Below are 192,198 nucleotides of genomic sequence, written 5' to 3'. Positions count from 1 at the left end.
ATGATCTATTATAACCATTATCGAGGTCAGTGGAATTTAAAAAAGCTGCCGCCTGTAAAATACAGACTGCAGCTTCAAGAAGTTGCCTAACCTTTTTCAAAATGTCCTTTACAAAGGGTACAGTTTAATTCAGAAGTGACCTTTTCTTCTATTAACAAATGGCTTTTAAAATTGTAAAAACCGCTTCTCGAGGGACGATGATGGGGATAGTGAGTTGATCTTTAATCATGTTTTTCATTGTTGTGGAATAGCCCATACAATCAAGAATAAGCAAATCAGCTCCTTGCTCTTCTAATTGTTGTGCTTTTGACAATAAATGTTGGTTATCAAAGTGATATGGGGAGCTTGCTGAAAAAGTTACATCGAACTGTGCTTTTTGCCATTTCTCTGCAACCGATTGTTGTTGTTCGGGTTCGGGACCTATTAAACCAATGGCTAATTCTGTATGTAAGCCCTTCACTAAATTAGTCATCATACGATCAGGTAATAAAAGATTTTTATAGGATAATTTATTCGCAAAATCTCCTGTACACATAAGTAGTATCCAAGTGAATTCATGTAGATCATCAATGCAGCTTTGAATATAAGGCATGAGCTTTTGTTTACTGAGCTTTACTTGTCGACCATTGGTAAGAAGTGTTACTAAAACATCTGAGTCCTCACAAGAAGGCGAAAGTGTAGCAATTTCCTCTGAGGAAAGTGAATCCAGTACACCGAATTCATGAACATGTAAACCTGCTTCTCTTAATTGCTGTATATCCTCTGCCATATCTTTACGTGGTGCCTGACCAATTGTTACAACGGCAATTTTCGAATGTTGCATTGCGCTCACTCCGATTCGTAATATTTTTGTCCATTTACATAAGTTTGTAAAACCTTTGCTTCTGTTTCAAAAATAGGGTGCGACCAAACAACAAAATCAGCATCTTTGCCTTCCTCAAGGCTACCAATGCGGTGATCTAGCTGTACAAGCTTAGCTGCATTGATCGTAATGCTTTTGAGGGCTGTGTCTTCATCTAAACCATAACGAATCGCTTCTGTGGCACAATACTTTAAGTATTGAATTGGTACAAATGGATGATCTGTCATGATAGCAAACGGAATATTATGTTCTTTAAAAATGCCAGCAATTGCTGGTGTAGAATGACGCGTTTCGTATTTAGATGGCGTTAACATATAAGGACCAAGCGTTGCATGGAATCCACTTTCTTTAACGGCATCCACAATGAGATAGCCTTCTGTGCAGTGTTCTAAATGAAGCTTCACATTAAATTCTTTGGCAATTCTAATTGCTGTCATAATGTCATCTGCTCTATGGCAGTGAAGGCGAAGTGGCATGTCCCCTCGAAGAACCTCAATAAACGGGCGTAACTCAGCATTTTGTTTAATTTGCTCAGTTTGTTGTTGTTCATTGAGTTGACTTGCACGTTGGAAACCATCTCGTAAAAGCTGTGCAATGGCCATGCGAGTCATCGGCTTGCGCTTATACTGATTGCCAAAGACGTTTTTCGGATTTTCCCCTAGGGCCCCCTTTAAACCGCTCCGCTCTACTAAAACACGAGAGGAAAGGGTAGGCCCTGCTGTTTTAAGAATGCTCCAAATGCCACCAATGACATTGGCACTACCTGGCCCAGTTTGTACAGTGGTTACGCCACCTTCTAACGCATGTTGAAAAGAAAAGTGTCGGATATCTACACTGTCTAAAGCGTGCATAAGAGGTGTAAAGGGTTCGCTATATTCATTGGCATCATTAATGTCTTCAGTGACTTCAGCCCATGTTCCAACATGGGCATGAATATCAATTAACCCTGGTGTAACATAAGCTCCCTGTAGATCAACTAGCTCTGCTTGTGAGGGGAATTCTTTGGCTGGTCCAATATAGACAATACGCCCATCTTCGATCCATAACTGTTCACAAGTATCGTTCTGCTCATTGACTGTAAGAAACTTCGCATGATGATAAATAATCATTGTGTAAACCCTTCTTCCCGTGCATAAACTTTTGTTCCTTTAATATAGGTTGCGATAACCTGGGCGTCTAAATTTAATGGATGCTTATCCCAAATAACAAAATCAGCAAGAAGACCATCACGAATAGCACCTGTTTTATGGGCGATCCCTAGAAAACTTGCAGCCCCTGTTGTGAGAGCGTATAGCACGTCCTGGCGTGCCATACCTTCTCTTACAGCTAAGCAACCTTCTAATGTTAGATGAGAGGTGCTACTAACAGGATGATCCGTACAAAAAACGAATGGAATATTGTTCTTAAACAGTTGATGATACAGTTTGGGTGATAGTGCCATCATCTCATTGTGTTCAATATATCGAAATGTGGGACCAGCTATAACCGTATTAAAGGATGTTTCATGAAGGAATGTAACTTCAGTGCCATGGATAATATGAAAATCAAAAATTGACCCAAATTCTTGTTGAAGGCGGCTAACGAATTCAAGATCAACGGCTTTGTGAGCTCGAATAACGATTTTCGTAATGTACGGCTCTTGTTGCTGAATTTGTTGTAATGTTTCTCTTAAAATTTTAGCAATGCCCATACGTGTGAGTGGTTTTTTCTTTTCAGCGAAAAATGTACTTTTTGCCTGATGTCCAATAGAGAAGGAATAAGCCACATCTTTTGAAATAACCATTTCATCAACCGTTGTATGTGTATGATGTATAATAGCCGTTTTTGCACCTATCAAGCTTTTAGGTGAGGGAACAATATGAGATGCCGTCACCCCATGAGAAACAGCTTTTTGAAAAGCAGTATCAAATGGGTATATGCCATCAACTACAGAATATTGCAGATGTGAGTCAAATTCATAGCTATCATCTCCTTCCCAACGAATCCCTATTTCAGCTAGACCGATTTGTGAGCAGCTATCGATAAAACCTGGTGTAATATAGTAGCCATCTAAATCCAACTCTGTTTCAGGTGAATTAGTAGCGGGTTCAAAGTATTGCCCTTGTACTTGAAAAGATTGCTTATTAAAGCTACGAGTCTCAGAATTAAAAACAAGTCCATTTATATAGCGTGTCATCGGATCAAATCTCTCCTTATGAAGAGAAAAGCGGAGACTGGTATCCCCACTTTTCAAGTTTAATTATTTTGTAATGGATACGTTTGTGCCATTTGGATGGACAATTTGTACGGAGTTATCAGCAGAAACCTCAAAGCCCTGTACTTTTTTGTTTACACCTGCAACCGTTTGTGTTGCCTCTAATTCAATACGTGGAACATCAGCTAAAATCAACTTTAATGCTTCTTGGTATAATTTTGCACGTTCTTCTTGCACCACTGTTTCTGATACGGCACGTTCTAATAATTTATCCACTTCTGGATTGCTGTAGCCTTTACCATTTCCTAACGCACCAATTTGATTTGTGTGGAATAATTGATAAAGGAAGAAATAAGGATCTGGGTACCAAGTCCAGCCACCAATATTCATTGGCGCATTACCCTTTGCCACAGTATCACTGTAAGTACCCCATTCAAGCACTTTTATTTCCACATCAATATTTAAGTTCTTCTTTAACTGACTTTGGAAAATCGTTGCGTAAGGAACACGTGCTTCTGATACAAAAATCTCTGTCTTGAACCCATCAGCATAACCAGCCTCTGCTAGCAATTTTTTTGCTTCTTCTGGATTATACTTTGGTACCATATCAACTAACGATTGATCATATCCCCATGAACCTGGTGGTAATGGTAAATAAGAAACATCGCCGCCACCCCATTGGTTAACGCCAGAAATAATTTCCTCTACATTTGTTGCCATATAAATTGCTTCACGAACGCGCTTGTCAGCAGTTGGACCTACTTTGTTATTAAGATCAAGATAAACAATAGATAGACCTGGATTTGTTAAAAGCTCAAGGTTACTATCTTGATTGATGATTTCTCGGTTTTGACCTTTAACATCCATGGCAATATCAATATCACCAGAACGTAATGCGTTTGTCATCATATTTTGATCGGAGATAAATTTCATTGTTAAGTTATCGATATTCGGCTTATCGCCCCAGTAATTACCGTGACGAACTAATTTTACCTCTTGGTCTTTTTTCCATTCAGTTAGTTGGAATGGACCTGTACCAACAAAGTGTTCAGAAAAATTATCGCCCCATCCTTCAACCTCTTCTTTTGGAATAATAATATTCCCTGCATCCGTTAGCATAGCAAGTAGGGCAGCATTCGGTGTAGCTAAGTGAATCTCTACCTCATAATCCGATAACACTTTCACTTCTGTGACACCACTTAAACGATTCATAGCAGATTCTTTAGCAGAGCGTTCTAAAGAGTATTTCACATCTTCAGCTGTCATTTCACGGCCATCCTGATACTGACCTTTTTGGAATTTAACACCTTCGCGTAATTTGAATGTGTAGACTAACATATCCTCTGATACATTCCATTCTGTTGCTAACGATGGGATGATATCAGATAGATCTTTGTTATAAACAACTAACGTATCACCCATTTGACGCATTACCTGTGATTCATAAACCCCTGTATATTTGATCGGATCAAACGTTTTTGCATTGGCTGACAGACCGACATTTAATGTGCCTCCAGAAGTAGCTTCTCCTTCTTTTTCCTCCGTTGAAGTACTTTTCTCATTGTTTCCACCACAAGCTGCTAAAACACCAATTAGTAAAGTTAAAAAGAGTAGTAGTAAAGACTTTCTTACGTTTAATTTCTTCATATGCACTAGCCTCCTTAGTTTTTGTTTCACAATATGAACCGTTGATTCAAAAATGGTAGGTTCGAGATTAAAATTAGCACATTTGTAAACAGAAAGTAAATATAAAATTACAAAGATTCAGAAAAAAATATATTTACAAACAATTATTATGTGGTGTACTATGTGATTATTCACAATATGAACCACTGATTCTAATAATGAAAAGGAGGTCTTGCTAAGATGGGCTCATTTATTTTAAAAAGATTAGTTAACCTCATCCCGACACTGCTAGTAGTAGGAATTATCGTCTTTATTATTACGCGAATGATTCCTGGTGACCCGGCTTCAGTCATGCTTGGACCACAAGCGAGTGTAGAAGATGTAGAGAATTTAAGAGAAGAGCTAGGATTAAATAAATCCATGCCTTCGCAATTTATTTCATATGTAGGAGATCTAGCACAGTTAAATTTAGGATATTCCTATTCTTATAGTGAGTCTGTCATCGGACTTATTCTCGAAAGGTTCCCTAATACAGTGATATTGGCATTGGCAGCGCTGTTAATAGCAGTCGTGATTGGCATCCCAGCAGGAATATTTGCAGCGAGAAAGCAAAATACCATCATTGATTATGTTGTTATGCTTGTGTCATTAGTTGGTGTATCCATGCCAATTTTCTGGTTGGGCATCATGCTTGTTTTATTCTTTAGTGTTAACCTTGGTTGGTTCCCAGCGACTGGGATGGGGAATATCAGCGATGGCCTATGGACCTATTTGAAGCATTTAATTTTGCCAGCATTTGCTTTAGCAACGATTCCAATGGCGACATTTGCACGGATTACCCGTTCAAGTATGTTAGAGGTTATTTCGCAAGATTATATTAAAACAGCTCGTTCTAAAGGTATTAAAGAATATTTAGTAATTGGTAAACATGCATTTAAGAATGCACTAACACCGATTTTAACCGTGTTAGGAATGCAAATTTCTAATTTACTGGGCGGAGCGGTTTTAACAGAAACAATTTTTAGTTGGCCTGGGATGGGTCGATTAATTGTAGATGCCATTGATAAACGTGACTTTGTAGTCGTCCAAGGTACTGTTATTTTCATTGCGTTTATCTTTGTGCTTGTTAACTTAGTAGTCGATGTACTTTATAAAGTGGTGAATCCTAAGGTCAATTTAGAATCGGATGGGGGGAAAAAATAACAATGACTCAAGCAATCGTCCAAGAAACGAAAAAAAGAAATACCTTATTGCGCAAGTTGCTAAAAAATAAATTAGCGACAATTGGGTTAATCATTGTCACTTTAATGGGTATTGTTGCTATTTTTGCCCCATTGATTGCTACCCATCCACCGAATGAAATGATTGTCGGTAAATCGTTTTTACCGATGAATACAGAAGGACATTTGTTAGGGACAGATAACTATGGTCGTGATTTGTTTAGTCGCTTAGTTTACGGTACAAGAATCTCAATGATTGTTGGGATTGCGGCAGTGCTATTTGGTGCTGTGTTTGGCACACTGCTAGGCTTAGTGGCAGGGTATTTTGGTGGACGCATTGATTCCATTATCATGCGCACAATGGATGGTCTTTTCGCATTCCCGTTTATATTATTAGCTATTACATTAATGACGGTATTAGGGCAAGGACTTGTCAATGTCATTGTTGCGATTGGTATTGCTAATATTCCAGGTTTCGCACGTCTTGTTCGAGGACAGGTGTTAAGTGTAAAAGAGGAAGAATTCGTTGAAGTAACGCATTCTTTAGGTGCTACACATACGAGGATCATTTTTAGCCATATATTACCGAACTGTTTGGCACCTTTAATTGTCTATGGAACGATGAGCACAGCTGGCGCTATCATTTCAGAAGCTGCCCTTAGCTTTTTAGGATTAGGCGTTCAACCACCGACAGCTTCATGGGGCAGTATATTAAAAGATGGCAAAGACTTTTTAGTATTAAATCCCCAAATGGCGACATTTTCAGGCATTTGTATTTTATTAACAGTTCTTGGAATTAACCTATTAGGGGATGGATTGCGCGATGCATTAGATCCGAAAATGAAAGTTTAATGGAAGGGGGTGGAGTCATGACTGAACGTTTACTAGATGTAGAAAACTTAACAGTAGAATTTAAAAGTGGCGGCTCTACAATGAAAGCTGTTAATGGAGTAAATTTACAATTAAATAAGAAGGAAACACTAGGTATTGTGGGAGAGTCAGGATCAGGAAAAAGTGTTACAGCCACTGCTCTCATGCGTTTAATTCCATCTCCGCCAGGAAAAATAACGAATGGAAAAATTCTATTTAATGGCCGCGATTTAATAGGAATTTCTGAAAAGGAAATGCGCAATGTACGAGGCAATGACATCTCAATGATTTTCCAAGATCCTATTACAAGTTTGAATCCTGTATTAACAGTAGGCAATCAAATTATTGAAGTGATTCAAGCACATGAAACAATATCGAAGAAAGATGCTGCTATCAAAGCCGTTGATATGTTAAAAATGGTTGGGATTCCTGAGCCAGAGAAACGATTAAAAATGTATCCTCACGAATTTTCAGGTGGAATGCGTCAGCGTGTCATGATTGCTATTGCCCTAGCTTGTAACCCGAAACTACTCATTGCTGATGAGCCTACAACTGCACTAGATGTAACTGTACAAGCTCAAATTCTTGATTTAATGAAAAAATTACAACAAGAACACGATACAGCCATTATTATGATTACGCACGATTTAGGTGTGGTTTGGGAGCTATGTGACAAAGTAAATGTTATGTATGCAGGTCGTACAGTAGAGTCTACTACAACAAGACAGCTCTATGAAAAACCTTTACATCCCTATACGTGGGGATTATTAGAGTCTCAAATTACAATGGGGACACAAGAGCAACAAAGGCTGCCAGCTATTCCAGGTAGTCCGCCAGATTTAACAATGCCACATAGTGGCTGTCACTTCTCAGCACGATGTCCTTTAGCAACAGATATTTGTCGTAGTACGGTGCCTGACTTAGTGGAAGTACAGGACAACCATTTTGTAGCCTGTCATTTACAAGCAAAAGATCAAATTGTCCCAAGGAAGGAGGGAATTTTTAATGCAACAGTACAATGAACTTGTCTTAAAGGTAAGTAATTTAAAAAAGCATTTTCCCATTAAAAGTTCAATTCCTTTTAAAAAACCAACACAATTTGTGAAGGCGGTAGATGGTGTAAGTTTTGAGTTATATAAAGGCGAGACACTGGGGATTGTGGGAGAGTCGGGGTGTGGTAAATCGACAGTCGCCCGTTTAATCAACCAGCTAATTTCACCAACAGAGGGAATAGTTGAATTTAAGGGAACGGATTTAGCAAGCTTAAATTCAAAAGATATCCGCTCTGCTCGAAAATCCATCCAAATGGTTTTCCAAAATCCTTATGCATCACTCGATCCTCGTAAAACGATTGAATATCTTATTGCTGAGCCATTAGTGATTCATGGGATTGGTGATGAGGCATCCCGTAAAAAGCGAGTAGTTGAATTACTTGAAACGGTCGGATTAAGTGCCTACCATGCAAAGCGCCATCCACATGAATTTTCTGGTGGACAGAGACAACGCATTAATATTGCTCGGGCTCTTGCACTGAATCCAGATATTGTGGTGTGTGATGAACCTGTTTCTGCATTAGATGTCTCTGTACAGGCTCAGGTTATCAATCTATTAAAAGATTTACAGAAAGAATTCGGTTTAACCTATATTTTTATTTCACATGATTTGAATGTGGTGAACTACATGTGTGATCGTATTGCTGTCATGTATTTAGGGAAAATAGTGGAAATTGGTTCATACAAGGAAATTTATGAGAAACCTCAGCATCCTTATACACAAGCCTTGTTATCGGCCATACCTAAGGAAAATCCTTTTGATAAAAAGGACCGTATTATTTTATCTGGCGATGTTCCAAGCCCTGTTAATCCTCCGAGTGGCTGTGCATTCCATAAGCGTTGTCGTTTTGCTACAGAAAAATGTGCAGAGGTCCAACCGACACTTGATACAGTATCAGCTACACATCAAGTATCGTGTCATTTATTTAAGTCGATACAGCAAGAAGTATCATCCATTTAACGAAAGATAAAATTTATTGAAGCAGAAAAAGGAGCGGACTGATTATGTCATTGAAGCATGTTATTGAATTATACGAGGTAATGGATAGTATTTATGTAAACGGAGACACGATTAAAGAGTATTTACACAATATTGATTCCACAGCAGATGTCAAGGTAAAAACTATTCAAGGCGAAAGCGGCTCAACTGATTTTGTTCGCGTCCTCGTGAAAGGAAAGAACGGTAAATCCTCTGGCGGGAATGCACCTACATTAGGAATTATAGGACGATTAGGTGGTATTGGAGCACGCCCTGAAATGACAGGCTTTGTATCAGATGGAGACGGTGCACTAGCATGTCTGGCAGGAGCAGCCAAAGCTATTGATATGGCCTTAAAGGGTGATCAACTAGAGGGTGACGTTATTTTCTCCACACATATTTGTCCAACAGCTCCAACCTTACCACATGAGCCAGTGCCATTTATGAACTCTCCAGTGGATATTAGTGTCATGAACGAAAATGAAGTAGAAGATACAATGGATGCTATTCTATCCATTGATACAACAAAAGGCAATCTAGTATGTAACCATAAAGGATTTGCTATAACTCCAACTGTCAAAGAAGGTTACATATTAAAAATTAGTGATGATTTATTGCACATTTATACACAATCTGCTGGCATTTCTCCAGTTGTGCTGCCGATCACGATGCAAGACATTACACCATATGGGAATGGTTTATTCCATATCAATAGTATTTTACAACCAGCAGTTGCAACATCTAGCCCTGTTGTAGGTGTAGCGATTACAACTGAATCTGTTGTGGCAGGCTGTGCAACAGGTGCAACCCATGTCACAGATGTAGAAAATGTTGTGCGATTTGTGTTAGAGGTAGCAAAAACTTATGGTGCTAATAAATGCTCTTTCTTTGATGAAACACAATTTACACATATGAAAGGCTTATATGGTAGCATGAGTCATTTACAAACGAAAGGAAAAGAGGTACACACACATGAATGATTTACAAGCACTTAAAGCTCAATTAGTAGATGCAGTTGAAAATCATCAAGATGAATTGATAGCGTTTTGTTCAAAGCTCATTCAAATTCCAAGTGTCAATCCTCCGGGGGATACGACTGAAATAACAGCTTTTATCGAAAATTATTTAAATGAAGTAGGCATTACTTATCAAAAATATGAAGCTGCAGATAAAATGTTTAATTTAGTAGCTTCTATTGGAAATGGGGAAGGAAAAGAACTCGTTTATTGTGGCCATACCGATGTTGTTCCTGTCGGTGATCTATCAAAATGGGATTTTGATCCGTTTTCAGGAGAAGTGAAGGATGGCTGGATGCTTGGCCGTGGGGCGAGTGATATGAAAGCCGGTTTAGCAGGTATTATTTTTGCAACAAAGCTATTAAAGAAACTGAACATTGAACTACCAGGGAAATTAACTTTGGCGATCGTACCAGATGAAGAAACTGGCGGTGAATTCGGTGTTCCTTGGCTGTTAGAGCGAGGCTATGTGCAGGGAGATGGTTGTTTAATCGCTGAGCCCTCTTCACCTTTAAACCCAACCATTGGACAAAAGGGCTCTTACTGGTTTGAATTAGAGGTGCGTGGGGAACCTGGTCATGGAAGTCTATCACCATTGTCTGGACGAAATGCCATTGTCGATGCAATTCGAGCTATAGAAGAGATTCGTACACTATGGGATGTAGAAATCACAATTCCTGAAGAGGTACAGCCACTTATTGAGGTATCAAAAAAATACATGCGTGAAGTGGAGAAAGATCGCTTGAAATATCAAGAAGTTTTAGAGAAAATTACTGTAAATATTGGTACAATTGAGGGAGGTACGAAGTCAAACGTAATCCCAGATTACTGTAAGGTCCAGGTCGATTGTCGTTTACCATTTGGTATTACACAAGAAGAAGTAACTGAAATCTTGACAACTAAACTAGATGGCTTGGCTATGGATTATTCAATCCAACGTTTTGGCTTCAAAAGCGTAGCCAATTATACGCCTGCTGAAAATCCTGTTTGCCAATCGATAGTGGAAAATATATCGTATGTTACAGGGCAAGAGGCATATGGTGTCATGCAATGGGCAAGCAGTGACGCTCGTCATTTCAGACAATATGATATTCCTGTATTGCAATACGGCCCAGCTTATTTACCAAGTATTCATGGTTATAATGAAAAAGTGCGTGTTGAGGATATCGTACGCTGTGCAAAAGTTTATATAACTGCTGCTGTTGATTTCCTATATCAAAAGTAAGAGATTAGCTACTCTCTTACTTTTGATAAAGTGATATCAGGTGCTGACGGCTGCTAAATCTGTCAATTATTTCCCCCTTAAGAGAGAGATTTGCAGCCGTTTGTACAGATAAATAGTTCAGAAGGATGAGAGATATGCTAAAGACATTAAATTTATCAATTGCGGTTTTAAAAATGTTTACAAAGGAAAAGCCCACATGGGGTGGTCGAGAGTTAGCACTGGCGATGAACATGAATCATACAAATTTATATCGCATTCTTGAAACCTTCGAAAATAATGGGTTTATTACAAAAGATCCTATAACAAAAAAATATTCTCTGGGAATTGCACTATGGGAAATAGGTATGAATATGTATGATTCATTAAACATAGATCAGCTATGTATGCCAGTTCTTGAAAAATTAAAGGATGTCACTGGTGAAACAGCCATTTTTACCGTACTGAATGGACTGGAAGCGTTAACATTATTGAAAGCAGAGCCTGTAAATAAGGTGAAGTTTACAGTTTCAAGAGGAAGTAGATCGCCACTGTATGTAGGAGCATCTTATCGTTCGATGCTTGCTTTTTTAAATGAAGAACAAATTGCAAAGGTTATAGATGAACCATTAACAGCTTATACAAATAATACAATGACAGATGCCACAGAAATAAGGGCAGAGCTAGAAAAAATTAGAACATGTGGCTATGCACTTAGTAACAGTGAGTATTCGGTCGATGTATTGGCGCTAGCTATGCCTATATTTAATAGTGAGGAACAGGTCGTAGCGTCTATTACCGTTTCTGGACCAATTTATCGTTTTACAGAGCAACGTGTTCCTGAGTTTTTGGGACCTTTAACGGAAGCTAGAAATGAAATAGAAGGAATTATTCGTAGATATCATTTGAATTTTAATTAAGGAGTCCTATTATGCATCATTTACATGACATTGCACTAAATGTTTTAAAAGGCAATTTAAATGTTCAATCTTCAGAGTCACTATTAATTTTGACGGATAGCCACAAACAAGACATCGCGAAAAATTTTTATGAAGCTGGACTGTCAATTACTGCAAATACAATGTTCATGGTGATGCCCCTGTTAGAGAAATCAGGGCAGGAGCCAATCCATGCAGTTTCTGAGCTTATGGCAAATGCCGATGTTACACTGTGTATTACCTCCCACTCCCTAACACATACATTGGCTCGTAAACATGCCTGTGAAAAGGGTGGACGTGTAGCAACAATGCCAGGGGTAACATTGGAGATGCTGGAGCAAGGTGCCCTTCATGCAGATGCACAGGAGATCGAAGCTACAGTAGAAAAATATGTCCTTTTACTTGATACGGCAAAAGATATTCGTATTATCAAGGATGGCCATGAGCTGACGTTCAGTGTAGAAGGTCGTTTCGGCATTCGTTCCACAGGGGTGATTCGTCAACCTGGTGAGTATGGGAATATTCCTTCAGGAGAATCCTATATTGCACCAATAGAAACATCAGCGAATGGAGAGATTTTAGTAGATGGTTCTATTGCTAATATTGGTGTCTTAAAAGAGCCATTATTATTAAAAATAAAGAATGGTCGCTTAGAAGAAGCAATCGGTCCTGATGGTCCACGACTACTGGCATTACTTGGTGAAGGCAATGGTAGAGTTATTGCTGAGTTTGGCATTGGAGCCAATAAAAGTGCTATCCTATGTGGCAATGTATTAGAGGATGAGAAAGTGTATGGGACCATCCATATCGCTTTTGGCAGTAATGCGCCATTTGGTGGAGCCAATGCGTCAGATGTTCATATTGATTGTGTTGTGAAAAGTCCTATCGTCTATTTTGACGGTCAGCAAGTAATTTAAAGAAAAGCGTGTCTTCCTATGAAGCACGCTTTTTTCATGCTTTATAAGACTGTAGCTTAGGGTTGCTTGTCATTGTAGGTTTACAATATAGTTAATAGAGATAGGAATAGGAATTGGAATGATGATTAAATTCTGTCCATAAAATAGAAGTAATGATGAAGAAAGTAACTTTTGTTTTGCAACAAGAAAGAACGTGAGGGTGAAGAGATGTTAACATTTACAGATTTACATGGCCTACAAGTAGATTTGAGTTTTACAAGAGGCGAATTTAAAGTAAAACCTAAACACGTCCTTGTCCTTTTAAAGTATGAAAATAAATGGTTATGTACTGTCCATAAACGACGTGGTGTAGAAGTGCCAGGGGGGAAATTAGAAGAAGGCGAAACATTAGAGGAGGCGGCGATTCGAGAAGTTTTTGAAGAGACGGGTGTTCATGTGAAAAATCTTCAATGGTTTGCAGAGTATGCAGTGTATGATGAAATCGTTTTTTGTAAAACTGTTTTCACTGCACAATTTTTAGCGCAAGAGGATATAGAATTTGATTTAGAAACGTCAGGCATGCTTTGGTTAACCGATGAAGAATTTGTTCAGCATCCTAACTTGAGTTTTCACATGAAGGATGAGGGGATGAAGAAAATGCTGGAGGAGCTGAAACATCGTGACATACAATGGTGATATTATCGAAAAACGCCCCTATCCTTCACCAAATCCAGCTATACGTTTAACGGAAATAACCTATCTTTCACAGGGCTTACGTATAAAAGGACTATTAGCAGAGCCAAAGGCAGAAGGTACATATGATGGCTTTTTATATTTAAGAGGCGGCATGCAAAGCATTGGGATGGTCAGACCCTCTCGTATTGCACAATTTGCGGCGCAGGGCTTTATCGTATTTGCCCCATATTATCGTGGGAATCGTGGGGGAGAGGGTCGTGACGAGTTTGCAGGGGCAGACCGTTACGATGCGGTCTATGCCGTAGATGTACTCAAACAATTCTGCAATGACAATATCCATGTTTTTGGTTTTTCACGAGGTGGTATTATGGCTCTGTGGACAGCCATTTTAAGAAGGGATATTACTTCTGTTGTAACATGGGCAGGTGTTTCTGATGCAACGGCCACCTATTGGGAACGTACAGATATGCGCAGGATGATGAAGCGCGTTATTGGAGGAACACCTAATCGTGTACCAGAAGCGTATGATGCAAGAACACCTCTTTTTGAGATAGAGCGAATAACAGCTCCCGTTCTTATCATTCATGGCTATCGTGATGAAAATGTGGATATTGAACATGCCAGACAATTGGCATTTTTTTTAGAAGAAGCAAATAAATCATTCGAAACTTGGTATGATCTTCACTATGCACATCAATATCCACCAGCAAAAAATCGTGAAACTGTCCGTGCTCTTTGCAAGTGGATGAAACAACAATAAAGCGTAGAGAAAACAAAAAGACAAAGGGAACGAATAATTTGTTCCCTTTGTCTTTTATATAGACGTTACTTTAATGGGCCACCAAGTGTAGTGATGGCTTCAGAAACGTTTGAGAATTTCTTGAAGTTTTCGTTGAATAAGCCTGCAAGCTCAGCAGCTTTTGCATCGTATGCAGCTTTATCTGCCCAAGCTTCACGAGGATTTAACACTTCTGAAGGTACTCCTTCAACTGCTGTTGGAATGTGTAAACCAAACACAGCATCTTGTGTTGTTTCAACATCTGCTAATTTACCATCGATTGCTGCACGGACCATTGTACGTGTGTATGAAAGTTTCATACGGCTACCTGTGCCATATTCGCCACCAGTCCAACCAGTGTTTACTAAGTATACCTGTGCACCGTGCTCGTCAATTTTTTGACCTAACATTTCTGCGTATACTGTTGCGGGAAGCGGAAGGAAAGGAGAACCGAAGCAAGTAGAGAATACTGGTTCTGGCTCAGTCACACCACGTTCAGTTCCAGCAAGTTTAGAAGTGAACCCGCTTAGGAAGTGATACATTGCTTGTTCTTTTGTTAATTTACTGATTGGAGGTAACACGCCAAATGCATCAGCTGTTAGGAAGATGATTGTTTTTGGATGACCTGCAACAGAAGGATCAACGATATTTTCGATATATTGGATTGGATAAGCTACACGTGTATTTTCTGTTAGTGAACCATCGTCATAGTCACAAATACGAGTTTCTGGATCAACAGCTACGTTTTCTAATACAGAGCCGAAGCGGATTGCATTGTAGATTTCTGGTTCTTTTTCAGCAGAAAGGTTGATTGTTTTTGCATAGCAACCACCCTCAATGTTGAACACACCATTATCAGACCAACCGTGTTCATCGTCACCGATTAGCTTACGATCAGGATCAGCTGATAACGTCGTTTTACCAGTACCAGATAGACCGAAGAATAACGCCACATCGCCAGCTTCACCAACGTTTGCTGAGCAGTGCATTGAAAGAATACCTTGTTGTGGTAATAAGTAGTTCATGATACCAAAGATAGATTTTTTCATTTCACCAGCATATTCTGTACCACCAATTAAAATAATTTTCTTTTCAAGTGATACGATGATGAATGTTTCAGAAGCAGTACCATCAACCGCAGGATCTGCTTTAAAGTTAGGAGCTGAGATGACAGTGAAGTCAGCAACATGAGAAGCTAATTCATCTGCTGTTGGACGGATAAATAATTGATGAGCAAAAAGATTGTGCCATGCGTATTCATTAATAACTTGAATGCTTAATTGTGAATCTTTGTCAGCACCTGCAAAGCCTTTGAATACGAATAACTCGTCACGTTCTTTTAAATATTTTATTACTTTTACATATAGGTTATCGAACACTTCAGAAGAAATTGGTTGGTTTACTTTACCCCAGTCAATTTGATCTTTTGTGCTTTCTTCTTCTACCGTATATTTATCTTTAGGTGAACGACCAGTGTATTTGCCAGTTTCTGCACGAACTGCGCCATCTACTGTTAACATTGCTTCACCACGAGATGTAGCTTTTTCTGCTAATTGTGGTACTGAAAGTTGAACATTAATGTTACCGCCGTTTAATAATTCCTTCAGTTCGTTTGCAATTTCTACTGAATTCATCGATTAAATACCATCCTTTTTTATAGTATTCCCTTGATTTAGAGGGATTTTTTCTTAATTTCAAAAATAGTATAACACAATTGCTTAAATAATCTATACTAATTAAGAAATTATTTTAGAGTTTTTACCACTTTTCAATAAACTGACAAAAAATAATGTTTTTCGAGGAGAATACCATCAATCCTACTGTAATTAGGCATGAAGATTGAGCCACACATATGTTACCACAAGTAGCTAGGTATGTTGTAGGGATTAATTTGCTTCTATTTACATCATCATCCAAGTATGAAAAGTTTTTGTGTAATAAGTTCTTTCCTTTCTATACAGTAATACATAAGAAAATATTTGACAACGTTCGACCTTTTCAGTAACATGAGATTGAACGGATACTCTTATCCCGAGCTGGTGGAGGGTCAGGCCCTGTGAAACCCGGCAACCTGCATGAACTATTTCACGACATGCGTTGGTGCCAACCTGATGCAAGGGAACATCCCTTGAACGATAAGAGTGAAAGGTTACGCAGTCATTATTCCTTTCCTCATGTAAAGTAACGTGAGAAAAGGATTTTTTTATTGTTAAAAATCAATGTAAAGGTAAGTATATGTAGTTCTTTCCTTATTATAATGACGGATCTTTCGAAATCCTCGTGTTAAAAGCAGCAGTAACGGCTTGAGAGTTCAATCCTTAGGAGCGGACTTGACATGGGTAATGAGTACCGTATTCATACACAACTACTTATTGTAAGAGTATTTAGGAGGAAAACCAAATGACAAACCGTCGACTGTTTACATCAGAGAGTGTAACAGAAGGACATCCAGATAAGATTTGTGACCAAATCTCGGATGCCATTTTAGATGCTATTTTAGCAGAAGATCCAAATGCACGTGTAGCGTGTGAAACAACTGTAACAACAGGATTAGTATTAGTAGCAGGAGAAATTACAACTTCTACTTATGTAGATATTAAAGGTATTGTTCGTGACACTGTAGCTGAAATTGGCTATACACGAGGTAAATATGGCTTTGATGCTGAGAACTTAGCGGTGCTTGTGGCAATTGGTGAACAATCACCTGATATTGCTCAAGGTGTTGATCAGGCATTAGAGGCACGTGAAGGCTCTATGACAGATGCAGATATTGAAGCAATTGGTGCTGGTGACCAAGGCTTAATGTTTGGCTATGCATGTAATGAAACACCAGAGCTAATGCCATTACCAATTAGCTTGGCACACAAATTAGCACGCCGTTTAACAGAAGTACGTAAATCAGGTGAACTTGCCTATTTACGTCCTGATGGTAAAACGCAAGTAACGATAGAATATGATGACAATAATGTACCGGTTCGCGTGGATACAATTGTTATTTCAACACAGCATGATGAAGAAGCAACACTTGAACAAATTCAAGCAGATTTAAAAGAATTTGTTATTGCACCAGTTGTACCAAGTGAATTATTAGATGCTAATACGAAATACTTTATCAATCCAACTGGCCGTTTTGTAATTGGTGGACCAAAAGGTGATGCTGGATTAACAGGACGTAAAATCATTGTTGATACATACGGTGGTTATGCACGTCACGGTGGTGGTGCCTTCTCAGGTAAGGATGCAACCAAGGTAGACCGTTCAGCGGCATATGCAGCACGTTATGTAGCGAAAAATATCGTAGCAGCTGGCTTAGCAGAGCGTGCTGAAGTGCAACTCGCTTATGCGATTGGCGTTGCGCAGCCTGTTTCCATTGCTGTCGATACATTTGGCACAGGTAGAGTGAAAGAAAGCGAGATCGTTGAATGGGTACGCGAGCTATTCGATTTACGCCCAGCAGGTATCATTAAAATGCTTGATCTTCGTCGTCCCATTTATAAACAAACTGCTGCATATGGACATTTTGGTCGTACAGATTTAAATGTACCATGGGAGCAAATTGATAAAGCAGACGCGTTACGAGAAAAAGCATGTTTATAAACTATTGAACTAAAGTAATGAAGTCATTAGAAAATTATTCTAATGTATTAATAAGCAAAGGAGCAATATTGCTCCTTTTGTTTTTTTATAAAAAATACCTCGCTAGGATTCGTGAACATATTCGGTACACGAAAACGCGAGGGATTTTTTCGTTGGTATTAATTTTTTTGTGTAGATTATTTATTTTTGAAGTGATTTATAATATTGACCTTTTTCTGCGTATTCTCGTACGATGCGTTCCATATCCTCTTTATCCTCAGCATTTAATTCTCGGACAACTTTTGCTGGACGACCTAAAGCTAGACTATTTGGAGGAATGACTTTACCAGGAGGTACTAGGCTTCCTGCTCCAATAAATGCACCTTCTCCAATCTCAGCTCCGTCTAAAATAATGGATCCCATACCAATTAAGGCATTTTTGCGAATTGTACAACTATGTAAAGTGACTTGGTGTCCAACTGTTACCTCATCTTCAATAATGAGCGGATATTTTGGGCTTTGGTGTAAACAGCAAAGATCTTGAATACTGACACGTTTACCGATAATCGTTGGGGAAACATCACCACGAATAACCGTATTAAACCAAATGGTTGTTTCGGCGCCAATTGTTACGTCGCCCGTAACAGTTGCATAATCAGCAATGAAAACAGATGGATCGATCTTTGGCGTTTTATCTTTAAATGGATAAATCATGAAAATCGCCTCTTTTCTTTCTATAATGTAGTATTATCGTATCAAATACGCAACATTATGGAAATATAAAATTAAAATGTGCTATTTATTTCGATATAATCAAAGTGTAATTATTTTTTAGGAGGACTATGTAAATGTGGAAATGGGAAGCTGATGGACAAGCAAAAGCTGTGATTGCTATTCTTCATGGTGCTTATGAAAATCACCGTTGGTATGCATGGCTGATAGAGAAATTAAGATTAGAAGGCTTCCACATAGTCATGGGGGATTTACCGAATCATGGGGGTAATGCAAGGTTTGCTCGAGTCCATGATGAAGACTTCAAATTGTACAATAAGTATACAAGAAACCTGATTGAAAATGCTTTTTCATATAATTTACCAACCTTTGTAATAGGACATGGACTAGGTGCAACATTAATCCTCCATACAATGCAAAAGAGACAATATGAATGTGCGGGCATTATTTTAACATCACCTTGGTTGCAACTAAAGCTATTACCAGGTAAATTAACAAATGCTTTAACAAGTCTAAGTGCGTTAACAGCGAATGTTAAATTGACACATGACATTACATTAGAGAAATTAACGCGTAGTGTTGAAGGCAGAGAAGAAATGAAAGATGAGGTACCGCTCATGTCTGTTGTTTCTGTGAAATGGTATCGAGAGCTTCAGCAGATGATGAAAAATTTAGTGATGCTGCCTAAAGGTGAAATGCCAAATATGCCTATGCTCATTATGACAGCTGAGAAGGATAAAATTACGGACACTCGCCAAACTCGAAATTGGCTTCATCAACAGGAATTCACGGAATTTCAGTTTAAAGAATGGGCAAATTGTTATCATAATTTATTCCATGAGGGAGAGCGCGAAGAAATTTTTATGTATATACGAGATTTTATTAATAATGCTCTTCGAAGAATTGGTTATATAATTAAATAGGTTTATACCCTTCCATTTACTAGGTTACTTACTTAAATATTGTTACTCAAAAATAATATTGTAATTTTCTGAAAAGTGTAATACTATAATGATCTAAAGTAAGGTATTTTAAATTGGAGGGGTAAAATGGATGTAATTGTGGAGAAGTTGAATGGTATTTTATGGGGACCATGGTTTATTTATGGTATCTTATTGATTGGGTTATTTTTCTCAATTATCACAAGGTTCCTACAGGTAAGGCACATTAAAGATATGTTTGTTTTAATGTTTAAAGGGGAGAAATCGGAAAAGGGAATATCTTCTTTCCAAGCAATGTCTATCGCATTATCAGGACGTGTAGGTACAGGTAATATTGCTGGTACTGCGACAGCAATTGGAATGGGAGGACCTGGTGCTGTCTTTTGGATGTGGGCAATCGCTTTCATTGGTGCGGCTACCGCGTATGTAGAGTCAACATTAGCTCAAATCTATAAAGAAGAGAAAGATACAGAATATCGTGGTGGACCGGCCTTTTACATAGAAAAAGGAATGGGTCAAAAATGGTTTGCAGTTATTTTTGCTGTAGCTGCTTTAATTGCAATGTTAATTTTGATGCCTGGTGTGCAGTCAAATGCCATCGCAGGTGCTGTTGAAAACGCTTTCGGTTTGGATACATGGATCACAGGACTTATAATTGTTGTGTTACTAGGTGCTATTATCATTGGTGGTATTAAATCGATTGCAAACGCTGCTCAAATAATTGTACCATTTATGGCATTAGCTTATATCATTATGGCCATTATCATTATCTTTATGAATATTTCACAAGTACCAACAGTTATCGGATTAATTTTTTCTAGTGCCTTTGGGGCTCAAGAAATTTTTAGCGGCGTTATTGGTTCAGCGATTGCTTGGGGTGTTAAACGTGGAATTTACTCCAATGAAGCTGGTCAAGGAACTGGAGCTCACCCTGCGGCAGCTGCGGAAGTATCGCATCCTGCTAAGCAAGGAATTGTTCAAGCAGCGTCTGTGTATATTGATACATTATTAATTTGTTCTGCTACGGCCTTTATGATTTTATTTACAGGTATGTATAATGTGCAAGATGAAAAGGCAGCTGAAGGCGCAGATCCATTTATTCATGTTGGAGAATTCAATAGTGGTGGATTAGCAGGCGATGAGCAAATGACTTTTGCGAAAAGTATTGAAGCAGGAGCTGCGTATACACAATATGCAGTTGACTCATCATTACCTGGCTTTGGAGCTCCGTTTGTAGCCATAGCGTTATTCTTCTTTGCCTTTACAACAATTATGGCTTACTACTATATTGCAGAAACAAATGTTGCTTACTTATTTAGAGGTAGCACAGAAAAGGTGTTCATCTGGATTGCCAAAATTGCCATTTTAGTTGCGGCCTTCTATGGTACAATCCGTACGTCTGGTCTAGCATGGGCAATGGGTGATGTAGGCCTTGGTCTGATGGTTTGGATTAATGTTATAGCTATTTTAATTATTATGAAACCAGCTATTGTTGCATTAAAAGATTACGAGAAACAGAAAAAAGAAGGAAAAGACCCAGTCTTTGATCCTCGTAAATTAGGAATTAAAGGTGCAGATTTCTGGGTTGACTATAATGAAAAACGTAATAACAAGTAGATAAACCAAGGCGATCAGCTAGTTTGATAGAAACTAGCTGATCGCCTTTTAGCTTGTCCTCAACAATAGTATTAAATAGGATATTCTTTCATTTTTTCTAACGCAATGACGAATGGTGGATCATTTTGTTGATTAAGAAATGCGTATTTTAAGACATGGATATATTTTTGTGGAAGTTGACTTACATAATCAATGACCTTATCACGTTCTTCTTTTCCACCTGGATGACCATGATAAATAACAAGAACAATCAAACCGCCCACTTTCAAGAGCTTTAATATATCTTCAAGAGCTTGGATTGTTGTATTAGGCCTTGTAATAATATCATGGTTGCTTCCAGGTAAATAGCCGAGATTGAAGATTGCCGCAGCTACTGGCTTGTGTACAAACTGTGTGACTTCTTCATGCCCTTTATTTAAAACGAGTGCTCGATGTTCTAAACCATGATCTAAAAGTCGAAGGAGTGTCGTGTCAACCGCCTCTTTTTGGACATCAAAGGCATAAACTTGTCCTTCATCCCCAACAAGCTGTGCCAGAAACAATGTGTCATGACCGTTTCCAGCAGTTGCATCAACAACTGTATCTCCCTCTTCTATATTATCTTTTAATAACTGCTGGGCATATTGTAAAACGCGTTGTAGTTTCATTTCGTAACCTCTGTCTTATACAACTTCCCTTGCCAACTACCACGACGTTCAAGCTCAGCGTCAATGCCATTCAGTACTTCCCATTTATTGACACTCCACATTGGTCCAATCATTAAATCAATCGGTCCATCACCTGTAATACGATGAATGACCATCTCTGGTGGTAAAATTTCCAATTGGTCTGCTACTAGTTTTGTATAGACATCTTGATCTAAAAATTCTAGCATACCTTTTTCATATTGCTTCACCATAGGCGTTCCTTTTAATAGATGAAGTAAGTGGATTTTAATGCCTTGGACATCTAATTGAGCAACTGCTCGTGCCGTTTCCATCATCATGTCATAGTCTTCGAGAGGCAACCCATTAATGATATGTGAGCAAACACGAATGCCATGCTTACGCAATTTTTCAACGCCTTCCACATACGTTGCATAATCATGGGCGCGATTAATAAGATTAGCCGTTTTCTCATGCACCGTTTGTAGACCGAGCTCAATCCATAAATACGTCCGTTCATTTAACTCTGCTAAATATTCGACAACATCATCGGGTAAACAATCAGGGCGAGTAGCAATAGAAAGACCTACTACACCTTCTTGCGCTAAAGCTGCTTCAAATTTTTCTTTTAAAACTGGCAAAGGGGCATGTGTATTTGTGTAGGCTTGGAAATAAGCCATGTATTTGCCATCCTTCCATTTCTGATGCATTTTGTCTCGGATTTCAGCAAATTGAACATCAATTGGATCTACCTTATTGCCAGCAAAATCACCAGAACCTGCAGCACTGCAAAATGTACAGCCACCGAAAGCGACTGTGCCGTCGCGGTTAGGGCAATCAAATCCTGCATCTAAGGCCACTTTAAATACTTTATGACCAAATTGGTCACGTAAATAGCGATTCCATGTATAGTATCTTTTCCCCTCTGAAGGAAAAGGAAAATTCGTCTCTGTCATTTATTTCACTCCTCTAACGCTCTATTCTATCATGTGCATTTCGTTCCGTCATGGGGTAAGGGTATTATCAAGATTTGGATAAAGAAAAATGGAAAGGAACATAACTAAATATGATGGAAAATAGGATAGAAGTCTTGTAAAAAAGGTAAAATTATTTTCCTTGTACTTTTAAGTATTTCAGCATACACTAGCTATTTAGAGAAGCGAAATAATGGAGGTCATTCTATGCCAAAACGTGTTTGGTTTTTAATTATCGGAATGCTTGTGAACACAACAGGCAACTCTTTTTTATGGCCTTTGAATGCCATTTATATGCATGATTATTTAGGCAAATCTTTAGCTATGGCTGGTTTTGTCTTAATGTTGAATTCTGCTGCTGGAGTAATAGGCAATCTATTAGGTGGTTACTTATTTGATAGAATTGGTGGCTATAAAGCTATTATGCTTGGTATTCTGTTAACGATTGCTTCATTAATTGGCTTAACAATTTGGCATGGTTGGCCACATTATGTGTGGTTTTTAACGATACTAGGCTTTAGTGGGGGCATTGTTTTTCCGGGTATGTTTGCCTTAGCTGGAGCTGCCTGGCCCGAAGGTGGACGTAAGGCTTTTAATACTATCTATTTAGCACAAAATGTCGGTGTTGCCGTAGGTCCTGCCCTTGCAGGTATAGTGGCAGATTATCAATTTGACTATGTGTTTAAAGTAAATTTAGGTATGTATATTTTATTCTTTTTCATTGCCTTATTTACATTTAAGCGTTTGGAGGCGGGCAGTATTGCACCTAAAAATGTCTTGAGTGAAAGTAAACGAATCGTAAACAAGGCCCCTTTCTATGCTTTGTTAATAATTAGTGCATCCTCTGTTTTATGCTGGCTAGCATATTCTCAATGGAGTGCAACCATTTCATCTTATACACAAGATTTAGGATTGGGATTAAAGCAATACAGCCTACTTTGGACAATCAACGGTCTTCTAATTGTCATTGGGCAACCACTCATTGCACCGCTCGTAAAGCGGTGGGAACACAATTTAAAGCGTCAGTTAGTATTTGGTGTAACGCTGATCGCACTTTCCTTTGGTATTATTGCCTTTGCAAATGATTTTAAAATGTTTGGAGCAGCGATGCTTGTCTTAACATTTGGCGAAATGTTTTATACGCCAGCATTACCAACGATTGCTAATCAACTGGCACCAAAAGGTCGTCAAGGATTCTATCAAGGGATTATCAATAGTGCTGCTACTGGAGGACGGATGATTGGTCCACTATTTGGTGGTATTATGGTAGATCAATTTGGCATGATTCCTCTCGTTTTAACATTGGTGGTCATCGTACTATTGGCGATTATTCCATGTTTAACATACGATTATCCTTTAAAGAAGAACAAAATAGTAGCAGATTAATACACTGAAAAGAGCAAAAACGAGTGTTAAGCACTTGTTTTTGTTCTTTTTTTTTTATAGTAGATATTGAAAAAATGTTGTGACAGGATTACAATCATACATATTCAAATATTTGAATATGTAGTTATATGGAGGGGTTTTTTATGGAAGAGGGTTTACAACAGTTTAAAGCAGATTTTTTCAAAGCATTAGCACATCCGTTACGCATTAGAATACTTGAACTCCTTGTAGATGGACAGAAAAGTGTCAATGAGATTCAAGATTGCTTAGAGAAAGAGGGTTCTGCTGTTTCTCAGCAATTAAGTGTATTGCGTGCTAAAAATATTGTTTATGGCGTCAAGGAAGGCAAAAAAGTTTATTATTCTTTAAGTGACCCAATGATTGGTGCATTACTTGGGGTGGCAAAGGATATTTTTAATAACCATTTGGTTCATACCATTTCGAGATTAGAGGAAATGACAAGTAATGAAGGTGACGAAGAGAATAAGTAAATCAATGATGATGACAAATTGGGCTTTGCTTATTATTTCGAAGGGAAGATTTATCTATGAAGTCACTGTTTACAGGACGCTTTGAAGGATATTCAGTTCAACATGTAAAGAAGGATTTATTGTCAGGGATTATTGTGGGAATCGTTGCTATTCCGCTTGCCATGTCCTTTGCCATAGCATCGGGTGTGAAACCAGAGTATGGGATTTATACGGCTTGCATTGCAGGTATTCTTATTTCTCTCTTTGGCGGTTCTAAATATCAAATAGGTGGGCCTACGGGGGCGTTTGTGCCAATTCTATTGGGGATTGTACTTACCTATGGTTATGAAGATTTATTACTTGCGGGTTTAATGGCAGGGGTATTGCTTTGTGTCATGGGCTTTTTTAAGTTAGGGACTTTAATTAAGTTTATTCCACGTCCTGTAACAGTTGGTTTTACAGCAGGGATAGCTGTGATTATTTTTACAGGTCAAATCGCTAACTTTCTAGGCCTAACAAATGTTAAAAGACATGAATATTTTATCGCCAACATACAGGAAATCATTAAGCAGCTTGGTACGACAAATACGTATAGTATTCTTACTGCCGCCGTATGCTTGGCGACAATAATGATAACACCAAAGTTTTTTCCAAAGGTTCCTGGAGCATTAGCGGGTATCATTGTCTCTACACTGATGGCAACTTTCTTCTTTTCAGGACAAGTTGCTACTATTGCAACCGCTTATGGTCAAATTCCTAATACATTACCTCATTTCGCCTTACCGAACATCACGCTCGAACGATTACAACAACTTATTGGTCCCGCGTTTGTCATTGCAATGCTAGGTGGTATTGAGTCTCTATTATCGGCAGTTGTGGCGGATGGAATGACAAATAGTAAGCATAACAGTAATCGTGAGTTAATTGGTCAGGGGATTGCTAATATTGTGACGCCTTTATTCGGTGGTATTCCAGCAACAGGCGCCATTGCACGCACAGCGACCAATATCAAAACAGGCGCAGTATCTCCCATGTCGGGTATCATTCATGGTGTGTTTGTTTTAATCACATTATTGTTATTAGCTCCATATGCATCTCATATTCCGTTAGCAAGCATGGCTCCGGTACTGATGGTCGTAGCCTGGAATATGAGTGAACGACATCATTTTTCACATATCGCAAAATTAAAATCAGGCGACACACTAGTATTATTGATTACCTTTTTATTAACGGTATTCACTAGTCTTACATTAGCAGTTGAGGTAGGGCTTGTGCTGGCTGTGCTATTATTTGCGAAACGCATGAGTGAAAAGCTTGTTGTTACAAAAGTACTTCCAGATCATTCAAATAAAAGTGAAAAGGTACAGCCACATGTAGTGCATCAGCAGCATGATTGCCCGCAAATTAGTATGTACACAATTGAAGGGCCGTTGTTTTTTGGTGCTGCACAAATGTTTGAACAAACGATTGAAAGTACTTTGCATCAGCAACCAAGAGTTTTGATATTACGGATGGGGAAAGTGCCCTTTATGGATTCTACTGGAGAAGCATATTTTAGCAATATCATTGAAAATTATACAGCACAGGGCGGTACTATTTTGGTAACGGGTGTGCAAGGAGATGTAAAGGATGCTCTTCAGCACAATGGACTTTACGATAAAATAGGCGCGCAGCATTTTTTTCAGCATACTGGAGAAGCGATTACAAAAGCTTTCCATTATTTAAACGTCAATCAATGTATTGGTTGTCAGCACTTTGCTTTTCATGAATGTCAGGATTTATCAAAGTCTAAGGAAGAAAAGGATTTAATTGTTCAGTAATGGGTAAGCTGTAAACAAAGGCTTGTGCTTTTCAATACTTTCCATTAGAATAAATGCAATATCATGTAAAGACTGTGATGAGGAATAGTAGATTTGTGGTTCTTTTTAGAGAGCTAGCGGTTGGTGGGAGCTAGTAAGAATGCAAGTTGAACTCGCCTTCTGAGTCTGCCCGCGTGAAACAACGTGTGTCGTTTCTTCCGCGTTAAGGAAGCTTGAGCCGAGTGTAATCACTAATTTGGGTGGTACCGCGGGAGTACAAATTCTCTCGTCCCTTCTATAAGAAAGGGGCGAGTTTTTTTATTTTTTAAATATTTTGTCAATTATGATGGAGAGCAGCACGATCAATCGAAGGAGGAAAAAAAAATGAGTTTTAATCATGAACAAATTGAAAAAAAGTGGCAGCAATATTGGGCTGATAACAAAACATTTAAAACTGAAAATGAAACAGCGAAGCCTAAATTTTATGCATTAGATATGTTCCCTTATCCATCTGGCGCAGGACTTCATGTAGGCCATCCAGAGGGGTATACGGCAACTGATATTCTATCACGCTTTAAACGTATGCAAGGCTATAATGTACTTCATCCAATGGGCTGGGATGCTTTTGGTTTACCGGCTGAGCAATATGCACTTGATACAGGGAATGATCCAGCTGAATTTACAGCTAAAAATATTGCGACATTTAAACGACAAATTCAAGAGCTAGGCTTCAGCTATGATTGGGATCGCGAAATTAACACAACTGATCCAGAGTATTATAAATGGACACAATGGATTTTTATCCAGCTTTATAAGAAAGGTTTAGCTTATGTGGATGAAGTAGCTGTTAACTGGTGTCCAGCACTTGGTACGGTATTAGCTAACGAAGAAGTAATTGATGGGAAATCAGAGCGTGGTGGTCATCCAGTAGAACGCCGACCAATGAAGCAGTGGATGCTTAAAATTACAGCCTATGCTGACCGTTTAATCGATGACTTAGAAGAAGTTGATTGGCCTGAATCTATTAAAGATATGCAACGCAATTGGATTGGCCGTTCAGAAGGGGCAGAAGTGACATTTGCCATTGACGGTTCAGATCAAAACTTCACAGTTTTCACAACACGTCCTGATACATTGTTTGGTGCTACATACTGTGTGCTTGCACCAGAGCATAAATTAGTGGAACAAATTACAACAGCTGACCAACGCCAAGCTGTTGAGGCTTATTTAGAGAAAGTTAAAATGAAATCTGACCTAGAGCGTACAGATTTAGCGAAAGAAAAAACAGGCGTATTTACAGGTGCTTATGCAGTGAATCCGATTAACGGTAAAAAAGTGCCAATTTGGATTGCTGACTATGTGTTAGTGTCTTATGGTACAGGTGCTATTATGGCGGTGCCAGCACATGATGAGCGTGACTATGAATTTGCAACTGAATTTGGCTTAGACATCGTTCCTGTCCTTGAAGGTGGAGACATTAGCAAAGAAGCATTTACAGGTGATGGTCAACATATTAACTCTGAATTCCTGAATGGCTTAAATAAAGCAGATGGCATTGCGAAAGCCATTGAATGGTTAGCGGAAAAAGGTGTAGGGGAGAAGAAAATTTCTTATCGTCTACGTGACTGGTTATTCTCCCGTCAGCGTTATTGGGGTGAACCAATTCCAATGATTCATTGGGAAGATGGCACGATAACGCCAGTTCCAGAATCAGAATTACCATTAATGCTACCAAAAACAGATAATATCCGTCCATCAGGTACTGGTGAATCACCATTAGCAAATATTGATGAATGGGTAAATGTTGTCGACCCAGAGACAGGTAAAAAAGGGCGTCGTGAAACAAATACAATGCCGCAGTGGGCAGGTTCGAGCTGGTACTTCCTACGCTATATCGACCCTACAAATACAGAGGCGATTGCAGACCCAGAGTTACTAAAACGTTGGTTACCAGTGGATATTTATATTGGTGGTGCGGAGCATGCTGTATTGCATTTACTATACGCTCGCTTCTGGCATAAAGTTCTCTATGATTTAGGCGTTGTTCATACAAAAGAGCCATTCCAAAAATTATTTAACCAGGGAATGATTCTAGGTGAAGGTAACGAGAAAATGTCTAAATCTAAGGGTAATGTTGTCAACCCAGATGAAATCATTACGTCACATGGTGCCGATACATTACGTTTATATGAAATGTTCATGGGCCCACTTGAGGCTTCTGTTGCATGGTCGACAAATGGTTTAGATGGAGCACGCCGCTTCTTAGACCGTATCTGGCGTCTATTTGTCAATGAAGAAGATGGCGCAATTTCAGCAAAAATCCAAGTGTCTAACGATCAATCACTTGAAAAATCATACCACCAAACAGTGAAAAAAGTGACAGAGGATTATGAAGGCATTCGCTTTAACACAGCTATTTCACAAATGATGGTCTTTATTAATGATTGCTATAAAGCTGATGTGATTCCAACGACTTATGCTGAAGGCTTTGTGAAAATGCTAGCTCCAATCGCTCCGCATATTGCAGAAGAACTATGGCAGTTATTAGGACACGATTCAACACTTTCATATGAGCAATGGCCAACATATGATGAAGCAAAGCTTGTGGATGATGAAGTAGAAATTGCAGTACAAGTTGCTGGTAAAGTACGTGCTAAGATCGTCGTAGCAAAAGATGCTTCAAAAGAGGATATTGAAAAAGTAGCACTTGCCGATGAAAAGGTTCAAGAATACATGGTAGGAAAGAGCTTAGTGAAAATCATCGTTATTCCAGGCAAACTTGTCAATATTGTCGTAAAATAAAGAGATATAAAGTAAAAATGTACATTACTAAATTCAATTTTAGTAATGTACATTTTTTAATTTGGAGTAACCCTAAGCAATAAAAAAGGACTGCACCCCTCTAACTGAGTGCAGTTCAATAAATAGTTCCTGATACAATTTAAATAATCAATCCCACAATAATAGCTGTTAGGATACTTACGAGTGTAGCGCCGTACAACAACTTTAAACCAAATCTAGCAACGACATTCCCTTGCCTTTCATTCAAACCTTTTACAGCTCCTGAAATAATCCCGATTGATGAAAAGTTGGCAAAAGATACGAGGAATACAGAAATAATACCTAATGTACGTTCACTCATGGACTCGGCAACATCGCCAAGGTTAATCATAGCAACAAATTCGTTTGTTACTAATTTGGTTGCCATAATACCGCCAGCAGCCACAGCATCTGCCCATGGGATACCCATTAGGAAAGCGATTGGCGCAAAGATATAGCCTAATATTTCTTGGAAAGATATACCGATAATCATATCGAATAATGAATTGATTAAATCCATTAATGCTACGAAACCAATAAGCATCGCCCCAACAATGATGGCTACTTTAAAGCCATCCATAATATATTCGCCAATCATTTGAAAGAACGCTTGCTTCTGTTCATCTTCAATTGTTAAGATATCTTCTTTTTCATCCACAGTGTATGGATTAATGATGGAAACAATAATAAATCCACCAAACAGGTTTAATACAATGGCTGTAACAACATACTTTGGCTCAATCATCGTCATATAAGCTCCCACTACTGACATCGAAACAGTCGACATAGCAGATGCGCATAATGTATACATTCGTTGAGGTGCAATCTTATCTAATTGCTTTTTAACAGTTATGAACACTTCTGATTGGCCTACCATAGCAGAAGCAACAGCATTATAGGATTCCAACTTCCCCATACCACTTACTTTACTTAAAAATAAGCCTACCCATTTCATTAGAAAGGGAAGAATTTTAAAATGCTGCAAAATCCCAATCAGAACAGATATAAAGACGATCGGTAATAAAACTGCTAAAAAGAAGGGTGATTCTCCTTCATTTGCTAAGCCACCAAAAACAAATGATATCCCCGCATTTGCATAGGACAATAAGTGATCAAATACTTTGGTGATTCCTTTAATTAGCACATAGCCAACTGTTGTATTAAGGAGTAAAGCTGCCAATAAAAATTGGATGATCAACATAATCGCTATATATTTATATTTTATTTCTTTTTTGTTTTTACTCATTAATAAAGCTAAGGCAAAAACAAGTAACAATCCACAAAGGGAAATTAAGTATCTCATAAGTTCCTCCATAAGTATCTGTGATTTTTTGTCCTGATGTTCCAATTTCAGAAGAACAGCTAAAAGATCTTAATTAGTCAGACGTCAGACAAACAATCTCACTATAACAGTTTTTTTGCTAGTTATTCAATAGATAATAGAAAAAAAGTATGTAACATGGCATACAAATAAATTCAGTCTAAAAAATGTAGGATATTTCATAAAAAATACCCTCTTATTGTGTGAGGATTTTTTCGTTTTATGACTCTCATGTTAACGAAACTTTTTCGATTTTTTTGAAACCAACTAAGTTCGGATTACGACTATAGGGTGAATGTTTATAGGAGGTGTTTGGATGAGTGAGCATTTAGTGGCCATTATGAAAGAACACGGAGAATATTGCTTACGTGTGGCTTATCTTTATGTAAAGGATTGGGCGATGGCAGAAGAAATAGTCCAGGATGTCTTTTTTTCTTATTATCGGCAGCGGGATCGCTTTGAACATAGAGCATCTCTAAAGACCTATTTAGTTAAAATAACTGTACATAAAAGTCATGATTATTTACGAAGCTGGAAAAATAAACGCCATCAACTTTTTGAAAAATTGCATATTGGTGCAAGTAAACGAACACCAGAAACGCTGCTATTAGCACAGCATGAACGGTCAAACTTAACAAATGCTTTATTTGAGTTGCCTATTACTTATAGAGAAGTCGTCATTCTTTATTATTATCAGGAATTAAAGGTTAGAGAAATTGCAGATATTCTTACATGTGCAGAAAATACAGTTAAAACCAGATTGCATCGAGCAAGGAAAATGTTACAGGAAAAATTAGTGAATAGTGAGTGGGAGGTGTTAATGGATGACTACTTTTAAAGAGAAATTGGATCAAGAACTTGGTGAAGCACCACGATTTACACAATCCTTACAGGAGGATATTTTACGGCAAGTGCGGAAAACAAAAAAAACAAGACGCTGGACATATCCCTTGATCATCATAGGCACGATTGTCATGTTTCTATTGATAATAGAAATCGGTCCATTAGGGCAGATAGAGCAAAAGCAACATGCTTCAATTGTTCAGTTAGCACAGCAGCAATCAATAAAAAAATATACAATGATTTATAATTCAGATGAGGAGATCTTTAAGGCTGGAAGACCTGGGTGGGTCATTGGACAACGAGTAATGGAGCAAAGTTCAGAAAAAGAGTTATTACATCAACTATTACAGCAAGCTACAATGAAACAAATGAATGAGCGTACCTTTTTTAGATTACAACGTGATGTCTGGGTAGAGTTTGAAAAAGGGCAGGTTATGAAGCTGAAAATGTTCATAAACGAGGAGGATATCGGAATTGTTGATTATGACAACAATTCATTTTATAAAGTAGATAATAAAGAGCTGGCAAAGGCTTATTTAGATCTTGCTCTCAAAGAAGATGCTAAATTGGGAATGTCAGGTTTAATCGTTATGCTAGTTTTTCTCATAGCTATCCAAATGCTTGTCGATAAACTAATGAGGAAAAAATTTAACATACCAAAGGAATATGTCAATAGTCGGCATAGACGTGCTGTTTGGGCTATTAAAATTTTGAATACCATGATGCTCATGGTGATCATAATAAAAGGATGGATTTTATTTACTGTTATCATTGGAGGATATTTAGCTGTCAGCCTTTTCAGCTCTATTTTTATTGACTATTACTATGGTCGAGAGGAAAAAAGACATTATGTTTCCATTAGTTCGGCCATTGTTGGCTTGCTATCACTAATTCTATTCTTATTTTATATCAGTTAAATAAAGTATAAACCTGAACCCGAATAATCTCGAGTTCAGGTATTTTTTTCTATCGTTTCAGTCTGAAGCATTAATTGATAAATACTTGAGATCATAAAGCTTGCAGCTAATCCGTAAAGCGTATTAAAGCTTAAACCAACACCAATTCCAATGATGATGGAAAGCAGGATGACAAGCCAACTATGCTTATGAACATGACGATTCGTAAATAAAAGGATTAACACAAACGGTAGCATGGTAATGTGCAGGAAGGCAAAAGAATAAATAACACCTAAAATCGTTAAATCGATAGATAAGAAACAGGTGAATAAGATAATCATTAGGCCAATCAAATAGAAATAATAGGGTCTTTTGATCACAAAAAAACGTTTCGTTGCCCGCATGTCCACAAGCAAGGTTGTGACAATGGCTAATAGGACAATGACGAGAAAAGCAAATGTAAGAAAGCCTGGTTGCACTTCATATAAAAACGTAAAAATCAGTACTTGGAATTGGCCAAATGATCCGCTGTATAGGGCAATCATTAAAATCGCAGTAAATGATAGCGTTAATAACGCTAAAATTACACCTGAGGAAAACAGACTGCGACGTACTTTTTTAGGTTTTATAAAGGCAATTAAATACCATGTTGATTTATCAAAAAATACTTGTCCTAAAACGGCTAGTTGAATAATGACATAGAACAGCAGAATTTCGCTATTTTTAAAATAAAATAAATAAGGGTGATATAAGCGAATACCCTCATATACGGTGCTTGCCCCATTTAATACAAAGTAATAAATAGGGATAAAAATAAGTAATGAAAAAAGAGCAATAATAAATAAAATTTCCAACCATAGTATACTTTTCACTGACATGATGCGGTCAAGAAGTAAGATGCCGATTAAAAAGAAAAAAAGTGTAATAGGTACTGGAATATTTAACATAATTTCAGACAATACACTAATGCTTATTAATTGAATAAGCCAAAGTTCAATACCTGTTAGCAGGTAAAATAGACGTATAACCTTTAAATTCATACCAGACAATTTACGCTGTATGGTAAAGAGCAAAAAACTTTGTGTATGCTGATTTTTTGTGTAATCGCTCTTATTCAACAATGAGCCAAGTATGATAAACGAAATAGCTGTTGCTAATGTATAACAAATGCCCGCCATAAAACCAAAAGAAATAAGGGCTGAAGGAGAGGACAATAATAAATTACCATTAATCCATCTCGCTAAAAGAATAATGACTCCTGCTGCTGTGCTTAAACTTGCAAATGGAACAAGCAATGAAAACTTCCTTAACATACTATCTAAAGACCTTTACTCATTTTAGAGGATTTATATTGACGTGGTGATTGATTATATTTTTTCTTAAACGCAACACTAAAATAGTGCTGACTATTAAAACCACAGCTCTCAGCAATCGCAGACATACTTGTGTCTAGATTTTCATTGATTTTCTTTACAGCCATTTCTAGGCGATAATTATTAATATATTCATTAATGCCAATAGACTGCTCCTCCAAAAATTTCCTACTTAAATAGCTAGGATTCAAATGAATTTTTTCAGCAATAATATTGAGACTCAGTTTTTCATAATAGTTTTCATGAATATAGGAAAGTGCGCTTTGGATCGCATCATGGTTAGAACTCCACACCTTATATTTCTCCACAATCGCATCTAATTCACTTGCAATGACTGGTTTTGTAAGATAATCCTTTACTCCGATCCGCAATGCTTGTTGGGCATATTCAAACGTTTGATAAGCTGTTACCATGATGATGTCTACCTCATAAAGCGCTTTTAATTCCTTGCTCAACGTGATTCCATCTTTCCCAGGCATTTGAATATCCAAAAAGGCGATAGTCATACGGTGCTTTTTAGCTAATTGCAGAGCTTGTGAGGCATCTTGGGCAGTATGGAAGGTCCAATTTGGAAAATGTGGCTTTAATAAATAAATCATTTGCTCAAGCTCTAATGGCTCATCATCTGCGATTAAAATATTCATGGTGAGATTCTCCTTTCTCCTTCCAGTTGATAGAATGCCTAAGCAGGAACATGGATTGTAACGGTGTAATACTGTTCATTGTTTTGAATCGAGAATAAAATATTTTCTAGCCCATAGATAAGCTCAAGTCGTTTTCTAATATTTTCGAGACCATAACCTTGCTGCAGTTCGTCTACTACCTGTTCAGTAGTCATTTCTATTTTTTCTAATGGCTGTGTATTTTTAATTTCAATTAATAAGCTATTATCCATTTTTTTGATTATAATGGATAGCTCTGCAGGTCCTATATGTTTTTCAAAGCTATGTTTATATGCATTTTCAATAATGGTCTGCAGAATAAAAGGTGGTATTTGGACGGATAGTGCTTTATCATCAACATATTTATTTACAGTCAAACGATGGCCAAATCGCAATTGTTGAATATTTAAATAACTATCGACAAATTGTATCTCGTTCTTTAACGCAATTAACACCTCATGATTATTGTATTTAAATTTAAAAAATGTTGCCAAAGCCTCCATGCCCGCAACTAAATCTTCCTTCCGATTGATGCGAGCTAGGCTTAATAATGAATTTAATGCATTGAAAAAGAAATGTGGCTGTATTTGCTGATTCAACTGAAGAATATTTGCTCTTTGTAAATCCTGCTCAAGCTCTAAATTTCTTTTTTCCTCCTCAAGGCTATCGATTTGCTTTTCGAAAATAAATATAAAAGTAAGCAGAAAAGCTCCAATAATTGGAGCAATTACACATAGGAGAATATATATGTTGAAGGTTTCTGGTTGTAACATAATGACCTCTCCGTTTAATTTATAAGTGTAAGATACATTAAACTAAATTTTCTGCGAAATGGCAAGCTACCTTATGTGTTGCAGTGATGGCTCGTAGTGCTGGTACTTCTGCTTTACATTTATCTGTTGCGAATGGGCAACGTGTGTGAAAGCTACAGCCAGTAGGGGGGCTAAGAGGTGATGGTAAGTCACCTTTTAAAATAATACGCTCCTTTCGATGCTGCTTATCAATGACAGGTATAGAAGAAAACAGTGCTTTTGTATAAGGATGATGTGGCTGAGTAAAAAGAGAATGCTTATCAGCAATTTCTACGACCTTTCCAAGATACATCACCATAATACGGTCTGAAATATGTCGAACAACACTTAAATCGTGTGAGATAAATAAAAAGGTTAAATCTAAATCTCTTTGTAGTTGTTTTAGTAAATTTAGTATTTGAGCTTGAATAGAAACGTCTAGGGCAGAAACAGACTCATCACAAATAATAATTTTAGGATTAACAGCAAGGGCTCTGGCAATACCAATACGCTGACGCTGACCACCAGAAAATTCATGTGGATAACGCTCTAAGTATTCAGGACGTAACCCTACAAGGGACATTAATTCAATCATGCGTGCTTCTTGTTGCTCAGGTGGTACAATTTTTTGAATAGACATGGCCTCTGTTAACATTTTACGAATCGTTCTTCGTGGGTTAAGGGAAGCATAGGGATCTTGGAAAATAATTTGAATGTCCTTGCGTGCCGCACGAAGCTCTTTTTTGTTCATATTCACTAAATTTTTACCGAATAACAATACCTCTCCAGCAGTAGGCTCATCTAATCTTAAAATAGAACGACCAGTTGTTGATTTTCCGCAGCCAGATTCTCCAACAATACTGAGGGTCTCACCAGGCATGATGTCGAAAGATACCCCATCCACAGCTTTTACAACCTGCTGTGGACCGAAGAGCTTTTCTTTTTTTAAGAAAAAATGCTGCTTTAAATCATTTACTTGTAATAGTGGTTGTGTGTGTTGCGCTGTTGTCATACTGTCAGCTCCTTCATAAGTGTGTCTCCTTGCCATTCATTACTGTACATCCAGCATCTTACCTTTTTACCTTGCTCAACAGTCAAAAGCTCAGGCTGTTGTTCACGACATAAATCCGTAGCAAAAGGGCAACGTTCTGCATAACGGCAGCCAATTGGATAATTATAGGGACTTGGGACAGTTCCGTGAATAGTAGATAATTCTTCTTGGTCTTCATATAGCTTCGGTAATGATTGAATTAATCCATTTGTATAAGGGTGTAGCGGTTTTTCAAAAAGACTTTCTGTTGTGCCTTCTTCTACAACCTGCCCCGCATACATAACAGCAATCTTATCGCAGATTTCTGCTACAACACCAAGGTCATGGGTAATGAAGATAATGCTCATGCCTAGTTGTTTTTGCAGGTTTTGAATAATATCAATAATTTGAGCTTGAATGGTTACATCTAGAGCAGTCGTCGGTTCGTCAGCAATTAACACATCTGGTGTACACGCTAGTGCCATGGCAATCATAATGCGCTGTCGCATCCCACCACTTAACTGATAAGGCTCCTGCTTCGCTCTTTTTTCGGGTGCAGGAATTCCAACTAGGCGAATCATATCGACAGCCTTTTGCCATGCTTCTTTACGTGATAAGCCTTGGTGCAATCGAATGGATTCAGCTATTTGCTCTCCAACGGATAACACAGGATTTAAGCTTGTCATAGGCTCTTGGAAAATCATCGAGATTTTATTGCCTCGAATTTTACGTAGCTCTTCATCTGAGAGCTTCAAAATGTCTGTATTATTTAATAAAATTTCGCCATTAATGATTTTACCAGGAGGCGATGGTACTAAACGAAGTAATGACAGGGAAGTCATGGATTTCCCACAACCAGATTCACCAACAATGCCCAGTGTTTCCCCTTTTTGAAGCGTAAAGGATACCCCATCTACAGCTTTGGCAACCCCTTCACTCGAATAAAAATAGGTTTGTAAATTTTTTACTTCCAACACGGTTTCTTGTTTCATCCGTTTTTCCCCTCCTTAGTTTAAATCCATCCGTTTATTAAAGAATCGGTACAATATGTCTACAAAAAGATTAATGAAAACAAATATTAATGAGGCAACAAGAACGCCACCTTGTACGACTGGTATATCACGTGTTCGAATGGCATCTACAATCATTCGTCCTAATCCGTTTACAGCGAAAACAGATTCAACTAAAACTGTTCCGCCAAGTAAACTACCAAACTGTAAGCCTACTACTGTAATAACTGGAATCAAGGCATTGCGTAATGCGTGCTTTAAAATGATGATGTATCCTTTTAAGCCTTTTGCTTTCGCTGTTCGTATATAGTCTTGGTTTACAACCTCTAACATACTAGAGCGAGTCATACGAGCGACGATGGCAGCTCCACCAGCACCAAGTGTGACAGCTGGTAGAATAATATGTTTGGCACTATCCCAGCCTGCTACAGGAAGCCAGTGTAACTGTACAGAGAATACATACATTAATAAAATTCCTAACCAGAAGCTTGGAAGGGAAATCCCTAATAAAGCGACAACCATTAATCCTACATCCATCAATGAATAAGGACGGATAGCGGAGATAATACCCGCAATAAGCCCTAGAACAATTGTGATTAAAATACTATAAAAGGCTAGCTCTATTGTAATTGGTAATCGGGAGATAATTTCCTCGAATACTGGTTGATTATTTTTTAAAGAGTTACCCATATCTCCTTGTAGAAGATTTTTAATATAGTCTGTATATTGAACTGCTAATGGTTTATTGAGTCCTAAATTTTCACGTAATTCTGCCACTGTTTCTTGAGAAGCTCCTTCTCCTGCTAAAATAATCGCTGGGTCTCCAGGAATCATCTGCATAATTAGAAAAACAACAAGCGTTACACCAAGTGTCACAGGAATAATTTGAGCTAGTCGTTTTAAGATAAATAATGTCATGTGTCTTCTCTCCTTTAATTTTTCATTCTTGGATCGAGTGCATCGCGTAAACCGTCACCAAATAAGTTAAAGCCTAATACAAGTATAGAAATCATAATACCTGGGAATAGCGCCATATAAGGAGCGGTAAATAGGAAATCTCGTCCGTTAGAAAGCATGGCACCCCATTCAGGAGATGGTGGCTGAGCACCTAAACCTAAGAATGATAGACCTGCAGCAGATAGAATAGCGGTTGCTAAGCGCATAGATGCTTGTACAATAATAGGTGATAAAATATTTGGAAAAATATGCTTAATTAAAATCGTCATATCATTCGCTCCAAGTGTTTTGACAGCATCGATATATTCTAATTTTTTAACTTCCATTGTTGAACCACGTACTATACGAGCAAACATGGGAATAGAGAAAAACCCAACAGCAATTGTGACATTGATAAGGCTTGGTCCCAATGCACTGACAATCGCTAAAGCTAGCAAAATACCAGGGAAGGCAAGCATGATATCTAAAATTCGACTAATAATAGAATCAACCCATCTGCCATAATAGCCAGCAATAAGACCTAAGAAAGTGCCGATTGTACCACCGAATAAAACAGCTGAAATACCAACACCGATTGATAAACGGGATCCATATAAAATTCGACTTAAAATATCTCGCCCTTTGTCATCCGTTCCCATTAGATGGTCAACGCTTGGCCCTTGTAATTTTTGATCTAATTGTACGTCGTAGGGATCGTAGGGGGCTAAAATGGGCCCGATAAGAAACATCAATATATATAGAAGAATGATGATGCCTCCTGCGACAGCTGCTTTATTTTTTTTGATTTTGTTTAGGAAAGAAACAAGATTCTTTTTTCTAGATGCCTTGCGTGCATTCACTAAAACAGAACGATCAATAGTAGTTGCTACTTTATTCATATCGAATACTCCTTTTCTATTTGAGTTGATTTCAATTTAGTGAAAAGCGTAAAGAATGTAAATATTTTATGGCTTATTAGTCAGAAAATTTAAAAAACACGTAAAAATATTAAAAAACAAGTGAATTTTATTTCTTTATAATTCGAAATGTAAGGAACAAATCACACAAGGAGGAAATGTTGATGAAGAAAATGAAGTTGTTTTTATTCATGGCACTAATGACTGTACTTATTCTGCAAGCCTGCTCTACTGCTAGCAATAATAGTACAGAAGGTTCCAAAGAGGGATCAAAAAGCGTAGGAGGAGAATTAGTTGTTCTAAGAGCAGCAGATGCGACAAGTCTTGATCCTCACTTTATTACAGATATTCCATCAGCAAATATTATTCATGGCAAGGTATATGAAACACTTGTCGCTTTTGATAGAGATCGTAAAATTGTTCCATTACTTGCAAAAGAGTGGGAGCAAAAAGATGAAGTCACTTGGACATTTACATTGAATGAAGGCATTAAATTCCATGATGGAGCAGGTTTTAATGCAGAGGCTGTAAAAGCGACATTTGACCGAATTCTAGATCCTGCAACTGGATCACCACAGCGTGATAAATTATCTATGATTAGTGAAGTAGTGGTAGATGATGAATATGTTGTAACGTTGAAATTAAAAGAACCATATGCTCCGCTTCTATCTATTTTAGCTAGTCAAGAGGGGAGTATGATGAGCCCAAAAGCGATTGCTGAAGCAGCGGACGAATTAGCAACTCATCCAGTAGGAACAGGCCCATTTGTATTTGAAACTTGGAAATCAGGTCAAGAAATTACTTTAACTTCGAATAAAGACTGTTGGGGAACTGTACCGAAAGTAGATAAAGTAACATTTAAAGTTGTACCAGAGGATTCTACTCGTCTAGCAATGATTGAAAGTGGAGAAGCACATATTGCTGAACAAGTACCTGTAACAGAGATTGATCGTATTGATAATTCTTCAACGATGAATTTATTCCGTGCAGAAGGACTAGCAGTAGAATTTATCGGATTCAACGTGAAAGATGCGTTATTATCAGATGTAAAAGTACGTCAAGCTATTAGCTATGCTGTTGACCGTGAAGCAATTATTAGCGGTATTTATGATAATGTAGGAACACTTGCAAATTCTGCAATGAGTCCAAAAATTATTGGATATTCTAGTGAAACGAAACCGTATGACTATGATGTAGTGAAGGCAAAAGAATTGTTAAAAGAAGCTGGTGTTCAAGAGGGAACAAAAGTTAAATTACTGACAAGTGATCGTAAAGAGCGTATCAACATGGCGGAGGTTATTCAATCTCAATTAAAAGGAATCGGATTAGATGTAGATATTCAAGTAATGGAGTATGGTGCATTTATTTCTGAAATTACGAAAGAGCAGCACCAAATCTTTATTAGTGGCTGGGGTAATGCAACGGGTGATGCTGATTATAACCAATACAATCTATTCCACACTGCTTCTATGGGACCTCCAGGAAACCATTTCTACTATTCAAATCCAGAAGTAGATAAGCTAATTGAGCAAGGACGTTCTGAAGCAAACCAAGAGGCACGTAATGAAATCTACAAAGAAGCAATGCAAATCGAGTTAGACGAGGCTGTCTATATTCCAGTGCGTAACTATGAGCATTTAGCAGTTTACAGCAATGCTGTAAAAGGTTTCTGGTTAGATGCATCTAACTACACGATGATCAGTGGCGTTGAAATTGTAGAGTAGTCAAAATTTGGTGATAGACGAAAAAATACCAATTGGGAGGAAACTATGAGTAAACTATTGCTGAAAAATGTGAGATTAGAAGAAGCATATGAGCGCGAAAATGAACACATTGTTGCTACTCGTACAGGTATTTATGATGTTCTAATCGAGGATGGGTATGTTCAACAAGTAGATAAGGATATAGTGGCTGATGGAGATGTAGAAGTAATAGATGCACAACAGCAACTATTAGTCCCTTCATTCCGTGAAATGCATATTCATATTGATAAAACGTATTTCGGCGGAGAATGGCAGGCACCAAGACCCATTACTAAAGGGATTTTAACACGCATTGAAGAAGAAAGAACACTACTACCTAAACAATTACCGACAGCTGCTTATCGAGCTGAGGAAATGGTGAAGTGGCTCATTTCCCAAGGACACACACATATTCGATCACATTGTAATGTTGACCCACAAATTGGGACAAAGCATATTGAAATTACAAAACAAGTTTTAGCAAACTATCAAGATCAAATCACCTATGATATTGTAGCCTTCCCACAGCATGGCTTATTACGCTCCAATGTAGAGGGACTGCTCCGTGAGGCAATGGTAATGGGAGCAACGCTTGTTGGTGGCGTTGACCCATCCATTGTAGATCGCAATATCGAAAAGTCATTGCAAACAACGATAGGTATTGCCCAAGACTATAATGCAGGGATAGATATTCATATTCACACGGCGAACACACTAGGCGAATTTGAATTTTATAAGCTGATTGAGTTAACGAAACAAGCGAAAAAAGAAGGACAAGTCACAATTAGCCATGCGATGGCACTTGCTGATTTAGAACAGTCACGCTTAGAAAATTTAGTTCAAGCGATGGCTGAGGTACAAATGGATGTTACGACAACTGTCCCAATCGATTTGAATCGTTCGACGATACCAATTCCTTATCTTTATAACAATGGTGTCAAGGTATCTGTAGGACATGATAGCTTAACAGATCATTGGTCACCATATGGTACTGGTAATACGATTATGAAATTAAATGTCATGGCGGAGAGATTCCGCTTTATTGATGAATATTCATTAAGTCGAGCTTGGAAATACGCTTCTGGTGGTATCACACCATTGAATGATGCTGGAGAACGGGTTTGGCCTCAAGTTGGTGATAAAGCTAATATGCTGTTAGTGGATGGTGTGAGCACTGCCCATGTGATAGCAAGAAGATGTCCAATTACTACCGTCATTTCACGAGGTAAAATGATACACCAACAGGATGTAGGAGAGTTGAAAGGAGAATTCAGATGAAGCACTGGCTGACAAATGTTCTACTTGAAACAGGAGAATATCTAAAGGAAAATGATACAGTTGGAACGAAAGTGGAGCTTTTTCACCTTGAAATTACAGATGGCTTCATTTCGCAAATTGTACCCGCAACAGACGCAATCGAGTCTCCAAGCGAAGTCACAGATATGAAAGGGAAGCTGCTATTACCTGCCTTTAAGGAAATGCATAATCATTTAGATAAAACTTACTTATCTTTACCTTGGAAGGCTTGTGTGCCCGTAAAGAATTTAAAGGAACGACTTGATCGTGAAGCACAAGAGCTATCCGTTCTTGCTACAACAGGTAAACAACGTGCGACTGCAATGATTGAAAAAATCCTTAAGAATGGTGCGAATCATATTCGTACACATGTCAATATTGATCCATACATTGGATTAAAAAATTTAGAAGGTGTACTAGCGGCATTGGACGATTATAAAGATGTCGTGACATCCGAAGTCATTGCCTTTCCACAGCATGGTCTATTAAGAGATGATGTCCCTAAATTATTGCGTGAAGCTTTACGCAATGGAGCGACGATGATTGGCGGCCTAGATCCAGCTGGCATCGATAACTCGATTGAGCCTTCTCTTTATGAAGTGATGGATATTGCACAGGAATTTAATGTTGATGTCGATATTCATTTACATGATGGTGGCCATGTTGGGTATTACACAATCGATAAATGGATAGATATCGTGGAGGATGCCAAATATCAGGGGAGAACGGCGATAAGTCATGCCTTTTCACTTGGTGATGTATCAGTCATGGAGCAGCATAAAATTGCAGATCGTTTAGCACAACAACAAGTAAAAATAATGTCAACGGTGCCATTTGATTTGCGACGATTAATTCCACCAATTGAATTACTAGCAGAGCGCGGCGTGGATGTCCACTTTGGTTGTGACGGCTTTTATGATTCTTGGAGTCCTAATGGCTCAGGAGATATTTTAGAAAAAGCGACTACTTTTGCAGACATTTCTCGTAAACTTGACGAACGTTCGATTCGACAAACATTAAAATATATTACAAATGGTATCACACCATTGGATGCAAATGGTCAAAAGGCTTGGCCTAATGTGAAAGATGAAGCAAGTTTTGTATTCTTTGACGCAGTTTCAAGCGCTGAAGTTATTGCACGTAAACCATCCAACCGAGTGGTTATGTCAAAAGGTAAGTTTATCAACAAAGTATAAATCTAAATCCCCCTTATTTAGATAACATAGCAAACTAGAAATCTTCTAGTTTGCTATACTTATGTTTTAATAGAAAAGATGAATAAAGGAAAGTAGATTTGCCATTACTTATGTAGAAATCTCTTTATTTGCGGGTGTGATAAAATATGAAACAACTAACAATCTATATGATTTTATTTAGCTGTGTATTTTTTTGGGCTAGTAACTTCATTATTGGCTCTATTTTAATTGACCATTGGGATCCTTTAACAGTCTCCATTTTTAGATTGATTGTCATTGTTCTGTTTTTAGGAAGTATTAGTTGGAAAATAATTTTCCGAACAACATTTACAAGAAATGATTTATTGTTATTGATCCTTGCAGGAATACTAGGCGTTTCCATTAATCACTATAGCTTTTATGCTAGTCTCCAGCACACTTCTCCTATCACTGCCGCTTTAATATTAGCCTGTGCACCGATTGTTACATCTCTACTGAATAAAATGATCTATCATGAATCACGGAACGGCATATTTTGGCTAGGTGCGATACTTTCATTTGTTGGTGTTGGCCTCATCATTACCAAAGGGGCACTTATCACCATTTCAATCGGTGTGGGTGAAGTGTTGAGCTTAATTACAATGCTAAGCTTTGCTTTGTTCCTCATTATTGTCAATCATCTTAGTCAGAAAATGTCAGCCCAGTCGATTACGTTCTATACAAATTTAATAGGTTTACTGGTGCTCGTGCCGTTTTCATTTACTATTTTGCCACAGACGAATTGGCAAGTTGCAATGCCCTACTGGTTTTTGCTCATTTTATCAGCGATTATTATCCACGGGGTAAGCAATTTAATATGGAATCAAAAAATGAAGGAGGTCGGCTCAACAAATGCGTCACTGTTGTTAAACTTTGAGCCAGCTATAGCCATGCTATTGAGTGCGGTATTTTTAAAACAATTCCCTACAAGTGTTCAATTATATGGCTTTTTATTAATTTTAGTAGGAATTTTGCTGTGCATATATTATAAAGAAATGAAAGCAATTGTCCTTGTAAAAAAACAATGAATTAGCAAAAAAAGAGATGCTCATTTTTTGAATACATCTCTTTTTTGCTGTTTCTGTAGCGAATTTAAAATAAATAGGTATGTTATTGGCAGAAAAGCAGTAATGATTACGATACCATGCCATTGAAATAATGACCAAACAGGGCTTAATATTGTGCTTCCAGAGGCCACCCCAAGGTAATAAGCGACCAGATATAGACTAGAGGCACTTCCTTTTTGAGAAAGAGCTAGCCGACTTACCAATGAAGAAGTTAATGCATGAGCAGTAAAAAAACCTAAACATGCTAGACAAAGTCCAATTACAATAATGAAAAGTGACTTGCTTAATGTAAAAAGTATTCCCACAGTTAATAAACAAACACCAAATGTTCGAATGGTATTTAATCCAACTTTTCCTGCAAGTGCATTAGCAATAGGCGAACCAATAATACCTAAACCATAGGCTAAAAAAATAAAAGAAATGCTTTGTAAAGATAATAGAAAAGGAGGCGCTGTTAAGTAATAGGGAATAAATGACCAAACCCCAGTAAAGGATAATTGTAAAATAACTCCTAATCCAAAAAGTATTAATAATTGAGGATTTTTCAAATGGAAACAAAAGCCTTGTAAATCTTGTTGAATCGTACGCTGTTGTACCGAAAAATTTTTGGATTTAGGTAGCATCCACCAGACAATTACCATAACGATGCCCCCCATAATGGCTAATGAAACAAATGCCATTTTCCATGAAAAATATTCAGTGATATACCCCATCATGAGTCTACCAATTGTTCCGCCTAGTGCATTACAAGAAATATACAATGCAGTGGCAAAGCCCATTGATTGTTGATCAATTTCTTCGCTAAGATAGGCAAGTGCTGCTGCAGGTACACCTGCAATAGCAAAGCCCTGAATAAAGCGTAATAAAATAATAGTAGAAAAAGAATCAGTTAGTGGCATGAAGAAAAATGGTATGATGGTAAAGACTATGGATAAATGAATGAATAATACTCTTCCATATCGATCTGATAAAAAACCTAGCACGATTAATCCAACAATTACTGATAGAGTAGTCATAGATACGGATAGACTTGCAACGGATACAGAAATATGAAATTGCTCTGTAAAGAAGGGGAGCAGGGGCTGAACAGAATACATTGCAGCAAAGACAAAAACCGAAGCCCCGCCCAAACTAATGACAATTGTCCAAAAAGAGCGATCTCTTATTGAATAACCCTTTGTATTTATACACATCTTAATGCCTTATTTCATTTGCTCTGGTAACCAGAGAGAAAGTTGTGGGATTAAGACAACAAGTGCTAAGAAGATAATCATTAAAATGATAAACGGTATAACGCCTTTTACCACTTCCCCAAGTTTTTCTTTTGCTATCCCACTTACCACAAAGAGATTCAATCCAACTGGTGGTGTGATCATACCTAATTCCATATTAATCGTCATAATAATGGCAAAGTGTAATAGATTGATATCGAAGTGTGCAAGAATTGGCAATAATATTGGTAAAGTGATTAAAATAATAGAGACAGCTTCTAAGAACATACCCATAATAAAGAACAAAATATTGACAATGATCATAAAAATCCACTTATTTAAATCGCTTTCAGCAATCCATGCGCCCACTTGTTGTGGTACTTGTGCATTTGTTAAATAAAGCCCAAATAACGAAGCGGCACCTATTATTAAGAAAATCATAGCGGTAATATTAATAGATTCTACTAATACTTCGCGGAAATCCTTTAGCTTCATTTCACGATAGATAAACAAGGATACAATAAGGCCATAGAAAACTGCAATCACCGCTGATTCAGTTGGTGTCACAACTCCTGAATAGATTGTTCCTAAAATTAAAAAAGGTAAAAATGCTCCCCAAATGGCTTTTAAAGATTTACGCCCACGTTCTTCCCAAGAAGCTGGTTGATCTCCATTAAATCCATTGCGTTTCGCATAAAAGATGGCAGCAATAATTAAAATTCCTGTTAAAGCTAATCCAGGAAGAACCCCAGCCATAAATAATTCACCAATTGATTGCTCCGAGGTGATACCATAAATAATTAATGGAACACTCGGTGGAATTAAAATTCCTAATGTACCACCTGCTGCAACAAGTCCCATCGAATAACGTTTTTTATAGCCTGCTGAAATCATTGCAGGGATCATAATAGAGCCAATTGCTGCTGCTGTGGCAGGTGAAGAGCCTGAAATAGCGGCAAAAATAGCACAGGCAACAATTGTAACAACTGCAAGACCACCTGGCAGGTGACCAATCCATGCACGTAAAGCTTCAATTAAATATTTTGATATCCCACCGCGCGCCATTAATACGCCAGCTAGCACGAATCCTGGGATGGCCATCATAGGGAAGGAATCTAATGCAGTAAAAATGCGCTGTGGAATCATATTCATATTAAAATCTATTTGGAAGAACACTAGAATTGTTGATAGTGCTAAGCTAATAGCAACAGGTACTCGTAGAAATAATAGCAAAAAGAAACTAAGTAAGAGGATTAGCATATTCTTCATCCTTTCCTCGTAGAATATTAACTAATCGTTCTACGAATCTTAGTAAAAATAAAATACCTGAAAGAGGTAGGACTAAATATACAATCCACATTGGAATCCCGATATCAAGTGAAACCATACCAGATGTATAGCGATTTTCCACTAAAACAAAACCATAGTACGTGTAAATTAAGCAAAAGGCGATGCTCAAGCCTGTTGCTACTAAATCTAATAGACGTTTTTTCGATGGCTTTAACTTGTCATATAGAATATCCACCTGTATATGCTGATTGTGGCGAAGAGCTAAGCCAAACCCCAAAAATGTACCCCAAATTATAGAATAGCGTGCTAATTCCTCTACCCATGCTTGTGGTTCATTGAATATGTAGCGCATAATAACCCCATAAAAAATGAGTACAACACCTGCTACGAAAAAAATTCCTGCAAGAATTTCTTCTAAGTAGCCCCATATTTTATAAACGGCCTTCATGTTTTTGCCTCCTTTATTTAAAGTTAAAAACGGATGCTTTTATTCCCACTGTAAATGTTGCAGTTTGAAGTGAGCTTCTTAGCACCCGTTTTTAAGTAAGCGATATACTAATAAAATTATTGATATTGATGATAAATCATCTACTACAGTGCAACTTCCTAACAAAGAATACCCTAGAAGTTGTTACGATTTTCTATTCCTTACATCAACTAATTGTTGGAATAGTAAGTTTTTTAAGAACTCTGTTTATTTTAAATCACGAATACCATTAATGAGTTCTTCTGTGATAACATCAGTAAACTCTTCATAAACTGGTTCCAGTTGTTTTTTGATGGCTTCTTTTTCAGCATCTGATAGCTCAATGACTTCGATGCCAGAGTTTTTAATGTTTTCGAATGATTTTTCGTTTTCTTCCGCAGCTAAATCCCAAGCTAACGTTGTTGCCTCATTTAATGATTCTTCAACTGCTGTCAATAGCTCTGAAGGTATTTTTTTCCAAAATGTTTTGTTTACAAAGATGGCATAGTCTAGACGACCATGTTCAGATACGGAGAAGTACTTTTGAACTTCTTGATATTTTTGAGTATCAAAGTTATTAAATGTGTTTTCTTGTCCATCTACTGTTCCTTGTTGTAAGGCAGCATACGTTTCACCAAATGCAATTGTCGCAGAACCTGCATTTAAAGCTTTAAACTGCGATTCTAAAACTTTACCTGCTTGTGCTCTGAATTTTAGTCCTTTAAAATCGTCCACTGTCACAAGTGGGTGTTTGTTATTGGAAAAGTGTTTAAAGCCATTTTCCCAGAACACGAGACCTTTAATGTCGTTAGCTGCTAGTTGTTCAGATTCTAAAATTAATTTTGCAACATCTGAATTAAAGAACTTACGAGCATGCTCTTGATTTTCAAAAAGATATGGCATATCAACGTATTGCCAGCGAGGGTCGATTTTTACCATTTTCGTTACAGAAGGAGCAATCATATGCACATTTCCTGATACTAAGGCATCTAATTCATCGTTATCTCCATAAAGTTGCGAGGATGGATAAACCTCAACTTTCACTTTACCCTCTGTTTTTTCCTCTACTAATTTTGCAAATGCCTCGGCTGCTTTACCTTTAACACTATCAATTGAAGTTACATGCGAGAATTTAATAACAAGAGGTTTTTCTTTGGTGTAGCCACCATCTCCCTCAGCTGCTGGTGCAGAAGCTTGTTCTTTTTTGTCGCCACCACAAGCTGCAAGTACTAGTAAAAGCAAAGCCATGAATGACATGAAAAGCCATTTTTTCATTCTATATCCCCCTAAAATATATATTTATAGTTAAAAGGGCAACCTTTTAAACCCTAGTTAATGAAATTGATTTTTAGGAAGTGCCTCAATATATTTAAAACCATAATTTTCTGTATAATAGTCGTATACTGGTTTAAAGGCGTTTTCCCAATCCTCTATTTCTTCCTCCGTTAAATAATGAATTTGTATGCATTGACATGCTTCCATTTCCTGAAGTCTTTCTGCACTTAAATTCTCTGCTTGTTGCCACTCCCATTTTTGTACTTCCTCAAGAGTATCAATCAAAAGCTCCTGTACATTTTTAGGGAGGGAATTCCAAAATTCATTGTTCATTAATAACAAATAGCCTAGATAGCCATGATTACTAATAGTTAAGTAATCTTGAAGTGAATGTAGATTTTTGCTTGTAATATTAGTGAGCGTATTTTCTTGCCCATCAACATTGCCTTTTTGTAGTTGATGGAAGACCGTATTAAAATCGATTCGTCTAGGATAGGCACCGGCAATGGAAAATTGCTCGGCTAAAATATCACTTGGCATTATTCTCATGCGTAAGCCTTGTAAATCAGTTAAGTTTTGGATGGGACGAATACTATTACTTAACTGTTTAAAACCACTATCCCATATGCCCATCGAGATTAGATTGTGTTTATTTAATCTCTTCATTAATGATTGCCCAACTTCGCTTTCAACATATGTATGAACTTCTTTTGCATTTTTAAATGCATAAGGTAAATCCATGACAGACCATTCGGGTACAAACGTAGTAATTTTTGAAATGGCAGGGGCAATCATCTGAATATCTCCTCTTAAGAGAGCATTCATCTCCTCACCATCCTTGTACAGTACACCATTTGGAAAAACTTGAATCTCTACATGACCATTACTTCGTTCCTTAATAAGCTCCGCAAATTTAATTGCTGCCATTCCTTTTGGTGTGTTTTCACCAACAACATGTGAAAAACGAATGACAATTTGTTCTTCATGACTTAATTGCTCATTGTCAGTTGGATAGGTTTGCTGTTGACAGCCTATAAGGATGGTTAAAAACCATAAGTTTAAGAATAGTACTTTTATAGGGTTACGCCACATGTCAATTCACTCCTAACTGTATAAGATGTGAACGCTTTCTATTGTATTTTATACGAATAAATATTCAATATTATGGTTTTAATGAACATTTTGGTATTTATGGTATATAACAATTAGTTATATTGATAAATTGTTATAATACAAGATGATTGCTAGAGAAAAAAGAATCTGCTTACTTTTCTTTTATTAATGTGCATAGTAAAGCATCATAAAGCTATGCATAATAAGAAAAATAGCAGATTCTATATGAGTTTTTATTTTAATAACTATTTGTGCTCAACTATTTTATAGAATAATATTTCGTTGGTCGTCCAACTGTTCCATATTGTAGTTCAATGCTAACGGTTCCTTTAGTTGCTAAAAAATCTAGGTATTTTCGAACTGTGACCCTTGCCATTCCAACATTTTGGGCCAGCTGCTCGGAGGTTATAGCTACTCGATATGTTGTTAAATAATCTAATATTTGTTTCATCGTTAAATTGTTTAAGCCTTTAGGTAATTCATTTGACCCTTGTTGTATACCTAGCCAATTATCAATATCCTCTTGATTTAAGGCCGTGCAATTAGAAAACAACTTGGAGCTATTTTTATATTGCTGTAAAGCTTTTTCAAAACGTTCGAAACGAAAGGGCTTAATGAGATAATCGCTTGCACCAAATCGTAAAGCCTCTTGAACAGTCGGAGCATCCCGCGCAGCAGTTATCAGAATAATATCTGAGGGAATCCTTTCTGAACGGAGTTTTAAAAATAAATCCATACCAGTCATATCTGGTAAAAACATGTCTAGTAAAATTAAATCTGGTTTTTTCACTTTAATTTTTTCGTAAGCATCACGACCAGTGATCGATTCGCCTACAAGCTGAAAACCAACCATTTTATTTAAAAAACCTTTATTTATCTCAAGCACCATTGGATCGTCTTCTACAATAAAAACTGAAAGTATGCTCATTGTTCCTCTATCATCCCTACCTCAATAGTAATATTTGTACCGATATTGACCGTTGATTCAACTTGTATATTTCCGTTATTAGATTCTACAATTTGTTTAACAAGTGCAAGGCCAATACCATGTCCTTCCTTTTGTTTGGTAGTAAAACCATATTCGAAAATTCGATGCGGTAAACCTATTATCCCCAAGCCACTATCCTGTACTTCTATATATAGATAGTGCTTATCGCCAATTAACGTTAATCGTACATCTTTATACGTACACTCAAAGCATGCTTCCATCGCGTTATCAAGCAAATTCCCAATTATAGTTACCAAATCACCACTAGAAAAACCGCTCATAATATCGGCTAGCTTTGAATCATCATCAATGGTCAGTTCCACGCCGAGTTCTTTTGCTCGCGAGTACTTCCCAAGTAGTAAACCTTGAATTGAGTAATCAAGTATTTTATCATGTAAAATTTGTATAATTTCCTCTTCATCCGTAATTTCATCAATAATAAGACTCAGAGCTTCCTCATTACGATCTAGTTGAATTAATCCTGCAATACTATGTAAACGGTTCATATATTCGTGCTGTTGAGCTCGTAAGGAATCCACAAGCATTTTAATCCCTGTTAATTCTTCAGCTAACATATTTGCCTCTTTACGATCCGTTAACATTATAAGGTATCCAGCATTTTGATCTAAAATTCGAATAGGGAAGGTGCGTACTAAATACATCTGGTCATGTATAAGTAAAGGTCTATATATTTCATGCTGCTGTAAAATGTCTTCCGCAAGCCATGTCCCATTAAATAATTCTTTGCGGGAAATTCTTTGTTCAAAGAAATGAGTATACTGCCTTGCGAGACGGTTAATAAATGATACATTACCGCTTTCGTCAGTTGCTAATATACCGATATCCATTGCCTGTATAATGCCAGATCGTTCTTCGACTAAGCGAGCGATTTCGTATGGTTCTAAGTTAAATGTTTGACGCTTTAAGTGATTAGCCACCCAGACTGAACCACCTAATCCAATAGCTAGTCCCCAAAAAAGAGAAATCAATATATCAAATTGATATTCATCTAATAGGTTGTACCATTTTGGTGTGAGTAACCCAACTGTAATAACACCAACTTGTTGTGTACCTTCTTCATTCATTATAGGAACGAATGCACGGATGGAATAGCCAAGCACTCCCTGAGCTTTTGATATGTATTCATGCTGTGAAAAAGCTTCTATTTCGTCTCCACCCTCAAAAACTGTGCCAAGTTTGCTCTCGGAAGGGTGAGAATAGCGGATTTTCTTCATATCAATAATCACGATATAATCAACATCAGTTGTTAAACGAATTCTCTCCGCAATGGGTTGAATAACTTCAAATCCATTCGGCTTCCCAACATTATTTTGTACATCTGTCAGTTGTGAAACGGTTCTCGCGATAGCAATGGCTCGTGCTCCAAATTCTTTCTCAAATGCACCCGAAAGGTTATGGAGCATGATAGCACCACTTGTTGCTATAGAAAAAAGGACAATAATAAATGAAAAAATAAACATTTTTAGACGTAAAGATATATTTTTCATAGACATATAAAAGAGCGATAGCTATTAGCTTTCTTTTATACATTCATCACCTCAATTCTACAAAATAAGCATGTTTACCTTAAAACATACTAAAAATTCTTAGTTTATACTAAATTACCATAAATAACAAAGCTGTTGTAATACAAGATTTGTTGAAGAGTATTTTTTTTATTGTGTAGTATAACAAAACGATTGATAAATATGATTTATATTGTTGTAATGGCATACATATGCCAGAAAATTGGACTCTAATATATATATTTGAATAATAAAAAATTTTTCACTTTCAATAAATAATTTGAAATATACATTGATTGTATTGTAATTTTTTGAAATTATAATAAAAATATAGAAATAAAAGACGGAAACCAGCTTTTTGTTCATACATATAAAAGTAAAAATCTTGTAGAAAATAGTTTCAAATTTCTCTTCTGTTCTTAAAAATTCTAGCGTAATAAACTAAATAAATAGTTCTTTCTTTAGATAGATAATAGAAATTAATTTTCTAATTAAGATTTTATTCATAAACAGCATGTGAAAATATACACAAAAATAATTATTTAAGAATAATTAATATATAACGATAAAATAGAGTAGAAAAATAATAAAATCTAGTATATGTAGATTTTTTAGTTTGTAAAACTTCATTTTTCTTAGAGGCTGTAAGGTTTGTTTGATTTTAATTTTTAAGAAAAGAATGAAAAACTTTTTGGAGAAATAATATTTTTTAGAAAAACATCTTGCATTTGAATAATTCTAAGTGGTAAATTGTTTTACATGGACGTTCATAGAATTTTCACAGGTAGCAAAAGAGGGGAGAAATGAGAATTTATGAATAAAAATAGATGGTTAATTGCATTATCTGCAATCGCTATTCACCTTTCAATCGGTGGAGCCTATGCATACAGTGTATACAAGCTACCGATTGTCACAGAAATGGGATGGAGTGAAACAAAGGTAACGATTGCCTTTACCATTATGATGGGATTAGCTGGTTTCTCAGCTGCATTATTTGGTAGTTTAGTAGAAAAAATGGGACCACGTAAATCGGCGATGGTAGCAGCTGTCTTATTTGGAGCAGGACAAGCTGGTGCTGGTGTAGCCATTTCAATGGATTCTGTTGTTATGTATTGGTTAACATATGGTGTTCTTAGTGGATTAGGAATGGGGATTGGCTATATTGCACCTGTATCAACACTTGTAAAATGGTTCCCAGACCGTCGTGGTCTAGCAACAGGTATGGCCGTACTTGGTTTTGGATCGGGTGCACTGATTACAGCACCAGTCGCAGCCAACTTAATGGAGGCAGTTGGCATTTCTACAACATACTTTATTCTAGGGGCAAGTTACTTCACGTTAATGATTTTAGGGGCTTCATATATAGCACCACCTAAGCCAGGTTATATGCCTGCTAATATGAAAGCAGCTGCCAATAATGGTAAGGACGTAGTGAAGAAAGATTTAGCTGTTATGTCAGCACGAGAAGCTGTTAAAACAAAGCACTTCTGGATGCTTTGGTCAATGCATTTAGTTAATGTAACAGCAGGGATTATGATGATTTCTGTTGCTTCACCAATGGCACAGGAAATTGTTGGTCTATCAGTTGCAGGTGCTGCCGCAATGGTAGGAATTATGGGGTTATTTAATGGTGGTGGCCGTTTAATCTGGGCCGCTGTGTCTGATTATATCGGTCGTTCTAACGTTTTCGTTATTTTCTTTACAGCACAGCTAATCACATTTATCGTTTTACCACATACAACTAACGTAATTATTTTCCAAGCACTTATCTTCTTAGTTGTTAGTTGCTATGGTGGTGGGTTCTCAAATCTACCTGCATTTGCAAGTGATTTATTTGGCACAAAGCAACTTGGTGTGATTCATGGTTATTTATTAACAACGTGGTCATTGGGTGGAGTATTTGGACCGTTGTTAGTAAGTGCAATCAAAAATGCGTATGGAAGCTATATTCCTGTATTCTATGTATTCGCAGGTTTAATCGCAGCTTCGTTGATTATTTCCTTAACGTTACGTGCAGATGTACGTAAGCAAACAGCTTTAAAAGCAGCGCAAAATGTTGGAGATGTATCTGCTACACAATAATATGAACTTTCAAATTACTATATAGGTGTCATTTCGTGGATGGCACTTATATAGTTATTTTTTTGAATTAATTGTTATATAACAAGTACAATTTCTTTGTTTAATGTATAACAGCACATGTCTGATGTCAATAACATTACTGGAAATAAAGTGATTTCGTAATTAAAAGAGAAATTTTGTAACGAAATTCATGATGAGGAACAAACTATTAAAAATTGAATCTTTTCTCAAAGATCAACGTATATAAAGTAATTAGGGAGGGATCAATCATGGGGAAATTTTCTTTAGATGAATTTGTTCATAAAACACAGCAGGACGATAATGAGAATGATTATTTTGAATTGGAAACTGAACGCGTATTAGAGGTTAATCTAAACGGTGAAGTGTGGTCAAAAATGGGCGCTATGATTTCCTATACAGGTGATATTAAATTTGAACGTGAGCGCGTCTTGGAGCATGGTCTTGGCAAAATGTTTAAAAAGGCTTTAACGGGTGAAGGTACGCAATTGATGAAAGCTAGCGGAAAGGGCAGACTCTACTTAGCGGATCAAGGAAAGAAAGTAACTGTTTTTGATTTGAAAAACGACAGTATTTGTGTCAATGGCAATGATTTACTTGCCTTTGAGCCTAGCATCGAATGGGATATACGTTTGATGCGTAAAATGGCTGGCATCATGTCAGGTGGTTTATTTAATGTAACCCTTCAAGGAACAGGGAAGGTTGCGATTACAACTCATTTTGAACCACTGACATTATTAGTGAAACCAGGTGAAACAGTATATACTGATCCGCATGCTACTGTCGCATGGTCAGGCAACTTAACACCTGAATTTAAAACAGATATTAGCTTCCGTACATTTATCGGCCGAGGCAGTGGAGAATCCATCCAGATGGCGTTTTCTGGTGAGGGCTTTGTTATTATCCAACCATTTGAAGAAGTTTATATGTCTAGTGAAAGCTAAAAAAGCGCGTCCGTTTTCTACGGACACGCTTTTTCTTCTATTATAATGCCGCATGCATTCCTGCAATACGTCCCGTTACAAGGGCTGAAGTGATGTTATAGCCGCCTGTATAGCCATGAATATCAAGAATTTCTCCACAAAAGAACAGTCCTTCTTTTTTCTTTGAGGCCATTGTTTTTGGCTCGATTTCTTTTACAGAGACACCGCCACCTGTTACAAACGCCTTATCGAGTGACTGTGTGCCACTCACTGTTAAGGTGAAGTTTACTAGTAAACGTGCTAGCTGACGAATTTTCTCTTGGGATAATTCAGCGCCCGTCAATTGAACATCAATATGTGCTCGCTCACATAAGAACAAGAGCCATCGTTCAGGTGCTATGCCTTTCCAAACATTTTTCACAGCCTTTTTCGGATCTTCTTTTATTAATTTATTTAAATATTGTAGACATGTTTCTTCATTATAATGTACCAGTGTTTGAATACGCATTGTCACGGGCTCATAGCCTGTTTTCATTAATTCTTTCACAACGAATTGACTACAACGCAAAATAGCAGGACCACTTAAACCAAAATGGGTAAAGAGCATATCCATTTGATGGGTGACGAGTGTCTTGCCTTTTTTATTTAGCACGGAGACAGCAACATCACGCAATGCTAGTCCTTGTAGCTCACGTGCTTGAATAAAATCTTCTTTTGAAATAACAGGGACTTCTGTTGGGAATAAGGTAGTGATTGTATGACCCGCACGTTCAGCCCAAGGATAGCCATCACCTGTTGAGCCTGTTTGTGGAACCGCCTTGCCCCCAACGGCTACAACGACTGCTTGACTACGGACTTCTGTGCCATCAGCAAGACGTACACCCAAAATTTTATCTTCATCCATTAGAAGCTTACTGACAGCTGTGTGTAAACGAACTTCAATATGAAGACGTTGTAGCTGTCTAATCAGCGCATCAACGACATCTTGTGCACGATTGGATACAGGGAACATTCTACCGTGGTCCTCTTCCTTTAGGGCGACACCAAGTCCTTCAAAAAATGCAATTATATCTTCATTATTATAAACGGTAAATGGACTATAGAGAAAACGGCCATTACCGGGTATATGTTTCACAATTTCTTCAACAGGCAAACGATTTGTAACATTACAGCGTCCTCCGCCAGAAATGGCCAATTTCTTGCCTAGTTTTGTGCCTTTTTCTAACAATAACACCTTCTTTTTGCGCTCTCCAGCAGCAATCGCCGCCATTAATCCAGATGGGCCACCACCAATCACGATTACATCATACATAGTTAGAAACTCACTTTCTGTTCAAATTAGGAATCTTTCCTATTATACATGAAGTCTATATAGAGAGGGGCTTTCTTTGACATTGAAAATAATAGAAAAGTGTTTTATAATTCTTTATCTCTTCTTTTGGGATGAAGAGCTTATACAGTAGAATGAAACACAATATTCTTTTTATACAATTGGATGAATGAAAGTTTTCCTTTATTAGCATTGTCAGCATGAAATGAATGTCTTTTCGTGCTATTATGGTAAAGGTTATGCACTAAATTATGAGGTGAAAAATAGAATGTGCGGATTTATAGGTTATATTAATGGAACAAATGTGATTGATCATCATCAGACGATAGAAAATATGATGAATACAATTATTCACCGTGGACCAGATAGCGGTGGTATTCATAGTGACGATAAAGTGACGTTGGGTTTCCGTCGATTAAGTATTATTGACTTATCAGACGTAGCAAATCAACCATTATATAGTGCAGATGGCAATATTGTGCTTGTATTTAATGGAGAAATATTTAACTTCCAAGAGCTGCGTGCAGATCTTATTGAAAAAGGTCATACGTTTAAAACGCAGTCAGATAGTGAAGTCATTATTTATGGCTATGTAGAATATGGCGTAGATTTTGTGAAGAAACTGCGTGGGATGTTTGCCTTCTGTATTTGGGATAAAAAGAATGATTTACAATTCATTGCGCGCGATGGCTTTGGAATCAAACCATTATATTACTCTGAGCATACAACTGACGGTACGTTTATCTTTGGTTCTGAGATTAAATCGTTTTTACCACACCCATCATTTATTAAAGAGTTAAATAAACAGGCACTTCGCCCTTATTTAACATTCCAGTATTCATCTATGGATGAAACATTCTTTAAAGGTGTCTTTAAATTACCACCAGCACACTATATGCTAATTCAAAATGGACAAATGCAAATCGTGCAATATTGGGATAAAAAATTCCATGCAAAAGAAGCACCAATCGAAAAATATATTGAAGAAATTCGTTCAACTGTTAAAGAATCTGTAGAGGCTCATCAAATCAGTGATGTAAAAGTTGGTTCATTCTTATCGGGTGGTATTGACTCTAGTTATATTACGTCCTTATTACGCCCAGATAAATCCTTCTCAGTCGGGTTTGCGGACTATGAAGATATGTTCAATGAGACAAATCTTGCAAAAGATTTATCGGATACGTTGAATATTCAAAATGAACGTAGATACATTACAGCAGATGAGTGCTTTGAAGCGCTACCTAAAATTCAATGGCATATGGATGAACCACAATCCAATCCATCTTCAGTGCCACTTTACTTCCTTTCGGAGCTTGCTTCAAAGGATGTAACGGTTGTCCTATCAGGTGAAGGTGCTGATGAAATTTTTGGTGGGTATGCTTGGTATCAAAACTCAGGAAGAATGCAAAAATACGAAAAATTACCATTAGGTCTTCGTAAAACATTACGTGGGATGGCAGAAGCTCTACCGAAAAATCAATACACGAATTTCCTTATTAAAGGTGCTCAAACAGTAGAAGAGCGCTTTATTGGAGAAGCGGTAGTGTGGGATGAAGTAGATGCTATTAATGTTTTAAAGCCAGCTTATAAAAATGCCCCATCTGTAAAATCGATTACAAAACGTATTTATGATGAAGTGCCTGGCGATGATGATGTGACAAAAATGCAGTATCTAGATCTAAATCTTTGGATGCCTGGTGATATTTTATTGAAGGCAGATAAAATGAGTATGGCACACTCGATTGAATTACGTGTACCATTTTTAGATAAGGAAGTAATGGAGTTAGCGAAAAATATTCCTTCAAGATACCGTGTGAATGATATCGATACAAAATATGTTTTACGTCAAGCTGCACATCAGGAATTGCCAGAAGAATGGGCAAAGCGTCCGAAACTTGGATTCCCAGTGCCAATTCGTCACTGGTTACGTGAAGAAAAGTATTACAGTATGGTAAAAGAAATGTTTACAACTGACTTTGCAAATGAATTTTTTGATACAAAACAATTAGTTGGCTATCTAGATGAGCACTACGAAGGGAAAGCAAATCGTGGTCGTTATATTTGGACAGTTTATGTATTCCTAGTATGGTATAAAAAGTTCTTTGTGGACATGGTATAAGAAATACCTTAATCGGTGGGGATGTTCAATTCCTCACCGATTATTTTAAGGCCTTTTTTCTTCAAGTTTCTTTATGAATGAACTTTTTGGTGTTTTTATGCGTCTCATTTCCTATAAATGTGGTAAGATTACAATTGGTTTACTTAAATCATTTACAAGGTGACAGCGTTTGCATGTCGTGTATGAGTAAGGAAAATGTTTTATAAGAGCCATTAAAGTGTTACGATAATAATATTGATTTTACAATGAATGGATGGGTATGATGTCCAATTTAATGAAAGGTACTGCGATATTAACAATGGGGATGTTTTTATCGAAGGTACTCGGATTAATTTATATTTTTCCGTTTTATGCAATTGTTGGCGAGAAGAACATTGCGCTTTACCAATATGCATATATTCCCTATTCAATTATGCTGGCAATCGCCATTTCAGGTGCACCAATAGCCGTCTCTAAATTTGTATCCAAATATAATGCCATGGGGGATTATCAATCGGGTCGCAAGCTGATGAAATCTGGCATTCTTATTATGATGATGACTGGCTTTGCAGCATTTATTGCCCTCTTTCTACTTGCTACGCCAATAGCAGGGCTAGTTATTAAGAGTGAGGAACAAGTCTTTACAGTCGAACAAATTGCTTCAGTAATACGATGGGTTAGTTTTGCCTTAATCGTAGTACCATTTATGAGTCTATGGCGTGGCTTCTTCCAAGGCTACGACAAAATGGAGCCTACTGCCGTTTCACAATTGGTGGAACAAATTGTGCGAATTGTTGTGTTACTTGGTGGATCGTTCCTAGTGGTTATTGTGTTTAAAGGAAAACCAGAGACAGCCATCTCCTTTGCTGTGTTTGCTGCATTTATCGGGGCAATCGGAGGATTAGGTGTTCTTTATTATTACTGGAAAAAGTATCAGCCTGAATTTAACTTATTACGTAGCCAAAGTGTGACTTCCACACAGTTACCAATGTCCAATATTTATAAAGAAGTGATTACCTATTCCATCCCAATGGTGTTTGTAGGGGTGGCCAATCCGTTATTCCAATTAGTCGACATGCTTACGTTTAATGGAGCAATGACGTCCATTGGTTTAGCAGAAGTAACAGATACTTATTTATCGATGATTAACTTTATGACACATAAAGTTGTTATCATCCCTGTTATGCTAGCGACTGGATTTTCGATGGCGCTTGTACCAACAATTACAAAGTATTTTACACAGGGGGAGTATTTAGCGCTCCGCCATGCAATGGATAAGACCTATCAAATTTTAATCTTTATTACATTGCCAGCTGTGGTTGGTATTTCTCTATTAGCCAATGAAATTTATTTTATGCTTTATTCAGAAAGCGAAATGGGAGCAACGATTTTAGCGCATTATGCACCTGTTGCTATTTTATTTGCGTTATTTCAAGTCACAGCAGCACTACTTCAAGGAATTGATTTTCAAAAGTGGATTGTTTTCAGCTTATTATCTGGAATTTTCGTAAAGCTAGCATTAAATATTCCTTTAATTCGCTGGTTAGAGGCAGATGGTGCAATAGTAGCTACAGCTATTGGCTATAGTGTTTCGATTATCATTAATATGCTTGTGTTACGAAAAACGTTGAATTATCGATCAGAAATGGTTGTGCGTCGTGTCATGCTAATTGCTTTATTGACAATGGCGATGGCCATTAGCGTGCTGATGGTGCATAAATTATTGGAATTACTAATGGGACCAGTTGATAGTAAATTCTCAGCATTACTATTCTCAATTATTTGTGCGGGTGTTGGTGCGGCTGTTTATGGCTTTTTATCATTACGCCTAGGTTTAGCCCAAAAGCTATTAGGTGAACGATTAACCCGTATTATGAGTAAACTGGGATTGAAATAGGAGTGGAACGATGCGTTTAGATAAATTACTAGCAAATATGGGGTACGGTTCTCGTAAGGAAGTGAAGCAGTTATTAAAGCAAAAAGCTGTCACAGTAGATGGTGCTTATGTCAAGGATGCAGCTTTACATGTAGACCCAGAACAGCAAATTGTTTCAGTGTTTGGAGAGCGCGTTGTTTATACAGAATTTGTTTATTTTATAATGAATAAACCGCCTGGTGTTATTTCTGCCACTGAGGATTTAAGAGATGAAACAGTAATTGATTTATTAGAGCCATTACACCAGCATTTTCAACCGTTTCCTGTTGGTCGATTAGATAAAGATACAGAAGGGTTGCTCTTATTAACAAACGATGGTCAATTAGCTCATAATTTATTGTCTCCAAAAAAGCATGTGCCAAAAGTTTATTACGCACAGATTGAAGGCGTTGTGACAGAAGAAGATGCCGAGAAATTTGCAAATGGTGTTGAACTAGATGATGGCTATGTTACAAAGCCTGGAAAGCTTGTGATTCTAAAGTCTGCACAGCAATCGGAAATAGAGCTAACGATTCAAGAAGGCAAGTTTCATCAGGTAAAGCGAATGTTTGAGGCTGTAGGAAAACGTGTAACATATTTAAAGCGTATTTCTATGGGAAGCCTGATATTAGATGAAAATCTAGCGTTAGGTGAATATCGTGAGCTCACTACAGAAGAGCTAAACGGTTTACAAAACAATCATTAAACATATTATTCCTCGATGCCTCACATAGCATCGGGGATTTTTATATACAGTAATATGACTGTAACTGTATAATATGAAATGAGTTATTGTGATATAGTCATAGAATGTATCATATTTTGAAATGTTTCCCAAAAGACGATGGTATAAATAAGTAGAGGACAATTAAATGAAGAACCTGCGTATTAAATTATTACTATCTTTAATAGCATTTGCACTCATACTTGTTGCTGTTATTTCATATGTGAACCGACAAATACTGGTAACAGAGATAGAAAAACAAGTGAGCATGAATAAAATATTAATTGAAAATCATATTTTGACAGATATGCAAACTGTTGATAATGCCCATTTTTATTTTGATAATACTATTTCAGACAAAATGGAACAAGAGCTTAGACAGTTAAAAAACTATTACCATGAAAACCCTAATGTAGCTACTTGGGATTTGCAGCAAATGAAAAAGAAACATGGTATGGATATTTACATAGTAGATCAATCCAATACAGTGGTTTACACGACTTTTGCCAAAGATATTGGCTTGGATTTCTCGCTTTGTTGTCAACGTTTTTCTGCTTTATTGGATGAACGGCGCGCTAGTGGCGAATTTTTTACAGATGGCATTGATATTTCAACATCAACAGGAGAATATCGAAAATTTGGCTATCTGGCAACACATGATAAGAAATATTTGCTTGAGTTAGGAATAGACCTACTAAATGATCCTGTCTTCCAAACCTTTAATTTTGAGAAAACTGCACAGTACTTAATTGGTAAATATATTGATTTAGTGGATGTGCAAGCTATTAATGCAGGTGGCGTTTTCTTTAATGATTCGAGATCGAAGAAAATCACTGTACAGGAGCAATCTAAGAAATTTCAAGAATACTTCGAGCTAGCAAAGAAAACAATGGAGCCAGTTGAGTATGAAAAGGCTTTAGACAATGGTTATATAGAAACACATCGTTTTCTGCCCTATGAAGCAGAGACAGTGAGAGGGGAGTCATCCAAAAGAATTGTCTATGTGAAATTTATTAATTTCACTAAAATGGAAGCTCTTCAAAAAAATACGAAACAATTTTGGTTTTTACTGTCTATCGCCCTACTAACATCCTTTATTATGCTGTTAGTTATTAATAAAATTTTATCTAAAACAATACACCTAGCTACCTTCGATCCGTTAACAGGTGTTTATAACCGTGCTACATATATTAGAAAAATTGATAATTTATTAAGAAAAAGAAAAATGAATGTGCCAGGTTTATTGTTAATTGATTTAGATAACTTTAAACAAGTAAACGATCAATTTGGTCATGTAGAAGGAGATCATATCCTCATTGAAACAGCGAAAATTTTAAAGCATGTTGTGAAACAAAGTGGCTTTGTCGTACGCTTCGGTGGGGATGAATTTGCCATTGTTTTATACGATACAACAGAGGAACAGATGCAGCACATGGCAGAGGACATCTTGACTCAAATAAGATCAGTTAGATATGATGGCCAAGTGAGCGAGAAATGGTCTGTGTTGTCTGTGAGCATGGGCGGAGCCATTTATAATCATGCTGAGGATACAGAAATGAGCTTATTTGAACGGGCCGATAAAGCGCTTTATCAATCCAAAAATGCTGGTAAGGATCAATATTCTAGTTATGCAGAGGTCGCTGCTGACGAGGGTTATAATAGTTAAAAAAACGCCCCATTCTATCGATAGCATAATTAGCTATTTTGATAGCAATGGGGCGTTTATTAATGAGCTGCTATTTTTGTTCTATAAAAGATACAACTACATAAAACAAGAACAGCGATGACTGGAAACATAGCGTTCATATAATGAGTCAAGAGCCATCCGCCTATTATTGGGCCAATAAAGCCACCTAAATTTTTAAATTGTGCAGCACCTAAATAGGTTGCCTTTTGAGTATCTGGTGCAATTTCATCAATCATGACATTCATTGTAGGGAAGGCAAAGATTTCACCTATTGTAAAAATAATCATGGCAATGATATAGAGCGTATAATTATTGGAGAATCCAAACATACATAATCCAATAGCAAAGAACAGTACACCTACTAATAATGTTGCTGTAGATGAAAAGCGCTCTGATACTATACTAATAGGTAATTGTAGTAATAACACAACTGCTGCATTGAGAGAGATTAATAACGAATAAAGTTTCGCACCTTCATCAATCTTTAATTCGATAATTTGAGGTAGCGTTGAGTCAAATTGCGAGTACCCAATATTGATTAAAATGGCTCCCAATATGAAGCTAAGCAGCACACGATTTGTCAAAAGAATCGTGAATGTACTGAGTATTTTTGTTTGTGTAACAGCTTTGGGTTGCTGCATTTGATAGCGATTTAACACAAAAAATAAAAACACTGCGTAAATAATATACATCATCCCTGTCAGCATAAAAGGGATACTTGGACTGGATAGCTGTGAGATATACACGCCAATAATAGGACCAATAACCGCTGCAATATTTATGGCCGTATAACGTAAGGAAAATAGTCTTTTTCGTTTATCGGCAGGTGTAAAATCAATCATCAATGCCTGTGTGGAAGGTTCAAAAAATGATCGACAAAGTCCATTTAAAGCATTGAATAGGATAAAAAGCCAAACAGCATGAACCGTTGCGAAGCCAAAGAACACAAGACTCCAAACGATAATTGTTAATAGAATAACGCTTTTTCTACCAAAGCGATCTGTTAAATAACCCCCGAAAAATCCACCTACTGTGGAAATGAGCGGCGCGATACCGATTGTCAATCCAATTTGTAAGGGAGAGGCTTGAATTTCATTATGTAAATAAATAGCTAAAAAAGGCATTGCCATAAAGCTTGCAATACGTGTAAAAATTGTCCCACCTAAAATAATCCAAACTAATGGATGAAACAACTTTGACAAAGTCATATAAAATCCTCCTCTCAACATTTAGAATGTTTCGAGTTTAACGGATTGTTAAGCAACTGTAAATAGTTAAAATAATCTTGAAAGAGAACAGAGCAGCTAATGGCGCGCAGATTTATGCTACTATGCTAAAATGTGTAGCTCAGATTGAAGGGTAAAGGAGCGATGTAAATAATCACTTTATAAATCATCAATTTACGGAGAAGTCAGTAAGCAAAGTGGGCAAAAAATCTAATAATCTTCTTACGACAAAAAAGAATGACCCCGACGAAAGGTCATTCTTTTTCCATACATAATGCTTTACGTACAAAACGTAAAACTAAGACGTTAATTTTACTTTTTTCTTCGTCGTTGTCCATCTGCCTCGACTTGGACTCGTCACCAAATCGTTAAAGGCTAACACGTTCAAATCTCTTTGAACGGTGCGAGGAGTGATACTAAACTCTTCGACTAAATCCTGTGTAGACACGGTTCCTTTGTCTAAAATAAACATGTACACGTCTTTAATACGATTAAGCATTCGATCAGTAGTTGGTTTCATTAAATGAACCACTCCTTCATCTTAATTCTCTTGGCAAAGACTAGCGGACGACAATATGTGCGGAGTGCACTTAGGCTAATAAGTAGCTGCCTTAGACATCCCCTTTTCTAATTTTATAGTCAGAACAATTATTCTGATAACTTTATTATATAGAAAAACTACTTAATTTTCTAGTGAATGCAAGAGAAATTTACAATTAATATATAAAATTTATACTGTATTTTGTGGGAATACGTGAAAAACGTGCTATATATGGTAGTGACAGTAGAAGTTACTGAAAATAGTTGTCAGAAAGCTGATTGTCATATATGTTGTAAGGTGTAGAATAATGTTAATACTTTGAAGGAGGTACATGGTATGGATTGGTTACAAGCTGCAAAAGAAAGGCAAGACGAATTAATACAAGAGTTACAGGAGCTTGTGCAAATAAATAGTGTGCTCGATGAGGATACAATAACTACTGAAGTACCTTTTGGAGATGGTCCACTTCAAGCGCTTGAATGGTTACTAGCAAAAGGTCAAAAAGAAGGCCTGCTCACGAAAAATGTTAATAATTATGCTGGACATATTGAAATGGGAACTGGTGAAGATTTACTTGGTATTTTATGTCATGTTGATGTTGTCCCACTTGGAGAAGAAGCAGATTGGACTTACCCTCCTTTCAGCGGCACAGTAGCTGATGGTAAATTATTTGCACGTGGTGCGATTGACGATAAAGGGCCTACGATTGCGGCATGGATGGCCATGAAACTTGTGAAAGATGCAGGTATTCCGTTAGAAAAAAGAGTACGAATGATTATTGGTACAGACGAAGAAACAGGATTCCGCTGTGTCGACCACTATTTTAAACAGGAGGAAATGCCGACAATTGGTTTTGCACCAGATGCAGATTTCCCGCTCATCAATGCAGAAAAAGGCATTGCAGAGCTTGTGTTCTCTCAAAATAAAGTGGGTGATGCAACGAAAGAACAACTACTACTATTTAATGCAGGAAAGCGCTCAAATATGGTACCTGATTTTGCAAAAGCAATGATTCAGCATGTAACAGCATCATTCGAACAGAATTTTCAAACATTTTTAAGCAAAAATCAGCTAGAAGGCTCTTTATTAATGGAGGAGTCTCGCTATATAATAACTATCAAAGGTAAAGCAGCCCATGCAATGGAACCAGATAAAGGTATCAATGCAGCTGTTTATCTTGCAGCATTTTTACAACAAGAGTTGACGACAGAAGCAAGTAAACAATTTGTCGACTTTATTGCAGATGTTTTTTATCAGGATCATTATGGTAGTCAGCTCGATCTGCAGTTTGAGGATACAATGTCAGGACCAACAACATTAAATCCAGGGATCGTAAGCTATGATGTCCATAAAGGTGGTAGTTTAGTAATTAGTATGCGCTATTCAGTTTCCTATCCGTTCGATGAAAAAATAACAGCAGCACAACGCTTAACGGTAGAAAAAGGGTTTTCTCTAGACATACAAGACGACTCCAAGCCACATTATGTCAGCGAAGATGATCCATTCATCCAGACATTAGCAGCTATATATAGACGTCAAACGGGAGATACAGAAACACCTTTATTATCAACTGGTGGTGGGACGTATGCACGTGTGATGAAAAAAGGCGTGGCATTTGGCATGTTGTTCCCAGGGGAGCCAGATGTAGCGCATCGAGCGGATGAGTTTGTTGTCGTTGAAAACCTCGTAAAAGCAGCGGCAATTTATGCTGAAGCAATTGTTGAACTTGCAGGAAAAAAATAACTCAAAGACGAAAAGGATGAGCAAAACATGGCATATTCATTATGGAATGATCAAATTGTTGAAGAAGGATCCATTGCAGTATCACCAGAAGATCGAGGCTATCAATTTGGTGACGGCATTTATGAAGTAATCAAAGTGTATAACGGAAATATGTTTACAGCACAAGAGCATATTGATCGTTTCTATGCAAGCGCCGAAAAAATTCGTCTTGTTATTCCTTATACAAAAGACGTTTTACACAAATTATTACATGAGCTGATTGAAAAAAATAATCTTGGTACAGGGCATGTTTATTTCCAAATTACACGTGGTGCCAATTCACGTAATCACGTTTTCCCAGATGCAAGTGTCCCAGCTGTATTAACAGGTAATGTGAAAGCTGGTGAACGTGCATATGAAAACTTTGAAAAAGGGGTTAAGGCTACGTTTGTAGAGGATATTCGTTGGTTGCGCTGTGATATCAAATCTTTAAACTTACTTGGTGCAGTATTAGCAAAACAAGAGGCAGCTGAAAAGGGCTGCTACGAAGCAATTTTACATCGAGGGGATATCGTAACAGAATGTTCATCAGCAAATGTTTATGGGATTAAAGACGGTAAGCTTTATACACACCCAGCTAATAACTTCATTTTAAACGGTATTACTCGTCAGGTCATTTTAAAATGTGCAGAGGAAATTAGTTTACCTGTCGTTGAAGAACCAATGACAAAAGCTGATTTATTAACAATGGATGAAATCATTGTATCCTCTGTATCTTCAGAAGTTACTCCTGTTGTTGATGTGGATGGCAACCAAATCGGTACTGGAGTGCCAGGTGAATGGACGCGTAAATTGCAACAAGCTTTTGAGGCGAAATTACCACTTTCTTTGAATACAAAATAAAAGAACCGTTTAAGAGAACTATCGATAAGGGTAGTTCTCTTTTTTATGGATGTAATGTTTGGTATCGTCATGTAAAATAAAAAGGATAGTAATGAATAATTTTACAGATTGAAATTTGTAGAATAATTGTCGATGTATTGAATACAATGCCTCTTTTTTCTACCAAAGCAATCTAGATAAAAGAGAACTATAGATATGGTGAGTAAGAATGGAGTGACCTTTACATGGCACAATTGGTGAAATTACAAGATTACATTTCACGCTATCAAATTGATTTAGCGAGATACCCAACACAATTTGTGCGCTTGAAGAAAAACCAATGGGAGCGCATTAAGCGACAGTGGGAATTGGGAGAAGATATTAGCGAGTGGCAACATGTCGACAATGAGGCTGAAGCGGAGGCTTACGAGGAAAAAGAACGTTTTTCCTTCATAAAAAAATTATTTGCTGGACGTCAAAAGGAAACAACGGAGGATGTGGAAGAAGTAGAAATATCAAATGAGCTTGTTAGCGATGAGGATATCATTCCTGAAGAAGAAACGACGCTCACATTTGAACCTAAAATTGTGTATGCACCACAATCCATCCATGAGTTGAAACGAATGTTTATTGATCAGTTCTTTCATTTTCAAATGAAATGGGCCAGTTCAACATTACGGGAAAAATCATATGTAGATCCTCGCTTTATGCGTGACTCATTGCTCCGTATGCTATTGCAAACATTGCCAGATAATTATCTGTTGTTTTATTATCCAATACTACAAATTAGAAAAGCACCTATAGAGCTAGATGTAGTGTTAATGTCGCCGACAGAGTGTATTTGTATTACGGTCTTAGAGGCTGAAAATCAAGCTGTATATGTAGGTGGCAGTGATCGCTTCTGGATTAAAAAAGTAGGGACGAAGGATTCTAAAGTTCTGAATCCAACAATTAACTTAGGGCGGATGGAATCGGTACTGTCGCAATTATTTAAACAAGAGGATATTGATATGCCCATCCGTAAGGTTGTGCTATCTCGTAATGGTTATTTTGATTATCCTGGTTCACCATTTGGGGTTCGCTTTGTTGATCGTCGAAATTATCATGAATGGATAGAGCATTTAAGAAAAGTTTCCTCTCCTATGAAGCATATGCAAATCCGAGCTGCGCAGACAATTTTAAATACGGTCCAAACCACCTCCTTTAACCGAGATATTTGGCAGCAAGCATCTCAGCCAACAGAGGAATGATCTATGAACATTCTATTTATTGTCAATGAGGCTGCTGGGAATGGAAAAGGAAAAAAAGTTTGGCTCCAACTTCAAGAGCAACTAACGATTTCCTACCAAGTGGCTTTTACTGAATATGCAGGACATGGACAGAAAATCGCTCAACAATGGGCACACCAGCAACAAGAGAAAAAATTGCTTGTCGTTGTTGGCGGTGATGGCACTATTCATGAAGTGGTTAGTGGTGTTATACATAATAAATACATCATAATTGGTGTAGTTCGTGCTGGCTCTGGTAATGACTTTGCACGTTATTTTCATACCTTTTCCAATGCCCAGCAAATCGAGGATTATGTAAAGACTACCTTGGCTAATGTAAGAATGGATGCAGGGATCGTTCATATTGGTAATCAACAAAAGGAAATATTTGTTAATAATGCTGGCATAGGCTTTGATGCCTTTGTGACAAAATCAATTAACACTTCTCGTCTTAAGTTTTATCTCAATAAGATTGGACTAGGCAAACTTTCGTATGCTGTCGCTGTAATTAGAGGGTTATTTCGCTTTGAACGCTTTGACATAACGATACGTTCAGGGGAACAGGAATGGCAATTTCAGCAGACGTGGTTTGTGGCGATGAGTAATCAACCTTATTTTGGAGGCGGCATGAAAATATCACCTGCCGCAAAAGCAGATGATGGGCAAGTGGATATCACGATTGTACATGATATTTCTCGTATCAAATTATTACTTGTATTTGTCACTGTGTTTTTTGAAAAGCATACAAAATTTAAGGAAGTTACTTTTTTACAGGGGCAGGTCTTTGAACTTATCGTAGCAGATAAGGTTGACTGCCATACGGATGGTAATTATATTGGCATTGTCAATCAAGAGACCAATATCCATTGTACAATACAGAAAAATGCTTGGCAGGTTATTGTTAAGGATTTATAAAAATATCATGGTGCAATAATTTCATGCGAATTATAAGGGAATACGTTATACTATAAAAAAATCAATAATTTCATAAGAAAGAAATGAGGAACAACATTGAGATTAAGAAATAAGCCTTGGGCAGAGGAAATGATTACAGATCACCCAGAGGTGATTATTCCAAATCCTGAAGACTTTAAAGGAAATTGGCAGGCTGTTTTCGGCAATGACAACCCTATCCATATTGAAGTAGGGTCTGGAAAAGGACAATTTGTGACCGGTATGGCTTTGCAAAATCCAACAATCAATTATATTGGCATTGAACTTTACGATAGTGTGATTGTTTGTGCACTAGAAAAAGTGCTAGAGGCAAAATCTCCAGCGAATTTACGGTTACTAAAAGTAAATGGCGCAGATTTATATAAATTCTTTGACAAAAACGATGTATCACGTGTATACCTGAATTTCTCAGATCCTTGGCCAAAAACAAGACATGCAAAAAGACGTTTAACGCACGGGGATTTTTTGAAATTATATGAGTCGATTTTAGTGGATAATGGGGAAGTCCATTTTAAAACAGATAACCGAGGTCTTTTCGAGTATTCTTTAATCAGTATGTCTGAATATGGGATGTTATTAAAGTATGTATCTCTCGACCTGCATGCAAATATGCCAGAGGATAATGTGATGACGGAATATGAAGAGAAGTTTTCTGCGAAGGGGCAGCCGATTTATCGCTTAGAATCGCAATTTATCACTAAATTGTAGGGGGAATATGGATGGATCAGTTACAGTTTCACAATATGTCATTATCATGGCTAAACGGGGGTGTTACGTGCCTAGATGGTGGTGCGATGTTTGGTGTTGTACCAAAGCCTCTTTGGTCCCGCAAATATCCAGTCAATGAAAAAAACCAAATTGAATTGCCAACAGAACCTATCCTTATTCAATTTGGGGGCAAAAACTACCTTATTGATACGGGTGTTGGCTTTAACAAATTAAATGAAAAGCAACTACGAAACTTTGGTGTAACAGAAGAATCTTCGTTAGCAGATAGCTTACAAGAGTTAGGATTAACGACAGCGGATATTGATGCAGTGTTAATGACGCATTTACATTTTGATCATGCTGGTGGATTAACGCAGTGGGAAGGGGATGTACTTGTACCGACTTTCCCAAATGCCAAGATTTTTGTAACGAAAATTGAATGGGATGAAATGCGTAACCCCAATATCCGTTCTAAAAATACTTATTGGAAAGAAAATTGGGAGCCAGTTCAGCATTTAGTTGAAACCTACGAAGAGTCATTGGAAGTAGTACCTGGAATCGAAATGATTCATACTGGTGGTCATAGTGAGGGACATGCTGTCATTAAGCTAACGCAAAATGATGAAGTGTTATTGCATATGGCAGATATTATGCCGACTCATGCTCATCAAAATCCATTATGGGTATTAGCCTATGACGATTATCCAATGACAAGTGTATTTGCAAAGGAGCGACTGATGAAGGAAGCCCTTGCAAATAACTATGGCTTTATTTTCTATCACGATGCTTATTACCGTATGATTAGATGGGATGAGTCAGGTAAAGAGATTGTGGATAAATTAGAGCGTAGTAGACAAGCTGTTATTACATTTTAATAGAGCAAGCAAAGGCGAGGTATTTTGGCATATAAAATGTCAATACCTCGCGTTTTTGTTCGTGAACAGGATAGAAAATATGATACACTTAACACGATACTAAAATACAAAAGAGAGTTGAAATAAACATGGCAACTGAACAACCATTTTTACCCGTTTTACTTGGATCAGATATGAATGCATATGGAATGGCACGTGCGTTTTATGAAGCATATGGTATAAAACCACTTGTCTTAGGACGTTCTCATTTAACAGCAACACAAGATAGCCATATCCTACAATTTCAAGAAATAGACCGTTTAAATGAACAAGATGTTTTTGCACCTGCCCTTGCAGAAGTTGCAAAAAAATATGCTGATAAAAAACTGTTACTTTTAGCATGTGGGGACGATTATGCCAAGCTGATCATCAAAAATAAACCAGCGTTACAAGAGCATTTTACCGTACCTTATATCGATGAATCGTTGATGGACGAAATTTTATTGAAAGAAAATTTCTATAAAATGTGTGATCAATATAATTTTAAATATCCAGGTACAACAACGGTGACAGCGGACAACTATGAAAACTTTACACCACCATTTGCTTACCCTATTATTTTAAAGGCTTCAAACTCTGTAGAGTATTGGGCTTGTAAATTCCCTGGGAAGAAAAAAGTATTTGTTGCACATGATGAAGCGGAAAAAACGGCTATATTAAAAGCTATTTATAGCTCTACTTATCAGGATACAATGATTATTCAAGAATTTATTCCTGGGGATGATTCCTATATGCGTGTGTTAAATGCCTATGTAGGGAAGGATGGAAAAGTGAAGCTGATGTGTCTAGGTAACCCTATTCTAGAAGAACATTCTCCTGAAGGAATCGGAAGTTATGCAGCCATCGTGACAACCTATGATAAAGAATTAATGGATCAAGTACGTTTCTTCCTAGAAGACATTGGCTATACAGGTTTTGCGAATTTTGATATGAAATATGATATTCGAGACAAGCAATATAAACTTTTTGAAATCAATTTACGTAATGGTCGTTCTAGCTATTATGTAACAGCAAGTGGGCATAATTTAATGAAGTATGTTGCGGATGACCATATGTTAAATATCGAGCAAGAAGTCACATATGTGCAGGACAAGCATTTATGGATGATTATTCCTAAAGGTGTATTATTCAAATATGCATCCAATGAAAAGCTCAAACTAGAAGCAAAAAAATTAATTAGTGAGGGTAAATACACAAATTCTCTTTACTTTAATGAGGATATGAATGCGAAGCGTTGGGTGAAACTAACACTCAATAATTTAAATTATTATCGTAAGTATAAAAAGTACTTTAATAATAAAGGATTATCCGAATAACATAGAGAAGCCATCTCCATTTTATGAGATGGCTTCTATTGTATATACATAATTAAACTTCTGTTAGTTCCACGACAACACCAGAGCGTGCATCGGCAGCAAATTCGAATGTCTGCATCTCACCTTCATGCATACGCGAGATCCCCCCACGATATACTGGGATGGTAATAATACCGTTTGTGAAATCTTCAGTTTTCATAAAAATCCAAGAACCATCAATCGGCGAATCCTTTTTAAATTCTCTTTTTATGTTTTCAAGTACTTGTCCTGCAGGTACGAACGGAGAAACTTTTTCACTAGCTTCTTTAATAATGACTGCGGCAGCTAAGCCAGTTGCGACACCAATTAAAAAATCACGTAATTTCATACTTTTTTCCTCCTTTTTCTATACCTTTATTTTAGCATAGCCTATAGAGTGAATGCACGTTCACAATTAGCGGATTTAGGAAATGTATCAATATTTCGAATTCGGAAATAATTGTGTTACAATAGGCAAGGAAGAATATTCTACTTCGTGGGGAGAGAGTCATCATGAATGAGGACACATTACAATTATTTAAAACATTAACAGAATTACCAGGCGCTCCGGGTAATGAACACGCAGTACGTGCGTTCATGCGTTCTGAGTTAGAAAAGTACTCGGATGAAATCGTTCAAGATAATTTAGGGGGTATTTTTGGTGTTAAGCACAGCGATGTTACGGATGCACCGAAAATATTAGTTGCTGGTCATATGGATGAGGTTGCATTTATGGTTACTTCTATCACAGATAATGGAATGATCCGCTTTCAAACATTGGGCGGCTGGTGGAACCAGGTTATGCTTGCACAGCGTGTAGAAGTATATACGAAAAATGGGGCAATTCCTGGTGTAGTTTCATCCATCCCACCACATTTATTAACAGATGCAGAACGAGCGAAGCCAATGGATATAAAAAATATGCTTATCGATGTTGGTGCTGATAATAAAGAAGATGCTATGTCTATGGGTGTTCGTCCTGGACAATCCATCATACCAATTTGTCCATTCACACCAATGGCAAATCCGAAGAAAATTATGGCTAAAGCTTGGGATAACCGCTATGGCTGTGGTCTAGCGATTGAATTAATGAAAGAAGTACAGCACGAAAAATTAGGCTCACATTTATACTCAGGTGCAAATGTAATGGAGGAAGTTGGCTTGCGCGGTGCACAAGTATCAGCAAACATGATTAAACCAGATTTATTCTTTGCACTAGATGCTTCTCCTGCCAATGATATGTCAGGTGAAAAAAGTCAATTTGGACAGCTCGGCAAAGGTACTTTACTTCGTATTTTAGATCGTACAATGGTAACACATCGAGGTATGCGTGAATTTATTTTAGATACAGCCGAATCCAATCATATCCCTTATCAGTACTTTGTCTCCCAAGGTGGAACAGATGCTGGTCGAGTGCATACGGCAAACGATGGCGTTCCAAGTGCAGTTATTGGTGTATGCTCACGTTATATTCATACATCAGCGTCAATTATTCACATTGATGATTATGCAGCTGCCAAAGCATTAATTGTTGAATTAGTAAAAAAAGCAGATCGTTCGACATTGGAGACAATTCACGCTAATGTATAAGAAGTTAGGAAGATGCCTTTTAGAGGCATCTTTTTCTATGGAAAGAAAGTAGGGATTAAATGAAGATAGCAATTGGCACAACCAATAAAGCCAAAACAGACGCAGTTGAAGTAATTGTTCGCAAATACTTTGAGGATTCTCTCTTTACTCATGTCAAAGCTGCTTCTGAAGTATCAGATCAACCGATAAGTAATGAAGAAACTAGATTAGGAGCAATGAATCGTGCTAAAAACGCATTGATTTTAACGGATGCAGAATTATCATTTGGCTTAGAAGGTGGCGTAACTGAAATCGATGATGAAATGTACGTTTGTAACTGGGGTGCATTAACTGTATCAGACGGAACAATGTTTACAGCTGCCGGCGCACAAATTATTCTGCCAAAAGAAATTGCCCAGGAAATAAGAACTGGTGGAGAACTTGGGCCGATTATGGAGCAATATACAAAGCGTCGAGATATTCGACAGGGTGCAGGTGCTGTAGGTATTTTTACGCAAGGTTTAGTGAGTAGACAGATGATGTTTGAGCATATTGTCTCGCTTTTGGTTGGTCAATATTTGTTCACATTTTCACAAAAATAGTTAAAAAGAATTAGTGGTGAGAGGGTAGTTAGGTTGCATCTTATGAATAATTTTTTTAAAATAGAAAAAAGTTAGTAGTGAAAGGAAGAGAGACATGTTATTTTCATGGCTAAGAGCAATTGGCCTAATGCTTTTACTTCTTGTCCTTTCTGGCTGCAATCAATCTATTGATGATCAAATTGCTAATGGGCTCCAATTAACGGAGAAGGTTTTTGCTGAAGAGCCAGAAGAACATACAGTAGAAATTGGGGATATCAAATTATACTTACCTTCAAACTTTAAAATTGAAGACAGTTCAGATGCTTATAATATTGTGATTTCAAAAGGAAAAGAAAGCTACATTCTTTTTATCAATGATCGTGAAGCACAAGACAGTAAACTTTATTATAGTCTTTTAAAAGAAAATGATGCGGACAAAATTATCGAGGAATCGACTTTTGATAAGGATGGTCGTTTTGGCTTTACAGCGGTTCTAAAAACGGACGAAGAAAATGAAATGGAACTCATTGTAAGTAGTGGTGGTGTGAAGATGACAACCATTTCAAAGGCTAAACAAATTGAAAATAATTTGCGTGAGATGACGAAAATCGTTCATTCGGTTAAGATAAAGTAAATAGAAGGAATGAACAGAACGGTTCACAAACATGTGAGCCGTTTCATTTTGAAGTTAGGATGTGAAAAAGATGAAGCAAATGAAGTCTGAACAACTAGTCGAGCTATTAAAAAAGCATTTAACTGAAGAGAAATATGAATTTCATTTTGATAAAAAGTACGATAAATTACGCTTGAATCATAAGATGATTGAAAAAGGGATGGAGCTCTCCTTACCTGGGATTTTAGCAAAATATAATGAGAAGCAAGAGTCGGCGATTGAAGAAGTTATATATACAATTGAGCAAACCTTTAATGCGATGGTACAAGAAAAAGAACAGGGTTTCCAAACGACTACACAGATTTATCCCGTAATTCGTGCCACTTCTTATCCACAGAAATCGAAAGAAGGGCATGTCTTTATTACAACTGAGCATACAGCTGAAACGCGCGTTTTTTATGCACTAGATTTAGGTAAAACCTATCGCTTTATTGATGAATCCATGCTAGAAGCCTTACAATTAACTGTAGAACAAATTCGAGAAATGGCACGCTTTTCGGTGAAACAACTACCAACCGCCTATAAAAAAGATGAGGTAGCAGGTAATATTTTTTATTTTGTCAATGTGAATGATGGCTATGATGCTAGCCGTATTTTAAATGAGAGCTTTTTAAAAGAAATGCAGGCACAAGTGGAGGGCGATATGACATTATCTGTGCCTCATCAAGATGTATTAATTATAGGTGATATTCGTAATGAAACAGGGTATGATGTATTAGCACAGATGACAATGCATTTCTTTGCAGTCGGTACTGTACCGATTACGTCATTATCTTTTATTTATGAAGATGGGGAACTAGAACCAATCTTTATCTTAGCAAAAAACAGAGTGAAAAAGGAGCAAGAATAACAATGAACGTATTTTACAACAAAGAGCATGTAGGAGATGTCTTACTAGTTCAACTAGCAACGGAGGCCATTGTGAAAACAGAAGTAGAACGTGCTGGTGATATTGCTATTTTAAGAGAAGCTCAAACGGGAGAAATTAAAGCCTTCAATTTATTTAATGCGAGCAGTTACATCCAAACAGATGCTAAAGGCTTAGTAGAAGTGACACCAGAATTAGTAGCACAGCTAGCAGTGGCAATCGAAAAAAATGGAGCTAATATTAATCTTGATGTTGATTTTTCACCAAAATTTGTTGTTGGTTATGTAGAAACAAAGGACAAGCATCCTAATGCTGACAAATTGAGTATCTGTTCAGTCAATGTAGGAGATGAGATACTACAAATTGTATGTGGTGCCCCTAATGTAGAAGCAGGTCAGAAGGTAGTTGTTGCGAAAATTGGTGCCGTAATGCCTTCAGGAATGCTTATTAAAGAAGGGAATTTACGCGGTGTTGAGTCTTACGGCATGCTTTGTTCAGCGCGTGAATTAGCGATTCCTAATGCACCATCTGAAAAAGGAATTTTAGTATTACCAGAGGATGCTATAGTAGGTAGTGCTTTTGAATCATCAACTAAATAAAAATTTCCCTATTTAAAAAAGAAATTATTAAAATTTAAAGGTTTTATCATGATATTATTCCTTGTGTCAAGGTGAAATGCCCTAAATCGTTATGTTACTAATATGCTAGTAGCATAACGATTTTTTTGTTTAGAATGAGCCTCTAAATGCAAGTTTCAAGACCGTTTTTATGGTATGCTTTTTGATGTAGACATTGAGCTATTGATAAATTTAAAACTAGACAATGCTATAAATGAAGTGTAAGAGAAATGAGTGAAACGAAGTGAACTGGTTTAAAAAACAAATTAGTAAATTTATTAATAAAGAAGATGAAGACTATGAGTATGAAGAATATTATGAGGATTATGGAGAAGTTCAGTCGGAGCAATTACATACACAAAAAGAACCACCAATCTCTAAGCAAAAGACTTTCCGTTTTCCTTTGATTGACGATGATGAAGGTGAGGCTTCCTATACGTCCTCAAAAGAAATGTTTGATCAAATGGAAGATGATGAATATGGACAAATAGGGGATTTATCGTTACCAAAACATTTAAATCATCATATTGTCGATTCTAGTGTTTATGATGTAGAGGTTTCAGGAATTCGAGATTTACTAGCAAATCGCTCTAAACGTACAGGTAGAAAAACAACGATGAAAAGTCAGCCTTCAGAACAAGAATTTCGTTCAAGAGCAAGCTTAGTGTTTCGTGATGCACAAAATGAAACAGCTAATATAAGTCCTATGACTGCACCTGCACCAAAAGAAAAGAGTCAGCGAAAAGAACAAAAAGTTGAAAATATTATGCCTGAGAATCGCAAACGATTTGTTCCAACAGATGTGCCTTCACCTGTCTATGGTTTTGCAAAACCAAGTCCCATCAAAGAATTATTAGATAAAAGAAAAGAGGAATACGAGAAGCAAGAAACCGATGTACAGGCAGTTGAAAAGGTAACTGTTGCAAAGCCTTTAAAAGAAGCGACAACAAATGATGTCAATGAAAATATACTAGAAGAAAAAGAGCCGGCTAGCACAAACCAAACGGTTGTATCCGAACACCATGAGATTATTCAATCGAAAGAAATTTTGACAGTAAGTGAACCAATTATTTTTGAGGAAGAACTGTTGGTTGAAGAGAACGATGATAAGGAAAATTTGTCATCAAATGTAGCTGTGCCTCAAACGACTTCTTTTGCTATGGATTTTGAAGGGCAAGAGAAGGAAGCTGTTGTTCAAGATCAAACAGTTCAACAACTTTCAGCAGATCAATCCGAAATCCATGTCAAAGAAATGATTGTGGAACAAGTACAAATTGAAAATTCTACGATCCATATTGGAGAAGTTACTGTCGTTCAACCGTCAATGGATGACCAATCTCCTGATACTGCATCGAGGGAAGACAAAAGTCGAATTCCATTTAATGTACTCATGTTAAAAACAGATAAAGAAAAATGGAGAATCCAACAGCAATTAAAGATGGCTCATCAGCCTATACGTGTAGAGAGCAAGCCGGAAACAGAGAAAAACAAACTAGTGGATGTGATGCCAGAAAAATCATCGTCCTTAGACAGCATGACAACAAATGAAATGTCCGTTTCACCATCAAAAGATGACAACGATTTCCATATGACAGAGAATGTTCAATTGCAAGTAGATGGTCCAGTGCAACTTGATATAAAAGATGAAGTAGAAAGTGTCACTACAAAAAGCAATGCTGAAGAGCCTATTGCTGTAATTACAATGGCTCCTGTTACATCAATGTCAAGTATCTCAACAAATGAAAGAATAGAAATTGAAAAAACCACTGCTGATGAAATTTCTGCAACTATTGAGCCAAAGCTTGAGTTAGAACCAGAACTTGAACTAGCTTCAGAACGACTTGAACTAGCTTCAGAACGACTTGAACTAGCTTCAGAACGGGAACAAGTGTCAGAACCAGAACTAGCTATCGAACCTGAAGTCGTTTCAGAAATTGTAGAGTATGCTCCAGTAGAATCTGTTGAGAATCAAGTAGTAGAAGTAGAAGTAGAAGTTGAGTTACCAGCAAAGCCTGCTCACGTCTATCAAAAGCCTACGGATGAATACCTAGAGCCACCAGAGGAAAAAACACAAGATACGGATTGGATGGAGCAACAGGGCGACACATTAGTCGAAGCACTATCTTATTTCCAAGTTTCTGCACAAATTGAATCGATTATGCAAGGTCCTGCCGTTACTCAATTTGAAATAACGGTGAGCCATGGTACAAAGGTTAGTAAAATTCGAAACTTAGCAGATGATTTAAAACTTGCCTTAGCAGCAAAAGATATTCGTATTCAAGCACCAATTCCTGGGAAGAGTTCGATCGGTATTGAGATCCCAAATCGGGTATCACGAGCTGTTCGCTTATCTGAGGTAACAAATAGTCCCTCCTTTGTTGAGTCAGATTCACCATTAGAGGCAGCATTAGGACTTGATTTGACTGGAAAGCCTGTTACGTTAGATCTACGTAAAATGCCACATGGCTTAATCGCTGGTGCTACAGGTTCGGGTAAATCCGTTTGTATTAATTCTATTTTGGTTAGTTTATTATATAAAGCTGCACCACACGAGCTAAAACTCATGCTGATCGACCCTAAAATGGTAGAACTGGCGCCTTTTAACCATATTCCGCATTTAGTTAGTCCTGTCATTACAGATGTAAAGGCGGCAACGGCTGCACTTAAATGGGCAGTTGAGGAAATGGAGCGTCGCTATCAACTATTTGCTCATGCAGGTGCACGTGATATTACACGTTTTAACGCCATAGCAGATAAAAATAATGAACATAGCCTGAAGTTGCCTTACATTTTAATTGTCATTGATGAGCTAGCTGATTTAATGATGATGTCTCCAGCAGATGTAGAGGAGGCCATTTGCCGTATTGCTCAAAAGGCACGTGCATGTGGTATCCATTTAATTGTTGCAACACAAAGACCTTCAGTGGATGTTATTACAGGGTTAATCAAATCAAATATCCCTACACGTATTGCCTTTGCCGTTTCCTCTCAAATTGATTCTCGTACCATTTTAGATGGGCAGGGAGCAGAAAGGTTACTTGGTCGAGGGGATATGCTATATTTAGGTAATGGTATGTCAGCGCCAGTGCGTTTACAGGGAACTTTTGTAACAGATGATGAAATTGAATCGATTATTGAGCATGTTCGTGAACAGGGTGAGCCTGATTATATTTTCGATCAAGAGGAATTATTAAAGAAAACAGAGGTGTCGGCAGAACAGGACGATTTATTTGAAGATGTTTGCCGATTTGTCTATGAGCAAGGTGGCGCTTCTACCTCATTGATTCAACGAAAGTATCATATAGGCTATAATCGTGCTGCTCGTTTAATTGACATGTTAGAATCACATGGTTTTGTTTCGGAAGCAAGAGGAAGTAAGCCACGTGAAAGTTACATTACCGAAGAAGATTTAATTACTATGTTTGAATAAGAATTGCATTGTTTTCGTCTAGATTATCTAATTTACGTCGAATTTAGTTTTTTTAGAAAAGTTACACATCTATCCTTATGCATAAAAAGTGCTATAATAGACAAGATGTGTTGAATAGTACGTATTTTTTAACACTTGTGAAGGTATTAATACCTAACCATTCGTGAAATAATACGATACACCTAATAGATGATAGATGGGATATTGAAATTCCCGGGGGGTTTAATTAATGACAGTTTTTCATTTCACAGGCATTAAAGGTTCTGGCATGAGTTCGCTTGCTCAAATCTTATTTGATGCTGGTGAACAAGTACAGGGCTCAGATGTCGATAAATATTTCTTCACGGAGCAGCCGTTACGTGAACGTAATATTCCAATTTTTACATTTAATGCAGATAATATTAAAGAAGGTATGACAGTGATCGCAGGTAATGCATTTTCTGATGATCACCCTGAATTAGTACGTGCTCGAGAAATAGGTGTAGAAGTCATTCGTTACCATAAATTTTTAGGTGAATATATTGGCAACTATACATCCATTGCCATCACAGGTGCACATGGTAAAACGTCTACGACTGGTTTAATGGCACATGTAGTAGGTGGCTATAAACCGACATCTTATTTAATTGGTGATGGTACTGGGGCAGGTCATGAAAATGCTGATTTCTTTGTGATGGAGGCGTGTGAATACCGCCGTCACTTTTTAGCCTATAATCCTGATTATGCTGTGATGACGAACATCGATTTTGATCATCCAGACTACTTCGCTAATATAGAGGACGTATATTCTGCATTTCAATCATTAGCATTACAAGTGAAAAAAGCAATTATCGCATGTGGTGATGATGAACAGCTTCAACGTATTCAAGCAAAAGTACCAGTTGTGTATTATGGATTTGGTGCCGAAAATGATTTTGAAGCACGTAATGTTGAAAAAACAACTGAGGGTACAAAATTTGATGTTTTTGTACGTAATGAATTTTATAGCACTTTCTTTATCCCATTATTTGGAGATCATGCTGTTTTAAATACATTGGCGGTTATTACGCTATGTGAATATGAAGGCATTTCTCCAGATATTATTCAGGAGCGTTTACACACGTATAAAGGTGTAAAAAGACGTTTTACTGAGACCAATATAGGGGATAATGTTTTAATAGATGACTATGCACACCATCCAACGGAAATTCGTGCGACAATTCAATCAGCACGACAAAAATATCCTGAGCGTGAGCTAGTTGCGATTTTCCAACCACATACATTTACACGTACACAAGCTTTTTTACAAGATTTTGCGGATAGTTTGAGCCTTGCTGATACAGCCTATTTATGTGATATATTTGGCTCTGCGAGAGAAACGCAAGGCGCACTTTCTATTCATGATTTAGCGTCACTTATTGAAGGCAGTGCAGTGATTACCACTGAAGGAATTGATATATTAACAAAACATAATGGCGCAGTATTCTTATTTATGGGCGCTGGTGATGTTCACAAGTTCCAAGATGCTTTTGAAGACGTGCTTAAAAACAATGAAACAGCTTAGTCCGTAGGGGTTAAGCTGTTTTTTCTCAAATTTAAGCAGGAATTCCGTTTTTTTTGTCGAAGATAGGGAAAGTAATAGTAAAGACAATTTACTAGCAGGAGGTCAACTTATGGAAGTGATTTTGTATATTGCAGCCATTATTGCTGCAATCGGTTTTTTAATCTTATGTGTGAGCGTGGGCATGACACTATTCTCGCTTAAATCCATCCTAAACAGCTTAGCTGGGACATTATCTGGGATTGAAGGCCAAATGGAAGGCATTACACGCGAAACAACGTCTTTATTATCAAAAACAAATAGCTTAGCAGAGGATATTCAACATAAATCTGAACAATTAAATTCAGTTGTTCAAGCTGTTAAAGGTATTGGTGACTCCGTTAATGGTTTAAATAATTCTGTTCAGCAGATCACTTCTTCTGTTTCTAAAAGCGTAGAACAAAATGAAGAAAAAATTGCACAAGTTGTACAATGGAGTAACGTTGCGATGGGGATTGCGGATAAATGGAAAAAACGCAAAATCATCGAGCAGGAATCGGTATCACCAGATGCCTATGCATTTGAAACTGTGCAAGTAGAAGAAACACCAAAAAGAAAATGGGGTCGTAAAAAATGATAATTATTCAGTGAGTATTCTATGCTGGCTGAATAAAAATAAAGTCTTAGACATATAAGTTGAAGATGCATCTGTGAAAGTAGATGGACAACCAGTCTAGACAAATTTGATAATTAGATGGGGAGGAATTGTTGCATGACAACTCAAAAGCCAAATTTTAACGAAGTAAAGGAACAGCAGCTTGAAAGTTCTTTGCCTCAGCTTTATCATCCACAAGACTCGATTTATGAAGAGGAGCGTGTTAACATGAAGGATTTTGTGATTGGCGCATTAGTTGGTGGAATCGTAGGGGCTGCTGCAGGTCTACTGTTAGCTCCAAAATCAGGAAAAGATTTACGCAGTGATGTGGCTGTACAAGCTGTTCAGCTAAAAGATAAGAGTGCAGACTTCTCGACAACTGCAAAAGATAAAACAGTTCAACTTTCTAAACAAATTCAAGAGCAATCTACACAATTAGTAGAGAAAGTAAAAACACTAAAAACCGCAAAAGCACCAACTGTTTTTGATGATGGTACGGTTTCCTTTGAAGGGGAAGAACCATTAGAGGATTACATTCCAAGTGAGGAACCAAAAGCCGAAGAAACGACAGAAAACGCAGATCAAAAAGAAGAAACAAATGAAGAAGTTCGTGCATAATGCATAATATAAAGGGATACGTTACAAGATAAAGTTGTAACGTATCCCTTTTTTTAAATGATAGGTGTAGATTCTAATATTATTTCTAATTGATCACCACCAAATATCTCTGTATCAAAGCTCGCTGTCTGGCCATTTCTTAAAATTGTAAAATTCCCCTTAAAGTTGCTTGGTAGCTGCCAATTAGAGAATCGGAAAACATCTTGATAAATCCAACGACTGCGATCCTTTTCTTTAAATATTAAAGTCGCTCCATTGTGTACAGTGGACTGTGGTGATACAACCATTTTATTAACAATTGCTTCATTTGCAGTCTTCTTTAGTTCCAAAACTTCCTGTTGGAAATGAATAATGATTTTATCCTCTAGCAAAAGATTCATTTGGTCTGCGATGTGTTGTACTGTTGGTAGAGATGGTTGTTGGAAGCTTATCACATCTCCATTTTGTACAGCATAGCTCAATTTTGCTACTTTTCCATTAATCATTAGCTGAGGGGAAAATTCTGGTAAATATAAAGGTTGTCCATCCACTTGAATCGTATAGGACTCAAATTGTTTTAACAAATGCCAATTATTAGTGATTTTAAAGACATCCTCAATTGTTTCGGCAATATCAAAAACGACGATATCACGATCATTTAAAACGGTATCGAGTGATGCAGAAGAGTTATTGACAGTAATTTTCGGCTCAATCACATATTGGGTGTTTTGAATTGTCACTGTCTTTATTGCTGCATCATCTATAAGATCTCTTACTGTAGCCGTCGCCTGTTGCCCATCTTGGCCTTCTATTAACTGAATGGCATCTCCAGTTTTAATCAGGCTTTTTGTAGATGCCTGTTGCCCGTTTACCAATATTTCAGCAGGCTGACCATGTCCGCCTGGTATAAAAATGTCCTGTCCGTTGACACTGATAGATAGCCCATGTCCTGGTTTTCCATATAATTGCTTTGCGCGAATATTTGCAGCTAGAAAGGCATCAGCCACAGTCATTTCTTTTAGTTCAAAAAGACGTACCACTTGATTATTGACTGTTAAACTCATATATTGAATCGGCATCTTTTTAGCAGCAATGGCAATACCAATAGGTGTGACTAATTCAGGTGAGGCTTTTATATGTTCTTCTTTTGTTAAGTTTTGAATAGCATCAATGCCTCGAACAGCAATACGATTAGCTGGTAAATTTAGAACTTGACCTAGTTCTGTAGTAAGGTTGGGTGTTAAACTACCTCCACCAACCAGCATAACGGCTTTGGGTGCTACTCGGTTATTGAGTCGTAAAATTTCTTCTCCGATAGACTTCGCCAACTGTTTCACTGCAGGCTCAATAGCTAAAAAAACCTCTTCTTTGGGATAGAACTGATCAAAGCCTAAAATATCTTGAATCAATATCTCTTCAGAGGTTTGTAGCTGACGTTTAGCCTCTTCAGCTACAGGGAAGTCTAGCAAATAGTGGTCGCTTAAAGCTTCTGTTATTTCATCGCCAGCTGTAGGGACCATGCCATAAGCTACAACTGTACTTTTATCCGTAATGGCAATATCTGATGTCCCTGCCCCTATATCAACAAGTGCCACATTTAAGCGACGCATCGTTGGAGGAATCAGCACATTAATGGCAGCAATCGGTTCTAACGTCAATGCTTCCATCTCTAAATCAGCTCGTTTAAGAGCAGCAATCAATGATTCCACCACCACCCGAGGTAGAAATGTTGCTATCACTTCGATTTGGGCTTCATCCCCTTGTTGATCCAACAGGCTTCCAATCTCCTCGCCATCCAAGCGATAATACAGGACTGAGTAACCTACACAATAATAGTGGCTAATTTTTGCATCCTCTTTTTGTTGCAAGAGTTGCTGCTGTGCTTGTTGAACAGCCTGAAGTTCCAAGCGACTAATATCTTCTTCAGTAAAAATGGGTCGATTACGTATATTGATGGTCACACTAGCTTGTTCAGTTTTCAAAGATCGACCTGCTGCAGCGACACTTACCTTTGTGAGAGGTCCATGTTTCTCTTCAAGTTCACGTTTTATTTCATTAATTAATTCTGCCACATACATGACATTATGTATTTGTCCATCTACCATGGCACGTTCTTTATGCTCTTTTACTAAAATATCTTCCACATGAAAATGGTCATTTTCTTCTTGGAGAATAATCCCGACCACAGAGCGAGTGCCAATATCAAGTGCGAATAGTTTAGAACTCAATGTAATCGCTTCCTTTCGCGTCATACTTGAAAATAATTTAGCGAGTTGAAGCGCTAAATTAAAAATGCGTGACATTCTGAACAACATTGATTATAATAATGCTATTATCTAAAAATGTAACATACATTTCAGAGTTCTGAAAGTGTCTGTCATGAGGAGAGGAGCAAGAAAGCATGAGCCAAAAAGATTTAGAAAGCTTACGTAGTCAAATAGACGGTTTAAACTTAGAAATTCTTCGTCTAATTAATGAGCGTGCAGCTGTAGTTGATGAAATCGGTAAAATTAAAGAAAAACAAGGTGTGAATCGCTATGATCCGCTGCGTGAAAGACACATGCTTGATCTTATTAAAGAACACAATCAAGGTCCATTAAACCAAATGACGGTTGATTATATATTTAAGCAAATCTTTAAAACAGCTTTAAAACAACTTGAAGCTGATAAAAAGAAAGAGTTGCTTGTATCTCGTAAGAAGAAGTCAGAAGATACAATTATTAATATCAATGGTGAATTAATTGGACAAGGAAAACCATCTTTCGTATTCGGTCCTTGTGCGGTTGAGTCTTATGAGCAAGTAGCAGCAGTTGCCGCTTCTATTAAAGCAAAAGGCGAAAAGTTAATTCGTGGTGGTGCTTATAAGCCACGTACTTCTCCTTATGACTTCCAAGGTCTTGGATTAGAAGGTCTGAAAATCTTAAAACGTGTGTCCGAGGAATATGGTTTAGGTGTTATTACAGAAATCGTGACACCAGGTCATTTAGAGGAAGCATTGGATTATATTGATGTCATCCAAATTGGTGCACGTAATATGCAAAACTTTGAATTATTAAAAGCAGCAGGTGCAACAAATAAACCTGTATTATTAAAACGAGGCTTAGCTGCAACAATTGATGAATTCATTCATGCTGCCGAATACATTATGTCTAAAGGAAATGAAAACATTATCCTTTGTGAACGTGGTATCCGTACTTATGAAAAAGCAACTCGTAATACATTAGATATTTCAGCCGTACCAGTTTTAAAACAAGAAACGCATTTGCCAGTATTCGTAGATGTTACGCATTCAACAGGGCGTCGTGATTTATTATTACCATGTGCAAAAGCAGCGATTGCCATCGGTGCTGATGGCGTCATGGCAGAAGTGCATCCAGATCCATCTGTTGCATTGTCTGACTCACAACAACAAATGGACATCCCAACATTTGACGCATTCTATGAAACACTACAAAAATTCATGAAAAATCATGAAATTCATGCTTAATTGTTAACAGCGAACACCGCTTGCTTACTTCGGCAGGCGGTGTTTGTTATATCGTGACAAAATAATGTCTAGAATAGGACTATTAGTACTTGGTTTTTACGTAGTTCTTCTTGAAAATAATATGAAAATTATCGTATGATAAGGCTATAATAGGAAAAAAGGGAGGCACGTACGATGACTGTTACAATTTATGATGTTGCAAGAGAAGCAAATGTTTCTATGGCAACGGTCTCTCGTGTAGTCAATGGTAATCAAAACGTAAAACCAGCAACACGAAAAAAAGTACTAGAAGTAATTGAACGATTAGAATACCGTCCAAACGCTGTAGCGCGTGGATTAGCAAGTAAGAAAACAACAACAGTTGGCGTGATTATCCCAGATATTGCAAACAATGTTTATGCAGAGCTGGCTCGTGGTGTAGAGGATATTGCCACAATGTATCGTTACAATATTATTTTAGCCAACTCAGATCAACATGAAGATAAAGAGTTACAGCTACTGGATACAATGCTTGGAAAACAAGTAGATGGTATTGTGATGATGAGTGATGAAGTAACAGAAAAGATGCAACAAACAATGGATCATTCTCCGGTCCCAATTGTATTAGCAGGTTCTGTAGATGAATCGCAAACAATAGCTACTGTTAATATTGACTATTTCCAGGCGGCTTATGAAGCGATATCTTTACTAATTCAAAATGGACATACACGCATTGGTTTCGTAACGGGTCCACTTTCGTATACAATTAACGGAAAATTCAAGCTAGCAGCCTATAAGAAAGCATTGCAGGATGCTGGTTTACCAATAGATGAAGCATTAATTGCTGCAGAAGAGTCCAGCTATGATATGGGCTTAGAGGCATGGGAAATTTTATCTGCTCTTGAACAGCCACCAACAGCTTATTTTGCAGGAAGTGACGAACTGGCCATCGGTTTAATTCATGGCGCACAAGATGCGGGCAAAAATGTTCCAGAAGATATTGAAGTTATCAGCTTTGAGAACTCAAAGTTAGCACGAATGGTTCGCCCACAGTTAACAAGTGTCGCGCTACCGCTTTACGATATTGGAGCTGTTGCAATGCGTCTGCTGACAAAATTAATGAGCAAGGAAACTGTTGAGGACGAATCGGTTATTTTACCACACCGTATTGAGCATCGACAATCTGTCAAAAGTAAATAATGATACCTAACACGTAAATCGCTTATGAAGGATTTGCGTGTTTTTTTACTGGAAGGAACGTCAAAAATAGAGGATAGCGTTTCAAAAATGAGGGATAGAACAAAAGAATTGATGGATATACGACCAAAAGACCAAAAGCATTAATCTAATTTAAAAAGCCCCACGAATATCGTGAGGCCAAGAAATTAATCCCGTCTTTCATTCCGAATAATATGTAGCGATTTGGCTAACATTTGAGCATTCTTTTCCTCTATTTCTGCTTTACGCGGAATTGGCTCATATAAAGGCATCGGGTCCTCCCATGTTGGAATAAAAGGAACAGGGGCTTCTGGTTGCCAGCGATCCAACCATGCTTGAGGGAGTGGCCCCATTGGTAACACTTGGTCAGTCATTTCCAACCATAACATGGACCAGGCACGGGGCACCACTCGCCAAATATCGTAGCCACCGCCACCCACTGCAATCCATCGACCATCACAATATTCATGTGCTAATTGATGAGCTAGCTTAGGAATTTCGCGATAAATATTCATTGTTCCATGTAAATGTGTTAATGGATCAAAATAATGTGCATCTGCCCCATTTTGCGTTAATACAACATCTGGCTTGAAAAATTCAAAAATCTCTCGCATTGACTGTTCATAGATCTCTAGAAAACTTTCATCCTCAGTAAATGCATCCATTGGAAAATTAAAGGAGGTTCCATAGCCTTGACCATTGCCACGCTCAGTAATATTTCCGGTTCCAGGGAATAGATAACGACCAGTTTCATGTATGGACAGTGTACAAACATTAGGATCCTCATAAAAGCTCCATTGGACACCATCCCCATGATGGGCATCTGTATCTACATAAAGTACACGAGCGTTGTACTTTTCCTGTAAGTAACGAATAGCCACTGTGCTATCATTGTAAATACAAAAACCTGATGCACGACCACGGAAACCATGATGGAGTCCTCCACCAAGGTTAAGGGCGTGTTCGGCTTTTCCTTCCATTACATAATCAACAGCGGTTAAAGTTCCACCAACTAGCTGTGCACTTGCTTCATGCATATTTTCAAAAATGGGGGTATCTTCAGTGCCAATCCCGTAGCTTTCACATTGTGCTTCTGATAATTCACCATGCCCTGCTTTTTTTACGATATCTATATATTTTGAATCATGTGCAAGCAATAGTTCTTCTTCCGTTGCAACACGTGCTGGTACAATATCTACATCATCGAGAGCATTAATATTTTTTAGTAAATCCATAGTTAGCGTCAAGCGTTTATGATTGAAAGGATGTGTATCTGAAAATTTATATCCGAGTTGTTCTGGCGAGTAAACGAATACAGCCTTTTTCATTATAGTGAAACACCTGGTAAATTTGGCCATAGGACATCAAAGCCCTCTTTGCGTAGATCTTCAATCATTGCTAAAGGATTTAGTGTTTTTACTCGGACGCTTAAAATTTTGTTTTGTGTATTTTCAGAGTCAGGATAAACTAAGACGCTTTGAACATTGGCATGATGTTGATGAAATATTTTTGTAATTTCAAATAAAACTCCCGGTGTATCGGATACCCGAATCTCGATTTTTGACCCAGGCTCTGTAGCACCAGTCAGCTCTATATATGTATAGAGTAAATCTGTTGTGGTAACAATGCCTACCAATTTTCCACCAGAGACGATAGGTAAACAGCCTATTTTTGATTCGTAAAACGTCAGTGCTACCTCTTCAACAAAATCTAGTGGATGACCTATAAGGGGGTCTTTCACCATAATATCCTCTACTTTTGCATTAAAAATAGGAGAGTTTGGTTCATCCTGCAAAGATGAGGGCAAGACCTCTTTAATATCTCGTTCAGTAATTACTCCTAAAACGTGTTGTTCATCATCTACAACTGGTAAATGACGAACTTTCTTTTCACGCATTAACTTTAGTGCCTCCTGCACTGTATTGGTAGGAGCTAATGTATAAGGCTTATCATTCATAATTTCTTCTACAATCATATAAGCATCCCCTTTGTATTAGTTTTAATACATGAAACGATTTCTAAAACGAAGTCTATCAAATCTTTCCATTGTCTCAGGAGGCACCCGTTTTCCTTCGCGTGCCATCAGGCAATTGGCTGGATGTGATGTAATTTCAGGATCATCTGTTGCAAAATATTCGAAACCAGCAGAGCTCATCATTTTCTCCATCATTTTGCGGTAATCCCAAACATTTAAACCAGTTCCTTTTAAATCCCAATGCCAATAGTACTCGGTAGTAATCACAAGATAATCTTCCATTTCATCCCCCATAAATGAAACGGCTAGTAGTGCCTTCCCAGCACCAGTACCACGGTAGTCTGGAATGACTTCAATGGCACCTAATTCAATCATGTCATCGATACGATCTTCTGCCCATCGTTCAAGTGGATCGGGGTAAAGATAGGTAACATAGCCTACAATAATATCTTGGTTTCGAATAATAATAATTCGGCCTTCGGGTAGTCCAGCAATTTCTATAAGGGCCTGCTGTTGCTGTTTTGGAGGTCTGAAGGCAACCAAGCCTTCATGGAATGAATATGTAGCTAATTTTTCTGGAGGCACAGGTCCTTCCACATACACAGTACCATGCTTTGTTTCCTTTGTGACAGAAAAAAAAGTTTTTTTATGTTCCATAATTACACCACCTGAGTTTAATAATTCCATTATAGCTGATTTCTTGCGTAAAAACGCTTATTTTTGCAAAATATACCTGTATTTTTGGAAAAATAAAAATATTGAGACAATCCATCCTAATTCGTGTAAAATAAGATTATATTGCTTCTGTTATTTAACAGATAAAAGTAGTGCCATTAGGGATTCGACCATTAATACTACGGATAACTGTTATATAACAAATGCTACATATCAATTTTGCTTTTGAAAAATTCTCTGATTTTCAACAGGGGGGATTGTTGAAATTTAGTCAAAAACAAAAGCAAAGAAAGGGGTATTTTCATGGGGATGAAAATGAAGGAGAAGTTAATGGCTTTACCTGGTCAACACCATTTAACGAATTATGAAGAAGTGGCAGAATCTCATAATTGGGCAGATACGGAAAAGGCATTTAGTTGGAGCGAAACAGGTTTAGTGAATATGGCATATGAGGCCATTGATCGCCATACCGAAACACACCGCAAAAATAAGGTGGCATTGTATTTTAATGATGGTAAACGGAAAGAGGCATATTCATTTAATGAAATGAAAAGGTTAACAAACAAAGCAGCAAACGTTTTTAAAACGACTACTAATCTGCAGAAAGGTGATCGTTTATTTATTTTTATGCCTCGTTCACCTGAGCTTTATTTTTCATTATTAGGTGCGTTGAAAATGGGGGTTATTGTTGGACCATTGTTTGAAGCTTTTATGGAAGGTGCCGTGTATGATCGACTTGCTGATAGTGAGGCGAAAGTATTAGTCACGACACCCGCTTTACTTGAACGTGTACCCTTAGCTAAATTACCTAAATTGGAGCATATCTTTTTAGTAGGGGAGGGCATTGAGGAAACAGCTCAAATCCTAGACTTTACTAAACATTTAAAAGAAGCTTCAGCTCATTTTGATATAGAGTGGGTAGACAGAGAAGATGGGATGATTCTTCACTATACCTCTGGATCAACAGGTGCTCCAAAGGGCGTATTGCATGTCCATAATGCTATGATTCAGCAATATCAATCGACGCAATGGGTACTTGATTTACGTGAAGATGATATTTATTGGTGTACAGCCGATCCTGGATGGGTTACAGGAACAGCCTATGGCATTTTTGGTCCGTGGTTAAACGGTGTAACAATGCTAATCGTCGGAGGAAGATTTTCACCACAAGCATGGTATCAGGCTATTGAAGATTATAGTGTGACAGTGTGGTATAGTGCACCAACAGCGTTCCGTATGCTGATGGGGGCAGGTAGTGGCTTGCTTGAAAGCTATGATCTAACATCTTTACGCCATGTGCTGTCTGTTGGTGAGCCGTTAAATCCAGAAGTTATTCGCTGGGGAGTAGAGGAACTAGGTCATCGTATACATGATACATGGTGGATGACAGAGACGGGAGCACATATGATTTGTAATTATCCTTCGATGGATATTAAGCCAGGTTCAATGGGGAAACCTCTTCCTGGTATTCATGCAACGATTGTAGATGATGCAGGCAATGAGGTACCACCATTTACAATGGGGAATCTAGCTATTCGTCGTGGTTGGCCTGCCATGATGCGCCAAATTTGGGGAAACCCAGAGCGTTATGAGTCTTATTTCCTGAAAGGAGAATGGTACGTTTCTGGAGATTCTGCCTATATGGATGATGAAGGTTACTTCTGGTTCCAGGGGCGTGTGGATGATGTCATTATGACGGCTGGTGAACGTGTAGGACCTTTTGAAGTAGAAAGTAAGCTACTTGAGCATCCGGATGTAATTGAAGCAGGTGTTATCGGGAAACCAGATCCGGTGCGAGGCGAAATCATTAAAGCCTTTGTATCCTTACGAGAAGGGGTTGAACCTTCTGATGCATTAATTGAAGATATACGTGATTTTGTTAAAAAAGGTTTATCTGCACATGCAGCACCACGTGAAATAGAATTTAAAGATAAATTGCCAAAAACACGTAGTGGTAAGATTATGCGTCGTGTTTTGAAAGCTTGGGAATTAAATTTACCAACTGGTGATTTATCAACAATGGAAGATTAATTAATTATCTAAAACATCAATTGATATTTATACAACATGTGCATAAAAAGAAGGCAGGGATTCATTCGATGGGCGAAAGGATTCTTGCCTTCTTTTTTCTGTTTTTACAATAGTATAGAAGTGAGAGTAGGTGAAATATTATCTGTTTCAAAAAAACAATGAATTAAATAAAAATTCAGTTGACTTAATAAATATGCAGACGTATACTATTTTTAACTTATTTCAGAGGTGAGTGCAGTGAAAGTAGGTATTGTTGGAGCAACTGGATATGGTGGTCTAGAACTTATTCGATTTTTACATAATCATCCAGCTGTGGAACGAATTGATTTATTTACTTCTTCAGAAGAGGGTGTCCAATTTTCTTCGAAATTTGGTCATCTTGTTAGGATAGCTGATACACCGTTACAAAAGATAGCGTATGACACTTTAGAAAAATTCGATGTTGTTTTTACGAGTACACCATCTGGAGTGACAAGTGAGCTATTACCGCCTTTGGTTGGGAAAGGACCAAAGCTAATCGATTTATCTGGTGATTTTCGGTTAAAAGATCTAGCAAGCTATGAAACCTGGTATGGCAAAAAAGCTGCACCGTTCCATAGTGTTCAACAAAGTGTATATGGTTTAACAGAATGGAATGCAGAGCTTATACGTCAAGCAACACTCGTTGCTAATCCGGGTTGCTACCCAACAGCAGTTTTATTATCCTTACTACCACTTGTAAAAGAACGTTTGATTGATCCTAGTTTTCTAGTTATTGATGCAAAGAGTGGCATTTCAGGAGCAGGCAATAAGCCCTCACAAACTACCCATTTTAGTGAGACAAATGAGAATTTTTCGATCTATAAAGTAAATACACATCAACATATTCCCGAAATTGAACAGGCACTTTCCATGTTTGCACAAGCAGATACAAAGGTTACTTTTAATACGCATCTGGTTCCAATGACTAGGGGAATTTTGGCGACCTCCTATGCACCAGTAATGCAGGGAATTACAGAGTCGCAATTGATCACTTGCTTACAGGCAACCTATGAGAATCACCCATTTGTTCGAATCGTTACGGATGCATCTAGTTTAGGGACAAATCGTGTCAAGGGATCAAATTATTGTGACATTCTAGCGAAAGTAGATCCCCGTACAAATCGCGCTACAATTGTTAGTGTAATTGATAACCTTGTCAAAGGAGCAGCAGGGCAAGCTATCCAAAATATGAATGTGCAATTTGACTTACCCCAAACGACAGGGCTAGATGTCGTACCGTTCTTTATTTAACAGCATGCAGGAAACTGTATGCTTCTCTTATTTATTAATCTAAGGAGGAATTTCGGATGACAGTTACCACTTCAACGACTCTAATGAAAAAATTATCAAGTAAAAATATTGTTTCACCAAAAGGCTTTAAGGCAGCTGGATTACACTGTGGTTTAAAGCATAAGAAAAAGGATTTAGCCCTTTTGGTAAGTGAAGTCCCAGCAAGTGTTGCGGGTGTTTTTACTACAAGCGCTGTGCAAGCAGCACCATTAAAAGTTACGAAGGAAGTTGTTTATGCAACTAAGAAAATGCAAGCGATGATCGTCAATTCAGGCAATGCGAATGCTTGTACAGGTAAACAAGGTGTAAAAGATGCCCAAACAATGCAAGCGCTAGCTGCGGAAAAATTAGGGATTGCACCAAATTTGGTGGGAGTTTGCTCGACGGGTGTTATTGGAGAAATGATGAAATTAGAGCCAGTAGCAAACGGTATTCTACAGTTAGAGCCAAAGGACAATTTAGAAAGTGCGATTGACTTTGCACAGGCTATTTTGACAACAGATACCGTCATGAAAAACACAAGCTATAGTACAACTGTGGATGGCAAGGAAGTTATTGTTGCAGGTGTAGCAAAAGGTTCAGGTATGATCGAACCTAATATGGCCACAATGCTAGGCTTTATTACAACAGATGCCAATATTGAATCTGAGGTGTTGCAAGCAGCTTTATCGACTATTACTAATTTAACATTTAACGCTATTACAGTTGATGGGGATACGTCCACTAATGACACAGTGGTAATATTGGCTAATGGCTTGGCAGGGAATAATTCTTTAACACCAGAGCATCCAGATTGGCAAAATTTCTTTTACACTTTGCAAACAGTAGCGGAAGATTTAGCAAAAATGATTGCCAAAGATGGTGAAGGAGCAACGAAGCTTATCGAAGTGGAAGTTGTTGGTGCAATTTCAGACGAGGAGGCACGTAAAATTGCAAAAACAGTCGTTGGTTCACCACTTGTAAAGACTGCTGTTTTCGGCTGTGATGCTAACTGGGGGCGTATTATTGCAGCAGTAGGGTATAGTGGCGCAACAGTTGATCCAGATAAAATTACCATCCAAATCGGTGGTGCTACTATGGTAGAAAACGGTGAACCAATTCCTTTTTCTGAGGATGAGTTAATTCAAATATTAAAAATGCATGAAGTAAAAATCTATGTGTCCCTTGGTGTGGGTGATGGTAAGGGGCATGCTTGGGGATGTGACTTAACATATGACTATGTTCAAATCAATGCATCATACCGCTCATAAACGTATGGTCATTAAGCTTGGGGGCAGTACACTGGAAGGTTTAAATGAGGCTTTCTTTGATAATTTTAAAAGATTACAAGAGAGTGGAGTACAGCTGATTATTACCCACGGAGGTGGGCCAGCCATAAATCGAGAATTAGCTGTCCAAGGCATACAATCACATACATTAAATGGAATACGTGTCACGAACGAGGCTGCAATTAAAGTTGTCCAATCGACCCTAATAGGGCAAGTAAACACTGCATTAGTTCATGAGTTAACAACAGCTGGTATAGCAGCCATCGGATTAAATGGCTTTGATGGTCAGTTGATGGTCGTAGATTTTTTAGATCAAGAGACTTATGGCTATGTCGGAGCTATTAAAAATATCAATACATCCTTATTGGAAGCTTTAATGGGTGTAGGGATTGTACCTGTTATTGCCTGCGTAGGTGCCACCGAAGCAGGTCAGGCTCTTAATATTAATGGCGATACGGTAGCCAGTGAAATTGCTTTAGCCGTCGGAGCAGATAGCTTACTACTCGTGACGGATGTGAGTGGTATCCGTATTGAAGATGAATATCAAGCAATAGCTACACCTAGTCTTATAGATCAATGGACAGAGCAGGGCCATATTTACGGTGGAATGATTCCGAAAGTGCAAGGAGCGATTGACTGTTTACGGGCAGGGATTCCTTCTGTACAAATCGTAGGTGCAACTTTAATTGGTACAACAATTGTAGCCACAAGTGAACTTCTTTCTTCCTAGTGTTCTAAATAGGATAGCTTGAGAAGTATAGTTGTTGAAAGAAACTATTTTAAATGATAGTGGAGATGATAAGATGAGTGTTTTATTTGAGAATTACGGCAAGCGTCGTGCACAAATTGTCAAAGGTCAGGGGACAATTGTTGAGGATTCAACAGGGAAGCAATACTTGGATTTTACTAGTGGCATTGCTGTGGTGAGTCTTGGACATGCTCATCCAGCCGTTGTACAGGCACTTCAAGAGCAAAGCGAAAAGCTATGGCATATTTCAAATCTTTTTGAAATACCAGGTCAGGAAAAGGTGGCAGAAAAATTAATTGCTAATACACACTTTTCACATGCCTTTTTTTGTAATAGCGGGGCTGAGGCTAATGAAGCGGCCATTAAATTAGCTCGTAAGCATACAGGCAAACATCATATTATTACATTTGAAAAATCATTCCATGGTCGTACCTTTGGAGCAATGTCTGCAACAGGTCAAGGCAAAGTACATAATGGCTTTGGACCACTCGTAGAAAAATTTTCGATTTTGCCCTTTAATGATGCTGCTACACTTGAAGCAACCGTTGATGATTCTGTGGCAGCTATAATGTTAGAAATGATTCAGGGAGAGGGTGGCGTTAATAGTGTATCGGCAGAATTTGCAGCAGCTATTGCAAAAGTCTGTGAGGAGCAAGGTATACTACTAATTGTTGATGAAGTGCAAACGGGCATTGGGCGAACAGGAACACGCTATGCATTTGAACAAACGGTATTAAAGCCACATATCATAACTTTGGCAAAAGGCTTAGGTGGTGGTTTCCCTGTTGGTGCAATGCTCGGAACTGCTGAGCTTCATGCTACATTTAGTCCAGGAACACATGGTACAACATTTGGTGGAAACCCTCTTGCGATGAATGTGGCACAAGCTGTTTTGAATCATGTGTTTGAGCCGGATTTTTTACAGCATGTACGAGAAATATCTGCCTATTTTGTGGCACAACTAAGGTCTCATTTACCTTCTAGCTATACTGTTCAAGGTCAGGGTCTCTTGTTAGGGATTGGCTGTGGGGACACGGAAATAGCGCCTTATATCGCGGCAGCGGAAGAAAGTGGTCTTTTATTAGTAGGGGCAGGGCCAACAGTTATTCGTCTCTTGCCTCCATTAACGGTCACAAAGGAAGAGATTGATAAAGCAGTAACTATTTTAAAGAACATATTACCGTGATACACTTAAGCAATGAAAGTGAGGCACCAGCGGCAAAAATCCCTTTGAAATTAGGAATGAACAAAGAATCTGCTAGTATCTAGTAGATTCTTTGCGCTATAAATGCTACTGTAGCTGTTTTACTAATGTTGTCACTAATTTTGGTAGCCAATCTTCAAGCTGACTAAACGTAAATCCTGCCTTCTCGGCCTTTGCATTGGACATATACCAATCAGCAGGCACCCCATAAGGAGACTGTGATTCCTCATCACCACCAATGAGGGAAATTTTTGCGCGCTGACCACTCGCTTCTTCGATTAGAGCAATTAGATCTTTGAGAGACATTGCCCCTGATGCGGTAGCATTGTATGGTCCCTCAATAGGAGTAACACCCGCAAAGTATAAAAATTCAGCTGCTTCTTCATCTGTAATATAACTCATCTTTGCATCAATGTTCGGTAAAGTAATCGGCTGATTCTGTAAAATATGTTCAACGTGGAAATGTAAACGTCGAGTATAATCATCTTCACCCATCACAATTGGGAAACGTACAGCTACGACTGGGAATGAAGCTTCTTTGAATAATACTGCCTCCGCTTGTCGTTTTCCTTCTCCATAAGAAAATTGCTCTTGATGTCCCATGCGAATTTGATACTGGTATGGATCAAAGTCTTCTTCCTTTTTCATTTTACCATCTACCTCATAGGTTGAAAGAGTAGAAGTAAAGACCAGCTTTTTCGTTTTCCCTTTTAATATCTCGCAAATCGCTTGTGCCTCGTTGGGCGCATAGCAAATATTATCATAGACAATGTCCCATGTTGTATTGGCTAGTGCCTGTTCTAAAGCATCACGATCATTACGATTTACTACTAATTGCTTAACATGTGTACCAAAGGGATTGCCACTTTGACCACGTGTTAAAATCGTTACATTATGTCCATTTTGAATACAAAGATCAACTAGCTTTTTTCCAAAAAAACGCGTGCCTCCTAAAATCAATATGTTCATATATTTTCACCCCTTCAAAATAGTAGTCCTCTTAATAATGACAAAAAAACAGACTAACTACAATTCATAAGTAAAATGCAGTAAGTCTGTTTAATTGATTATCTACTACAAATGCTTGCTAAGGCATAATGGATTAGCGCCTTGACGTTTCAGTTGGAGTAGTGGTATTACCATTGTCTCCTCCGTTTGTGCCATCTCCAGGGTTATCAGATCCATCACCATTGCTTCCGGATCCATTTCCATTATTGGAGCCATTGCCGTTGCTACCAGAACCATCACCGTTATTGGAGCCATTGCCGTTATTACCAGACCCGTTCCCGTTATTGGAGCCATTGCCGTTACTACCCGAACCATTACCATTGCCATTAGTAGGTGGCGTTGTAGGTGGTATTGGTTCTTGGTCGTTTTCCTCTGGGTCAGGTTCGTTTTCACTACCGCCAGTAGACACAACATTGGAGTGTGGTGATGTTAAACCTGTAATATCTACAGCGACCACTACATAAGCTTGTCCACTAGCAACCGTAATGCTTTGTGTTGACTCTAGTACGGACGTTACAAGTGTATTACCGCCATTCGTAACGTTGTAGATACGATAACCAACAACATCATTCGATGACTCTGACCATGATAATGTAGAGCCATTTACTGAAGCTGAGACAGCTGCTGGAGGGCTACCATCTGCTGGGAAATCAACAGCTGATACAGATGAATTCGACAATGTAGAATTCTTTGGTAACAGACTAGCAGGGTTCCCGCCAAGTCTACCTAACATTCGTTTAATAAAGTCTTGATTAATGCCTGCGCCACCTGCTTTTACAAACTCGGCTGGTGTATTTGGCAACGCATTATAAGTTTTTCCTTTAATCGTCACAACACTTGAAGAGGCTAAGCTATCATCAGGTTGTGAGGGTAAAAATACTTTCGCATTAAATAAATCTGAGCGTACAAGACCTGCGCTAGCACAAGCTGCAGAAGGGGCCATGCCGGAAATGCCACAGAATGACGCAGTCACAACATTTTTAGGCGCCTTAAAGCTTGTTGGTGGGTCAATTAGCTGAGGGTCCGCATCGTAAACGGCATTCATTAAAGTACCCCATAGCTTATTCACCCGAACGCTTGGCTGTAAATAGGTATTGTTAAATGCATAAAGTGTACGAGGTTGATCGTAACCCATCCAAACACCAAGAGATACATTAGGGTTATAACCAACTAACCAAACATCTTTATATTCTTGAGAAGTCCCTGTTTTTGCAGCAAAATCAGAAGAGAACTTTAATGTATTTCGTGCCATTGTCCCTGTTCCTTTAGTGAGAACATCACGTAACATATCTGTCACGATATAAGATGTTTCTGGGCTAAATACTTGAACAGGTTCTACTTCATGTTGGTAAACAATATTACCTTCTTGGTCTTCAATTCGATCAATCATATAAGCGTCAATGAATTGGCCACCATTTGCAAAGGTAGCAAAGGCATTTGTATTTTCTTCAACAGTAGTTCCTTCTCTTAAAGCGCCGATCCCAGTTGCTAGGTTAGTAAAATCATCGGGATGTAATTTTGAGAATCCCATTTTTACTAACAAATCTGCAGGGCGTCTACTAATAATATCATTATATAAACGTAGTGCTGAAATGTTTTGAGAATCTGCTAAAGCTTCACGTGCTGGGATAAGACCTCGCTCATCACTCGTAATATAGTTACTTGGACTCCAAGAACCGACTGAGAATTTCACGTCAACTAATGGGCTACCCGCACCGATTACGCCATACTCAATGGCAGGTCCATAAACAAGTAATGGTTTCATTGTAGAACCGTTAGAACGATAAGCTTGTGTTGCATGGTTTACTTGAGTGGTTTTAAAGTCTCGACCACCAACAAAGCTTAAAATGCGACCTGTCGTATTTTCTATTAAAATACTACCTACCTGTACTGGCATCTCAATATCAATTTCTTCACCAGTAACAGGGTCTTTCCCTTTACCAGTATACGTATGACCATAATACTGGAAGTCTTTTGCTGCTTTTTGCATTGCATCATACATATCTTTATTAATGGTTGAATAAATACGATAGCCTTTTGAACGAACATCACGATCTGCTAAAATCGTATATTTATCCTTTAATTTCTTTTCTGACTTTAAGCGCTCTGGGTCAATCCCATCATCTTTTGCTAGTTTTTCAGCAATAATATCTTTTGCACGAGCTTCAAGCTCATAAGTCAACCAAGGATAACGATCCTCCGCGCGCATTTCTGGCCCACGGAAATCAGCAGCAATATCATAGTTTAACGCTTCATTATACTGTGCATCATCAATATAACCAGCTTCTTTCATACGATAAAGTACTGTTTTCATACGATCAATACCTGGTTTCAAAGCTTCTTCACTTTTCAGTTCACCTGTATTTGTAAATGGTGTATAAGCAAATGGTGCCTGTGGAATACCAGCTATGTACGCAGCTTGAGGAAGAGACAATTCTTTTGCTTTTACGCCAAAAATTCCTTCCGCAGCTGTTTCAACACCTGCAATATTTCGTCCTGAAGAGTTACGACCATAGGGAATGATATTTAAATAAGCCTCTAATATTTCTTCCTTCGTCATAAAATGTTCTAAACGCATCGCCAGTAAAATTTCCTTAGCTTTACGCTCGTATGATACTTCATTAGTTAGTACTTGGTTTTTAATAAGCTGCTGGGTAAGTGTAGAACCACCTGTTTGCGTTGCAGAGTTAGTGACATCTTGTAATAACCCACGAACAACCGCTTTAGGAACAATTCCGTTATGCTCTCGAAAATATTCATCTTCTGTTGCCAGAACAGCATTCACGACCTCTGGTGCAACATTGCTAAGCGAAGTTTCACGTCGATCTAAATCTGTCCTTAATTTCCCAATATAAATATCGTTGGCAAAATAAATCTCACTGGTTTCTTCATAGCTAAAAATTTGATCCCTTAACTCTTGTTTTGAGCGTAATGGTTCTTCTTTGACAAGAGAAGCAAAATAACCAGCTCCAACTGAACCGACAAATACAGTGCCAACCAATGCAAAGACTAAAAATAGTAAAAATAAGTTCCAGGTAACACTACCTGAAATACGTAATTTCTTCATCCATTTTTGTTCAAGTAATTCATCGATCTTTGCATTGATTTTTTCAATCCAATCTTTCAATGTATCGACCTCCTAAAATCTTGTCTATTATAGCACATATTGTTTTGGCACGAACATAGTTATTGACTTTGAAAAAGAATCGTATAAAATTATGTTTATAGTTTTCTGGTGATGAAGAGTTTGCAGTAGTGTCTATATTCCCTGTTTAGAGAGCCGGTGGTTGGTGAAAACTGGTCATAATGTAGAGACGAATTACGTACTTGGAGCTTAGACGTGCGCGCCTGCGATAAAGGCGGCTGAATGAAGTGGAAGGTGGATGACATCTTCAAGCTGGGTGGTACCGCGTTAGTTTGCAACTTAACGTCCCTGCATGCAATTGTTTGCGTGTAGGGACTTTTTTTATTTAAACATGTCCATGCACGTAACGAATTTAACCATTTTAGGAGGAATGAACATGACAAACGAATTATTACAAGATTTAGAATGGCGTGGTTTGCTATACCAACAAACAGATGCGGAAGGCATGGCAAAATTATTAAATGAACAATCCGTATCTTTATACTGTGGGGTAGATCCAACAGCTGACTCCATGCATATTGGACATATTGTTCCATTGTTAACACTTCGTCGATTCCAAAAAGCAGGCCACCGTCCAATTTTACTTGTTGGTGGTGCAACAGGGATGATCGGTGACCCGTCTGGCCGTTCAGAAGAGCGTCAATTACAGACAGTAGAGCAAATCGATAAAAACGTTCAAGGAATCCGTAGTCAATTAGAACGTATTTTCGAATTTGCAGAAGATGGCAATGGTGCTCAGCTTGTGAACAATCGTGACTGGATTGGTAATATAAACACAATTGAGTTTTTACGTGATTATGGGAAATTAATTAACGTAAACTACATGTTAGCAAAAGATACGATTGCTTCTCGTCTTGATACAGGAATCTCATTTACAGAGTTTGCCTATACGTTAATTCAAGGTATTGATTACAATCATTTATACAATCACTACAATTGCCGTATTCAAGTAGGTGGCTCTGACCAATGGGGTAATATTACAACAGGGTTAGAGGTTATTCGTAAAACACACGAGGAAGAAACGAAAGCCTTTGGAATTACGATTCCATTAGTAACCAAGGCAGATGGCACAAAGTTTGGTAAAACAGCAGGTGGTGCTGTTTGGCTAGATAGTAAGAAAACATCTCCATATGAGTTCTACCAATTCTGGATCAATGCAGCTGATGCAGATGTCATAAAATACTTAAAAATCTTCACGTTCCTATCTCGTGAAGAAATTGAAGCTTTAGCCGTATCTGTAGAGGAGGAGCCACATTTACGTAAGGCACAAAAGGCACTAGCTGAAGAAATGACTCGTTTAATACATGGTCAAGAGGCATTAGAGCAAGCCATCCGTATTACAGCTGCATTATTCTCAGGAGATCTAAAAGCACTTTCAGCTGAAGAAATGAAGGATGCTTTTAAAGATGTTCCTTCTATTGAAATGGCTAAAGATGATAAAAACATTGTGGAGCTACTTGTGGAGGCGGGCATTTCCTCTTCCAAACGTCAAGCACGTGAAGATGTATCAAATGGTGCAATTAGTGTAAACGGTGAAAAGGTAACGGATTTAGAATATGTAGTCGATGCGAAGGATCGTTTAGAGGATGCATTTAGCATTGTTCGACGAGGTAAGAAAAAATATCATATGGTGAAATTTATATAATTTCTATTTGCAAAACCACATCCCAAAAAAAGTTGGATGTGGTTTTTTAATCATAAGAAACTTGGAGGTTTTATTTGTTCATATTCTTTAGGATGCAGTATTTTTCCAAGCTTTATAGCACCTTCAATAAGTCGTGGAGAAGGGCGACAATACAGCCATTCTTCCATTACATGGAGCTGTTCCGATTGAATGGCATGTAACTCTTTGGCATATGGACGTTTTAATAAATTAGCAGGTTGGATACGCTCAAATGCTACACCAACCCAAGCCATCATGATATAGTCAGGCTGGCGTTTAACAACATCTGTCCAATCTGTTTGAACACTAGCAAGCTCAACATCTTGAAATAGATTAATGCCACCGGCAAGAGCGCTAATTTCTGTTAGCCAATTTATTTTCCCAGGAGTAAAAATAGGGTTCGGCCACCATTCCCAATACAGGGTAGGTTTCTTCGGAATTGTTTGTGCAATGGAATACATTTTTTCGATGGAATGCATGTACTCTTCAGCAATTTTCTTTGCTTGTTCCTCCACTTGACAAGCTTTCCCGAGTGTCAGAAGATCTTGCGCAATTTCTTCTAATGAGTTTGCATTAAAAATAATATGAGGAATATTTCTTTCTTTTAGTGCCTCAATGTTTTTTTCCATACCAGGTACACTCAAGGAAGCCAGAACAAGATCAGGCTGTAGTGCCTCTAATGCCTCCATGTTAATTGATAAATCAGGCCCAAGCTGTGGTAGATCTTTAACCGAGGATGGCCAATCGGAATAATTATCAACTCCAACGAGCTGGTCTGTCAGCCCTAAATAGGCGACTAATTCTGTATTGCTAGGACAAATTGAAATTAAACGCATTATTGTTTTCTCCTATTCTTTTTAAGAAAAGTATAGCGAGAGTTCCCGTGATAGACAACGTGTGTGTATCGAGCCCATAAAAAAAGGGGAGAAAACATTTGTTTTCTCCACCCTTTGTATAGGCTTATAGGAAACCATCGATTAAGAAAGGGCAACTGCCTCGAGTGACTCTTCTTTTTTCACAATAGGACCCATTGCATTTGTGATGATTTGTTTGATATCCTCTAGTGTTGCTTTACGAGGGTTCGTCTCAGCACACACATCTAACAATGCATTTTTTGCTAAGATCTCAATATCCTCATCTTTTGCACCTAATTCACGGAAGCCGCTAGGAATATTTAAATCTTGTGATAACTTCTCAATAGCTGTAATAGCCTTTTCAGCGGCATCGCGCTTACTTAAACCTTCTACATTTTCTCCTAATAATTCAGCGATACGAGCAAAGCGCTCTGTACGTGCTGTGACATTAAATCGACAAACATGTGGCAATAAAATTGCGTTGCACACGCCATGCGGTAGGTTATAGAAACCACCCAATTGATGAGCAATTGCATGAACATAGCCAAGTGATGCATTATTAAAGGCCATTCCCGCTAAAAATTGTGCATATACCATTTGTTCACGAGCTTCTATATCAGCTCCATTTGCATAGGCACGAGGTAAATATTCAGGGATTAGTTGAAGGACCTTTTCAGCACATGCGTCCGTGATTGGTGTAGCATTCGTAGAAACGAATGATTCAATAGCATGTGTTAGTGCATCAACCCCAGTAGCTGCCGTAAGAGCAGGAGGTAAACCAATCATTAATTCAGGATCGTTTATAGAAAGTAACGGTGTCACATGCTTATCAACAATGGCCATTTTTACTTTGCGTGCTGTATCCGTGATAATAGTGAAACGAGTCATTTCACTGGCAGTACCAGCAGTTGTATTAATTGCAATTAATGGCACAAGTGGATTTTGTGATTTGTCAACGCCTTCATAATCATGAATGCGTCCACCATTCGAAGCAATAAGTCCGATACCTTTTGCTGCATCGTGTGCGCTGCCTCCTCCAAGAGAAACAATAGAATCGCAGTTTTCCGCATGATACACGGAAATACCATCTTCAATGTTTTGATCTGTTGGATTTGGTTCTGCTTTAGGGAAAATTGCTACATCAATTCCAGCAGCTGTAATGATGTTTGCAATTTGTTCTGAGAGACCTAATTTGTGTAGGCCCTCATCTGTTACGATTAATGTCTTTTTCACTTCTAAATCATTTAAGCGTTTACCAACTTCTTGAATTGCTCCAGGTCCAAATAAGTTTGTTTTCGGCATAACAAATTGCTTTAGAACGTCTGACATATTTCCAACCCCTTTTAAAAAATTATTATTGCTTGAATGATGGTGAACCACCTTTCGCAATTCATCGTATTCTATTTTTTGTAAAAGTTCAACTCGTATTTTTATTAAAATTGTTAATTTTTTTCGTGTTATTATTTTACAAAAAAGTTAAGGCGGTGAAAGAAGGGGGGAATGTTGTTTTGTAGTAGAATATTGAATTTAAAAAGGTTTTAAAAATATTTTACTATGAAAGTAAATTATATTTTTTGGAAAACAGTTCTATTTTGATGACCTAATGAATAGTAAATAACTGATATTTTGTTTTTAATATAAAGGTAGTGATTATATTATATTGAAACTATGTAATTGCTATTTTAAAGTACATAAAAATGTCACAATATAAGATGGGAAAATTATTGTTAATTATAATAATTGGGGCAATGCGTCTGTGCTGAAAAAGTAGTGCATCATTTTGGAGAAATTAGTGGAAATATAAATTCTTGCTTTCGCTTAAATTTATAGTTAGGCTGGTTTAACAATCATGAGTATTTTATTTGTTGGTGGGATTGCACTTGCTGTCCCTTTATTAGTGGCGCTTGTTAAACAGTTAGGTTGGAATATGGGAGGGATTGCAATCTCTATGTACACAGTAATATTATTTGCTGGAACAAGTGTTGCACCGTTCATATCTGTTTATTTCAAACAATTTCTTTACTGTAGCCTTCCTCCTACTTGCTACAATACTCGGTACGGGATTAGTTTCTGCATTAATGATTAAAAGCAAGAAAAAACGTAGGTTCTAATTGATTGTTCATAGGAAGTAGGATCAGGACGATCAAACGTTGAAAAATAAAAAAGCCCTGAAGCCTTGGGATGCAAGGGATTTCAGGGTTTTTATTAGCATTATTTGCAGTGCAAACTGATTAACGAGAGTAGTACTCTACGATGAATGCTTCGTTGATTTCAGCTGATAATTCAGAACGTTCTGGAAGGCGAGTGAATGTACCTTCTTTTTTGTCAGCATCAAATGTTAAGTAGTCAGGTACGAAGTTGTTTACTTCGATTGCTTCTACTACTACAGCAAGGTTTTGAGATTTTTCACGAAGAGAAATCGTTTGACCTGGTTTTACGCTGTATGATGGGATATCAACGCGTTTGCCATCTACTAAGATGTGACCGTGGTTAACTAATTGACGAGCTCCACGACGAGTACGAGCTAAACCTAAACGGTAAACTAAGTTGTCAAGGCGAGTTTCAAGAAGGATCATGAAGTTTTCACCGTGAACACCTTTCATTTTACCAGCGCGGTTAAATAGAGTACGGAATTGACGTTCGTTCATACCATACATATGACGAAGTTTTTGTTTTTCTTGAAGTTGTAAACCGTATTCTGATAATTTTTTACGTTGGTTTGGACCGTGTTGTCCTGGTGCGTAAGGACGTTTTTCGATTTCTTTACCTGTACCGCTTAGTGAGATACCAAGACGACGTGATAATTTCCAAGATGGACCTGTATAACGAGACATATTGTTGTCTCCTCCTTTAAATTTGGTTTTTTTGTTGTAAAACAAAAACCAGTAGTACCCGTTCTTACACGCATTTTATTTTCATGTACTTTCGCCTATGCAGCCGTTAGGTTACACAATACACCATCTAATTTTCATTACTGATCATCTAAGTAGTTGTACATCAGAAAATAGAGGAATAAAATACAATCATAAGCTTATACCACTGCTGCGTTTATTTTACACAACCTCCATTGTAACTGCTTAGGACAAGGACGTCAATTATTAGCTAGTGAAAAAATATAAAAGAACATAGTAGGAAATTCCTCATTACCTATTTTGAATAATATGGGAATAGTTAATGATACGCTGTGTTATGTAAATTGTAAAAGTAAGGGATAATTACATAGTCAAAATGACACAAATTATGTATAATATATTATAAGTTAATAGTAATTGATTTGGACGTTATATAGAAAAGGTGATTTCATGACAGACCATTTACAAACGCTAAAATATATAAAATCTGATGTTTTGAGCTTTTGGGTGAGTTCTTATGAAGAACAAACTAGTTTTAATGGGTATTTTTGTTCATTGAAACAGTTTCTAAAGAAGCGCTTGAAAATTGATAATGCTGCTTTTCTTAGTTTTGAAGGTAATTCCTTAATCCCAATCGAAGAGATGGCTTCATTAACAATTGAAACAAAGCTAAATGCTGTGTCATGGCTGATGATCGAAGCTAGTTTTTATCAACAAAAAGTAGTGAAAATCCCTTATGTATTGAAAGCAAGACAGGCCTATTCAATGATGACAGATATGGTGCTTTTCCAAGCAGAGGGCAAAAATCCCATTGGTATATTACTTGTGGAGGCAACAGAGTCTTGGACAGACTTTATGACCTCGGAGTATGGTGAAGAGTGTATAGAAATACTTTCAAAGGTTCTTCAAATGATTAGAGACAATTTAGATGTCAAAATAAATGAAGACCAATATAGAAAACTATATAACATGACTGACTTATTTCATTCAACAATGGATATTGATTTAATTTTAGAAAACGTATTAAAAAATATACGGGATAATTTTCCTGAGTTTAATGTGGAGCTTATTTTATCGAATGATCAAGATCGACACACGACCATCGATATTAAGCTTTTTGATTATTTATCAGAAAGACCTGCTACAATTGAAGCCTTTGTATCAGGAGAGTTAACGACAGAGTTAGCGAGCGATTTAAATTGTCGGTTGTTAAATGCACCGATTAAGGGCAGGCAAGCTATTTATGGCATCTTGCAAGTAAGTGCTCCCACCACTTATCTTTTTTCAACAACCGAAAAAGATTTTGTACGGATGTTGGCACAAGCTTCAGGAAATGCTCTTGAAAATGCAAAGTTATATCATCAATCGCATCGCCTCGTAAGTGACTTACAACTCATCAATGAAACTTCGCATCGTTTAAATATGCGAATTGACATTCATGAAATGTTACTTTTCCTACAAAAGCAGTTACTGAAATCCTTTCAGCCAATGGAAGTATGTTTCGCATTTAAAAAACACGATACATTTGAAATAACAGGTGCAAGTACCTCCCTGTTCCATTCAGAAAACGGTCAATGTTATATAAAACATGTTGAACAGCACTTTGCTCAAACGAATGATCCACTATTTGTTGCCGATTTCAGCCGTCTAACTCCTAATCAAATTGAGTATCGCTCTATTATGGCGATTCCTATACTTATGGAGGAAAAGATTAATGGTTTTAGTATTGTCTTACATAAAGAGCCATATTTCTTTTCATTCGATAGTTTCAAATTAATGCAATCTTTAATTCACCATTCATCATTAGCCATTGCAAACTCAATTTTACGAACACAGCTTCAGGAAATGGTCGATTTGGATCATTTAACGAAATTGTATGCTCGCAGTTACCTCGATCAGTTTGTAGAAAAATCACTTGAATATGATCAATCGGGTATGTTTTTGTTAATTGATATCGATAATTTTAAACGCATTAATGATACGTATGGTCACCAAGTTGGAGATAAAATTCTTGTTCAGATTGCGGTTCAATTAAAAGAGACTATTGGAAGTCGTGGGATTTGTGCAAGATGGGGTGGAGAAGAAATGTCTGTCTATGTCCCTAATATCGATGAAAAAGAAGCTTTAGAATTAGCATCAACCATTGTGGAAGTCATCCCAAGTGCCACAGATCCACAAGTAACCATTTCTGCGGGTCTTATAACATGGGATGAGCGAGATCGACCAGCATTCCAATCTGTGTTTTTACATGCAGATACAGCCTTGTATGAAGCGAAAAACAGCGGGAAAAATCGCTTTTGTACTCACAATGGATCGTTCCAAACGAATTCATAGAATTGATAATGCAAAATGTAAATGGTTGTTTAAATAAATCGCCCTGAAATGACAATATAAAACATTTCAGGGCAATTTTTAATATTGTATTATAAATGGTTAAGGAGTGTTCTAGCAAATTCCTCTAGGCCACTACGATCTTCCTCTGTAAATCGATTCACGATAGGACTATCGATATCTAACACACCAATAATTTCATCTTGCTTCATTAGCGGTATAACAATTTCAGACTGCGATGCAGCATCACAGGCAATATGTCCTGGAAAATCATGTACATCTTTTACAACAACTGTTTCTCTTGTTGCCACAGCTGTACCACAAACACCACGCCCAATAGGAATTCTAACACAGGCAGGAAGACCCTGGAATGGTCCTAACACAAGCTCATTATCCTGCAAGAGATAAAACCCAACCCAGTTAATGTTCGTTAAAAATTGATTTAACAGAGCGGAGGCATTACTTAAATTGGCGATTTGATTGGTTTCGCCAGTTAATAGTGCATCTAATTGTTTTGATAATGTCAGATACTGGTCAGCAATTGATCCTTCGTAATTAATTTGTGTAAACATACTAAGCACCTCGTTTAAAAGTTATTCATATTGGTAATATAACATTATAGTGTTGATGTAAATCTTCTGCGCTATGTGCATCTGAACCAAATACATATGGTAGTTTAATAGTTTGACTATAATTGATAAGAGCAAATGGTGGATAAGGCTCCTGACAATATTGTTTACTTAAACCAGCACTATTTAAATCTAATTCATAGCCCGCCAATTTCATGCTGTCTAATACTTCTTTGATACGTGGGATGTCATTGATTTTTTCGTTGTGCGCTAGTTGGAATTTATGAATAAGTGATGGGTGCCCAATCCGTTTCGGTTTGTATGGACCAAGATCTGCTCTAATCGATTGTAGGACAGTATCATAATATAAATCATAAACCTGTTCAACAGAGCCAACTTTTTTTGAAAAATCAATAAAGCATTCAGAAGAAAAGTCGATACATACAAAGGTATCTTGCCATTTTAAAAAATGGACTGATAAAATAGCGTCATCTAAAAGATGTCCATAGGTATCAAGGAATTGACGAGTTTCTTGTTCGTAGCCTTGGATGTAGTCTACTTCTAGTCCGATGCGGATACGAATAGCTTGTGCATACTGTTGTTGCAGATGTTGCAATTCTTCAATGTAAGACATGAGATCATCAGGATTCATGCCACTATCTTGTTGCGGGGTTGGATCGACAAAACTTTTGGGCAATGGGGCGTGTTCTGTAAATGTTATATCTGTGAAATGTTGAGAAATTGCTTTTTCAATATATTGCTGGAATGAATCCGTAGTGCCATGTGGACAAAAAGGACTATGTATATGCCCATCACGTTTCATAATTTACCACTCCTTTAGCTCTATAGATACGCTATTTAAATATTTCTCAATAGCGAAAATACAGTTTTCTGAAAAACACTTAAATTTTAGTACAAAAGGCGAAAACATAGTATATAATAAATACAACTAGCCAATTCGTTTATTGTAGAATAGGAGGCTTACGATGGAGTATATCATCATTCCGATTATCCTACTATTAATTTTAGCCATAGTAGGATTTATGATGCGAAGAAAACATGTTGCAATTATTGCAAAACTAGAAAATGAAAAATTACAAATACAACATAATCCTATAAATGAAGAAATTTCAAAAGTAAAATCTTTAAACATGAACGGTGAAACGGAAGAAATGTTTGAACGATGGCGTAATACTTGGGATGAAGTCATCGACGTACATATGACTAAAATCGATTCTCTTCTATTTGATGCTGAGGATCAAATTAATCGACTTCGTTTTAAAAGGGCAACTTTTATAGAACGTGAAATTGAAGATTACATTGAGAAATGCGACCAAGATAAAAATAAAATTTTAGAAGAACTGAATGAATTAATTGGCAGCGAAGAAAAAAATCGAATTGAAATCGAACAATTAAAAGAATACTATCGCTCTGCAAGAAAGACATTGCTGGCTCATCAACATTCATTCGGTGTAGCATTACCTGCATTAGAGAAGAAGCTAGAGACATTTGTTCAAAAATTTGAAGAGTTCGATGTCCTAACAAATGAAGGTAATTATTTGCAAGCGCGAGAAATTGTCATTAGCTTAAATCAAGAATCACAGCAGACATTCGAATATATTAATGATGTTCCAACCATCTTAACAGAAATTCAAGTAAAGCTACCAGGTGCGGTTCAGGAATTGCGTAATGGTCAGCGTGAAATGGAAGACCAATCTTACTATTTACAGCATTTAGAATTGACAGATGCACTTAATAAATATGAAAAAGAATTTGAGGCATTAAAACTCGAACTTGCAGAGCTGAATTTAAAAGTTGTTAAACCGCGTGTGACAGAAATAAATGAAGAAATCGACCATTTTTATGATTTACTTGAAAAAGAGGTTATTGCTAAAAATTATGTAGATCAAAATTGTGATCGTTTATTAAGTTCTATTACCAATGTCATTTCTTCAACAAAATTAGTGAATGACGAGGCAACGTATGTACAGCAAAGTTATCATTTAAATGAAAAAGATGCCGAAATTCCAAAAGTCGCTTTAAAACAATTGGAAGCACTGCAACGTCGCTATGATCTATTAGCTATGCGAGTTAGGGAAGAAAAATCAGCTTATTCTAGCTTACAGGAAGAGTTAATCGAAATTAGTGAAGAGCTTGAACGAATTCATGAAGAACAAGGTCATCTATCGAATACAATGAAGAAACTTCGAATAGATGAAAATAAGGCACGCGCTCAAGTCGAAAACTTAAAGAAAATATTACAGGATACTGATCGTTTATTGAACAAGGCAAATATTCCAGGAATTCCTGAGGAGATGGATGCAAGACTTGATGAGGCAGCAGAGCACATCTATGTTGTCATGCAAAGCTTGCAAGAAGTACCACTTAATATGGGTACTGTTCATAATAATCTAAATGCAGCAACACTCTGTGTAGAGGATGTTAAAGTAAAGGCACATGAGTTAATAGAAAATGTGATGCTCATCGAACGTATTATTCAGTACGGTAATCGCCATCGCGCATCGAACCCAAAATTGAACGGACGTTTACGAGAAGCAGAAGAGGCTTTCCACCAATTCCGTTATGCAAAGGCTTTAGAAGAAGCAGGTACTGCAGTGGAAGAAATGGAGCCAGGTGCCTTAAAGCGTATTCAAGAAATGGTTGCCGAAGAATTCATAGCAAAATAATTCAAATAACATTTTGAGCTGTCTAAAAAGTATAGCGATTACTTTTTAGACAGCTTTCTATTTATGCTTAGATTAGGATGTGATTCAGTATGAAACTGTCGATCAAAGAAATGAATGAACATTTTGCAAGTGAAATTTTACAATGGCAATATGTAGCACCTTACAATTTTTACAATAATGAATTATCGGGTGAAAATGTAAAAGAAATGCTTGAGAATCCTTACTTTGCGATCTTTAATAATCATAGTGATTTAATTGGCTATTATTGTACAGGTACGGCAGCACAAGTGCCAAAAGGGCAAGATATCGGAGTGTATGAAGAATACTGTATAGATATTGGAATTGGTATGAAGCCAAATCTAACAGGTCAAGGATTAGGAACGACATTTTTTTCGTTTATTGTTCAAACAGTTCAAGAAGAACATCATCTACCATTACGTTTAACAGTTGCCCTATTTAATAAGAGAGCAATTCATCTTTATGAAAAATTTGGTTTTGTGAAAGCAATTGAATTTAGTACACCAACAGAGTTTGTCACGATGGTGAAAAAAATGTAGGATATCAATTAAAATTTAAAGAATCGTTAAAGTTAGTGGTCAATCGCCAAAGATTGCGTTATGATAAATACCGTTAAATCAACGTTTTGAAAGTGTGTGAAAAGTTATGGTTAATACAATTTATTTAGATAATAGTGCAACAACTAAGCCATTAAAAGAGGTTATGCAGGCATTTATGGTTGTGAATGAGCAGTATTATGCCAACCCAGCTTCCATTCATGCTATGGGTGTTGAAGCAAATGATTTATTAATACGTGCGCGTGAGCAAGTAGCAGATATTTTGCAGACAGAGGCAAAAAATGTGCTATTTACTTCAGGTGGTACAGAATCAAATAATGCTGCTATTTTTGGCATAGCACGTAGTAATACGCATATAGGAAAGCATATTTTAACGACTGAAATCGAACATCCATCAGTGCTAGAAACAATGAAACAGCTTGAAAAAGAGGGCTATGATGTTGAATATCTTCGCGTAGATCGAAATGGTGTGATTTCTCTAGATGAGCTTCGTACTAAAATACGAAAAGAAACAATTTTAGTTAGCATCATGCATGTGAATAATGAAATGGGTGCAATTCAGCCTATAAAGGAAGCTGCAAAAATGATTCATGAAATGAGTCGTGCTGCCTTTCATGTTGATGCTGTGCAAAGCTTTGGGAAATTAGCAATATCCTTTAAAGAAGAAGGACCTGACTGTATTTCTATCTCTGGCCATAAAATACATGGCTTTAAAGGCTCAGGAGTGTTAGCATTCCGTAAACCCATAAGATGGCAGCCATTGGCTCTTGGTGGAGGTCAGGAATTTGGTATGCGTAGTGGTACTGTAGCAGTTCCGCAAGCTGTTGCTTTAGCGAAAGCGGCTCGACTTGCTGTTGAAACAATGAACGAACGCACAAATAAATACCGTCAATGGCAAGATGAAATCCGCACTCAGCTAGAAAGTTTCGGCGAAGCAGTCCATGTTTTATCAACCCCACAGGGAGCTGCGCATATTGTGTCATTTAGTGTTCGAGATTTAAAAGGGGAAGTCATTATTAATGCTATGCAAAAACGTGGTGTCATTGTGTCGACATCAAGTGCATGTTCTTCCAAGCAAACGAAAACAAGTCATGTAGTCGAGGCGCTTCACCTTGATGAGCATTATAAAAAAGGTGTGATTCGCCTTAGCTTTGGCGCACATAACACAATAGAAGATATAGAAAACTTTAAACAAGTACTAGCAGAAGTAATGTTGGAACTCAAAGGAGAAAATAAGTAAATGATTTGGAAAGAAATTTTAATTAGATATGGTGAGCTTTCTACAAAAGGTCGCAACAAAATGGATTTTATCCGCCGCTTACGTGAAAATATTCGTCATGCCTTTGCAGATTTAGGTCAACTGCATATTCGCACAGAACGCGACCGTATGTTTATTGCCATAGAAGACGAAGCACAAATGCAAATGCTAATTACAGGTTTACCTAAAATTTTTGGTATTCAATCATTTAGCCCTGTTGCTGCATGCGAAAAAGATATGGACAGTATGAAAAAGCTTGCTATCACGATTATGGAGACATTTAAAGACGAGCCACATACATTTAAAGTAGAGGTAAAACGTACTGATAAAACATTTCCTTTAGAATCTCATGCCATCCAACGTGAGATCGGGGGCTATGTTTTACCACAATTTCAAAATTTATCCGTTAAAGTGAAGCAGCCTGATATTGAGCTGCGTGTAGAAGTTCGCCATGATGCAACTTATATGATGGCACAAGTCATTCCTGGTGCAGGTGGAATGCCTGTAGGATCAAATGGCAAGTCTTTATTAATGCTATCTGGCGGTATTGATAGCCCTGTTGCAGGTTATTTAATGATGAAGCGTGGTGTGCGATTAGAGGCAATTCACTTCTTTAGTCCACCTTATACAAGCCAAAATTCATTGGAAAAAGTTAAAGTGCTTGCCAATGAATTAACAAAATTTGGTGCTAGTATTCGTTTACATGTCATTCCTTTTACTGAAATACAAGTTCTTATTAAAGAAAAAGTACCTTCTAACGTATCGATGACTACAACACGCCGAATGATGTTGAAGGTTGCTGATCAGGTGCGTGAGGAAATTGGTGCACTTGCTATTGTAACGGGTGAAAGTCTGGGGCAAGTAGCGAGTCAAACGCTTGAAAGTTTAACAGCAATAAACGCAGTAACAAATACACCTATTCTTCGTCCGCTGATTTCAACAGATAAATTAGAAATTATTGATATTGCAGAAAAAATCGGCACATACGAAACATCTATTCAGCCATTTGAAGATTGCTGCACGATTTTTACACCAGCAAGTCCAAAAACAAAACCGAAGCTTGAAAAGGTTGAGCATTATGAAAGCTTCTCTGACTTTGATGAATTAATCGAGCGAGCAGTGAAGAATCGCGAGGTCTATATTTTCCCTAAGAAAGAAGAACAACAAGATAAATTTGCAGATCTACTATAAGGATTCAAAAGCTGTCTCAAAGCCCATTTTGAGACGGCTTTTTTGTATGGATATTGTTATTCCAATAGAGGTACAATTTACCTCTAATTTTTTTGTATTAAAAATCTAATATCGCACATTCTATATTCACAAGGAGGTGAGAAACATGGCTTCAAACAACAACCGCAGTTCAAACCAGCTTGCAGTACCTGGTGTACAACAAGCACTAGATCAAATGAAATACGAAATTGCACAAGAATTTGGTGTTCAATTAGGAGCTGAAGCTTCAGCTCGTGCCAACGGTTCCGTTGGTGGTGAAATCACTAAACGTCTTGTACAAATGGCAGAATCTCAATTAAAAGGTATGCCAAACAACAACCAATAAATGCTGATTAAGCATTTATAAACTTAAAACCAGTGACCGTAAAAGGCACTGGTTTTAGTTTGTTTATTTGATCATTTATTTATACGAGTTAGAGATCTAAATGTAGCTACTGTATGATCAACATCTTTGCTTTGACAGATAGCTGAAATAACAGCAACACCATCAACCCCCGTTTGAAATACAGAATGTGCATTTGTGAAATTTATTCCACCGATTGCTACAATTGGTAATTCAGGATGCAGTGAATGAGCCTCCTGTAAAAAAGTTGTGCCACATGGTGGTTGTGCATCGCTTTTAGAGGATGTTGGAAAGATTGGACCGATACCAACATAATCAGCTTGATGGTTAATAGCTATTTGCAATTCTTCCTCGCAATGGACAGATACACCAAGAATCATTTTCCCAACTCTTTTACGTGCTACACTTACAGGTAAATCATCTTGTCCGATATGAACACCATCAGCGCCGAGTCGTATCGCTAGATCAACATCGTCATTAATGATGAAGGGCACATTATATTGATGACATAGTTTTTGACATTGGCGTGCAAATTGTTCATAGGCAAGTCCAGTTAACGCATGAGGACCTTTTTCGCGAAATTGAAACATTGTAATGCCTGCTTGCAAGGCTTTTTCTAGGATATAGAGTGGTTGTTCTTGAGGAGGAACATTGCTCGTACCCATAATAAAATAAAGCTGCAAATCCTCACGTTTCATGAATAATCACCTCACAGGCTTCCTTATGCTGTTGATAAGCAAAATGATTAGTGGGTCCATGACCATTTCCAATCGATAAATTATACATAATAGCTAATTGGATAAATTTTTTAGCTTCTATAATGGCATTTTCCAGAGTGAATCCTTGTCCAAGAAAAGCAGTAAGTGCTGCGGAAAATGTACATCCAGTACCATGCGTATTTTTTGTTTGGATTCGAGGAGACTGCATCGAAAAAGAACGTCCATTTTTAAAAAATACATAATCAATGGCATAAAGTGGATCTGCTAAATGACCACCTTTAATGATGACACATTGTACACCTAGCTGTAACAAGCTTTGAGCTACTTCTTTCATATCTTCAAAATGATGTATAGCTTTCCCAGTAAGTGTCTCTGCCTCAGGTATATTAGGCGTAACAACCGTAGCAAGTGGTAGTAAAGTTGAGCATAAGGCATCGATAGCTTCTTGCTGTAATAGGCTTTCCCCACCTTTTGCAATCATCACCGGATCAACAATCAGTGGAATGTTTAGCTCACTGATCGTGTGTGCAATTGCTTTGATAATATCTGAGGAATAAAGCATTCCTGTTTTAATCGCAGCGATTGGAAAATCTTCTACCAAGGCCTCGAATTGTTTTTTTATAAAGGAAACGTCAATTGGGCAAACACCTGTTACACCCAAAGTATTTTGAGCAGTTAAAGCAGTAATCACAGAAGTACCAAACACTTCTAATTCCTGAAATGTTTTTAAATCAGCCTGTATACCCGCGCCACCACCACTATCTGAGCCAGCGATTGTTGTTACAATATGCATGAAGCTACACCATCCTTTGATAAGCGATGTATAGCATTGAGTAAGGCTATTTGAAAATCACCAATGTCTGCAGTAAATGCTGATGCCAGTACACCTGCTTTTTTATAGTAAGTAAGTGTTTCTATTAATTGTTGGTAAGGGTTATGGCTTACACTATAGGCTGCGCCACAAATTGCACTAAGTAAACAACCTGTACCCGTTACTTCCGTCATTTGTGGATGACCACCAGCGATCCATTGACTATGCTTGCCATCAGTTATAAAATCGCGTTCTCCTGTGACAATAACAATGCATTGATAGCGTTGAGCCAATGATACGGCTTCTGCTTCCATAGCGATAGTGCCATGACCACTATCGACACCTTTTTGTTGCCAATTTACACCAGCTATTGCTGCTAGCTCGCCGAGATTACAGCGAATAACGGCAAATTGTATGTTTTCAAGTAAATATTTTACGGTTTCCTTACGGTAAGTTGTGGCTCCAACTCCGACAGGATCTAAAACAACAGGAATATCAAGTATATTGGCATTTTCACCTGCTAATAACATGGCACTTTTTGTGCGATTATTAAGTGTTCCAATATTAATTAATAATGCTTGAGCAATGGCTACCATCTCCTCTACCTCTTGGCAGTCATCGGCCATTACTGGTGAAGCACCTATCGCTAATAAACCATTTGCTTGAAAATTTGCCACTACATAATTGGTAATACAATGTATAAGTGGTTGTTGTTGACGAATTGTTTGAAAAATCATTGTAGTCCTCCTTTAGGGATGGACGTAAGCATGCAAAAAAGGCTCTTTTTGTGTAAAAATGCACGAAAAGAGCCTTTCATCTGAAAAAAGATGTTTATTGCTCCCTACGTCAGTATTAACTAACAGGTTCAAAGGGTCAGGTTTTACCTTCTCAACTCTTGCGAGTCCCCCTGCAATCTTGCTTTTAGTTGACCAAAATGTACCATACTTTTCATTTGTATTCAATAGCAAGTTTTCCTATAGATAAAATGTGACCGATGCCATATAGGAGAGTATGATAGTTGTCATGACTTTACCGAAATTAAACACAAACCATTGAAAATGCTGAAAAAAGAGTTTTATAATGTGTCATAACAAAAGGGGGCAATTGCCATGAAAAGACAAGATTTAGTTGCACCAGAATGGTATAACATAGTAGAGGAAATTGAAAAATATGCTCAGGATGCAACCAAAAATGCTTTAATCATTTATGAAGAAAACCAAGACATCCAATGTATTACATATGCACATTTATTGGAAAAAGCGAATCAAGCAGCACATGTATTCACCAAGCAAGGTTTAAAGAAAGGTGATGTCATTTTAGTGATGGTACCCCGTTCAGTGGAAGCATATATTGTGTATATTGCTGCATTAAAAGCAGGTTTAACTATTATTCCAAGTTCTGAAATGTTAAGAACAAAGGATATTGAGTATCGAATTCGTCATGCAAATGCTAAAGCGGTTATTGCATTTGAACCCTATATTGAACAGTTCGATAAAGTGGGGAATTTACAAGACATCCAACAATTTGTCATAGGGAATGCACATAAACCTTGGCAGAACATACTTGAAAAAATGTATAATCAATCTACAACCTACATAAATCCTATCCCAACAAAAAGCACAGACAATGCATTTTTAGCCTATACAAGTGGAACAACAGGAAATCCAAAAGCAGCAGTGCATACTCATAGTTGGGGCTATGCTCATTTACGAACAACAGCACCACATTGGTTGGGTGTACAAGAAAATGATATTGTTTGGGCGACTGCAGCACCAGGCTGGCAAAAATGGATATGGAGTCCGTTTCTGGCTACTTTAGGCAGTGGTGCTACTGCATTTGTCTACAAAGGTAAATTTGAAGCATCTTCTTATTTAGCATTGCTTCAGAGATTCAAAATCAATGTACTATGCTGTACACCAACTGAATATCGTTTTATGGCAGCGCTTGATAATTTACATGAGTATGATTTAAGTGCAATTCGCCAAGCTGTATCAGCTGGTGAGCCATTAAATAGTGAGGTCATTAGAGTATTCTTGGAAACATTTAAATTACAAGTGCGAGATGGCTATGGACAAACGGAAAATACATTATTAGTAGGCACAATGGTAGGGATGGAAGCAAGAGTTGGCTCTATGGGAAAACCTACTCCTGGCAACACTGTTGAAATTATTAATGATGTGGGCAAACCCGTTACAATCGGAGAAGTTGGTGATATTGCTGTTCATCGTGAAACACCAGCCCTCTTTAAAAAATATTTAAATGATCCTGAACGTACAAATTTACAATTTCGAGGGGATTGGTATATTACAGGAGATCGTGCCTATAAAGATGAAGATGGCTACTTTTGGTTTGATGGTAGAGGAGACGATGTTATTATATCCTCAGGCTATACAATTGGCCCTTTTGAAGTAGAGGATGCTTTAATGAAACATCCAACCGTAAAAGAGGCTGCTGTTATTGCGAGCCCTGATAAAGTAAGGGGAAATATTGTCAAGGCATTTATTGTTCTGCGCAATGGTGAAAAAGGTGATGAAGCGCTTATTCAAACACTCCAAAGTCATGTGAAATCATTAACCGCTCCTTATAAATATCCACGTGCTATTGAATTTGTAGAGGAGCTACCGAAAACATCTTCTGGGAAAATTAGACGTGTCGAATTACGACAACATGAAGTCAAACACCTCCAATTATAATCATTTCCTAGGAAATAATGTCGAAAATCAAAGTTCATCAAAGGTATGGACTTTGATTTTTTTATTTTTTTTAGGTAAGGTAATATGAGGAAATACATAGCTTAAAGCTTTTTGTGTTTAATTATTGCAAAAAAATGAAACAAATTGGCAAGTCATACGTATTACGTGTTGAGGAGGCGGAAAGACATGAATGTAAAAAGGTGGGTTGCTTTAGTAGTGGCAGGTGTTCTCTTATTATTTTCGTTGGGGATTAATACCATTTTTGCGCTATTTAAAGCAGATTTCCTAGGTAATTTTGATAGCTTAATGGCAGGTAATAGCTTAGATGTATATGAAAATGTCATTGAAGGGGAAAATTTTGATAAGCGAATTGCTTATTTAAAGGTAGATGGAACGATTCAAGATATCGGCTCAAGTACATTGTGGCAACCAGTTGCCTATGATCATCAATTTTTCTTAGAACAATTGGATAATATTTTATATGATGAGTCCATACAGGGTGTTGTTTTAAGCGTTAATTCACCAGGTGGTGGTGTAAAGGAATCTGCAGATATCTATAAAAAGCTACTAAAAATTAAAGAAGAACGACAAATTCCAATTTATGTATCGATGGATTCTATGGCAGCTTCAGGTGGTTATTATATTTCGGCACCAGCAGATAAAATATTTGCCCATCGTGATACAATCACAGGTTCTATTGGTGTTATCATGCAATCTATTAACTATCAAGAGCTTGCTGAAAAAGTAGGGGTCAAATTTGAGACGTTTAAATCTGGAGAGCATAAAGATATGCTAAGTCCAATGCGTGAAGTGACAGCTGAGGAACGTGCAATGATGCAAGATATGATTAATGAAACGTACGAAGAATTTGTAGATATTGTAGAGCAAGGACGTAATATGTCTGAAGCAGAAGTGAAGAAGGTTGCAGATGGTCGTATTCTTGGTGGTACAAAAGCGCTTGAAGCAGGGTTAATTGATGAAATTGGTGATGAAGAAGCGGCCATTGCAGCTCTTCGTGAAGATTATGGACTTGAAGATGCGGCTTTATTTGAGTATTCATACGATATGGGTGGCTGGCAATCATACGTAGGTATGAAAATTGGCTCCATGTTCGGTCCCTCTGCCGAAGAAAAAATGCTAATGAAAATCATGACGGACTATAGCGCACCGAAAATGATGTATCTATATGGGGAATACTAAGGGGGGAGCACAATGACAAACAATGAAATTGTTATGCAAGGTTCACCCTCTATGGAAAATGGGTTCTATATAAATACCTCAGGAGAATCAGTAAATGAAAAAAACTATGCTTTAAAAACTGCTGGTTTTTGGGTACGATTTTGGGCATTTTTATTAGATGGATTCATCATTTCTGCTGTAGGTGGAATACTCGTCAATCCTATCTTCTATTTAATGGATTGGTCTTTATCTGATTCTGTTTGGTATGCGCCAATTTCTATTATTACAGCAATTTTCTACTATAGCTATTTTGTGCTGATGACCAAGTTCTTTGGGCAAACACTAGGGAAAATGGTGTTTGGATTACGTGTAATTTCATTAAAGCACGATCAGCTAACTTGGTCAGATGTGTTATTCCGTGATTGGATTGGTCGTATCATCAATAATATTTTTATGCCACTGTATATTTTGGTAGTGATTTTACCAGAAAATCAAGGTTTACATGATTATTTTGCCGATACAACAGTGGTGCACGAAAAAATCTTTATTGAAAAGGCTTCAACACCGACTACTTTACCAAAACAAGAAGAACATGTAGAAATTACTGTACAAGAAGAAAAAATAGACTTAGCCAAGATAGAGGAAAAGAATGAACAATAAACATAAGACTGTCTCAAATTAGGAGACAGTCTTATCTATTTCTAAGTATGTAAGCTATCATAGTTGCAATTAATTCCCTTGATTTAGTAATATTATGTACATATGATGATTAGGAGGCGTTTATATGGCACAAGTAACATTTAAAAATGGTCCAGTGACACTAGTAGGAAATGAAGTAAAGGTGGGCGATCAAGCTCCAGATTTTACGGTATTAGCGAATGACCTATCACCTGTAACATTAAATGATTCAGAAGGAAAAATTCGTTTATTTAGTGTTGTACCATCATTAGATACTGGTGTATGTGATGCGCAAACACGTCGATTCAATGAGGAAGCAGCTAACTTAGGTGATAATGTAGTCATTTATACAGTATCTGTGGATCTTCCATTCGCTCAAAAGCGTTGGTGTGGTGCAGCAGGTATCGATGCAGTCCAAACTGTATCAGATCACCGCGACCTTTCATTTGGTGAGGCATATGGCGTATACATTCAAGAATTACGTCTTCTGACACGTGCAGTATTCGTTGTGGATGCAAACAATAAAGTAACATATGTTGAATATGTACCTGAAGCTACAGATCATCCAAATTATGAAGCAGCCATTGCAGCTGTCAAAGCACTAGCATAATAAGCTGCTTTTAGGCTAAGATAATACTAGACAAAGGGGCTGTGACAAGTGTTTGTCACGGCTCTTTTCTGCGTGAAAGGAAGTTAGATATGGAAAATATCGAAAAGTTATTTGGTTTGCTAAATGAGCATGCCGAAAAAATCGAAAAAGAACACAATATAACGTTACTAGAGGGATTATTAAATGGGTTAGAGGCATGGCTTGATGGTGAAGTTGATTTTTCTCAAAAAGATGCAACAAAAGAGGATATTCGTAAAGCGATTCAAATTGCTATTTTAAAAGGAATGCGCAAAGGCTCACAACCGAATCATCAAATGACTCCTGATACGTTAGGGCTATTAGTGGGCTACTTTGTGGAGCAGATTTTTGCAGAGCGTCTTGAAAATGAAAAGATCTCGATCATGGATCCAGCAGTAGGCACGGGCAATTTATTACTGACGGTTATGAATTTATTAGATGGAAAAGTGGAAGCAACAGGTGTAGAGGTGGATGAGCTACTTATTCGCCTTGCTGCGGCAACTGCTGACTTAATAGAACAACCTATTTCTTTATACCGTCAAGATGCCTTAGAAGATTTATTGGTCAATCCAGTTGATGCTGTTGTTTGTGATTTACCTGTAGGTTATTATCCCAATGAAGAAGTGGCGCTCGATTATGAATTATGTCCAGCGGAGGGAATGAGTTATGCCCATCATTTATTCATCGAGCAATCAATGAATTATACAAAGGATGGCGGCTATTTATTTTTCCTTGCACCAGCTCATCTTTTTGAGTCAGAGCAGTCTAAGCAATTACACAAATACATTCAAAAGCATGCGTGGATTCAAGCGATTATTCAATTACCTGACTCCATGTTTGCGAATAAATCATTAGAGAAGAGCATTGTGATTTTACAAAAACAATCGAAGGAATTGAAAGCTCCTAAAGAAGTCCTATTAGCTAAAGTACCAAATATGCAGAATAAGCAGGCACTTGCGCTATTCTTTGAAAAAGTGAAGATATGGAAAGAGGGCAAGTAATTGCTCTTAAGTGCAAGTAAAAAGGTATCCTATACAAGGATACCTTTTTATGTATTACAAATTAGTTTTCTGGCGTACGGATAACTAGTACGTCACATTTAGCTGAGCGTACGATAGCCTCAGATACAGAACCGATTAGGAAGCGTTCTACTGCATTTAGACCAGTTGCACCACAAATGATTAAATCTGCGTCTACGATGTTAGAAAGCTCTTTTGTTATGATATTTTTTGGAGAGCCATACTCGATGATAAGATTAACATTCGTTAAACCTTCATCTTCAGCTTGCTTTTTGTAACCATTTAATAGTTCTTCAGAAAATGCTTGAGCACGCTCTGCAATGGAACGGTCATAAGCTTCGATAGCAGCAAATGAACGAGTATCGATTACATTTACTAGATTTAATACTGCACCTTCGTTTCGTTTTGCAACATCAATTGATTTACGAAACGCGTATTCAGCTTCTTTTGAACCGTCTACTGCAACAACAATGCTTTTATAATGATTAGCCATTTGAAAAACCTCCCTGATTTGTATATGTTGATTATACCAAATGATTTTCTAAAGGAAATACTTTCCGCAAGAAAAATTATGAAAATGTGAAGGCATTTCATGTAGAAATGTTAATTAATTATAAATATCTAATTCCCACTATTTGCAGTGTGTAAACGTGCTTTGATTGGTTTCAACTACACTCGAATCAACTCCAATAACTTCTACTAAGACTCCTTTTTAGTTTTTAAATATAATAATTTATAATGTTATACAACGTTTGAATATTTGTTATTTTGGAAATCTTATAAATTTTATCTGTATTTGCATTAGTTAAAGCTTTTTTTGCAATTGTTTGGTAATATGGAAGTGCAAGGGGTGCATCAAGTTTAGTTACATAAATGATGCTTATTTCTTATGTTATGGAAGGGGATAGGAAACAATGAAGATTGGTATTCCAAAGGAAATTAAAAACAATGAAAACCGTGTAGCAATGACACCAGCAGGAGTTGTCACTTTAACACATGCAGGGCATGAAGTGTACATTGAAACAGGAGCGGGGCTAGGTTCAAGCTTTACGGATGCTGATTACATTGCAGCAGGTGCTCATATTGTTCAAACAGCTAAAGAAGCTTGGTCCCAAGAAATGATTATGAAGGTAAAAGAACCCGTAGCTTCTGAGTATGATTACTTCTACGAGGGTCAAATTTTATTCACTTATTTACACTTAGCGCCAGAGGTTGAATTAACTCAGGCACTTTTAAATAAAAAAGTAGTAGGAATCGCCTACGAAACAGTACAATTAGCAAATGGTTCATTACCATTGTTAACACCAATGAGTGAAGTCGCTGGTAAAATGGCTACACAAATTGGTGCACAGTTCTTAGAGAGAAACCATGCTGGTAAAGGTATTTTACTAGGTGGTGTATCGGGTGTACAACGTGGAAAAGTGACAGTAATTGGCGGTGGTATTGCAGGTACAAATGCTGCAAAAATTGCTGTTGGCATGGGTGCTGATGTGACAGTTATCGATTTAAGTCCAGAACGTTTACGTCAATTAGAAGATATGTTTGGACGTGATGTTCAAACATTAATGTCTAATCCATATAATATTGCAGAATCAGTGAAAGATTCAGATTTAGTTATTGGTGCGGTACTAATCCCAGGCGCAAAAGCACCGAAACTTGTATCGGAAGAAATGATTCAGTCAATGCAAGCCGGCTCTGTTGTAGTCGATATCGCAATTGACCAAGGTGGTATTTTTGCAACATCTGACCGTGTGACAACACATGATGATCCAACATATGTGAAGCATGGCGTTGTACACTATGCAGTTGCTAATATGCCTGGTGCGGTACCACGTACTTCTACAATTGCTTTAACAAATAATACAATTCCATATGCACTTCAAATTGCTAACAAAGGCTACAAACAAGCTTGCCTTGATAATGCAGCACTGAAAAAAGGTGTGAATACATTAGATGGACAACTAGTTTATAAAGCAGTGGCAGATTCACAAGGGCTACCATTTGTCAATGTGGATGAGTTAATTCAATAAACTTTGTTAGAAAGAGGAAAAGGAAGCACACTAATTGCTTCCTTTTTTGCATTATAGAATGATTAAATCTTTCGGGAATTTTGTTAATACTTCAACGCCATCTTTTGTAACGACAACATCATCCTCAATACGTACGCCTGTTACATCTGATTTATAAATGCCAGGCTCAATCGTAAAGACCATACCTTCTTCCATCGTCATCTCATTTGCACCTGTAACAGATGGGAATTCATGTACAGAAATACCAAGACCATGTCCAAGGCGGTGCGTGAAATATTCACCATAACCAGCCTCTGTTATTGTATCACGCGCAATTTTGTCTAAGTCCATCGCACGAACACCTGGTTTTACTGCTGCGACCGCATTTGTGTTGGCAGCTAAAACAGTTTGATAAATTTCTTTCTGCGCTTCACTAGGCTCACCAAAAGCTACAGTACGTGTAATATCTGAGCAATAGCCATCGTAAATAACGCCAAGATCAAATAATACCATATCGCCTTTTTCAATTTTACGTGCACCTGGCTTCCCATGAGGAGAGGCAGTTTTTGGACCACTCAATACCATTGTTTCAAAAGACATTTTACAGCCTTTATCTTGAATGGCACTTTCGATTGCTGTTAGGATTTCCATTTCTGTTTTACCTTCAGCAATTTCCTTGCAACCGATTTCAATTGCATAATCGGCCAATTCAGCAGCTTTACGTAATTTTTCTAATTCACTTTCATCTTTGATTACGCGCATCGCATTAATCTTTTCGTCAAGACGCACAAAGCTAGCTTGAGGGAAAGATTGTTGTAAAGCTTCCAAGCGCTCAACAATGAGTTGTGCTTTTTCAATAGCAAATGTAGCTGGGGTGATTTGGCGTGCTACGATCGCTTGAGCAAGAACTTCCATCGAATTTTCTGTATCTTGATGACCAATTACCTCATAAGACCAACCAGCAGCCTTTGCATCTGGAATCTCCATTTGTGGACAAATTAGAAAAGGCTCCACATCTTTAAAAATCATGACTCCTAGTAATCTTTCATGTGGATTACTTTTAAAGCCTGAAACGTAAAAAACATTGTCAGGTGTTGTTACGAACGCTGCATCGATATGATTTTGCTGCAAGTAACGTTGGATTTCTTCAACCTTCGACATCAATATGTCCTCCTTTTATTGCATGGAAAATTTTACGTAAGAAAGCTTCGACTGCCGAAAAAAGTAGCGAGGATTCTTATCGAGTACTGAATAATTATGCTCTAACAGGGTATAAGGCTGTTAGAGAAAACTACCATTATTCTCTGTACAAGCATATCAAAAAAAGGGAAAAAGCGCATGGGTAGCGAATTAAAATGTTGAACTGTATTTGTTAACCGAGGAGGATGTTAAGATGAAAATAAGTTATCATGGGCATTCAGTTGTAAAAATTGAATCAAATGGAAAAACAATATTAATTGACCCTTTTATTAATGGCAATGGGCAAACAGACTTAAAAGTGGCTGATGAAGCGCCAGATATTATTTTACTTACACATGGCCATAATGATCATGTTGGAGATACAGTAGAATTAGCGAAGAAAAAAGATGCGCTAGTGATTGCGCCAAATGAGCTGGCTAATTGGATTTCTTGGCAAGGTGTAAAAACACACCCGATGCATATAGGTGGTGCGAAGGAATTTGACTTCGGTAGAGTAAAGTTTACACAAGCCTTTCATGGATCTTCTTATGTAACAGAAAATAACGAAATTATTTATATGGGCATGCCTGCCGGAATTTTATTATTTATTGAAGGATTAACGATTTATCATGCGGGCGATACAGCTCTTTTTGGTGATATGAAACTAATTGGTGAACGACATCCAATTGATATAGCATTCTTACCGATTGGTGATAATTTTACAATGGGGCCAGAGGATGCAGCCTGTGCAGTTTCGTTTTTAAAACCGAAAATTGTCGTACCGATTCATTACAATACTTTTCCACCAATCGAGCAAGATCCGCAAATTTTTGCAGATTTAGTACAAAATACAGAAGTTCAAATTTTGAAAGCTGGCGAAAAAGTAAACTGTTTCTAATCGTTGGTAATGCTGTACTATATGAATTGACACCACGCTGGTAGTTGAAATGATGGGGAAAGTTAAACTATTTCATCACTTTATATTAAATATTTTCTTAAAAAATATGGTACACTAAGAGCAGAATTGAAGCTTAGGAAATAGGTGATATTTTGTCTACAAAACATGAGAAAATTTTACAATACATCGAATCACTACCCGTGGGCGATAAAATTTCAGTACGGCAAATAGCAAAGGAAATGCAAGTGAGTGAAGGAACGGCTTACCGTGCAATAAAGGAAGCTGAAAATCGTCGCTTAGTAAGTTCTATTGAACGTGTTGGAACAATTCGTATTGAGAAAAAAAAGAAAGAAAATATTGAGCGCTTAACTTTTGCAGAAATTGTTAATATTGTAGATGGCCAAGTTTTAGGTGGTAAATCAGGTCTACATAAAACACTAACAAAATTTGTTATTGGTGCCATGCAATTAGAGGACATGATGCGTTACACGGATGCAGGTAGCTTATTAATTGTTGGTAACCGTATTAAAGCACATGAAAATGCCCTTCGAGCGGGTGCAGCTGTTTTAATCACGGGCGGTTTTGATACTACGGAAGATAATAAGTTGCTTGCAGATTCTTTGGATTTACCAATTATTTCAACGAGCTACGATACGTTTACAGTAGCAACAATGATTAATCGGGCAATCTATGACCAATTGATTAAAAAAGATATTCTTTTTATCGAAGACATTTATGTACCAATGACTGACACTGCAGCATTAAAAAGTGATGAAACAATTCATCATTTCCAGAAGCTGAATGAACGAACTACCCATGGTGCATTTCCTGTAGTTACCCACCAAAATAAACTGGTCGGTATGATTACCGTAAAAGACGTCATTGGTCGTGAAGAAAACGAGCTTATTGAAAAAGTAATGACGAAAAACCCGATTGCTGGCTCCATGAAAATGAGTGTCGCCTCTGCAGGGCATCGAATGATTTGGGAGGGGATTGATCTCTTACCAATTGTAGATGACGACAATATTTTACAGGGTGTTATTAGCCGTCAAGATGTACTGAAGGCGTTGCAATTAGCACAAAGACAGCCACAGCACGGTGAAACGATTGATGATTTAGTGAAAAATGAAATGAAGGTATTAGGTGATGAAGAACTCATAGTTGAATTTAAAGTCACACCACAAATGACCAATCAATATGGAGCAATTTCATACGGTGCTTTTACAACTTTACTGGCTGAGGTCGGTTCATTCGCATTAAAACGACGTAAACGTGGAGATGCAGTGGCAGAGAATATGACTATTTATTTTATTAAACCAGTCCAAATGGAAAGTACGCTAACTGTTAAGCCTCGGATTTTAGATATGAGTCGTAAGTTTGTGAAAATGGATTTTGAAGTGTATAATCAACAAATGCTTGTTGGTAAGGCAATGATGATGTTCCAACTATTAGAACGTTAAGTATTGAAAAGGGATGGCCTAGCGCAATTGCTTGGTCATCCCTTTGTTACATATATTATTGATTAATGCGGAATTCTTCCTCAACAAATTGTCCATAATGACGTGCTTTTTTTATATTTTCTATAATAACTAAGATGCCGAGCGCGGCAAGAATTGCTACAATAATAAATGTAAATAAGCTCGGGAATAAATAAGCTTGATTTAAAGCAAATGACAAAATTAAGGAACCTAAGCCGATGTTCGCTTTGCTTTTATACCAGTTTTTAGCAATAGGTAATGGAGAACGGAATTGTTTTGTTTTAAAATAAAAATAAAAAACAAAAGATATGATAATCGCAAACACAAATATTAAATTGAGCATAGTAAACCTCCTAGCATAACTAGACATTATTGTAACGATAATTATGCGAAAATGCTAACGGTTCTTACTATCATTTTGGGGGAAATTATTGTGAAAAGACAAATCATCGACACAATTGAGGCCAATGAAACCATTATTATCCATCGTCATGTACGTCCTGATCCTGATGCTTATGGCTCGCAGCAAGGCTTAAAAGAGATTATTTTAGCCAATTATCCTGAGAAAAAGGTTTTTGCTGTAGGGGAACATGATGCTTCTTTATCTTTTATGGCACAGCCTGATGAAATAGCGGATGAAGTGTATGAGAATGCTTTAGTAATTGTCACTGACACTGCTAATACAGAACGTGTTGACGACCAACGCTACACAAAAGGAAAAATGGTGATAAAAATTGATCATCATCCAAATGATGATGCTTATGGTGATCTTTTATGGGTGGACACGACAGCAAGCTCTTGTAGTGAAATGATCTATGAATTATATGTAGAAGGCAAGGAAGCAGCAAACTGGAAGCTTTCAGATGCTGCTGCACGCTTATTATTTGCAGGAATAGTGGGCGATACAGGCAGATTCCAATTCCCAAGTACAACAGCTAAAACATTTAAAGTTGCTGCGGATCTGATTACATATGATTTTGATCGAAATCAACTATTCGATGGCATGTATGAAATGGAGCAAAAGTTACTTAATTTACAGGGATATATTTATCAAAACTTTACAATGGATGAGCATGGAGCAGCCTATGTGAAGCTAACAAAAGAATTACTGGCAGAGCATGATACTGTGCCATCTGAGGCTTCTTTATTAGTAGGCTGCCTTGGCAGTGTTAAAGATATATGCGCTTGGGTTGTTTTCATTGAAGAAGGGGATCAGATCCGTGTACGATTACGTTCGAAGGGTCCCGTTATCAATACATTAGCGAAAGAATTTAACGGTGGCGGACATCCGCTTGCATCTGGTGCTACTGCCTATTCATGGGAAGAAGCAGACCTCGTTATTGCAAGATTAAAAGAGATTTGTAAAGCATATCATTAACAGAGAAAAGGAAGGGATTCATTTGACACATGTATATACAAAGATGCATACGAGCGCGGATTTATTGAAAAGCACAATTCGGCTTGAGCAATTGATTCCTTTTTTACAAGAACAAAAGACACAAGCCTGTGCAATCGTTAATACGAAATTGTACGGGCTTTTGCCTTTTTGTAAAGCCTTGCAGCAAGCAAATATCCATGCGGTTATAGGGCTTTCGGTTAACGTTCAGTGGCATGATAAAACGCTTCCCCTCGTCCTATATGCGCGGACACAGGAGGGCTATCAACATTTATTAAAGATTAGTAGTGCGATTTCAATTAGACAAGATGATGTGCTGCCGTGGAAATGGCTTGAGGGATATTCAGCAGGCTGTATAGCTCTACTTTCTTCAGACGATTTAACAGATGTAGATGACTGGCAGGCAATGGTTTCTGCATTGGTCCAACTTTTTAACCATCATTTCTATATGGGGATTGCTAGACCTGGAGGGATAAAGGCTGAACAAGAAGATGAATTCGTTTCTTGGTGTGAAGAACATACTATTGCTCTTGTAGCCTCTCAAAGCTGTTATTTCTTGCGTCCAGAAGATCATTTTGCTTATGAAGTAGCAAGAGCAATTGATACAGGAGACAAGCTTAGTAATACTATGCAAACAGCTGATGTACAGGGCTATTTTGCCCCAACAGCATTTGAATGGCAAAATTGGTTTGCTGATCATCCAGATTGGCTTGATGCCAGTACGAAAATGCTTGCTTGCTGTAGAGCTGATTTACCAAAAATGACTGTGCAAATGCCTAAATTTCCTGTACCTGAAGGTGAAACAGCTGAAAGCTTGCTTGCTAAAGAAGCATTTACTGGATTAGAAGAGCGATTCAAGCAACTGGCAATACCCGTTGCTTACCATGAGCGATTACAGTATGAACTTGAAATTATTTGCTCTATGGGCTTTGCTGACTATTTTTTGGTTGTGGCGGATTTCATGCGTTATGCAAAAGAAAATCGAATTTTGACGGGACCTGGACGTGGTTCCTCAGCAGGTTCGCTTGTAGCATATAGTCTTTCGATTACACAAGTAGATCCACTTGCCTATGGTTTATTATTCGAACGCTTTTTAAATCCTGAAAGAATTACCTTACCTGATATTGATATCGATTTTGTTGATAGTAAAAGACATCAAGTCATTCAGTATGTTGCCCAAAAGTATGGCAAAGCAAATGTCGCACAAATTATTACATTTGGTACATTGTCTGCAAAAGCAGTTGCTAGGGATGTTGCAAGGGTATTTGGCTTTGATGCGGAAATGCTAGAAAAAATTTCGAAGATGATTCCAAATAAGCCGGGAATTACATTACAAAGAGCTGTTGCAGAGTCACAGAACTTTCAAAGCTGGTTAGCGGAGAATGATATGCATTTGCGTTGGTACGAGGTGGCATTAAAATTGGAGGGACTACCAAGAAATTCGTCTATACATGCAGCTGGTATTGTCATCGCTCCATCGCCTTTAGTGAATACTGTACCGATTGAAGAAGGGCATGATGGTATTTATAGTACGCAATGGCCAATGGGAGATATTGAAGCATGTGGTCTCGTCAAAATGGATTTTTTAGGCTTGCGAAATCTCACTATTTTAGAGCAAATACGTTGGTCAATTTATAAAGCTGGTGGTCCTTGGATAGAATTCGAGCGAATCCCAATGCATGATGACAAGACGTTTCAACTATTACAAAGAGGGGATACGCTGGGGATCTTTCAATTAGAATCAGACGGTATGAAACAAGCCTTGCGTGATATCGGTCCTACAAGTTTTTTAGATATTGTGGCTGTAAATGCACTTTATCGCCCAGGTCCAATGGATTTTATTCCTGTCTATGCAAAACGGAAAGCTGGTAGAGAAATGGTAACGATGCCACATCCAGTGCTAGAGCCTATTCTACAAGAGACCTTTGGTGTGATCGTTTATCAAGAGCAAATTATTAAAATTGCATCCGTACTGGCCGGCTTTACAATGGGGCAGGCAGATTTGCTTCGCCGCGCAGTGAGTAAAAAAAATCGACAAGTTTTAGAGGAACAACGCACAGCATTTGTTCAGGGGGCGCTACGCCAAGGCTTTGATCAGCGTTTAGCTGAAGAAGTATACGAACTGATTGTACGCTTTGCGGATTATGGTTTCCCTAAAAGTCATGCTGTGGCCTATAGTGTTATTTCCTATCAAATGGCATATTTAAAGGCGCATTTCCCTCAAAACTTTTATGCAGCGTTATTATCAAATGCCACTGGAAATGTAGAAAAGATTCAACAATTTGTCCATGAGGCAAAAGAAAAGGGCATCCCATTTTATCCACCTTCATTAAAAAATAGTACGAAATATTTTACGGTAGAAAATGAAGGCATTCGCTACAGCTTATCAGGAATTAAGGGTGTGCCTCATACATTTATAGAAAAAATACATGGACTCCGTCAAACAAATCCAGAGGTATTAAATAACCTATTTGATCTAGCTGTTGCCTTAAGTGCGCAGCATTTTAAGCCAAAAGTGTTGGAATCATTGATATATGCCGGGGCGCTTGATTATCTAGAAAAAGATAGAGCAGTCCTCATCATGACAGTAGAGGCAGCTTTGAAACACGCGGAACTTTTAAGGCCTACTGAAGATATTGATTTGGCATCAGCAATGGCATTTAGTTTTGGTAAACCAAAATATATGCAGGCAGAAGCAATGTCCCAGAAGGAAAAATTGATGCATGAAAAAGAGAGCTTGGGCTTTTATATTTCTACCCATCCTGTTGCACAGGAAAGACTCTTCTGGGCGGATATCAATAGTACCTGCCGAGAGTTAAAGCAGAAGCGTGATGGTACCCCAATAAAAATGATTGGTCTGATTGAAGAAGTGAAGAAGATCCGTACAAAAAAAGGTGAGCAAATGGCTTTTGTTCAGCTACAGGATGAGTTTGGAACAGTTTCCATTACATTTTTTCCACAAACCTTTCAATTAGTCCAAGACCTGCTGGTAGAGGAGGAAATGTTGTGGATTGAAGGTGTTTTAGAAAGACGTTTTGGCAAGCCGCAAATCAAAGTAAAACATGCGCAAACGACGAAAAAGATATAAAATGAAACAAAAAATTAGAAACTGCATTAAATTTTATGCAGTTTTTTCTTTACTTTTGCACAGTTATTTTGTAAGCTAGAGTCAACGTTAAAAAGTGGTCAGACCACTTTTTTGATAAGGGGAGTTAGTCGTATGGATAAAAAAACAGAACAAAAAAAAGTGTTTTTAGAAATCGTCCAACAACTACGTCAACTCATTAAAATGGAAAAAATTCAAGCAGGTGAGAAGCTACCTTCTGAACGAGTTCTATCAGAGCGTCTAGGTGTCGGGCGATCCTCTGTGAGAGAGGCTTTGCGAAGCTTAGAGTTGCTAGGGCTTATTGAAACAAGACATGGTGGTGGTACTTTTCTTGCGTCCACACATAAGCATCAGCTCGTAGAAATACTGTCGATGTTTATATTAGAAGATGAAAAATCAAAAAAAGATGTCGAATTAACGCGACAAATTCATGAAATGGAAGCAATCCGCGTAATAAGTTGTACAGAGATTCTTCGCACACTACCTGTGTGGGATAGTTTTTTTGTGAAACTAGAAATAGAAGGTACAATTAATTGTCGAGATATTTTAAGAGAACTATTAATTACGACAGGTAATCGTCTTTCGTTAAAAATCTGGTTTCAATTAGCAGCTTATGATGGCGACCGTTTAAATCGAAACTCAACAGAAAATGAAAAATTAATCATTCAAACGATGTTGAAATCGATGCAGCTGGGTTACGAAAAAGAAGCATTAAAAGCTTATGAGCAGTGGATGAGTACTGTACAGAGCATTTAGACAACAACAAAGGGGGAGTCGAACATGGCAATACGTAGCTTATTTAGTGGTAATCGAAAGAAGAAAGAGGACGGGCAAGAAAAGGCATTTCCAGAAGGGTTAATGACAAAATGTCCTGAATGTCGTCACATTCAATTAACAAAAGAATTAGAAAAAAATCATAAAGTATGTACAAAATGTAGTCATCATTTCAAAATGACGGCACAAGAGCGTGTGGAATATTTCTTAGATGAAGGCTCATTCGAATCCATGGATGATCATTTACAAACAAGTAATCCCCTTAATTTCCCAGCATATGTTGAAAAAATTTCAGCAGACCAAGAGAAAACAGGCTTGAATGAGGCTGTCCTAACAGGCGTTGGTACAATAGATGGTGAGGAAATTGTCGTAGCGATTATGGATTCGCACTTCCGTATGGGGTCTATGGGCTCTGTAGTTGGTGAAAAAATTACGAGAGCAGTAGAGAAGGCAACAGAACTAGGTGTACCATTTATTATCTTTACTGCTAGTGGTGGTGCTCGTATGCAAGAGGGCGTATTATCGTTAATGCAAATGGCGAAAACTAGTGTCGCATTAAAACGCCACAGTGATCAAGGCTTATTGTTCATCTCTATCTTAACGCATCCAACAACAGGTGGAGTTTCGGCAAGCTTTGCTTCTGTTGGTGATATAAATATTGCAGAGCCACAGGCATTAATTGGCTTTGCAGGGCGACGTGTAATTGAAGAAACTGTACGAGAAAAACTGCCTAGTGATTTCCAAACAGCAGAATTTTTATTAGAGCATGGTCAGCTTGATGCCATTTTCCATCGCAAAGATTTACGTAAACAAGTATCTTTACTTGTAAAAATGCATACGAAAGGCGGCGTGCAACATGTCTAAAAATTTAGCATTTGAAGAACCAGTCGTACAATTACGTGAGAAAATTGATGAATTAAAAACAATCGCTGCTGAAGCAGAAGTTGATATGTCTGGTGAAATCGAAAAGCTTGAAACACGTTTATCACAATTAGAGCAATCGATTTATGCCAATATGAAGCCGTGGGATCGTGTGCAAGTGGCAAGACATCCAGAAAGACCTACAACGCTTCAATATATTGAAGCAATGTGTGAAGATTTTATTGAATTACATGGTGATCGTACATTTGGTGATGATGCAGCCATTCTTGGTGGGATTGCCATTTTCGAAGGGCAACCAGTCACAATTATTGGACATCAACGTGGTAAGTCTACTAAGGAAAATATACGTCGTAATTTTGGTATGCCTCATCCAGAGGGTTATCGAAAAGCACTACGCTTGATGAAGCAAGCTGAAAAATTCAAAAGACCGATTATTTGTTTTATTGATACAAAAGGCGCTTACCCAGGGAAAGCTGCTGAAGAACGTGGTCAAAGTGAAGCAATTGCTAGGAATCTTGTAGAAATGGCTGGCTTAACTGTTCCTGTAATTAGTATTGTTATTGGTGAAGGAGGAAGTGGTGGTGCACTAGCGTTAGGTGTAGCAAACCGTGTCTTTATGCTCGAGAACTCGACTTACTCTGTTATTTCGCCAGAAGGAGCGGCATCTATTTTATGGCGTGATGGTAGTCTGGCTAAGCAGGCAGCAGAAGCAATGCGTATCACAGCACCCGATTTGAAAGAACTTGGTGTAATTGATGGCATTATCCCTGAAATTATTGGTGGAGCACATCGCAATGTAGCAAAACAGGCCCTTTCTATTAAAGAATGCATTAGTGACACACTTCAAGCATTAAATTCTTTAAATGGAGAACAATTAGTAGAAGATCGCTATGAAAAATTTAAAAAAATTGGACAGTATACAGAAGTGTAAATCTGTTTGTAAAAAGATGAATGTTGTTTAGCTTAACAGGGTATAACATTTAAAAGCTATAAATTTGCTCGTTAAGAGACAAAATTTGTATCTTAACATATTAAAAAGCTATAAAAATTAAAGAAGATAATAGCGCATAATAAACGCCAGACTTCTTGAAAAAATGTTAGATTTAGGATGTTTTTAGGTGGAAAGAGTGTGTGAAAGCGCATTCTTTTCATTTTTTATGTAAAAGTTATGTTTTTGTATCCCCAGAACCCTTACATAGTTTGTTTTTTCATGTTAATGTGAATAATAATAGTAACTGCAGGAGGTTCGACAATGAAAAAAATTGCTGTATTAACTAGTGGTGGAGATGCGCCTGGAATGAACGCTGCTATTCGAGCTGTCGTTCGTAAGGCAGCATTTCATGGAATTGATGTTGTCGGAATTAAGCATGGTTATGAAGGCTTAGTAAAAGGATTTATGGAAGAACTTGATTTAGGTGCAGTTGGTGGTATTATCCAACGCGGTGGAACGCATTTGAATTCGGCAAGATGCCCAGAATTTAAAGAGGATGCTGTTCAGCAACGAGGTATTGAGAATTTACGAGCTGCTGGTATTGAAGGACTTGTTGTCATTGGTGGTGATGGGTCTTATCGAGGTGCCATGGATTTGGTGAAAAAAGGCTTCCCTGTTGTAGGGGTACCTGGGACAATTGACAATGATATTCCAGGAACTGAATATACGATCGGCTTTGATACAGCCCTAAATACAGTTGTAGAATCCATTGATAAAATCCGAGATACTGCTACATCCCATGAAAATTCTTTCATTGTAGAGGTCATGGGACGTGATGCAGGAGATATCGCTTTATGGGCAGGTCTTGCTGCTGGTGCTGAAACAGTTTTAATTCCAGAGGAAGATTATATTTTAGACGATATTGTCGCACGCTTAGATCGTGGTGCTGCACGTGGTAAAAAGCATAGTATTATTATTGTTGCAGAGGGTGTTATGTCAGGAAGTGAGCTGGCTAAACTGTTAAAAGAAAAAACAGGTAAAGAAACACGTGTTTCAGTATTAGGTCATATCCAACGTGGTGGATCACCAACAGCTAGAGATCGTGTATTAGCGAGTCAGTTTGGCGCACATGCAGTTGAATTACTTATGGAAGGCAAAGCTGGTCGAGCAGTAGGTATTCGCAATCATCAAGTCATTGATTATGATATGCCAGAGGCTTTTGAAAAGAATCATGAGGCTGATGTAAGCCTATATACACTAATGAAAGAACTATCAATATAATTTGTTATAAAACGGAGTGGGCAAAAATGAGAAAAACAAAAATCGTATGTACAATTGGACCTGCAAGTGAATCACCAGAAATTTTAGAAAAATTAATCGAAGCAGGTATGAATGTAGCCCGCTTGAATTTTTCACACGGATCACATGAGGAACATGCAGGGCGTATTCATTTAATTCGTGAAGTGGCACAAAAATTAAATAAACCAGTGGGAATTTTACTTGATACAAAGGGACCAGAAATTCGTACACACAACATGAAAAATGGCGAGCTTCATTTGTCAGCAGGTCAAGTTATTGATATTTCAATGACAGAAGTAGAAGGTACTGAGACGAGCTTTTCTGTCACATATGAGCGCTTAATTGAAGACGTTGAGCAAAATTCAATTATTTTACTTGATGATGGTCTAATTCAACTACGTGTATTAGCAACGGATATGGAAAAAGGATTAATTCATACAATTGTTGAAAATGCTGGCGTTCTAAAAAATAAAAAGGGTGTTAACGTACCAGGTGTTTCTGTACAACTACCAGGTATCACAGAAAAAGACGCACAAGATATTTTATTTGGTATCGAACAAGGTGTTGATTTTATTGCTGCTTCATTCGTTCGTCGTGCAAAAGATGTTCTTGAAATTCGTGAATTACTTGAACAAAATGGTGGTAGTCATATTCAAATCATCCCAAAAATTGAAAACCAAGAGGGTGTCGATAACATCGATGAAATCATCCTGGTATCTGACGGTTTAATGGTTGCTCGTGGAGATCTTGGTGTTGAAATTCCAGCAGAAGAAGTACCGCTTGTACAAAAGAAATTAATTCTAAAATGTAATCAAGTTGGTAAACCGGTAATTACAGCAACTCAAATGTTAGATTCCATGCAGCGTAACCCACGACCAACACGTGCAGAAGCAAGTGATGTAGCCAACGCAATTATTGATGGAACAGATGCTATCATGTTATCTGGTGAAACTGCTGCAGGTCTTTATCCAGTTGAATCGGTACAAACAATGAATAAAATTGCACAACGCACTGAAAATTCATTAGATTATCGATCAATTGTTTCTACACGTAGTCGTGAGAAAGAAGCAAATATGACAGAGGCAATTTCACAAGCTGTAGCTTACACTTCTATCAATTTAGGAGTGAAAGCCGTATTAGCACCAACTGAAAGTGGTAATACAGCAAGAATGATTGCAAAATATCGACCAGGAGTGCCAATTGTTGCCGTAACAGGCTCTACAAATACAGCTCATACATTAACACTAGTATGGGGCGTATACCCAATTGTGTGTCAACGTGTGACAACAACAGATGAAATTTTAGAACTAGCTGTGGATGAAAGCTTGAAGCATGGTTTTGTTACACATGGAGACGCAGTTGTCATTACAGCAGGTGTACCTGTAGGTGAAGCGGGTACAACAAACTTAATGAAAGTTCACATTATTGGAGATTTACTTGCACGTGGACAAGGGATCGGAAAAGCATCAGTTGTTGGTAAAACAGTGGTTGCTAAAAATGCTGCTGAGGCACTTGCCTACGATACAGACGGATGCATCCTTGTTACAGTCGGTTCAGATCGTGATATGATGCCTGCTTTAGAAAATTGTATTGGCCTAATTACTGAAGAAGGTGGACTTACTAGCCATGCAGCAGTTGTAGGGTTAAGCCTAGGTATTCCAGTAATCGTTGGTGTAAAAGAAGCAACTACATTAATCCGTCATGGTCAAGAAATTACAATGGACGCTGAAACAGGTGTGATTTACAAAGGACATGCAAGCGTTCTTTAATAATTAACAAAAAGCTCTAGTGCGGTTTGTTGTACTAGAGCTTTTTCATAAAGGTTGTACACACACTTTATGGAAACTATTCATTTCTTCCTTTAACAGAAGTTACTTTCTCTTAGAATAGGTAAATTCATTTTTTTATGAAACTAAACGGGCTATAATAACGTATAAAAGGTATAGCTTTTTAAGTAGAAAGGAGAAAAATATGCGAAAAATTTTTCTTGGTTTTATTATCTACACATTAGCCGAATTGACGTTATTAATAGTCATTGGACAAAATATTGGTGTTTTAAGTACATTATTGCTCATTATTGCTACGAGTGTGATTGGGATTTATGTCATGAAGAATAAAGGTATGAACTCTGTTCAAAATGTGAAAAATACATTGGCACGCGGAGAAGCGCCAGGAACTGCATTAGTGGATACTTTCTTAACTTTTGGTGGTGGTTTGTTTTTAGCGTTACCTGGATTTTTAACAGATGTCCTAGGTTTATTACTACTCATGCCATTTTCTCGAAAAATGTTCCAACCCATTGTCTATTACTGGATGCGTAAAAAAATGAAAAAAGGTCAATTTATCATCGTTCAAAGATAGAGTTTTCTTTCAGTTTTACAGCTAGAAATAAAAAGATAGGGCTTAGTAATATACCATAAAAGCCAAATAATAGAATAGAGGCAGCGCTGATAAAGAATGTATGGAATGTGCGTAGCTGAAGTGTGTTGGACCAAAGCATCGAATCGGCTAGCTGCCTTGTTAATTGTACAAATAAATAGAGTAATAAAATGGCCACACATAAAAAGGTATTGCCGTTGAAATAAAAATAAATGCTCATTGGCACAAGAAAAACCCCGATACCGAAAAACGGTAGTACATCTGCAAATGCTACAATAAATGCTTTAATAATGGCTTGTTCAAATTGAAGGATCATAAAGCCAGCACAAAGAATGAGTAGGGTAATCGTAAATAATTGAAACTCCACAAATAAGAAATAATGAAAAAGTTGCATCATTTTTGCAAAATGAGATTGCCACTCTTGACGATATTTTTTAGGCACATATTGAAAGAACCAATAGCGTGATTTACGTGTTTCTAGAAGCGCAAAGTAATAAGCAACCAAAAAGATGAAAACCTCAATGACATGCTTCATTAATAATTGGAAAAGATCTGCTGTATATACGATGATGGAATCGAAAATGGACAGTGATTTTTCTTTTAAAACTTGTACAAACATGGATTCATATTCACTGAAAAGCGGGAAATTTTGTAATGTCTCTCGAATTTCTGGGAAAATGACGATAATACTGTTAATAGATATGACAACTAGTAGAAAAATACAGGTTAATATTAATACTTCCACAATAATTGCTGCAATCCAATACGCAATCCTACAATATTTGTGTAAAAAATTTATGATAGGATACGTTGAAAATGATAAAAAAATTGCGAGTGACACAGGTAATACAAACCAAAGTATGACTAAATAAAAAATAAATAGCAAAACACTCGTAGTTCTTTCGTATGAAAAATACTTTAAATTCCTCATTTTTACAAATTCACCCCAAACCAATTGATAAATTAATGTCAAAATATACAAAAAAATCTCTTTAGGACAATTATATAGTCGTTCGGACGTCTTTTTCTTTATTTGGAGGATTTTCATTCACAAAGCTGTCAAAAATGATTATAATAGCAATGTAAGCGATTTACTTAATGGTTCATATGAGCAAAATTCGTAAATGCAACATAAAAAACGCATTTGCAACAAAAAAATAAGTATGAGGGAGCGATAATTTATGTCAGCAACTAAAGGTTTAGAAGGTATCGTAGCAGCGGAATCTAAAATCAGTTCAATTATCGATGACACACTTACATATGTTGGTTACAACATTGATGATTTAGCAGAAAATGCGTCATTCGAAGAGGTAATTTACCTGTTATGGCATACTCGTTTACCAAAAGAGGACGAGCTAGCTGAATTAAAACAACAATTGGCAGACAACATGTCAATTCCGCAAGCGATTGTCGACCAATTTAAAACATACCCACTTTCAACTGTACATCCAATGGCTGCATTGCGTACTGCAGTATCTTTACTTGGTGTATTCGATGAAGAAGCGGATGTTATGGATCCAGAAGCAAACTACCGTAAAGCAATTCGTCTACAAGCTAAAATTGCAACAGTAGTAACTGCATTTGCACGTGTTCGTAAAGGTTTAGAGCCAGTTGCGCCAAAACCAGAATTAGGATATGCGGCAAACTTCTTATACATGCTAAAAGGTGAAGAGCCAGAAGCTATTGAAATTGAAGCATTTGACAAAGCATTAGTGTTACACGCTGACCATGAATTAAATGCATCTACATTTACAGCACGTGTATGTGTAGCTACATTATCTGACGTTTATTCAGGTGTAACTGCAGCGATCGGTGCATTAAAAGGACCACTTCACGGTGGAGCAAATGAGCAAGTTATGAAAATGTTAACTGAAATTGGCTCACTTGAAAATGTTGAATCTTATATTCAAAATAAATTAGACAACAAAGAAAAAATCATGGGCTTCGGTCACCGTGTATATCGTAAAGGCGACCCTCGTGCTCCGCATTTACGCGTAATGTCTAAAAAATTAACTGAGCTAACTGGTAAACCAGAGCTTTACGAAATGTCAGTTAAAATTCATGACATGATCGTAGAACAAAAGAAATTACCTGCAAACGTAGATTTCTTCTCTGCGTCAGTGTATGATTCTTTAGGTATTGATCATGACCTGTTCACACCAATTTTCGCAGTATCACGTACTTCAGGTTGGGTGGCACATATCCTTGAGCAATATGCTAATAACCGCCTAATCCGTCCACGTGCTGAGTATGTTGGACCAGGCATGCAAAAATATGTTCCAATCAGCGAGCGCTAATTTGGAAAATATGCTAGAATGTTTGGGACTGTGTTATCACTAACACAGTCCTATGATTATGAATTTAGGAGGCAACAGAATGTCAAACAAAATTGTAGTTGAAAATGGCGTACTTAATGTACCAAACAATCCAGTAATTCCTTTCATCGAAGGTGATGGAATTGGTCCAGATATCTGGGCTGCAGCATCACGCGTAATCGACGCAGCTGTAGAAAAAGCTTACAACGGTGAAAAGAAAATTGAATGGTTAGAAGTTTTAGCTGGTGAAAAAGCATTTAACCAAACTGGTGAATGGTTACCACAAGAAACTTTAGACAAAATTAATGAATACTTAATTGCAATCAAAGGTCCTCTTACTACACCAATCGGTGGTGGTATCCGCTCTCTTAACGTAGCATTACGTCAACAACTTGACTTATATGTATGCTTACGCCCAGTACGTCACTTTGATGGAGTGCCTTCTCCAGTTAAACGCCCAGAAGACGTTGATATGGTAATCTTCCGTGAGAACACAGAAGACATCTACGCTGGTATTGAATTCGAATCTGGTTCAGAACAAGCTCAAAAAATCATCAACTTCCTACAATCTGAATTTGGTGTAAATCAAATCCGTTTCCCAGAAACTTCTGGTATCGGTGTTAAACCTGTATCTAAAGAAGGGACTGAGCGTTTAGTACGTTCTGCTATCGAATACGCAATTAAACATAAACGCCCATCTGTTACTTTAGTTCATAAAGGTAACATCATGAAATTCACTGAAGGTGGATTCAAAAAATGGGGTTATGAATTAGCAGAAAAAGAATTTGCTGATCAAACTTTCACTTGGAACCAATACGATGCAATCAAAGCTGAACAAGGTGAAGAAGCGGCAAACAAAGCTCAATCTGATGCTTTAGCAGCTGGTAAAATCTTAGTAAAAGATTCTATCGCTGATATCTTCTTACAACAAATCTTAACTCGTCCAACTGAGTTCGATGTAGTAGCTACAATGAACTTAAATGGTGACTATATTTCTGATGCACTTGCTGCACAAGTTGGTGGTATTGGTATCGCTCCAGGAGCTAACATTAACTATGTTACTGGACATGCGATCTTCGAAGCTACTCATGGTACAGCTCCAAAATATGCTGGTTTAGATAAAGTAAACCCATCTTCAGTATTACTTTCAGGTGTATTAATGCTTGAACACTTAGGATGGCAAGAAGCTGCTGACATGATCACTAAATCTGTTGAGAATACAATTTCTTCAAAAGTTGTAACTTATGACTTCGCTCGTTTAATGGACGGCGCTACAGAAGTGAAATGTTCAGAATTCGCTAATGAGTTAATCAAAAACCTATAATTTTCTATTCTACAATAGAATTTATCGCTAAAGCGGATGCTTTTTTCTGCCTATATAATTAGGGTGATAGTAAATTTTAATTGAATATTTACGATAAACTTGTTTAATTGAGGGAGTGAGATGGATGTCTCCTCCCTCTTTTAAAATATATAACCTAATTTTAAAGGAGCGTATTCAAATGTCTCTGAAACGAAAAAAAATCTCAGTTATCGGTGGCGGTTTTACAGGCGCTACTGCAGCATTTTTAGCAGCTCAGAAAGAACTTGGTGACGTCGTATTAGTGGATATTCCACAGGCAGAAAACCCAACAAAGGGTAAGGCGCTAGATATGTGGGAAGCAGCACCAATACAAGGGTTTGACTCTTATGTGCAAGGTACTTCCAATTATGCAGATACGGCGAATTCTGACGTAGTGATCATTACTGCTGGTGTTGCACGTAAACCTGGTATGAGCCGTGATGACCTTGTACAAATCAATCAGAGTGTTATGAAAACTGTTTCAAAAGAGATTGCTACGCATTCACCAAATGCTACAATCCTTGTACTGACAAACCCAGTTGATGCCATGACATACACAGTATACAAAGAAACTGGCTTCCCTAAAAACCGTGTTATTGGTCAATCGGGTGTTCTTGATACGGCTCGTTTCTGTGCATTTGTGGCAGAAGAACTTAAGATTTCAGTAAAAGATATCACTGGTTTTGTATTAGGTGGTCACGGTGATACAATGGTACCGTTAACACGTTATTCATTTGCTGGTGGTATTCCGTTAGAAACACTTATTTCTGCTGAACGTTTAGAAGAAATTGTTGACCGAACGCGTAATGGTGGTGCAGAAATTGTCAACTTACTTGGTAACGGCTCTGCCTATTATGCGCCTGCTGCGGCACTAATAGAGATGGCTGAAGCTATTGTAAAAGATCAAAAACGTATTTTACCATCTATTGCTTATTTAGAAGGCGAGTACGGCTATCATGATCTATACTTAGGTGTTCCAACATTACTTGGCGAAAACGGTATTGAAAAAATCTTTGAGCTAGAATTAACGGACAAAGAAAAAGCAGCTTTAGATCAATCGGCAGAAGCAGTTCGTAATGTGATGAAAATTTTAGTGTAAAATATCAGTCTAAATCTTAAAATGAGTAGGGAATGTTCCTGCTCATTTTTTTATGTTTCCAGGGTAGAGAAAGGTAAGGATCTTCTGCTTTTCATTGTACTTTTAGCATAAAATTGATACTATGAAGGTAGTATGATAGAAAAGGGGTTGGCGTATCTTTGCTTCAAAAAAATAGTAAACTTGGTCTCACAATCGATGAAATTACAGTTGGCGAAAAAATCCATATCACTGAAAAAATTGAAGATAGGGATCTATTGCTTTATTTAGGGCTTACAAACGATAGTAATCCACTTTATATTCAACATGATTATGCGGCTATGACACCTTTTCAAAAACCAATTGTGCCGACAATTATGTTAAATGGTATTATTACATCAGCTGTGTCAAAGTATATTCCAGGACCAGGTGCACGAATTATTGAGCAACATTTGAAATATTTAGGACCTCTCTATCATTATGAATTGTTCGATACGCTATTAGAGGTTACAGCAATCAATAAATATGACAATACCATCACTGTATCTGTCCACTCATATAATGAGCAGAAGCAGCTTGTAATTGAAGGTTTATTGCTTGTGACTCCACCACTTGCGCTATAGACGTCTTGAGATTTGAAATGGGGGTTTCAAATCACTAACGGAGGCATTAGACATGACAAAAACGATTTTAGTAATTGAAGATGAATTTTCGATTGCAACATTATTGAAATATAATTTAGAACAGGCAGGCTATGTAGTGGAAACGGCTGCTGATGGTCAGGAAGGGCTTGAAAAAGCAATCGACTTACAGCCAAATTTAATTCTTTTAGATTTGATGCTTCCAAAACTAGATGGCATGGAGGTCTGTAAACAAATACGACAACAACGTATGAATACGCCAATTATTATGCTAACTGCTAAGGATGACGAATTTGATAAAGTTCTTGGTCTTGAGTTGGGAGCAGATGATTACATGACAAAGCCTTTTAGTCCTCGTGAAGTTTTAGCGCGTGTCAAGGCTGTATTAAGACGTTTCACGCAAAATGTTGTCGCAGATGATAAGGATGAGGTGCAGGAAAAAATGTATGAGTTTGGACAATTGCGAGTGTACCCAGAGCGATTTGAAGTATTTTTACAGGATGAGGCACTGGAATTTACACCAAAAGAGTTTGAGCTACTCATCTATTTACTTGAAAATAAAAATCGTGTATTAACACGTGATCAGCTATTAAGTGCTGTATGGAAATATGATTTTGCTGGCGATACTCGAATTGTGGATGTACACATTAGCCACCTTCGCGATAAAATTGAAGAAAATAGCCGTAAGCCGATGTTTATTAAAACAATTAGAGGCCTGGGTTATAAATTTGAGGAGCCGAAAACGACATGAAATCGATGAGCAACCGCTTATTCTTGACATTCATGCTTTTACTTGGAACGATACTAGCTGTCCTAATGATTGTTATAGGTCAGCTTTTTCCTGTTTATATCAAGCAATATAACGAGCAAGCAACAACTGAGATAAGGACATCAATGGACCAAGTAATCAATGAACGCAAAATGGATTTAACGAAGGAAGATCAGGAAGCCTTGTACGCAGCTCAGGCTATGGAACGAGACGAATCCTTATTGAACTATGTGCGTGCTCGCCTTTATGGAGTACTGGCTATTCTCTTTACCATCACGTTGATATTAATAGCAATTATAAGTCGTTATATGATACGTAACTTTACTGCACCGATTGACAATGTGACAGACACTGCCCTTGAGCTTGCAAAGGGTAACTATCGTGCGCGTGCTCAAGAAAATGAACATGAACGGATGATACCACTGAGTCATTCTATAAACATATTGGCACGGAATTTGCAAGATATTACAACGATACGAGAAGTAGAGGAAGAAAGACTGAAAACCTTAATTGAAAATATGGGGAGCTCCCTTATGATGATTGGTCGTGAAGGAAATATTTCCATTGTAAATCGAGTATTTCTAGAGCGCTTTGGAATGCAGCTTGATGATGTCCAAGGAAAGGTTTTTCGTACAATAGGCTTACCTAAATCATTAGAACAATTTATCGATCATGTCTTTCTGACAGAAATGCCTTATCGACAACAAATTAAAATGGAAGTACAGCAAGAGCTTTATAACAAAGAAGTTTATGGGGCACCGGTCATCGGAGATCATGGACGATGGCTAGGCGTTGTTATCGTTATGCATGATATCACGGAACTAGTTCGATTAGAACAAATTCGGAAAGACTTTGTTGCGAATGTATCACATGAATTACGCACACCTATTACATCTATTAAAGGCTTTTCAGAAACTTTATTGGATGGGGCCTATAAAGACGAAAAAATGCTGATTTCCTTTTTGGAGATTATATATAAAGAAAGTAATCGACTTCAAATGCTGATTCAAGATTTACTAGAGCTCTCAAAGATCGAGCAGCATGGTTTTACTGTCAACATTATGCCGATGGGCTTACAGGATGTTCTAATTCGTGGAGCAGAATTGACAGCTCCGCGATTGGATGAAAAAAATATGAGCTTCCAGGTGGATATCGAACGAGATGTTCAGGTTATGGGGGATGCCAATCGTATCATTCAGATCGTGACGAATTTAATAACCAATGCGATTACATATTCTCCTGAAAATACGACTGTTTCTATTCGATTAAAGGAAAATGAAACACATGGCATTATTGAAATAGAGGATCAAGGGATTGGCATTGAAAAACATGAAATAGCGCGCGTTTTTGAAAGATTTTATCGGGTGGATCGAGCGAGAAGTCGTAATTCTGGTGGAACAGGCTTAGGGTTAGCGATTGTTAAGCATTTAGTAGAGGCTCATCATGGCCGAATTCAAGTAGAGAGCGAAGTCGGCATAGGAACTAAAATGATTGTCATGATTCCGAAAAATTAACAAATCCTTTACATGAACAACATGTTACATTCATATTAGGGCACTATACTTATTACTAGAAACCCCCAATATGATTGTTAAGACGATGACCATAAAAATCTAATAGAAGATTTTTAACTGCTTTATATTCGCCACAGAAAGAATTTAGTGTTTTTTAGACACTAGGTTCTTTTTCTGTTTTACAGGGAACGTAAATAGGTGTAAAGTATAGTAGCATAAAGTTTAACAACCATCTTATCCACGATTGTCTGTTAGACGAACGCTTTGACAGTCAGTGAATCAACCTTCTTATCATTCGAATTGTGTTTTCCTGACTGTTGAGGCAGAGAAAAAAATGAGAGAAGGATGACCATGAAAATCGTCAAAAGTATCGTGCAAATCGGCTATCTTTATATACTATTATTAATCGGAAATACTATTGCACGCCTACTTCACTTGCCGATTCCAGGGAGTATAATAGGACTTGTCCTATTATTTTTGCTGTTACAGTTTCATATAATCAAACTTGAATGGATTGAATTAGGAGCAGCCGTACTATTAAGTGAACTCTTACTATTCTTTATTCCATCTGCCATCGGTGTTATTGATTATCATGCCTTATTCGGTGTGCAAGGAATGAAGGTTGTGCTTGTCATTGTTGCGAGTGCCATTGTGGTAATGTTTGTAACGGGGTATACAGCACAATGGCTAGAGCAGCGAAAGAAGGGTGATGCGATATGACTTTATTAATCGCCATTGTCAGTTTACTTGGGACTGTTGCTATTTTTTATATTTGTAAAATGTTTTATAAGAAATATAAAAAAGAATGGCTGACACCTATGCTGATTACACCTTTAGTAATTATAGGTATTTTACTATTGACAGGAATTTCTTATAAATCCTACAATTCTGGAGCGAGTGTCTTAACAAATTTGCTAGGACCAGCAACCGTTGCGTTTGCCGTTCCTATATATAAAAATGTCAACCTATTAAAAAAACACGCATTTGAAATTTTCATCAGCATTGCTGTTGGTTCTGCGGTTGCTATTGTGTCATCCTTTATGATGGCTCTATTGGTGGGCTTAAATGATGAGTTGGTGCATAGTTTAGTGCCACGTTCTGTAACAACTCCTATTGCGATGGATATTTCTAATATGATTGGTGGTTCTCCTACCCTTACAGCTGTTTTCGTTATGACGACTGGTATTTTAGGGAGCTTGTTAGCGCCAATCGTTATCAAAGTATGTCGTTTTCACAGACCTTCATCTAGAGGATTAATGCTTGGTATGGGTGCTCATGGAACGGGTACATCAAAAGCATTTGAATTTGGAGAGCTAGAAGGCACATTTGCTAGTCTAGCGATGATCGTTGCTGCATTAATTAGTATTGTATTATCCACAACCATTTTCCCAGTATTTGAACATCTGGTTATCAATATCCTGTTGCCATAAAAGGTAACAGGATTTTTTGCTTTAAAAAGCTTTTGTTAAGCATGAGATACAGAGGATTCTCTCCTTTACAAGCATTATATGAAAATATTTTGAAACTTTTTATAAAGGTTCACCGTAAACAATAGTACTAAGCAAAAGGAGGAACAGACATGAGTGTGAAAAGGACACTAATGATTGTTGGACTTGGAATATTTGGAATTATTGCACTTATTACAGTTTTTACTTCATGGTACACGGTAGATGAATCAGAGCAAGCTGTGGTTATTACATTTGGTCGTGCCGATGATACAGTAACAAATCCAGGTCTTCATTTTAAATTACCTTGGCCCGTCCAATCCGTAGAAATTTTGTCAAAAGAAACATTTAGTCTGCAATTTGGTTATAAGCAAAATAAAGCAGGTGAGCTAGAGGCATACGACGCTGAAACAAAAATGATTACAGGGGATGAAAATATTGTCTTAACAGACCTTGTTGTTCAATGGAAAATTACAGAGCCTAATAAGTTTTTATTTAATTCGCAAGATCCCGAAAGAATATTACATAGCGCGACATCGAGTGCCATTCGTTCTATAATCGGAAGTTCTTCTATCGATGCAGCGTTAACGGAAGGTAAAGCTGACATCGAAGCAAATACTCGCCAATTATTAGTTTCTCTTATTGAAAAATACGATATTGGAATAAGCGTTTTAGGTGTGAAATTGCAAGATGTAGAATTGCCAAATAAAGATGTGCGTGCAGCATTCACTGCTGTAACAGATGCACGTGAAATGAAAAATACAAAAATAAATGAAGCTGAAAAATATGAAAACCAACGCATTAATGAGGCTCAGGGTGAACGCGATGCTATTATGTCAAAGGCTAAAGGTACTAAAACAGCCCGTATCGAGCAAGCTCAAGGAGATGTAGCCGTCTTTAATAAAATGTATGAGCAATACAAGGGAAATCAGCAAATTACAAGAGAGCGATTAATATTAGAGACGCTTGAAAATGTCTTACCAAAAGCCCAAATTTACATTATGAATGATGATGGTAGTACGATGAAGTATTTACCACTTCAGCAACTACAGCCTCAACAGTCGCAACAGACACAAACAGAGAAAAAAGAGGGGAGCGGTAACTAATGGACCAAAAAAATAAGGATCTAGAAAAATTCCTCAATTTCTTATCTGGCAAAAGTAAAAAAGCTGCTCCTTCAGAAGGTGATTCGGGAGACAATGTAGTGAAAATGTCGAAGAAAGGACCGAAGAATCCTAAAAAATATATCTCTCTAGCTGTAACCTTAACGGTCATATTCGCTCTAGTGATTACTTTATTAACGAATATTTATATCGTTAAAGAATCAGAGTATGCAGTTGTTCGGCAGTTTGGAGAGGTTGTTAAGTTTGAGCGTGAACCAGGTTTAAATATAAAAATTCCTTTTATTCAAAGTGTCACGAAGTTACCAAAAAACCAAATGACATATGAGATTTCGGAAGAAGAGATTAATACAAAGGATAAAAAACGAATTATTATTGATAATTATGCTGTATGGCGTATTACAGACCCTAAGTTATTAATTTCGAATGCTGGTACGATAGAAAAAGTTGAATCACGTATGGAAGAGTTCATTTATTCTGTTATTCGCTCTGAACTTGGCCGAATTAACTATACGGAGATTATAAATGATGAGGATTCTTCGCGAGGCAGCATCAACGATCAAGTAACTGAACGTGTTAATGAACTTCTTTCCAACGATAACTATGGTATTGAAGTAGTAGATGTACGTATACGTCGCATTGATTTACCAACTGAAAATGAACAATCCGTTTTTACGAATATGATTTCAGATCGTGAATCAATTGCACAAAAGTATCTTTCAGAGGGAGATGCACAGAAACGTCGTATTGAGGCACAAACGGATCAACAAGTACAAGAAATGCTTGCTAAAGCAAGTAAAGAAGCTGCTTTAATTCAAGCTGAAGGAGAAGCAGAGGCTGCAAAGATTTACAATAAATCTTTCTCACAAGATCCTGAATTTTATTCTTTATACCGCACACTAGAATCCTATAAGAAAACGGTTGGGGAAGATACGGTTATTATCTTGCCAGCTACTTCACCATATGCCAACATCTTGTCTGGTTATATAAAATAAACGCAGTTTAAAGGTCGTCTCTGTCTTTTAGGAGACGACTTTCTTGTTGCACTAGAATTATAACTATCCGTGAAATCGAATTATTATAGTATAAAAATAATAGAAATTTATAAGTTTGTATTCCCCAATCAACTATAATTTGATAGAATGATAATGTTTAAAAAAGAATAGTTGGGGGTAAGGGCTTTGAAATTACAAATTAGCAAATGGCTCCAAAATTTAGGAATTGCTTGTAGTATAGCTTCGATATTAACACTTTTCTACCGTCTATCCGATTTTTCGTGGGTGACGAAGAGTGTTTATCATATACCAGTGTTTTTTGTTTGTATCTTTTTAGTCAGTATCATTATTGCAGATGATGTAAGAAACCTTTTTAAGAAGTTATTTTGGTATGAAAAAAGAAAGGTCAAGCGTCCTATTTGGCAGGTTGGAATTGGCTTAATCTTCTTTTTAGCACAAATTAGTACAGTAATGGTCTTTAATCAAGAGCTAACACATCTACAATTAGGTGGCATGCCGTTATTCCTTGTGTTTGCTTTTATGAATGCATTTATACTAACTGTCATCTATGAAGAAGTTTTTTATCGTACTTCAAATCAATAACAACTATTAGGAACTTTCATTCACAGGAGACTTGTCCTTGAATGAAAGTTTTTGCTTTTTATGCCTTGTTAACACGTAAATTATTAACATTTGTCAGTATTGCCCTTATTTAATCTGTAGTACAGTCAAGATATTGAGAATAGTCAATGACTAAACTTGATAGGCGGATACATACATACCATAATGAAAATTAGATTTTTTTAACCTAGTTTTAACCTTTAGTATGTATGAAGTGGGGCAGAGCGGTCCTCTACTAATAGCCAAATTCAACCAATTGATATTCAAGGCATGGATCTAGAATCGGCATTACAGGCAGTTCAATCACAGCGAGCACAGCTGTTAGAAAATCAGCTTAAGGATCAACTAGATGGTGTTCAACAACGAAATCAGCAGCTAGCTGATTTGAATGCACAGCAAGGTCAAATGGATGCTTTAAGTAATTCTCAGCAAATGGATATGCTCCGTTTACAAAGCATGAATAGTAAACGGAATGAGGCTTTTGATGTAATGACTAATTTTGTGAAAAAAATGCAGGATAGTCGTTCGTCTATTATAGGTAATATGCGTTAAAGATGTTAAAATATTTTAAGCAAGTCAACCGCAGTGCGAGCGGTTGGCTTTTTTGAATGAATAGGAATGCAAAAGTAACGGATAGAGCCTTAAAAGTGGTGGATAAACCATTAAAAATAATGGATAACCTTGAGGATGGACGCCTGCTTTTTTTACTTGAAATGTATTGTTATGATAAAGTAGAAGTAGAAGACAACGCAGGAGGATAAAATCATGACCAAGGAAAAATTACTATTATTGGACGGTAATAGTTTAGCGTATCGCGCGTTTTTTGCGTTGCCATTGCTAACGAATGATAGTGGCATTCATACTAATGCTGTATACGGCTTTACAACAATGCTACAAAGAATATTAGAGGAAGAACAGCCAACAAAAATATTGGTTGCTTTTGATGCGGGGAAAACAACATTCCGGCATGAAACCTTTACAGAATATAAAGGAGGACGTCAAAAGACACCACCAGAATTATCAGAGCAATTTCCATATTTACGAAAGCTCATTGATGCGTATGGCATTAAGCAATATGAGCAGGAATTATATGAAGCAGATGATATTATCGGAACGCTTGCAAAAGAGGCTTCATCGCAGGATATGGATGTTATCATCGTTTCTGGAGACCGTGATTTAACACAGCTGGCGACAGAGCAAGTAACTGTTTATATAACGAAAAAGGGTATTACGGAAATAGAGAAAAATACACCAGCTTTTATTGCGGAAAAGTACGGGTTAACGCCGCTCCAAATTATTGATATGAAAGGCTTGATGGGGGATTCCTCCGATAATATTCCTGGTGTACCAGGCGTCGGGGAAAAAACGGCTGTAAAATTATTAAAAGAGCATGGCTCCGTTGAAGCACTTTATGAAGCAATGGATACGTTGAAAGCTTCTAAAATGAAGGAAAAGCTTGTAGCTAATGAAGAGCAGGCCATCATGAGTAAGAAGCTGGCAACGATTTATACGGATGCTCCAATCACTATTTCACTGGCTGATCTTGCCTATAATGGGCCAAAAGAAGATGAATTAATCAATGTGTGGCGTGAGCTTGGCTTTAAATCGCTGCTTGATAAAAGTGACTTTACAGTGCAGGAAAAAGAGCAAGCTCCTTTCGATTATGACCTTGTTCAGGAAGTTCGACCTGAGGATTTACAAGATGTGATGGCTGTGCATGTAGAGCTTGAAAACGAGCACTATCATACTTGTCAGCAGCTAGGAATTGCATTATCAGATGGCATAAAGACGCAATATATTCCATTTGAGAATGCAGCAAAATCAGATACTCTCCGTCGTTGGCTAGAAGATGCCACAAAAATAAAATATATGTCCGATTCTAAGGCAGCTCAAGCATCATTAAAGCGAGCTGGGATTCAATTAGCTGGCGTTGACTTTGATTTGCTACTTGCCTCTTATATTAATAATCCAGCATTAAGTGGCGATGATATCGCAACACTTGCAAGGGAATTAGGCTACTATGATGTCCAAGCAGATGAAGCGGTTTATGGAAAAGGTGCTAAGCGTGCAATTCCTGATTTGGATCAACTTGCACAGCATGTTAGCCGTAAAGCTTTTGCAGTATGGTCATTACAGCCGAAACTGGAAGCCTTATTAAAAGAAAATGAACAATTCGATCTTTATAAAAACCTAGAGCTACCATTAGCAGGGATTTTAGGTGAAATGGAAAGCGAAGGGATTACGGTTAACCGTGCTACGTTAGAGAAAATGGGGCAAGAGCTTAATGATAAACTTGTGGTAATTGAGCAAGAAATTTATGCAGAAGCTGGAGAAACCTTTAATATTAATTCACCAAAACAATTAGGTGTGATTCTATTCGATAAGCTAGGGCTACCTGTGATTAAAAAGACGAAGACAGGCTATTCAACTGCTGCGGATGTCCTAGAAAAATTACAGTCAGAGCATGCTATCATCGAACATATTCTGTTGTATCGCCAACTTGGAAAATTACAATCCACATATATTGAAGGCTTACTAAAGGAGATTCATGAATCGGATAGTAAAGTGCATACACGCTTCCAGCAAGCTTTAACTGCAACAGGGCGTTTAAGCTCAACAGACCCGAATTTACAAAACATCCCAATTCGTTTAGAGGAGGGCCGCAAAATTCGTCAAGCCTTTGTACCTTCAAAAGAGGATTGGATATTATTTTCTGCTGACTATTCGCAAATTGAATTACGCGTTCTTGCGCATATGTCAGAAGATCAAAACCTTGTTGAGGCTTTCCGTGAAGGAATGGACGTTCATACACGTACAGCTATGGATGTATTTCATGTGTCAGAAGATGAGGTTGATAGTAATATGCGTCGCGCAGCGAAAGCTGTTAACTTTGGAATAGTCTACGGTATTAGTGATTATGGTCTATCACAAAACTTAGATATTACGCGTAAGGAAGCGGCTAATTTTATTGAAAAGTATTTCGCGAGTTTCCCTGGTGTAAAACAGTACATGGATGACATTGTACAAAATGCGAAATTTAATGGTTATGTGACAACGATATTAAATAGACGCCGTTATTTACCGGATATTACAAGCTCAAATTTTAATTTAAGAAGCTTTGCTGAGCGTACGGCGATGAATACGCCAATTCAAGGTAGTGCAGCTGATATCATTAAAAAGGCAATGATTGATATGGATGCTCGATTGAAAAAAGAAAAGATGCAGGCAAAACTGCTGCTTCAAGTGCATGATGAGCTGATCTTTGAGGCACCAAAGGAAGAGATTGCCTTACTAGAAAAAATTGTACCAGAAGTTATGGAAAACGCTATTGAGCTTGCTGTACCGCTTAAAGTAGATTTTAATCATGGCTCAACATGGTACGAGGCAAAATAAGGAGGGATTCAAATGCCTGAATTACCAGAGGTAGAGGGTGTCGTCCAGGCATTGAAGCCAACAGTTGAAGGACGTACCATTCAACAGGTTAAGCTTTCTGAACGAGTACATTTCTCTTTTAGTGAGGGTAAACAATGTATTGTCAAACAAGCAGAGCCTGATGCTTTTGAAAGTACTTTGTCCCAGATGACCATTACCAGAATTGAACGAAGAGCCAAATATATTTTCTTTCATTTGCTGAAGGATGATGTTCCATACGTACTTGTTAGTCACTTAGGTATGACAGGTGCTTGGTTTGTTGTGAATTCACCCGAAGAAATCAATGAGGCGAAATTTCAAAAGCATATCCATGCGACATTTGAAATGGCAGATGGGGGATACTTGATTTATTCAGATATTCGTCGCTTCGGTGAACTACGTTTTCTGACAAAAATTGAAGATCATGCGCCATTGACAAAAATGGCACCAGAGCCATTTGATGAGCATGCATGTGATTTTTTTATAACAAAATCTAAGCTACCGAAATATGAAAATAAAGCCGTAAAAGAAGTAATTATGGATGGGCAAGTCATTTCGGGTTGTGGCAATATTTATGCAACAGAGGCATTGTTTGCTCAGAAAATTCACCCTGCACGCAAAATGAGCCGCATTAGTGAAAAGCGGAAGCGAGCATTATTTGAGGAGATTGTTGCTGTCCTACGTCAAAGCATTGAAGCGGGTGGTTCAACTATTTCTGATTATCGGAATATTAATGGGGAAGCCGGGAGTATGCAGAATCGATTAAAAATGTATGGGAAAAAGGTATGTCCAGCATGTGAAACGGCTACAAGTCAAATGACAATTGGAGGGCGTACCTCTGTCTATTGCCCAAATTGTCAACATTAAAGGGGATTTAGCAATGATTATCGGACTTACAGGAAGTATTGCAAGTGGAAAAAGTACAGTAGCTAAAATGATGAGCGAACTGGGTTTACCGATTGTTGATGCAGATGTTGTAGCACGAGATGTCGTAGAACCTGGAACAGAGACATTAGCATTGATTGCTGAAAGCTTCGGACAAGCTATCTTGCTTGAGGACGGCAATTTAAATCGAACTATGCTGGGAGATATCATATTCCATGAGCCTGCAAAACGTAAAACGTTAAATGATATCATGCATCCAGCAATCAGAAAAGAAATGTTACGTCAGCGTGATGCCTATTTAGAAGCAGGACATGAACATGTGGTGATGGACATTCCTTTGTTATTTGAGAGTAAGCTTCAACATTTTGTGGAACGTATCATTGTGGTATCGGTCAGTGAAGAAGTTCAGCTTCGACGTTTAATGGAACGAAATAATTTATCTAAAGAAGATGCCTTGGCACGTATGCACTCTCAACTGCCGATGTCTGTCAAAGAAAAGGGTGCACATGCGGTCATTTATAATAATGAAAATATAGAAAGTACTGAAGAACAATTAAAAAAAATCCTGCATTATTGGGATGTTATTTAATGAGTTCTTTTATGATGCGTAGCAAGGCACCTTGCTACGCATTTTTTTATGGGGAAACGCCATAATAAAGAATAATTTTTCAGAAAATAAGAACTTTTATATTCTCAATATATAATGTTCATCTTTTTTAAAATTGTGTTATACTAATCACCGTAAAGTATATAATTAATTAATCTGAGTATGTACTCACAGGAGGATATTATAAATGACAGTATCAATTGCTATTAATGGTTTCGGGCGTATCGGACGTATGGTTTTCCGCCAGGCTATCGTACAACAAGATTTAAACATCGTTGCGATTAACGCAAGCTATCCTGCAGAAACGTTAGCACATTTGATTAAGTATGACACAAATCACGGAACTTTTGAAGGTACGGTAGAACCAGCAGGCGATGCTTTAGTTGTAAATGGTAAACGTGTTCAAATTATTAGTGAACGTGATCCATTAAAATTACCTTGGTCTACAATGGGTGTAGATATCGTGATTGAAGCTACAGGAAAATTTAATGAACGTGATAAAGCAGCCATGCACTTAGCAGCTGGCGCGAAAAAAGTAATCTTAACAGCACCAGGTAAAAACGAGGATGTAACAATTGTTTTAGGTGTAAATGATGACAAATTGGATATTGCTAAACATGATGTTATTTCAAATGCTTCTTGTACAACAAACTGCTTAGCGCCAGTAGCAAAAGTATTGAATGACACATTTGGTATTGAGAATGGCTTAATGACAACAGTTCATGCTTATACTAATGACCAAAAGAACTTAGACAATCCGCATAAAGATTTACGTCGTGCACGTGGATGCGCCCAATCCATTATCCCGACATCTACAGGTGCAGCGAAAGCATTAAAATTAGTTTTACCTGAATTAGAAGGTAAAATTCATGGTATGGCACTTCGTGTTCCTACACCAAACGTATCTTTAGTTGACCTTGTAGTAGATTTAAATACAGATGTAACAGTTGATGCAGTCAATGCAGCATTTGTAAAAGCGGCAACAGAAGGTCCAATGAAGGGGATCCTTAATTTCTCTGTTGAGCCATTAGTATCTTCTGATTACAATACAACAACTTATTCTTCAACAGTTGATGGACTTTCTACAATGGTGTTAGGCAACCGCAAAGTAAAAGTACTTGCTTGGTATGATAACGAGTGGGGCTACTCTGCACGCGTTGTGGACCTTGTGAAAAAAGTGGCAAATGCTTTAGAAACGGTAAACGCGTAATAATTTCTATAGAGAGCACATTGAAATCGAAAAGGTTTCAATGTGCTCTTTTTTTACAGAAACTTATCTTGTACTTCAGGTGCTTTAGATTTATCATGAGACCACAAACGTGAATGCACTTTTCTTACATGTAGGAAATTTGTTATAATAGATATATTAAATTGTTGTAAACCAGGAGAGTAATTATATGAGATGTCCATCTTGCCAATTTAACGGAACGCGTGTTGTGGATTCGAGGCCAGTAGATGATAATAAAGAAATACGTAGACGTCGTGAATGTGAGTCATGTGGCTTCCGTTTTACAACGTTTGAAAAAATTGAAGAGACGCCATTAGTCGTTGTCAAAAAGGAAGGTTCACGAGAAGAGTTTAGCCGTGAGAAGGTACTTCGTGGGCTTATTCGTGCTTGTGAAAAACGTCCAGTGGCACTTGATGTGCTGGAGGAACTTGTTCTGTCCATTGAAAAAGATCTTCGTCGTATTGGGAATTCGGAAGTACGCTCAGAAGATGTTGGCGAAATGGTCATGGACCGCTTAGCCAAAATTGATGAGGTTGCCTATGTGCGTTTTGCGTCGGTCTACCGTCAGTTTAAAGATATCAATGTCTTTATTGAGGAAATAAAGGACATTATTCAACGTCAAACGGAGAAGAAATCATAGCAAACAGAGAGGATGAATGACGTTGATTCATTTATATAAGGAATTGCAACCTGGCGATCCTTTCGACATTCGTCTACCTCATGCATTTTCTACACAAGAGCGTCAATTAGTTACATTATTTTATCAACCATTAACGGGATCAGAGCCAGTTAGCCTCTATTTAACATTGTGGGCAGAAGCAGAGCAAATGCCAAAGCAGCAAATGACACATTATTATTTAATGAATGTGCTAGGGCTACCAATTGGTAAAGTGTTTGAGGCTCGAATTGCATTAGAAGCTATTGGTTTGCTGCGTACATGGAAAAAAGAAAATGCTGGTGAGCGTAGTTTTTTATATGAGCTACAGCGCCCATTAGATGCTGATAGCTTTATGAAAGACCCGCTGCTGTCGATGTTTTTGTTTAGTAAAATTGGAGAGCAGGCTTATCGCAACTTACGTCAGCGCTTTATGTCACCTGTAAAGGACTCGGCGTTTAAGGATGTATCTCGTGCTTTTATTGATGTCTATAAGCCTGTGCATGCCAATATTCCATCAGATTTACAAGTGGATACAAGTCATAAGGATAAACAGCAAAAAGTATATCCTTTTTATTTGGAGCAATTCGATTTTGATTTATTGCAAGCGGGTTTGTCTGAGCAATTGGTACCTTCTAATTTATTGACATTTGAGGTGCGTGAAGCTATAGCCAAGTTGGCATTTTTATATCATTTAACAGCCCTTGATATGCAAAAAGTAGTCATACTTGCTTTAGATGATGATTTAGGAATTTCTCAGGAACGTTTACGAAAGGCTGCTGCTGATTTTTATAAATTAACCGTATCCAAGGAGCCGCCAAAACTTGCGCGTGTCACCGAGCCTTTACCAGTAGCAGATGCGGGACAAAAAACCAAGGATCAGGAGCTTCAACACTATTTAGAAACAACGGCGCCTGTCCAAGTTTTAAGAGATATAAATAATGGTAAAGAACCATTACAAACCTCTGTCCAGCTTGCAGAAAATTTAATCGTTCAACATGGTATGCCAATTGGAGTGGTCAATGCATTGTTAGAATACGTTATGCTAACAACAGATATGAAGCTCCCTAAAAAATATGTGGAAACGATTGCCGATCATTGGGTAAGAAAAAATGTCCAAACAGCTAAGGAAGCAATGGAACTTGCACGCCAAGAGCATGATAAATATACAGCCTGGAAAAACAAGCCGCAAACTTCCAATAAAACGAGTCAACAGACTAAGGGACGTTCAAGATATCAACGTGAAGAAAAAGTGCCTGAATGGTTCTATAAACGAAATGAAAATCAAGAGGAATCTACCTCTAGTACTATAGATTTTGAAAAAGAGCGACAAAAAATATTAGAGATGCTAGGAAAAAGCGAATAGTAAAGAAGGTGAGCAGTAATCGAACCTATAAATGGACCACTAAAGCGAGCAATTAATGTACCCTCGTTCCAAGAACGCTATGAAGCCATGCGACGTGAAATTTTAGAGCATCCGCATGTGCAGGAATTTTTAGCGCAGCATGCAGATGAATTAAGCTATGACAATGTTGAGCGAAACTTACCTAAACTGCATGAGTTTATTAGTCAATCTACTGAGTGCTGTGGGTGTGATAATACAGAACATTGTACAAACTATTTAAAAGGATTCCTCCCTACATTAAGGGTTGTTCGGAATTCTATTGAAATGGACTATGTGCGCTGTGAGCAAAAGATTAGGGAAGAAGAGCGTCGAGATGTTGCGAATATGATTGCAAGTATGCATATGCCAAAAGATGTGCTACAAGCAACAATTCATGATTTAAGTATTGATGATGAATCACGTGTGGCGATTGCACAAAAAGCAGCTCAATTTGTTAAAATAACAAAAGAAACTGGTCAATTACCTGCAAAAGGATTTTACTTATATGGTAAGTTTGGTGTTGGGAAATCCTTTGTACTTGGTGCATTGGCCAATGAATTAGCATCTATTAAAATCCGCTCTGTGGTAGTTTTCGTTCCAGAGTTTTTACGAGAAATGAAAAATGCCATTGGTGATAATACATTGAATGAGAAAATTGATTATATTAAAAAGGCTCCTGTTTTAATGCTAGATGATTTAGGTGCGGAGACGATGACTGCCTGGACACGTGATGAAATTTTGGGGACTATTTTCCATTATCGGATGGCAGAGCAATTGCCAACTTTTATTACGTCTAATTTTAACTATGAAGAATTAGAGCATCACTTAGCACAGTCACAAAAAGGTGATATTGAGGTTGTCAAAGCGGGACGAATTATGGAACGAATTAAAGCCCTAACAGTGCCGATCGAAATGCGAGGCAAAAATCGTCGGATGTAACATTGATAGTTGCATTTTTCGACAATCGAGCGTATACTGACTCATATACTTAATATCAATATGCATTGATGAGGACATGAATTTTGTGTATCAGCTTTTAGAGAGGGAAGTCATTGGCTGAAAACTTCCTAGTATGGGCACATTATTTACTACCTACTGAGCAGCGAAAGGGATAATCTTTCGCCGGTCCCTAGCCCGTTAGCTAGCCTTGAGCTTCGTCTGACTTTATGTAAGTCGGAAGGAAGAAGGGTGGAACCACGAGCATACGCTTCGTCCCTTTTGTGAGGGACGGAGCTTTTTTTATTTTTCTCCGATTTCATTGAAATCGATGTGAGAAGTGATGGCCCCACTCCTATAGGAAGGGAAGTCGCTTGCGAAAGTGGTTAACTTGCTCTTAGAGAGTAAGAAACCGCTCAGAAACATGAAGATGCCGCTCTGATTGCACAGAGAAATGCTCAAAAAAGCAATGACTCCGCTCAAACCAAGCGGTAGAGTCACACAAACATTGCTCCAGCCAATCATCAAGCATTATGTATTTATCAAAAACAAAGGAGTGCAAAGAAGATGTCAGAAATGATTAAATTAACTTTCCCAGATGGCGCTATAAAGGAATTTGCAAAAGACACATCAACTGATGACGTAGCATTATCTATTAGCCCTGGCTTACGTAAAAAAGCGTATGCAGGTAAAATTAATGGTGTGTTAGTGGATTTAAAAACACCAATTGAAGAGGATGCAACAATTGCAATCATTACACAAGATGATGAGGAAGCACTTGAAATTTTACGTCATTCAACTGCCCATTTAACAGCGCAAGCTATTAAACGTCTATTCCCAGATGCAAAGCTTGGTATTGGTCCGGTAATTGAAGGTGGTTTCTACTATGATATCGACTCACCAACACCAATCACAGCTGAAGATCTACCAGCCATTGAAAAAGAAATGAAGAAAATTATTGCTGAAAACCTTGAGGTAGAACGCAAAAATGTAAGCCGTGCAGAAGCACAAGCCCTTTATGAAGAAATTGGTGATGAGTATAAATTAGAGTTACTTGAAGCCATTCCTGCAGATGAGCAAGTATCTATTTATTATCAAGGCGAGTTTTTTGATCTTTGCCGTGGTATCCACGTACCATCTACTGGTAAACTTCGTGAATTCAAGCTTTTATCATTAGCGGGGGCTTACTGGAGAGGGAACTCTGATAACAAAATGTTACAACGTATTTATGGTACAGCGTTCTTCAAAAAAGAGGAATTAAAACACCACCTCCAAATGCTAGAAGAAGCAAAAGAACGTGATCACCGTAAAATCGGAAAAGAATTAGAACTGTTCACAACTTCTCAAAAAGTTGGCCAAGGTTTACCACTTTGGTTACCAAATGGTGCAACAATTCGTCGTGTTATTGAACGTTATATTGTCGATAAAGAATTATCACTTGGCTATAAGCACGTTTATACACCAGTATTAGGTTCTAAAGAGCTTTATCAAACTTCTGGTCACTGGGATCATTATCAAGATTCAATTTTTCCACCAATGGAAATGGATAATGAAACATTAATTATGCGTCCAATGAACTGTCCTCACCATATGATGGTGTACAAAAACAGCATGCATTCTTATCGTAACCTACCATTGCGTATTGCAGAACTTGGCACCATGCACCGTTACGAAATGTCAGGGGCTGTTTCAGGCTTACAACGTGTTCGTGGGATGACATTAAATGATGCCCATATTTTTGTTCGCCCAGATCAAATTAAAGCGGAATTCCAAAAAGTAGTACAGTTAATTTTAGAGGTTTATAAAGATTTCGATCTTAATGATTACTCATTCCGTTTATCTTATCGCGACCCAGCAGATACTGAGAAATACTTCGATGATGATGCAATGTGGGAAAAAGCACAAAGCATGCTAAAAGAAGCAATGGATGAACTTGGCTTAGACTACTTTGAAGCAGAAGGTGAGGCTGCATTCTATGGTCCTAAACTTGACGTTCAAGTAAAAACAGCAATTGGTAAAGAAGAGACTTTATCTACAGTTCAATTAGACTTCTTATTACCAGAACGCTTCGCCCTAACTTATGTTGGGGAAGATGGTAAACCTCATCGTCCAGTTGTTATCCACCGTGGTGTTGTATCAACAATGGAACGTTTTGTTGCCTTCTTAATTGAAGAATACAAAGGTGCATTCCCAACTTGGTTAGCACCGGTACAAGTTGAAGTTATTCCAGTATCGAATGAAGCTCACTTCGACTATGCAAAGCAAATTGAAGAGCAACTTACAGCGGCTGGTCTACGTGTGGAAATGGATGATCGTGAAGAGAAATTAGGCTATAAAATCCGTGAGGCACAAATGAAAAAGATTCCTTATATGCTTGTTATCGGGGATAAAGAGGTTGAGGCAAATGGCGTAAATGTTCGACGTTATGGCTCGAAAGATTCCGAAACAATTAGCTTTGAGGATTTCCTATCAGCTATTAAAACAGAAATTACAAAATAAGCTTTAACTAGAAACCCTTGCTTGCCAAAGTGAGGGTTTCTGTATAAAATAAATCTTGCATTTGTATAGAATAGTTTCATTTTGGTTATGTTAGCACTGATAAGAAAATAAATATTTGACAGCTTATCATATACATGCTAATATAGTTAAGGTTAATGAATACAAAGTTTGTGGTTGAAGTAGAGGCTGCCCGCTTCTCACCTGATACAACGCTTTAAAGGCTGTGAACAGGTATGACACGTTGAATTGTTTTGCGTAGACTTGCGCATGCACATATAGCGGGCGGACATCTTCAAAAATGTCCGTCCTTTTTTTATGGACATGACGAGAGGATGTACCGTTCAACCGGGCAAGGCTTTGCCCAAACCATGTATTCGCGACAACTACTTGGAGGTGGATTACTATTAGCAAAGACATGTATGTAAACGAAGGCATTCGCGCACGTGAACTTCGATTAATCGATCACAATGGTGACCAGCTTGGTGTAAAGACACGTAATGAAGCGCTAGAAATCGCCGCTCGTGTAAACTTGGATCTTGTCCTTGTGGCCCCTCAAGCCAAGCCGCCAGTCGCTCGTATCATGGACTATGGTAAATTTAAGTTTGAACAGCAAAAGAAAGACCGTGAAATTCGTAAAAATCAAAAGGTCATCGTAATGAAAGAGGTTCGTTTGAGCCCAACAATCGATGAGCATGATTTCCAAACGAAGTTACGTAATGCGATTAAATTCCTTGAAAAAGGCGATAAAGTAAAATGTAGCCTACGTTTCAAAGGTCGTGCGATCACACACAAAGAGATTGGTCAACGTGTGTTAGATCGTTTTGCTGAAGCTTGTGCTGAAGTATCAACGGTAGAACAAAAACCGAAGATGGAAGGCCGAAGCATGTTCTTAGTTCTTCAACCAAAGAACGAGAAATAATATTAGACGAACAGTTTAGGAGGAATTCGACATGCCAAAAATGAAAACTCACCGTGGAGCTGCGAAACGTTTCAAAAAAACGGGTTCAGGTAAATTAAAATACGACCGTGCTTATGGAAGCCACTTATTCGCAAACAAATCTACGAAACAAAAACGTCACCTACGTAAAGCGAACATCGTATCATCTGGTGACTTCAAACGCATCAAATCTTTACTTGTATACATGAAATAATTGACTACAAAAAAATACTAACATTCATTTTTAAATGAAAAGCAGGAGGTAATTCATATGCCACGCGTAAAAGGCGGAACAGTGACGCGCAAACGTCGTAAAAAAGTATTGAAATTAGCTAAAGGTTACTATGGTTCAAAACATACATTATACAAAGTTGCTAACCAAGCAGTAATGAAATCAGGTCAATATGCATACCGTGACCGTCGTCAGAAAAAACGTGATTTCCGTAAATTATGGATCACTCGTATCAACGCAGCTGCTCGTATGAACGGTCTTTCTTATAGCCGTTTAATGCACGGTTTAAAAGTTGCAGGTATCGAAGTTAACCGTAAAATGTTAGCTGACCTTGCAGTAACTGATGCTGCAGCATTCACTCAATTAGCAGACGCTGCTAAAAAAGCAGTAGCTAAATAATAGCTGACAACATTAACTGTTATTTCTGCACCGAAAGCGTAGCGACAGGTGCAAAATGACACAAATGCGATAAAAAGACTGATGGGTTTTTCCATCAGTCTTTTTTGTGTTAGATTAATAGTATCACGGTTTTAAAGGAGTAAGAAATGGGACAAGCATTATTAGCTTATATGAGCATTGTATCAATTGTATTGCTCATTTTAATGGGGATGGATAAATCGCGCGCAAAGAATCATGAATGGCGTATAGCAGAGCGTACATTATTTACACTAGCCATAGCAGGAGGGGCAGTTGGGGGTGTATTGGGTATGTATTTATTCCGCCACAAAACACGTCATAACCACTTTGCATTTGGTTTTCCCCTACTTGCAGCCATACAAATTTTTATCATTGTGCAGCTGTGGACATAAATGAGAATAATTAAAACACATCCTCATTATGGGGATGTGTTTCGCATAAGCTGTTCAATGGGCTGCTTCCAATTGATTTTGGCGCTTGGATAGTTCAATAATATTTCTTGCTGCAAATATTCAAAGTCGCTTTTGCTGAAGCCTTGTAATGTTGCAGCATCACGCGCACCGACGAAAATGGTTACAACCTCAAATGCATCCTCTGTTGTGCCTAGGTATTTTTCACCTTCAAAAAGAGCACCCTTATAAGAAATAAAGAAATTTTTTCGGACATTTTTAACGTCATCATAGAAATAATACTGGCCTTTTTCATAGGCTTCATCAAGTTTGCGTTTAGGATCGGTTATATAACGAATCGCTTTGTAAAATACATAGATAATAAGCGCTATTACAGCAAGTCGAATTAGTAACGGCAACATGTTTAAATTTCCCCCTTGAAGAAAGGTTATTCTTTCCTATACGATTAGAAGGGTCAAATAGTTTCACTTTTTATAAAAAATTTTTTAGAAATTTAGGAGAAAAAAATGAATTTACAACAATTGTTTACCATGCAAAAAGAGCTTGATGATTTTATCGAGCAAACACAAAATATTCAGCAAGATGTGTTTCAGGAAAAGGGCTTAGCCTTACTAGTGGAGCTAGCTGAGCTTGCTAATGAAACACGTTGCTTTAAATTTTGGAGCACAAAGGGACCATCAGCACGTGAAGTCATTTTAGAAGAATATGTAGATTCGATTCATTTTATCTTATCTCTTGGCTTATTAAAGGGCTATACATCGATTGAAATGTGGCCTTTCGTAGAAGAGAACAAAGATTTAACGGCTACTTTTTTAGAAACACAAAGTGCTATTTTAGCATTTATTCATCAACCTACAGAGGAGCGTTATTTAGCTATTTGGCAATACTATGGGTTACTAGCGTATAATCTCGGTTTTACATTTGAGGATGTGGTAAGTGCTTATCTTGAAAAAAATCAAGAAAATTATCATCGGCAGCGTTCAGGTTATTAAATTAAGAAATACACCAATTTTCAGACGATTAAGCTAGGAATATTTCGGTAAACGAAGTATAATAAAATAGATACAAGAAGTAGGAGGCAAAAGGATGACACAACTAGATCCAACATTACAAATGTTTAAAGATTTAACAGATGCAAATGGTATTGCAGGCAATGAACGTGCACCGCGTGAGGTCATGAAAAAATATATTGCACCATATGCAGATACTGTAGAAACAGATAACTTAGGTAGTGTCATTGCTAAAAAAATTGGCGATGAAAACGGTCCTAAAATCGTCGTGGCAGGACATTTGGATGAAGTAGGCTTCATGGTTACACAAATTGATGACAAAGGCTTTATTAAATTCCAAACAGTAGGTGGCTGGTGGAGCCAAGTTATGCTTGCACAGCGTGTAACGATTACTACACGTAAGGGCGATGAAGTGATTGGGGTTATTGGTTCAAAGCCACCTCATATTTTACCTGCTGATGTACGTAATAAAGTAGTAGACATTAAAGATATGTTTATCGACATTGGTGCAGCTTCTAAAGATGAAGTTCTTGAGTGGGGCGTTCGTCCTGGCGATATGGTAACACCGTACTTTGAGTTTAATGTAATGAAAAATGATAAGTATCTATTAGCTAAAGCTTGGGATAACCGTATCGGCTGTGCAATTGCGATTGATGTTATGAAAGCGTTACAAAATGAAAAGCACCCTAATATTCTCTATTCTGTAGGGAATGTACAAGAAGAAGTTGGACTTCGCGGTGCTAAAACTACTACACATAAAATCCAACCAGATATTGGATTTGCAGTAGACGTAGGTGTAGCAGGAGATACTCCTGGAGTTACAGCAAAAGAATCAACGAGTAAGATGGGTGCAGGCCCTCAAATCGTTGTGTATGATGCATCTATGGTTTCACATCGTGGCTTACGTGAATTCGTATTAGATGTAGCAGATGAGCACAATATTCCATATCAATTTGAAGCGATGGCTGGCGGTGGTACAGATGCTGGCTCCATCCACGTAACAGCAAATGGTGTACCAGCACTATCAATTGGTATTGCGACACGCTATATCCATTCACATGCAGGTATCCTACATCGTGATGATTATGATAATGCCGTTAAATTAATGGTAGAAGTCATTAAAAAATTAGATCGTGATGCAGTCAATAAAATTACTTTTGAATAATTAGAAGAAATGGACTTGCCCTCTAACAAATGTTGTTAGGGGGCTTTTCATTATTTTTAGTATTAAATTTTCTCCCTCTGCTACCAATAGTGACAAAGCTCCCAAACTATTTTTACACATTGTACCTTTGATACATTTTAGTACCTTATCCATAAATAAGTTATATATGCATAAATATTCGCTTTGACGAATTTTTGTCACATTTAATAACAAATAAATAAGAATAAAAATTAATTATAAAAATTCAGTTGATTTTATATTTATGCATGTTATACTAATTTCAACAGCAACGATATAAGGAGCGAAGGCTATGAAATTACTCGAAGAAGTACAGTTAAAGTTAGTGTCTAGTTTAAAAGGAAAAGATCTACTAACTTTGCTAGACTATACAAGTCAAGAGGTTCAAGATCTTATTGAATTAGCGACACAGCTTAAAATGATTACAAAAGAGGGGAAATGCCCAAGATTATTAGAAGGTAAAACGCTTGGAATGATTTTCGAAAAGCATTCAACTCGTACACGTATTTCATTTGAAGTTGGTATGAATCAATTAGGTGGAAAAAGTATGTTTATGCATGCGCGTGATTTGCAAATTGGTCGTGGCGAATCGATTTATGATACAGCTCATGTATTATCGGGCTATTTAGATGGTATTATGATTCGTGCAAACTCTCACGCAATGGTCAAAGAGCTGGCGGAGCATGCAGTAATCCCAGTTATTAATGGATTAACGGATGTTTATCATCCTTGTCAGGCATTAGCTGATTTAGAGACGATTGCAGAAAATAAAGGCATGTTAAAAGGACTTAAAATTGCCTATGTAGGAGATGGCAACAATGTAGCACACTCACTCGTAGTAGCTTCAGCACACGTTGGCATGAATGTAGCTGTTGCGACTCCTGTAGGGTATGAATGTGATGGGGAAGTCATCGCTAAAGCACAGGCGATTGCGGCAGCAAATGGCAGTACGATTATGATCACGAATGATCCTGTTGAAGCAGTATTAAATGCAGATGTCGTCTATGCAGATGTTTGGACATCTATGGGTCAAGAGGAAGAAGCAGCAAAACGTTTACAAGACTTTGCTGGCTATCAAATTAATGATGAGCTAGTAGCCTATGCAAAACCAAATTATATGTTCTTGCATTGCTTACCAGCACATCGTGAGGAAGAGGTTGCAACTTCAGTTATTGATGGACCTAATTCTTACATCTTTGAGCAAGCTGAAAATAGATTGCATGCACAAAAAGCTGTATTAGCATCGATTTTAGCTTAAATTTAGACATATGCTTTCTCGAGTTGAGAAGTACGATAGATAGAGTTTACATGGACAACAGAGGGTGTTCATGTAAATAACATAAAAGTGGTAGGCAGACAGAGGGATGTTCACCACGTGCGATGTTTGTTGTCAAGATGGATGGCTACATCGCTACATAGTAAAGTAACCTGGGAGACGCTGGGTTACTTTTTTTCTTTGTCAAAATATAAAACATAGTTTTCTTATAAGTTATAGAGAATATAAGGAATTATTTATATAATAGGTTAAATAATTAATGAAGGGGTGAACTCCTCGTGAATATAGACCATATCGAGGCATTTTTATATGTTGTCCATTACAAAAGTATCCATAAAGCAGCCAATGCATTATTTCTTTCACAGCCGACTGTAACTGCACGTATTAAGTCATTAGAACGAGAGCTAGGTGTGGAGTTATTTTACCGAGATGGAAGAAGTGTGAGCGTATCAGAGAAAGGGAAAGATTTTTTACCATTTGCCACGCAAATTGTGCAAACATTTCAGCAAGGAAAGAAGCAATTAGAAGAAACGCAGGAGACCGATGAGGTATGTATTGGTGCAAACGGTGTAACAGCTCAGTATTTTTTAGCCTATGCATTGCCTAAATGGAAAGAGCAATTCCCTTATTTGCGTTTTCAATTATTTACAGGTTCCACAGCAAACATTTTAGAAAAGCTACAAAGCCACCAAATTCATCTAGGCTTTATTCAATATGTACATGGGAATGACATTGAGAACGAGCTTTTATTGAACAATACAGTGAAACTTATCAAACACCGTGATCACCCATTACAACTAGATGAACTCATTCAAGCAAAAGAATTAGCTCAACAGAAAATGGTATTTTTTGAATGTGGCGCGTTTGATTGGAATTATGTGCATAAAATGTTTGAGGTAGAGGGAGTAGCAGCCAATATTGAGGTACGAACAGATCATTTAGAAGTTGCCAAAGAATTTATTCGGACAAAAGACTATTTAAGCTTTTTACCACATCTTTGTATCAAAAAGGAGCTGGAAAGCGGTGAATTTGTGGAGATAGACGTTAAGCATTTGCTGGATATGAATCAACATATATTTTTAACCTATAAAGAGAAGGAGACATTGCCATCAGCCTTTTGGCAGACAATTTGTGAAACAGCTAAGCATTTTGAAAGCATAGGAGACACGTATTGATAAAAAATTTTATCACCACATAAAATTTTTTCTATTACTGTACCTATTGCATATCGTCTAAAGGAACGGTAATATCATTCTCAATCCAATAAAACATACTTAACCACTATGTTTAGTAAAATAAAAATTGAGGAGGAATTGACATGGCTAGACAGGATAAAATTCGATTTGGAGCAATTATTCATGGGGTAGGAGGAAATATTTCTGGTTGGCTTCATCCAAAGGTGGCGAGCAATCAAAGTGTAAGCTTACCTTTCTATATTCAGCAGGCTCAGAAAGCAGAGCAGGGAAAATTTGATGTAGCATTTATTGCGGATGGTTTATTTATTAACGAAAAATCCATCCCTCATTTTTTAAATCGATTTGAACCTATTACAATCTTATCGGCTTTAGCAGTAGCGACGAAAAACATTGGGTTAGTTGGAACAGTCTCAACTTCCTATAGCGAACCATTTACAGTAGCACGCCAATTCGCTTCATTAGATCATATTAGTGCTGGGCGTGCTGGATGGAATGTTGTAACGACTCCATTAGAAAGTACTGCTTTGAACTATAACAAAACAATTGACCAACATCCTAGCCATGCAGAACGCTATAAAATCGCGGAAGAATACTTAGAGGTTGTCAAAGGCTTATGGGACTCGTGGGACGATGATGCGTTTATTGCAGATGTCAACAAAGATCAATTTTTTGATCCAGAAAAATTACACACATTACATCATAAAGGGCGATATTTTTCAGTCCAAGGACCACTCAATATTGGTCGAACAAAGCAAGGCCAGCCCGTTATTTTCCAGGCTGGGTCGTCTGATGCAGGCATTCGATTAGCTGCAAAAGATGCAGATGCCATTTTTACACATGGGGCATCTATTGAAGAGGCACAGAAATTTTACTTGAGAGAAAAAAAAGAGGTGGCAACATTCGGACGAAATCCTGAAGAAGTGAAGATTTTTCCAGGTATATCACCAATTATTGGCGATACGGTGGAGGAAGCAGAAGCGAAATATCAAGAAATTGTTGAGTTAGTTTCCATAGACCGTGCTCTTGCTTATCTTGGACGTTACTTCGACCATCATGATTTTACCCAATACGATGTGGATGCACCGTTTCCTGATCTAGGGGATATTGGAGCCAATAGCTTTAGAAGCACAACCGATTATATTAAACTTTATGCTAAGCAGGAGGGTCTGACATTACGTCAAGTCGCTTTACGCGAGGCGACACCAAAAACAGCCTTTTTTGGGACAGCTGAGCAAGTAGCAGATCTTGTACAAGAATGGTTTGAAAAGGAAGCAGCAGATGGTTTTATTATTGGCGTGACAGTACCTGGTGCTCTTGAAGATTTTGTTGATAAAGTAGTGCCAATTTTACAAGCAAGAGGGCTATATCGTAAAGATTATGAGGCAGATACTTTGCGTGGGAATTTAGGTTTACCCTTCAAGGAAAGTCGCTATGTTAAACAGTCTGTCTAAAAACCTAGTAAATTCATTTGAATAAAAGAGATTAGGAGGTATTGTATGAGTTATACATTAGGCATATTAGATCAAAGCCCTATTATTGAAGGAGCAAGCAATGAACAAACATTACAAAAAACGGTAGCCTTAGCACAGAGAGCTGAGCAGTTAGGCTATTCACGTTTTTGGGTATCGGAGCATCATCATACAGAGTCATTAGCAGGCTCTTCTCCAGAAATATTAGTTTCTTATTTACTTGCCAAAACCAAATCCATTCAAATTGGGTCAGGAGGGGTTATGCTACAGCATTATAGCCCCTATAAAGTAGCGGAAAATTTCCATGTTCTAGCATCATTGGAGCCAGGACGTGTAGATTTAGGCATCGGTAAAGCCCCTGGTGGCTTGCCACTTTCCACGAAGGCTTTACAATATGGCACACTCAATCAAGGGGGAGATTTTGAAGAGAGACTAATATTTTTACAGCAATTAATTGAGCAAACCATACCAAAAGAGCACGAATTATATGGCATACAAGCAACGCCAATTCCAAAGACAAAGCCAACATTATTTTTACTTGGCGCTAGCCCTGAAAGTGCTGCTCTTGCAGGAAAACTCGGCATTGCATTTGTCTTTGCTCGATTTATTGATAGTGATAATGATGTATTGGTGCAAGCGGCTTCAACCTATCGCAGTCATCATCCAAACGGTACTTTTGCGCTTTCTATTGCTGCACTTGCTGCTCCAAGTAAAGAGGAAGCGAAAAAACTAATAGGAGATCAAAAAATTACAAAGGTGCATTTAGCAAGTGGCAGAAGCCTGACGCTACAATCAGTAGAGCTAGCAGAGAAATTTGGTCAGGAATCTGGAGAGGAATATACAGTGGAACAGTATGAGGCTGATATTTTATACGGTACGGCAGAAGAAATTAAAGCCATTTTAGATAACTACCATGTACGATTCCAAATCGATGAATTTATTTTGCATACGCCCATCTTGAAGGAATTTGAACGTCAACGTTCGTTTGAGCTTTTAAGTCCTGTCTATTTGCAGTTACAACAAAAGGTGAAGGTAATCTAAGGAGGTCATGATTATGACAAAAAATTTAGATATAATCATTTGGTCGAAGCAAGGTTGTAGTTATTGCGAGGAAATAAAAACATATCTACAAGAACGACATATTTCCTACAAAACAGTTGATGTCACGTCTAATGATATATTCAGAGACATCCTCGATATAAAGTATGGTGTTCGACATGTGCCTGTTGTAGAAATCGGGTCAAGTGAAACAGGTATCTATAGAGCTGTAACGGCAATTGGTTTAGAGCATCTACAGAAGGCACTTGCTGTGAATCTACCCTCATATGCATAACAGAAGGAGAGGAATTTTATGAAAAAAATATCATTTTATTTGCTACTTGTGCTAGCAGCGCTATTAACAGCATGTGCAAACTCAGAAAAAACAGTTGGTGACGCAAGTGCTCAAAAAACAGCACAGAGCGGCAAGGATGTTCAAAAAATTATAGTCGGTACGGGAACTCAGTTTCCAAACATCTGTTTTTTAGATGACAAGGGAAATTTAACTGGTTATGATGTAGAGCTTGTTCGTGCAATTGATGAGAAGCTACCAGAGTATGAGTTTGAATTTAAAACAATGGAATTCTCCAATTTATTACTAAGTTTAGAAACAAGAAAAATAGATTTTATTGCCCATCAAATGGAAGTTAATAGTGAGCGCGAGGAGAAATTTTTATTTAATAAAGAGCCTTATAATGTATTCCCATTAAAGGTGACAGTCAACGAGAAAAATAATGCCATTCAATCCATTGAGGATTTAAAAGGGAAAAATGTGAGTGTCTCACCAACAAGTAACTCAGCTGTTTTTATTGAAAAATATAATAAAGAGCATAATTTAGGAGCAAATATCGTTTATTCTTCTGGCTCCGTTGATGTTAACAATCAACTAGCCACGGGACGAATTGATGCTATTATTACCACACCGTTTGCTGTTCGATACTATAACGAAAGCAATGAGGCACAGCAAAAGGTTGTAGGTGATGCATTATTAAATTCAAAGGTCTACTTTTTACTCAATAAAGATGAAGTGAAGTTACAGGAGCGTTTAGATGAAGCGATCGTTGAATTAAAGAATGAGGGGGTAGTGAGTGAGCTTAGTAAAAAGTGGTTGGGTGATGATTATACAGTAGACTTCTAATGAACAGGAAAGGAAGATGGCAGTATGGAAAATAACTTTGATGTCGTGCTAATTGCGCAAGTCATTCCAACATTGCTTCAGTATTTACCCATAACTTTCGAGATTCTAGTATTCTCCATACTTTTTGGTATGATGCTTGGGATTGTGCTAGCCATACCAAAGCTACTTCACATACCGATATTGAAGCAAATTATTACATTCTATATATCCTTTATTCGTGGCACACCCATTTTAGTGCAGTTGTTCTTAGTATTTTACGGCATTCCTGCATTGTTAAAGCTCATTCATATTGATGTGACAAGAATGGATTCGATGTATTTTGTTATTATTACGTACACATTCAGCAATGCGGCAGCCTTTGCCGAAATATTTCGTGCAGCAATTTTAACCGTTGATCGGGGTCAAATGGAGGCGGCCTATTCAGTAGGCTTAAGTGGATCACAGGCTTTTATGCGAATTGTTTTTCCACAGGCAATACGTGTTGCTTTTCCAAATATAGTAAATACAATGATTAGTTCATTAAAAGATACATCGTTAGCATTCTCCATCGGTGTAATGGATATGGTGGGGAGGGGAGAAACCTTGATTGCTTCTACGACACGAGCGTTTGAAATCTATGTAGCTTTGTCAATTGTTTACTATGTCATCGTGATAATCCTTGAAAAAGTATTTAAATTTAATGAATGCTATTTTAATCGTTATATGCCAAAAGAGCTTGCTTCACAATAGGGGGAATATGCTATGACCATTGATATCGCTTTTATAGTAGAAGCATTACGAGAAATTAGTAAAGTAATACCGTTAACCTTATTCATGACTATTACACCTGTTTTATTAGGAATCGTTATTGGCATAATTGTAGCTTTCGTGCGCATTCAACAGATAAAAATAGTCTCATGTGTACTAAATTTTTATGTTTCATTTTTCAGAGGAACACCTATCATTATGCATATCATGCTCGTTTATTTTGGCTTGCCAATGCTAGTTGATAGTGTAGCTAATTTGCTTCATTTAAAGATACAATCAAATTCTATTCCTATTTTATTTTTTGTCATACTAGCCTTAACACTTAGTGCAGGGGCTTATGCCTCAGAAATTATTCGTTCAGGGATATTAGCTGTACCTAAAGGACAATTAGAAGCAGCATATGCGATTGGATTAACATTTCCTCAAGCTATGCGACGTTATATTTTACCACAAGCATTTGGGCAATCTATTCCTAACTTGACGAATGTTTTTATCGGTTTTTTACATGCTACATCATTAGCATTTTTCCTATCCATTAAAGAATTGACCGGTGTGGCAAATATTATTGCTTCCATGAACTTAAAGTTTTTAGAGTCATTTATTGCTGTTGGACTTATTTATTGGGGAATTTCAATCATCGTAGAATGGGTTTCACACCGTATTGAAAAAAGAGTAACAGTCTATAGTAAGGGCGGTTTTTCATCATAGAAAGGGGAAATTAGAATGACAGTAGCAGACATTTTGATTGAATATTTACAAGAGGAAGATTATGCAAGCTATCTTGAAGTTTTAGTTGAGAGCTATGCGCAATATGAAAACGACTATGAAGACCCAGAGCACTGGCAATCATATTTAAGTGATATCCGTGCTTCGGTTGGTAATCCGAATGCAGAGACAATTCTTATTGCAAAACGCGGAGATGACATATTAGGTGGATTACAACTATTTACGGATGCAGGGAAAGCGTATGGCCTGCCAGAGCTAAATATTCAATCGACGATTGTGCGCTTATTAGGTGTGCATCCAAAAGGAAGAGGGCAAGGGGTTGCTAAGAAATTATTAAATGAAAGTTTTGCCTTTGCAAGAAAGAGACAGGATCAGGCACTTTATTTACACTCAGGTGATATGATGCAGGCTGCCATTAATCTTTACTTATCATTAGGTTTTGTGCGAGATGAGTCGAAAGAATTTTACAAGGGAGATATATTAGTTAAGAGCTTCCGTTATGATTTATAATGATAAACCCGCTGATATTCTAGTCAATCAGCGGGTTTTAATGTTAATTATAGAGTGAAAATCTTTCCTGGATTCATAATGTTAAGTGGATCAAGTGCTGCTTTTATGCTTTTCATGACGACTAAAGAGGTACCGTGCTCAGTGGCTTGGTATTTCATTTTGCCAATGCCAACACCATGCTCGCCTGTACATGTGCCACCTCGAAGTAATGCATATTGCACGATTTGTTCATTGAAGCGATCCGCTTTTGCCTGCTCCTCGGCGTCATTTGGATTTAACATTAAAAGTGCATGGAAATTTCCATCGCCCACATGGCCAACAAGCCCACCTGCGAGTCCAACATGATCAAGCTGTTCTCGTGCATATAAAATGGTTTCGGCAAGCACAGAGATTGGTACACAGACATCCGTTGACATGAGCTTCTTACCAGGATAAGCATGAATATATGCATAGGCTAAAGAATGTCGTGCTTCCCAAAGCTTGTTACGAGCAGCATTATCTTGTTCGAATTCGACGGATAGACAGCTGTAGTCCTCAAAAATTTCTGTAGCGAATGCGATGTCCGCATGCATACCCGCTTCGTTTCCGTGGAATTCTAAAAACAATGTTGGTTTTTCGCTAAAGGATGTATCGTTATAGACATTGGCCTGCTTCATAGAGGATTCATCGACCAATTCCACTCGACCAATTGAACTACCAGCCTGTAATAAGGCGGTAACAGCACTCACAGCATCTCTGACTGTGTCAAAAACAGCTCGCCCCGCTGTCACAAATTCAGGTATACCATACACTTTTAACGTTAACTCCGTAAAGCAGCCAAGTGTTCCTTCAGAGCCGACAAATAGACCATTTAAATGATAACCAGAAGAGGATTTCGCGGCTAAATTACCTGTATGGATGACAGAGCCATCTGCAAGGACAACCTCTAAATCACGAACCTGATCACGCATAACACCGTAACGCACAGCAGTCGTACCACTAGCATTCGTTGCAGCCATGCCACCTAGTGTTGCATCTGCACCTGGATCCACTGTGAATTGTAGACCGTGTTTTTTTAACTCCTTATTCAGCTGAGAGCGTGTGACGCCAGGCTGAACTTTTACTAGAAGGTCATCAGGTCGAACTTCTAATATCGTATTCATTTCAGAGAAATCAATAGAAATACCATGTGCAATAGGAATCGCGTTTCCTTCTAAGCTGGAGCCAACACCGAATGGTACAACTGGTACACGTTGTGCATGTGCAATTTTTAAGATGGCACTGACATCAGCTGTGGAACGGGGAAAGACAACGATATCAGGTAATCTCATCATATGATGAGATTCATCCTTTCCATGTAGCTGTCGTACCGTTTCGTTTGTTGACACTTGTTCTTCTAATAAAACCTGTTTGAGTTGATTGACAAGTAATTCTACTGCAACAGTCATTCCAATCCCTCCAAATTTTCTGATAAGTAAAACTTTATCACGCATTTATTGGAAATGGAATGCACAGTTCATTAAAAATCAGTTAGCAAATACTTTTTCTAATTTTTGAACAAATTCATCTTGTTCTGATGGACTGGATTGCTTCCACCATTTTTCAAAAAACACCCCAAGCCCTGGTAGTAAATGCTCTTCTCCACGATTAATAGCATCTTCCACAATGTCTTTAAATTCTGCGGCAGATTGACCATGTACATTCGCTGTAATTGCATCTCTTATTTGAAAATTCATCTATATCGCCTCCTTAGTAGTAATTTGTCCAACTAACGTTTAAATATGTATGAAATACCAAAGAAAATAGATAATTTTTGTAATAACTTTGGGGGAATTATGACTAAATATGCCAGGCATTTTATTCTTTCTGCGCGCTGAAATGCTGAAAATGGGCATTAGCTCTCAAGCAACATGACAGTCTAAGATTGTGTTACCTAGGAATATTGAACTGTGCACAGTTGACAGGAAGAGTGGTATGTCTATTCGCAACGATCACAAGCTTTCATTAACACAATCTTTTGAAGAAATTTTAGAGGCAGTGCAACCAATGATTACAGCCATTTTCACGCAGCTCCATATTTACAAGGATTTTGATTACTATCGTCATATCGCTTCTATTGCTGTATGGAGGGCATGGCTAAAAGCAGATCCAGCAAAGGGACAATTTTCTGCTTATCTTTATTCTTCGATAAAAGGTGAGATTCTAAATGAATTATCAAGGGAAAAAAACTATACAGAGCGAATAACGGTTGTTGATGGTGAAACACTCAATTTTATTCTTAATGACTTGGAGGGTTGGGACAATCAAAAAAATCCTAGCTTACTTGAGATTAAGTTGTCTCAGCTTAAGCAGATAGAAAGAGAAATATTACTACTTTATTATGCAGAAGGTTACAGTGATCAAGAAATAGCTAATGCATTAGGCTTATCCGCTGTTGCTATTAAAAAAAGAAGAGGTAGAATCATCCAGAGATTGAAACAGCAACTTTTCAGGGTGGAATAAAGAACTAAAAATATCAAAAGTATGCTAATATTGAAATAAAATGAATATTAGCATACTTCATATAGGTGCATACAAATTCCGATAAAAGTGTTATGATTTGTAAGAAGTCAAAGAAATATACAATTCAAATTTAAATAATCGATATAGATAGATAAAATTTCCTAGTGAATGTTTATATAGTAGTATGGAGGGTTTGGAGTGGAGAGATGGTTTAATCAGATAGAGAAAAAAGAGATTTGGTACATGGTATTACCCTTATTACTTGTCATACCATTACTGAGCTTTAGCAATCAAATATATGGTGTTTTCCAAGGTAACATGTATCAAGATATAAAACTGGTGATACAAGTATTAATCATCGTTTTTACAATGGCAATTGCGATCCAATCCTATTTAGTATTTTCACACTTATTATCCAATCAAACTTTATACATAGGAAACATGTTTTTCATTATTGCCTTATTAGAATTAATTAGCTTGTTTTTTAGCCAATCTAGAGAATGGAACTTTATGAACGAGCCTCTACATATATTAATGCGTTTGTACTTAGCCATTGGATTTATACTTATTATTTTAAACCCTAAAAAGCGATTAACCATGAATCATCGGATACTGACATATGGTTGTTCGATGCTTTTCGTTCTAGGAAGCGTTTTTCTGGCTTATAATTCGCCCAAAATATTGCCTGAAAATTGGTTAGATACGATTGATAATATGGTACATCTAATTGCTATTATTCTTCAAATTTTAACCATTGCTATTGTTAGTACATATGTAAAAAAATTACCGAAGCGTTCCATGTGGCTCATTAGCGCAGCTATTTCTCTCATTGTGAGTGATATCTTCTTTATTGTTAGTCAAGATCAAAATGCAATATGGGATTTCTCAGCACTGATCTATCAGTTTTTAGCATTCTATTTTTTCCTAAAGGCGATTTATTATACGTCTGTGGAAAAACCATTTCAGCAGCTGTTGAAAATTAAAAAGGATCTTGAACAATCTCAACAGGAACTTCGATTTCAAGCTTATCATGATGATATTACATTGTTGCCAAATGAACATTTACTACTAAAGACGTTAAAAGAAAATTTACATGAACATAAAGCGCAAAAGGCTATCATTGCCATAGAAATTGATCGCTTTGCGGCAATTCGTTCGTCCATTGGTATAAGTAACTCTAATACAATGATGAAACTTGTTGCAGAACGAATTCAATCGATTGTACCTCCACATTATTTTGCAACTAAACTGCGTGAGGGACAATTTGTTATTTATATTGACCATGTAAAGACGATTGAGGAACTACTGCAATTTTGCTTAAATCTTAAAAGTGCCATGACAGATCCTTTACAGGTCCAATTATTTTCATTAAATGGCAGTCTAAATATTGGGATTGCTCTCTATGAGGAGCAATGGACTGGTGAAGAGCTATTAATGCATGCACAGTTAGCGATGCGAGAGGCTAGACAAATACCTCAAAGATTTCTTTTTTATAAACCGTATATGTCTAAAGGTATTGCAGATCGAATATTGTTAGAGCAAGACTTACATAATGCGTTAGCCAATAATGAATTTTATTTAGACTATCAACCACAGGTCAACTTAAAGACAGGTACCATCGAATCGGTCGAAGCTTTGGTACGCTGGCGTCATCCAACGCGGGGCTTTGTTCCACCTGATGTCTTTATTCCTATTGCTGAAGAATGTGGCCTTATTATCCCGCTAGGTAAATGGATTTTAGAAACCGCATGCACACAAGCGAAAGCATGGGAGAAACAAGGCTTACCTCCAATGAAAGTGGCAGTAAATTTATCACTTGGCCAGTTATTTCAACAGGATTTAGTAGAAATGGTACAAGATATTTTACAACGTACCAATTTAGATCCGTCATTTTTACAATTAGAAATTACAGAAAGTATGACCATGAATATTGATCAAATGACACAGCTATTACATGAGTTAAAGGCATTAGGTATCCAAATTGCTGTAGATGATTTTGGAACAGGCTATTCCTCTCTCTCTTATTTAAAGGAATTCCCAATTGATTGTTTAAAAATTGACCGAACATTTGTGAGAAACGTGCCACATAATCCAAATGATGAAGCACTTGTTTCCATGATTATTTCGATGGCTAAACATTTACGTTTGAAGGTTGTGGCAGAGGGCATTGAAGAAGTGGAGCAATTATCTTTTCTAATAGATGGTGGCTGTGATTATATTCAGGGCTATCTATTCAGTAAGCCAATATCCCCTCAGCAAATTACCGAAACCTATAAAGATTTACATCATCGTGTGGAGGAAGTATTAACACAACTTCAATATATTGAAGATTATATTATTTAAAAAAGAACCTGCTTATTACTATTGAGTAAGCAGGTTCTTGCTGTTTAGTGAACGAGATATTCTTCTTTTAATTCGGATATAGCTACTTCAGATCGCTCTTCTAAAGAACGGCGTAGGTGAACTGTCGCTGTTTTTTCATCATCGTGGAGCTGATCGATCCAGATGGAAACGCCATTATAGCTCACTTCAAATTCTAAAGGTGAGGCGACAATTTCTTGAGCACGCTGAAAATCCAACTGAAGCCCCCCTTATTTTTTCTGCTTATTCTTATTTTGCGTGACTGTATTAATTAGCTCCATAAACTCTTGAGAAAATTCCTCACTCACCTTATTTGGTGCAATCTTTTGGTTTTTCGGCGTTTGAGGTAATGAGCCTTTATTATTGCTTTGACCTTGTTTATTGTCTCTTCCCATGTGAGTTGCTCCTTTCCTGTTGATATAAATTAATATGGCTTTGAAATGAACTTTTTATCCCGTCAGCACAGATCGCACTTCACAAGGAATAATTCGCATAGCTCTTTGTTTATTGCGAACAATAATGAGTATTAAGATTTTTTAACAGAAAAATTATCGTTTAATAAAACCCAATTTTGAGGAAACGGGAATCCTAATGCCCAATAGCTAATGCCACGTAAGTTGTAATGTTTAGTCATGTCGAATTTGGCTTGTGCACTTCTCGCATCTTCAAACCATACCTCGTGCTGCCTTCCTTGCTCATCAACATATCGATAAAAAGGAGATTGTGCCGTTGGATCATACTGAATTGTTGCCCCGTACTTGATGGCCCTATTGAGCGCTTCCTGCGGGCTAAATGTTTCGGCTTCTTGGCCTTTGACATGAGGTAAGAGCCAATCACGCGCATACAATTCAAAACCTAATAAGATTTTATCAGCTGGTATTTCGGTTAAAGCATATTCCACGACTCTTCGCATTTCATTAATGGGGGAAATGGCTTGTGGAGGGCCAAGACGATAGCCCCATTCATATGTCATTAATACAACAAAATCTGCTATTCTCCCATGTGCTTCGTAATCATGCGCTTCATATAATGTCCCAGTTTGTGAAGCACTTGTTTTAGGTGCGAGCGCTGTTGAAACTAAATAGCCTTTTGGATGAAGGGTATCCACAGCCAATTGAATAAAGGCATTGAAATTTTCGCGATCAGCAGGTAAAACATTTTCAAAATCAATATTTAATACTTGATAACCTTTATCTTGCATCACCTGTAACACATTATTCATGACCTTTTTACGTAACTCTGCATTGGACAAGACGACATGTGCTAAATTAGAGCCTTCTTCTGTAGAAGTAAAATTAGTGAGCGTTAACATCGGGATAATATGTTTAGCCTCTGCTGCCGCTATCATATTTTCATCATTAATGGGCTGTAATGTCCCATCTTCCTTCATCTTATAAGCAAAAGGACTAAAATAAGTTAGTAGATGACCAATAGCATTAATGGAGTCTACAGCTTCTTCTGAAGGTTGGTAGGAATAAGCATTGACTTCAATCATCGGTAATTTTCTTGGGATCATCAATTGTGAACCGACATAAAGCATATTGGGATTGTTTAGATTATTTTTTACTGCAATGGCTTGAACGGTCGTACCATAGCGATGTGCTATTTGCCATAAAGTTTCTCCTGGCTGCACGTTATGAACAATGGGTGGAATAATTAATTTCGTTCCAGGTGTTAATAGATCGGGATTCGTTAGATGGTTTTCTATTATGATAGATTGCAAGGGAACGCTAAATTTCTGTGCGATGGACCATAACGTATCTCCTTTTTGAACCGTATAAATTGTATAAGGAGAAGGGATAACCAGTGATTGTCCGATGGCTAATTGATCAGGAGTAGCTAATGCATTTAATTGGCTAATCGATTGAACGGGTACAGCATAACGATTAGCGATTTGCCACAGTGTTTCGCCAGCACTTACCACATGGATAAGCATAGAACACCTCCAACACGTTGTTATTAGTGCATCATATGTTTCAAGTGTGAAAAAGAGTATTTTAGTGTGAGTCCAGTAAAATAGTTAAAAAGTCAAATTCTTTCTCAATGAGTTGCATAGGATAAGTATCATTGTGAGAAAGGGGCTTGATGTTGAAAAAGGCGAAGCTCACAGGAAGAATCGTCACGCCGGAAGATTCGGATTATGAACAAGCGAGAACGAATAATAATCTAAATAATCCAAAATATCCGAGTGTCATTGTGTTTTGTCAAGAAACGAAAGATGTGGTTAATGCCTTAAAATGGGCTAGAGAAAACAACGAGCCTTTCAGAATTCGAAGTGGTCGTCATAGCTATGAAAATTTTTCTTTAGTAAATAAGGGGCTTGTCATTGATGTAAGTGATATGAATGATATTTCAGTAAATCTCTCAGAAATGACGGCTAGAATTGATGCTGGAGCTAATATGGGAATCGTATACCGTACATTATGGGAGCAAGGTGTTACCATTCCTGCTGGTACAGAAAGTAGTGTTGGGGTGGTCGGTTTGACCCTTGGAGGGGGGATAGGGATGCTATCACGACCGTTTGGATTAACTTGTGACAATCTAATTGAAATCGAAACGGTGGTTGCTAGTGAACATGAGGGTGCTCAGGTAATCAGAGCGAATAAGCAACAACATCATGATCTGTTTTGGGCAAGTCGTGGTGGAGGAGGAGGCAATTTTGGTATAGTCACTTCTTTGACATTCAAGCTTCATGCGATTAATAAAGTATCACTCTTTTCTATTACATGGGGATGGGATGACTTTGAAGTGGCCTTTGATGCATGGCAAAAATGGGCCCCCTATACAGATAAGCGTCTAACTTCTCAGATTGAGCTAAAAACAAAGGAAGTAGGTGAACTAGTCGCACAAGGTGAGTTTATAGGAACAGCAGCTGAATTAAAGAAATTGCTTCGCCCTCTTAGAAAAACAGGCATGCCAACAAGTATTTGGATAAAGGAAGTGCCATATAGCAAGGCAATAGAATTTTTTGATTTACCAAGCGGCAATCAGCCTGCCTTTCGAAAAAGATCCGGGTCATTTTTGGAGAGACCGTTTCCATATAAGGCGATTCAAAGAATGATAGAATTTTTAGCCCATGCACCTAATTCAACTACAACAATATGGCAACAGTCTTTAAGAGGAGCAGTAGGTGAAATTGCTCCCCAGCATACAGCCTATTACTATCGCAATGCGATAATAGCTCAAGAATATAATACTTCCTGGGAAAACCCGAAAGAGGAAGAACAAAATATTAAGTGGGTAGAAAATTTACGTCGAGCTTTATCACCTTATACGGCTGGTGATTATGTGAATTTTCCAGATCGATATATTCAGGACTGGCATACAGCCTATTACGGACACAATTTTAGAAGGCTTCGTGAAGTGAAAACAAAATATGATCCGTATAATATATTTCAATTTCAGCAGAGTATCCCACCTATTAGGAAGTGGTTGTAGCTGGAGAATGGGGCAGGTGAAGCGTCACTCCTGCTCCTTTTTGATTTTCACGTTTTAGCTTGATAAATACTGTATAAGGGGTCACAATAAAACTATTACATATATTTCTAAAAGGATTGATCGGAATGGAAAATGTTGTTGTTCGTAATAATGTAACAATACTCGGACAAGGAGACCAACCGCTTATTTTTGCACATGGATTTGGCTGTGATCAAAATATGTGGCGTTTCATTACGCCTGCATTTATGGACAAATATCAGATTATATTATTCGATTATGTAGGCTCAGGTAACTCAGATACAAATGCCTATTCATCAGAAAAATATCAATCGTTACAGGGCTATGTCCAAGATGTATTGGACATTATTGAAACGCTATCATTACAAAATAGTATTTTTGTCGGGCATTCCATTAGTGCCATGATAGGACTGCTCGCATCTATCCAGCACCCTGACTATTTTAAGAAATTGATTATGATTGGTCCTTCTCCGTGTTATTTAAATGATGATGGTTATCGAGGGGGTTTTGAGCGAAGTGATATAGCGGAGTTATTAGACATGATGGAAATGAACTTTACAGGTTGGGCCAGCTATATGGCACCAATTGCAATGAGTAATCCTGAACAGCCAGCATTAACACAGGAACTGAAGCAAACCTTTATAGCAGCAGACCCTATCATTGCAAAAGAATTTGCTGAGGTCACATTTTTATCTGATCATCGTAGTGAATTATCAAAGGTCTCCGTTCCTTCGTTAATTATCCAATGCTCGGAAGATAGTATTGTGCCAATTGGTGTTGGAGATTATTTGCATCATCATCTCAAAAATAGTACGTTACAATTAATGGAAGCAAAAGGTCATTATCCACATATTAGTCACCCAAATGAAACGATACAATGTATTGCAGATTTTTTGTAGGGAAAAATGAAAGGATTATCAACAATGGAAAAACGACTTAACAATGCTCCATGTGGATTTCTTTCCATCACACATGAAGGGCTTATTTCAGAAATCAATCAAACCCTGCTAGATTGGATCGGCTATGAGCAAGAGGAATTATTACATATGCATCTAGAAATTCTTCTATCTACGCCCAATAAGATGATTTTTCACTCTTATTTTTATCCTATGATTAATCTAGAGGGACAAGTAGAGGAATTATTCATTCATTTCAAACAGAAGGACGGGATGTCGGTTCCGTTTTTAATGAATGCTAAATTGTACAAAGAGGATATGGTAGAGCGAATTGATTGCATTTTAGTAAAGATGAAAAAGCGTATAGATTATGAACAAGAATTACGATCAGCCAAAAAACTACTTGAGGCTGCCTATCAAGAAAAGGATCGTGCATTAGCTAATTTGGAGCAAATTCATGTAGAAATAGAACATCAGCAGGCGAAATTATTGGAAATGAATACTGCTTTAGTAGAATTATCAATGACTGATAAACTGACTGGCTTGAAAAACAGGAGATTTTTCCAGGAACAACTCGAACAACATTTTAATCGTTTTCATGAGACAGCAAAATCTTTTTCGTTATGCATTTTAGATATCGATCATTTCAAAAAGGTCAATGATACATATGGTCATCAAGTTGGAGACGATGTCCTCGTTCAATTGGCACAACTATTACAAATACAAGTACGTCTAGAAGATATCGTCGCTCGTTATGGTGGGGAGGAGTTTATTATCATCTTACCAGAGATCGAGATACCTGAGGCAAAAGAAATCGGCGAAAAAATTAGACACACCGTGGAGCAGGATCGTTGGCCAACAGGCAGTCTTACGATCAGTATGGGAATTGCCACAGTAACTTCAGAAGATACAGAGACGACATTGATAAAAAAAGCAGATGAAGCATTGTATGAATCGAAAGAGCATGGACGAAACAAAGTGACTCATTTTCATGAGATAAAGTGAATAGCTTTTACAATTCGGCTATTAATTTTTGAATAGAAGGAAGATCTGCTGGAGCAAATGGGAGATCAAGCAATTGGTTGCGGGGAACCCATCTTGCTTCAGCATGTTCTAAAATTTGGGGTGTGCCTTTTATAATTGAAGCTTTGTATGTTTCTAAATGAACGAAAAATTGTTCGTATTCATGAAGCGTTACAGCCACTTGTTTACCTACTTGAATCTTACAGTTAAATTCCTCAAGAATTTCTCGATAAAGGGCCTGTTTTGGTGTTTCGCCCCGCTCTATTTTACCACCAGGGAATTCCCAATAATTTGCTAAAACCATTTGGGGATTTCTTAAAGCACAGAAAATTTCTTGTTGCTCATTTTCAATAATAGCCCCTACTACATGTATTGTTTTTTTCATTTATATACCCCACTTTGTGTCTTCATTATTATGTGTATGATTATAGCATGTTTAAGTTGTACGCCACTTGCCACCACAGGAAAATAACAGTTTTCTTACTTAGCTATGAAATTTGCCATTTCGTAGGGTATAATAGTGGTCAATATATAGGAAAAAGGCGGTAAGAGGTAGCGATGAAGAGAATTGAATCTACGCAAAATGCGTTAGTGAAATATTGGAAAAAGTTAGCGACTACAAGAAAAGAGCGTGAACGTTCGGGTGAATTCCTAGTAGAGGGCTTTCATCTTGTTGAAGAAGCATTAAAAAATAAAAAGCAAGTATTACAAATTATAGTGCGTGAAGGTATAGATTTGCCAATGTTATGGCCAATCGATGATGTAGCTATTGTAGAGGTATCGACTGCGGTAGCGAAGGAATTCGCGGAGACAGAAACTTCCCAAGGTGTTTTTGCTGTATGTAAACAGCCCGTCTTAGAGGATAATGTGATGACTACTTGGCGAAAAGTGTTATTAATTGATGCTGTCCAAGATCCTGGTAACATTGGAACAATGATTCGTACAGCAGATGCTGCAGGTTTAGATGCTGTAATTTTAGGAAAAGGCTGTGCTGACCTTTATAATCCTAAAACACTACGTGCGGCTCAAGGCTCCCACTTCCATATTCCGGTAGTGCGTGGAGATTTAGCAGATTGGATAGATATATTACAGGGACAAGGTGTACCAGTATTTGGTACTGCATTAGATGAGGAAGCGGTGCCGTATAGTGATATTCAGCATACGGGTGCATTTGCGATTATCATGGGGAATGAAGGAAGTGGCATTCAGCCTCAGTTATTAGCGATGACAGATCAAAATATGATCATTCCTCTTTTTGGACAGGCTGAATCATTAAACGTAGCAGTAGCCACAGGCATTGTTTTATATGGCTTTGCCAAGTAATAAATTGATCATTGTGGGATTGAGGCAGTTGTCTCTTGATTTGCTACAGCCCCATATTGTATAATTTATTCTAAAATGTAAGTTTAAATAATAAATGCTTTGACCGGGAAGTAGTAAAGATTGCGAATGGACGACAGGGAGCGTAGGCCAGAGATTGAGAGCCAACGCCGTTTCAATGCAGTTTTGAATTCAGCCTGCGAGCAGCTACCGGGACCAGTGTCATGCTGTAAAGGTGAGCCGGCTTTCTCAAGTCGTTATGTCAATGAAGTGATTGTAAGGCTTTGCTTTGCAATAACTAGGGTGGTACCGCGAAAATGTCCTCGTCCCTTTTTAGGGGCGAGTTTTTTTATGTCTAAAAAGCAGGCATTTATTTTCTGAGGAGGTTTTAACATGGAAGAGCAATTAAAACAATTAGAGCAAGAAGCACTTGCTAAAATTGAAGCAGCTGCAAATTTAAAAGAATTGAATGAAGTACGTGTTGCGTATTTAGGAAAAAAAGGACCTATTACTGATTTACTAAAAGGGATGGGGAAATTATCAGCTGAAGAACGTCCGAAAATGGGTGCTTTAGTGAATAATGTCCGTGAAAATGTAACGGCAGTATTAGAAACAAAGATTACCGTGTTGGAAGAGGCAGCCATTGCTGAAAAATTAGCGAGTGAGTCGATTGATGTCACTTTACCAGGTCGTGAAATTAAAGTGGGGAACCGTCACCCTTTAACACGTGTCATTGAAGAAATTGAAGATTTATTTATTGGAATGGGCTATGAAATTGCTGAAGGTCCAGAAGTGGAGAAGGATTACTATAACTTTGAAGCACTAAATTTACCAAAAGGACATCCAGCTCGTGATATGCAAGATTCGTTCTATATTTCCGAGGAAATATTATTACGTACCCATACTTCACCAGTACAGGCTCGTACGATGGAAGCCAAAAAAGGTGAATCGATTCGCATAATTTGTCCTGGTAAAGTATTCCGACGTGATAATGATGATGCAACACATTCACATCAGTTTATGCAAATTGAAGGTTTAGTCATTGGCGAAAATATTCGCATGAGTGACCTTAAAGGAACATTAGATACTTTAGCGAAAAAAATGTTTGGTGCAGACCGCGAAATTCGACTACGTCCGAGCTTCTTCCCATTTACTGAGCCATCAGTAGAGATGGATATCTCTTGTTTCAAATGTGGTGGAGCTGGCTGTAACGTATGTAAGGGCACTGGCTGGATTGAGATTCTAGGAGCTGGTATGGTGCATCCAAACGTATTAGAAATGGCTGGCTATGATCCAAAGAAAGTTTCAGGATTTGCATTTGGTATTGGTGCAGAACGTATTGCGATGTTGAAATATGGTGTTGACGATATTCGTCATTTCTATACAAGTGACACTCGCTTCTTATCACAATTCGAGCGAACAGAAGCGTAAGGGGGATAAAACATGTTAGTATCATTAGAATGGTTAAAAGATTATATCAATACGCAGGACTTAGCACCTGAGCTATTAGCAGAAAAAATTACACGCTCTGGGATCGAAGTAGATGCAGTAATTGATCGTGCTAATGCTATGGATAAAGTTGTAGTTGGTTACGTAGTTTCTAAGGAGAAACATCCAGAGGCTGATAAGTTAAATATTTGTCAAGTTGATGTTGGAGAAGTAGAACCACAACAAATAATTTGTGGTGCACCGAATGTTGATGCTGGTCAAAAAGTCATAGTTGCTCGTCCAGGTGCACATTTACCAGGTGGCATTAAAATTAAAAAAGCAAAACTTCGCGGTCATGAATCGAACGGAATGATTTGTTCCTTACAAGAGCTTGGAATTGAAGGGAAACTTGTTCCTAAGGCTTATTCAGAGGGTATCTACGTACTGCCAGCGGAGGCAGAAGTAGGTTCAGATGCACTTGCGATTTTAGGCTTACGCGATACAGTGCTAGAGTTAGGCCTAACACCTAATCGCTCTGACGCTCTTTCAATGCTAGGTGTAGCTTATGAAGTAGGTGCCATTCTTTCAGAGGAAATTCGATATCCAAAAATTTCCTACCAAACTGCTGGTGAAAAAGCACAGGATTACCTAAAGCTTCATGTGGAAGATTTACAAGCAAATCCTATGTATGTGGCAAAAGTTGTGAAAAACGTAAAAGTCGGTGAATCACCAATATGGCTTCAAAATCGTTTAATGGCTGCGGGAGTACGTCCACACAATAATGTTGTAGATGTAACGAACTATGTATTAATGGAATATGGTCAACCTCTACATGCTTTTGACTATGATAGCCTAGCAACAGGTGAAATCGTTGTTCGTAAAGCAACAGAAGGTGAAAAAATTACAACATTAGATGACCAAGAACGTACATTAAAAGCTTCAGATTTAGTCATTACAAATGGCAAAGAGCCAGTAGCTATTGCTGGTGTAATGGGTGGTGCTAATTCAGAGGTAACAGATTCAACTACGACTGTTGTCATTGAGTCAGCCTATTTTGATGGTTTAACAGTGCGTCAAACGTCTCGTCATCTTGGCCTACGTTCAGATGCATCGGCTCGTTTCGAAAAAGGGGTAGACCCAAATCGTGTCTTACCAGCTGCTGAACGTGCTGCTGCTCTACTTGCTGAATTAGCTGGAGGCGAAGTATTAGAAGGTACATGTTTAGTAGATGAGTTAGATAAAACACCAGCGCGAGTAGTCGTTTCCCCAGATTTTATTAATGAACGTTTAGGTATGAAGATTGCATTAGAAGATATGCTTTCTATTTTAGAGCGTTTAAAATTTGGTGTAGAGGCAGCAAATGGTTTATTAATTATTGATGCACCCACACGTCGCCAAGATATTAAAATTGAAGAGGATATCGTGGAGGAAATTGCTCGTCTTTATGGTTATGATGAAATCCCAATGACATTACCAGAGGGTGCAACACAAGTAGGTAATTTATCACCTTATCAAGCAAATCGCCGTGTTGTTCGTCATTACATGGAAGGGGCTGGCCTGTATCAAGCGGTAACTTATTCGTTAACGTCGGATGCATTGTCGCAACGTTTTGCTTTGAAAGCAGAGCCGGTAACTCGCTTGCTTATGCCAATGAGTGAGGAACGTTCTACATTACGTCAAAGCCTTATTCCACATTTAATCGAAGCAGCTGCGTATAATGTTGCACGTCAAGCTGAAGGCGTGGCTTTATATGAAATTGGTTCCGTGTTCCTTGGTCAATCAGATGAGGGGCAACCTTATGAGGAAGAGCATGTGGCAGCAGTATTAACTGGCAAATGGCTAGACCATGCTTGGCAAGGTGAGAAAAAAGCTGTAGATTTCTTTGTGCTAAAAGGTATCGTCGAAGGTGTCATTGGCAAACTTGGCTTAGAAAATCGCATGACATTTGTGAAATCACAAGTGGATGGCTTACATCCAGGTCGTACGGCTAGCATTTTATTAGATGGCAAGCAAGTCGGCATCATCGGTGGACTTCACCCAGCAGAGCAAAAAGCATGGGGTGTAAAAGACACGTATGTATTGGAGATGAATTTAGTGGCGCTACTAAATGCAACAGCACAAGAAGCACCACTTGCCTACACACCAGTGCCTCGTTTCCCAGCTATGTCTCGTGATATCGCTCTTATTATGGACCGTACAACAACAGCGGGCGAAGTAATGGAAGCAATTGACGCAGCGGGTGTGAAACTATTAAAAGATATCCGCGTATTCGATGTTTACGAAGGGGAGAAAATGGAACCAGGTAAAAAATCGGTTGCCTTCTCACTCACATACTTTGATCCAGAACGTACTTTAACAGACGAAGAAGTAGTGGCCGCACATAACAAAGTGTTAAAAGCCATTGCTACGATTGCAGGCACAGAAGTACGCTAATATATGAAAAAAGACTGTCTTACGAGGCAGTCTTTTTTTGTTTGAAAATGGTGAAGATGATGATCTAAAAGGTGAAGAATCTGCTCAAATGAGAGATGATCTGAAAAGTGGTGAAGTTGCTCAAAAGAGAATGTGAGGAAATATAAAAGGAATAATACACTCACTAGAGATTAGACAGTTCCATCAGAATCGAATCTACTAAAAATATAGACTGAAAGATATTCACAAAAATTATTAAAAAACTAAATATAGAGCAGCAAAGTTGATCAAATAAATAGTTTCGTAAATAGTCTAGGAATGGATAATTTTCCTTGCTATAGTCATTAAAAAAGGAGTGATGAAATGTTTATTAAACCATATGAGGAAGCGAAAATGACATTAGGTTTGCGAGCTTTAGTTAGAAGACTCATACCAAATCATCCATCTCTTGATCAAATGAAGAGGGAGTTATTACAGGCTGAAGCAGGCGAATACGGTGAAAAATTTATTATGAAACAACTGGAGAAATTAACTTTTACGAAAAACTTTCAAGTTTTACATAATATCACTTTTCAGCATTCATACTCATTACAGTTAGATGTTGTGGTGATAACACAATATGAAGTAATAATTATTGAAAGTAAGAATATTCGAGGAGAAGTTGAATTAAAAAATCGACCACGTCAAATGATTCGGACTCTTGAAACAGGTGAACAGCGTGTATTTCATCATCCTGAAGTGCAGCTCGAGGAATATGTATATAATTTAAAGGGATTTTTCAAGCAACATCACATTGAAGTACCTGTCAACGGTATCATTGTTTTTCCTTTTAATAATGCACGAATCAATTATGAGGATGGATTATTTCCAGTATTGATGGGAAGAGAGTTAACGAGCTTTTTGCAACAACGTCCAATGAAGCCAAAAACTATAGATTATCAATATATTAGTGCACTACTTGTGCAACACAACAAACCATATGAGGTGTTTCCACTAAGTCGTTACTTTGGGATAGAGGTGGATGCGATTCAAACAGGCGTGATCTGTCCAAAATGCGAATTTGGACAGATGCATTGGGTTAAGATGAAATGGACCTGTTCCAGCTGTCATTATTCGAGTAAAAAGGCACATTTATCTGCTCTGCAAGATTATGGGATGCTCATCAATAAAAAAATTACGAATGCACAAGCCCAGCATTTTTTACAGTTAAACAATCGCCATACAATAAAAAGAATGTTAATGGCAAGTTGTTATCGGGATTCGGGATTAAAAAGATCAAGAGATTATCAAATTTTTTTATGACCTTTATAAAAATACTAGAAGCGGTTATCTAATTGGAGACCCGCTCCAAAAGGTGCCTGAAGCGCTCATCCCAAGTAGGAAACCGCTCCAAAAGGTGCCTGAAGGGTACTTCTGTCAATAAAACGGACACTAAAATAAGAGAGGTTTTTGGCTACCGCCCTTCGGTTGCTCTGCTCTTTCATGGAGAATGGTTTCTAGCGTAACCATTCCCCATGAAAGACCTTGTGAG

General features: G+C 37.6%; 174 protein-coding genes, 2 riboswitches and 2 other annotated features. Of the genes, 122 read left to right on the top strand and 52 right to left on the bottom strand.

What is annotated here, in order from left to right; genetic code table 11:
- Nucleotides 1-90: IS3 family transposase (locus RCJ95_RS14020; RefSeq protein WP_446722421.1), on the top strand; the 90-nt coding region annotated here is incomplete at its 5' end.
- Nucleotides 91-151: 61 nt separating this feature from the next.
- Here the strand turns inward: RCJ95_RS14020 and RCJ95_RS14015 are convergent.
- The 4 genes from RCJ95_RS14015 to RCJ95_RS14000 all read right to left on the bottom strand — a co-directional run bounded on the left by RCJ95_RS14015 (nt 152) and on the right by RCJ95_RS14000 (nt 4,703).
- The gene (locus RCJ95_RS14015) at nt 152-823 is read right to left on the bottom strand and encodes an AroM family protein (RefSeq protein ID WP_257520394.1); all 672 of its coding nucleotides are present in this window, start codon (nt 821-823) and stop codon (nt 152-154) included.
- A gap of 5 nt (nt 824-828) precedes the next feature.
- On the bottom strand, nt 829-1,971 hold the full coding sequence (locus RCJ95_RS14010) for an amidohydrolase (protein ID WP_328024117.1): 1,143 nt from the start codon (nt 1,969-1,971) through the stop codon (nt 829-831).
- Nucleotides 1,968-3,038: an amidohydrolase family protein gene (locus tag RCJ95_RS14005; protein ID WP_313150558.1), complete on the bottom strand. Its 1,071-nt coding sequence runs from the start codon at nt 3,036-3,038 to the stop codon at nt 1,968-1,970. Before RCJ95_RS14005 ends, RCJ95_RS14010 begins: the two co-directional genes overlap by 4 nt.
- A 63-nt stretch (nt 3,039-3,101) precedes the next feature.
- On the bottom strand, nt 3,102-4,703 hold the full coding sequence (locus tag RCJ95_RS14000; RefSeq protein WP_257520393.1) for an ABC transporter substrate-binding protein: 1,602 nt from the start codon (nt 4,701-4,703) through the stop codon (nt 3,102-3,104).
- A 219-nt stretch (nt 4,704-4,922) separates the two neighbouring features.
- Between RCJ95_RS14000 and RCJ95_RS13995 the strand changes: the two genes are divergently transcribed.
- From RCJ95_RS13995 to RCJ95_RS13950, 10 genes are all read left to right on the top strand, one after another.
- On the top strand, nt 4,923-5,885 hold the full coding sequence (locus RCJ95_RS13995; RefSeq protein ID WP_004225947.1) for an ABC transporter permease: 963 nt from the start codon (nt 4,923-4,925) through the stop codon (nt 5,883-5,885).
- A 2-nt stretch (nt 5,886-5,887) separates the two neighbouring features.
- Nucleotides 5,888-6,754, top strand: a complete 867-nt coding sequence (locus RCJ95_RS13990) for an ABC transporter permease (RefSeq protein WP_004225950.1) — start codon at nt 5,888-5,890, stop codon at nt 6,752-6,754.
- Between the two features lie 17 nt (nt 6,755-6,771).
- The gene (locus RCJ95_RS13985) at nt 6,772-7,794 is read left to right on the top strand and encodes an ABC transporter ATP-binding protein (RefSeq protein ID WP_221681067.1); all 1,023 of its coding nucleotides are present in this window, start codon (nt 6,772-6,774) and stop codon (nt 7,792-7,794) included.
- Nucleotides 7,778-8,785 carry an ABC transporter ATP-binding protein gene (locus RCJ95_RS13980; protein WP_004225956.1) on the top strand — a complete coding sequence of 336 codons (1,008 nt, stop codon included), beginning with the start codon at nt 7,778-7,780 and terminating at the stop codon, nt 8,783-8,785. The genes RCJ95_RS13985 and RCJ95_RS13980 overlap by 17 nt, the downstream gene beginning before the upstream one ends.
- A 44-nt stretch (nt 8,786-8,829) precedes the next feature.
- Nucleotides 8,830-9,783 carry a DUF1177 domain-containing protein gene (locus RCJ95_RS13975; protein ID WP_369578795.1) on the top strand — a complete coding sequence of 318 codons (954 nt, stop codon included), beginning with the start codon at nt 8,830-8,832 and terminating at the stop codon, nt 9,781-9,783.
- On the top strand, nt 9,776-11,044 hold the full coding sequence (locus RCJ95_RS13970; protein WP_446722420.1) for a M20 family metallopeptidase: 1,269 nt from the start codon (nt 9,776-9,778) through the stop codon (nt 11,042-11,044). The genes RCJ95_RS13975 and RCJ95_RS13970 overlap by 8 nt, the downstream gene beginning before the upstream one ends.
- A gap of 134 nt (nt 11,045-11,178) precedes the next feature.
- Nucleotides 11,179-11,940 (top strand): IclR family transcriptional regulator, encoded by a 762-nt coding sequence (locus tag RCJ95_RS13965; protein ID WP_221681063.1) that lies wholly within the window; start codon nt 11,179-11,181, stop codon nt 11,938-11,940.
- A gap of 11 nt (nt 11,941-11,951) precedes the next feature.
- Entirely contained in the window at nt 11,952-12,875 is a 924-nt protein-coding gene (locus RCJ95_RS13960) for an aminopeptidase (RefSeq protein WP_257520389.1), read from the top strand.
- Between the two features lie 207 nt (nt 12,876-13,082).
- The gene (locus RCJ95_RS13955) at nt 13,083-13,550 is read left to right on the top strand and encodes an NUDIX domain-containing protein (RefSeq protein ID WP_257520388.1); all 468 of its coding nucleotides are present in this window, start codon (nt 13,083-13,085) and stop codon (nt 13,548-13,550) included.
- Nucleotides 13,534-14,310 carry an alpha/beta hydrolase family protein gene (locus RCJ95_RS13950; protein WP_257520387.1) on the top strand — a complete coding sequence of 259 codons (777 nt, stop codon included), beginning with the start codon at nt 13,534-13,536 and terminating at the stop codon, nt 14,308-14,310. Before RCJ95_RS13955 ends, RCJ95_RS13950 begins: the two co-directional genes overlap by 17 nt.
- A gap of 65 nt (nt 14,311-14,375) precedes the next feature.
- On the opposite strand, the gene pckA is transcribed toward RCJ95_RS13950, so the two are convergent.
- Nucleotides 14,376-15,962, bottom strand: a complete 1,587-nt coding sequence (gene pckA / locus RCJ95_RS13945; protein WP_066038097.1) for a phosphoenolpyruvate carboxykinase (ATP) — start codon at nt 15,960-15,962, stop codon at nt 14,376-14,378.
- Nucleotides 15,963-16,351: 389 nt separating this feature from the next.
- Nucleotides 16,352-16,470: riboswitch (SAM riboswitch) on the top strand.
- A 258-nt stretch (nt 16,471-16,728) separates the two neighbouring features.
- Between pckA and metK the strand changes: the two genes are divergently transcribed.
- On the top strand, nt 16,729-17,925 hold the full coding sequence (metK, locus tag RCJ95_RS13940) for a methionine adenosyltransferase (protein WP_221681059.1): 1,197 nt from the start codon (nt 16,729-16,731) through the stop codon (nt 17,923-17,925).
- A 180-nt stretch (nt 17,926-18,105) separates the two neighbouring features.
- On the opposite strand, the gene RCJ95_RS13935 is transcribed toward metK, so the two are convergent.
- Entirely contained in the window at nt 18,106-18,618 is a 513-nt protein-coding gene (locus RCJ95_RS13935) for a gamma carbonic anhydrase (protein ID WP_016994472.1), read from the bottom strand.
- 134 nt (nt 18,619-18,752) lie between these two features.
- On the opposite strand from RCJ95_RS13935, the gene RCJ95_RS13930 reads away from it, so the two are divergent.
- On the top strand, nt 18,753-19,559 hold the full coding sequence (locus RCJ95_RS13930) for an alpha/beta hydrolase (protein WP_221681057.1): 807 nt from the start codon (nt 18,753-18,755) through the stop codon (nt 19,557-19,559).
- 126 nt (nt 19,560-19,685) lie between these two features.
- Nucleotides 19,686-21,194: an alanine/glycine:cation symporter family protein gene (locus RCJ95_RS13925; protein ID WP_446722419.1), complete on the top strand. Its 1,509-nt coding sequence runs from the start codon at nt 19,686-19,688 to the stop codon at nt 21,192-21,194.
- A gap of 71 nt (nt 21,195-21,265) precedes the next feature.
- Here the strand turns inward: RCJ95_RS13925 and RCJ95_RS13920 are convergent, their stop codons facing one another.
- Nucleotides 21,266-21,841, bottom strand: a complete 576-nt coding sequence (locus RCJ95_RS13920) for a class I SAM-dependent methyltransferase (protein WP_312128114.1) — start codon at nt 21,839-21,841, stop codon at nt 21,266-21,268.
- Nucleotides 21,838-22,794, bottom strand: a complete 957-nt coding sequence (locus RCJ95_RS13915; protein ID WP_004225990.1) for a TIGR01212 family radical SAM protein — start codon at nt 22,792-22,794, stop codon at nt 21,838-21,840. The genes RCJ95_RS13920 and RCJ95_RS13915 overlap by 4 nt, the downstream gene beginning before the upstream one ends.
- A 225-nt stretch (nt 22,795-23,019) precedes the next feature.
- Between RCJ95_RS13915 and RCJ95_RS13910 the strand changes: the two genes are divergently transcribed.
- The 4 genes from RCJ95_RS13910 (at nt 23,020) to leuS (ending at nt 29,269) form a co-directional block, all read left to right on the top strand.
- Nucleotides 23,020-24,198, top strand: a complete 1,179-nt coding sequence (locus RCJ95_RS13910) for an MDR family MFS transporter (protein ID WP_221681053.1) — start codon at nt 23,020-23,022, stop codon at nt 24,196-24,198.
- A gap of 143 nt (nt 24,199-24,341) precedes the next feature.
- Entirely contained in the window at nt 24,342-24,689 is a 348-nt protein-coding gene (locus tag RCJ95_RS13905; protein ID WP_221681052.1) for an ArsR/SmtB family transcription factor, read from the top strand.
- A 56-nt stretch (nt 24,690-24,745) separates the two neighbouring features.
- Entirely contained in the window at nt 24,746-26,488 is a 1,743-nt protein-coding gene (locus tag RCJ95_RS13900) for a SulP family inorganic anion transporter (protein WP_274769977.1), read from the top strand.
- 65 nt (nt 26,489-26,553) lie between these two features.
- Nucleotides 26,554-26,764, top strand: a binding site (T-box leader).
- 87 nt (nt 26,765-26,851) lie between these two features.
- A complete protein-coding gene (gene leuS, locus RCJ95_RS13895) occupies nt 26,852-29,269 on the top strand; it encodes a leucine--tRNA ligase (protein ID WP_221681050.1) in 2,418 nt (805 codons plus the stop codon).
- Between the two features lie 139 nt (nt 29,270-29,408).
- On the opposite strand, the gene RCJ95_RS13890 is transcribed toward leuS, so the two are convergent.
- Nucleotides 29,409-30,590, bottom strand: coding sequence for a NupC/NupG family nucleoside CNT transporter (locus tag RCJ95_RS13890; protein ID WP_305068589.1), 1,182 nt, complete (start codon nt 30,588-30,590; stop codon nt 29,409-29,411).
- 334 nt (nt 30,591-30,924) lie between these two features.
- On the opposite strand from RCJ95_RS13890, the gene RCJ95_RS13885 reads away from it, so the two are divergent.
- On the top strand, nt 30,925-31,446 hold the full coding sequence (locus tag RCJ95_RS13885; protein ID WP_221681049.1) for a sigma-70 family RNA polymerase sigma factor: 522 nt from the start codon (nt 30,925-30,927) through the stop codon (nt 31,444-31,446).
- The gene (locus RCJ95_RS13880; protein ID WP_257520383.1) at nt 31,433-32,368 is read left to right on the top strand and encodes a DUF4181 domain-containing protein; all 936 of its coding nucleotides are present in this window, start codon (nt 31,433-31,435) and stop codon (nt 32,366-32,368) included. Before RCJ95_RS13885 ends, RCJ95_RS13880 begins: the two co-directional genes overlap by 14 nt.
- Nucleotides 32,369-32,403: 35 nt before the next feature.
- Here the strand turns inward: RCJ95_RS13880 and RCJ95_RS13875 are convergent, their stop codons facing one another.
- From RCJ95_RS13875 to RCJ95_RS13845, 7 genes are read right to left on the bottom strand one after another with little or no spacing between them, the layout of a single operon-like run.
- Nucleotides 32,404-33,642 (bottom strand): permease, encoded by a 1,239-nt coding sequence (locus RCJ95_RS13875; protein ID WP_312128125.1) that lies wholly within the window; start codon nt 33,640-33,642, stop codon nt 32,404-32,406.
- A gap of 23 nt (nt 33,643-33,665) precedes the next feature.
- Nucleotides 33,666-34,364: a response regulator transcription factor gene (locus RCJ95_RS13870; RefSeq protein ID WP_004226027.1), complete on the bottom strand. Its 699-nt coding sequence runs from the start codon at nt 34,362-34,364 to the stop codon at nt 33,666-33,668.
- A 38-nt stretch (nt 34,365-34,402) separates the two neighbouring features.
- Nucleotides 34,403-35,155: a sensor histidine kinase gene (locus RCJ95_RS13865; protein ID WP_312128127.1), complete on the bottom strand. Its 753-nt coding sequence runs from the start codon at nt 35,153-35,155 to the stop codon at nt 34,403-34,405.
- A gap of 37 nt (nt 35,156-35,192) precedes the next feature.
- Nucleotides 35,193-36,185: an ABC transporter ATP-binding protein gene (locus tag RCJ95_RS13860; protein WP_131521280.1), complete on the bottom strand. Its 993-nt coding sequence runs from the start codon at nt 36,183-36,185 to the stop codon at nt 35,193-35,195.
- Nucleotides 36,182-37,195, bottom strand: a complete 1,014-nt coding sequence (locus RCJ95_RS13855) for an ABC transporter ATP-binding protein (RefSeq protein ID WP_221681045.1) — start codon at nt 37,193-37,195, stop codon at nt 36,182-36,184. The genes RCJ95_RS13860 and RCJ95_RS13855 overlap by 4 nt, the downstream gene beginning before the upstream one ends.
- 15 nt (nt 37,196-37,210) lie before the next feature.
- Nucleotides 37,211-38,131 carry a nickel ABC transporter permease gene (gene nikB / locus RCJ95_RS13850; RefSeq protein WP_221681044.1) on the bottom strand — a complete coding sequence of 307 codons (921 nt, stop codon included), beginning with the start codon at nt 38,129-38,131 and terminating at the stop codon, nt 37,211-37,213.
- Between the two features lie 14 nt (nt 38,132-38,145).
- Entirely contained in the window at nt 38,146-39,048 is a 903-nt protein-coding gene (locus tag RCJ95_RS13845) for an ABC transporter permease (RefSeq protein WP_257520377.1), read from the bottom strand.
- 182 nt (nt 39,049-39,230) lie between these two features.
- Here RCJ95_RS13845 and RCJ95_RS13840 point away from each other — a divergent pair, with 182 nt between their 5' ends.
- The 4 genes from RCJ95_RS13840 (at nt 39,231) to RCJ95_RS13825 (ending at nt 44,346) form a co-directional block, all read left to right on the top strand.
- Nucleotides 39,231-40,790, top strand: a complete 1,560-nt coding sequence (locus RCJ95_RS13840) for a glutathione ABC transporter substrate-binding protein (RefSeq protein ID WP_446722418.1) — start codon at nt 39,231-39,233, stop codon at nt 40,788-40,790.
- 45 nt (nt 40,791-40,835) lie between these two features.
- Complete coding sequence (locus tag RCJ95_RS13835) at nt 40,836-42,086, top strand: amidohydrolase family protein (RefSeq protein ID WP_312128133.1); 1,251 nt, start codon at nt 40,836-40,838, stop codon at nt 42,084-42,086.
- Nucleotides 42,083-43,300: an amidohydrolase gene (locus RCJ95_RS13830; RefSeq protein ID WP_221681040.1), complete on the top strand. Its 1,218-nt coding sequence runs from the start codon at nt 42,083-42,085 to the stop codon at nt 43,298-43,300. The genes RCJ95_RS13835 and RCJ95_RS13830 overlap by 4 nt, the downstream gene beginning before the upstream one ends.
- Before the next feature lie 146 nt (nt 43,301-43,446).
- Nucleotides 43,447-44,346: a DMT family transporter gene (locus tag RCJ95_RS13825; protein WP_257520374.1), complete on the top strand. Its 900-nt coding sequence runs from the start codon at nt 43,447-43,449 to the stop codon at nt 44,344-44,346.
- 20 nt (nt 44,347-44,366) lie between these two features.
- Here RCJ95_RS13825 and RCJ95_RS13820 read toward each other — a convergent pair whose 3' ends face one another.
- The 7 genes from RCJ95_RS13820 to RCJ95_RS13790 form a co-directional block, all read right to left on the bottom strand.
- Nucleotides 44,367-45,578 (bottom strand): MFS transporter, encoded by a 1,212-nt coding sequence (locus tag RCJ95_RS13820; RefSeq protein WP_446722417.1) that lies wholly within the window; start codon nt 45,576-45,578, stop codon nt 44,367-44,369.
- A gap of 9 nt (nt 45,579-45,587) precedes the next feature.
- On the bottom strand, nt 45,588-46,856 hold the full coding sequence (locus RCJ95_RS13815; RefSeq protein WP_004226042.1) for a TRAP transporter large permease: 1,269 nt from the start codon (nt 46,854-46,856) through the stop codon (nt 45,588-45,590).
- The gene (locus RCJ95_RS13810) at nt 46,837-47,334 is read right to left on the bottom strand and encodes a TRAP transporter small permease (protein WP_048391136.1); all 498 of its coding nucleotides are present in this window, start codon (nt 47,332-47,334) and stop codon (nt 46,837-46,839) included. Before RCJ95_RS13810 ends, RCJ95_RS13815 begins: the two co-directional genes overlap by 20 nt.
- Nucleotides 47,335-47,580: 246 nt before the next feature.
- The gene (locus RCJ95_RS13805) at nt 47,581-48,627 is read right to left on the bottom strand and encodes a DctP family TRAP transporter solute-binding subunit (protein WP_446722416.1); all 1,047 of its coding nucleotides are present in this window, start codon (nt 48,625-48,627) and stop codon (nt 47,581-47,583) included.
- A 57-nt stretch (nt 48,628-48,684) separates the two neighbouring features.
- Nucleotides 48,685-49,719 carry a DctP family TRAP transporter solute-binding subunit gene (locus tag RCJ95_RS13800; protein ID WP_446722415.1) on the bottom strand — a complete coding sequence of 345 codons (1,035 nt, stop codon included), beginning with the start codon at nt 49,717-49,719 and terminating at the stop codon, nt 48,685-48,687.
- A gap of 280 nt (nt 49,720-49,999) precedes the next feature.
- Nucleotides 50,000-50,668, bottom strand: a complete 669-nt coding sequence (locus tag RCJ95_RS13795; RefSeq protein ID WP_257520371.1) for a response regulator — start codon at nt 50,666-50,668, stop codon at nt 50,000-50,002.
- Nucleotides 50,665-52,152 (bottom strand): ATP-binding protein, encoded by a 1,488-nt coding sequence (locus RCJ95_RS13790; RefSeq protein ID WP_221681034.1) that lies wholly within the window; start codon nt 52,150-52,152, stop codon nt 50,665-50,667. The genes RCJ95_RS13795 and RCJ95_RS13790 overlap by 4 nt, the downstream gene beginning before the upstream one ends.
- A gap of 915 nt (nt 52,153-53,067) precedes the next feature.
- Here RCJ95_RS13790 and RCJ95_RS13785 point away from each other — a divergent pair.
- The gene (locus RCJ95_RS13785; RefSeq protein WP_004226054.1) at nt 53,068-54,336 is read left to right on the top strand and encodes an L-lactate MFS transporter; all 1,269 of its coding nucleotides are present in this window, start codon (nt 53,068-53,070) and stop codon (nt 54,334-54,336) included.
- Between the two features lie 269 nt (nt 54,337-54,605).
- Complete coding sequence (locus RCJ95_RS13780) at nt 54,606-55,298, top strand: AIM24 family protein (protein ID WP_036118779.1); 693 nt, start codon at nt 54,606-54,608, stop codon at nt 55,296-55,298.
- Nucleotides 55,299-55,338: 40 nt separating this feature from the next.
- Here the strand turns inward: RCJ95_RS13780 and RCJ95_RS13775 are convergent, their stop codons facing one another.
- The gene (locus RCJ95_RS13775) at nt 55,339-56,589 is read right to left on the bottom strand and encodes an NAD(P)/FAD-dependent oxidoreductase (RefSeq protein ID WP_048393473.1); all 1,251 of its coding nucleotides are present in this window, start codon (nt 56,587-56,589) and stop codon (nt 55,339-55,341) included.
- 286 nt (nt 56,590-56,875) lie between these two features.
- Here RCJ95_RS13775 and asnB point away from each other — a divergent pair, with 286 nt between their 5' ends.
- From asnB to RCJ95_RS13755, 4 genes are all read left to right on the top strand, one after another.
- Complete coding sequence (gene asnB, locus RCJ95_RS13770) at nt 56,876-58,726, top strand: asparagine synthase (glutamine-hydrolyzing) (protein WP_313150561.1); 1,851 nt, start codon at nt 56,876-56,878, stop codon at nt 58,724-58,726.
- Nucleotides 58,727-58,988: 262 nt separating this feature from the next.
- A complete protein-coding gene (locus tag RCJ95_RS13765; RefSeq protein WP_221681031.1) occupies nt 58,989-60,602 on the top strand; it encodes a putative polysaccharide biosynthesis protein in 1,614 nt (537 codons plus the stop codon).
- Nucleotides 60,603-60,612: 10 nt separating this feature from the next.
- The gene (locus RCJ95_RS13760; protein WP_221681030.1) at nt 60,613-61,326 is read left to right on the top strand and encodes a pseudouridine synthase; all 714 of its coding nucleotides are present in this window, start codon (nt 60,613-60,615) and stop codon (nt 61,324-61,326) included.
- A 166-nt stretch (nt 61,327-61,492) separates the two neighbouring features.
- A complete protein-coding gene (locus tag RCJ95_RS13755; RefSeq protein ID WP_221681029.1) occupies nt 61,493-63,010 on the top strand; it encodes a GGDEF domain-containing protein in 1,518 nt (505 codons plus the stop codon).
- Nucleotides 63,011-63,069: 59 nt separating this feature from the next.
- Here RCJ95_RS13755 and RCJ95_RS13750 read toward each other — a convergent pair whose 3' ends face one another.
- Together RCJ95_RS13750 and RCJ95_RS13745 are read right to left on the bottom strand one after the other, a co-directional pair.
- A complete protein-coding gene (locus tag RCJ95_RS13750; protein WP_004226066.1) occupies nt 63,070-64,239 on the bottom strand; it encodes an MDR family MFS transporter in 1,170 nt (389 codons plus the stop codon).
- Nucleotides 64,240-64,555: 316 nt separating this feature from the next.
- Nucleotides 64,556-64,777: a DeoR family transcriptional regulator gene (locus RCJ95_RS13745; protein ID WP_004226074.1), complete on the bottom strand. Its 222-nt coding sequence runs from the start codon at nt 64,775-64,777 to the stop codon at nt 64,556-64,558.
- Nucleotides 64,778-65,134: 357 nt separating this feature from the next.
- Between RCJ95_RS13745 and pepV the strand changes: the two genes are divergently transcribed.
- The 7 genes from pepV (at nt 65,135) to RCJ95_RS13710 (ending at nt 72,562) form a co-directional block, all read left to right on the top strand.
- Nucleotides 65,135-66,541, top strand: a complete 1,407-nt coding sequence (gene pepV, locus RCJ95_RS13740; RefSeq protein ID WP_446722414.1) for a dipeptidase PepV — start codon at nt 65,135-65,137, stop codon at nt 66,539-66,541.
- 27 nt (nt 66,542-66,568) lie between these two features.
- Nucleotides 66,569-67,423 carry a D-amino-acid transaminase gene (gene dat, locus RCJ95_RS13735; protein ID WP_312128156.1) on the top strand — a complete coding sequence of 285 codons (855 nt, stop codon included), beginning with the start codon at nt 66,569-66,571 and terminating at the stop codon, nt 67,421-67,423.
- 224 nt (nt 67,424-67,647) lie between these two features.
- Nucleotides 67,648-68,652, top strand: a complete 1,005-nt coding sequence (locus RCJ95_RS13730) for a nuclease-related domain-containing protein (protein WP_221681026.1) — start codon at nt 67,648-67,650, stop codon at nt 68,650-68,652.
- Nucleotides 68,653-68,655: 3 nt separating this feature from the next.
- A complete protein-coding gene (locus RCJ95_RS13725; protein WP_312128159.1) occupies nt 68,656-69,585 on the top strand; it encodes a diacylglycerol/lipid kinase family protein in 930 nt (309 codons plus the stop codon).
- A 96-nt stretch (nt 69,586-69,681) separates the two neighbouring features.
- A complete protein-coding gene (trmB, locus tag RCJ95_RS13720) occupies nt 69,682-70,332 on the top strand; it encodes a tRNA (guanosine(46)-N7)-methyltransferase TrmB (protein WP_016991781.1) in 651 nt (216 codons plus the stop codon).
- 11 nt (nt 70,333-70,343) lie between these two features.
- A complete protein-coding gene (locus RCJ95_RS13715) occupies nt 70,344-71,207 on the top strand; it encodes a YtnP family quorum-quenching lactonase (RefSeq protein WP_221681024.1) in 864 nt (287 codons plus the stop codon).
- Nucleotides 71,208-71,335: 128 nt separating this feature from the next.
- Nucleotides 71,336-72,562, top strand: coding sequence for a carboxylate--amine ligase (locus RCJ95_RS13710; RefSeq protein ID WP_066037570.1), 1,227 nt, complete (start codon nt 71,336-71,338; stop codon nt 72,560-72,562).
- A 52-nt stretch (nt 72,563-72,614) separates the two neighbouring features.
- On the opposite strand, the gene RCJ95_RS13705 is transcribed toward RCJ95_RS13710, so the two are convergent.
- Nucleotides 72,615-72,929: a hypothetical protein gene (locus tag RCJ95_RS13705; protein WP_004226089.1), complete on the bottom strand. Its 315-nt coding sequence runs from the start codon at nt 72,927-72,929 to the stop codon at nt 72,615-72,617.
- Nucleotides 72,930-73,093: 164 nt separating this feature from the next.
- On the opposite strand from RCJ95_RS13705, the gene RCJ95_RS13700 reads away from it, so the two are divergent.
- From RCJ95_RS13700 to RCJ95_RS13660, 9 genes are all read left to right on the top strand, one after another.
- Nucleotides 73,094-74,170: a M42 family metallopeptidase gene (locus tag RCJ95_RS13700; protein ID WP_221681023.1), complete on the top strand. Its 1,077-nt coding sequence runs from the start codon at nt 73,094-73,096 to the stop codon at nt 74,168-74,170.
- 59 nt (nt 74,171-74,229) lie between these two features.
- Nucleotides 74,230-74,751 carry a DUF84 family protein gene (locus tag RCJ95_RS13695; protein ID WP_221681022.1) on the top strand — a complete coding sequence of 174 codons (522 nt, stop codon included), beginning with the start codon at nt 74,230-74,232 and terminating at the stop codon, nt 74,749-74,751.
- A 94-nt stretch (nt 74,752-74,845) separates the two neighbouring features.
- On the top strand, nt 74,846-75,364 hold the full coding sequence (locus tag RCJ95_RS13690) for a hypothetical protein (RefSeq protein ID WP_221681021.1): 519 nt from the start codon (nt 74,846-74,848) through the stop codon (nt 75,362-75,364).
- A 70-nt stretch (nt 75,365-75,434) separates the two neighbouring features.
- Entirely contained in the window at nt 75,435-76,253 is an 819-nt protein-coding gene (locus RCJ95_RS13685; protein WP_312128162.1) for a DUF1444 domain-containing protein, read from the top strand.
- Nucleotides 76,254-76,255: 2 nt separating this feature from the next.
- A complete protein-coding gene (ytpR, locus tag RCJ95_RS13680) occupies nt 76,256-76,870 on the top strand; it encodes a YtpR family tRNA-binding protein (protein ID WP_312128164.1) in 615 nt (204 codons plus the stop codon).
- A gap of 262 nt (nt 76,871-77,132) precedes the next feature.
- Nucleotides 77,133-80,318 (top strand): DNA translocase FtsK, encoded by a 3,186-nt coding sequence (locus RCJ95_RS13675; RefSeq protein WP_446722413.1) that lies wholly within the window; start codon nt 77,133-77,135, stop codon nt 80,316-80,318.
- 229 nt (nt 80,319-80,547) lie between these two features.
- Nucleotides 80,548-81,861 (top strand): UDP-N-acetylmuramate--L-alanine ligase, encoded by a 1,314-nt coding sequence (murC, locus tag RCJ95_RS13670; protein ID WP_221681017.1) that lies wholly within the window; start codon nt 80,548-80,550, stop codon nt 81,859-81,861.
- A gap of 109 nt (nt 81,862-81,970) precedes the next feature.
- Nucleotides 81,971-82,474 carry a DUF948 domain-containing protein gene (locus RCJ95_RS13665; protein ID WP_004226103.1) on the top strand — a complete coding sequence of 168 codons (504 nt, stop codon included), beginning with the start codon at nt 81,971-81,973 and terminating at the stop codon, nt 82,472-82,474.
- Between the two features lie 135 nt (nt 82,475-82,609).
- The gene (locus RCJ95_RS13660) at nt 82,610-83,110 is read left to right on the top strand and encodes a YtxH domain-containing protein (protein ID WP_257520362.1); all 501 of its coding nucleotides are present in this window, start codon (nt 82,610-82,612) and stop codon (nt 83,108-83,110) included.
- A 53-nt stretch (nt 83,111-83,163) separates the two neighbouring features.
- On the opposite strand, the gene pilM is transcribed toward RCJ95_RS13660, so the two are convergent.
- Nucleotides 83,164-85,317 (bottom strand): pilus assembly protein PilM, encoded by a 2,154-nt coding sequence (gene pilM, locus RCJ95_RS13655; protein ID WP_221681015.1) that lies wholly within the window; start codon nt 85,315-85,317, stop codon nt 83,164-83,166.
- 173 nt (nt 85,318-85,490) lie between these two features.
- On the opposite strand from pilM, the gene RCJ95_RS13650 reads away from it, so the two are divergent.
- Nucleotides 85,491-86,576: a bifunctional 3-deoxy-7-phosphoheptulonate synthase/chorismate mutase gene (locus RCJ95_RS13650; RefSeq protein WP_004226108.1), complete on the top strand. Its 1,086-nt coding sequence runs from the start codon at nt 85,491-85,493 to the stop codon at nt 86,574-86,576.
- Nucleotides 86,577-86,750: 174 nt separating this feature from the next.
- Nucleotides 86,751-87,755: a catabolite control protein A gene (ccpA, locus tag RCJ95_RS13645; protein WP_221681014.1), complete on the top strand. Its 1,005-nt coding sequence runs from the start codon at nt 86,751-86,753 to the stop codon at nt 87,753-87,755.
- Nucleotides 87,756-87,940: 185 nt separating this feature from the next.
- Here ccpA and RCJ95_RS13640 read toward each other — a convergent pair whose 3' ends face one another.
- Genes RCJ95_RS13640 through RCJ95_RS13630 form a run of 3 tightly spaced genes read right to left on the bottom strand, consistent with a single transcriptional unit; the run spans nt 87,941 to nt 90,405 of the window.
- Nucleotides 87,941-89,101 (bottom strand): acetoin utilization protein AcuC, encoded by a 1,161-nt coding sequence (locus RCJ95_RS13640; protein ID WP_221681013.1) that lies wholly within the window; start codon nt 89,099-89,101, stop codon nt 87,941-87,943.
- Nucleotides 89,101-89,748 (bottom strand): acetoin utilization AcuB family protein, encoded by a 648-nt coding sequence (locus tag RCJ95_RS13635; protein WP_004226115.1) that lies wholly within the window; start codon nt 89,746-89,748, stop codon nt 89,101-89,103. Before RCJ95_RS13635 ends, RCJ95_RS13640 begins: the two co-directional genes overlap by 1 nt.
- A gap of 24 nt (nt 89,749-89,772) precedes the next feature.
- Nucleotides 89,773-90,405 (bottom strand): GNAT family N-acetyltransferase, encoded by a 633-nt coding sequence (locus RCJ95_RS13630; RefSeq protein ID WP_221681012.1) that lies wholly within the window; start codon nt 90,403-90,405, stop codon nt 89,773-89,775.
- Between the two features lie 321 nt (nt 90,406-90,726).
- Between RCJ95_RS13630 and acsA the strand changes: the two genes are divergently transcribed.
- The 5 genes from acsA to RCJ95_RS13605 all read left to right on the top strand — a co-directional run bounded on the left by acsA (nt 90,727) and on the right by RCJ95_RS13605 (nt 96,967).
- A complete protein-coding gene (acsA, locus tag RCJ95_RS13625) occupies nt 90,727-92,454 on the top strand; it encodes an acetate--CoA ligase (protein ID WP_370635378.1) in 1,728 nt (575 codons plus the stop codon).
- A gap of 237 nt (nt 92,455-92,691) precedes the next feature.
- Nucleotides 92,692-93,726 (top strand): N-acetyl-gamma-glutamyl-phosphate reductase, encoded by a 1,035-nt coding sequence (argC, locus tag RCJ95_RS13620; protein WP_221681011.1) that lies wholly within the window; start codon nt 92,692-92,694, stop codon nt 93,724-93,726.
- Nucleotides 93,727-93,782: 56 nt separating this feature from the next.
- A complete protein-coding gene (gene argJ, locus RCJ95_RS13615; RefSeq protein WP_446722412.1) occupies nt 93,783-95,015 on the top strand; it encodes a bifunctional glutamate N-acetyltransferase/amino-acid acetyltransferase ArgJ in 1,233 nt (410 codons plus the stop codon).
- Nucleotides 94,978-95,763, top strand: coding sequence for an acetylglutamate kinase (gene argB / locus RCJ95_RS13610; protein WP_221681009.1), 786 nt, complete (start codon nt 94,978-94,980; stop codon nt 95,761-95,763). Before argJ ends, argB begins: the two co-directional genes overlap by 38 nt.
- 73 nt (nt 95,764-95,836) lie before the next feature.
- On the top strand, nt 95,837-96,967 hold the full coding sequence (locus RCJ95_RS13605) for an acetylornithine transaminase (RefSeq protein ID WP_337976854.1): 1,131 nt from the start codon (nt 95,837-95,839) through the stop codon (nt 96,965-96,967).
- Nucleotides 96,968-97,072: 105 nt separating this feature from the next.
- Here RCJ95_RS13605 and RCJ95_RS13600 read toward each other — a convergent pair whose 3' ends face one another.
- Both RCJ95_RS13600 and RCJ95_RS13595 read right to left on the bottom strand, forming a co-directional pair.
- A complete protein-coding gene (locus RCJ95_RS13600; protein WP_221681008.1) occupies nt 97,073-97,954 on the bottom strand; it encodes an NAD-dependent epimerase/dehydratase family protein in 882 nt (293 codons plus the stop codon).
- Nucleotides 97,955-98,087: 133 nt separating this feature from the next.
- Nucleotides 98,088-101,120, bottom strand: a complete 3,033-nt coding sequence (locus tag RCJ95_RS13595) for a transglycosylase domain-containing protein (RefSeq protein ID WP_274769932.1) — start codon at nt 101,118-101,120, stop codon at nt 98,088-98,090.
- Nucleotides 101,121-101,222: 102 nt separating this feature from the next.
- Nucleotides 101,223-101,431, top strand: a binding site (T-box leader).
- 83 nt (nt 101,432-101,514) lie between these two features.
- On the opposite strand from RCJ95_RS13595, the gene tyrS reads away from it, so the two are divergent.
- On the top strand, nt 101,515-102,783 hold the full coding sequence (gene tyrS, locus RCJ95_RS13590; RefSeq protein ID WP_221681006.1) for a tyrosine--tRNA ligase: 1,269 nt from the start codon (nt 101,515-101,517) through the stop codon (nt 102,781-102,783).
- 50 nt (nt 102,784-102,833) lie between these two features.
- Here tyrS and RCJ95_RS13585 read toward each other — a convergent pair whose 3' ends face one another.
- Nucleotides 102,834-103,637: a cobalamin-binding protein gene (locus RCJ95_RS13585; RefSeq protein WP_446722411.1), complete on the bottom strand. Its 804-nt coding sequence runs from the start codon at nt 103,635-103,637 to the stop codon at nt 102,834-102,836.
- Nucleotides 103,638-103,778: 141 nt separating this feature from the next.
- Nucleotides 103,779-104,984, bottom strand: a complete 1,206-nt coding sequence (locus RCJ95_RS13580; RefSeq protein ID WP_004226138.1) for an iron-containing alcohol dehydrogenase — start codon at nt 104,982-104,984, stop codon at nt 103,779-103,781.
- Nucleotides 104,985-105,504: 520 nt separating this feature from the next.
- On the opposite strand from RCJ95_RS13580, the gene RCJ95_RS13575 reads away from it, so the two are divergent.
- Nucleotides 105,505-105,741, top strand: a complete 237-nt coding sequence (locus RCJ95_RS13575) for a hypothetical protein (protein ID WP_221681004.1) — start codon at nt 105,505-105,507, stop codon at nt 105,739-105,741.
- 145 nt (nt 105,742-105,886) lie between these two features.
- Here RCJ95_RS13575 and rpsD read toward each other — a convergent pair whose 3' ends face one another.
- On the bottom strand, nt 105,887-106,489 hold the full coding sequence (gene rpsD, locus RCJ95_RS13570) for a 30S ribosomal protein S4 (RefSeq protein WP_004226141.1): 603 nt from the start codon (nt 106,487-106,489) through the stop codon (nt 105,887-105,889).
- Nucleotides 106,490-106,957: 468 nt separating this feature from the next.
- Between rpsD and RCJ95_RS13565 the strand changes: the two genes are divergently transcribed.
- Complete coding sequence (locus RCJ95_RS13565; RefSeq protein WP_221681003.1) at nt 106,958-108,841, top strand: sensor domain-containing diguanylate cyclase; 1,884 nt, start codon at nt 106,958-106,960, stop codon at nt 108,839-108,841.
- A gap of 89 nt (nt 108,842-108,930) precedes the next feature.
- Here the strand turns inward: RCJ95_RS13565 and RCJ95_RS13560 are convergent, their stop codons facing one another.
- Both RCJ95_RS13560 and hisJ read right to left on the bottom strand, forming a co-directional pair.
- Complete coding sequence (locus RCJ95_RS13560; protein WP_221681002.1) at nt 108,931-109,410, bottom strand: GAF domain-containing protein; 480 nt, start codon at nt 109,408-109,410, stop codon at nt 108,931-108,933.
- Nucleotides 109,411-109,435: 25 nt separating this feature from the next.
- Nucleotides 109,436-110,230 carry a histidinol-phosphatase HisJ gene (gene hisJ, locus RCJ95_RS13555; protein WP_221681001.1) on the bottom strand — a complete coding sequence of 265 codons (795 nt, stop codon included), beginning with the start codon at nt 110,228-110,230 and terminating at the stop codon, nt 109,436-109,438.
- Between the two features lie 163 nt (nt 110,231-110,393).
- On the opposite strand from hisJ, the gene ezrA reads away from it, so the two are divergent.
- From ezrA to RCJ95_RS13530, 5 genes are all read left to right on the top strand, one after another.
- Nucleotides 110,394-112,094: a septation ring formation regulator EzrA gene (gene ezrA / locus RCJ95_RS13550; protein ID WP_221681000.1), complete on the top strand. Its 1,701-nt coding sequence runs from the start codon at nt 110,394-110,396 to the stop codon at nt 112,092-112,094.
- Nucleotides 112,095-112,183: 89 nt separating this feature from the next.
- Nucleotides 112,184-112,651 carry a GNAT family N-acetyltransferase gene (locus RCJ95_RS13545; protein ID WP_221680999.1) on the top strand — a complete coding sequence of 156 codons (468 nt, stop codon included), beginning with the start codon at nt 112,184-112,186 and terminating at the stop codon, nt 112,649-112,651.
- A gap of 106 nt (nt 112,652-112,757) precedes the next feature.
- Complete coding sequence (locus RCJ95_RS13540; RefSeq protein ID WP_221680998.1) at nt 112,758-113,909, top strand: cysteine desulfurase family protein; 1,152 nt, start codon at nt 112,758-112,760, stop codon at nt 113,907-113,909.
- Entirely contained in the window at nt 113,910-115,118 is a 1,209-nt protein-coding gene (gene thiI, locus RCJ95_RS13535; protein ID WP_048393538.1) for a tRNA uracil 4-sulfurtransferase ThiI, read from the top strand.
- 145 nt (nt 115,119-115,263) lie between these two features.
- Nucleotides 115,264-115,482, top strand: coding sequence for an alpha/beta-type small acid-soluble spore protein (locus RCJ95_RS13530; RefSeq protein ID WP_004226165.1), 219 nt, complete (start codon nt 115,264-115,266; stop codon nt 115,480-115,482).
- 71 nt (nt 115,483-115,553) lie between these two features.
- Here the strand turns inward: RCJ95_RS13530 and thiE are convergent, their stop codons facing one another.
- The 3 genes from thiE to thiM are packed head-to-tail and all read right to left on the bottom strand — an operon-like array spanning nt 115,554 to nt 117,767.
- Nucleotides 115,554-116,198, bottom strand: coding sequence for a thiamine phosphate synthase (gene thiE / locus RCJ95_RS13525; RefSeq protein WP_221680997.1), 645 nt, complete (start codon nt 116,196-116,198; stop codon nt 115,554-115,556).
- Nucleotides 116,188-117,012: a bifunctional hydroxymethylpyrimidine kinase/phosphomethylpyrimidine kinase gene (thiD, locus tag RCJ95_RS13520; RefSeq protein ID WP_257520352.1), complete on the bottom strand. Its 825-nt coding sequence runs from the start codon at nt 117,010-117,012 to the stop codon at nt 116,188-116,190. The genes thiE and thiD overlap by 11 nt, the downstream gene beginning before the upstream one ends.
- Nucleotides 117,000-117,767, bottom strand: coding sequence for a hydroxyethylthiazole kinase (thiM, locus tag RCJ95_RS13515; RefSeq protein WP_446722410.1), 768 nt, complete (start codon nt 117,765-117,767; stop codon nt 117,000-117,002). The genes thiD and thiM overlap by 13 nt, the downstream gene beginning before the upstream one ends.
- 84 nt (nt 117,768-117,851) lie before the next feature.
- A riboswitch (TPP riboswitch) is annotated at nt 117,852-117,949 on the bottom strand.
- Between the two features lie 190 nt (nt 117,950-118,139).
- Here thiM and mbcS point away from each other — a divergent pair.
- The 5 genes from mbcS (at nt 118,140) to RCJ95_RS13490 (ending at nt 123,209) form a co-directional block, all read left to right on the top strand.
- Nucleotides 118,140-119,723 (top strand): acyl-CoA synthetase MbcS, encoded by a 1,584-nt coding sequence (mbcS, locus tag RCJ95_RS13510; RefSeq protein ID WP_221680994.1) that lies wholly within the window; start codon nt 118,140-118,142, stop codon nt 119,721-119,723.
- Between the two features lie 186 nt (nt 119,724-119,909).
- On the top strand, nt 119,910-120,923 hold the full coding sequence (sppA, locus tag RCJ95_RS13505) for a signal peptide peptidase SppA (protein ID WP_048393549.1): 1,014 nt from the start codon (nt 119,910-119,912) through the stop codon (nt 120,921-120,923).
- A gap of 12 nt (nt 120,924-120,935) precedes the next feature.
- Nucleotides 120,936-121,562 (top strand): RDD family protein, encoded by a 627-nt coding sequence (locus RCJ95_RS13500; RefSeq protein ID WP_257520349.1) that lies wholly within the window; start codon nt 120,936-120,938, stop codon nt 121,560-121,562.
- A 124-nt stretch (nt 121,563-121,686) separates the two neighbouring features.
- A complete protein-coding gene (gene tpx, locus RCJ95_RS13495; RefSeq protein ID WP_004226187.1) occupies nt 121,687-122,190 on the top strand; it encodes a thiol peroxidase in 504 nt (167 codons plus the stop codon).
- A gap of 89 nt (nt 122,191-122,279) precedes the next feature.
- Nucleotides 122,280-123,209 (top strand): class I SAM-dependent methyltransferase, encoded by a 930-nt coding sequence (locus tag RCJ95_RS13490; RefSeq protein WP_369353912.1) that lies wholly within the window; start codon nt 122,280-122,282, stop codon nt 123,207-123,209.
- Nucleotides 123,210-123,270: 61 nt separating this feature from the next.
- On the opposite strand, the gene RCJ95_RS13485 is transcribed toward RCJ95_RS13490, so the two are convergent.
- On the bottom strand, nt 123,271-123,720 hold the full coding sequence (locus RCJ95_RS13485; protein ID WP_004226191.1) for a universal stress protein: 450 nt from the start codon (nt 123,718-123,720) through the stop codon (nt 123,271-123,273).
- Between the two features lie 421 nt (nt 123,721-124,141).
- Here RCJ95_RS13485 and ald point away from each other — a divergent pair, with 421 nt between their 5' ends.
- Nucleotides 124,142-125,257 carry an alanine dehydrogenase gene (gene ald / locus RCJ95_RS13480; protein ID WP_004226195.1) on the top strand — a complete coding sequence of 372 codons (1,116 nt, stop codon included), beginning with the start codon at nt 124,142-124,144 and terminating at the stop codon, nt 125,255-125,257.
- Between the two features lie 51 nt (nt 125,258-125,308).
- On the opposite strand, the gene RCJ95_RS13475 is transcribed toward ald, so the two are convergent.
- Nucleotides 125,309-126,397 (bottom strand): M24 family metallopeptidase, encoded by a 1,089-nt coding sequence (locus tag RCJ95_RS13475; RefSeq protein WP_221680991.1) that lies wholly within the window; start codon nt 126,395-126,397, stop codon nt 125,309-125,311.
- 232 nt (nt 126,398-126,629) lie between these two features.
- Between RCJ95_RS13475 and RCJ95_RS13470 the strand changes: the two genes are divergently transcribed.
- Nucleotides 126,630-127,313 carry a metal-dependent hydrolase gene (locus tag RCJ95_RS13470; protein ID WP_446722409.1) on the top strand — a complete coding sequence of 228 codons (684 nt, stop codon included), beginning with the start codon at nt 126,630-126,632 and terminating at the stop codon, nt 127,311-127,313.
- A gap of 152 nt (nt 127,314-127,465) precedes the next feature.
- Nucleotides 127,466-128,773 (top strand): DRTGG domain-containing protein, encoded by a 1,308-nt coding sequence (locus RCJ95_RS13465; RefSeq protein ID WP_263082228.1) that lies wholly within the window; start codon nt 127,466-127,468, stop codon nt 128,771-128,773.
- A gap of 55 nt (nt 128,774-128,828) precedes the next feature.
- Here the strand turns inward: RCJ95_RS13465 and RCJ95_RS13460 are convergent, their stop codons facing one another.
- Complete coding sequence (locus RCJ95_RS13460) at nt 128,829-129,134, bottom strand: YtpI family protein (protein ID WP_221680989.1); 306 nt, start codon at nt 129,132-129,134, stop codon at nt 128,829-128,831.
- Between the two features lie 90 nt (nt 129,135-129,224).
- Between RCJ95_RS13460 and RCJ95_RS13455 the strand changes: the two genes are divergently transcribed.
- The 8 genes from RCJ95_RS13455 (at nt 129,225) to RCJ95_RS13420 (ending at nt 139,540) form a co-directional block, all read left to right on the top strand.
- A complete protein-coding gene (locus tag RCJ95_RS13455; RefSeq protein ID WP_369353916.1) occupies nt 129,225-130,169 on the top strand; it encodes a DHH family phosphoesterase in 945 nt (314 codons plus the stop codon).
- A 22-nt stretch (nt 130,170-130,191) separates the two neighbouring features.
- Nucleotides 130,192-133,275 (top strand): DNA polymerase III subunit alpha, encoded by a 3,084-nt coding sequence (dnaE, locus tag RCJ95_RS13450; protein ID WP_369353918.1) that lies wholly within the window; start codon nt 130,192-130,194, stop codon nt 133,273-133,275.
- A 132-nt stretch (nt 133,276-133,407) separates the two neighbouring features.
- Complete coding sequence (locus RCJ95_RS13445) at nt 133,408-134,049, top strand: FadR/GntR family transcriptional regulator (protein ID WP_004226221.1); 642 nt, start codon at nt 133,408-133,410, stop codon at nt 134,047-134,049.
- 24 nt (nt 134,050-134,073) lie between these two features.
- Entirely contained in the window at nt 134,074-134,931 is an 858-nt protein-coding gene (accD, locus tag RCJ95_RS13440) for an acetyl-CoA carboxylase, carboxyltransferase subunit beta (protein WP_004226223.1), read from the top strand.
- A complete protein-coding gene (locus RCJ95_RS13435) occupies nt 134,924-135,880 on the top strand; it encodes an acetyl-CoA carboxylase carboxyltransferase subunit alpha (protein WP_221680986.1) in 957 nt (318 codons plus the stop codon). Before accD ends, RCJ95_RS13435 begins: the two co-directional genes overlap by 8 nt.
- A gap of 321 nt (nt 135,881-136,201) precedes the next feature.
- Complete coding sequence (gene pfkA, locus RCJ95_RS13430) at nt 136,202-137,161, top strand: 6-phosphofructokinase (RefSeq protein WP_221680985.1); 960 nt, start codon at nt 136,202-136,204, stop codon at nt 137,159-137,161.
- A gap of 26 nt (nt 137,162-137,187) precedes the next feature.
- Nucleotides 137,188-138,948: a pyruvate kinase gene (pyk, locus tag RCJ95_RS13425; protein ID WP_048393575.1), complete on the top strand. Its 1,761-nt coding sequence runs from the start codon at nt 137,188-137,190 to the stop codon at nt 138,946-138,948.
- A 202-nt stretch (nt 138,949-139,150) separates the two neighbouring features.
- Nucleotides 139,151-139,540: an FxsA family protein gene (locus RCJ95_RS13420; RefSeq protein WP_221680983.1), complete on the top strand. Its 390-nt coding sequence runs from the start codon at nt 139,151-139,153 to the stop codon at nt 139,538-139,540.
- On the opposite strand, the gene RCJ95_RS13415 is transcribed toward RCJ95_RS13420, so the two are convergent.
- Nucleotides 139,524-140,489: an AI-2E family transporter gene (locus tag RCJ95_RS13415; RefSeq protein ID WP_221680982.1), complete on the bottom strand. Its 966-nt coding sequence runs from the start codon at nt 140,487-140,489 to the stop codon at nt 139,524-139,526. The genes RCJ95_RS13420 and RCJ95_RS13415 overlap by 17 nt on opposite strands.
- Before the next feature lie 250 nt (nt 140,490-140,739).
- Between RCJ95_RS13415 and citZ the strand changes: the two genes are divergently transcribed.
- The 25 genes from citZ to RCJ95_RS13290 all read left to right on the top strand — a co-directional run bounded on the left by citZ (nt 140,740) and on the right by RCJ95_RS13290 (nt 164,979).
- Entirely contained in the window at nt 140,740-141,855 is a 1,116-nt protein-coding gene (gene citZ / locus RCJ95_RS13410) for a citrate synthase (RefSeq protein ID WP_004226238.1), read from the top strand.
- Between the two features lie 79 nt (nt 141,856-141,934).
- Nucleotides 141,935-143,197, top strand: a complete 1,263-nt coding sequence (gene icd / locus RCJ95_RS13405) for an NADP-dependent isocitrate dehydrogenase (protein ID WP_025114483.1) — start codon at nt 141,935-141,937, stop codon at nt 143,195-143,197.
- A gap of 178 nt (nt 143,198-143,375) precedes the next feature.
- Nucleotides 143,376-144,314, top strand: a complete 939-nt coding sequence (gene mdh, locus RCJ95_RS13400; RefSeq protein WP_004226243.1) for a malate dehydrogenase — start codon at nt 143,376-143,378, stop codon at nt 144,312-144,314.
- 158 nt (nt 144,315-144,472) lie between these two features.
- A complete protein-coding gene (locus RCJ95_RS13395; protein WP_004226245.1) occupies nt 144,473-144,913 on the top strand; it encodes a MaoC/PaaZ C-terminal domain-containing protein in 441 nt (146 codons plus the stop codon).
- A gap of 52 nt (nt 144,914-144,965) precedes the next feature.
- Nucleotides 144,966-145,682: a response regulator transcription factor gene (locus RCJ95_RS13390; RefSeq protein ID WP_446722408.1), complete on the top strand. Its 717-nt coding sequence runs from the start codon at nt 144,966-144,968 to the stop codon at nt 145,680-145,682.
- Nucleotides 145,679-147,214 (top strand): two-component system histidine kinase PnpS, encoded by a 1,536-nt coding sequence (pnpS, locus tag RCJ95_RS13385; RefSeq protein WP_274769898.1) that lies wholly within the window; start codon nt 145,679-145,681, stop codon nt 147,212-147,214. The genes RCJ95_RS13390 and pnpS overlap by 4 nt, the downstream gene beginning before the upstream one ends.
- A gap of 351 nt (nt 147,215-147,565) precedes the next feature.
- The gene (locus tag RCJ95_RS13380) at nt 147,566-147,934 is read left to right on the top strand and encodes a CidA/LrgA family holin-like protein (protein ID WP_221680980.1); all 369 of its coding nucleotides are present in this window, start codon (nt 147,566-147,568) and stop codon (nt 147,932-147,934) included.
- Nucleotides 147,931-148,644, top strand: a complete 714-nt coding sequence (locus RCJ95_RS13375; RefSeq protein ID WP_004226253.1) for an LrgB family protein — start codon at nt 147,931-147,933, stop codon at nt 148,642-148,644. The genes RCJ95_RS13380 and RCJ95_RS13375 overlap by 4 nt, the downstream gene beginning before the upstream one ends.
- 149 nt (nt 148,645-148,793) lie before the next feature.
- Nucleotides 148,794-149,765 (top strand): FtsH protease activity modulator HflK, encoded by a 972-nt coding sequence (gene hflK, locus RCJ95_RS13370; protein ID WP_131521350.1) that lies wholly within the window; start codon nt 148,794-148,796, stop codon nt 149,763-149,765.
- Nucleotides 149,765-150,775, top strand: a complete 1,011-nt coding sequence (hflC, locus tag RCJ95_RS13365) for a protease modulator HflC (RefSeq protein WP_221680979.1) — start codon at nt 149,765-149,767, stop codon at nt 150,773-150,775. The genes hflK and hflC overlap by 1 nt, the downstream gene beginning before the upstream one ends.
- A 186-nt stretch (nt 150,776-150,961) precedes the next feature.
- A complete protein-coding gene (locus tag RCJ95_RS13360; protein ID WP_221680978.1) occupies nt 150,962-151,378 on the top strand; it encodes a DNA polymerase I in 417 nt (138 codons plus the stop codon).
- Nucleotides 151,379-151,666: 288 nt separating this feature from the next.
- Nucleotides 151,667-151,948, top strand: a complete 282-nt coding sequence (locus tag RCJ95_RS13355) for a hypothetical protein (protein ID WP_446722407.1) — start codon at nt 151,667-151,669, stop codon at nt 151,946-151,948.
- 56 nt (nt 151,949-152,004) lie between these two features.
- Nucleotides 152,005-152,157 (top strand): hypothetical protein, encoded by a 153-nt coding sequence (locus RCJ95_RS13350; protein WP_274769893.1) that lies wholly within the window; start codon nt 152,005-152,007, stop codon nt 152,155-152,157.
- A 4-nt stretch (nt 152,158-152,161) separates the two neighbouring features.
- The gene (gene polA, locus RCJ95_RS13345) at nt 152,162-154,789 is read left to right on the top strand and encodes a DNA polymerase I (protein ID WP_274769892.1); all 2,628 of its coding nucleotides are present in this window, start codon (nt 152,162-152,164) and stop codon (nt 154,787-154,789) included.
- A 12-nt stretch (nt 154,790-154,801) separates the two neighbouring features.
- On the top strand, nt 154,802-155,674 hold the full coding sequence (mutM, locus tag RCJ95_RS13340; protein ID WP_257520343.1) for a bifunctional DNA-formamidopyrimidine glycosylase/DNA-(apurinic or apyrimidinic site) lyase: 873 nt from the start codon (nt 154,802-154,804) through the stop codon (nt 155,672-155,674).
- A gap of 13 nt (nt 155,675-155,687) precedes the next feature.
- Nucleotides 155,688-156,281 carry a dephospho-CoA kinase gene (gene coaE / locus RCJ95_RS13335; protein ID WP_036078324.1) on the top strand — a complete coding sequence of 198 codons (594 nt, stop codon included), beginning with the start codon at nt 155,688-155,690 and terminating at the stop codon, nt 156,279-156,281.
- 205 nt (nt 156,282-156,486) lie between these two features.
- Complete coding sequence (locus RCJ95_RS13330; protein WP_004226274.1) at nt 156,487-157,509, top strand: glyceraldehyde-3-phosphate dehydrogenase; 1,023 nt, start codon at nt 156,487-156,489, stop codon at nt 157,507-157,509.
- Between the two features lie 187 nt (nt 157,510-157,696).
- Nucleotides 157,697-158,167 (top strand): transcriptional regulator NrdR, encoded by a 471-nt coding sequence (gene nrdR, locus RCJ95_RS13325; protein ID WP_004226277.1) that lies wholly within the window; start codon nt 157,697-157,699, stop codon nt 158,165-158,167.
- Between the two features lie 16 nt (nt 158,168-158,183).
- On the top strand, nt 158,184-159,548 hold the full coding sequence (locus RCJ95_RS13320; protein WP_257520342.1) for a replication initiation and membrane attachment family protein: 1,365 nt from the start codon (nt 158,184-158,186) through the stop codon (nt 159,546-159,548).
- A gap of 27 nt (nt 159,549-159,575) precedes the next feature.
- Nucleotides 159,576-160,505: a primosomal protein DnaI gene (dnaI, locus tag RCJ95_RS13315; RefSeq protein WP_225341047.1), complete on the top strand. Its 930-nt coding sequence runs from the start codon at nt 159,576-159,578 to the stop codon at nt 160,503-160,505.
- A gap of 564 nt (nt 160,506-161,069) precedes the next feature.
- Entirely contained in the window at nt 161,070-163,001 is a 1,932-nt protein-coding gene (gene thrS, locus RCJ95_RS13310; protein WP_446722406.1) for a threonine--tRNA ligase, read from the top strand.
- Nucleotides 163,002-163,416: 415 nt separating this feature from the next.
- Nucleotides 163,417-163,920 (top strand): translation initiation factor IF-3, encoded by a 504-nt coding sequence (infC, locus tag RCJ95_RS13305; protein ID WP_016994853.1) that lies wholly within the window; start codon nt 163,417-163,419, stop codon nt 163,918-163,920.
- Between the two features lie 31 nt (nt 163,921-163,951).
- Nucleotides 163,952-164,152 carry a 50S ribosomal protein L35 gene (rpmI, locus tag RCJ95_RS13300; RefSeq protein ID WP_004226312.1) on the top strand — a complete coding sequence of 67 codons (201 nt, stop codon included), beginning with the start codon at nt 163,952-163,954 and terminating at the stop codon, nt 164,150-164,152.
- Between the two features lie 57 nt (nt 164,153-164,209).
- Nucleotides 164,210-164,569, top strand: a complete 360-nt coding sequence (gene rplT, locus RCJ95_RS13295; RefSeq protein ID WP_004226314.1) for a 50S ribosomal protein L20 — start codon at nt 164,210-164,212, stop codon at nt 164,567-164,569.
- A 146-nt stretch (nt 164,570-164,715) separates the two neighbouring features.
- Nucleotides 164,716-164,979 (top strand): DUF1294 domain-containing protein, encoded by a 264-nt coding sequence (locus tag RCJ95_RS13290; protein ID WP_221680972.1) that lies wholly within the window; start codon nt 164,716-164,718, stop codon nt 164,977-164,979.
- A gap of 26 nt (nt 164,980-165,005) precedes the next feature.
- Here the strand turns inward: RCJ95_RS13290 and RCJ95_RS13285 are convergent, their stop codons facing one another.
- Nucleotides 165,006-165,398: a sigma-w pathway protein ysdB gene (locus RCJ95_RS13285; protein WP_221680971.1), complete on the bottom strand. Its 393-nt coding sequence runs from the start codon at nt 165,396-165,398 to the stop codon at nt 165,006-165,008.
- Nucleotides 165,399-165,503: 105 nt separating this feature from the next.
- Here RCJ95_RS13285 and RCJ95_RS13280 point away from each other — a divergent pair, with 105 nt between their 5' ends.
- From RCJ95_RS13280 to RCJ95_RS13230, 11 genes are all read left to right on the top strand, one after another.
- The gene (locus RCJ95_RS13280; RefSeq protein ID WP_221680970.1) at nt 165,504-165,989 is read left to right on the top strand and encodes a dUTP diphosphatase; all 486 of its coding nucleotides are present in this window, start codon (nt 165,504-165,506) and stop codon (nt 165,987-165,989) included.
- A gap of 94 nt (nt 165,990-166,083) precedes the next feature.
- The gene (locus tag RCJ95_RS13275) at nt 166,084-167,172 is read left to right on the top strand and encodes a M42 family metallopeptidase (RefSeq protein WP_221680969.1); all 1,089 of its coding nucleotides are present in this window, start codon (nt 166,084-166,086) and stop codon (nt 167,170-167,172) included.
- A gap of 310 nt (nt 167,173-167,482) precedes the next feature.
- Complete coding sequence (argF, locus tag RCJ95_RS13270; protein WP_312128223.1) at nt 167,483-168,448, top strand: ornithine carbamoyltransferase; 966 nt, start codon at nt 167,483-167,485, stop codon at nt 168,446-168,448.
- 296 nt (nt 168,449-168,744) lie between these two features.
- Nucleotides 168,745-169,641: a LysR family transcriptional regulator gene (locus tag RCJ95_RS13265; protein ID WP_337976857.1), complete on the top strand. Its 897-nt coding sequence runs from the start codon at nt 168,745-168,747 to the stop codon at nt 169,639-169,641.
- Between the two features lie 143 nt (nt 169,642-169,784).
- On the top strand, nt 169,785-171,113 hold the full coding sequence (locus RCJ95_RS13260; protein WP_446722405.1) for an LLM class flavin-dependent oxidoreductase: 1,329 nt from the start codon (nt 169,785-169,787) through the stop codon (nt 171,111-171,113).
- Between the two features lie 45 nt (nt 171,114-171,158).
- Nucleotides 171,159-172,172: an LLM class flavin-dependent oxidoreductase gene (locus RCJ95_RS13255; RefSeq protein ID WP_446722404.1), complete on the top strand. Its 1,014-nt coding sequence runs from the start codon at nt 171,159-171,161 to the stop codon at nt 172,170-172,172.
- A gap of 13 nt (nt 172,173-172,185) precedes the next feature.
- Entirely contained in the window at nt 172,186-172,464 is a 279-nt protein-coding gene (locus RCJ95_RS13250) for a glutaredoxin family protein (RefSeq protein ID WP_312128229.1), read from the top strand.
- 18 nt (nt 172,465-172,482) lie between these two features.
- Nucleotides 172,483-173,307 (top strand): transporter substrate-binding domain-containing protein, encoded by an 825-nt coding sequence (locus tag RCJ95_RS13245; protein ID WP_048393633.1) that lies wholly within the window; start codon nt 172,483-172,485, stop codon nt 173,305-173,307.
- A 24-nt stretch (nt 173,308-173,331) separates the two neighbouring features.
- On the top strand, nt 173,332-174,036 hold the full coding sequence (locus RCJ95_RS13240) for an amino acid ABC transporter permease (protein WP_446722403.1): 705 nt from the start codon (nt 173,332-173,334) through the stop codon (nt 174,034-174,036).
- 12 nt (nt 174,037-174,048) lie between these two features.
- Complete coding sequence (locus RCJ95_RS13235; RefSeq protein ID WP_274769875.1) at nt 174,049-174,762, top strand: amino acid ABC transporter permease; 714 nt, start codon at nt 174,049-174,051, stop codon at nt 174,760-174,762.
- 15 nt (nt 174,763-174,777) lie between these two features.
- Nucleotides 174,778-175,290: a GNAT family N-acetyltransferase gene (locus RCJ95_RS13230; RefSeq protein ID WP_313150894.1), complete on the top strand. Its 513-nt coding sequence runs from the start codon at nt 174,778-174,780 to the stop codon at nt 175,288-175,290.
- 47 nt (nt 175,291-175,337) lie between these two features.
- On the opposite strand, the gene RCJ95_RS13225 is transcribed toward RCJ95_RS13230, so the two are convergent.
- The gene (locus tag RCJ95_RS13225; RefSeq protein ID WP_446722402.1) at nt 175,338-176,717 is read right to left on the bottom strand and encodes an FAD-binding oxidoreductase; all 1,380 of its coding nucleotides are present in this window, start codon (nt 176,715-176,717) and stop codon (nt 175,338-175,340) included.
- Nucleotides 176,718-176,795: 78 nt separating this feature from the next.
- Nucleotides 176,796-177,005 (bottom strand): small acid-soluble spore protein SspI, encoded by a 210-nt coding sequence (gene sspI, locus RCJ95_RS13220; protein ID WP_004226361.1) that lies wholly within the window; start codon nt 177,003-177,005, stop codon nt 176,796-176,798.
- A gap of 238 nt (nt 177,006-177,243) precedes the next feature.
- Between sspI and RCJ95_RS13215 the strand changes: the two genes are divergently transcribed.
- Nucleotides 177,244-177,771 (top strand): RNA polymerase sigma factor, encoded by a 528-nt coding sequence (locus tag RCJ95_RS13215; RefSeq protein ID WP_221680959.1) that lies wholly within the window; start codon nt 177,244-177,246, stop codon nt 177,769-177,771.
- A 198-nt stretch (nt 177,772-177,969) separates the two neighbouring features.
- Nucleotides 177,970-180,114, top strand: coding sequence for a bifunctional diguanylate cyclase/phosphodiesterase (locus RCJ95_RS13210; protein WP_257520338.1), 2,145 nt, complete (start codon nt 177,970-177,972; stop codon nt 180,112-180,114).
- A 44-nt stretch (nt 180,115-180,158) separates the two neighbouring features.
- Here the strand turns inward: RCJ95_RS13210 and RCJ95_RS13205 are convergent, their stop codons facing one another.
- From RCJ95_RS13205 to RCJ95_RS13195, 3 genes are all read right to left on the bottom strand, one after another.
- Nucleotides 180,159-180,350 carry an H-type small acid-soluble spore protein gene (locus RCJ95_RS13205; RefSeq protein ID WP_004226369.1) on the bottom strand — a complete coding sequence of 64 codons (192 nt, stop codon included), beginning with the start codon at nt 180,348-180,350 and terminating at the stop codon, nt 180,159-180,161.
- Between the two features lie 12 nt (nt 180,351-180,362).
- A complete protein-coding gene (locus RCJ95_RS13200) occupies nt 180,363-180,527 on the bottom strand; it encodes a YfhD family protein (protein WP_004226371.1) in 165 nt (54 codons plus the stop codon).
- Nucleotides 180,528-180,658: 131 nt separating this feature from the next.
- Nucleotides 180,659-182,068, bottom strand: a complete 1,410-nt coding sequence (locus RCJ95_RS13195; RefSeq protein WP_312128235.1) for a LysM peptidoglycan-binding domain-containing protein — start codon at nt 182,066-182,068, stop codon at nt 180,659-180,661.
- A gap of 152 nt (nt 182,069-182,220) precedes the next feature.
- Between RCJ95_RS13195 and RCJ95_RS13190 the strand changes: the two genes are divergently transcribed.
- The 3 genes from RCJ95_RS13190 to RCJ95_RS13180 all read left to right on the top strand — a co-directional run bounded on the left by RCJ95_RS13190 (nt 182,221) and on the right by RCJ95_RS13180 (nt 185,489).
- Entirely contained in the window at nt 182,221-183,570 is a 1,350-nt protein-coding gene (locus tag RCJ95_RS13190) for an FAD-binding oxidoreductase (protein WP_312128237.1), read from the top strand.
- Between the two features lie 125 nt (nt 183,571-183,695).
- Nucleotides 183,696-184,487, top strand: coding sequence for an alpha/beta fold hydrolase (locus tag RCJ95_RS13185; RefSeq protein ID WP_221680956.1), 792 nt, complete (start codon nt 183,696-183,698; stop codon nt 184,485-184,487).
- Between the two features lie 24 nt (nt 184,488-184,511).
- Nucleotides 184,512-185,489 carry a sensor domain-containing diguanylate cyclase gene (locus tag RCJ95_RS13180; RefSeq protein WP_257520335.1) on the top strand — a complete coding sequence of 326 codons (978 nt, stop codon included), beginning with the start codon at nt 184,512-184,514 and terminating at the stop codon, nt 185,487-185,489.
- 7 nt (nt 185,490-185,496) lie between these two features.
- On the opposite strand, the gene RCJ95_RS13175 is transcribed toward RCJ95_RS13180, so the two are convergent.
- Nucleotides 185,497-185,892, bottom strand: a complete 396-nt coding sequence (locus RCJ95_RS13175) for a (deoxy)nucleoside triphosphate pyrophosphohydrolase (protein ID WP_221680954.1) — start codon at nt 185,890-185,892, stop codon at nt 185,497-185,499.
- 173 nt (nt 185,893-186,065) lie between these two features.
- Between RCJ95_RS13175 and RCJ95_RS13170 the strand changes: the two genes are divergently transcribed.
- The 4 genes from RCJ95_RS13170 to RCJ95_RS13155 all read left to right on the top strand — a co-directional run bounded on the left by RCJ95_RS13170 (nt 186,066) and on the right by RCJ95_RS13155 (nt 191,969).
- Complete coding sequence (locus RCJ95_RS13170; protein ID WP_257520334.1) at nt 186,066-186,830, top strand: TrmH family RNA methyltransferase; 765 nt, start codon at nt 186,066-186,068, stop codon at nt 186,828-186,830.
- Between the two features lie 390 nt (nt 186,831-187,220).
- Nucleotides 187,221-188,258 (top strand): phenylalanine--tRNA ligase subunit alpha, encoded by a 1,038-nt coding sequence (pheS, locus tag RCJ95_RS13165; RefSeq protein WP_004226385.1) that lies wholly within the window; start codon nt 187,221-187,223, stop codon nt 188,256-188,258.
- Nucleotides 188,259-188,270: 12 nt separating this feature from the next.
- Nucleotides 188,271-190,688 (top strand): phenylalanine--tRNA ligase subunit beta, encoded by a 2,418-nt coding sequence (gene pheT / locus RCJ95_RS13160; RefSeq protein ID WP_312128241.1) that lies wholly within the window; start codon nt 188,271-188,273, stop codon nt 190,686-190,688.
- A 342-nt stretch (nt 190,689-191,030) separates the two neighbouring features.
- Nucleotides 191,031-191,969 carry a nuclease-related domain-containing protein gene (locus RCJ95_RS13155; protein WP_221680951.1) on the top strand — a complete coding sequence of 313 codons (939 nt, stop codon included), beginning with the start codon at nt 191,031-191,033 and terminating at the stop codon, nt 191,967-191,969.
- Nucleotides 191,970-192,198 lie beyond the last annotated feature (229 nt).

It is taken from the genome of Lysinibacillus sp. BSL11, from assembly GCF_052928325.1.
Note: the sequence above shows the minus strand (reverse complement) of the source record. Positions and strands in the feature narration are given on the sequence as shown.

Bases quoted from the DNA above. Each gene is read 5' to 3' on its own strand.
- RCJ95_RS14015 (WP_257520394.1), bottom strand. From the start codon at position 823: ATGCAACATTCGAAAATTGCCGTTGTAACAATTGGTCAGGCACCACGT.
- RCJ95_RS14010 (WP_328024117.1), bottom strand. From the start codon at position 1,971: ATGATTATTTATCATCATGCGAAGTTTCTTACAGTCAATGAGCAGAAC.
- RCJ95_RS14005 (WP_313150558.1), bottom strand. From the start codon at position 3,038: ATGACACGCTATATAAATGGACTTGTTTTTAATTCTGAGACTCGTAGC.
- RCJ95_RS14000 (WP_257520393.1), bottom strand. From the start codon at position 4,703: ATGAAGAAATTAAACGTAAGAAAGTCTTTACTACTACTCTTTTTAACT.
- RCJ95_RS13995 (WP_004225947.1), top strand. From the start codon at position 4,923: ATGGGCTCATTTATTTTAAAAAGATTAGTTAACCTCATCCCGACACTG.
- RCJ95_RS13990 (WP_004225950.1), top strand. From the start codon at position 5,888: ATGACTCAAGCAATCGTCCAAGAAACGAAAAAAAGAAATACCTTATTG.
- RCJ95_RS13985 (WP_221681067.1), top strand. From the start codon at position 6,772: ATGACTGAACGTTTACTAGATGTAGAAAACTTAACAGTAGAATTTAAA.
- RCJ95_RS13980 (WP_004225956.1), top strand. From the start codon at position 7,778: ATGCAACAGTACAATGAACTTGTCTTAAAGGTAAGTAATTTAAAAAAG.
- RCJ95_RS13975 (WP_369578795.1), top strand. From the start codon at position 8,830: ATGTCATTGAAGCATGTTATTGAATTATACGAGGTAATGGATAGTATT.
- RCJ95_RS13970 (WP_446722420.1), top strand. From the start codon at position 9,776: ATGAATGATTTACAAGCACTTAAAGCTCAATTAGTAGATGCAGTTGAA.
- RCJ95_RS13965 (WP_221681063.1), top strand. From the start codon at position 11,179: ATGCTAAAGACATTAAATTTATCAATTGCGGTTTTAAAAATGTTTACA.
- RCJ95_RS13960 (WP_257520389.1), top strand. From the start codon at position 11,952: ATGCATCATTTACATGACATTGCACTAAATGTTTTAAAAGGCAATTTA.
- RCJ95_RS13955 (WP_257520388.1), top strand. From the start codon at position 13,083: ATGTTAACATTTACAGATTTACATGGCCTACAAGTAGATTTGAGTTTT.
- pckA (WP_066038097.1), bottom strand. From the start codon at position 15,962: ATGAATTCAGTAGAAATTGCAAACGAACTGAAGGAATTATTAAACGGC.
- metK (WP_221681059.1), top strand. From the start codon at position 16,729: ATGACAAACCGTCGACTGTTTACATCAGAGAGTGTAACAGAAGGACAT.
- RCJ95_RS13935 (WP_016994472.1), bottom strand. From the start codon at position 18,618: ATGATTTATCCATTTAAAGATAAAACGCCAAAGATCGATCCATCTGTT.
- RCJ95_RS13930 (WP_221681057.1), top strand. From the start codon at position 18,753: ATGTGGAAATGGGAAGCTGATGGACAAGCAAAAGCTGTGATTGCTATT.
- RCJ95_RS13925 (WP_446722419.1), top strand. From the start codon at position 19,686: ATGGATGTAATTGTGGAGAAGTTGAATGGTATTTTATGGGGACCATGG.
- RCJ95_RS13920 (WP_312128114.1), bottom strand. From the start codon at position 21,841: ATGAAACTACAACGCGTTTTACAATATGCCCAGCAGTTATTAAAAGAT.
- RCJ95_RS13915 (WP_004225990.1), bottom strand. From the start codon at position 22,794: ATGACAGAGACGAATTTTCCTTTTCCTTCAGAGGGGAAAAGATACTAT.
- RCJ95_RS13910 (WP_221681053.1), top strand. From the start codon at position 23,020: ATGCCAAAACGTGTTTGGTTTTTAATTATCGGAATGCTTGTGAACACA.
- RCJ95_RS13905 (WP_221681052.1), top strand. From the start codon at position 24,342: ATGGAAGAGGGTTTACAACAGTTTAAAGCAGATTTTTTCAAAGCATTA.
- RCJ95_RS13900 (WP_274769977.1), top strand. From the start codon at position 24,746: ATGAAGTCACTGTTTACAGGACGCTTTGAAGGATATTCAGTTCAACAT.
- leuS (WP_221681050.1), top strand. From the start codon at position 26,852: ATGAGTTTTAATCATGAACAAATTGAAAAAAAGTGGCAGCAATATTGG.
- RCJ95_RS13890 (WP_305068589.1), bottom strand. From the start codon at position 30,590: ATGAGATACTTAATTTCCCTTTGTGGATTGTTACTTGTTTTTGCCTTA.
- RCJ95_RS13885 (WP_221681049.1), top strand. From the start codon at position 30,925: ATGAGTGAGCATTTAGTGGCCATTATGAAAGAACACGGAGAATATTGC.
- RCJ95_RS13880 (WP_257520383.1), top strand. From the start codon at position 31,433: ATGACTACTTTTAAAGAGAAATTGGATCAAGAACTTGGTGAAGCACCA.
- RCJ95_RS13870 (WP_004226027.1), bottom strand. From the start codon at position 34,364: ATGAATATTTTAATCGCAGATGATGAGCCATTAGAGCTTGAGCAAATG.
- RCJ95_RS13865 (WP_312128127.1), bottom strand. From the start codon at position 35,155: ATGTTACAACCAGAAACCTTCAACATATATATTCTCCTATGTGTAATT.
- RCJ95_RS13860 (WP_131521280.1), bottom strand. From the start codon at position 36,185: ATGACAACAGCGCAACACACACAACCACTATTACAAGTAAATGATTTA.
- RCJ95_RS13855 (WP_221681045.1), bottom strand. From the start codon at position 37,195: ATGAAACAAGAAACCGTGTTGGAAGTAAAAAATTTACAAACCTATTTT.
- nikB (WP_221681044.1), bottom strand. From the start codon at position 38,131: ATGACATTATTTATCTTAAAACGACTAGCTCAAATTATTCCTGTGACA.
- RCJ95_RS13845 (WP_257520377.1), bottom strand. From the start codon at position 39,048: ATGAATAAAGTAGCAACTACTATTGATCGTTCTGTTTTAGTGAATGCA.
- RCJ95_RS13840 (WP_446722418.1), top strand. From the start codon at position 39,231: ATGAAGAAAATGAAGTTGTTTTTATTCATGGCACTAATGACTGTACTT.
- RCJ95_RS13835 (WP_312128133.1), top strand. From the start codon at position 40,836: ATGAGTAAACTATTGCTGAAAAATGTGAGATTAGAAGAAGCATATGAG.
- RCJ95_RS13830 (WP_221681040.1), top strand. From the start codon at position 42,083: ATGAAGCACTGGCTGACAAATGTTCTACTTGAAACAGGAGAATATCTA.
- RCJ95_RS13825 (WP_257520374.1), top strand. From the start codon at position 43,447: ATGAAACAACTAACAATCTATATGATTTTATTTAGCTGTGTATTTTTT.
- RCJ95_RS13820 (WP_446722417.1), bottom strand. From the start codon at position 45,578: ATGTGTATAAATACAAAGGGTTATTCAATAAGAGATCGCTCTTTTTGG.
- RCJ95_RS13815 (WP_004226042.1), bottom strand. From the start codon at position 46,856: ATGCTAATCCTCTTACTTAGTTTCTTTTTGCTATTATTTCTACGAGTA.
- RCJ95_RS13810 (WP_048391136.1), bottom strand. From the start codon at position 47,334: ATGAAGGCCGTTTATAAAATATGGGGCTACTTAGAAGAAATTCTTGCA.
- RCJ95_RS13805 (WP_446722416.1), bottom strand. From the start codon at position 48,627: ATGAAAAAATGGCTTTTCATGTCATTCATGGCTTTGCTTTTACTAGTA.
- RCJ95_RS13800 (WP_446722415.1), bottom strand. From the start codon at position 49,719: ATGTGGCGTAACCCTATAAAAGTACTATTCTTAAACTTATGGTTTTTA.
- RCJ95_RS13795 (WP_257520371.1), bottom strand. From the start codon at position 50,668: ATGAGCATACTTTCAGTTTTTATTGTAGAAGACGATCCAATGGTGCTT.
- RCJ95_RS13790 (WP_221681034.1), bottom strand. From the start codon at position 52,152: ATGCTCCATAACCTTTCGGGTGCATTTGAGAAAGAATTTGGAGCACGA.
- RCJ95_RS13785 (WP_004226054.1), top strand. From the start codon at position 53,068: ATGAATAAAAATAGATGGTTAATTGCATTATCTGCAATCGCTATTCAC.
- RCJ95_RS13780 (WP_036118779.1), top strand. From the start codon at position 54,606: ATGGGGAAATTTTCTTTAGATGAATTTGTTCATAAAACACAGCAGGAC.
- RCJ95_RS13775 (WP_048393473.1), bottom strand. From the start codon at position 56,589: ATGTATGATGTAATCGTGATTGGTGGTGGCCCATCTGGATTAATGGCG.
- asnB (WP_313150561.1), top strand. From the start codon at position 56,876: ATGTGCGGATTTATAGGTTATATTAATGGAACAAATGTGATTGATCAT.
- RCJ95_RS13765 (WP_221681031.1), top strand. From the start codon at position 58,989: ATGTCCAATTTAATGAAAGGTACTGCGATATTAACAATGGGGATGTTT.
- RCJ95_RS13760 (WP_221681030.1), top strand. From the start codon at position 60,613: ATGCGTTTAGATAAATTACTAGCAAATATGGGGTACGGTTCTCGTAAG.
- RCJ95_RS13755 (WP_221681029.1), top strand. From the start codon at position 61,493: ATGAAGAACCTGCGTATTAAATTATTACTATCTTTAATAGCATTTGCA.
- RCJ95_RS13750 (WP_004226066.1), bottom strand. From the start codon at position 64,239: ATGACTTTGTCAAAGTTGTTTCATCCATTAGTTTGGATTATTTTAGGT.
- RCJ95_RS13745 (WP_004226074.1), bottom strand. From the start codon at position 64,777: ATGAAACCAACTACTGATCGAATGCTTAATCGTATTAAAGACGTGTAC.
- pepV (WP_446722414.1), top strand. From the start codon at position 65,135: ATGGATTGGTTACAAGCTGCAAAAGAAAGGCAAGACGAATTAATACAA.
- dat (WP_312128156.1), top strand. From the start codon at position 66,569: ATGGCATATTCATTATGGAATGATCAAATTGTTGAAGAAGGATCCATT.
- RCJ95_RS13730 (WP_221681026.1), top strand. From the start codon at position 67,648: ATGGCACAATTGGTGAAATTACAAGATTACATTTCACGCTATCAAATT.
- RCJ95_RS13725 (WP_312128159.1), top strand. From the start codon at position 68,656: ATGAACATTCTATTTATTGTCAATGAGGCTGCTGGGAATGGAAAAGGA.
- RCJ95_RS13715 (WP_221681024.1), top strand. From the start codon at position 70,344: ATGGATCAGTTACAGTTTCACAATATGTCATTATCATGGCTAAACGGG.
- RCJ95_RS13710 (WP_066037570.1), top strand. From the start codon at position 71,336: ATGGCAACTGAACAACCATTTTTACCCGTTTTACTTGGATCAGATATG.
- RCJ95_RS13705 (WP_004226089.1), bottom strand. From the start codon at position 72,929: ATGAAATTACGTGATTTTTTAATTGGTGTCGCAACTGGCTTAGCTGCC.
- RCJ95_RS13700 (WP_221681023.1), top strand. From the start codon at position 73,094: ATGAATGAGGACACATTACAATTATTTAAAACATTAACAGAATTACCA.
- RCJ95_RS13695 (WP_221681022.1), top strand. From the start codon at position 74,230: ATGAAGATAGCAATTGGCACAACCAATAAAGCCAAAACAGACGCAGTT.
- RCJ95_RS13690 (WP_221681021.1), top strand. From the start codon at position 74,846: ATGTTATTTTCATGGCTAAGAGCAATTGGCCTAATGCTTTTACTTCTT.
- RCJ95_RS13685 (WP_312128162.1), top strand. From the start codon at position 75,435: ATGAAGCAAATGAAGTCTGAACAACTAGTCGAGCTATTAAAAAAGCAT.
- ytpR (WP_312128164.1), top strand. From the start codon at position 76,256: ATGAACGTATTTTACAACAAAGAGCATGTAGGAGATGTCTTACTAGTT.
- murC (WP_221681017.1), top strand. From the start codon at position 80,548: ATGACAGTTTTTCATTTCACAGGCATTAAAGGTTCTGGCATGAGTTCG.
- RCJ95_RS13665 (WP_004226103.1), top strand. From the start codon at position 81,971: ATGGAAGTGATTTTGTATATTGCAGCCATTATTGCTGCAATCGGTTTT.
- RCJ95_RS13660 (WP_257520362.1), top strand. From the start codon at position 82,610: ATGACAACTCAAAAGCCAAATTTTAACGAAGTAAAGGAACAGCAGCTT.
- RCJ95_RS13650 (WP_004226108.1), top strand. From the start codon at position 85,491: ATGAGCCAAAAAGATTTAGAAAGCTTACGTAGTCAAATAGACGGTTTA.
- ccpA (WP_221681014.1), top strand. From the start codon at position 86,751: ATGACTGTTACAATTTATGATGTTGCAAGAGAAGCAAATGTTTCTATG.
- RCJ95_RS13640 (WP_221681013.1), bottom strand. From the start codon at position 89,101: ATGAAAAAGGCTGTATTCGTTTACTCGCCAGAACAACTCGGATATAAA.
- RCJ95_RS13635 (WP_004226115.1), bottom strand. From the start codon at position 89,748: ATGATTGTAGAAGAAATTATGAATGATAAGCCTTATACATTAGCTCCT.
- RCJ95_RS13630 (WP_221681012.1), bottom strand. From the start codon at position 90,405: ATGGAACATAAAAAAACTTTTTTTTCTGTCACAAAGGAAACAAAGCAT.
- acsA (WP_370635378.1), top strand. From the start codon at position 90,727: ATGGGGATGAAAATGAAGGAGAAGTTAATGGCTTTACCTGGTCAACAC.
- argJ (WP_446722412.1), top strand. From the start codon at position 93,783: ATGACAGTTACCACTTCAACGACTCTAATGAAAAAATTATCAAGTAAA.
- argB (WP_221681009.1), top strand. From the start codon at position 94,978: ATGACTATGTTCAAATCAATGCATCATACCGCTCATAAACGTATGGTC.
- RCJ95_RS13605 (WP_337976854.1), top strand. From the start codon at position 95,837: ATGAGTGTTTTATTTGAGAATTACGGCAAGCGTCGTGCACAAATTGTC.
- RCJ95_RS13600 (WP_221681008.1), bottom strand. From the start codon at position 97,954: ATGAACATATTGATTTTAGGAGGCACGCGTTTTTTTGGAAAAAAGCTA.
- tyrS (WP_221681006.1), top strand. From the start codon at position 101,515: ATGACAAACGAATTATTACAAGATTTAGAATGGCGTGGTTTGCTATAC.
- RCJ95_RS13585 (WP_446722411.1), bottom strand. From the start codon at position 103,637: ATGCGTTTAATTTCAATTTGTCCTAGCAATACAGAATTAGTCGCCTAT.
- RCJ95_RS13580 (WP_004226138.1), bottom strand. From the start codon at position 104,984: ATGTCAGACGTTCTAAAGCAATTTGTTATGCCGAAAACAAACTTATTT.
- RCJ95_RS13575 (WP_221681004.1), top strand. From the start codon at position 105,505: ATGAGTATTTTATTTGTTGGTGGGATTGCACTTGCTGTCCCTTTATTA.
- rpsD (WP_004226141.1), bottom strand. From the start codon at position 106,489: ATGTCTCGTTATACAGGTCCATCTTGGAAATTATCACGTCGTCTTGGT.
- RCJ95_RS13565 (WP_221681003.1), top strand. From the start codon at position 106,958: ATGACAGACCATTTACAAACGCTAAAATATATAAAATCTGATGTTTTG.
- RCJ95_RS13560 (WP_221681002.1), bottom strand. From the start codon at position 109,410: ATGTTTACACAAATTAATTACGAAGGATCAATTGCTGACCAGTATCTG.
- hisJ (WP_221681001.1), bottom strand. From the start codon at position 110,230: ATGAAACGTGATGGGCATATACATAGTCCTTTTTGTCCACATGGCACT.
- ezrA (WP_221681000.1), top strand. From the start codon at position 110,394: ATGGAGTATATCATCATTCCGATTATCCTACTATTAATTTTAGCCATA.
- RCJ95_RS13545 (WP_221680999.1), top strand. From the start codon at position 112,184: ATGAAACTGTCGATCAAAGAAATGAATGAACATTTTGCAAGTGAAATT.
- RCJ95_RS13540 (WP_221680998.1), top strand. From the start codon at position 112,758: ATGGTTAATACAATTTATTTAGATAATAGTGCAACAACTAAGCCATTA.
- thiI (WP_048393538.1), top strand. From the start codon at position 113,910: ATGATTTGGAAAGAAATTTTAATTAGATATGGTGAGCTTTCTACAAAA.
- RCJ95_RS13530 (WP_004226165.1), top strand. From the start codon at position 115,264: ATGGCTTCAAACAACAACCGCAGTTCAAACCAGCTTGCAGTACCTGGT.
- thiE (WP_221680997.1), bottom strand. From the start codon at position 116,198: ATGAAACGTGAGGATTTGCAGCTTTATTTTATTATGGGTACGAGCAAT.
- thiD (WP_257520352.1), bottom strand. From the start codon at position 117,012: ATGCATATTGTAACAACAATCGCTGGCTCAGATAGTGGTGGTGGCGCG.
- thiM (WP_446722410.1), bottom strand. From the start codon at position 117,767: ATGATTTTTCAAACAATTCGTCAACAACAACCACTTATACATTGTATT.
- mbcS (WP_221680994.1), top strand. From the start codon at position 118,140: ATGAAAAGACAAGATTTAGTTGCACCAGAATGGTATAACATAGTAGAG.
- sppA (WP_048393549.1), top strand. From the start codon at position 119,910: ATGAATGTAAAAAGGTGGGTTGCTTTAGTAGTGGCAGGTGTTCTCTTA.
- RCJ95_RS13500 (WP_257520349.1), top strand. From the start codon at position 120,936: ATGACAAACAATGAAATTGTTATGCAAGGTTCACCCTCTATGGAAAAT.
- tpx (WP_004226187.1), top strand. From the start codon at position 121,687: ATGGCACAAGTAACATTTAAAAATGGTCCAGTGACACTAGTAGGAAAT.
- RCJ95_RS13490 (WP_369353912.1), top strand. From the start codon at position 122,280: ATGGAAAATATCGAAAAGTTATTTGGTTTGCTAAATGAGCATGCCGAA.
- RCJ95_RS13485 (WP_004226191.1), bottom strand. From the start codon at position 123,720: ATGGCTAATCATTATAAAAGCATTGTTGTTGCAGTAGACGGTTCAAAA.
- ald (WP_004226195.1), top strand. From the start codon at position 124,142: ATGAAGATTGGTATTCCAAAGGAAATTAAAAACAATGAAAACCGTGTA.
- RCJ95_RS13475 (WP_221680991.1), bottom strand. From the start codon at position 126,397: ATGTCGAAGGTTGAAGAAATCCAACGTTACTTGCAGCAAAATCATATC.
- RCJ95_RS13470 (WP_446722409.1), top strand. From the start codon at position 126,630: ATGAAAATAAGTTATCATGGGCATTCAGTTGTAAAAATTGAATCAAAT.
- RCJ95_RS13460 (WP_221680989.1), bottom strand. From the start codon at position 129,134: ATGCTCAATTTAATATTTGTGTTTGCGATTATCATATCTTTTGTTTTT.
- RCJ95_RS13445 (WP_004226221.1), top strand. From the start codon at position 133,408: ATGGATAAAAAAACAGAACAAAAAAAAGTGTTTTTAGAAATCGTCCAA.
- accD (WP_004226223.1), top strand. From the start codon at position 134,074: ATGGCAATACGTAGCTTATTTAGTGGTAATCGAAAGAAGAAAGAGGAC.
- RCJ95_RS13435 (WP_221680986.1), top strand. From the start codon at position 134,924: ATGTCTAAAAATTTAGCATTTGAAGAACCAGTCGTACAATTACGTGAG.
- pfkA (WP_221680985.1), top strand. From the start codon at position 136,202: ATGAAAAAAATTGCTGTATTAACTAGTGGTGGAGATGCGCCTGGAATG.
- pyk (WP_048393575.1), top strand. From the start codon at position 137,188: ATGAGAAAAACAAAAATCGTATGTACAATTGGACCTGCAAGTGAATCA.
- RCJ95_RS13420 (WP_221680983.1), top strand. From the start codon at position 139,151: ATGCGAAAAATTTTTCTTGGTTTTATTATCTACACATTAGCCGAATTG.
- RCJ95_RS13415 (WP_221680982.1), bottom strand. From the start codon at position 140,489: ATGAGGAATTTAAAGTATTTTTCATACGAAAGAACTACGAGTGTTTTG.
- citZ (WP_004226238.1), top strand. From the start codon at position 140,740: ATGTCAGCAACTAAAGGTTTAGAAGGTATCGTAGCAGCGGAATCTAAA.
- icd (WP_025114483.1), top strand. From the start codon at position 141,935: ATGTCAAACAAAATTGTAGTTGAAAATGGCGTACTTAATGTACCAAAC.
- mdh (WP_004226243.1), top strand. From the start codon at position 143,376: ATGTCTCTGAAACGAAAAAAAATCTCAGTTATCGGTGGCGGTTTTACA.
- RCJ95_RS13390 (WP_446722408.1), top strand. From the start codon at position 144,966: ATGACAAAAACGATTTTAGTAATTGAAGATGAATTTTCGATTGCAACA.
- pnpS (WP_274769898.1), top strand. From the start codon at position 145,679: ATGAAATCGATGAGCAACCGCTTATTCTTGACATTCATGCTTTTACTT.
- RCJ95_RS13380 (WP_221680980.1), top strand. From the start codon at position 147,566: ATGAAAATCGTCAAAAGTATCGTGCAAATCGGCTATCTTTATATACTA.
- RCJ95_RS13375 (WP_004226253.1), top strand. From the start codon at position 147,931: ATGACTTTATTAATCGCCATTGTCAGTTTACTTGGGACTGTTGCTATT.
- hflK (WP_131521350.1), top strand. From the start codon at position 148,794: ATGAGTGTGAAAAGGACACTAATGATTGTTGGACTTGGAATATTTGGA.
- hflC (WP_221680979.1), top strand. From the start codon at position 149,765: ATGGACCAAAAAAATAAGGATCTAGAAAAATTCCTCAATTTCTTATCT.
- RCJ95_RS13355 (WP_446722407.1), top strand. From the start codon at position 151,667: ATGGATCTAGAATCGGCATTACAGGCAGTTCAATCACAGCGAGCACAG.
- RCJ95_RS13350 (WP_274769893.1), top strand. From the start codon at position 152,005: ATGAATAGGAATGCAAAAGTAACGGATAGAGCCTTAAAAGTGGTGGAT.
- polA (WP_274769892.1), top strand. From the start codon at position 152,162: ATGACCAAGGAAAAATTACTATTATTGGACGGTAATAGTTTAGCGTAT.
- mutM (WP_257520343.1), top strand. From the start codon at position 154,802: ATGCCTGAATTACCAGAGGTAGAGGGTGTCGTCCAGGCATTGAAGCCA.
- coaE (WP_036078324.1), top strand. From the start codon at position 155,688: ATGATTATCGGACTTACAGGAAGTATTGCAAGTGGAAAAAGTACAGTA.
- RCJ95_RS13330 (WP_004226274.1), top strand. From the start codon at position 156,487: ATGACAGTATCAATTGCTATTAATGGTTTCGGGCGTATCGGACGTATG.
- nrdR (WP_004226277.1), top strand. From the start codon at position 157,697: ATGAGATGTCCATCTTGCCAATTTAACGGAACGCGTGTTGTGGATTCG.
- RCJ95_RS13320 (WP_257520342.1), top strand. From the start codon at position 158,184: ATGACGTTGATTCATTTATATAAGGAATTGCAACCTGGCGATCCTTTC.
- thrS (WP_446722406.1), top strand. From the start codon at position 161,070: ATGTCAGAAATGATTAAATTAACTTTCCCAGATGGCGCTATAAAGGAA.
- infC (WP_016994853.1), top strand. From the start codon at position 163,417: ATGTATGTAAACGAAGGCATTCGCGCACGTGAACTTCGATTAATCGAT.
- rpmI (WP_004226312.1), top strand. From the start codon at position 163,952: ATGCCAAAAATGAAAACTCACCGTGGAGCTGCGAAACGTTTCAAAAAA.
- rplT (WP_004226314.1), top strand. From the start codon at position 164,210: ATGCCACGCGTAAAAGGCGGAACAGTGACGCGCAAACGTCGTAAAAAA.
- RCJ95_RS13290 (WP_221680972.1), top strand. From the start codon at position 164,716: ATGGGACAAGCATTATTAGCTTATATGAGCATTGTATCAATTGTATTG.
- RCJ95_RS13285 (WP_221680971.1), bottom strand. From the start codon at position 165,398: ATGTTGCCGTTACTAATTCGACTTGCTGTAATAGCGCTTATTATCTAT.
- RCJ95_RS13280 (WP_221680970.1), top strand. From the start codon at position 165,504: ATGAATTTACAACAATTGTTTACCATGCAAAAAGAGCTTGATGATTTT.
- RCJ95_RS13275 (WP_221680969.1), top strand. From the start codon at position 166,084: ATGACACAACTAGATCCAACATTACAAATGTTTAAAGATTTAACAGAT.
- argF (WP_312128223.1), top strand. From the start codon at position 167,483: ATGAAATTACTCGAAGAAGTACAGTTAAAGTTAGTGTCTAGTTTAAAA.
- RCJ95_RS13260 (WP_446722405.1), top strand. From the start codon at position 169,785: ATGGCTAGACAGGATAAAATTCGATTTGGAGCAATTATTCATGGGGTA.
- RCJ95_RS13255 (WP_446722404.1), top strand. From the start codon at position 171,159: ATGAGTTATACATTAGGCATATTAGATCAAAGCCCTATTATTGAAGGA.
- RCJ95_RS13250 (WP_312128229.1), top strand. From the start codon at position 172,186: ATGACAAAAAATTTAGATATAATCATTTGGTCGAAGCAAGGTTGTAGT.
- RCJ95_RS13245 (WP_048393633.1), top strand. From the start codon at position 172,483: ATGAAAAAAATATCATTTTATTTGCTACTTGTGCTAGCAGCGCTATTA.
- RCJ95_RS13240 (WP_446722403.1), top strand. From the start codon at position 173,332: ATGGAAAATAACTTTGATGTCGTGCTAATTGCGCAAGTCATTCCAACA.
- RCJ95_RS13235 (WP_274769875.1), top strand. From the start codon at position 174,049: ATGACCATTGATATCGCTTTTATAGTAGAAGCATTACGAGAAATTAGT.
- RCJ95_RS13230 (WP_313150894.1), top strand. From the start codon at position 174,778: ATGACAGTAGCAGACATTTTGATTGAATATTTACAAGAGGAAGATTAT.
- RCJ95_RS13225 (WP_446722402.1), bottom strand. From the start codon at position 176,717: ATGACTGTTGCAGTAGAATTACTTGTCAATCAACTCAAACAGGTTTTA.
- sspI (WP_004226361.1), bottom strand. From the start codon at position 177,005: ATGAATTTTCAAATAAGAGATGCAATTACAGCGAATGTACATGGTCAA.
- RCJ95_RS13215 (WP_221680959.1), top strand. From the start codon at position 177,244: ATGTCTATTCGCAACGATCACAAGCTTTCATTAACACAATCTTTTGAA.
- RCJ95_RS13200 (WP_004226371.1), bottom strand. From the start codon at position 180,527: ATGGGAAGAGACAATAAACAAGGTCAAAGCAATAATAAAGGCTCATTA.
- RCJ95_RS13195 (WP_312128235.1), bottom strand. From the start codon at position 182,068: ATGCTTATCCATGTGGTAAGTGCTGGCGAAACACTGTGGCAAATCGCT.
- RCJ95_RS13185 (WP_221680956.1), top strand. From the start codon at position 183,696: ATGGAAAATGTTGTTGTTCGTAATAATGTAACAATACTCGGACAAGGA.
- RCJ95_RS13180 (WP_257520335.1), top strand. From the start codon at position 184,512: ATGGAAAAACGACTTAACAATGCTCCATGTGGATTTCTTTCCATCACA.
- RCJ95_RS13175 (WP_221680954.1), bottom strand. From the start codon at position 185,892: ATGAAAAAAACAATACATGTAGTAGGGGCTATTATTGAAAATGAGCAA.
- RCJ95_RS13170 (WP_257520334.1), top strand. From the start codon at position 186,066: ATGAAGAGAATTGAATCTACGCAAAATGCGTTAGTGAAATATTGGAAA.
- pheS (WP_004226385.1), top strand. From the start codon at position 187,221: ATGGAAGAGCAATTAAAACAATTAGAGCAAGAAGCACTTGCTAAAATT.
- pheT (WP_312128241.1), top strand. From the start codon at position 188,271: ATGTTAGTATCATTAGAATGGTTAAAAGATTATATCAATACGCAGGAC.
- RCJ95_RS13155 (WP_221680951.1), top strand. From the start codon at position 191,031: ATGTTTATTAAACCATATGAGGAAGCGAAAATGACATTAGGTTTGCGA.